Origin of the sequence: Micromonospora sp. WMMC241, assembly GCF_027460165.1 — a bacterium.
Lineage (GTDB): Bacteria > Actinomycetota > Actinomycetes > Mycobacteriales > Micromonosporaceae > Micromonospora > Micromonospora humi.
This window is the reverse complement of the sequence record NZ_JAPZBF010000001.1, coordinates 1,527,942-1,757,823: the sequence shown is the minus strand read 5'-3', so window position 1 is coordinate 1,757,823 and position 229,882 is coordinate 1,527,942. Positions and strand designations below refer to the sequence as shown.

Genomic DNA, 229,882 nt, shown 5'->3' with positions numbered 1-229,882 from the left:
CCGGCTGGCCCGGATGACGACAGGTGATCTTGGCAATCGTGGAAGAAAGTGCCCCGGGAGGGGCCTTCCGCTTCCAAGATCTAGCGGTCAGCCCTCACCAGACGGCCGCGATCGCTGCCTACCACGGGATGACGCCGGCGTCGTCGAAGAAGCCGCCGCGCGGCCCGTCGTCGGGCAGCGTGGCCAGCCGGACCGCGATCGCCGCGCCCTGCTCCGGCGTACGCGGTGCGGCGAAGTTGGTGAAGTCGGTGGCCACCCAGCCGGGGCAGGCCGCGTTGACGACGACGTTCGTGTCGGCGAGCTGGCGGGCGTACTGGGCGGTGATGCTGTTCAGCATCGTCTTCGACGGGGCGTAGGCGGCCAGCACCGGGCCGGTCCGCAACGTCAGCGGTCCCATGTTGCTCGACACGTTGACGATGCGTGGCGACGGTGCGCGGCGCAGCAGCGGCAGCATCGCGTTGGTCACCCGGATCACCCCGAACACGTTGGTGTCGAGGACGGTGCGCAACACGTCGAGGTCGAGCGTGGTCGGGTCCTGCGCGCCGTCGTCGGCCGGCCCGGAGATGCCCGCGTTGTTGACAAGCACGTCGAGCCGCCCGGCGGTCCGCTCGACGGTCGTCGCCGCCGCGGCGACGCTGTCGTCGGAGGTGACGTCGAGCGCGACCCCGAACGCGTCGACCCCGGCGGTACGCAGCCGCGCGACCGCCTCCGCCCGCCGCGTGTCGTCGCGCGCCCCCACCGCCACCGTGAAGCCGATCGCGCCGAGGCCCTGCGCGACGGCGAAGCCGATGCCCTTGTTCGCGCCGGTGACCAGCGCGGTCCTGTTCTCGTTCACCCGACCCATGCTGGCGGGCGGCCCGCGCGCCGTCCAAGACCGATCCGGTGGGCGGTGATACCGGCCGGGTATCAGCGCTAGGCTTCGGCCGGTGGGCGACCTGGAGACGCGCGAGCCGCGCTACTTCGTCGCCGTCGCCGAGGACCTGCACTTCGGCCGCGCCGCCGTGCGGCTCGGGATCGCCCAGCCGCCGCTCTCCCGCGCGATCGGTCCCGCGACGCCACACCGGCCTGAGCGCTCCGTCAGCCGGCGCCCTCGGCCTCCAGCAGGTCCGCCGCTGCCTCGGTGACGGCGGCGAACCCGTCCGGATCCAGGCGGGCGCAGAAGACCCGACCCCGGTCCCGCGGGTGGGGGTGCTCGGTCCGCCAGAACGCGAAGACGACGACCAGGTCACCGTCGTCCAGGTAGGCGTACTTCGACACGTTGTCGACGGTCTCGCCCCACTGGAGGAACGAGTACCGTTCCCGGAACTCGGTCCGGTCGGCGTGCAGGAGCCGGAAGGTCTCCTCCGGCGTCCGGCCCGGCCAGGGTCGGGCTTCGACCTCACGCTGCCGCGCCCGCGCCGCCGTCGAGCGCAGGGCGCGACAGAAGTACGGCAGGAAGGCCCAGTTGTCGTGGACGGTCAGCAGGGCGCCGGCGGCCCAGACGTCGACCACGCGCAACGCCGGTGACACGGGGTCGCCCACCTCGACGGCGAAGGTGGCGCGGTCACCGAAGCGTCGTGTCATCAGCGCTCGTGCGACCGGACGACGCCGTGGACGATCGCGCGGAGTTCGATCGCGTCCGCCGTGTCCGGGTCGACCAGCACGTCGACGGCCACGCCAGGCTCGACGAGCCAGAACGCTTCGGCGTCACCGGCCAGGCCCGGCCCGTCGGGATGGGCGAAGTCGGTCAGCTCCCAGGTGGCGGTGTCGCGCTCGTGGTAGTCGGCGAGGAACTCGCGGACCGCGCCCAGGTCGGTGAGGCGCTCGCCGCGCAGCACGTGCACGCGCAGGTCTACCCGGTAACCGTCGTCGACCTGGCGCTCCCAGACGCGGGTGGCGAAGCGGACGTCCTCCCACTCGGTGGCGAAGTCCGACATCTCCGCACCGATGCCGGCCGGCAGATATCCGATGTGGAAGCCGCTCAGCTCCCCGCCGTCCCGCGTCATCCTGCCTCCCCGCGCCTCAGATGTAGATCTTGGAAGCAAACGGCCCTTGGAAGGGCCCTCCGCTTCCAAGATCTCGCACTCTGCGACCTAGCGCGACTCGGAACGGTCGGCGACGAACACGCCTACGCCGCCGACGCCTTTTAGGAAGCCTTCGATCTTGAGGGCGTTGATCGCTTGGCGCACCAGACTGGATCTCGGCGCGGACGCCGTCGGCGATCTGCGCCCACTTGGCTTTGGCGGGCATGGACAACTCCCGGGTCTGCAAACCGGAGTTGGTCCGTTCCCACCGACCGGCACTCGCCCACATCTGCCGATGCGCCCGCTCTGGATCTGCAAGGGCTGCGCCCACCCGTGGCCGTGTGCGGAGGCGCGGCTCGCCTTGGTGGCCGAACATGCGGGTGACCGCCTCGGCCTGTCGGCCTAACTGTGCGGGCGGCTCTATGACGCGGCTGTGGAGCTGCACCGCCTCAACCCGGACGAGGCACCGAGCCCGCAAGCGCTGTTCGCCCGATTCGTCGGCTGGGCGCCGCTACGCTCGCCGCCGCTCGACTGACATCGGTGGACTCCGACCAGACCCCCGCCGTCCCGCGTCCCCAAGAAATCTTGGAAGGAAACGGCCCTCAGAACGGCGCTCAGCTTCCAAGATCTCGCATCCCCACGTCGCCGCTACTCGGGATGCTCGGCGACGGCCGCGAGACGCTCTCGATCGACAACGACGATTCCGCGTGCGGTCAGTGCGACGGCGCCGGCCTGGCTGAGGTGCGCCAGGGCCCTGTTCACGGTCACGCGACTGAGGCCGAGCACCCGAGCCAACTGTTCCTGGGATCCACGCCAGGCGAACCGAGGATCCCGGTCCTGTTCGCTCAGCCAGGCGGCGACCTGGGCCGCGGCCGGCAGCGTGACGGCGCGGGCGAGTCTGGACCGGACCGCCACGGCCTCCCGCGCCATCTGAGCAAGCGCGTGCTGGCGCACCGTCGGTTGCTCGTCGAGCAGGCGCAGGAAGCCGGTACGTGGCAGCAACCGGACGGCGACGGCGGTCAGCGCCGTCAGACCGGTGGGGGACGGTCCTCCGGCCAGCGTCGCGGGCTTGTCCGCGATCGCCGGACCGACCCACCGGTCGGGCCACGCCTCGACCCCACCGAGGCTGGTGTGCGTGGCCACCAGCGTGCCCGAGAGCAGGAACACGGCATGCCGGGCCACCCCACCGGCTGGTCGCAACACCGCACCCGCGTCGAAGTGTGCCGTTCGGGTCCGACCCGCCAACTCGTCGAGCACGGCGGGCGTCAGGGCCTGCAGTGCCGGGATGGAGCCCAACGAACTCATGTATCACCTGATACAGCCTGTAGTGGTCGACCGAACCTAGCCTGCCCTCATGTGGATCATCGAACTGGCCTTCACTCCCGCCCCGGAGCGACTGGCCGCACGTCCGGCGCACCGCGATCGCCTCACCGCGCTGCACGGCCAGGGCGTCGTCCGGATGGCCGGCCCTCTCGCCGACGACACCGGGGCGGTGATCGTCCTGGATGCCCCGGGCCGTGCGGCCGTCGAGGCGATCCTCGCGGCCGACCCGTACTTCACCACCCCTGGAGTCAGCGTCGAACGGATCCGCGACTGGCGGGCGTTCCTGGCGTAGCGGACGTGCTCACCTGCGCGTGGAAGCGCAACCGGGACCGGGAACCGCCGCGTCGGCTGCTCCGCAGTGGAAGACCTCGGTCGGGGCGGCTGCCACGTCGGGCACCTTCGCCACGGTGAGCAGCGCCAGGCGCTTGGCGACCGGCTCGCCGGAGTCCGGGGCGTACCGGATTAGGCCGCTCACCCCCGGGTAGCCGCCGGCGGCGTTCTGCCGCAACACCTCGGCGTGCACCCCGACCGGGTTGACCGCGCGCGGCTCCCAGCGGCGACCGGTGTCGGCGTGCCGCAGCCGGGCGGCCAGGCTCTCCAGCGCACGCACCATCATCATCGCGGCGTCGTAGGCGAGGCTGACCCGCTCGCCGACGGGCGGGCCGGTCCCCTCCCGGCAGCGCGGCGGGTCGAGCAGGTCGTCCGCGCCGATCCAGGTGAGGAAGCTGCCCCGGGCGTCGTCGCGGGCGGCCTGCGCGGCCCGCAGCGTGGCGCAGGTGGCCAGCGACGCCTTCGACACGTACGTGACGGGCAGGTTGCCCGGCGCGCTGGCCCGCAGCCCGGGGTTGGCCATGTAGCGGTTCACCGAGTCGTCGGCGACCAGGTGCCGGGGCGGGTCCGCGCCGCACTCCTTCAACGCGCGCAGGAACCCGTCGAACTCCGACCAGCGGCCGGCGAAGAAGAGCATCCCGGGGTATCCGCACTCCTGGTTGAGCCGCCGGCCGCTGCGCCACTCGTCGAGCCGGGTGAGCCGGCTGCCGAACCGCTCCCGCAGGCCGTCGACGAGCGTGGAGACGTAGAGGTCGTCGGTGAGCGAGCTGCCCTCGCCGGTGGTCCAGTAGACGTGCGCCTCCCCCACCCGCAGCACCTGCCGGGCGTACGCCTCGACCATCGTCGCCTGCTCCCGGTTGGGCGCGGACATGGCCAGGTAGAGGCTGGAGTTGGTGTCCATCCGGTCGGCCGACAGGGTGGGCGCGAGCACCGGCAGGCCGACCCGGTTGAGTTCGCGCAGCGCCGCCGCCGTGCTGGTGCGGCTGTCCACCAGCCCGACCACGCCGAGCACTGTCGGGTCGTCGCGGGCCAGGCCCTCCAGCATCCGTACCGCGTCGCCGGCGTGCCGCATCTGCCGGCCGGCGTTGGCCACCACGATGTGCAGCAGCGCCGCGTCGTCCGCGGCGGCCGACTCCTTCAGCAGCGCGTACTGGGCGGTGGCCATCCCCTCCAGTTCCTCCCGCTCGGAGACGTAGGACTCCTCGTCCGCGCGGGTCCGGTTGCCGGTGAGGCTGCCCAGGTAGACGAGCGTCAGGTAGGGGCGGCGGTGGTCGCTGCGCCGCCACACCTCCTCGGTGGCCCGGTTCTGCGCGAAGATGCGCCGCTGCACCGCCCGCAGCCGGTCCTGCCCGGGCTCGCTGTTGAAGACCTGCCCGGTGGTGTCGCTGTAGCCGACGCACTCGCCGCCGACCAGCCGCACGCTCACCCGGTCGGTCGGCCAGGGCCGGCAGTCCGGCGCCCACCGTCCGTGCGCCCACACCCCCACGCCGGCGAGCAGCACCAGGGCCACCGCCGCGGGCAGGAACCGCCGCGCCCACCACGGCGGGTCCGGCGCCACCAGCGCCGGCGGGGCAACCCCCGGGGGTACGCCGGGCGCGTCCTCCTCCGCCGCCAGCACCATCAGCCAGGCGCCGGGGCGGCGCAGCCGCCGGCGTTCCGGCAGCGCCTCGGCCCACTCCTCGTACGCCTCCTCGGCCTCGGCCATCGGACGCGGCGCGGCCGGTTCCGGCGGCGGGTCGGCGGCGACCGCGACCACCAGCAGCGGGTCGTTGCGGCCGGTCTCGTTGCGGACCTCGTCGAAGATGCGGACCAGGGTGTGCCCGACGTTGTCGGGGCGTACGCCGTCGAGCAGCACCACCGGGTAGGCGGTGCGACGCCAGTCCCCCGGTCGCCAGAACCGCCGCCGGTACGCCAGCCGCAGGTCCTCCAGGAACGCGTGCAGCAGCAGCTTCTCCACCTGGGCCGGGTGCTCGCCGTCGCGCCAGCCGGCGGTGAGCCGCTCGGCGAAGCCGAGGAACGTCACCGACTGCCGGGGCGCCAGATACTGCTGGCGCATGAACCAGCGGTACTGCCGGCCGACCACCGGCACGCGGCCGGACACGGCGATCCGGAACACCACGCTGGGCACCGCCCGGCGCAGCAGCCAGAGCAGCACTTGCAGCACGGCGCCGAGCCCCGAGTCGACGCCCACCTGCGGGTCGTCGCCGACGCGCCGGCCCCGCCAGTCCCGCAGCCGGCGCACCAGCGAGGCCCGGCCGCTGTCCGCGGCGTCCACGTCGACGGCGAGCGTCTGGTGCATCAGCCAGTCGGCGAGCGGATAGTGCCGGAACCGCAGTCGGGGCGCGCCGAACGCCTCCAGGGAGAGCTGCCGGTGCACCTCCCGCAGCGCCGTCGCCACGTCGTCGGTGGGCGGCCGGTCGGCCAGGTCGAGCACGGCGTGCGGCACCCGACGCCCGGTGCCCCGGGCGGTGAAGCGGCGCAGCAGGGCGGCGACCGCCCCGTCGCCGGCCGGCCGGAGCAGCCACAGCAGCGGGAGCCGGCGGTCGCCGCGGCGGGGCCGCCGCAGCAGCCGGGCCAACAGGGTGAGCAGCTCCAGGCCGCCGGCCGGCAGCTGCTCGCGGGTGGGCCGCGGCCGGGTCGCCGGTTCGCGCATGGTCACCTCCGGGCGACGCTGGGTGTCCCCCCATTGTCGACACCCCCGCAAGGTGTAAGGAGGGGCCCCTTGTTAACGCCTCAGGTATAGGAGGGGCCCCCTCTTAACCACCCACTCAGCGAGGCGGGCGCAGGCCGTCGAGCGCGATGGTCAGCACGCGGTCGCGTTGCGCCGGGTCCGGGAACTGGTAGGCGGCGAGGCCGCTGATCAGCCGCACCACGTCGTCGAAGTCGGCGTCCGGCCGGGCGGCCCCGGCGGCCTGGGCGCGGCGCAGCAGCGGCTCGCCGGCGGCGTAGATCTCGGTGCGGCAGCTGCGGAACACCTCGGAGTCGTGCACCAACTCCTCGGCCAGCGCCCGCTTGGTCGCGACGTAGGCGACGAACCGGTGCAGCCAGCCGACCAGTGCGTCCCACGGGTCGAGGTCGGCCAGGTCGGCGGCGGTGGCGCTGAGCGTGCGTACCTCCTCGACGTAGACCGCCTCGAACAGGTCCCGGCGCTGCGGGAAGTTGCGGTAGAGCGTGCCGATGCCCACGCCGGCCCGGCGGGCGATCTGCTCCAGCGACGCGCTCGCGCCGAACTCGCCGAACACCTCGCGGGCGGCGGCGACCAGCGCGTCGTAGTTGCGGCGGGCGTCGGCTCGCTTCGGGCGGCGGGCGAAGACCTCGGTGGACCCGTCGGCGCTGGGCATGACGCGCGTCACTCCTTCCCCCTTGCAAGCGGAGGCATCCCTCCACTACGTTGGTGGAGGCACCCCTCCGGATAGCGTACTCCGGAGGCCCCGGCCCGATGCGCCGCCACCGCCGCCTCATCGCGCGAGCGGCCACCATCTCGTACCGAACGGGAGTTCTCCCACATGATCACCAGCTTCCGGCGCGGCTCGCGCCGGATGACGTTCCTCGTCCTCGCGGCCGGCACCGGCTTCTTCGCGATGCTCCAGTCGCTGATCACCCCGGTGCTGCCCACCATCCAGCACGACCTGCACACCTCGCCGAACACGGTGACCTGGGTGCTCACCGCCTACCTGCTCTCCGCGTCGATCTTCACGCCGATCCTCGGCCGGGTCGGCGACATGGTCGGCAAGGAACGGATGCTCGTCGTCTCGCTCGCCGCGCTCGCGCTGGGCTGCCTGCTGGCGGCCGTCGCGCCGACCATCGGCGTCCTCATCGCCGCCCGGGTGGTCCAGGGCATCGGCGGCGCCGTCTTCCCGCTGTCCTTCGGCATCATCCGGGACGAGTTCCCGGCCGCCCGGGTCAGCTCCGCGGTCGCCTCGATCTCGGCGGTGGTGGCCGTCGGCGGCGGCCTCGGCGTCGTGCTCGCCGGCCCGATCGTGACCGGCCTGGGCTACCGCTGGCTGTTCTGGATCCCGCTGGTCGTGGTCGGCCTCACCGCGCTGGCCGCGCACCGGTTCGTGCCCCGCTCGCCGGTACGCACCCCGGGCCGGATCAACTGGGTCAGTGCCGTCCTGCTCTCCGGCTGGCTGGTGGCGCTGTTGCTGCCGGTCAGCAAGGGTGCCGCCTGGGGCTGGTCCTCCGTCCGGGTGATCGGCCTGCTGGCGCTCGCCGCGGTGCTGGTGGCCGGCTGGTTGGTTGTCGAGGCACGCGCCGCGAACCCACTGATCGACCTGCGGATGATGCGCCTGCCGGCGGTCTGGACCACCAACCTGGTCGCCCTGCTCTACGGCGCCTCGATGTTCGCCGTGTACGCGTTCCTGCCGCAGTTCGCGCAGATCCCGACCAGCGCCGGGTACGGCTTCGGCGCCAGCATCACCCAGGCCGGACTGCTCATGCTGCCGATGCTGGTCGGCATGTTCGCGGCCGGCCTGCTGGCCGGACGACTGGAGTCCCGGTTCAGCCCGAAGGCGCAGCTGAGCACCGGCGCGGTGTTCAACGTGACAGCCGCGGCGATGCTCACCGTCGCGCACGACACCCGGTGGCAGGTGGCCCTGGCCGGCGGTCTGGTCGGGCTCGGCATCGGCCTGGCCTTCGCCTCGATGGCGAACCTGATCGTGGGCAACGTGCCGGCCTCGCAGACCGGCGCGGCGACCGGCATGAACGCCAACATCCGTACCATCGGCGGAGCGATCGGCGCGGCCCTGGCCAGCACCGTGATCACCGCCAACCCGCAGCCGAGCGGGCTGCCCCGGGAGGCCGGCTTCACCGCCGGCTTCCTGCTGCTCACCGGCATCTCGCTGGCCGCCGCGCTGGCCGCGCTCGCCGTACCCTCCGGGCGCCGCACCCGGCCCCGGCGGCGCGTCGGGCCGGTGCCGGAGGTGGTGCCGGGCGTGCCCGGCGCCCCGGCCGTGCCGGCTGGTTCCGTCGGCGAGTTCCGGCTTCACCCGCTTGCGGCTCCGGGCACCACCGCACGTCGACGGAGGCCGGTGCCGGTCAGGGATTGATCAGTTTCCAGTCACCCTCGGAGATGACGTCGACACCGCCATCGACCACCCTGATGGCGGTGTTGTCGTCGATGGCGTAGGTCGGCACCGGGATTCCGGACGCCCACTTCTCGATGTTGGACAGCTCGGCGTCCTCCATGTCCGGATGGTTGAGGTGGGGGTACAGCGTGAAATCCACCAGCCCCAGCGCCCGGTCGGCGCCCTGCGCCATGTCGCTGCCGTCCGGGACGAACCGAAGGTCGAACTCGGCGTCGCAGTTGTACGGGGTGACCGCGATGCTCCCGGCGCTGACCCCGACATAGACGGTGTCACCCAGCGACGGCAGGAGGTCGGCCAGGCCCGACCGGCGCAGCCAGTGGGTCAGGTACAGCACGTCGCCGCCCCAGACGAGAAGGGCATCGGCCTCCCGGACCGCCGGGACCCAGTTCTCCTCCCGAATGGTCGGCAGCGCGGTGAGCTCCAGGACCCCCAGGGACTTCCAACCCAGCTGGGTCAGCGGGATCGAGGCGCGGCCGTGGATCGCCTGCCACGCGCTCGCACTTCCGCCAGGGAAGGGGTAGACCCCGGTGGGGACGAACAGGGCCGTGGACTCGGCGACCGGCTTGCCCAGCAGGTCGACGAGGGCGTCGGAGATGCTCGGATTGCAGATGCCCGACGACGTGAGAAGGAACTTCACGAAACCCGCCCTCCTGGAGCCACCCGACCGTGCGGGCCAGCCTACCGGGGCGCGTCGTCCACTGAGGCCCGCCGGCCGGCGAGGCGTTGAAAGGGGGGCCCCGGCAATGCGGAATGCGTTGACCGGGGCCCCCTCCTTGCACCTCAGCCGATGGTGGCGGTGAGCGCGGCCAGGTAGCCGTAGCGGTAGCCGTTCGCATTCGGGTGGTACGCCTCGATCACGCCGCTGACGTCGCGGATCCACGGGTCCGCCGCGCACACGCCGTGCCCGGTGAAGTACGGCCGCGCGTCGACGAACGTCGCCCCGGCCGCGCCGGCCCGGCCGGCGGTGACCCCGTTCAACACGTCGGCGGCCTGGTTGAGGATGGTCCGCTTGTAGCTGCTCATGGCGAGCAGGCCGCACGAGCCGGTCTCGAACAGGCGCGGGTAGCCGAGCACCACGAGCCGGGCGTTCGGGGCCCGTCCGCGGATCGCGGCGTAGGTGGCGTCCAGCCGGCCGGGCAGCGTCGCGGTGGCGAACGCCTTCGCCCCGGCCACCGCGCTCTCGCAGCTCGACGTGCTGCCGAAGCGGCAACTGGTCATCACGTCGGCGAAGCCGGCGTCGTTGCCGCCGATGGTGATGGTGACCAGCGTGGTGCTGGTGCTGAGCTGCCCCACCTGGTTGTTCAGCACGTCGGCGGTGACCGCGCCGCCGCAGGCCGGGAAGCGGAAGCTGGTGACCGCGTGCGCCGCGGCCCAGAGCGGGGCGTACGACTTCTGGCTGCGCAGGCAGGTGGAGAGGTCGTACGGCCCGGCGCCGACGCCGGAGGAGTAGGAGTCGCCGAGGGCGACGTAGTTGACGGTGGCCGCCCGGGCGGCGCCGGGCAGGAGCACGGCGCCGAGGACGGCCGCCAACACCGCGGCGAGGGCGGTACGGACGCGACGGGACATGACAGGACCTCCACGGGACAGGGGTGGTGGAGCCCGTTGACCGCGCGCGTGGCCGAGGGGTCGTGCTTGTTACTAGTCGGTAATGCTATCGAAACATTCGCAAGAATTGAAGCGTCTTCGCCGGCGGCGCGGGGCAGATCCGTTTACATGTGTCGATTAGGTTGGCGGTGCGTACACCCGACGGAGGGAGTCCCACCCGTGCCACGCGCACTCTCGGCGGCGATCGCCGCCCTGACCCTCACCACCGCCGTCACCACCGTGACCGGCGCACCCGGCCAGGCCGCCCCGACCGGCTGGGGCCGCCCGCAGATCTCGGCGGCCACCCCCACGCCGGGCAGCCCCGGGCTGGGCGACAGCTACTTCCCCGACTACGGCAACGGCGGCTACGACGTCGACCACTACGACATCCGGCTGCGCTACGAGCCGGCCACCGACCGGCTCAGCGGCACCACCACGATCCTGGCCGCCGCCACCCAGGACCTGTCCCGGTTCAACCTCGACTTCGCGCTCGACGTCGAGTCGGTGCGGGTCAACGGTCTGGTCGCCGGCTTCGCCCGGGCCGGCGACCACGAGCTGGTGGTCACCCCGACCCGCACGCTGGTCAAGGGCCAGCAGCTCACCGTCGTGGTGAAGTACGCCGGCGTCCCCTCGCAGACCAAGGTCTACGGCTACACCGGCTGGACCCGCACCGCCGACGGGGCGCTCGCCGTGAACGAGCCCGAGTCGGCCTGGTGGTGGTACCCGAGCAACGACCACCCGAAGGACAAGGCCACCTGGGACATCTCCGTCTCGGTGCCGACCGGCCTGGAGGTGGTCAGCAACGGCGTGCAGCCGCGCGACCCGCTGCCCGAGGCGGGCAACCGCACCCGGTGGAGCTGGCGCAGCGTCAAGCCCGGCGCCACCTACCAGGCGTTCCTGGCCATCGGCCAGTACGACATCGTCACCGACACCGCGCCGAACGGGCAGCCGGTGGTGAACGCGTACAGCACCACGCTGGGCGAGCGCGGGCCGGCCGCCCGGGCCAGCATCGAACGCACCGCCGAGATCGTCGACTGGGAGAGCGGGGTGTTCGGCCCGTACCCGTTCGAGGCGCAGGGCGGCGTGGCCGGCCCGATCGACGGCATCGGCTTCGCCCTGGAGACGCAGACCCGCCCGGTCTACGGTCCCGGCTTCTGGCGGCGCGGCTCGAACCCCTACGTGGTGGTGCACGAGAACGCCCACCAGTGGTTCGGCGACTCCGTCTCGGTGGCGGACTGGCGCAACATCTGGCTGAACGAGGGCTTCGCCTCGTACGCGGAGTGGCTCTGGTCGGAGGAGCAGGACGAGGGCACCGCGCAGGAGCTGTTCGACTTCACCTACGCCAGCTACCCGGCCGACTCGGAGTTCTGGCAGGTGCTCCCCGGTGACCCGGGCGCCGACCGGGTCTTCGACGACGCCGTCTACGACCGGGGCGCGATGGCGCTGCACCAGATCCGGCTGGCCGTCGGCGACCCGGCGTTCTTCCGGATCCTGCGCACCTGGACGGCCCAGCACCAGTACGGCAACGGCACCATCGAGCAGTTCCAGGCGCTCGCCGAGCAGATCGCCGGGCGGGACCTCGACGCGGTGTTCACCACCTGGCTGTTCACCGCCGGCCGGCCCGAGGTGGGCGCCGCCGCGCGTACCTCGGCGGCCCCGGCCCGGCCGGCCTCCTGGTCGAAGATCCGGACGGCGCACGACCTGCTGCACCGCTGAGGCGTCAGGTCGGGCGGGGCTCCCGCGCGAGCGGGGCCCCGCCCGACCCCACCGCCGCCTCGACGGCGCGGATGTGCCGGTAGGCGAACCAGAGCGGCGGGAACGCGCCGACCGCGAACGACAGGTCGACGAGCGTCCAGAACCAGGGAATGTCCCGGATCGGGCCGCAGATCAGCGCCAGCGGCACGATGCCGGCGCAGGCGATCATCCCGACCTGGACCACCCAGACGTTGCGCACCGGGTCGCGCAGCGGCCCCCAGAACGCCACCGCGAGCACCAGGTGGGCGAAGGCCAGCCAGTCGGTGCCGTAGAGCAGGAACGGATAGTCACGGTCGGCGGTCACGAGTCCGGTGTGGACGCGCTCGATCCAGCTGAGCAAGGCGGGGAACCGGCCGGCGAGCGGATCGAGCGCCGCCAGCAGCCACCGCACCTCGATCTCCAGCGGGAACGCGGTCACCCCGCTGAGGAAGAGCCCCACCACCACGACCCAGAGCCAGCGGCGCACCCGCCGCAGGCGTACCTCGACGTCCATGCCCGCAGCGTAACGATGATCTTCGTGCCCTCGTTGTCCCGCCGGACGAGATGTGGCCCACGTCCGGCGGGTGTTAAAAGGGGCCCCCGCCTATACCGAAAGCGTTAATAAGGGGCCCCTCCTTACCTCGCGGCGAGCGGCTGCCGGGCCGGGTCGACCGGGGCGGGCAGCTCGCCCACCCCGCCCAGGTAGGTATGGACGGCCGCCGCGGCGGCCCGCCCCTCGGCGATCGCCCAGACGATCAGCGACGCGCCCCGGTGCATGTCACCGGCGACGAAGACCCCGTCGGCCGCCTGCCAGTCCGGGCCGGCGTCGATCGCGCCGCGGCCGTTGCGGGCCACCCCGAGCTGCGCCAGCAACGGCTGCTCCTCGGTGCCCTCGAAGCCGATCGCGAGCAGCACCAGGTCGGCCGGGATCTCCCGCTCCGAACCGGGCAGCGCGGTGACGATCCGCCGGCCGTCGACCTTCGCCACCGTCACCTCGGCGATCCGCACGGCCCGGACCTGCCCGGTGCCGTCGTCGACGAACTCCTGCACCGCCACCGCGAAGACCCGCTCGCCGCCCTCCTCGTGCGCCGGGTAGGAGCGCAGCACCCACGGCCAGGTCGGCCACGGGTCGCGGGCGGCGTCCCGGTCCGCCGGGGGCTGCGGGTAGAGATCGAGCTGGTGTACGCCGGCCGCGCCCTGCCGGTGCGCCACGCCGAGGCAGTCCGCGGCGGTGTCCCCACCTCCGATGATCACCACGTGCTTGCCGGCCGCGTCGATCGGCGTGCCGTCCGGCAGCACGGCGAGGGCCGGTCGACCGTCGCCCGCCGCCGCCACCACCCGGTTCGCGGCCACCAGGTGCGACATCGCCTGGTGTACGCCGCGCAGCGCCCGACCCGGCGTCTCCGGGGTGTCCCGGCCCTGCAGCGCGCCGCAGGCGAGCAGCACCGCGTCGTGCTCGGCGCGCAACTGCTCGGCGGTCACGTCCACGCCGACGTCGACCCCGGTGCGGAACCGCACCCCCTCGGCGGTGAGCTGGGCCACCCGGCGGTCGACGTGGTGCTTCTCCAGCTTGAAGTCGGGGATGCCGTAGCGGAGCAGGCCACCGGGGGTGTCGTCGCGCTCGTACACGGTGACGGCGTGGCCGGCGCGGGCGAGCTGCTGCGCGGCGGCCAGGCCGGCCGGGCCGGAGCCGACCACCGCGACCGAGCGGCCGGTCGACGTCGACGCGGGCCGGGGCCGCAGGCCGTCGCGGGCCACCGCCGCGTCGGCGATCTCCACCTCGACCTGCTTGATGGTGACCGGCTGCTGGCCGCCCAGGCCGAGCACGCAGGCCGCCTCGCAGGGCGCCGGGCAGAGCCGGCCGGTGAACTCGGGAAAGTTGTTGGTGGCGTGCAGCGACTCCACCGCGGCGTCCCAGTTGCCGGTGCGGACCAGATCGTTCCAGTCGGGGATGCGGTTGCCCAACGGACAACCGTCGTGACAGAACGGGATGCCGCAGTCCATGCACCGGGTGGCCTGCTCGCGGATCAGCTCCTCGCCGGCCGGCGGGTAGACCTCCCGCCAGTCGGCGATCCGCACCGGGACCGGACGGCGGGCGGGCAGCCGCCGGTCGTAGCGCAGGAAACCGTTCGGGTCAGGCACGAGCCACCTCCTGGGCGACCACCCGCGGCGCGGGCGGCACCGGCGCGGAAGACGGCCCGCTGAGGGCACTCATCACCGCGTCGTCGACGTCACGGCCGGCGGCTTCGGCGGCCCGCATGATCTCCATGACCCGGCGGTAGTCCCGGGGCACCACGGCGGTGAACTCCTCCACCGCCTCCGGCCAGCGCTTCAGCAGCGCCTCGGCGACCGCCGAGGCGGTCTCCGCGAAGTGCCGCTGGACCAGTTCGTGCAGCCGGTCGCGTTCCTCGTCGCGCAGCGGGGACAGGTCGACCAGCTCGGCGTTGACCAGCCGCCGGTCGAGCCGGTGCACGAACGCGGTGCCACCGGACATGCCGGCGGCGAAGTTGCGCCCGGTCGGCCCGAGCACCACGACCGTGCCGCCGGTCATGTACTCGCAGCCGTGGTCGCCGAGCCCCTCGACCACTGCCACCGCGCCGGAGTTGCGCACCGCGAACCGCTCACCGACCCGGCCGCGCAGGAACACCTCGCCACCGGTGGCACCGTAGAGGATCGTGTTGCCGGCGATGATCTGGTCCTCGGCGCGCCGGCCCGGCTCGGCGTCGTCGCCGACGAACGGCGCGGCGGCGTCCGGCCGGACCACGATCCGGCCGCCGGAGAGTCCCTTGCCGACGTAGTCGTTGGCGTCGCCGTGCAGTCGCAACGTGACCCCGCGCGGCAGGAACGCGCCGAACGACTGGCCGGCGGTGCCGTGCAGCAGGAACTCGACGGTGTCGTCGGGCAGCCCGGCCCCGCCGAACCGGCGGGTCACCTCGCCGCCGAGCATCGCGCCGACGCTGCGGTGCTCGTTGCGGACGTCGACCTCGACCCGCACCGGGGCGCCGTCACGCAGCGCCGGGCCGGCCAGTTCGATGAGCCGGTTGTCCAGGGCGACGTCGAGGCCGTGGTCCTGGGCGCGCACGCCCCGCCGGGCCGCGCCCTCGGGCAGCTCCGGCAGGTGCAGGACCCGGCTCAGGTCGAGCCCATGGCCCTTCCAGTGGTCGATCGCGCCGACCACGTCGAGCAGCTCGGTGTGCCCGATCGCCTCGTCGATGCTGCGGAAACCCAGCTGGGCCAGGTAGCCCCGGACCTCCTCGGCGAGGAAGAGGAAGAAGTTCTCCACGAACTCCGGCTTGCCGGTGAACCGTTCCCGCAGCACCGGGTTCTGGGTGGCGATGCCGACCGGGCAGGTGTCGAGGTGGCAGACGCGCATCATCACGCAGCCCTCGACGATCAGCGGGGCGGTGGCGAAGCCGAACTCCTCCGCGCCGAGCAGCGCCGCGACCAGCACGTCCCGGCCGGTCTTGAGCTGGCCGTCGACCTGCACGGTGACCCGGTCGCGCAGCTTGTTGAGCAGCAGCGTCTGCTGCGCCTCGGCCAGGCCCAGCTCCCACGGGGTGCCGGCGTGCTTGAGCGAGTTGAGCGGGGACGCCCCGGTGCCGCCGTCGTGCCCGGAGATCAGGATGACGTCGGCCTTGAGCTTGGCCACGCCGGCCGCCACGGTGCCCACGCCCACCTCGCTGACCAGCTTGACGTGCACCCGGGCGGCCGGGTTGACGCACTTCAGGTCGTGGACGAGCTGGGCCAGGTCCTCGATGGAGTAGATGTCGTGGTGCGGCGGCGGGGAGATCAGGCCGACGCCCGGGGTGGCGTGGCGGGTGCGGGCGATCCACGGCCAGACCTTGTTGCCGGGCAGCTGCCCGCCCTCGCCGGGCTTCGCGCCCTGCGCCATCTTGATCTGGAGGTCGTCCGCGTTGACCAGGTATTCGCTGGTCACGCCGAACCGGCCGCTGGCGATCTGCTTGACCGCCGAGCGCCGCGCCGGGTCGTGCAGCCGGTCGACGTCCTCGCCGCCCTCGCCGGTGTTGGACTTGCCGCCGAGCCGGTTCATCGCGATCGCGAGCGTCTCGTGCGCCTCGGCCGAGATCGACCCGTACGACATGGCGCCGGTGGCGAACCGCTTGACGATCTCGGTGGCCGGCTCGACCTCGTCCAGCGGCACCGCCGGCCGCACGCCGGTGCGCAGCGTGAACAGCCCGCGCAGCGAGCCCGCCTTCGCGGCCAGCTCGTCGACCTTGGCGGTGTACTGCCGGAAGACGTCGTACTGGCGGCTGCGGGTGGCGTGCTGGAGCAGGAAGACGGTCTCCGGGTTGAACAGGTGCAGCTCGCCCTCGCGGCGCCACTGGTACTCGCCGCCGACCTCCAGCCGGTCGCTGGCCTGGCTGCCCGCCGCCGGCCAGGCCAGCGCGTGCCGGGCGGCCACCTCGGCGTGGATCTCGGCCAGCCCGATGCCGCCGATGGTGCTCGGTGTGCCGCGGAAGTAGCGGTCGACCAGGCGGGTGTCCAGGCCGACCGCCTCGAACACCTGCGCGCCGCAGTACGACGACACGGTCGAGATGCCCATCTTGGACATGATCTTCAGAACGCCCTTGCCGAGCGCCTTGACGTAGTTGCGGACCGCCTTCACCGGCTCCACGCCGACGAGCGCGCCGGTGGAGATCATGTCCTCGACCGACTCGAAGGCGAGGTAGGGGTTGACCGCCGCCGCGCCGTAGCCGATCAGCACGGCCGCGTGGTGCACCTCCCGGCAGTCGCCGGACTCCACGATCAGCGCCACCTGGGTACGCGTCTGCTCGCGTACCAGGTGCTGGTGCACCGCGGCGGTGAGCAGCAGCGACGGGATCGGCGCCAGGTCGGCGTTGGAGTCCCGGTCGGAGAGCACCAGGATGCGGACGCCGTCCTCGATCGCCTCGGAGACGTGCCGGCAGATCTCGGTCAGCCGGGCCTTGATGCCGGCGCCGCCGTCGCGGATCCGGTAGAGGCCGGAGACCCGGACCGCCTTGAAGCCGGGGAGGTCGCCGTCCTCGTCGATGGAGAGGATCTTGGCCAGCTCGTCGTTGTCGACCACCGGGTAGGGCAGCACGATCTGCCGGCAGCTCGCCGGACCCGGGTCGAGCAGGTTGCCCTCCGGCCCGATGGTGGACGCCAGACTGGTCACCAACTCCTCCCGGATGGCGTCCAGCGGCGGGTTGGTGACCTGGGCGAAGAGCTGGTGGAAGTAGTCGTAGAGCAGCCGCGGCCGGGTGGACAGCGGGGCGATCGGGGTGTCCGTGCCCATCGAGCCGATCGGTTCCGCGCCGACGCGGGCCATCGGGCCGAGCAGGATCTTCAGCTCCTCCTCGGTGTAGCCGAACGTCTGCTGCCGGCGGCGCACCGAGTCGTGGGTGTAGACGGTGTGCTCGCGCGCCGGCAGGTCGTCCAGCTCAATCAGGCCGGCGTGCAGCCACTCCCGGTAGGGCTGGGCGGCGGCCAGCTCGGTCTTGATCTCGTCGTCGGAGACGATCCGACCGTTGACGGTGTCGACCAGGAACATCCGGCCCGGCTGGAGCCGGCCCTTCGCCACCACGGTGGCCGGGTCGAGGTCGAGCACGCCCGCCTCGCTGCCCAGCACCACCAGCCCGTCGCTGGTGTGCCACCAGCGGCCCGGACGCAGGCCGTTGCGGTCGAGCACCGCGCCGACGACCTCGCCGTCGGTGAAGGCGACCGAGGCGGGACCGTCCCACGGCTCCATCAGGCTGGCGTGGAAGCGGTAGAACGCGCGCTTGTCCGCGCGCATGTCCGGGTCGTTCTCCCACGCCTCCGGGATCATCATGAGCACCGCGTGCGGCAGGCTCCGCCCGGCCAGGTGCAACAGCTCCAGCACCTCGTCGAAGTTGGCCGAGTCGGACGCGGCCGGGGTGCAGACCGGGAAGACCCGGCGGATGTTGCCGGGGATACTCGGGCTGCGCAGCAGCGCCTCCCGGGCCTGCATCCAGTTGCGGTTGCCCCGGATCGTGTTGATCTCGCCGTTGTGGGCGATGAACCGGTAGGGGTGCGCCAGCGGCCAGGACGGGAACGTGTTGGTGGAGAAGCGCGAGTGCACCAGCGCGATCGCGCTGTCCACCCGGTCGTCGGTCAGCTCCGGGTAGAACGCCGGAAGCTGGTCGGGGGTGAGCATGCCCTTCCACACCATGGTCCGGCCGGACAGCGACGGGAAGTAGGCCGGCTGGCCCCGCTCGGCGGTCTCCCGCTCCACCTGCTTGCGCAGGCAGAACGCCACCCGGTCCAGGTCGAGCCCGGTCAGCGGGTCCCCGGCCGCGCCGGCCGGCGAGTCGGTCAGCCGACGCGCGGCCAGGAAGAGCTGCCGGACCCGGGGCATCGCCGCGAGCGCGGTCTCGCCCAGGCCGGACGCGTCGGTCGGCACCGTGCGCCAGCCGAGCACGTCGGCGCCCTCGACCAGCGCGTACTTGTCCACCACCTGGCGGGCGCGAGCCTCGGCCGCGTCGTCGTCGGGCAGGAAGACCAGGCCGGTGGCGTACTGCCCGGCGGGGGGCAGCGGGAAGTCGACCGTCGCACGCAGGAAGGCGTCCGGCACCTGGATCATGATCCCGGCACCGTCACCGGTGTTGTGCTCCGCGCCCCGGGCGCCCCGGTGGTCCAGCCGGCGCAGCGCCCCGAGGCCGTTCGCGACGACCTGGTGCGAACGCCGCCCGTGCAGGTCGGCCACGAAGGCCACGCCGCAGGCGTCGTGCTCGTACGCGGGGTCGTAGAGACCCGGCGTCCGCGGGGCCGGCTGCGGGCTGTGAGGGTACGGAAAGGCCACCGGGCCTCCTGTCGTCACTCAGGTTGGTACATGGTGGGGACGACGTCGGCCCGCTGGGGTTTATTGAGTCTACGTTAGGGCGTACGGCGCAAGGCCAGTTCAGATTGATCACACTTCCAGATGGTGGGACGTGTAGTCTCGCGCGGTGGATGTCGTACGAGCTGACGTGCTCGACCGGTTGGAGCGTTTCTACGACGCGGTGCCCCGCGACGGGGCCCGGACGGAGGAGTTCGACTCCCTGGTGCTGTTCGTCCGCGACGGTGCCGGCTGGCCGTTCTACGCCCGCCCCCGGCTCGACGCCACCGACGCGCCCACGCTTGCCGAGGTGACCGCCGTCCGCGCCCGGCAGCGGGAGCTGGGGCTGCCGGAGGCGTTCGAGTGGGTGCACGAGCACCAGCCGGACCTGTTGGCGGTGGCCCGCTCGGCGGGGCTGACCGTGCTAGAGGCCCCGCTCATGCTGCTGGAGGCGGATCGGCTGCCCGACCCGGCGACGCTCAGCGACGTACCCGTGCGGGTGCTGGACCCGGGCGACCCGGGCTTCGCGGCGGACATCGCGCTGCGCCGGGCCGTCGCCGCGGTCGGCTTCGCCCACGGCGGCACCGCGCGGGGCGACGCCGGACCGGCCGAGCGGGACGCGGCGCTCGCCCGGCTGGACGTCGACGCGCTGGAGGAGGAGGCGGCCCGGGTGGCCGACGGCCGGCGGGTCTCGGTGCTCGCCGCCACGCCTGAGGACGGCACGCTGGCGAGCGGCATGGCGATGCGGGTCGGCGACGTGGCGGAGATCGCCGGGGTGGCCACCCTGCCGTCCGCCCGGCGGCGCGGGCTGGGCGCCGCGGTGACCGCCACGCTGGCCCGGGAACTGCGCGCCGCCGGCACCGACCTGATCTTCCTGAGCGCGGGCAGCGAGGAGATCGCCCGGGTCTACCTGCGGGTGGGCTTCCGCCGGGTCGGCACGGCCTGCATCGCCGAGCCGGCCGCGGTCATCTGAGCGCCGACCCGCGCCCGGTCAGGACGGCGGTTGCCAGTCGGCGGCCGCCGCCGCCGCGGTGTTGCGCAGGCGCGGGCTGATCGTGCCCAGCGCGGCGTCCCGGGCGCGCAACGCCAGCCGGCCCCGGGTCTGCAGCACGGCCGACATCCGGCGGGTCTGCCGGACCATGGTCGCGGCGCGCGGGCGGCGCAGCCGGTCGTAGGCGGTGACCGCGTCCGGCAGCCGCGACTCGCGCAGCAGGCCGGCGAGCGTGGCCGCGTCCTCGAACGCGAGGCACGCGCCCTGCCCGAGGTGCGGCGGCATGGCGTGCGCGGCGTCGCCGAGCAGCACCACGCCGCCCGGACCGACTCCGAAGCCGTACGACCGGGGCAGCGGGCGCAGCTCGCGGACCTCCTGCTGCACCACGTCGGCCGGGTCGGTCGCCTCCAGCAGCGTGGCGATCGGCGCGGGCCAGCCCGCGAACCAGCGCTTGAGCAGGGCGAGCTGGATCTCCGGCGGTTCCGGGCGGGGTGCGCCCGCGGCGGTGGCCACCCAGTAGATGCCGCCCCGCCGGGACGCCCCGGCGGTGCCCCGCTCGCCGAGCGACGCGGCCACGAACCGGTAGCCGGCGCCCAGCGTCTCGCCGTGCACCGGCTGGTCGTCGGGAAGCTGCGGGGCCGAGTACCAGGGGATCACCGCCCGCCAGGCGGCGCAGCCGGAACTCACCACGGCGGTCTCCGGCGCGAGCTGCCGCCGGATCTCGCTGTCGGTGCCGTCGGCCGCCACCACCAGGTCTGCTTCGAACAGGTGCCGGCCGTCGCCCACCGCGGGCCGTTCGCCGGGCGTCGTGCGCACGCTCCGCACGCTGACACCGGTACGCAGCTCCACCTGTTCGCCGAGCCCGGCGATGAGCGCGTCGTGCAGGTCCTCCCGGTGCACCACCACGGGCATCCGCTCGGCCGGGGTGGGGCGGGGCTGCACCAGCCACTGCCCGTCCGGGCGGCGGATCCCCCCGTCGGGCAGCGGGGTGGCGATCGCGTCCAGCCCCGCGCCGAGGCCGAGGGCGCGCAGCGCGCGTACCCCGTTCGGCCAGAGCACCACGGCGGTCGCCTCCGGCCGGACCCGGTCGGCCTTCTCCAGCAGCGTGACCTGCCATCCGGAGCGGGCCAGCGCACCGGCCACCGCCATCCCGCCGAGGCCGGCGCCGACCACCACCGCACTGCGCATGGCGCCCCCGCTCAGCTGTCCCGGTCCGCCGGGCGCCCGCCGGCGTCCGCCCGGCCGGCACGCTCGGCCTCGCCCGTACCGCCCGTCACGGTCCGGTCGTCCGCGGCGTCGGACCCGGTTCCTTCGCCGGCCACGTCGCCGCCGCGGGTCGCGCCCCGGTCGGCCACGTCGCCGGTCGCGTCCCGACCGGACACTTCGCCGGCGGTCACGTCCCGGTCGGCCACGTCGCCGCCGCCGGTGGCGTCCTGGTCGGCGTCGGCGTCGGCGTCGGCACGGTCGGTCGGGTCGTCGGCACCGGTCGCGGCGCCGTCGGAGTCGGGCCCGCCGGTCGCCGCCGGCTCCGCCGGGGGCAGCGCGCCGGTCTCCCGGTACGCGCGGAACTGTTCCTCGGTCACCACCCGGTAGCCCTCCGGCGCCACGGTCGCCGCCCCGGCCTCCCGGGCGGCGAGGTCGACCTGGGACACGTCACCGGCCGGTGTCACCGGCACGCCCGGCTCACCCACCGGGACGAGGTATTCCCGCGGGCCGCGCACCCGGACGAAGTAGGCGAGCGCGCCGAGGAAGACCAGCGCCGCGGTCCAGACGTTGAGCCGGACGCCGAGGATGTGGTTGGCCTCGTCGGTGCGCATCAGCTCGATCCAGAACCGGCCGGCCGTGTAACCCATCACGTAGAGCGCGAAGGCCCGACCCCGGCCCAGCCGCAGCTTGCGGTCGAGGAGCAGCACCAGCGCGGCGACGCCGACGTTCCAGATCAACTCGTAGAGGAACGTCGGGTGGTAGAGCCCCGGTTGCAGCACCGGGTTGCCGGCGTCGTCGCGCAGCGCGTGACCGGGATTGTCCGGGTCCATCACGTGCACCTCGAGCCCCCACGGCAGGCTGGTGCGCCCGCCGTACAGCTCGTTGTTGAACCAGTTGCCCAACCGGCCGACGGCCTGGGCCAGCGGCATGCCCGGGGCCAGGGCGTCGGCCACCACGGTGAGCGGGATGCCGAGCTGGCGGGCGGCGATCCAGGCGCCGACCGCGCCACCGGCCACCGCGCCCCAGATGCCGAGACCGCCCTCCCAGATGGCGAACGCCTTGAGCGGCTGGCCGCCGTCGCCGAAGTATTTCTCCGGTGAGGTGATCACGTGGTAGATCCGGGCGCCGATGATGCCCGCCGGCACCGCCCAGACGGCGATGTCGAGCACCGCGCCCGGAGCCACGCCCCGGCGACGCAGCCGGTACTCGGTGACCACGCAGGCCGCCACGATGCCGGCGATGATGCAGAGCGCGTACGCCCGGATCGGAACCGGACCGAGTTGCCAGACGGCGGTGCTGGGGCTGGGCATGGCCGCCAGGGGGGTCATCGGGGCGAGGGTCACGGGTGCACACGGTACCGGTGCGGACCGTGTGCGCGGCACCCCGGGCCGCCTCGCCGCGCGCGTCGGACGGTGGCGCGGGGTCGAGGGCCCGCGGCGGCGCCGAGCCAGGGAAGGCCGGCCGGCGCCTTTGGAGCTGACGTCAGAAACGACTCACCGGCCGGACCGGGCCCGAGCGGACCGGACCAGGCCGGACCGGACCGGACCGGACGTCGGGAGGCGATATCACCGACGACTCAGCTCGAAAGGCAGTCTCGTGCCGGCCCGGTCGCCGGCCCGCCGGGAGTCGACGTCCTGGTCGAGGTCTTCACGCCACGGACCGGTTGCACCGCCGCCACGCCACGCGGCACCGACCACGACAGGCCGGCTCGGCGCGAGTGGCGGAGGCGTGTCGCCCAGGGTCGTCAGCGGACCGGGTTGCGGACGCCCTCGGCGAGTTCGGCGCTGAGCCTGCGCAGCGCGGTCAGGCCGGCGGCCTGGTCGGGCGCGTCGAGCACGCACCGCACCAGCGCGCTGCCCACGATCACCGCGTCGGCGTAGCCGGCGACGGTGGCGGCCTGCGCGCCGGTGCCCACGCCCAGGCCGACCCCGACCGGCAGGTCGCTGACCTCGCGGAGCCGGGAGACGAGGATCGGCGCCGCCTCGGACGTCTGCGCCCGCGCGCCGGTCACCCCCATGATCGCGGTGGCGTAGACGAAGCCGCGGCAGTGCTCGACGGTCATCCGCAGCCGGGCGTCGGTGGAGGACGGCGACACCAGGAACGTCCGGTCCAGGCCGTGCGCGTCGGAGGCGGCCAACCACTCGGCGGCCTCGTCGGGGATCAGGTCCGGCGTGATCAGCCCGGTGCCGCCGGCCGCGGCCATGTCGCGGGCGAACGCGTCGACGCCGTACTGCTCGATCGGGTTCCAGTAGGTCATCGTGACCACGGAGGCGCCGGTCGCGGCGACCGCCTCCACGACGCGCAGCGCGTCGGCGGTGCGGACGCCGCCGGCCAGCGCGATGTCGCTCGCCCTCTGGATGACCGGGCCGTCCATCACCGGGTCGGAGTAGGGGATCTCGACCTCGATGACGTCGACGCCCGCCTCGACCATGGCGGTCATCGCGGCGATGCTGCCCTCGACGGTCGGGAAACCGGCCGGCATGCAGCCGACCAGCACGGCCCGCCCGTCGGCCCGGGCCTTGTCGAAGGCGACCCCGATGCGGCTCACGCTGTCACTCCTTGTCGAGGATGCCGAAGTACGCCCCGGCGGTGTGCACGTCCTTGTCGCCCCGGCCGGAGAGGTTGACCACGATCACCGGTTCCCGGCCCAGCTCGGCGGCGAGTTCCGGGGCGATCCGCCGGGCGCCGGCCAGCGCGTGCGCGCTCTCGATCGCCGGGATGATCCCCTCGGTGCGGCAGAGCAGCTCGAACGCGGCCATCGCCTCGGCGTCGTCGACCGGCAGGTAGGTCGCCCGGCCGGCGTCGTGCAGCCAGGCGTGTTCCGGCCCGACGCCCGGATAGTCCAGGCCGGCCGAGATCGAGTGCGACTCGATGGTCTGGCCGTCGGCGTCCTGCAGGACGTAGGTGCGGGTGCCGTGCAGCACGCCCGACGAGCCGCCGGTGATGCTGGCGGCGTGCCGGCCGGTCGTCACGCCCTCGCCGCCGGCCTCGAAGCCGTAGAGCCGCACGCCGGCGTCGGGCACGAAGGCGTGGAAGATGCCCAGCGCGTTCGAGCCGCCGCCGACGCAGGCCGCGACCGCGTCCGGCAGCGCACCGGTCAGGTCCAGGCACTGCCGGCGGGCCTCCACGCCGATGCCGCGCACGAAGTCGCGCACCATCTCGGGGAACGGGTGCGGCCCGGCGGCGGTGCCGATCAGGTAGTGGGTGTCGTCGACGTTGGCGACCCAGTCCCGCATCGCCTCGTTCATCGCGTCCTTGAGCGTGCGCGAGCCGGCCGTCACCGGGACCACGGTGGCGCCGAGCATCCGCATCCGGGCCACGTTGAGCGCCTGCCGCTCGGTGTCCACCTCGCCCATGTAGACGACGCACTCGAGGTCGAACAGGGCGGCGGCGGTCGCGGTGGCCACGCCGTGCTGGCCGGCGCCGGTCTCCGCGATCACCCGCCGCTTGCCCATCCGCCGGGTGAGCAGCGCCTGGCCGAGCACGTTGCGGATCTTGTGAGCGCCGGTGTGGTTCAGGTCCTCGCGCTTGAGCAGGATCCGCGCCCCCACCTGGGCGGAGAGCCGGCGGGCCTCGTACAGCTCCGAGGGCGTGCCGGCGTAGTCGCGCAGCAGGGCGTCGAACTCGGCGAGGAACTCGTCGTCGCCCATCGCCTTGCGGTAGGCCGCGTCCAGCTCGTCGAGCGCGGCGACCAGCGCCTCGGGGACGAACCGGCCGCCGAACCGGCCGAAGTGGCCGGCGGCGTCGGGAAGCTGGCCGGCTGCGGGTGCGGCGCTCATCGCGGGCGTCCTCTCGGTTCGGGTGGCCCGGCGCGGCTCAGCGCACCGGGCGGGGCGTGGCCGGGTGGTTACCGGCGTTGACCAGCTCGGCGACCGCCTCGCGGGGGCTCTTCTGGGTGACCAGGCCCTCGCCCACCAGGACGGCGTCGGCGCCGGCCGAGGCGTACCGGATCAGGTCGTGCGGACCACGCACGCCCGACTCGGCGATCTTGACGACCCTGCTCGGCAGGCCGGGCGCGATCCGCTCGAACACCGAACGGTCGACCTCCAGGGTACGCAGGTCGCGGGCGTTGACGCCGATCACCTGCGCGCCCGCCTCCAGGGCGCGGTCCGCCTCTTCCTCGGTGTGCACCTCGACGAGCGCGGTCATGCCCAGCGACTCGATCCGCTCCAGCAGGCCGACCAGGGCGTTCTGCTCCAGCGCGGCGACGATCAGCAGCACCAGGTCGGCGCCGTGCGCGCGGGCCTCGTGCACCTGATAGCTGGAGACGACGAAGTCCTTGCGCAGCACCGGCACGTTCACCGCGGCCCGCACGGCGGCCAGGTCGTCCAGCGACCCACCGAACCAGCGGCCCTCGGTCAGCACGCTGATCGCCCGGGCGCCACCGGCCGCGTAGTCGCCGGCCAGGTCGGCCGGGTCGGCGATCTCGGCCAGCCGCCCCTTGGACGGCGACGAGCGCTTCACCTCGGCGATCACGGCCACGCCGGGCCGGCGCAGCGCCGCGTACGCGTCGAGCGGCGGCGGCGCGGCGGCGGCCAGGTCGCGGATCCGCTCCAGCGGAATCTGCTCCTGCCGCCGGGCGACGTCCTCGCGCACGCCGGCCAGGATCTCGTCGAGCACGCCTGCGGACGGCGCCGTTCCGGCGTCGTCCCCCTCCGCGTGCGCATGCTCAGCAGTCACCAACGGACTCCCCTCTCCGGGCGTCATGGGCCGATGCTAGGGGGCGCCACCTGGCGACACATGCCGGGGGGTATGGCGCACCTCACCACATGGGCTGTGGCATGATGGCCGACTTCCGGTGAACGCGGTGTCACGCAGCGCCACCCGATGCATCGACCGCCACCCATGCCCTATCTCACCACGGCCGGGCGCGCGCCGCAGGCCGGCACCGGGCCGGCTGTGACCAAGCTCAAGGACCTCCGGCCCTGCCCAGGTCGCGCCCGCTGCCGGACCGTTGACCTGTCCGTCACGGTGGCGAAACGTGAGACCGGCAGCATCGTCCTCGGGCAGACTCGTCGAGGCTGCCGCCGACCGTCGCCAACGATCTCGTGTGGGGTGAACCATGAGCGCCAACGGGCCGAACCAGAACCTCGGGCTGACGACCATCTCCCGGACCGTCGCCTCGCTCGCCGTCGGGGTGGTGCACACGCTCGAACGCGCCGCAGCGGGCGACGGACGCACCCGTACCGCCCGGGGCAACGCCTGGGAGGCGGTCTGCGCCGACCGGGCCCGCGCCGCCCAGCGTCGCGAGCTGGAGCGGCTGGTGGCCGAGCTGACCGCCGCCCGGGCGGCGGCCCGGGAGCGCCGTGACGCGCGCGAGGCGCAGCCGGTCAGCTGACCGTCGGGTCCTCGCCCCGGTCCAGCGCGTCCCACGCGTCCCGGGTGCCCCGCTCGACCGCCGGCCGGTCCGCGCCGGCGGTCGACGCCGACGTCGACCCCCGTTCGTAGCGGGCCCCCATCGCCGGCCAGCCGCCGCCGCGCGACGCGGTGAACGCGCCACCGGCGGCCGACGCGAGGCCCCCCACGAGCACCAGCGCCGGCCAGTGCCGGCTCGCCCCCGGCTCGGTCAGCCCGACGCCGCCGCCGGCCGCCACGGCCAGCCCGACGCCGGTCAGCAGCACGCCCAGCAGCCGGCGCAGCCGCCCCCGGGTCGCCAGCACCGCGCCGCCGCCGGCCAGCCCCACGTAGGCCAGGGCCGACACCCACGGCAGCAGGTCCGCGCCGGTGCGGGACCGCTCACCGGGCGGCAGCCCGCCGCGGGAGGTCACCTCCACCGACCAGGCCCGGGTCACCGCCCAGGCGGCCAGGCCCGCGCCGGCCAGGCAGAGCAGCACTGCGTACGCCAGCTCGCGCCGACCCCGGGCGGCGGTCCGGCCCGCCGCGGCGGTGACCGGCGCGGTCATCGGGCCGGCCGCAGCGTCTCGGCGGCGGCGATGGCGGCGAGCACGGCGGCCGCCTTGTTCCGCGTCTCCTGGTCCTCGGCGGTGGGATCGGAATCGGCCACCACCCCGGCGCCCGCCTGCACGTAGGCCCGGCCGTCGCGGATCAGCGCGGTGCGGATGGCGATCGCCATGTCCAGGTCGCCGCCGAAGGCGAAGTAGCCGACGGTGCCGCCGTAGACGCCGCGGCGCACCGGTTCCAGCTCCTCGATGATCTCCATGGCCCGCACCTTGGGCGCGCCGCTGAGCGTGCCGGCGGGAAACGTGGCGGCCAGCGCGTCGAACGCGGTGCGGTCGTCGCGCAGCTCGCCGACCACCGTCGAGACGATGTGCATGACGTGGCTGTAGCGCTCGATGGTGGCGAACTCCGGCACCTGCACGGTGCCCGGCCGGCAGACCCGGCCCAGGTCGTTACGGCCCAGGTCGACCAGCATGACGTGCTCGGCGCGCTCCTTCGGGTCGGTGAGCAGCTCGGCGGCGAGCCGGGCGTCGGCGTCGGGCGAGCCGCCGCGCGGCCGGGTGCCGGCGATCGGGTGCAGCAGCGCGCGGCGCCGCCCGTCCGGGCCGGCGCTCACCTTGAGGTGCGCCTCCGGCGACGAGCCGACGATGTCGAAGCCGTCGAAACGCAGCAGGTACATGTACGGGCTGGGATTGGTGGTGCGCAGCACCCGGTAGACGTCGAGCGGGTCGGCGTCGGTGGCCCGCTCGAAGCGCTGGCTGAGCACGATCTGGAAGCACTCGCCGGCCCGGATGGCCTCCTTGGCCGCCTCCACCGCCTTCGGGTAGCCGCCGTCGGGCGTCCGGCTGGTCACCTCGCCGACGCCGGGGCGGCCGACGGTGGCGACCATGGGCGGAATCGGTCGGGACAGTGCGGTGGTCATCGCGTCCAGGCGGCCCACCGCGTGGTGGTACGCGGCGGCGACCCGCGCCGGCCGGTCGGGCGCGTCCAGCGGGGGCAGGACCGCGTTGGCGACGAGGATCGCCGAGCCCTCGTAGTGGTCGAGCACCACCAGGTCGGTGGCGAGCATCATGCCCAGCTCGGGCACGTCCAGCTCGTCCTCGGTCAGCTCCGGCAGCCGCTCGAACCGGCGGACCAGGTCGTAGCCGAGGTAGCCGACCAGGCCGCCGGTGAGTGGTGGCATGTCGCCGTCCGGGTCCCAGGCCGGGCCGGCGAGCGCGGCGACGGTCTCCCGGAGCACGCTGACCGGATCGCCGGAGGTGGGCACGCCGGCCGGCGGGGCGCCGGTCCAGCTCGCCTCGCCGCCGCGCTCGGTGAGCGTGGCGCCGCTGCGTACGCCGATGAACGAGTAGCGCGACCAGGCCGTGCCGGCCGAGCCGACGCCCTGCTCGGCGGACTCCAGCAGGAACGTGCCGGGGCCACCGGCGAGCTTGCGGTAGACCCCGACCGGGGTCTCGGCGTCGGCCAGCAGCCGCCGGGTGACCGGCACGACCCGCCAGCGGTCGGCCAGCTCGGTGAAGGCGGACCGGTCCGGGGTGACCGTGCCGTCGGTCACGGGGTCACCTCCGGCGAGCTGACCGGGAGGTCGGTGAAGAAGCAGGTGCGGTGCCCGGTGTGGCAGGCCGCGCCGACCTGCTCCACGCTGACCAGCAGCGCGTCGCCGTCGCAGTCCAGCGCGACCGAGCGGACGTACTGGTGGTGGCCGGAGGTGGCGCCCTTGACCCAGTATTCCCCCCGGCTGCGGGACCAGTAGGTGGCCCGGCCGGTGGTGAGCGTGCGGTGCAGCGCCTCGTCGTCCATCCAGGCGACCATCAGCACCTCACCGGAGTCGTGCGCGCGGACCACGGCGGCGACCAGGCCGTCCGGACCGCGACGCAGCTTGGCCGCGATGGCCGGGTCGAGCCGGGAGGGGCGGTCCGGGCCGGGAGACACGGGGCGGGCTGGGGCGCCGGGGCGGGTGGGTGCGCCGGTCACCGGCGCGTCAGAGGCGGGCACGGTTGACCATTCTCCCGCACGCGGCGCCGGCACCGAAGACGCGTCCCGGGTGACGGGCGGCACCGCGTGCAGGGCCCGGCTGAGCTGACCGAGGTAGCGGTCGAGGCGGCCGTCGGCCAGCGCCTCGGCCAGGTCGGCGCCGGCCACCGCGGCGACCTCCTCGGCGTACGGGCGGACCAGCGGGACGATGCCGGTGACCAGCCGGCCGGCGGCGGCACCGACCTCGGTCGGGTCGCCGGCGCGCAGCCCGAGGCAGAGCAGCATGTCGGCACGGTAGCCGGGCGGGGCGACCGGCAGGTCCAGCGCGGCGGTCAGGGCCGCCCGCCGGGACACCACCCGCACCGAGGGGTTGGCCAGCCGGAGAACCGAGGGGCAGAGCCGGGCCAGGTCGGCCGCGGCGAGCCGGACCCCGATCCGGTCGCCGGCCCACCGCGCGCCGGCCACCTTGCCCAGCGAGGCGATCAACTCCTCCAGGCGTGGCTCGTCCGCGGGCTGGCAGAGCACCGGCAGGTCGATCCGGCGGCGCCACTCCGGCACCGCCCAGAGCAGCCGGGCCGGCGCGGTGACCGGCAGCCCGAACGCCCAGTCGGCGGGCTGGCCGAGCCGGTGCACCCAGGAGCGGACGTCCCGGGAGGCCACCGAGACGTGCACCAGGCGGCCGTCGAACTCGGCCAGGTAGGCGCGACGCGCGGCGAAGGGGTCGGCGGGGCGGGGGCGGGTCGACGAGGCGGGGCGGTCGTCGTCGGCGGCGACGAGCACGTCCACGTCGACGTCGCTGTGCTCGGTGGCGGCCCGCCGGGCATGACTGCCACGCAGCATGATCCCCACGACCGGACGGTCCGCGGCCTGTCGGAGGCGGGCGGCCCAGTCGTCGAGGAATCCGGACTCGGGCAACGAAGCGGGACCCACCGCGACATGGTGCCGGAAGTCCGATCTTCGGCGCAATGACCGATGGCGGACCGGGTGTCCGCTGCGGACGGCTTCAGCCCAGTTCCTCCTCGGCGCGCCGGTACGCGTCGATCTTGTGGTCGAGCACCTTCAGGTCCTCGGTCAGGTCGGCCATCCGGGCCAGCACACGGACCCGGTGCGCCTCGAACAGCGCCCGTCGCGCGCCGAGCGTCCGGTCGCCCTGCCGGGCCAGCTCGGCGTAGCGGCGCATGTCGCGCACCGGCATCCCGGTACGCCGCAGTCGGGTCAGCAGGAACAGCCAGCTCACGTCGGCCTCGGTGTAGCGCCGACGGCCGGCGGAGTCCCGCCCGACCGGGGCGACCAGGCCCTCCTGCTCGTACCAGCGCAGCGTGTAGGTGGTCAGGCCGACCCGCTCCGCCGCCTCGCCCACGCTGAGGCTCTTCTCCCGGATACCGATGTCCACGCCGACCAGGCTTCCAGTTCGAGCCCACTCGAAGTCAACAGCATTGCCCGGACCGGGAAATTCATCTAGCGTTGATTTCAACAGTTGAGGAATTCGACGGAGGCGGTCATGGAGGACGCGGTGTCGGTCCGCGACCTGGTGGTCGACCGGGGCGGGCGGCGGATGCTGCACGGCATCAGCTGCGCCGTTCCCCGGGGCACGGTCACCGGGCTGCTGGGCCCCAGCGGCAGCGGCAAGACCACGCTGATGCGCGCGGTGGTCGGCGTGCAGACGATCGGCGGCGGCACGGTCCACGTGCTCGGCGAGCCCGCCGGCACGACCGGGCTGCGCCGCCGGGTCGGCTACCTCACGCAGGCGCCGAGCGTCTACGCCGACCTCACGGTCCGGGAGAACGCCCGCTACTTCGCCGTGCTCCAGGGCCGGGGCCGCGCCGAGGCCGACCGCGCGGTGACCGACGTCGGCCTGGCCGGGGCGGCCGACCAACTCGTCGGCACGCTCTCCGGCGGCCAGCGCAGCCGGGCCTCGCTCGCCTGCGCCCTGGTCGGCGAGCCGGAGCTGGTGGTCCTCGACGAACCCACGGTCGGGCAGGACCCGGTCCTGCGGGCCGACCTGTGGGCCCGGTTCCACGCCATGGCCGCCGCCGGCACCACGCTGCTGGTCTCCAGCCACGTGATGGACGAGGCGGCGCGCTGCGACCGGCTGCTGCTGATCCGGGAGGGCCGGCTGGTCGCCGACGACACCCCGGCCGCGGTCCGCGCCGCCACCGGCGTGGACGACCTGGAGGAGGCGTTCCTCCGCCTGATCCGCGACGGCGAGTCGGAGGCCACCTCATGAACGGGCGCATCCTGGCCGCCACCACCGGGCGGATCCTGCGGCAGCTCCGGCACGACAAGCGCACCGTCGCGCTGCTCCTGGTGGTGCCGGCCGTGCTGCTCACGCTGGTCTACTTCATGTACGTCGACCAGCCCGCCCCGCCCGGCGCGCCGAGCACCTTCGACCGGGTCGCGCTGATCATGCTGGGCTTCTTCCCGTTCATCATCATGTTCCTGGTGACCAGCATCGCCATGCTCCGCGAACGCACCACCGGCACGCTGGAACGGCTGCTCACCACGCCGCTGGGCAAGCTCGACCTGCTGTTCGGCTACGGCATCGCGTTCGGCCTGGCCGGGGTGCTCCAGTCCACCGTCGCCTCGCTGGTGGCCTACCAGGTGTTCGGCCTGGACACCGCCGGCAGCCCGTGGCTGGTCGTGCTGATCGCCGGCGTGAACGCGGTGCTGGCCGTGGCGCTCGGCCTGTTCTGCTCGGCGTTCGCCCGCACCGAGTTCCAGGCGGTGCAGTTCATGCCGGTGGTGGTCGCCCCGCAACTGCTGCTCTGCGGGCTGTTCGTGCCGCGCGGCCAGATGGCCGGCTGGCTCCAGGCGGTCAGCGACGCGCTGCCCCTGTCGTACGCGGTCGAGGCGCTGCAGGAGGTCGGCGCGCACGCCGACGCGACCGGCACCATGTGGCGCGACGTGGCGATCGTGGCCGGGGCGGCGGTGGTCGCGCTGGTGCTGGCCGCCGCGACGCTGCGCCGGCGCAGCGGATGAGCCGCCGCGACGCCGGTGCGGCGCGGCCGGCGAGCCCGCGCCGCACCGGGCGGCGGCCCGGCAACCCGGACACCCGGGAGGCGATCCTGCACGCGGCCCGGGAGGCGTTCGCCGAGCGGGGCTACGACGCCACGCCGATCCGGGCGGTCGCGGCGTCCGCCGGGGTGGACCCGGCGCTGGTGCACCACTACTTCGGCGCCAAGGAGGAGCTGTTCCGCGCCGCCATGGCGATCCCGGTCGACCCGGCCGAGCTGGTGCCGCGCGTGCTGGCGGGCGGCGCGGACGAGGTCGGCGAGCGGCTGGTCCGCACGTTCCTGGGCGTGTGGGACTCCCCGGCCGGAGTCGCCGCGGTGGCCCTGCTGCGCTCCGCGGTGAGCAACCAGTGGACCGCCCGCCTGCTCCGCGAGTTCCTGACCACCCAGATCCTGCGCCGGGTCCTCGACCAGCTCGACCTGGACCCGGCCGAGGCGCCGCTGCGCGGCGCGCTGGTCGCCACCCAGATCGCCGGCCTGGCCATGATGCGCTACGTGATCCGCCTGGAACCGGTCGCGTCCGCGTCACCGGACACACTGGCCGCCACGATCGGCCCGACCCTCCAGCGCTACCTCACCGGCCCGCTGCACCCGGACTGACCGGGCCGGGTCAGCGGGTCTGCTCCAGCCAGGACGCGTAGAGCAGGGCGTAGACCGAGTCGGTGTCCCGCACCAATTCCTCGTGCGGGCCACGCTGGACGACCCGGCCCCGGTCCACCACGATCACCTCGTCGGCCGCCTGCGCGGTGGAGAGCCGGTGCGCGATGGCGAGCGTGGTGCGTCCCCGGGTGACCGCGTCCAACGTGCGCTGCAGGCGCACCTCGGTGGCCGGGTCGACCGCGCTGGTCGCCTCGTCGAGCACCAGCAGGTCCGGGTCGGCCACATAGGCGCGGGCCAGCGCCACGAGCTGCCGCTCGCCGACGCTGAGCGCCTCGCCGCGCTCCCCGACCGGGGTGTCCAACCCGGCCGGCAGCCCGTCCAGCCAGTCGGCCAGGCCCAGCTCGGTGAAGGCGGCGGTGAGCCGCGCGTCGCTCAGGTCCGGGCGGGCGAAGCGGACGTTCTCCCCGACCGTGGCGTCGAACAGGAAGCCGTCCTGCGGCACCATCACCACCCGGGTGCGCAGCGAGTCGAAGCGCACCTGGCGGAGGTCGACGCCGGAGAGCAGCACCTGGCCGTCGGTCGGGTCCATCAACCGGGTGAGCAGCTTGGCGAACGTGGTCTTGCCGCTGCCGGTCTCCCCCACCACCGCCACCCGGCTCTTCGCCGGGATGTCCAACGTCACGCCGTGCAGCACCGGCGGCCCGCCCGGGTAGGCGAACGTCACGCCGGCGAAGCGGACGTCGAGCGGGCCGCCCGGCAGCTCCCGGCCCTGCTCGCCCGGGTCTGCCACGTCCGGGGCGACGTCCAGCACGTCGAGCACCCGGCGCCAGCCGGCGATCGCGTTCTGCGCCTCGTTGAGCACCTCGGTGGCGATCTGCACCGGCTGGATGAAGAGCGTGACCAGGAACAGGAACGCGGTGAGCTGGCCGACCGACAGCGTGCGGTCGACGCCGAGGCTCACCCCGACCACCACCACCCCGGCCAGCGCGAGACCGGCGGCCAGTTCACCGACCGAGCTGCCCAAGATGCTGATCCGGATGGCCCGCTGCTGGGCCACCCGCTGCCCGTCGATCGCCGCGTCCAGGCGGCGGGCGGTGCGCCCGGAGATGCCGTACGCCCGGATCACCGGGGCGCCCACCACGCTCTCGCCGATCGCGCCGAGCAGCGTGCCGGTGCGCTGCCGGACCAGCCCGTACGCGCCGGCCAGCCGGCGCTGGAGCTGCCGGATGACCAGCACCGCCGGCGCGAACGCGACGAGCACCACGAGCGTCAACTGCCAGGAGTACGCGAGCATCACCGCGGTGGTCACCAGCAGCTGGCCCAGGTTGACGATGAGGATCACGCCGCCCCACTGGAGGAACTGGGTGATCTGGTCGACGTCGCTGGTGACCCGGGAGACCAGCGATCCGCGCCGCTCGGACTGCTGGTGCAGCATGGACAGGTCGTGCACGTGCCGGAACGCGCGGGTGCGTACCCCGGCCAGCGCGGTCTCGCTGACCGTGAACAACCGGCGCATCATCAGGTAGCCGCAGGTGGTGGTGACCACCAGTACGGCGGCGGTGATCGCCACGGTCAGCGAGATGACGTTCAGGTCGAGGCCGCCGACGATGCCGTGGTCGATACCGCGCTGCACCGCCACCGGCACGGCCACCCGGCCGACCATGTAGACCAGCGCCAGTGCCAGCGTGCCGGCCAGCCCGGTCTTCAGCTCCGGGGAGAGCGCCAGCCCTCGCCGCAGCGTCCCCCAGGTCGACTCGGTCCGCTCCTCGGCGGCGACACTGCTCACCGGGCCCGCCTTTCGTTCGCGACTGCGGGGCTCCGCTTCGCTGCGCTCCTCGCGCTCACCGGTCCACCTCGATCTCCAGGCCGGAGGTCATCGGCGTGACCTCGTCGTACGTGCGGTTCTGCTCGCGCTCCTGCTCGGCCTGCTCGTACGCGGTGACCAGGTCGGCGTAACCGGGCACGGTGGCCAGCAGCTCGGGGTGGGTGCCGCGGGCGACCACCCGGCCCTGTTCCACGTAGATCACCTCGTCGGCGAGCGCGATGGTGGCCCGGCGGTACGCCACCACCAGGATCGACGCGGGCGCGCCGCCGTCGGTCGGGGCGCGCAGGCCGGCCAGGATGGCCGCCTCGACCCGGGGGTCGACGGCGCTGGTGGCGTCGTCGAGCACCAGCAGCCGGGGCCGGCCGGCGAGCGCCCGGGCCAGCGTGAGCCGCTGCCGCTGCCCGCCGGAGAGCGAGGTGCCCCGCTCGCCGACCATGGTGTCCAGCCCGTCCGGCAGCGCGGCGACGAAGCCGTCCGCCTCGGCCAGCCGCAGCGCCGCCCACACCTCGTCGTCGCCGATGCCGGCCCGGTCGAGCGTGATGTTGGCCCGGACCGTGTCGTCGAAGACGAACGGCACCTGGGCCACCAGCGCCACGGTGGCGGCGAGCGAGGCGGCGGTCAGGTCGCGCACGTCGACGCCGTCGAGCGTGACCCGGCCGCGGTCCGGGTCGACCAGGCGCACGGCCAGCGACGTGATGGTGGACTTGCCGGCGCCGGTCGGCCCGACCAGGGCGACCGTCTTCCCGGCCGGCACCGTGAAGGTCACCTCGCCGAGCACCTCCGCGCCGGGCAGGTGCGCCTCGGCCGGCTCGTAGGAGAAGTGGACGTCGTCGAAGCCCAGCGTGGCGGGCGCCCGGGTGGCCGGGTCGAGCGTCACGTCGCCGTACGGCATCTCGCCGGTGGCGTCGAGGACCCGGCGGACCCGGTCCCAGCCGGCGACGCTGCGCGGCAGCTCGGCCAGCACCCAGCCGATGGCCCGCACCGGGAACGCCAGCACGGTGAACAGGAACGCCACACTGACCAGCTCGGTCACGGTGATCGCGCCCTGCCGGAGCCGGATCGCGCCGACCACCAGCACGGCGAGCGTGCCGAGGCTGGGCAGCGTCTCCAGCATCGGGTCGAAGACGCCGCGCAGCCGGCCGACGGAGATCAGCGCGTCGCGCAGCTCACCGGCGCGGGCGGCGAAGCGGGCCGTCTCCTGCGACTCGCGCCCCATGGTCTTGACCACCAGCGCGCCGTCGAAGCTCTCGTGCGCGATGCCACTGACCTCGGCGCGCAGTCGCTGGGCGCGGGCCTGTCGGGGCGCCATCCGGCGGGAGTAGACCACGTTGAGCGCGAACAGCGCGGGGAAGACGGCGAGACCGACCAGGGCGAGTGCCCAGTCGGTGAGGAACAGCGAGGCGACGGCGCCGACCAGCATCACCAGCGTGCCGACCGCGAACGGCAGCGGCGCGATCGGGTACCAGGCGGCCTCCACGTCGGAGTTGGCGTTGGACAGCAACGTGCCGGTGGAGTTGCGATGGTGCCAGGCCAGCGGCAGGTCCAGGTAGCGGCGGGTCACCCGACGGCGGTAGGCGGCCTGGAGCCGGTACTGCATGTAGCCGGCGCCGAGCCGGCGGCCGAAGATGCCGACCACCCGCAGCACGCTGATCCCGAACAGCGCCGCCGCGGCGAGCGCGAGCGCGCCGGTGGGCACCGCGCCGCGCTCGACGGCCGGCACCACCACCTCGCCGACCACGCCGCCGATCACGTACGCGCTGGCGATCACGAGGAGGCCGAAGAGCACACTGCCGGTGACCGCGACCGCGAAGATCCGGGGTTGTTCCCGGATCGCCCGGCCCAGTACCCGGAGTCCTCTGCCGAGCACGTCCCGACTTGTCCCGCTCGCCACGCTCGCCCCCGCCGTAAGCCGCAATTTTCTCCCCCATCCTTACCGCTCGACGCCACGTCCGCCGACCGGCCGGGATATGTCCGCCGTCACGTTCCCACGGACCGTGGGCCGGCGGCCGACCCCCGGGCGGCGGCCACCGCCGCCGCGCCGGCCGCGCCGCGCCGATCGGCCCGATCGGGCCTACGATCGGGCCATGCCGCGGTACGCCCGGGCGGAGCGCGAGGCGCTCGCCGACCTGATGCTGGAACTCGGACCCGACGCGCCGACGGTCAACGAGGGTTGGACCACCCGTGACCTGGTGGCGCACCTGCTGGTGCGGGAGCGCCGGCCGGACGCGGCCGGCGGCATCCTGCTGCCGCCGCTGCGCGGCCACGGCGAGGCGGTGCGCCTGCGGGTCGCCGCCGGCCCGTACGCCGACCTGGTCGACCGGGTCCGCCGCCCGCCGGTGTGGAGCCCGGTGAGCAATCCGCTCACCGACGAGCTGGCCAACGGCGTGGAGTTCTTCATCCACCACGAGGACGTGCGGCGGGGCCGACCCGGCTGGCGCCCGCGCGACCTCCCGGCCGGCCAGCAGGCGATGCTCTGGAAGCGGGTCACCCTGTTGGCGCGGATGGCGCTGCGGCGGTTCCCCGCCGAGGTGCTGGTGCAGGCGCCGGGGCACGGCGAGCTGCGGGTCGGGCGGGGCGGCGAGCGGCTGCGGCTGGTGGGCGCGCCGGGCGAGCTGATCCTGTTCCTCAGCGGCCGGCAGCGGGTGGCCCGGGTGCAGGTGGACGGTCCGATCGGGGCTGCGGACCGGTTGCGCGCCGCCGAGCTGGGGTTCTGACGGAGCGTACGCACACCGTGACCGGCTTATGGTGAAAAACGCATATCCCAGCGATGGATAACGATTTTCCCTGACGTACGCTCCTGCCCGCCACCCGGCCTCACGGGCGGCGGACAGGGGGCAGGGATGCGTGGCTTCGCGCTCTCGGCACTGCACGAGCCGCCCTTCCCGGCGCGGCGGCATCCCGCCGTGGACCGGGTCGCCGCGGAGAGCGCCGGATGGGCACGCGGCCTCGGCCTGGTCGGTGATCCGGCCGGGCAGCGTCGACTGGCCGGCGCGCACGCCGCCGAGCTGGCCGGCCGGGCCTGCCCGGAGGCGCCCCTCGCCGGCCTGCGCCTGCTCACCGACCTGATCAACTGGCTGTTCGTGGTGGACGACGCCTGCGACGACGACGACCTCGGCGTCGACCCCACCCGGCTGGCCCCCACCGTGGCGGCGCTGCTGACCGTGCTCGACCGGCACGGCGACCCGGCCGCGCCCGCCCCGACCGGCGCCGGCCCGCTCGCGGTGGCCCTGCACGACCTGTGCCGGCGGGCCCGCGACGCGCAGCGCCCGGCGCTGCTGCTCCGCCTGGTCAGCCAGCTGCGCGAGTATCTACTGGCGCTGCTCTGGGAGGCGGCCAACCGGGAGCACCGGCGGGTGCCCGGGGTGGCCGAGTACGTGCAGATGCGCCGGCACACCGGCGGCGTACGGCCCAGCTTCACGGTGACCGACCTGGCGAGCCCGGCACGACAGGGTCCCGCCCGGCGGGCCGATCCGGCGCTGGCCGCGCTGGACGCCCTCGCCACCGACCTGGTGTGCTGGTGCAACGACCTGTTCTCGTACGACAAGGAGCGCGGTCGCGCCCCGGCGGCGCACAACCTGGTCACCACGATCGCGGGCGAGACCGGGCAGGGCGAGGAGGCGGCGCTGCGCGCGGCGGCCGCCCGGTTCAACGCGGCGCTCGCCGCGTACGCGGAGCGGGACGCGGCGCTGGCCGTCGGCGCCGACGACGGCGTGCGAGCGTTCCTGGCCACCCGGCGGGACTGGATCCGGGCCACCTACGACTGGTCCCGCGCCGCCGCCCGGTACGCCTGAGCCGACACCCTGGCCGTTCCGCACTAGCCGCTGGCCGGGTGCACGCAATACTCTTCGGTAACCGCAGACCGGCGTGACCCCCGTCACGTCCCTCCACCCCTGAAGGCGGCTACCACGATGGCTCTCGATGTACCGTACCGTTCCGTACCGGACATGTTCCTCAAGCGCGTGGCGGATTCCCCCGACCGGCACGCGTTCGCCCACCCCGCCCAGGACGACTCGGGCCCGGTCTGGCTGACGTGGGAGCAGGTCGGGCAGCGGGCCAAGGCGATCGCGGCCGGGCTGCACGGGCTCGGTGTCGGGCTCGAGGATCCGGTGGCGATCCTGGCCAACACGCGGCTGGAGTGGGTCCTCGCGGACTTCGGCGTGATGTGCGCCGGCGGGGCCACCACGACCGTCTATCCCACCACCGAGCCGGAGGACGCGGTCTACATCCTGGCCGACTCGGGCTCGCGCGTGCTGTTCGCGGAGAACCCGGCCCAGGCGGCGAAGATCGCCGGCGCGGAGCTGCCGGCGCTGACCCACGTGGTGCTGCTCGACGGCGCGCCCGACCCGGCCGCCGGCGTCCCCCAGCTCACCCTCGCCGAGCTGGAGGAACGCGGCTCCGCCGCGCTGGCCGCCGAGCCCGACCTGGTCGACCGCCTGGTCGCCGGCATCGGCCCGGACCACCTGGCCACCCTGATCTACACCTCGGGCACCACCGGCCGGCCCAAGGGCGTGGAGCTGCTGCACGGCGGCTGGTGCTGGGAGGGCGTGGCGCAGGCCGAACTGGGCCTGCTGCGCGTCGACGACCTGCAGTACCTGTGGCTGCCGCTGTCCCACTCGTTCGGCAAGACGCTGCTCTGCGGTGCCACCCACGTCGGGCTGCCCACCTACGTCGACGGCCGGGTGGACAAGCTGGTCGAGCTGCTCGGCGTGGTCCGGCCGACGCTGATGTGCGGCGCGCCCCGGGTCTTCGAGAAGGTCTACAACAAGGCGGTGACCACGGCGCAGTCCGCCGGCGGCGCGAAGGCGAAGATCTTCGCCTGGGGGGTCGCGGTCGGCAAGGAGAAGGTCGCGCTGGAGCAGGCCGGCAAGCCGGTCCCGGCCGGGCTGCGACTGAAGTACGGGCTGGCCGAGAAGCTGGTCTTCAGCAAGCTCCAGGCGCGGCTCGGCGGCCGGATGCGGGTCCTGGTCTCCGGCGCGGCGCCGCTGAGCCAGGAGATCGCCACCTTCTTCGCCGCCGCCAACCTGCCCATCTCGGAGGGGTACGGCCTCACCGAGACCAGCGCCGGGGCGTTCGTGAACCCGCCCGACGGGCTCAAGATCGGCAGTGTGGGTCGCGCCATGGGCGACCTGGAGTGCCGGATCGACACCGACGGCGAGATCCTGGTCCGCGGCCGCCCGGTCATGCGCGGCTATCACAACCTGCCCGGGGAGACCGCGGAGGCGTTCACCGACGACGGGTTCTTCCGCACCGGCGACATCGGCACCCTCGACGACGACGGCTACCTGCGCATCACCGACCGCAAGAAGGACCTGGTCAAGACGTCCGGCGGCAAGTACGTCGCGCCGTCGCACATCGAGGGCGTGTTCAAGGCCGTCTGTCCCTACACCTCGCAGGCGGTGGTGATCGGGCAGGCCCGCAACTACTGCACGATGCTGGTGACGCTGGACCCGGACGCGATCCAGGCCTGGGCCGCCGGCACCCGGCTGGAGGGCAGCGACTACACCACGATCGTCACCTCGCCGGAGGCGCAGGAGATGGTCGAGGGCTACGTGGCGGAGCTGAACGCCAAGCTCAACCGCTGGGAGACGATCAAGAAGGTGACGATCCTCCCCCGCGACCTCACCATCGCCGACGGCGAGGTCACCCCGTCGCTGAAGATCAAGCGCCGCAGCGTGGAGACCAACTTCGCCGGCGAGATCGACAAGATGTACGAGGGCACGCTCGCCGAGCTGTAGCCCGCCTCCGGCGCCGCGCCGGCCGTGCCCCACCGTCCCGGGGCACGGCCCGCGCGGGACCGGTCACAGGTGTTCCCGCCGCCACCGGCTCTGCTCGGCCTCGGCGGCGAGCTGTTCCTCCAGCGCGAGCTGGCGCACCCGACGCCGCCGGCCGTCCTCACTGCGGGTCTCCCACGCCACGCCGGCGACGGTGAGCACCGCCAGCACGCCGAGCGCGCCCACCTCGGGTATCCGGAACGCGAACGGACCGGCTGCCGCGAGCGCCGCCACGGTGGCCAGCAACGCCCGGTGCACCTCGTGCACCGCCAGCCACCAGCAGCCGGCGATGCTGAGCAGGTAGAGGCACACGCCGGCGAACAGGACACCGCCCCAGAAGCCGCCGACCGGCCAGCCCCAGGGCGGGGTCGCCGGGTCGGCGACCTCGGCCAGCAGGTCCTTGAGGCCGAGCGCGTAGAGGATGGTTCCGGCGACCATCGGCAGGTGCAGGAACGTGTAGACCGCGCGGGCCAGCCGCAGCCGGGCGCCCCTGTCGCGGGCGTGGTGCAGCGCCTGCTCCAACGCGAACGCCAGCGTGTCGAAGTACGCCCACCAGAGCGCCGCCACGATCAGGATGCCGAGCAGCGCGGCCACCGCCACCGGACCGGTCAGCGGCAGCCCGGTCTTCGGGCCGAGCCCGAGGGCGATGATCGACTCGCCGAGCGCGACCAGCACCATCAGCGCGTGTCGTTCCGCCCAGTGGCCGGCCGACACCACCACCCACCAGTACCACGCCACGGTGGTGCCGACCACGTACTCGACCAGCACCGCCAGCGTCCAGAGCGCCAGTTGCAGCCCGACCGCGAACCGGCCCTCGGGCAGCTCGGCGCGGACGACCGCGGCGGCCACCAGCAGCGCGGTGGCAGTCGCCGGCACCAGCAGGCGCAGCAGGAACCGCCGTCGGCGCACCGGGTCGGTGCGGTCCACCCGGCCGAACACGAGGAGCTGGGCCATCCGGATCACGAAGTAGCAGCCCGCGAAGACCAGCGGGCCGGGCAGGCCGCCCGGGCGGTCCTGGAACGCGCCGGGCGCGCTGAGCACCAGCAGGAACGTCGCCGCCACGGTGACGAACCCGACCAGCGGCAGCAGGCCCTGGTCGGCGCGGCAGGCGTTGCCCAGCCGGGCGAACCCGGTCCACGACCACCAGAGCAGCGCCAGCACCAGCAGGAACCGGTAGAGGTTGACCGGGGTCAGGTCCGAGGCGGTCAGCGTGGTGACGCTGAGGAACGCGAAGACGAAGACCAGGTCGTAGAAGAGTTCCAACCGGGTGGTGCGGGAGCCGGGCGCGGCTGCGCGCAGCGCCCACGACCAGCGGGCGTCGCTCCGGTTCCCCACCCGGGCAGTCTGCTGGCCCGGGCCGCCGCGGCGACCCGGATCCACCGATCCCCACCGGATCGGGCACCGCGGCCTCAGGCGATGACGCTCGGCTCCCGCCACTGCGGCCGGCCGGCCCGGTCCAGGTCGTAGCGGACCGCGGCGAGCCGCCCCACCGCCTCCACCAGCTCGGCGGCCGGCAGCGTGAAGGGCAGCCGGAGGAACCGCTCCAGCGTGCCGTCCAGGCCGAACCGGGGCCCGGGCGCCAGCCGTACGCCGACCTCCTCGGCCGCCCGCGCCAGCGCGCTGGAGATCGGGCCGTCCAGCTCGGCCCAGAGCGTGACGCCACCGCGCGGCACCGTGACCCGCCAGTCGGGCAGCCGCTCGGTGAGCGCGTCGACGAGCGCGTCGCGCTGGGCGGCGAGCTGCGTCCGGCGCGCGGCGACGATGGTGGGCGCCTGGGCGAGCAGGTGCACCGCGACGAGCTGGTCGAGCACCGGGCTGGCCATGTCCACCCCGACCCGGGCCGCGGCCAGCCGCTGCACCTGGGGCGCGGAGGCGCGTACCCAGCCGATCCGCAGCCCGCCCCAGTAGGGCTTGCTCATCCCGCCGATGCTGATCACCCGGGAGTGCCTGTCGAAGACCGCGACCGGCGGCGGCAGCGGGGTGCCGTCCAGCGGCAGGTCGACGAAGGACTCGTCGACCACCAGGTCGGTCCCGGCCGCGTGGGCCGTGCCGACCAGCCGCTCGCGCAGGTCGGCCGCCATCAGGTGGCCGGTCGGGTTGTGGAACTCCGGGATGACGTACGCGAGCTTCGGCCGGGTCTGCCGGAGGCTGCCGAGCAGCAGGTCGGCGTCCCAGCCGGTGTCGGAGAGCCCGTGGGTGGTGATCCGGGCCCGGCGGGCCGCCAGCGCGGCGAGCGCGTTGGGGTAGGTGGGCGACTCCACCAGCACCGGGCCGCCGGGCGACAGCGCCAGCCGCAGCACCAGGTCCAGCGCGTGCTGGGTGCCGCTGGTGACCATGATCTGCTCGGGGCTGGTGGGCAGCCCGCGCTCGGTGTAGCCCTGCGCCACCGCCTCGCGCAGCTCGATGATGCCGGTCGGGTGGTAGCCGGCCCCGCCGAGGTAGCGGGGCAGGTCCTCGGCGGCCGCCCGGGCGGCCGGGACGAGCTGCGGCGGGGCGGAGAGCGCGGCGACCCCGAGGTCGATCATGTCCCGGTCGTCGAGCGGGGTCCACAGGCCGGTGCTGGCCACCCGGTGGGTGCCGGGCAGCATGGTCCAGCTTCCCGCCCCGCGCCGACTGGCCAGGTGGCCGCTCTCGCGCAGTTCCCGGTAGGCGGCGGTGACGGTGGTCCGGCTGATCCGCAGCGCCTCGGCCAGTTCCCGCTCGGCCGGCAGGCGTACCGCGAGGGGGAGCCGGCCGTCGGCGAGCAGTCCCCGGACGGCGGCGGCGAGCGCGACGTAGTCGGGGCTGCGGCGGCGGCCGGGCAGCGCGTGCCACTGGCCGAGCAGCCGCGCCAATTGGACGCCACGCACCTGGCTGGTCATAGCCACCTCTCCCCGATTGGCCTCTTCATGGCCCGCTAATTGGACCCTAGGGTGGCATGCATGGCACCGCTTGGCAATCTCCGGCACCGGCCCGTACGGCGGCTCACCCAGCTCTACGCCGGCCTGGTCCTCTACGGGCTCAGCATGGCGCTGATGATCCGGTCCGGGCTCGGCCTGGATCCCTGGGACGTGTTCCACCAGGGGCTGGCCCGGCAGACCGGCCTCTCCTTCGGCACCGTCACCATCGCCGTCGGCGCCGTGGTGCTGCTGCTCTGGATCCCGCTGCGGCAACGCCCCGGCCTCGGCACGGTCAGCAACGTCGTGGTGATCGGGCTGGTCGTCGACGGCGTCCTGGCCGTGCTGCCGCCGGGCGAAGGGCTGCCGGTACGCGCCACGCTGCTGGTCGTCGGCATCGTCGCCAACGGCGCCGCCACCGGCCTCTACCTGGGCGCGGGCCTCGGCCCCGGGCCGCGCGACGGCCTGATGACCGGCTTCACCGCCCGCCATCCCCGCTGGTCGCTGCGGCTGGTCCGGACCGTCATCGAGGTGACCGTGCTGGCCCTCGGCTGGCTGCTCGGCGGGACGGTCGGCCTCGGCACCGTGGCGTACGCGCTGGCCATCGGGCCGCTCGCCCAGCTCTTCATCCCGATCTTCGCGCTGCCACCCCGACCGGCCAACGCCTACGCTGCGTGAGCATCGCCGGGCCCACCGCCATCGCGCGCGCCGACCCGGACGGCCCTGAGCTGCGACGACGTACGACGGCAAAACCGGGTGTTTCCTCTGCCGTCGCGGGCGGGCATCATTCGTGCATGGGGGAGAACGGATGGCGTTGGAGCGACGCCTGGATCTTCGTCGCGTTGGTCATCGCGAGCGGCGCCGGCCGGCACCGCCGGGCCGCCGCCACACGCCGTCCCGAGGGGGTGCGCCTCGCCGACGTCCTCTCCACCGCCGACCACCTCAACCAGGCCATTCCGGAACGACACGAGGTCGAGGGGGCGGTCCGCCGGCTCGCCGGCGCCGGCCTGGTCAGCGTCTCCGACGGCTGGTTCCGGGTCACCCCGGACGGCGAGCGGCTCTGGCGCACCCGGCCCAGTGCCGGGCTGGGCACCACTGTGGACACCGTGCAGGGGGTGCTGACCCGCCGGCACCCGCCGGGCGAGGCCGACTGGCAGCTCGCCGAGGACGACCACGCGGCGGCCGTCCAGGAGTACGTGGTCCGGTCCATCCCGATGCCGCGCCGCTCCCCCGAGGGGCGTTCCGGCCGGCCGTGAGCGCCCGCGCGCTCAGCGCACCGGGTGACCGGCGCCGCGCAGGGCGTCCTTGACCTCGCCGACGGTCAGCTCGCCGAAGTGGAAGACGCTGGCCGCCAGCACCGCGTCGGCACCCGCGGCGACCGCCGGCGGGAAGTGCGCCACCGCGCCCGCGCCGCCGCTGGCGATCACCGGCACGTCGACCACGTCGCGGACCGCCTGGATCAGCGGCAGGTCGAACCCGGCCTTGGTGCCGTCGGCGTCCATCGAGTTGAGCAGGATCTCGCCCGCGCCCAGCTCGGCGCCGCGCGCCGCCCACTCGACCGCGTCCAGCCCGGCGCCGCGCCGGCCGCCGTGCGTGGTGACCTCGAACCCGCTCGGCGTCACGCCGGCCGGGGCGCGGCGCACGTCGAGCGAGAGCACCAGCACCTGCCGGCCGAACCGGTCCGCGATCTCGGCGATCAGCTCCGGCCGGGCGATGGCCGCGGTGTTCACCCCGACCTTGTCCGCACCGGCGCGCAGCAGCGTGTCCACGTCCTCGACCCGGCGGATGCCACCGCCGACGGTGAGCGGGATGAAGACCGACTCGGCGGTGCGCCGCACCACGTCGAGCATGGTGCCGCGGTCGCTGGACGAGGCGGTCACGTCGAGGAACGTCAGCTCGTCCGCGCCGGCCCGGTCGTACGCCGCCGCCAACTCCACCGGGTCGCCGGCGTCACGCAGGTCGAGGAAGTTGACGCCCTTGACCACGCGTCCGGCGTCCACGTCCAGACACGGGATGACCCGTACCGCCACCGTCATGACCGGAAGCCTAGCCAACGCGCGGGCGGCGGCGACCGGCCGGTGAGGCCGATCACCGCCGCCCGGGCGTGGACCGTCAGAGGCGGACGAGCATCTTGCCGAGGTTCTCGCCGCGCATCAGGCCGAGGAAGGCCTCCGGCGCCGCCTCGATGCCGTCGACCACCGTCTCGTCGTAGGACAGCCGGCCCTCGCGCAGCCAGCCGGCCATCTCCTGGACGAACTGGTCGCGCAGGTGACCGTGGTCACCGACGAGGAAGCCGCGCAGGGTCAGCCGCTTGCCGATCACCAGCGCCAGGTTGCGCGGGGCGGCCGGCGGCTCGGCCGAGTTGTACTGGGCGATCATGCCGCAGATCGCGGCCCGGCCGTGCAGGTTCATCGCTCCGATCGCGGCCTCCAGGTGGTCGGAGCCGACGTTGTCGAAGTAGACGTCGACGCCGTCCGGGGCGGCGGCCTTGAGCTGCTGGTAGACCGAGCCGTCGTGGTAGTCGAAGGCCGCGTCGAAGCCGAGCGCGAGGAGCCGCTCGACCTTCGCCGGGGAGCCGGCGCTGCCGATCACCCGGCCGGCGCCGCGCAGCTTCGCGATCTGCCCGACCATGCTGCCCACCGCGCCGGCCGCGCCGGAGACGAAGACGGTCTCCCCCGGCTTCATGGCGGCCACGTCGAGCAGCCCGGCGTACGCGGTGAGCCCGGTCATGCCGAGCGCGCTGAGGTAGGCGCTGACCGGGGCGACACCCGGGTCGACCTTGCGCACGGCCTTGGCGTCGACAAGCGCGTACTCGCGCCAGCCGAGGCTGTGCAGGACGACGTCGCCGGGCTTGACGCCCTCGGCCTCGCCGGCCACCACCTCACCGATCGCGCCCCCGTCGAGCGGTGCGTCGAGCGCGAACGGCGGCATGTAGGACTTGACGTCGTTCATCCGCCCGCGCATGTACGGGTCGACCGACATGAACTGGTTGCGGACCACGAGCTGGCCCGGCCCCGGCGTAGGCACCTCGGTGGTGACCAGCCGGAAGTTGTCGGCGGTGGGCCAGCCCTCGGGTCGGGACGCCAGGTGGATCTCCCGGTTCACGCTGTCGCTGCCGTTGCTCACAGGGCCTCCCGGACGGTCAGCGCGACCTCGATGTTGCCGCGGGTCGCGTTCGAGTAGGGGCAGACCTGGTGGGCGGCCTCGACCAGCTTCTCGGCGGCCGACCGCTCGACCGCGGGCAGGTCCACCACCAGTGTCACGGCCAGGCCGTAGCCGCCGCTGCCGTTCGGGCCGATGCCCACCTCGGCCTCGACGACGGAGCCGGAGACGTCCGCCTTGGCCTGCCGGGCGACGATGCGCAGCGCGGAGTGGAAGCAGGCCGCGTAGCCGGCGGCGAAGAGCTGCTCCGGGTTGGCCGCGCCGCCGGCGCCGCCCATCTCCTTCGGCACGGCGAGGTCCAGCTCGACGGTGCCGTCGGAGGTGCGGACGTGGCCGTCGCGGCCGTCGCCGGTGGCCTTGGCGGACGCGGTGTAGAGGACCTGCATGGTCACTGCTCCTTCTGTCGGTGGATCGTCTCGGTGACCCGGGTGAGCGTGTCGCGCAGCCCGACCAGCTCGGCCTCGGTGAGGCCGGTGGCACGGGCCACCCGCAGCGGCACGTCGTCCATCCGCTCCCGCAGCGCCCGGCCCCGGTCGGTGAGGCCCACCTCGACCCGGCGCTCGTCGGCCGCCGAGCGGGTACGCACCACCAGGCCGGCCGCCTCCAGCCGCTTGAGCAGCGGGGAGAGCGTGCCGGAGTCGAGGCGGAGCCGCGCGCCGAGCTCGGAGACCGTGGGAGCGTCGTCGCCGCGCTCCCAGAGCACCAGCAGCACCAGGTACTGCGGGTAGGTCAGACCGTGCTCGTCGAGGATGGGCCGGTAGACGTCGGTCAGGGCGCGCGACGCCGCGTAGAGGGCGAAGCACACCTGCCGGCGCAGCACCAGGTCATCGGTCACGGGGTGAACCGTAGCGCGCAATAAAGTTGTGCACAACTTATCCACGCGGACCGGGGCGAGAGGCATGTCACGCCAGGGCTCGGCGGGGGCGACCCGTCATCAAGAACGCCTTTGGAGCTGACATCAGCAACGACTCGACACCTACCGCGCCGGGACGGGGCGGGTGAGTCGTTCGTGACGTCAGCTCCAAAGGCACCGGAAAGAGGACCGTGCCGCGTGCGGCACGGTCAGATCAGACTGCGGGGAGGTACGCCTCCAGTTCGACCTCGACCAGGTGCTCCGGGTCGACCAGACCGGCCACCACCACCATGGTCGCCACCGGACGCACCGGGCCGAACACCGCGTTGTGCGCCCGACCCACCTCGTCGACGTAGAGCCGGTCGGTCACGTACATCCGGGTCCGCACCACGTCGCCCGGCTCCGCGCCCACCTCGGCGAGCGCGTCCAGGCCGATCCGGATCGCCTGAGCGGTCTGCGCCGCCGCGTCGCCGACGTGCGCCACCCGACCGTCCACGGTGGAGGTGCAGCCGGCGGTGATCGCCAGCGCCCCGGCCCGGACCACCCGGGAGTAGCCGTAGAGCGCCTCCCACGGCCCGCCGGAGCCCAGCCGGGTCACCACCGTGCCCGCCGCGCCGGTCAAGCGTCGGCCCGCAGCGTGGCGAGCGCCTCCGCGACGGTGAACGCGCCCGCGTAGAGCGCCTTGCCGGCGATCACACCCTCCACCCCGACCGGCTCCAGCGTGGCCAGGGCCCGCAGGTCGTCCAGCGTGGACACCCCACCGGAGGCGATCACCGGGGCGTCGGTGCGGGCGCACACCTCGCGCAGCAGGTCCAGGTTGGGCCCGCGCATGGTGCCGTCCTTGGTGATGTCCGTGACCACGTACCGCGCCGCGCCGGCGGCGTCCAGGCGGGCCAGCACGTCGTAGAGGTCACCGCCGTCGCGGGTCCAACCCCGCGCCGAGAGGGTACGGCCGCGCACGTCCAGCCCGATCGCCACCCGGTCGCCGTACTCGCCGCAGATCCGGTCGCACCACTCCGGGTCCTCCAGCGCGGCGGTGCCGATGTTGACCCGGGCCGCGCCGGTGCCCAGCGCCGCCCGCAGCGACTCGTCGTCGCGGATGCCGCCGGAGAGCTCCACCTTCACGTCGAGCTTGCCGACCACCTCGGCGAGCAGCGCGGCGTTCGTGCCCCGCCCGAACGCGGCGTCCAGGTCCACCAGGTGGATCCACTGCGCGCCGTCGGACTGCCAGGCCAGGGCCGCGTCCAGCGGGTCGCCGTAGGCGGTCTCGCTGCCGGCGGCGCCCTGCACGAGCCGGACGGCCTGGCCGTCGGCGACGTCCACGGCGGGCAACAGGTCAAGGCTCAACGGTTGTCTCCTCGCATCCTCAACGACGGTCCAGTGCGATCACCACGATCGCCGGCAGGACCAGCAGCAACAACACGACCAACGCCAGCCGCAGCGCGAGGTCGTCGACGAAACTCCAGATGCCGGCCACCGCGACGGCGGTGAGCAGCACGATCGCCGCCCGCTCGCCCCGGCTGTGCCGGCGCAGCCGGCCGGTGCGGCCCCGGCGCAGCCGCGGCGTCAGCACGCGTACCCACGAACGGCGCCGCTTCCGGCGCGCCACCCGGCGGGCCCGGGCGGCCCGTGCCCGCTCCTGGTCGGCCTCGCGCGCCGCCCGGCGCCGCGCCCGTTCCTTACTCAAGCGTGCCGAGCCAGTTGCGCAGCAACGCCGCGCCGGTGTCGGCCGACTTCTCCGGGTGGAACTGGGCGGCCGACAACGCGCCCCGCTCGACCGCCGCGACGAAGTCACCGCCGTGGTGCGCGGTGGTCACCGCGGCGCCGGCGGCGGCCAGCGCCACCGGGTCGGTGACCCCGTAGGAGTGCACGAAGTAGAACCGGGCGTCGGCCGGCAGGCCGGCGAAGAGCGCCGAGCCGTCCGGGGCGTGCACCGTGTTCCAGCCCATGTGCGGCAGGCGCGGCGCCGGCAGCCGGGTCACCCCGCCGGGCAGCAGCCCCAGCCCCTTGGTCACCACGCCGTGCTCCTCGCCGTGCCCGAAGAGCACCTGCATGCCGACGCAGATCCCGAGCACCGGACGCCCGGCGGCGACCCGTTCGGCGATCACCGGCCCGGCGCCCAACTCCTCGACCCCGGCCATGCACGCGGCGAACGCGCCGACACCCGGCACCACCAGGCCGTCGGCGGCCGCGGCGGCGGCCAGGTCGGCGGTGACCGTCACGTCGGCGCCGGCCCGCTCCAGCGCGCGCTCGGCCGAGCGCAGGTTGCCCGAGCCGTAGTCGAGCACCACCACCCGCCGGCCCATCAGCTCTCCCCCGGCAGCAGCCACAGCACGCCGCCCGCGGTGGCCAGCAACGCCAGCAGGCCGGTGACCACCACGGCGGCGCGGGGCGCGCCCTGCTTGTGCAGCGACCACGTCCCGCCGACCAGCACGCCGGCCAGGATCAGCAGCAGCGTCGGCAACACCCGCATTAGAGGGCGCCCTTCGTGGAGGGCACCACGCCGGCGCTGCGCGGGTCGATCGCGGTCGCCTCGCGCAACGCGCGGGACACCGCCTTGAACTGGGCCTCGACCACGTGGTGCGCGTCCGGGTGACCGCCGGGGCGGGCCGCCCGCAGCACGTCGATGTGCAGCGTGACCCGGGCCGACTGGCCGAACGACTCCCAGATGTGCCGGGTCATGCTGGTCGGGTAGACCGGCCCGATGTACGGCGACAGCGCCGGCTCGTCGTGCACCACGTACGGCCGGCCGGACAGGTCGACCGCGGCGCGGACCAGCACCTCGTCCATCGGGACGGTGGCCGAGCCGTACCGCCGGATGCCGGCCTTGTCGCCCAGCGCCCGGTCGAACGCCGTGCCCAGCGCGAGCGCGGTGTCCTCCATCGTGTGGTGCGCGTCGATCTCCAGGTCACCGACCGTGTGCACGGTCAGGTCGAAGCCGCCGTGCCGGGCGATCTGGTTCAGCATGTGGTCGTAGAAGCCGACGCCGGTCTCGATGTCGGCCTTGCCGGTGCCGTCGAGGTCGATCTCGACCAGGACCTTGGTCTCGTTGGTGACCCGCTCGATCCGGGCGGTGCGGGCGGTGGGGTTCATGACAACTTCTCCATCGCGGACAGGAAGGCGTCGGTCTCGGCCGGGGTTCCGGCGGTGACCCGCAGCCAGCCGGGCAGGCCGACGTCGCGGACCAGCACGCCGGCGTCGAGCAGGGTACGCCAGGCGGCGCCCTGGTCGCCGCCGACGGCGAACAGCACGAAGTTCGCGTCGCTGTCGGCCACCCGATGACCCCGCGCACGCAGCTCGGCGACGATCCGGTCGCGCTGCTCCATGATCGCGGTGACGGTGCCGAGCAACGCGTCCCGGTGGGCCAGCGCCGCCCGGGCGGCGGCCTGGGTCAGCGCGGAGAGGTGGTAGGGCAGCCGGACCAGCTGCACCGCCGCCACCACCGCCGGATCGGCGGCCAGGTAGCCCAGCCGGCCGCCGGCGAAGCCGAACGCCTTGCTCATGGTGCGGGTCACCACCAGCCGCGGGTGGTCGGGCAGCACGGCGAGCGCGCTGACCGTGCCGGGCCGGGCGAACTCGGCGTACGCCTCGTCCACCACCACCATGCCCGGCGCCTCGTCCAGCACGGCGGCGACCACGGACGGATCCAGCGCGGTGCCGGTCGGATTGTTCGGCGAGCAGAGGAACACCACGTCCGGACGGTGCGCGCGCACCTGGGCGACCGCGTCGGCGGCGGTGAGCCCGAAGTCGGCGCCCCGGACGCCCGGGATCCAGCCGGTGCCGGTGCCGAGCGCCAGCAGCGGGTGCATCGAGTAGGCCGGGGTGAAGCCGAGCGCGGTGCGACCCGGGCCACCGAACGCCTGCAGCAGCTGCTGCTGGATCTCGTTGGAGCCGTTGGCCGCCCACACGTGGTCGACGGTCAGCCCGTGGCCCAGGTAGCCGGCCAGGTCGGCGCGGAGCGCCACGGCGTCCCGGTCCGGGTAGCGGTTGAGGTCGCGCAGCTCGGCCGCGACGGCCTTGCCGATCGCCTCGACCACCGGCTCGGGCACCGGGTAGGAGTTCTCGTTGGTGTTCAGCCGCACCGCCACGTCGAGCTGCGGCGCGCCGTACGGGGAACGCCCCCGCAGGTCGTCGCGGATCGGCAGGTCGTCGAGCGTGGTCACGACACGCCTCCCGGGAAGCGGACGCTGACCGCCTGGCCGTGCGCCGGCAGGTCCTCCACGCCGGCCAGGGTGACCACGTGCGGCGCCACCTCGCGCAGCGCCTGCTCGGTGTATTCGACCAGGTGCACGCCGCGTAGGAAGGACTGCACGGACAGGCCGGAGGAGTGCCGGGCGCAGCCGCCGGTGGGCAGCACGTGGTTGGAGCCGGCGCAGTAGTCGCCGAGCGACACCGGCGACCAGGCGCCCACGAAGATCGCACCGGCGTTGCGCACCCGCAACGCCCACTCGCGGGCGTTCTCGGTCTGGATCTCCAGGTGCTCGGCCGCGTACGCGTCGACCACCCGCAGCCCGGCCTCCAGGTCGTCGACGAGGACCACACCGCTCTGCTCGCCACGCAGCGCGGTGCCGATCCGCTCGGCGTGCTTGGCGGCCGGCACCTGTCGGGCCAGCTCGGCGTCGACCGCGTCGGCCAGCTCGGTCGACGGGGTGACCAGCACGCTGGCCGCGAGCGGGTCGTGCTCGGCCTGGCTGATCAGGTCGGCGGCGACGTGCGCCGGGTCGGCGGTGTGGTCGGCCAGGATCGCGATCTCGGTCGGGCCCGCCTCGGCGTCGATGCCGACCACGCCGCGCAGCAGCCGCTTCGCGGCGGTGACCCAGATGTTGCCCGGGCCGGTGATCATGTCGACCGGGTCGCAGCGCTGCTCACCGGCCGGGTCGACGCCGGCCCCGTACGCCAGCATGGCCACCGCCTGGGCGCCGCCGACCGCGTACACCTCGTCGACGCCGAGCAGCGCGCAGGCCGCCAGGACCCGACGGTCGGGCAGGCCGCCGTTCTCCTTCTGCGGCGGGCTCACCACCACCAGCGAGCGCACCCCGGCCGCCTGCGCCGGCACGACGTTCATCACCACTGTCGACGGGTACATGGCCAGGCCGCCGGGGACGTAGAGACCGACCCGGTCGACCGGCAGCCACCGCTCGGTCACCGTGCCGCCGGCGACCACCCGGGTGGTGTGGTCGGTGCGACGCTGGTCGTCGTGGACCTTGCGGGCCCGGGTGATCGACTCCAGCAGCGCGGCGCGGACCTGCGGGTCCAGCTCGCCCTCGGCCGCGCGGATCGTCTCGACCGGCACCCGCAGGTGCTCCGGGGAGACGCCGTCGAACCGCTCGCTGGCCTCGCGGATCGCCGGGTATCCATGCTCCCGGACCGCCTCGACGAGGGGACGGATCCGCTCGACCGCCACGGAGACGTCGAGCTGGGCACGGGGCAGCAGGCGGCGCGGGTCGCGTACCCCGCCGCGCAGGTCGATCCGAGTCAGCACGACTGCGAGTCTAGGCCGCCGCCGGTCGACCCGGCCGGGCACGCCCGCCCGCCGGGACGGTGAGCCGGGACACGCCGGCCGGGCGCGAGGGGGATACGCTCGATCACGTGAGCGCACGGCTGCCGGTGTTCCCGCTCGGGACCGTCCTCTTTCCCGGGCTGGTCCTTCCCCTGCACATCTTCGAGGAGCGCTACCAGGCGCTGGTGCGTCATCTGGTGGGGCTCCCCGAGGGCGCGCCCCGCGAGTTCGGCGTGGTGGCGATCCAGGCCGGCTGGGAGGTGGCGCAGGCCGGGCCGCCGGGGCGGGCCGCCGCCGGGCTGGCCGGCGGCGAGGTCACCCTGCACGAGGTGGGCTGCACCGCCGAGCTGCGGCAGGTCACCGAGCTGACCGACGGCGGGTTCGACATCGTCACGGTGGGCCGGCGGCGGTTCCGCATCGCCGAGATCGACGACGCCGCGGAGCCCTATCTCACCGCCGAGGTGGAGTGGCTGCCGGAGCCGGCCGGCCCGGACGAGGTGGCCGACATGCTGGCGGCGCGGGTGATCTCGGTGTTCCGGCACTACCTCGGCCTGATCCGGCCCGAGCAGGAGGATATCTCCGAGCAGCTCCCGGAGGATCCGACAGTGCTGTCGCACCTGGTCGCGGCGACCGCCGCGCTGACCGTCGCCGACCGGCAACGGCTGCTCGCCATCGACGACACCCCCGATCGGCTCCGCGCCGAGCTGCGCCTGCTCAACCGGGAGACGGCGCTGCTGCGCCACGTGCGGGCCGTGCCGATGCCGCTCAGCGAGCTGGCGGGTCTTCCGGCGCCGAACTGATCCCCGGCGCCGGCCCGCCCCCGGGCGGGCCGTAGCCGCCGACGCCCGGCGCGGGCCAGCCGCCCTGTCCGGGCGGCCAGTCGCCGTCGGGCTCCGGCTCCGGACGCAGCGACGGCCATCGCGACCAGCCGGCCAACAGGGTGTACGTGACGGCCGCGCCGAACGCCGCGAGCAGCAGGTTGCCGTGCGGCACGGGCAGCGGGCCGAACCAGTCGACGCCGCCGGCGCGCAGGTCGGCGGGCTTGGTGAAGTCGGTGCCCGGCGGCGCGGTGTCCACCAGCCGCTGGAACGTGGCCAGCCCGATCCGGCGGCCGACCTGCCAGGCCACCACGGCCGCGCCGAGGCCGCCCAGGGTAACCGCGAGCAGCCCGGCCGGGCCCCGCCGGCGGCGCAGCAGCACCCACAGGGCGATCGCGGAGAGGACCCCGAAGCCGAGCGCGAGGAGGCTGAACCAGCCGTCGGCCGCGATCGGCTGCTCCGGCTGCGGAACCGCGTAGACCGCGCCGTCCGGGGTCTGTCGCACCGGCGTGCCCGGCGCCAGCCAGGCCCAGAGCAGCCCCAGCGGGGCGCCGAGCACGGTGAGCAGCGCCGTCACGCCGAGGGCGGTCGCCACCGCCCGGCCGCCGCCGCGACGCGCGACGGTCGTCCCCGGCGACGGCGCGAACGGGCCCGGCGGATGACCCGCCCACGGTTCGGCGCCGGGCACCCGTCCCGTCGGACCCTGGTGACCGGCGGACGCGTCCGCGCCGGTCGGCCACTCCGTCGAACCCTGGTGACCGGCGGACACGTCCGCGCCGGTCGGCCACTCCGTCGGCCACTCTGTCGGGCGCGCGGGCGCGGCGGGCGGGGCGTCGGCCCCGGCCGGGGTCGCCTCGGCGGGCGGGCGACCGGCCGCGCCGGGACGGTCGGCGGTCCGCTCGGGATCAGGGGTGTCCGGGCTCACCCGGTGATCCTCTCAGGCGCGGGCGCGCCGTGGGGCGGTGGTCGGCGGTCAGCGCGCGAACGGCTCCAGCATCATCGCGGCGGCCTTGAGCCAGGCGGCGCGGGTCTCCGCCTGGAGCTGGGGGTACTCGATCGAGGAGCCGGTCTCCAGCGCCGGGTCGTAGGGCACCACGGCGACCGCCCGGGTGCGGGTGGCGAAGTGCCGCTCCAGGTCGTCCTGCAGCGCACTGCGCCCCGGGGTCGGGCAGGAGATCAGCGTGACCGCGTTGTCGGCCAGCTCGCCCATGCCCACCTCGTGCAGCAGGTCGAGCATCCAGTCGGCGCTGAAGGCGGCGTCCTCACGCGGCACGGTGGTCACCACGAGCTGGTCGGCCGCCTGCATGACGGTGCGCCAGTTCGGGCTCTCCACGTTGTTGCCGGTGTCCACGCAGACCACCTCGTGGGTGCGGCGCAGCAGCTCCAGCACCCGCTTGACGGTGAACTGGTCGAGCCGCTGGGCGAAGCGCGGGCTCTCCTCGCCGGCCAGCACGTCGTACGAGCCGTCGGAGGCGTGCCGCAGGTAGTCGTCGAGGTGCGACAGCAGCGTGTCGCCCTCGAGGATCTCGATCTGCGCGAGGTCCTGGACCAGGTGCCGGATGGTGCGCGCGTGCCGGGCGCTGCCGGCGCGCAGGCCGAGGGTGCCCCGCAGCTCGTTGTCGTCCCAGGCGAGCACGCCGCGCCCGCGTACGCTGCCCACGCTGGCCGCGGCGAGCACGGTGGCGGTGGTCTTGTGCACGCCGCCCTTGGGGTTGGCGAAGGCGAGCACCCGGGGGGTGCCCAGCTCGCGGCGGAGCACCCCGGTGGCCCGTTCCAGCTCGGCGTCCGGTTCGGCGGCCCGCCACCGCGCCCGCGCCGCGTCGATCCGGCCCGGGCGGCCCTCCACCGGCCGGCGCGGGGCGGGCACCACCGGTTGCTCCGGCGCCGACGGGATCTCCGGCCGGTACCGGCCGCGGTCCAGCAGGGCGTAGCGGGACTCCGGCGGTGGCGCCGCCGGGCGGTAGCCGCCGTCGAGAAGGGAGTATCGCGACTCGACCGGCGCATCGACCCGCCCGCGCGGGTCCGGGTCGGCGCGCCAGGACGGCTCCGCCGACGGTTCCGCCGGGTAGGCCGGGTCGGCGCGCCAGGACGGCTCCACCGACGGCTCCGCCGGGTAGGCCGGGTCGGCGCGCCACGACGGCTCGGCCCGAGGCTCCGGCGCGTAGGCCGGATCGGCGCGCCAGGACGGCTCGGCCGCCGGGTCCGGATCGGTGCGGTACGCCGGTTCGGCCCGGTAGGCCGGCTCGCCGTCGTAGCGGGGGTCGGCGCGGAAGGCCGGGTCCACCCGGAAGGTGGCCTCGGCCCGGTAGCCGGGCTCGGTGCCGTACGACCCGTCGGCGGCCCGGCCGACCGCGGCGGCGCGCCCGGTCCAGCCGGTGCCGGCGCCACGGCGGGGCAGCGGGTCGGGTGGCGGCACCGGGCTCTCCTCGGCGCGCCGGTCGGCGTCGGTGTGCTCCGCGCCGCGACCGCCGAGCCGGGCCCGGTCGAGCAGCGCCCGCCACCGCGGTGCCGGCTCGCCCTGCCGACCCCAGCCGGTCTCGCTGCCGTCCAAGGATTCGCCCCTCCCCCAGCCCATCGATCTCCGCCTGACAGGCTACGAACGAAACCCTATTCGGACCACTCCCCGCGCCGCACATCGCCCGGTGGCTCTGCTCACCGTGGCACCCGCCGGACGGCCGCGTGCCTGGGCGTCTCAGGAGGTGGGAGCCGGATTGGGCGGGCCGGACCCGGCGACGCGCGGCCGACCGGGCGGTGAAGGCGCGCTCACTGTCGGTGCAGCTTCCGACGAATCGCCCATTCCGCCGTCGGCGTCCGGCCCGGTGTCGGCCGGTGGCCGGGCCACGTCGCGCTGCTCGGGCAGCGGCGGGGTGAACACGCTCCGGTCCAACCGCATCACCTCCGGCGCCGGGTCCACCACCCGCACCCCCGGACGACCGGCGAGCGCGCGCAACGCGTCCGGGGCGCCGCGCACCACGGCGGCGTAGACGCAGGAGCACCCGCTCCGGTAACCGGCCGCCTCCCGCTCCGCGACCGACGCGTCGGTCTCGTACCGCCGTCGTAGCCCGGGATCGGCGGAGGCCGCCGGGGCGGCGGCGCGGGCCCGGTAGTCCGCGGCCTCCCGGTCCTTGCGCCCGGCCACCTCGACCATCCCGCCGACCACGTCGTCGGGCAGGCGCAGCGCGGCGATCCGGACGATCTCGGTCTGCCGGCCCGGCAGCGGCACCCGCGCGACCACCGCCGACACCGGCGTGCCGGCCAGCGTGGTCGCCACCCGGGCCGGCGTCAGGTAGGCCCCGAACGAGACCAGGGCGTAGCCGTCCGGCACGTCGAGCCGGGCCAACTCGTCGCCGGCGGCCCGCAGGTACGCCGGGACGGACGCGCCGTCGGCCACGCCGACGCGGGTCACCTCGCCGACCGTGCGGTCCCCCACCGGCCGGTCCCGCCGCTGCGCCACCGCGACCACCAGCACCAGCAACGCGCACCCGAGCGCGAGCCAGCTCAGCACGGCGGAACGGGAGCGGCGCGGCGGCGCGGCGTCGTCGTCGCTCACGGTCAGTCGCGCAGGATCTCCAGCGCCCGGGCCAGGTCGTCCGGATAGTCGCTGACGAACGTGACCTCCTCGCCGGTGCGCGGGTGCCGGAAGCTCAGCGACCGGGCGTGCAGCCACTGCCGGGACAGCCCGAGCCGGGCCGAGAGGGTCGGGTCGGCGCCGTAGGTCAGGTCGCCCACACAGGGGTGCCGCAGCGTCGAGAGGTGCACCCGGATCTGGTGCGTCCGCCCGGTCTCCAGCCGCACGTCGAGGAGGCTGGCCGAGGGGAACGCCTCCATCGTGTCGTAGTGGGTCACGCTCGGCTTGCCGCCGGAGACCACCGCCCAGCGGTAGTCGTGGTGCGGGTGCCTGTCGATCGGCGCGTCGATGGTGCCGCGCAGCGGATCCGGGTGACCCTGCACCACGGCGTGGTAGCGCTTCTCCACCTCGCGTTCCTTGAACGCCCGCTTCAACGCGGTGTAGGCCAGCTCGCTCTTGGCCACCGCCATGATCCCGGTGGTGCCCACGTCGAGCCGGTGCACCACGCCCTGCCGCTCGGCGGCGCCGCTGGTGGAGATCCGGTGCCCGATGCCGGCCAGCCCGCCGATCACGGTCGGGCCGGTCCAGCCGGGGCTCGGGTGCGCCGCCACGCCGACCGGCTTGTCCACCACCACGATGTCGTCGTCGGCGTAGACCACGGTCAGGCCGGGCACGGCCTGCGGCACCACGGTCGGCGGGGCGGCCGGCGCGGGCAGCGTGACCTCCAGCCAGGCGCCGGCCTTGACCTTGTGCGAGTTGGCCCGGGCCACGCCGTCGACCAGCGCGTCGCCGGCGTCCACCAGCGCCGCCGCGGCGGTGCGGGACAGCCCGAACAGCCGGGACACCGCCTGGTCCAGCCGCATGCCGTCGAGGCCGTCCGGGACCGGCAGGGAGCGCTGGTCGCCGCCGGTGGCGTACGCGGCGGTCATGCGCGCTCCCGCTCGTCGGCCGGGGCGTCGACGGCGGCGGCCTCGGCGCGGGCCCGGGAGCCGTCGCGCTGCCGGCCGGTCAACTCCAGGAAGACCGCGAGCACCACGCCGCAGCACAGCGAGCTGTCGGCCAGGTTGAACACCGGGTAGTGCTCGCCGTACGGGCCGAACAGGCTGATCATGTCGACCACGTGGCCGACGAAGTGCCCGGGCGCCCGGAAGATCCGGTCGGTGAGGTTACCCAGCGCGCCGCCCAGCACCAGGCCCAGCGACACCGCCCAGGGCAGCGAGCGCAGCCGCAGCGCCATCCACCCGATCCAGCCGATCACCGCGAACGTGATCAGCGGGAAGATCCAGGTGTGGTCGGCGCCGATGCTCCAGGCGGCGCCGCTGTTGCGGGTGAGGGTGAAGTAGACGGCCCCGCCGAGCACCGACACCGGCTCCCGGCCGGGCAGCTCGGTGAGGGCGAGCTGCTTCGTGCCCAGGTCCGCCAGGAGCGAGACGAGGGAGATGCCGAGCAGCAGGCCGACCGCCCTGCGGCGGGGCGTGCCGGCGCCTGTCTCGGTGGTGCCGGACCCGGCGGGCGGTGCTGCGGTCATCTGCTCCCCATCGACGCTCGCGACGGTGGCGGTCACCGTCTGCCGTTCGGCCGCCGGGGAACGGACGTCAGCGCCGCTCCTCCAGCTGCTTGCAGCTCACGCAGAGGGTGGCCGACGGGAACGCGGCGAGCCGCTCCACCGGGATCGGGTTGCCGCACCGCTCGCACCAGCCGTAGCCACCCTCGTCGAGCCGCTCCAGCGCGCGCTCGACCTGCGTGATCCGCTCCTTGATGCTGTTGGCGAGTGAGATCTCCTGCTCGCGCTCGAACGTCTTGGTGCCGGTGTCGGCCTGGTCGTCCCCGGCCGAGTCGGTCAGCCGGTCGCGCTGCAGCTCGGTGATCTCGCTCAGCGTCTGATCGTACTCGGCGTTGAGCTCGTCCCGGCGGGCCGCCAGCGCGGCCCGGATCTTCTCGGTCTCCGCCGCGCTGCGGGTGGCCTTCGCCACCGGCTTGCGGCCGGCGGTCCTGGTGTCGGCTGGCTTCGCCATCGTCAGCTCCCTCAGCCGCGTGGCGCGGCGATAAACGGTACGTGGGCAGGGGGCAGCGGCGCGTCCCCCGCGAACGGAACGGGGCACGCGGCGACCTCGCCGCGCACTCCGGAGGTTGGCAAGAATACGGAACGTACAGGCGTCCGACAACGTGCCGCACCGTCGCTCCGAGTTTCCGCCCCGAACTGCCAGTAATCGGGGCAAAGGGAACGCTAGCAGATCAGCCGGTGCGGTCCTCGCCGTACTCCCCAAACCACCGGGCCAGGCGACCCCGCCTGCTCACCGCCCGCAGCCGGCGCTCCGCGGCGTCCCGCACCCCCGCCGTGGCGACGATGAGCAGGCTGTCCCCCACCTTCAGCCGGGTGTCCGGACCGGGCACGAAACCGACCCCGTCGCGCAGCACCAGCGTGACCGCGGCGCCCACCGGCAGCCGTAGCTCGTCCACGTGCACCCCGGCCAACCGGGAACCGGCCGGCACCTCCAGTTGGAGTAGGTCGGCCCGCATCCGCTCCAGCGGAGCGGTCTCCAGCAGGATCTCGCTCGCCTCGGCCGGCGCGGTCACCCCCAACCGGCGGGCCGCCGGGGCGAGCGTGCCGGCCTGGAGCAGCGTGAAGATCACCACCAGGACGAAGACCGCGTCGAAGAGCCGGTCCGCCCCCGGCACCCGCAGCGACAGCGGGATGGTGGCCAGCACGATCGGCACCGCGCCCCGCAACCCGGCCCAGGAGAGGAAGAGCTGCTCGCGCAACCCGACGCGGAACGGCAACGCGGAGACCGCCACCGACAGCGGCCGGGCGAACAGCAGCAGGGCCAGCCCGGTGATCACCGCCGGCAGCACCGCGGCGTCCAGCCGGCTCGGCGAGACGAGCAGGCCCAGCAGCACGAACAGGCCGATCTGGGCCAACCAGGCCAGCCCGTCGGCGAAACCGAGGATCGCCTGGCGGTGCGGGAGGCGGGAGTTGCCCAGCAGCACCCCGGCCACGTAGACCGCGAGGAAGCCCGAGGCGTGCAGCGCCGAGCCGGCCGCGTACGCCAGGACGGTGAAGCCGACCACCGCGATCGGGTAGAGCCCGGCCGACGGCAGCGCGGCGCTGCGCAGCGCGTACCGGCCGGCCAGGCCCGCGCCCACCCCGACCGCCGCGCCGACCCCCAACTCGTAACCGAGCAGCAGCACCTCGTACCACCAGGGATGGGCGGCCGCCACGCCGGCGCGGGACAGCAGCAGCACCAGCAGGACCACCGGGGCGTCGTTCATCCCGGACTCGGCCTCCAGCGTGGCCACCAGGCGCGGCGGCAGGCGCAGCCGGCGCAGGGTGGCGAAGACCGCGGCGGCGTCGGTGGAGGAGAGAACCGCGCCGTAGAGCAGCGCCAACCGCCAGTCCAGGCCGAGCAGCAGGTGCACCACCACGCCGACGACCGCGATGCTCACCACAACGCCCACCGTGGAGAGCACGGCGGACAGGCCGAGCACCGGCCGTAGCAGGCTCCACCGGGCGCTCAGCCCACCCTCGGCGATGATCACGATGAGCGCGCAGAAGCCGAGCACCCGGGTCAGCTCGACGTCGTCGAACTCGATGCCGAGGCCGGCCTCGCCGATGAGCACGCCGAGCGCCAGGTAGACCAGCAGGCTGGGCACGCCGAGCCGGGTGGAGAAGCGCACCGCGCCCACCGCGACCAGCAACACGGCGGCGCCCACCAGCAGCGCGAGGTTCAGCCCCGGGGTCATCGCCGACCGGCCCGCCGGTCGGTCACCCGGCGCTGCCGTCGCGCAGCCGGCGCAGCGCCTCGGGCAGCCCGTCGGCCGGACGCTCGACCAGGAACAGCTTGTCGCGGCTGGCCGCGCCGGAGCGCAGCGACACCGCTGCCGGCCGGACGCCGAGCGCGTCGGCCAACGCCCGCCGGGCCGCCTCGGTGGCCCGACCGTCCACCGCCGGCGCGTGCACGGCGACCACCAGGGCGGGACCGTACGGCCCGTCGAACCGGCCGCCGACCCGGGTACGGGACGCGCCGGGCTTCACGCGCACCGCGACGGTGAGCGGGGTGGCCGCGATCGTCATGGTCAGCGGGGCCGGGCGTCGGCGAGCAGGGTGGTGGCGGCCGCGCAGTGGGCGCACGGCGTGAAACCGAGCCCGACCGCCTCGGCCACCGGCAACGGCTCGTCCGGCCGGCCCACCAGGTGCGGGCAGTCGTCCAGGTGGAAGCGGGGGTGGCCGTCGATCACCCGGACCTCGTCGGAGAGTCGCGCCAACCGGGCCACCTGCCCGGCGGAGAGGAACTCGGCCGGCGGGTCACCGTCGAACGGGCCGTCCGGCGCCGGCGAGGTGGGCACCGGCTCGGCCACCGGCGAGTACGCGCCGCCGCGCGGCGTGTCCGGCTCGAACGGCTCGGCCACCGGCGAGTACGCGGCGGCTGCCGCGTCGTACGGCTCGGCCACCGGTGACCCGGGCGGTTGCCGCCACCCGGGTCCACCGGCGCCGACCGTGGACGTGTGGTGCGGGACCGGACTGACCGGCTCGTCCGCGGACGGGCCGGTGGGTGCGGTCCGGAGACGCGGTCCGGCTTCCCGACCCGCCGCGGCCCGGTTCGCGGCCGCCTGGCGGGCGAACGCGATGAAGGCGACGGCGGACAGCAGGCTGGCCGCGATCGAGACGATCAGCAACGAGCTGGACCCACCGGCCAGCCCGACCACCAGCAGCACGACCGCGACGAGGATGAGCAGGACGCTGGCGGCTATCACGGCTCACCCCCGGCCGCGTCGTGTCGGTCTGGTGCGGTCGGTGGCCGCCGCGGGGACGGCCACCGACATGGCTCAGCGGCCGGACTCGAGCGAGCCGCCGCGGCCCCCGCCGAAGGAACCGGCGAGACCGGCGGTGGCGAGGCCGTTGCTGCCGCCGGCGGCACGGTTGCCCTCGCGGTTCATCTCGACCTCGATGCCCTGGCCGCGACCGTCGAGGTCACGCAGCTGGCTCTCCAGGTAGGCCTTGAGGCGGGTGCGGTACTCGCGCTCGAACTGCTTGAGCTCCTCGATGTGCTTCGACAGCGCGGTGCGCTTGGCGTCCAGGCCGCCCATGGCCTCCTGGTGCCGCTGGCGGGCGTCCCGCTCGAGGGCGTCGGCCTTGGCCCGCGCCTCGCGGGTGACCTCCTCGGCCTTGGACCGCGCCTCGGAGAGCAGGCTGTCGGCCTCGCGCCGGGCGTCGGAGACGTGGTCGTCGGCGGTGCGCTGGGCCATCATCAGCACGCGCAGCGCCTGCTGCTCGCCGTCACCGGTCACCCCCGCCGGGCCGCCCTGGGAGCGGACCTGCTCGAGCTCGGACTGCATCGCCCGGGCCGCCTGCTCGGCGGCCGCCTTGTCGCGCTGCACCCGGTCGAGCTGGGCCTTGACGTCGTTGAGCTCCGCCGCGAGCCGGGCGTCGCCGCCGGGGCCGGCGGGTGCGCCACCCCGACCGCCGCGCTCCACCTGGGCGCGCAGCTCGTTGTTCTCCTCGATCAGACGGGCCAGCTCACGCTCGACCTCGTCCAGGAAGGCGTCGACCTCCTCCTCGTCATACCCCCGCTTGCCGATCGGCGGCTTTTTGAAGGCGACGTTGTGGACGTCGGCCGGGGTCAGCGGCATCGAAACTCCTCGGGTCAGTTGCGGCCGCGAAAGCGCTCTGGTCAGGCGAACGCCACGATCAGGCGCTGTAACACGAACTCCATCAGCACGAACAGGATAACCAGGAGCACAAGGGAGGCCAGGTCGATGCTCACGGTACCAATTCGCAGTGGTGGGATCACACGCCTCAACGCGCGCAGGGGCGGATCAGTGACGCTCCACACGACTTCCAGTCCTGCCGATGCCCCCCGCCCCGGTTGCCACCGGCGACCGTAGGCCAGCACGGCCCCCAGCACAAATCGGGCTAAAAGGACGAGAAGGAAGAAGTAGAGCAGTAGATACAGCACCTGGAACAGGATCGACAACACGGCAGGCGACGTCCCTCGGTCGTGCGTGGTCAGCTCAGACTGAAAAAGCCGCCCTCAGCGATCTTGGCCTTGTCCTCCGCGGTGACCTGGACATTGGCCGGTGAGAGCAGGAACACCCGGTTGGTCACGCGCTCGATCGTACCGCGCAGGCCGAACGCGAGCCCGGCGGCGAAGTCGACCAGTCGGCGGGCATCCGCCTCGTCCATCTCGGTGAGGTTGATGATCACCGGCACCCCGTCCCGGAAGTGCTCGCCGATGGTCCGCGCCTCGCGGTAGGTGGTCGGGTGCAGCGTGGTGATCTGGTAACGCTGCTCGTCCTCCGGGGCCACCGCCCGCTCGCGCGGCGGGGCCTGCGGCGCCAGGGCGAGATTGTCGCGGGTGTGGTAGGTCAACGCGCCGGACGTCTCGCCGGTCGAGGACCGGGTGATCGACCGCACGCTGGAGCGCTCGGCGCGCTCGCTGCGCTCCGGGCGGTCCAGGCGCTCGACCTCCGAGCGGTCGGTGTCGACCGAGCGGCTCGTGGCGCGCTCGGACAGCCGACCCCGGTCGCCGGTTCGGGTCCGGGGCGCCGGCGGCTCCTCCGACTCCTCGTCGTCATCGTCGGCGAACTCCTCGGCGTACCGGCTCGACCGGTAGCGCGAGTCACGGTAGCCACCCTTGTCGTAGCCACCGTCCTCGTACGCCCGCTCGTCGTCCTCCTCGACGAGACCGAGCCAGACCCCCGCCTTGCGCAGTGCACCCATCCCCGCGCCCTTCCGTCCGCCATGCGGCACGCGCCCCCGTGCCGTGTCGCTTGATCACGAGTGGACGATCATGCCCACCGGACCGGATCGGCAATCCCCTGGCGCGCGGTTCGCGGCCCGCCCGCCACGGCCCCCGGCTACGGGAACGCCGTCCTGAACAACACTGATGTAATTTGCTTCCGTCGCGGCCAGGCTACCCCAGCGTGGGGCGCATTCCGAGCAACGCGCTGCCGACGCGGACATGTGTCGCGCCGTGAGCGATCGCGCTCTCCAGGTCGCCGCTCATCCCCGCCGACAACGCCGTCGCGCCCGGATGATCCGCCCGCAGCCGCGCCGCGACCTCGGCCAACCGGGCGAACGCCCGGTCCGGCTCCCAGCCCAGCGGGGCGACCGCCATCAGGCCGGCCAGTCGCAGCCCCGCCGCGCCGGCGACCGCCTCGGCCACCGGGGCGAGGCCCCGCTGCGCGTCGGCCACGCCCGGCAGCGCCCCGCCCCGGGCCGGGTCACCGTCGATGCTGACCTGCACCAGCACGTCCAACGGCCGGTCCCGGACGTCGGACGCGGCGGCGTCCAGGGCGGCGGCCAGCCGGACGCTGTCCACCGACTGCACCACGTCGGCGTACCGGACGACCGAGCGGGCCTTGTTGCGCTGCAGCTGGCCGATGAAGTGCCAGCGCGGGGCCACCCCCGCGCCGGCCACCTCCGCCGCCTTGGGTGCCGCCTCCTGGTCGCGGTTCTCCCCCACGTCGGTGACCCCGAGCCCGGCCAGCGCGACCACGTCGACGGCCGGGTAGGTCTTGGTCACCGCGACCAGGGTGACCCCGCCGGGGTCCCGGCCGGCGGCCGCGCAGGCGTCGGCGACCCGGGCCCGCACCCGGGCCAGGCCGGCCGCCAGCTCGGCGCGACGCTCGGGTCGCACCGCGGTGGGCGAGTCAGTCATCGGCGCGGCTCAGGACCCGTTCTTGAGGAAGTCGGGCACGTCGACGTCGTCGAAGAGCACCCGGCGCGACGGCTGCTGCGGGGCCGGCATGGTGGCCGGCGGGCTCACCGGCGCGCTCGGCTGGGTGGGCGGGTTCTGGTTGCTCTTGCGCGGCGGCTCGACCGCCTTGTAGGCCGGCGTACCACCGTCGAAGCCGGCCGCGATCACGGTCACCCGCACCTCGTCGCCGAGCGCGTCGTCGATGACCGCACCGAAGATGATGTTGGCATCCGGGTGGGCCGCGTCGGTGACCAGCTGCGCCGCGTCGTTGATCTCGAACAGGCCGAGGTCCGAGCCGCCGGCGATGGAGAGCAGCACGCCGCGCGCGCCGTCCATGCTCTGCTCCAGCAGCGGGCTGGAGATGGCCGCCTCGGCCGCCTCGACCGCGCGGTTCTCGCCGCGGGCGCTGCCGATGCCCATCAGCGCGCTGCCGGCGCCGCTCATCACGCTCTTCACGTCGGCGAAGTCCAGGTTGATCAGGCCCGGCGTGGTGATCAGGTCGGTGATGCCCTGGACACCGGAGAGGAGCACCTGGTCCGCGGTGCGGAAGGCGTCCATCATCGAGATGTTGCGGTCGCCGAGGGCGAGCAGCCGGTCGTTCGGGATCACGATGAGGGTGTCGCACTGGTTGCGCAGTTCCTCGATGCCCGCCTCGGCCTGCACCTGCCGGCGCTTGCCCTCGAACGAGAACGGCCGGGTGACCACACCGATGGTCAGCGCGCCGAGCTTGCGCGCGATGTTCGCCACCACCGGCGCTCCGCCGGTGCCGGTGCCGCCGCCCTCGCCGCAGGTGACGAAGACCATGTCGGCGCCCTTGAGCACCTCCTCGATCTCGTCGCGGTGGTCCTCGGCGGCGTTCTTGCCGACGTCCGGGTTGGCGCCGGCGCCCAGCCCGCGGGTCAGCTCCCGGCCCACGTCCAGCTTGACGTCGGCGTCGCTCATCAGCAGCGCCTGCGCGTCGGTGTTGATCGCGATGAACTCGACGCCCTTGAGCCCAACCTCGATCATCCGGTTGACGGCGTTCACGCCGCCGCCCCCGATGCCGACGACCTTGATGACCGCCAGGTAGTTGTGCGGAGGTGTCATCTCCGGTCCTTTCCCTTCGAGATTGGCATGGGCCGACCCCACACGGCTTGGCCGGACCAGAGGAGAACCCTCACCCTCTACTAGAGGCTTAGAGTTATGTCAACCACTGATCTCTTCGGGGCAACGTATGCGCCGCCGCGCCAGGAGCCAAGGACCCACTCCGGCGTGTCGCCGTCCGAGCGGCCGGCGACACACCAGCCGCTCGCTGACTCACCGGTCACTGGAACGTGACCACGTCCGGCGCGCTGACGTCGATCCGGTCGGCCTTGCGCGGCAGCAGGGCGGTGGCCACCGAGGACTTGTCCGGGCTGCGCGAGGCGTCGCCCCAGAAGACCTGCCGCTCCCCACGCAGCACCACCGTGATCCGGGCCAGCCCGGCCACGTCCACCGCGACCAGCTCGGCCCGCAGCTTCGCGCCGAGCGCGGCGAGCACCGTCAGCCCGGCCCGGGTGCCCGGGTCGTCCGGGCCCGGCGCGGCCACCCGGACGAGCGGCAGCCCCTCGGGCGCGGTGTCCGCGCGCTGGAAGACCACGCCGGCCGCGTCGACGACGGCGAACCGCCCGCCCTGCGGCACCGCCGCCACCGGCACCCGCTCGACCACCGTGACGACGAGCGCGCCCGGCCAGTCCCGCTCCACCGTGGCCCGGGCCACCGGCGGCAGCGCGCCGACCCGGCGGGCGGTCGCGGCCAGGTCCACCCGGGCCAGCGGCGTGTCGTCCGGCACCGCCGCCGCGTCCCGGATCTCCACCGGCGTGACCAGCCGCGCGCCGACCACCCGCACCTCACGGACGCCGAACAGGCCGGTGCCCAGCACCGTCCAGGCGACCAGCGCGGCGACCGTGACCACCGCCGCGGCGACCGCCCAGGGCAACGCCGCCCGCATCCGCCGCTGCCGGGCCCGAGCCATGAAGCGGCGGGTCGACGGCGGCACCGCGTCCGCGCCGGCCCGCACCAGCTGCCAGCGCCGGACCGGGCTGCGCCGCCCCGCCCCGCCGTCCTGGCCGGGGGTACGACCGCGGGCCGGCCCGGGGCTCATCCGGCGGTGGTCGCCGCGCCGTCCGGGCCGACGCCGGCGCCCAGGGCGGTGGCGCCACCGGCACGGGCCAGCAGCGCGTCCAGCAACTGGTCACCCATCAGCGAGATCGGCGGGGCGCCCATGGTCACCACCACGTCGCCGGCGCGGGCCCGGCGCGCGACCTCGGCCGGCACGTCGTCCCACGCGTCGACGAAGACCTTCCGCTCCGCCGGCAGCGGCACCGCCTCGATCAGCGCGGCCGACCCCTCGCCGGGCTTGCGCAGCTCGCCGGGGCCGAAGACCTCCAGCAGGACCAGCTCGTCGGCGATGCCGAGCGCGGCGGCGATCTCCGCCTGCAGGTCCCGGGTGCGGTAGAGCCGGTAGGGCTGGAAGACCACGATCAGCCGGCCGTCCCCGGCCACCTCCCGCAGCGTCTGCAGCGCCAGCGTCATCGAGGTCGGGTGGTAGGCGTACTCGTCGTAGACCAGCACGCCGTCCGCGACGCCCTTGCGCTCGAAGCGCCGGCGCACGCCGGGGAACGCGCCGAGCGCGGCCTCCGCCGCCGCCACCGGCAGCTCCAGCAGGTACGCGGCGAGCACCGCGGCGGCGCTGTTGAGCGCCATGTGCCGGCCCGGGACCGGCAGCCGGATCTCGCCCAGCGACCGGCCCTCGACCTCGGCCAGGTAGCGCACGCCCTGCGCCGACGAGGTCACGTCGCTCATCCGCAGGTCCGCGTCGGCGGACTCGCCGTACGTCCACACCCGACGGCCCTCGGCCCGCAGCGTCTCGGCCAGCCGCCGCCCACCCGCGTCGTCGGCGCAGGTGACCACGAAACCGTCCGGGTCGGTGAGCCGGGCGAACTCGGCGAACGCCGCCTCCAGGGTGGCCAGGTCGCCGTAGGTGTTGAGGTGGTCCGCCTCGACGTTCGTGATGATCGACAGGTACGGGCGGTAGATGAGGAACGAGCGGTCGCTCTCGTCCGCCTCGACCACGAAGTGCTCACCGGTGCCGTGGTGCGCGCCGGAGCCGACCTCGGAGATTTCCCCGCCGATGACGAAGGACGGATCGGCGCCGGCCTGCTGGAGCACCATGGTGACCATCGACGTGGTGGACGTCTTGCCGTGCGTACCGGCCACCGCCACCGTGCGGCGGCCGGTCATCGCGGCCGCCAGCGCCTCGGAGCGGTGCAGCACCCGCAGGCCCCGCCGGCGCGCCTCGACCATCTCCAGGTGGTCCTGCGGGATGGCGGTGGAGTAGACGACCGTGTCCACGCCGTCGAGGTTCGCCGCCTCGTGGCTCATGTGGATCGTCCCGCCCAGCGCCCGCAGGCCGGCCAGGGACGGCCACTCCCGCAGCTCGCTGCCGGAGACCGGCAGGCCGCGGGTGAGGAAGAGCCGGGCCAGCCCGGCCATCCCGACCCCGCCCACCCCGATCAGGTGGATCCGGCCCAGGTCCTCCGCGGTCGTCGTGCCGGCGGGCGTGAACTGCGCGGTGTTCATGAGGGGTACCTTCCCGTCGCGGCGACGCCCATTACCGGCTCACCGCCTCGTAGACGAAGTTCAGCAGGGCCACGTCGCCGTCGCGGCGGCCGTAGCCGGCCGCGGCGTGACTCATCGCCCAGAGCCGCTGCGGGTCCCGGATCAGCGGGATCACCGTGTGCTCCACCCAGGCCGGGGTCACCTCGGCGTCGTCGACGAGCAGCCCGCCGCCGGCCTCCACCACGGGCAGCGCGTTGCGCTTCTGCTCCTGGTTGCTGTGCGGGTAGGGCACGTAGACCGTGGGCAGGCCGATCGCGGCCACCTCGGCGCAGGTCATCGCGCCGCCGCGGCCCAGCATCAGGTCGGCCGCCGCGTAGCCCAGCTCCATCTCGGACAGGTAGGGCAGGGTCACGTACGGCACCGGCAGGTCGGTGGGGACCGAGACCGGCTCGTTGCGGGCGCCGATCACGTGCAGCACCTGCACGCCGTTGCGGGCCAGTTCCTTGGCGGCGCCGGAGACGGCCAGGTTGATCGAGCGGGCGCCCTGCGAGCCGCCGGCCACGAAGAGCACCGGCAGGTCGGGGCGGAGCCCGAAGTGCGCCCGGGCGGCGTCGCGCAGGGCCGCGCGGTCCAGCCCGGCGATGCCCCGGCGCAGCGGCACCCCGACCACCCGGGCGTCACGCAGCGCCTCGGCCTGCGCCGGCTGGTGCGGGAAGCCCACCGCGACGTTCTTGGTGAACTTCATGCCGAGCCGGTTGGCCACCCCCGGCGGCACGTTCACCTCGTGGATGACGATCGGCAGGTCGCGGCGCCACGCGGCCAGGTAGCCGGGCACCGAGACGTACCCGCCGAAGCCGACCACGGCGTCGGCCTGGACCTCGTCGATCACCTTGCCCGCCGCGCGGGCCGCCTTCCACATCCGGTCCGGGGTGCGCACCAGGCCCATGTTGACCGACCGGGGCAGCTGGTAGGCCGGGATCTGCCGCAGGTCGTAGCCGGCCGGCGGGATCAGCTCGTTCTCCAGCCCTTTCGGTGTGCCCAGGCAGGTGATGCGGACGCTCGGGTCGTGTCGGCGCAGGCAGTCGGCGAAGGCGAGCAGCGGGTAGATGTGCCCGCCCGTACCCCCTCCGCAGAGCACCACCGAACGCAGCGGACCCATCAGCGTCTCCTCTCGCTCGCCGAGCCGGCACGCGTCCGGTCGGACCGGACGCCGCGGGCCGCGGCCTGATCGTCCTGCCGACGCTGGCGGGACCGGGGCACGGGACCTCGGTCCGCCGGGGGCGACGCCGGTCGGCGTCGCCGGCCGGGAAGCGGCGGCAACGGGGCCCACACTAGTCGGACCCATCGGGCCGGCGGACGGGCGTGCAGGGCCCGGGCCGCGTCCGGCTCGGCGCGGGCGAAGGAGGCGAGCATGCCGATCGCGGCAAGCGTCACCACCAGGGCGCTGCCACCGTCGGAGATGAACGGCAGCGGTACGCCGGTGAGCGGCAGCAGCCCGGTCACGCCGCCGATGTTGATGACGGCCTGACCGACCAGCCAGGCGGTCACGCCGGCCGCGGCGAGACGGCGGAACGGGTCCTCCACCCGACGGGCGATCCGCATGCCGGTGTAGGCGAGGACGGCGAAGAGCACCAGGATGACGGTGCAGCCCACCACGCCCAACTCCTCGGCGACGATGGCGAAGATGAAGTCGTTGTGCGCCTCGGGCAGCCAGCCGTACTTGAAGCTGCTCTGGCCCAGCCCGACGCCGAACCAGCCGCCGTTGCCGATCGCATAGCGGGCCTGGATGAGCTGGTAGCAGTTCTCCAACTGCTGATCGAAGCAGGTCTGCGGCGACGGCGGGTCGAGCCACATGGTCAGCCGGCCGAGCCGGTAGTTGTCGGCGTCGCGGGAGCCGGAGCCGGCGCCGAGTGAGGCCACCGCGACCAGCAGGCCGACGCCGACCAGGCCGACCGCGGAGAGCGAGGCGAACACCCGACCCCGCACGCCGGCCGCCCAGAGCAGCCCGACCACCAGCGCCAGCAGGCACAGCATGCTGCCCAGGTCGTTGTAGCCGACCAGGACGAAGAGCAGGCCGACCACCGGGAACAGCGGCGTGGCCAGCTCGCGCCACCAGCCCAGCGCGGCGCCCTTGCGGGCCAGCACGTGCGCGCCCCACAGCACCAGCGCGAACTTGGCCACCTCGGCCGGTTGGAGCGAGATCGGCCCGAGGGAGAGCGAGAGGAGTGCGCCCTTCAACGGCCCGATGGACGCCACCCCGAACAGCGATTCCAGCGCGACCAGCAGGTTGAGCAGGAGCAGCAGCACCACCGCCACGCCGAGCGCGGGACGGCTCACCGCCCGGAAGGTGCGCGCGGGCAGCCGCTGGCAGGCCCAGAACGCGCCCACGCCGATCACCGCGAACACGGCCTGCTTGACCAGCGAGGCCGCCGCGTCGTCCTCCAGCACGTAGTCGCGCACGCTGGTCGCGGAGAAGACCATGGTGAGGCCGATCAGCAGCAGCAGGCCGGCGCTGGAGAGCAGCAGGTAGTACGAGGCCAGCGGCCGGGCCAGCAGGCCGCGCAGCGCGGCCAGGCCGCCGGCCGGGTCCCACCGGGTCGCGTCGGCCGGCGGATCGCCCGGCGGCGTGGCCGCGGGCGCACGACGGGCCGGCGGGTCGCTGGTGACCTGGATGTCTCGTCCCTCCCCCACCCGCTCATCATGGCGGCTCGACAGGCCCGCCCGTGGCGCAACCGCCCGGTCGGCGTGTCGGATCCGAAGGAGGGGCCCCTTCTTAACAGACGTCTGTTAAGAAGGGGCCCCTCCTCACACCTAGCTCACCGCGGCGAGGAACTCGCTGTAGAACAGGCCCAGCGCGATGGCCACCCCGATGCCGGCGATGATCCAGAAGCGGACCACGATGTTGACCTCGCTCCAGCCGGCCAGCTCGAAGTGGTGCTGCAGCGGCGACATCCGGAACACCCGCTTGCCTGTGGTGCGGAACGAGATGATCTGGATGACCACCGACATCGTGATGATCACGAAGAGGCCGCCCAGGATCGGCAGCAGCAGGATGGTGCGGGTGGACATCGCCATGCCGGCGATCAGGCCGCCCAGCCCGAGCGCGCCGGTGTCGCCCATGAAGATCCGCGCGGGCGACGTGTTCCACCAGAGGAAGCCGACGCAGGCGCCGGCCGCCGCGCCGGCGATCAGCGCGATCTCCAGCGGGTCGCGCACCGTGTAGCAGTAGGACTCGGTGTAGTTCGGGTCCGCGCACCAGTGCCGGTACTGCCAGAACGCGATCAACGCGTACGCGGCGAGCACCATCACCGAGGCGCCGGTGGCCAGACCGTCCAGCCCGTCGGTGAGGTTGACGCCGTTGGTGGCCGCCATCACCACCATGATGATGACGATCACCGCGCCGATCTTGCCGATCTCCAGCGCCGGAATGTCCCGGATGAAGCTCAACGTGGTGCTGCCGACCGTCTCGGTGTTGGTCGCGTTGCCCCGGACGTCGGTCATGCTCGACGGGAAGTAGACCGCCACCGCGCCGAAGACGGCGCCGACCAGGATCTGCCCGGCCAGCTTGCCCCGCTTGTTGAGGCCGCCGCTGTGCCGCTTACGGACCTTCAGGAAGTCGTCGATGAAGCCGACCGCGCCGGAGAACACCATCAGCCCCAGCAGCACCAGCGCCGTGATGGTCGGCTCGACCTGCGCGATCTGTGCGTCGGGCAGCGTGGTCAGGGCCAGGTGCCCGGCGACGTACGCGATGACCGTGGCCAGGATGAAGACCACGCCGCCCATCGTCGGCGTGCCCTTCTTGCCCTCGTTGCTGGCCAGCCCGAGGTTCGAGCGGATCGGCTGGCCGGCCTTCAGCCGGGCGAACACCTTGATCGCGATCGGGGTGCAGAACAGCGAGATCAGGAACGCGACCCCGATGGCGACGATGACCGCCCTCATGCGGCGCCGCCCTCCGTCGCCGTCTCCCGGGCGTCCGCGCGCAGCGCGTCGGCCACCTCCCAGGTCCGATACCGCGAGCCCTTCACCAGCACCACGTCCCCCGGACGCAGCTCGCTCCGCAGCACCTCGACGGCCGCCGCCTGATCGGTGAGCAGCACCGACTCTCCTCCCCAGTTGCCTACCGCTGTCGCGCCCTCGTGGATCGGCGCCGCCGGCTCGCCCACCACGAGCAGCCGGTCCACTCCCAACTCGGCCGCGAGCCGGCCGACCTGCTGATGACCCTCCCGCTCGAAGTCGCCCAGCTCGGCCATGAAGCCGAGCACCGCGACGGTACGCCCCTCGCCGCGCATGCTGGCCAACGCCCGCAGCGCCACGCCGGTGGACGCCGGGTTCGCGTTGTACGAGTCGTCGATCACGGTCACCCCGTCGGGGCGCTCGAACACGTCCATCCGCCGGGTGGAGACCAGGCCCAGCTCGCCCAACGCGGCGGCCAGATCGGCCAGCGGCAGGCCCAGCTCGCGGGCGACCGCGGCGGCCGCGAGCGAGTTGGACACCTGGTGCCGGCCGGTCAGCCCGAGCCGCACCGGGACGCTCCCCTCCGGCGTCACGAGCGTGTACGAGGGCCGACCCCGGCCGTCCAGCGTCACGCCCACCGCGCGCACGTCGGCCTGCGCCGACTCGCCGTAGCGGACCACCCGGGCCGCGGTCCGCGTCGCCATCGCGTCCACCCGGGGGTCGTCGGCGTTGAGCACCGCCAACCCGTCGTCGGGCAGCGCCTCGACCAGCTCCCCCTTGGCCAGCGCGATGGTGTCCACCGAGCCGAACTCGCCGATGTGCGCCACCCCGACGTTGAGCACCACCGAGATCCGCGGCGGCACCACGTCGCACAGGTAGCGGATGTGCCCCACCCCGCGGGCGCCCTTCTCCATCACCAAGTAGCGGGTGTCCGGCGTGGCCTGCAACGCGGTGTACGGATGCCCCAGCTCGTTGTTGAACGAGCCGGGCGGCGCCACGGTCGGGCCGAGACGCACCGCGAGCTGGGCGATCAGATCCTTGGTGGTGGTCTTGCCGGAGGAGCCGGTCAGGCCGATCACGGTCAGCCCGGGCAGCCGGTCGACCACCGCGCGGGCCAACCGGCCCATCGCGTCGAGCGCGTCGTCGACGAGCACCATCGGCACGCCCGGCACCTCGCGGGTGCCGAGCACGGCCACCGCGCCGGCGTCCACCGCGCCGGCGGCGTAGTCGTGGCCGTCCACCCGCTCGCCGGAGAACGCGACGAAGAGCCCGCCGGCTGCCACCTTGCGGGAGTCGAACTCGACAGTCCCGGTGACCCGGGCGTCCGGGTCGGCGCCGGCCAGCCGGCCACCGACCGCCGAGGCCACCTCGGCCAGCGTCAGCGGGATCACCGCTGCCCCACCAGGTCACCGAAGCGGGCGCGCAGCGCGGTCGCCAGCTCCACCCGGTCGTCGAACGGCAGCACCTCGCCGCCGACCTCCTGGCCGCGCTCCTGCCCCTTGCCCAGCACCGCCACCACGTCACCCGGTTCGGCCACCCGGACCGCCTCCTCGATCGCCGCCCGCCGGCCGGGCACCTCGATGATGCGGGCCGGCGCGGCGGCGGCGTACGCGCCGGCCAGCACCTCGGCCCGGATGGTGGCCGGGTCCTCGGTCCGCGGGTTGTCGTCGGTCACCAGCAGCACGTCGGCGCCCCGGGCGGCCACCTCGCCCATCACCGGGCGCTTGCCCCGGTCCCGGTCGCCGCCGGCGCCCACCACGCAGACCAGCCGACCGTCGGTCAGCCCGCGCAGCGCGGTCAGCACCGCCTCGATCGCGTTCGCCTTGTGCGCGTAGTCGACCACGCCGCGCACCGGCGCGTCGCCGCTGACCAGCTCCAGCCGGCCGGGCACGCCGCCGCAGTCGGCCACGCCGGCCGCCGCGGTGCCCGGGTCGACGCCGGCGGCCACCAGCGTGGCGACGGCCAGCAGCGCGTTGGCGACGTTGTGCCGGCCGGGCAGCGCCACTCCGGTGGGCAGCGCCGGCGCGTCCGGGCCGTGCAGGGTGAAGCGCTGCGCGTAGCCCTCGCCGTCGATGTCCTCGGCCCACCAGGTGGCGGACGGGTCACCGGCCGCCGAGTAGGTGACAGTGGCGGGCTTGCGCAGCGGGCGCAACGCCGGGTCGTCGTGGTTGAGCACCTCGACCCGGCAGCGGCCGTCGAAGAGCCGGGCCTTGGCGGCGAAGTAGTCCGCCTCGTCGGCGTGGAAGTCGAGGTGGTCGGAGCCGAAGTTGGTGTAGCCGCCGACGTCGAACCGGACGCCACCGACCCGGCCCATGGCGAGCGCGTGGCTGGACACCTCCATGACCACGGCGTCCACCCCGCGCTCGCGGGCCACCGCCAGCATGGCGTGCAGGTCGGTGGCCTCCGGCGTGGTCCGGACGCTGTCCACGACCAGGTCGCCGAGGCGGGTCTCCACGGTGCCGATCAGGCCGGTGGTGTGCCCGGCGGCGCGCAGTCCGGACTCGATCAGGTAGCTGGTGGAGGTCTTGCCGGCGGTGCCGGTCACCCCGATCACGGTCAGCTGCGCGGTCGGGTCGCCGTAGATCGTGGCGGCCACCTCGCCGAGCACGCCACGGGCGTCGTCGACGACCAGCACGGGCAGGCCCGCGCCCTCGGTCAGCGGCACACCGGCCGGGTCGGTCAGCACGGCCACCGCGCCGGCCTCGGCCGCGGCGGCGGCGAACTCCGCGCCGTGCCGGCGGGCGCCGGGCAGGGCCGCGTACAGGTCGCCGGGGCGGACCTCCTGGCTGGCGTGGGTGACCCCGGTGACGGCCAGCTCGGCGGCCCCCTCCGGCGTCGGAACGGCCAGTCGGGCGGCGAGGTCACCGAGCCGGACGGGCAGCACGGTGGCGGGACGTGGATTGCCGGACACGGCGTCAGACCCTACCCGGTCGTCCGGTTCCGACCGCACAGCCGCCCCGGTGGTTCGTCGCCACTCACCGATGATGTCCCGCCGGGCCCGCTCAGCGCGGAAAGACCTCGAACTTCGGGGACTTGTCGGTCAGCGACGGCGGCACCCGGTAGTGGCGCAGCGTGAAGCCCATCATCTCGCGGAACGCCGGCGCGGCGACCGCGCCGCCCTCGCCGCCAGGGCTCCAGACGAAGACCGCCACCACGTAGCGGGGCTTCTCCGCCGGGGCCATCCCGATGAACGAGCCGACCTCGCCCGGCTGCTTCTTGCCGTTGTCGTAGCGCAGGCCGGTGCCGGTCTTGCCGGCCACCCGGTAGCCGGGCACGGCGGCGGCCAGGCCGGTGGCCCGCCCGTCCGGGCCGTCGACGGTGGTGACCGCCTCCAGCATCCGGCGCAGGGCGGCGGCGTTGGCCGGGCTGAGCACCGAGTGGGTGGCCGGGGCGGCGCTCGGGGTCCCCTTGCCGTCCGGGCCGATCGTCTCCTTGATCAGGTGCGGTTGCACGTACGTGCCGTTGTTGGCGATGGCGTTGTACGCGGCGGCCATCTGCAGCGGCGTGGCGTCCACGCTGTGCCCGATCGGCACCGACCCGTACGACGACCCGCTCCACTCGTCGGCCGGGAGCAGCCGGCCGGGCGCCTCGCCGGGTAGTCCCTCGCCGGTCGGCTGCCCCAGCCCGAACCGCTTCTGGTAGTCGATCAGCCGGTCCTTGCCCAGCTTGCCCGCGATCTCGATGGTGCCGATGTTGGACGAGAAGGCGAGCATCCCGGGGATGCTCATCACGCGGCCGTCCGCGTGGTGGGTGTCCTCGAACGGGACGCCACCCAGGACCATGGTGTTGGGCACCGGGAGCGTGGTGTTCGGCGTGATCACGCCCTCCTGGAGCGCCGCGCCGAAGGTGATCGCCTTGTGGATCGAGCCGGGGTCCACCACGAAGCTGGTGGCCGCGTCGTCCCGGTCGGCCGGCGAGTTGACCTTGCTCGGGTCGGCCGCGTCGTAGGTGGGCTGGCTCGCCTGGGCCAGCACCTCCCCGGTGGGGACGTCCATGATGACCGCCGCGGCGACGCTGCCCTTGGCCTGGGACACCTGCTTGGCCAGGATCCGCTGCGTCATGAACTGCAGGTCCCGGTCGACGGTGAGCTGGAGCGAGCTGCCCGGCCTGGGCTGGGTGGTGCTGCTGAAGCCGCCCGGGATGGGCGCGGCCAGGTCGCCCAGACCGGCCTCGTAGGTGCGCTTGCCCGGCTGGCCGCGCAGCAGGTCGTCGTACTTCGCCTCCAGGCCCTCCAGGCCGTTCATGTCCTGGCTGACGAAGCCGATCATGTTGGCGGCAAGGTCGCCGCCGGGCACCTCACGACGCTCGTCCCGGTGCACGTTGATGCCAGCCAGGTCCAAGGCCATGATCTGCTTGGCCGTGCCGATCTCCACACCGCGGGCCAGGTAGACGAACTCGGTGTCGCGTGCGGTGCCGGGCACCTTGCGGCGCTGCATCTTGTCGGCGAGGTCGGACACCGGCACGCCAAGCAGTGGGGAGAGCGCCCGCGCGGTGGCGAACCGGTCCTTGACCAGGGTCGGGTCGGCGAAGACGTAGCGCGCCTCCACGCTGTGCGCCAGCGGCTCGCCGTCGCGGTCGAGGATGGCGCCGCGCGGGGCCGGCAGCTCGATCACCTTGACCCGGTTGGGCAGGCCGCCGTCGGCGTACGCCGGGCTGTCCGCGGTCTGCAGGTAGACCAGCCGGACGCCGATGCTGGCGAACAGCGTCAGGGCCAGCACCGTGGCCAGCCGCAGTCGCCGGCGCGGGTCGCCCAGCCTCGGCGGCCGGCGGGGCTTGCGGACCGGCCGGCGGGCCGCCGGGCGGCGCGGGCCGGGCCGGCGGCGCGGCGGCGGGTCGTCCTCGTCGTCGAACGGCTCGTGCACCGGGCGCGCGGAGACGGTCCGCACCACGCCGGCGCGGCCGCCCGCCGTCCGGCGGCCGGCCCGGGCGCTCTCCCCGGCCGTGGCCGGCTCCCGCCGGCCGGCGCGGGCGGCCCGGCCGCCGTCGACCACCTGCAACGCCGGCCGGAACGGATCGCCGGAACGGTTGCTGCGCGGGGTACGCCGCTGCTCGGCGCCGCCCTCGCGGATGGTCCGCCCGCGCGGGGTGTACGCCCTGGCGTCGGAGATCCCGCCGACGCCCGGCTCCCGCGGCTCGGCCCCACGCGACGAGCCGCGCCGGGAGCCTGTGGCGTCCCGGCGCGGTTCGTCCGATCTCGGCGGCACTGCTCAGCCTCCGTTGCCCTGCTGACCGGCGCCGGCCGGCCCGCCCTCCGCGGGGTGCGGCACGCCGATGGTCCGCCCGTCGGGCAGCCGGATGTAGGCCGGGTCCTCGGACTCCACCAGGCCCAACTTCCGGGCGTTGGCGGTGAGGTTGCCCGGCGCCTCCTGGTCGGCGATCTCCTTCTTCAGTTCCTGCTCGTCGACGTCGAGCTTGGCCTGCTGCTGCTGGAGCCGCTCCAGCCGGAAGGCGTTCTCGTTGATCTTGGTGTTGACCGCCAGGATGCCGAGCACCCCGCCGACCACGAGCACCAGGATCAGCCCGACGAAGGGCGCCCGCGGCACCCGGATCGGCGGCGGCGGGGCGACCCGCAGCCGCGGCGCGGCCGGCGTGGTGACCCGGGTCCGCTCGGCCGGACGCAGTGCGGCGCTGCCCGCCGTCGGGTACTCGCGCGCCCCCCGGGCGCGGGTCCCCTCCCGGCGGTCGGCCGCGGTCGTCGTGGTGTCTCGCGTGGTGCGCGCCGTGGTCCGGCCCCCCGACCGCGGTGCGCGCTGCCCGACGGCCCCCCGGCCGTCGCGCTTCTCGACGTTCATGTCCCCTCCCCCTCCTCGTCCGTCCCGTTCCCCGGTTGGTGCATCGCCTTCACCCGGCGGCGGTACCGTTCGCGGTCGGTACGCCCCTGCCGGGTCGCCTCCGGATCGAGCCGTTCCGCGGCCCGCAGCCGCACCGAGGCGGACCGCGGGTTCGCGGCCACCTCCGCCTCCCCGGGAAGCTCGGCGCCCCGGCTCAACAGCCGGAACGTCGGGCCCGACCCGGGCAGTTCGACCGGAAGGTCGACCGGGCCCTTGCTGCGGACCCGGTCGGCGAGCGCCTGCTTGGTGAGCCGGTCCTCCAGCGAGTGGTAGGACAGGACCACCATGCGGCCGCCCACGGTGAGCTTGTCCAGAGCGGCCGGCAGCGCCGTCTCCAGCGCTGCCAGTTCTCTGTTTACCTCGATCCGTAAAGCCTGAAACGTTCTCTTTGCCGGGTGTCCGCCCGTTCGTCGGGCCGGCGCCGGAATCGCGTCCCGGACCAGCTCGGCCAGCCGGGCCGACGACGTGATCCGAGCCCGCTCGCGCTCCCGGATGATCGCCGAGGCGACCTTCCCGGCGAACTTCTCCTCGCCGTACACCCGCAGCAGCCGGGCCAGCTCCGGGTGGCCGTAGCTGTTGACCACCTCCTCGGCGGTCACCCCCCGGGTCTGGTCCATCCGCATGTCCAGCGGCGCGTCCTGCGCGTAGGCGAACCCGCGGTCGGGTGCGTCGAGTTGCAGGGACGAGACGCCGAGATCGAACAGCACGCCGTCGATCGCCGGGTAGCCGAGCCGGTCGAGCACCTCGGGCAGCTCGTCGTAGACGGCGTGCTCCAGGTGGATCCGGTCGGCGAACCGGGCCAGCCGGACCCGCGCGTGGGCGAGCGCCTCGGTGTCCCGGTCCAGGCCGATGAGGACCGTGTCCGGGTGTGCCGTGAGGACCGCCTCGGCGTGCCCGGCCAGGCCGAGCGTGGCGTCGACGTGCACGGTCCGGCCGGGACGGCCCAGCGCGGGGGCCAGCAGCTCGAGACACCGCTCGAGCAGCACCGGCACGTGCGTGCCGCGTAGCTCCCCCATGTCGACCCCCACCGCTAGAAAACCGTTTCCGTCCACGTGTCCGTCGTCGCCACGACGCCTCGCCATACCGCCAGATCCCCATCCGCTCCCCGCCCGCCGGAGGCCGCGGCCCTCCGTGTCGGATCGTGCGCCTGGCACCGGGGAAGGGGTGCCAGGAACTCGAAAGCGGCTGGAGATCTCGCAGTACGTCGGGCGCCGTCACGCCCTACAGACCGCCGGGCAGCACCCCCTCCTCGATGTCGGCGAAGTCGTCTTCGCTCTCCGCGAGGTAGGCCTCCCAGGCCGCCCTGTCCCAGATCTCCACCCGGGTGCTCGCGCCGATCACGACCAGTTCCCGGTCGAGGGCCGCGTAGGACCGCAGGTGCCCGGGAATCGTGACCCGCCCCTGCTTGTCCGGCACCTCGTCGTGCGCGCTGGCGAAGAAGACCCGGCTGTAGGCCCGGGCCGCCTTGCTGGTCATCGGTTGCGCGCGCAACTGGTCGGCGATGCGCTGGAACTCGGGCATCGGGAAGACGTAGAGGCAGCGCTCCTGCCCTTTGGTGATCACGACACCCCCCGCCAGCTCATCCCGGAACTTGGCCGGCAGGATCAACCGGCCTTTGTCGTCCAGGCGCGGAGTGTGGGTGCCGAGGAACATCGGCCCAACCCCCTCGCCCTGAGCGGCGTTCGCGGCGCCGCTGACCCCCCGGGCCGGTGTGGCCCTCCCGGCCTCACCATCGCGCCCCACTCTACTCCACTTCCCTCCACCTGCAACCAGAATCGCCGCTTCGGCGCGGCGCGTCCACGCGCAAAACCGCACGTCAATGCGGGTGGGGCGGAGTGGAGGGCCGGGACGCCCCCGCCGGTGCGTCCGCTACCCGACATCGACCGCCGCCGTCCGGCGGAGCGCGCTCGGGCCGTCCACCGCGCCGTCCCCGGCCGAACGGTTCACCGTCGGCGGCGATCTGGCGGCGGTCGTGGTCCGGTAACCTCGCTCGGGTGACGGACGCGAAGATGCCCATGCGGGCAAAGGTGGCCAGCTCCGTGTCGCGCACCGCCGCGGCGCTGTCGCGGGCCGCGGGTCGTGGCGACGGCTCGGTGATCGGCGGCTGGATCGGCCTCAAGATCGATCCCGACCTGCTCGCCCACCTCTCGGCCGGGCGTGCCATCGCCCTGGTGTCCGGCACCAACGGCAAGACCACCACCACCCGGCTGACCACCGCCGCGGTCGGCGTGCTGGGCCGGGTGGCCTCCAACGCCTTCGGCGCCAACATGCCCACCGGGCACACCTCGGCGCTGGCCAAGGCCGGCAGCACGCCCTACGCCGTGCTGGAGGTGGACGAGCACTACCTGGCCCAGGTGCTGGAGGCGACCGAGCCGCACGTGGTGGCGCTGCTCAACCTCTCCCGCGACCAGCTCGACCGGGCCAAGGAGGTCGCCATGATGGCGCAGCTCTGGCGCGCCGCGCTGGTCCGGCACCCCAGGGTGCGGGTGGTCGCCAACGCCGACGACCCGATGGTGGTCTGGGCCGCGACACCGCCGGGCGACCCGGCCCAGGGCCACGTGCCGCCGCACGTCACCTGGTTCAGCGCCGGCCAGCGCTGGCACGACGACTCGTGGGTCTGCCCGGAGTGCGGCTCCACCATCCAGCGCTCCGGCGGGCAGTGGTGGTGCACCGGCTGCCCGCTGCGCCGCCCCGAGCCGCAGTGGACGGTAGAGGACGACGGCGTGCTCGACCCCACCGGCGCCTGGCACAAGATCCAACTTCAGCTCCCCGGCACGGTCAACCTCGGCAACGCGGCGACCGCGCTGGCGGTCGCCGCCGAGTTCGGCGTACGCCCGGTGGACGCGGTCTCCCGACTCGGCACTGTCACCTCGGTGGCCGGCCGCTACGCCCAGGTCGACCGGGACGGGCGCAACATCCGGCTGCTGCTGGCCAAGAACCCGGCGAGCTGGCTGGAGGCGTTCGACATGGCCGACGTAGCGCCGACGCTGCTCTCGATCAACGCCCGCGACCCCGACGGGCTGGACACGTCGTGGCTGTTCGACGTCGACTTCTCGCCGCTGGCCGGCCGGCAGGTGCTGATCACCGGCGACCGGGCGTACGACCTGGCGGTGCGACTCGACGTCAACGGCGTGCCGTTCCGGCACGTGCGCACGTTCGACGAGGCGGTCCGGGCGGTGCCGCCGGGCCGGCTGGAGGTCATCGCCAACTACACCGCCTTCCAGGACATCCGAGCGGAGCTGGACCGTGTCAACTGAGAGCCTGCGCATCGTCTGGGTCTATCCCGACCTGCTGTCCACCTACGGCGACCGGGGCAACGCGCTGATCCTGGCCCGCCGGGCCCAGCTGCGCGGCATGCCGGTCGAGGTGCTGGAGGTCCGCTCCGACCAGCGACTGCCGGCCACCGCCGACATCTACCTGATCGGCGGCGGCGAGGACGGCCCGCAGGCGCTGGGCGCCCAGCGCCTGCTCGCCGACGGCGGCCTGCACCGGGCGGTGGCCCAGGGTTCCGTGGTGTTCGGCGTCTGTGCCGGCTACCAACTGCTCGGCACCTCCTTCTTCGCCAAGGGCACCCGCTGCGCCGGCCTGGAGCTGCTCGACCTCTCCTCCGACCGGGGTCCGAACCGGGCGGTCGGCGAGCTGGCCGGCGAGGTCGACCCGCGGCTGGGCATCCCGCAGCTGACCGGGTTCGAGAACCACGGCGGGCGCACCCACCTCGGCCCGGGCGTGTCGCCGCTGGCCCGGGTGACCGCCGGCGTCGGCAACGACGGCGCCACCGAGGGCGCCTGGCGGGGCAAGCTGCTCGGCACCTACTCGCACGGTCCCGCGCTGGCCCGCAACCCCGACCTGGCCGACCTGCTGCTGCGGTGGGCCACCGGCATCCACCAGCTCCCGCCGCTCGACGACACCTGGGCCGACCGGCTCCGGTCGGAGCGCCGCAACGCGGTGGCCGCCGCCGCCCGGGCATGACCGGCGCCGCCCGGCCAGGGCGGCGACCGGTGGTCCGCCGGCTCGCCGGGCTGCTCGGGCAGCCGTCGGCGCGCCGGTTCGGGCTGTTGCTCCTGCTCCTCGCCGGGTTCGCCGTCACGCTGCTGCTGGTGCCCCGGCCGGACGCGGCGGACCTGCCCCGGCTCGCCGACGCGCTCGGCGGGTACGCCCCGGTCGCGGCCGTGGTCGGCGGCGCGCTGCTGCTGGTGGCCCTGGTGCCCCGGACGTTCGTCACGCTGGCCTCGGGTGCGATCTTCGGTCCGGTGCAGGGCGCCGCGTACGCGCTCGGCGCGGCGCTGCTCGCGGCGGCGCTCGGGTTCGCGGTCGGCCGGATGCTGGGCCGCGACTTCGTGGCCGAGCGGGTCCGCGGCCGGCTGGCCCGGCTGGACGGCTGGTTCGCCCGACAGAGCGTGTTCGGGGTGATCACCGTGCGACTCCTGCCGATCGCCGGCTTCGGGCTGGTCAGCTACGGCTACGGCACCACCGCGGCCCGGGTGCTGCCGTTCCTGGCCGGCAGCGTGATCGCCTCCGCCCCCACCGCCATCGGCTACGCCGCGATCGGCGCGGCGGTGAGCAGCCCCGGTTCGATCAACTGGTACGCGGCCGCGCCGGCCAGCCTCGGCCTGATCGCCAGCGTGCTCATCATCCACCGCTGGTGGCGGGCCGAACGGCAACGCCGGCTGGGCCCGAGCTGACGTGGCCGGCACCGAGGAGACCCTGCCCGGCGGGTTCGTCGCCGAGGTGGTCCGGATCGGCGACACGGTCCGTCGCACGCCGCCCGCCGACGCCGACTTCGCCGCCGCGCTGCTGCGCCACCTGGCGGCGAACGCTCCCGGTGTCGCCCCCGCGTACCTGGGAAGAGACGACCGGGGCCGGCAGGTGCTCTCCCACGTCGACGGGGTGGTGCCCTGGCGCGACCGGGAGGACCCGGTCTTCTTCGCCGACGCCGCGCTGACCCGCCTGGCCGGCCTGATCCGGGCGGTGCACGACGCCTGCGCCGGCACCGACCTGGCCGGCGGCGCGGAGACGGTCTGCCACCGGGACCTGTCGCCGAAGAACACGGTCTACCGGGTCGGACCGGCCGGCCCGGTGCCGGTGGCGCTGCTCGACTGGGACCTCGCCGGCCCCGGCCGCCGGATCGAGGACGTGGCGTTCGCCGGCTGGCACTGGGCCGACCTCGGCGGCGACTCCGACCCGGCCGAGCTGGGCCGACGCTGCCGATTGCTCTGCGCGGCCTACGACGCGGCCGGGACCGGGACGCCGCTCCCCCGGGCCGATCTGGTCGGCGTGATGCTCGACCAGATCGAGGGCACCTGGCGCGGCATCGACGCCGGCGCCGACCGGGACCTGCCCGGCATGCGCCGGTTGCGCGCCGCCGGAACGGTCGAGACGGTACGCGGCTGGCACGACTGGCTACGCCGGCACCGCCCGACGGTCGAGGCCGCGCTCGACGCGACATGACCGGTCCCGCTCAGGCACTGGCTCGCGTCATCGGCCGGTGAGGCCAGTCGGCCGCTTTGGAGCTGACATCAGAAACGACTCAGTTGTGGGCGTCAGGTGCCGGGCGGTCCGAGTCGTCAGTGCTATCAGCTCGAAAGGGAGTGCGACCTGATCGGTCGTCAGCGAGGGCGGGAACTGCGTCCGCAGGCCGGCCGCCCAGGCGGCGACACCGGCAGGCATCGCCCCGGCCGCGCCGCCCAGACCAGACCAGCCCAGACCAGCCCAGCACGGCACGGCACGGCAGGATCGGCGGGGCGAGTGACCGGACCCGCGCGGTGACCGCGCTGCTCGCCACGGTGGTCGCGCACCGCCGCGAACGGTGCCAGGTCCCGGACGCGCTCACCCCAGGCGCGCCCGAGACCTGAAGGGTCAGGCGACGACCGAGACCATTCGACCCTTCACCACGATCACCTTGCGTGGCTCCTTGCCGGCCAGCGCGCCGGCGACCGCCTCCAGCGCGGCCGCCCGGACCGTCTCCTCGGAAGCGTCGGCCGCCACCTCGATCCGGCCCCGGACCTTGCCGTTGACCTGCACCGGGTAGGTCACCGTCTCGGCCACCAGCAGCGCCGGGTCGGCGACCGGGAAGTCGGCGTACGCCAGCGAGGTGTCGTGGCCCAGCCGGCGCCACAGCTCCTCGGCCAGGTGCGGGGCGAACGGGGCGACCATCAGCACCAGCGGCTCGGCCACCTCGCGCGGCGTCTCGGCCAGCTGGGTCAGGCCGTTGGTCAGCTCGATCAGCTTGGCGATCGCGGTGTTGAACCGGACCCCGTCCATGTCGGCCCGGACCCCGGCGATCACCTTGTGCAGCAGTCGTCGGGTCGCCTCGTCGGCCGGGGCGTCGGTCACCCGCGACCCACCGGTCCCCTCGTCCACCACCGTGCGCCAGACCCGCTGCAGGAACCGGTACGAGCCGACCACCGCCCGGGTCTCCCACGGGCGGGACACCTCCAGCGGACCCATCGACATCTCGTACACCCGGAAGGTGTCGGCGCCGTACGCCGCGCACATGTCGTCCGGGGTGACCACGTTCTTCAGCGACTTGCCCATCTTGCCGTACTCGCGGCGGACCTCGGTCTCGCCGTGGAACCAGCGGCCGTCGACCTCGACGACCTCCTCGGCGGGCACGTAGGCGCCCCGGGGGTCCACGAACGCGTACGCCTGGATCATGCCCTGGTTGAACAGCTTGCGGAACGGCTCGAACGACGAGACGTGCCCCAGGTCGAACAGCACCTTGTGCCAGAAGCGGGCGTACAGCAGGTGCAGCACGGCGTGCTCGGCGCCGCCGACGTACAGGTCGGTGCCCCCGCAGTCGCCGGGCCGCCGCGGCCCCATCCAGTACGCCTCGTTCTCCGGGTCGGCGAAGCGCTGCGAGTCGGTCGGGTCCAGGTAGCGCAGCTCGTACCAGCAGGAGCCGGCCCACTGCGGCATCACGTTGGTCTCGCGGGTGTAGCGCTTCGGCCCGTCACCCAGGTCCAGCTCGACCTCGACCCAGTCGCGCCGCCGCGACAGCGGGGTCTCCGGGTTGCTCTGCGCGTCCTCCGGGTCGAACGTCTTCGGCGAGAAGTCGTCCACCTCGGGCAGCTCGACAGGCAGCATCGACTCCGGCAGCGCGATCGGCGCCCCGGTCTCGTCGTAGACGATCGGGAACGGCTCGCCCCAGTAGCGCTGCCGGGAGAACAGCCAGTCGCGCAGCCGCCAGGTGACCGCGCCCGCGCCGTGTCCGTTCGCCTCCAGCCACTCGATGATCCGGGCCTTGGCCTCGGCCACCCCCAGGCCGTCCAGGTCGACGCCCCGGTCCGGGGCGGCGCTGTTGATCGCCGGTCCGTCGCCGGTGAACGCCTTGCCGTCGAAGCCCTCCGGCGGTGCCACGGTGCGCACGATCGGCAGGTCGAAGACCTCGGCGAAATCCCAGTCCCGCTCGTCCTGCGCCGGCACCGCCATGATCGCGCCGGTACCGTAGCCGGCCAGCACGTAGTCGGCGATGAAGATCGGGACCTGCCCGCCGGTCACCGGGTTGGTCGCCCAGGCGCCGACGAAGACGCCGGTCTTCTCCTTGCTGTCCGACTGCCGCTCGACGTCCGTCTTGGCCGCGGCGGCCTTCCGGTACGCCTCGACGGCCTCACGCGGACCGGCGTGCCCGCCGGTCCACGCGTCCTTCGTCCCCTCCGGCCAGGCGGCCGGCGTCAGCACGTCGACCAGCTCGTGCTCGGGCGCCAGCACCATGTAGGTGGCGCCGAAGATGGTGTCCGGCCGGGTCGTGAACACCCGCACCGGGGCGGCGGCGGTCGGGAAGTCGATGTGCGCGCCGGTCGACCGGCCGATCCAGTTGCGCTGCTGCAGCTTGATCGGCTCGGGCCAGTCCAGTGTGTCCAGGTCGTCCAGCAGCCGGTCACCGTACGCGGTGATGCGCATCATCCACTGCTTCAGGTTGCGCTTGAAGACCGGGAAGTTGCCCCGCTCGGAGCGGCCGTCGGCGGTGACCTCCTCGTTGGCCAGCACGGTGCCCAGCCCCGGGCACCAGTTCACCGGCGCCTCCGAGACGTACGCCAGCCGGTGGTCGTCGACGACGCGGCGGCGCTCGGCCACGGTCAGCTCGGCCCACGGGCGGCCGTCCGGGGTCGGGCGGTTCCCGCCCTCGAACTCGGCGATCAGCTCGGCGACCGGCCGGGCCTTCCGCGCGTCCGCGTCGTACCAGGAGTTGAAGACCTGCAGGAAGATCCACTGCGTCCAGCGGTAGAACTCGGTGTCGATGGTCGCGACCGAGCGCCGCTCGTCGTGGCCCAGCCCTAACCGGCGCAGCTGCGCCTTGTACCGCTCGATGTTGGCGACCGTGGTGGTCCGCGGGTGGGTGCCGGTCTGCACCGCGTACTGCTCGGCCGGCAGGCCGAACGCGTCGAAGCCCATCGCGTGCAGCACGTTGCGCCCGGTCATCCGCTGGTAGCGGGCGTAGCAGTCGGTGCCGATGTAGCCCAGCGGGTGCCCGACGTGCAGGCCGGCACCCGACGGGTAGGGGAACATGTCCAGCACGTACAGCTTCTCCGCGCCGGCGCGGGGGTGGCCCGGGTCGGCCAGCGGGCCGGTCGGGTTCGGCGCGTGGAAGGTGCCCTCCCGCTCCCAGGTGTCCTGCCAGCGGTTCTCGATCTCGTCGGCCAGGGCGGCGGTGTACCGGAACGGGGGAATGTCGGTGGCCGGTGCGGCTGCCTCACTCATGGCGTCTCCTCGGCGCGGGTCATGTCGGGTGGATGGAGATCTGCTTCGGGCACAAAAAAGCCCCTCGCGCAGGAGGGGCGGCCGTGCTGTCGCGTGTTCAGCGCATCAGCACGGCTCGGTAAGAAGCAGGAAGACTCCGGCCATGCGTCGCAGTGTACCCCGGTCCCCCGTCCGGCGAATATTCGGGGCGTAACCGACCGACCACCTGCGGGAGTCGGCGATAGCGACAAACATGGTTAGCCTGAGAGGCCAGTGAGATGCGTGCGGCAGACGAGGCTCGGCGTCGCGAACCCAACGGCGGGTCCAGGTGCTCTATACAGAGCTGCCGTTCCGGCGACGAGGAGGAGGCCCGTGACACAACAGACCTGGGACGAGGTGGGCGGTCTGCTGCCGCACGACGAGTTCCGTGCCGCCAGCGAGGCCATCGTGGCCAACATCGAGCAGGTCATCGCGGGTAAGACGGCCACCGTCCGGCTCGCCCTGGCGGTGCTGCTCGCCGAGGGTCACCTGCTCATCGAGGACGTGCCCGGCGTCGGCAAGACCAAGCTCGCCAAGTCGATGGCCCGGTCCATCGACTGCTCGGTCCGCCGCATCCAGTTCACCCCCGACCTCCTGCCCAGCGACGTCACCGGCGTCAGCGTCTACAACCAGGAGACCCACGACTTCGAGTTCCGTCCGGGTGCGGTCTTCGCCAACCTGGTCGTCGGCGACGAGATCAACCGGGCCTCGCCGAAGACCCAGTCGGCGCTGCTCGAGTGCATGGAGGAGCGGCAGGTCACCGTCGACGGGGTGACCTACCAGCTCCAGACGCCGTTCATGGTGATCGCGACGCAGAACCCGATCGAGATGGAGGGCACCTACCCGCTGCCGGAGGCGCAGCGGGACCGGTTCACCGCCCGCATCGCGATGGGCTATCCGGATCCGAACGCCGAGCTGGCCATGCTCGACGGGCACGGGGCCACCGACCCGTTGGCGGGGCTGCGCCCGGTCTCCGACGCGGCGACCGTACGCCGGCTGATCGGCCACGTGCGGCAGGTGCACGTCGCCGACGCCGTCAAGCAGTACGCGATCGCCCTGGTTACCGCCACCCGTGAGGCACCCGACCTGCGGCTCGGCGCGTCCCCGCGGGCCACCCTGCAACTGCTGCGCACCGCCCGCGCGGTGGCCGCCCTGGAGGGCCGCGACTACGTCCTCCCGGACGACCTGCAGGCCCTCGCGGTGCCGGTGCTGGCGCACCGGATCATCCCGACGGCGGACGCGCAGCTCGCCCGGCGCACCACCGACGCGATCGTCGCCGAGCTGGTGCACCGCCTGCCGTTGCCGCACGACCGGCAGCGTTCCCCGTACGACACCCGGCCCGGCCACGGGACCGGCAACGGCCGCGGGCCGTACGAGCCACGGAGGCCATGACGTGCGTGACGGCCTGCGCGGGCTGACCACCCGCGGCCGCTCCTTCCTGGCGGCCGCGGTCGCGGCCGCGATCTCCGCCGCCATCCTCGGCGAGAAGGACCTGCTCCGGGTGGCCGTCCTGCTGGCCGTCCTGCCGCTGCTCGCCGCCGCGTACGTGGGGCGCAGCCGCTACAAGCTGGCCTGCCACCGCACGCTCGAGCCGCACCGGGTGCCGGTCGGGGCCAGCTCCCGGGTGGTGCTGCGGTTGCAGAACCTGTCCCGGCTGCCCACCGGCACCCTGCTGCTGGAGGACCGGCTGCCCTACGCGCTGGGCAGCCGGCCCCGGGTGGTGCTGGAGCGGCTCGGCGCGCACCAGGCCAGCTCCGTGGCGTACACGGTCCGCGCCGACGTGCGCGGTCGCTACGACGTGGGTCCGCTGGTGATCCGGCTGACCGACCCGTTCGGCCTCTGCGAACTGACCCGGTCGTTCCCCAGCACCGACCACCTCACCGTGATCCCGCAGGTCACCCCGCTGCCCGCGGTGCGGCTGCCGGGCGAGTACGCCGGCAGCGGCGACAGCCGGGCCCGCTCGGTCGCGGTGCACGGCGAGGACGACGCCGCCACCCGGGAGTACCGGATGGGCGACGACCTGCGCCGGGTGCACTGGAAGTCGACCGCCCGCACCGGTGAGCTGATGGTGCGCCGCGAGGAGCAACCGTGGGAGAGCCGGGCCACCGTGGTGCTGGACACCCGCGCCGCCGGGCACCGGGGCGAGGGGCCGACGGCCAGCTTCGAGTGGGCCGTCTCGGCCGCCGCCAGCATCGCCGTGCACCTGCGCCAGGCCGGCTACAAGTTGCGCCTGGTCACCGGCAACGGCGTGGACGTCGGCGCCACCGAGGCCGGTGGTGAGGGCCTGCTCCTCGACCATCTCGCCGAGGTGCACCTGGACCGGCGCGGCGAGATCACCACGCTGGTGCAGCAGGTCCGGCAGCGGGCCGACGGCGGCCTGATCATCGCGTTGTTCGGCACGCTCGGCGACGCCGAGGCGGAACTGCTGGCCGGGCTGCGTGGCAACGGCGCCACCTGCGTGGCGTTCCTGCTCGACAGCAACACCTGGCTGAACCTGCCGCCCAAGGCTCGGGTCGAGGCGGAGCGGGCGCACGGCAGCTCCGCCCTCGCCCTGCTGCAGAGCGGCTGGCGGGTCATCGGGGTGGAGCACGGCAACCGGCTGCCGGCACTGTGGCCGCAGGCCGGCCGCGGCTCCCAGGGCTTCGCCCTGCGGGCGGCGCTGGCCGAGACGGTCGCCGGCGGCATGCGATGACCGGAAGGACGATTCGGTGACCCCGCACCGCAACATCGGTTTCGTCGCCGCGGCGGCGACCCTGCTGGCGGCGGCCCCGCTGTCGGCGATCTTCGAGCGCTGGACGTGGCTGGTCCAGGCGGCCATCGTGGTCTCCGTGGTGGCCGGCGCGGCGGCGCTGAGCCGGTTGGGCCGGGCCCCGCTGTGGGGCCAGCTGCTGGCCATGCTGGCCGGCCTGACCCTGGGCCTGACGTGGGTCTTCCCCGGCGGCACCGAGCTGCTCGCGTTCGTGCCGACCCCGGCCACGTTCGCCCACTTCGGCGACCTGCTCCAGACCTCGTTGCAGGACATGCGCGCGTACGGCGTCAAGGTTCCCGACGTCGACTCGCTGCTCTTCCTCGCCGTCCTCGGCATCGGCGCGGTGGCGGTGGTGGTCGACGTGCTGGCGGTCGGGCTGCGCCGGCCGGCGCTGGCCGGGCTGCCGATGCTGGCCATCTACTCGGTGCCGGTGGCGGTCTACGTGGACAGTGTCCCCGCCACCCCGTTCGTGGTGGGCGCCGCGGGCTACCTGTGGTTGCTGGTGACCGACAACGTCGACCGGGTGCGCCGGTTCGGCCGGCGGTTCACCGGCGAGGGACGCGACGTCGACGTCTGGGAGGCGTCGCCGCTGGCCGCCGCCGGCCGTCGGCTGGCCGTGGTCGGGGTGCTGGTGGCGGTGGCGCTGCCGCTGGCCGTGCCCGGGATGACCGGCGGCCTGCTGAACAACGTCGGCGCCGGCCCCGGCGACGGCACCGGGCGGCCCGGCCAGGGCGGCACCAGCGGCCGGATCGACCTGTTCGCCGCGCTGAGCGGCCAGCTCAACCAGAGCGAACGGTTCGACCTGGTCAAGGTCACCACCAACGAGCCGAACCCGTTCTACCTGCGCCTGGGCGTGGTGGACGATCTGCGGCCGAGCGGCTTCCAGGCCCGCGTGCCGACCGGGGACCAGGTCACCCGCAACCTGCCCGACCCGTCCGAACGCGCGCCCCGGGGGGTGGAGCAGCGGACCTACCGGGCCACTGTCGAGGTGACGAAGAACCTGAACATGCCGCTGCTGCCGGTCTACGCCGAGCCGGTCCGGACCGAGGACCTCAACGGCAACTGGCGCTACGACGCCAACCAGCAGGTCGTCTTCTCCAACCGGGAGAACGCGCGCGGCAAGCGCTACTCGTTCGAGTACGTGCGGTCGACGTTCAACCCGGACGCGCTGCGCGCCGCGCCGGCCCCGCCGTCGGAGAGCGCGGTGATGCGGCAGGGCACCACCAGGCCGACGGTCCCGGACGTGGAGCGACTGGTCACCCGTCTCACCGAGGGCCGGAAGACCAATTACGACAAGGTCCGGGCGATCTACGACTACTTCTCGGTGGAGAACGGCTTCACCTACGCGCTCTCCACCCGCAACGGCAGCAGCGGCGCGGACATCACCGACTTCCTCGCCACCAAGGTCGGCTACTGCCAGCAGTACGCCGCGGCGATGGCCTGGCTGGTCCGGGCCGCCGGCGTGCCGGCCCGGGTGGCGGTCGGGTTCACCAACGGCAGCAACTCCGACGACGGCACCTACGTGCTGACCAACCAGAACCTGCACGCCTGGACCGAGGTCTACTTCAGCCGGATCGGCTGGGTGCCGTTCGACGCCACCCCGGCGGCCAGCATCCCCGGTTCGGTCCGGTCCGCCTGGGCTCCGGACATCGACGCGCCGGAGGAGATCACCCCGTCGCCGGGCAGCAGCGCCGCTCCCGGCGCGGCGAACCCGTCGGCCGGCCCGGACGAACCGGATCGTCTCGACAAGGACGCCGACCAGGGCCTGGCCGTCGACGAGAGCGGGCCGACCCGGCAGGACACGGTCTGGCCGTGGTGGCTGGCCGGGGCGCTGGCCCTGCTGGCGCTGCTCGCCCTGCCGGCCCTGCGCCGTTCGGCGCTGCGCCGCCGACGCCGGGTCCGGGCGACCCCGCCGACGGCCACCGCGGTGGCCGTGCCCGGTCAGCGGGGCGAGACCCGCGAGATCGTGATCGGGGTGGACGCCGAGGCGGCCCGCGCCGACGCGCACGCCGCCTGGGACGAGCTGCTGGACACGCTCGTCGACTTCCACGTCCCGGTCGACGGCACCGAGACACCGCGGGCGACCGCCGAGCGGTTGACCCGGGAGGCGCTGGCCGAGGACGCCGGCGCGGCGACCGGGGTCCGGCTGCTGGGCCGGGCCGAGGAGCGGGCCCGTTACGCGCGTGACCCGCTCACCGACGCCGAGCTGCAGCCGGCGCTGGGGACGGTACGCGGGGCGCTGGCCGCGCGGGCGAACCGGCGTACCCGGCTGCTGGCCGCGGTGCTGCCGCCGTCGGTGCTGATGCGTTGGCGCACCGCCCTGGCCGAGCGGTCGGCCCGGCTGGTCACCACCAGCGGGCAGGCGCGGCAGTGGATGGTGCGCTGGAGCCCGCGTCGACTGTTGGCGGGCCGCCCGGCCCGCTGAGCACGCGGGTGAGGCTCAAACAGGTTGGAGATCTTGGTACGAAACGGCCCTTCTGGGGGCCCATTCGTACCAAGATCTCCGGCGTGCGCGGGCGCGGCGGAGACTGCGCGCTCGCCGGCGGGTGTCGGCGAGCGCGGGCCTGGCGCACCCGCCCCGGTCAGGGGCGGCGTGTGGTCAGCGGTGGCCCTCCGGGCGCTGCCGCCAGCGGTCCTCCATCCGGTCGAGGAAGGAGCCCCGGCGACCGCCGCTGCGGCCACGGGGACGACGCCGGCTCGTTGTGGTGCCGCCGACCACGTGCAGGTCGGGCGACTGGGATCGGCGGTGCGACTGCACCGCGTAGCCCAACGAGGCCAGCATGACGACGAAGCCCGCCACGGCCACCGCGGGAATCTTGATCACGGCACCGTAGATCAACAGGGCCAGACCAACGACGACCACGCCGGCAGCGACGAGCACGCGACGCCGCGCGTGGAAACGCGGGTCGCTGGCGCGCACGGCCGAGGCGAACTTGGGATCCTCGGCAAGCGACTGCTCGATCTGCTCGAACAGCCGCTGCTCGTGCTCCGAGAGCGGCACGGCACTCCTCCCCGGTCACGTTGGTCGGCCCGGTCGGGCCGACAGACCGTGGCAGCCAACCGGCTGCTTACCCGCAAGTCTACGAGGGTGCTCGCGCGTCGGAAAGCGGGACGACCTACGGCCGGGTCGGTTTTTCGACTGGGCGCTGATCGCGCCGGCCGAGAAGACTGGCCGGACCTATGACGGACCGCCCGAATCGGGCAGCCGCCGCGTCCGCCGCCGCCTCCGCCTCGCGCCAACCCCGCTCCGGCTCACCCAGAGTGAGCTGCCGCGGCGTCTCCTCCGCCGGGGCGAGCCCTTCCATCCGGACGCCGACCAGGCGGACCGGCTCGCCCGGGGCGAGAACGCCCCAGAGCGCCCAGGCAGTGTCGAACATCTCCCGGGCGGTGTCGGTGGGCACCGCGAGGGTGCGGGCGCGACTCACCGTGCGGAAGTCGGCGAACCGGACCTTCAGCGACACCGTGCGACCCACCTGCCCGGCCGCCCGCAGCCGGGCGCCGGCCTTGTCGGCGAGGGCGAGCAGGGCCCGCCGGATCTCGCCCGGGTCGGTCACGTCGGTCTCGAACGTGGTCTCCGCGCCGATCGACTTCTCCACGTGCTCCGGGGACACGCCGCGTGGGTCCCGCCCCCAGGCCAGCTCGTGCAGGTGCGCGGCGGAGGCCTCGCCCACCGCCCGACGCAACAGACCGGGTGGCGCCTCGGCCAGGTCACGAACGGTGCGCAGGCCGAGCCGGCGCAGCGCCTCCGCCGACCGCTCCCCCACCCCCCACAACGCGGACACCGGCAGCGGGTGCAGGAAGTCGAGCACCCGGTCGGCGGGCACCACGAGCAGGCCGTCCGGCTTGGCCCGGGTCGAGCCGAGCTTGGCCACGAACTTGCTCGACGCCACCCCGACCGAACAGGTCAACCGCTGCTCCTCGGCCACCCGGCGACGGATCAGCGCGGCGATGGCCGCCGGCCGGCCGAACAACCGCCGGGCACCGGCCACGTCGAGGAACGCCTCGTCCAACGAGAGTGGCTCGACCAGCGGGGTGACGTCGCGGAAGATCTGCATGACGGCACGGGACGCCTCCGAGTAGGCGCCGAAGTCGGGCGGCAGGTAGACCGCGCCCGGGCAGAGCGCGCGGGCCCGGGCGGTGGGCATCGCGCTGCGCACCCCGAACCGGCGGGCCTCGTAGCTGGCCGAGCTGACCACCCCGCGCGGGCCGACGCCGCCCACCACCACCGGCCGGCCGCGCAGCTCGGGGCGACGGCGCACCTCGACGGAGGCGAAGAACGCGTCCATGTCGACGTGCAGGATCGAACAGCCGGTGTCGTCGGCGTCCGGCCCGAAGCGCGGGTCACCGCCGCCCCGGGGCAACGACTGGCTGCGGCCCATGACCCGCAGGCTAGCCCGCCGGTCCGACACGCCCGCCGGTCAGCCCCGGACCACCAGCAGCGGCACGGTCATCTCGGCGGCGGTGTCCGCGCCGTGGTACGCCACCAGCCGCGACACCATCGGCGGCTCGGACCGGGTCGCGACCACCGCGTACGTGTCGCGGCAGACCACCACCACGTCGCCGATCCGGGCCAGGTGCGCCTCGGGTACCGGCCCGAACCAGCCGGTCGCCACCGCCTCCGCCCGGGTCAGCACGTCGGCCGCGCCGTCCAGCACCGCCGTCCAGGCGGCCACCACGTCGGCCTCCGCGCCCGGCTCGACGTGCAGGTAGCGGACCCGGGGCTCGCCGGCCAGCACCCGCACGCCGGCCCGCAGCCGGGGATCGGCGTCCAGGTCGATCCGGTGCCCGGCGGGGATGTCGAGCTGGCCGTGGTCGGCGGTGACCAGCAGTGCGGCGTCCGGCGGCAGCCCGTCGAGCAGCCGGGCCAGCAGCGCGTCCACCTCCGCGACGGCCGACCGCCACGGCACGGAGTCGACGCCGCTGAGGTGCCCGTGCCGGTCCAGGTCCGGGTGGTAGCCGGAGACCAGGGTGGGCCCGGTGCCGGCGGCCAGCGCGGCCAGCATCCGCGCGGCGAGCGCGTCGACCCCGGCCGCGCCCCGGTAGTCGCCGCCGCGGTTGGCGGCCACCGTGAGGCCGCTGCCGGCGAACTCGGGGCGGCTGACCACGGTCACCGCCACCCCGGCGGCGCGGGCCCGCTCGTACCAGGTGGGGACCGGCTGCCAGCGGGACGGGTCGGGGTCGCCGGCCCAGTCGACGTGGGTGAGGACCCGGTCGGTGCCGGGCACCCGGACCGTGAAGCCGAGCACGCCGTGCGCGCCGGGCGGAACGCCGGTGCCGAGGCCGACCAGGCTGGTCGGGGTGGTGGAGGGGAAACCCGCGGTGAGCGGGGAGCCGGTGGTGGCGGCCAGCCCGGCCAGCGTCGGCGCGTACGGCGCGGCGGTGGGGATCTGGTGCCACCCGAGCCCGTCGACGAGCAACACGGCGATCCGGCGTACCCCGGCCAGCCGGGGGGTCAGGTCGAGCCTGTCGACCGCGCCGGGGACACCGAGCAGCGACAGCGCGCTGGGCAGCACGTCGACCAGGCTGCCGCCGCCGTAGCGGGGCGCGACCCGCGCCAGCGGCCCCGGGACCGGGCCGGTCATGCCGGGCGGCGGGCGAACAGGTGCAGCTGGGCGGCGAGGTCACGGTACGGCGGCTTCGCCGCCAGGGCGCGCTCCAACTCCAGCAGCGCGGCGGGCTGGCCGTCCGCCACGGCGGCCGGGAGCAGGTCGGCGAGCACGCGTACGCCGTGGATCTCCTCGACGGCGAGCCCGGCGGCGGTGAGCAGCGCGGTCGCGCCCTCGGCGTCGTAGCGGCGGCGCAGGGTGTCCCGGCCGCCCGCCGTGCCGTGCGGGTCGGCGGCGAGCGCGGCCGCGGCGTCCAGCTGGCCGTTGATCGCCCGGCCGAGCACGGCGGCGGCGCGCGCGGCCACCAGCACGCTCGCCGCCCCACCGGGGCGCAGCGCGCCTGCCAGCGCCGTGATCACCGGCTCCGGCGCGTCGACCACCTCCAGGACGGAGTGGCAGAGCACCAGGTCCACGGAGGCCGGCTCGACCAGCCCGGTGAGCGCGTCGGCGTCGCCCTGCGTCGCGCGTACCCGATCGGCGACCCCGGCCTCGGCGGCCCGGCGGGTCAGCGCGGCGAGCGCGTCGGGACTGGCGTCGACCACGGTGACCCGGTGGCCGGCCTCGGCGAGCGGGACGGCGAAGCCGCCGGTCCCGCCGCCGACGTCGAGCACGGAGAGCCGCTCGCCGGCTCGCCGGTCCAGCTCGGCCCGGAGCACCGCCCAGATCACGGCGGTGCGGGGGGTGAGGGTTCGGGTCTGCTCCACCCCACCGAGCCTAGGGGTCAGGAGTCGCCGCCTCCGGCCGGGTCCTCCTCGGCGCGGGACCGCTGGGCGTTGGCCACCGGGCCGTCGGTCACCTGGTGCTCGCGCGGCTCGATCTCGTGGGTGGGCGCCCACCCGGCGCCGAGCCGGGTCCGCCGGGCGTTGGCCACGCCACCGGGGTACGTGCTGTGAAAGGTCATCTGGTTCATCCCCCATACCGGGGTGGGCGACTCTGCCCACCCACGTCCGGGAGTCTCCCGTGTCCGGCTCCCGGAAACCGTAATGTGGATCACTACCATCAACGGAAATCCCGGGACGCCGGCGTGACGGGCGGCTCGATCGCGTCCAGCCGGTCCGCGGTGAGGTTCGTGACGCCCTCGTGCCGCTGCAACCGGCCCCGCACCACAAGTGCTCCGCTGGTGCGGGCGATTCGACGGTAGCGCTGCCAGAGCCCCGGCGAACACGTGACGTTGAGCATGCCGGTCTCGTCCTCCAGGTTGAGGAACGTGACCCCGCCGGCGGTCGCCGGCCGCTGCCGGTGGGTGACGATCCCGCCGACCCGGATCCGCTGCCCGGGCGGCACCTGGCCGAGCCGGGCGATCGGCACCGCGCCCAGCGCGTCGAGCCGGTCCCGGATGAACCGGGCGGGGTGACTCTCCGGGGACAGGCCGGTGGCCCAGACGTCGGCGACCAGCCGGTCCACCGCCGCCATGCCGGGCAGGGTGGGCGGATCCACGCCGGTCACCGTGCCGGGCAGCCGGCCGGGCCGGTCCTGGGCCGCCGCGCCGGCGGCCCAGAGGGCCTGCCGCCGGGTCAGCCCGAAACCGGCGAAGGCGTCCGCGGTGGCCAGCGCCTCCAACTGCGCCGCGGTGAGACCGACGCGGCGGGCCAGGTCCGGCATGTCCCGGTACGGCCCGCGCGCCGCCCGCTCCGCCTCGATCCGCTCGGCCACGCCGTCGCCGAGGGTACGGACGCTGCCCAGCCCGAGCCGGACCGCCGGGCCGCCCAGCCCCCAGGCGTGCGGCGGCTCGCCCGGCACGCTGCCCCACCGGGTCTCCGGACCGGACTCCAGCACCGCCTTGGCACCGCTGGCGTTGATGTCCGGCCGGCGCACCTCCACCCCGTGCCGGCGGGCGTCGTCGGCAAGCGTCTGCGGCGAGTAGAAACCCATCGGCTGGGCGTTGAGCAGCGCGGCCAGGAACGGGCCCGGGTGGTAGCGCTTGAGCCACGAACTGGCGTAGACCAGGTAGGCGAAGCTCATCGCGTGGCTCTCCGGGAAGCCGTAGCTGGCGAACGCGGTGAGCTTGCGGTAGACGTCGTCGGCCAGCTCGCCGGTGATGCCCCGCTCGGCCATCCCGGCGTAGAGCCGGTCGGCGATCTGCGCCATCCGCTCCACCGAACGTTTCGCCCCCATGGCCCGGCGCAGCTGGTCCGCCCCGGCCGCGTCGAACCCGGCCAGGTCGATGGCGAGCTGCATGAGCTGCTCCTGGAACAGCGGCACGCCGAGCGTCTTCTCCAGCGCGTTGCGCATCAGCGGGTGCGCGTACGTCACCGGCTCCTGGCCGTTCTTGCGCCGGATGTAGGGATGCACCGAGCCGCCCTGGATCGGGCCGGGCCGGATCAGCGCCACCTCCACCACCAGGTCGTAGAACTCGCGGGGCTTGAGCCGGGGCAGGGTGGCCATCTGGGCCCGGCTCTCCACCTGGAACACCCCGACCGAGTCGGCCCGGCAGAGCATGTCGTAGACCTCGGGGTCGTCCAGCGTCATCTCGCCCAGGTCGAGGCTGGACCCGATCAGGTCGTAGCCGTAGTGCAGCGCCGACAGCATGCCGAGGCCGAGCAGGTCGAACTTGACCAGGCCGACGGCGGCGCAGTCGTCCTTGTCCCACTGGAGCACGCTGCGGCCGGGCATCCGGCCCCACTCCACCGGGCAGACCTCGATCACCGGCCGGTCGCAGATCACCATGCCGCCGGAGTGGATGCCCAGGTGCCGGGGGAACGTCTGCAGCTCGTTCGCGTACGCGACCACCTGCTCCGGGATGTCCGCCACGTCGACCGCGGCGACCGAACCCCACCTGTCGATCTGCTTGCTCCAGGCGTCCTGCTGGCCGGGCGAGAACCCGAACGCCTTGGCCACGTCCCGCACCGCCGACCGCGGCCGGTAGGAGATGACGTTGGCGACCTGGGCGGTGTGCTCCCGGCCGTAGCGGGCGTAGACGTGCTGGATCACCTCCTCCCGACGGTCGGACTCGATGTCCACGTCGATGTCGGGCGGCCCGTCCCGCTCCGGGGCGAGGAAGCGTTCGAACAGCAGCCGGTGCCGGACCGCGTCCACGTTGGTGATGCGCAGCGCGTAGCAGACCGCCGAGTTGGCCGCCGACCCCCGGCCCTGGCAGTAGATGTCCTGCTCGCGGCAGAACGTGACGATGTCGTAGACCACCAGGAAGTAGCCGGGGAAACCCAGCTCGTCGATCATCCGCAGCTCGTGCTCCAACTGCGCGTACGCCTCCGGGTGCGCCTGCGGCGGACCGTAGCGCTCCCGGGCGCCGTCCATGGTCAGCCGACGCAGCCAGCTCATCTCGGTGTGCCCGACCGGCACCGGGTACGCCGGCAGTTGCGGCGCGACCAGGTGCAGGTCGAACGCGAGTTCCGCGCCGAACTCGGCGGCCCGCGCCACCGCGCCCGGGTACGCGGCGAACCGCGCCGCCATCTCCGCGCCGCTGCGCAGGTGGGCGGTGGCCGCGGCGGGCAGCCAGCCGTCGATCTCGTCGAGGCTGCGCCGGGCCCGGACCGCGGCGACGGTGGTGGCCAGCCGGCGCCGGCCCGGGACGGCGTAGTGCACGTTGTTCGTGGCCACCGTGGGCAGCCCGGCCGCGGCGGCCAGCTCGGCGAGCGCGTCGTTGCGGTCGGCGTCGACCGGATGCCCGTGGTCGGTCAGCTCCACCGCCACCGTCTCCGCGCCGAACAACGCGGTGAGCCGGTCCAGCTCCCGGGCCGCCGCGTCGACCCCCTCGGTGAGCAGCGCGGCGGGCACGTGCCCCTTGCGACAGCCGGTGAGCACCAGCACGTGGTCCTTCAACTCGGCGGCGATCTGCTCCAGCTCGCCGTAGACCGGGCGGCCCTTCTCCCCGCCGCGCAGCTGGGCCCGGGAGACGGTGGCGGCGAGGCGCGCGTACCCCTCGTGGCCGTGGGCGAGCACCAGCAGGTGCCGGCCGAGCGGATCGGGCTCGCCGTTCTGCGGACCGGGCAGCCCGAGGGAGAGTTCCGCTCCGAAGATCGTCGGCAGCCGCAGCGCGCGGGCCGCCTCGGCGAAGCGCACCACGCCGTAGAAGCCGTCGTGGTCGGTGACGGCGAGCGCGGTGAGCCCCAGCCGGGCGGCTTCCTCGGCCATCTCCTCGGGGTGGCTGGCCCCGTCGAGGAAGCTGAAGTTGGAGTGCGCGTGCAACTCCGCGTAGGGCACCGTGCCGTCCGGGCGGTCCAGCGCCGGCGGCCGGTATTCCTGCCGCTTGCGGCTCCAGGCCGGAGAGTCGCCGCCGTCGGCGTCGACCGCGAGCGGGTCCACCACGTGCAGGTGCCGCTCGCCCCTGGCTCCCTCGCCCTCGGCCCGCTCGCGCTTCGCCCGCCCGGAGAGCACCTGCTCCAGCTTCGACCACGGCATCTTCGGGTTGTGGAAGCTCATCCCGCGCTCCCCCACCCGGCGCCCGCCGAGATCTTGGAAGATTTCGGCCCCCGGAGGGGCCATGAGCTTCCACGATCTCCCCTGCCAGCCCGCTCAGTCATAGATGGCCTCCACCAGCCACTGCCCGCCCTCGACCGCGAGCAGCAGGGCCGTGCCGTCGACCAGGCAGACCTGGAACCGGGCCCGGCGGCGCGCCTCGGCCGGCGCCCACCAGCGCTCGTCCACCGGCCACGGACCGGCCCATCCGGAGATCTCGGCCGGTCGGCCGGCGCCCACGGTCAGCCGGGCCGGCGCGGCGCTGACCGCCAGCCGGGCGCTCACCACCACCGGCTCCCCCGCCACGTCGTGCACCTCGGCCGACAACGGGGTGGGCAGCACCACCGCCGGCGACGGCGGCGGGATCCGCCCCGGCCACGGTGGCTCGACCACCACCCGGCCCCGGCCAATCCGGTGACCATCTCGTCTCGCCACCCCACCCGAACCTGCGGACGCAACCGGCACAACCGCCCCTGACCGCACGGCCGGCGGGACGACCGGCAGCGCCGGCGGGCCGGGGCGGGCGGGCGCCCGTTCGTCGCCCCACGGGACCAGGCGCACCTGGTCGGCCGGGGAGCGCCCGCCACCGAGCACGGCGGTGACCACCGCCTCGGGGCCGAGAATGCCCTGGACCCGGCTCAGCGCGCGGTGCGCCCGTTCCCGCTCCGCGCCGGTCTCTCCCCACAGGCCGGGTTGCAGGCCGGCCTGGGCGAGCACGCCGTCCGGCACCAGCCGCAGCCGGACGATGCCGGCGGTCGGGCGGGTCGGGCGGGCGCCACCCCGGCCGTTGCTGCCGGAGAGCCAGCCGTCGAGCTGCCAGCGGACCCGGTCGGCGATGGCCGCGGCGGTGAGCAGGCCGTCGTGCCGCCACACCCGGTGCAGTTCCTGACCGTGCGCGGTGACCGCCTCGATGCCGAGCCGGGTGCAGGCCAGCCCGTACGCGGCGAGCCGCTCGTGCAGGCGCTCGGCCAGCGTCCGGGCGACGAACGCGGCGGCGTCGACCCGGTCGATCGGCTCGTCGTGCTCGGCGGTGACGGTCAGGTCGGCGGGCGGCCGGCGGACCGCGAGCGGACGGTCGTCCCGCCCGGCGGCGAGCCGGTGCGCCAGCGCCCCGTCGGAGCCGAAGCGGGCCAGCACGTCCCCGGCGGACAGCGCGGCGAAGTCGCCGAGGGTGCGGATGCCGAGCCGGCGCAGCAGGTCGGCCAAAGCGGGCCGGCCGAGCGCCTCGACCGGGCGGCCGGCCAGGAACTCCGCGGTGCCGCCGGGCGGCACGATCCGCCCCTCCCGGGCGGCCAGCCCGGCCGCGAAGACACCGTCGGCGATGCCGACCTGACTCTCCACCGCGCAGCTCTGGGCGACGTGCTCGACGATCCGCTCGGCCGCCGCCTCCTCGCCACCGAGGTAGCGGCTCGGCCCCCGGGCGGCGGTCGCGCACGCGCCGGGCCGGATCACCTCGATGCCGGCGACCACCTCCTCGACGGCGGCCACCACCGGCTCGAACGCCCGCGCGTCCCGGCCCGGGTCGTGGTCGACGACGGTGAGCCCGGGGCAGCGGCCCTGCGCCTCCCGCCGGCGCAGCCCACGCCGGATCCCCTCGGCCCGGGCCCGCTCGGAGCAGGCGACCACCCGGTTGGCGTGCAGCACCACGACCGGGTCGGTGGCGGGCACCCCGTCGACGATCTCGGCGGCGAGGACCGGCCAGTCCGGGCACCAGAGCAGCAGGGCCCGCGGCGGCGCGCTCACGGGTTCGCCACGGGGGTCACCACGCGCAGCCGGCGGGTCGGGGCGGCGGGGACGCCGGACCCGGCGGCGCGGGGGATCACCCGGGTCAGCTCGTCGCCGGGCAGCCACACCTTGATCTCCTTGGGCCGAGCGGCGGCGCCCCGCCCGCGGGCCGAGACGGTCACCTCGCGGCGGCGCAGCCGGCCCCGGCCCGGCCCGAGCCCCTGCCAGACGCCGCGGACCACCTGGAGCGTCACGTCCGCGCCGTCCCACCGGCCATACGGCACCAGCACGCTGCCACGCTGCCGGGCCCGGGCGGCCAGCCGGGCGGAGACCGAGGCGGAGACCGAGGCCGGCACGGCGGTGACCACCACGTCGACCCCGTCGATGAGCGCGGCCACCACGGTGGGCCACTCCGGCCCGGGGTCGGGCACCAGGGCGAGCCGGTCCAGGGCGATCCCGGCCTCCGCCGCCGCGCCGGCCCCGAAGGTGGGTACGCCGACCACGGCGCACCACGAGCCGGCCCGGGACGCCTCGGCGAGCAGCGCCAGGATCAGCGAGGTGGCACCGCTGTGCCGGGGTTGGCCGAGGCCGACCGCGACGGTGCTGCCGCGACGCAGCCCTCGGTTGGGCAGCAGCCCGGTCAGCTCGGCCCGGACGGGGAGCACCCGATGGCCGCCGGCCGGGTCGGGTGCGCTCGCCGGGCGCACCAGTTCGGCCAGGGCGGCGGAACCGACCACCATGCGGCCCGCCATCGGACCAACCCCCCGTCGTGTTTCGCCACGGGCCCGGCCCGTGGGTGGTGCTGTGGATCGTGTGATGCGGTGGGAGCGGCGCCCGGCCACCCGGGTCCCGCCGATGGCGGCCGGGCGCCACGACTCAGGCCGCGGCCGCCCCGGGACGCGACGCGGCGGCCGAACCAGAACGCGACGCGGCGGCCGAACCGGAGCGCGACGCGGCGGCCGAACCGGGGCGCGACGGGGCGTCGGACCCACCGAGCCGGAGCGGCCGGTGCAGGCCGTCGAGCGCCGGTTGGTGCGCCAGCCCGAGCGCGGTCTCCACCACGGTCACGAACTGTTCGGCGGCGCGCAGCAGGTCGTCGGCCTCCCGGGCGGTGACCACCCGGGGGATGCCGGCCTCGGCGGCGGCCCGCTTGCTGGCGCCGGCGGCGAAGAGGGCGGCCCACTCGTCCAGCTCGGGCGCGACGGTGGCGAGCAGCACCCAGACGCTGGTGATCCGGTTGCGCCGGGTGGGGGCGGGACGGGCCCGGGCGGCGAGCACGGCGGCGGCGGCGCGCAGCGCCGCGAGGTGGGCGGCGGCGTAGCGAAGGCCGTCGGGGCGGGTGCGGGCGGCCTCGACCAACCCGTCGCGGGCCACCACGAGCAACTGGGCGGGGGTGCGGTGCGGCAGCACGTGCGCGGGCACCGTGGGCGCCTGGGCCGGACTGGTCGGCATGGGTCTCTCCTCCGCGTGGGGCCGGGGCGGGCGCTCGCGCGACGGGGAACCGTCGCCCGGTCACCCGGAGCGGTCGGTGCGGAGGAAGACGCACCAGTGTTGGCGGCCGGCCGGGTGTGGACGCTTCCCCACACCCACACCCGGCCGGCGTGCCGGCGGGTCCGTCGCCCGCCGCCCGGGGGTCGTGGGCGGCGGGCGACGACCTGCCTGTCGGGCTCGGACTCGCGACTGTCCGAAGCCCCGGTGCGGCCCGCGGAGCCGCACCTTCCGGAAGCCGGTGCCGCGAAACACCGCTTCCGGAGCTTGGCGAACGGTGTATGCCCCGATCGCGTCGGCGGGGAACCGATCGCGGTCGAATCGAACACTCGTTCTAACTACCCTGACAGTACACCTCCCCACCGACGAAAACGCAATGTGTGACGCGCCGGGGACACGCCGGCGCGCGGTACGGATTCCCAGCCGGGGCACAGCCCCGACAAAGGAGAACCGGAACTCACCGGCGGACGGTTTACCCCATGAACGTCTGCCGTACCGAGAAGACCGCCCGGTGACCGCCACCGTGGCCGGCCGGCGGGCCGTACGCCCGACGCCGCCGGCCGCCCCGACCTGGTGGGCCGACGTCGCCGGCACCCTCGCGGCGCTCAGCCTGCTGGTCGTCACCGCCCTGTGGACCGCCGACCGCGGGGTGCAGGAGCTGCTGGCCGGCACCGCCACCGGGCTCACCTCGCTCGGCCGGCTCACCGGCCTGCTCAGCGCCGACCTGATGCTGATCCAGGTGGTGCTGATGGCCCGGGTGCCGCTGCTCGAACGCCGCTTCGGCCAGGACCGGATCGCCCGCTGGCACCGGCTCGCCGGCTTCACCTCGTTCCACCTGCTGCTGGCGCACGTGCTGCTGACCGTCCTCGGATACGCCGGCACCGCCCGCCAGGGGGTGCTCGCCGAGGCCTGGGACCTGGTCGTCACGTACCCCGGGATGCTGCTGGCCACCGCGGCGCTGGCGCTGCTGATGCTGGTGGTGGCGACCTCGGTCCGCGCGGCCCGGCGGCGGCTGCGCTACGAGTCCTGGCACCTGCTGCACCTCTACGCCTACCTGGGCGTCGCGCTGGCGCTGCCGCACCAGCTCTGGACCGGCGCCGACTTCCTCGCCTCGCCGCTGGCCCGCGCCTACTGGTGGACGGTCTACCTGCTGGCCCTGGCCAGCGTGCTCGTCTGGCGGCTCGGCCTGCCGGCCTGGCGCTCGCTGCGGCACCGGATCGAGGTGGCCGCGGTGGTGCCCGAGGCGCCCGGGATCACCTCGGTCTGGCTGCGCGGGCGGGACCTGCACCGGCTGCCGGTACGGGCCGGGCAGTTCCTGCTCTGGCGGTTCCTGGACGGCCCCGGCTGGTCGCGCGCCCACCCGTACTCGCTGTCCGCGCCGCCGCACGGGGACCTGATGCGGATCACCGTCAAGGACCTGGGCGACGGCAGCGCCCGGGTGGCCGCCCTGCGCCCCGGCACCCGGGTGCTTATCGAAGGGCCGTACGGGCGGCTCACCGGGCAGCACTGGCGCGGCGGTGGGATCACGATGCTGGCCTGCGGCGTCGGTCTCACCCCGCTGCTGGCGCTGCTCTGGGAGCTGCCGTACGCGCCCGGCCAGGCGGTGCTCGCCTACCGCGCGCGTACCGGCGAGGACCTGGCCTTCTCCGCCGAGCTGGACCGGCTCGTCGCGGACCGCGGGCTGGTGGTGCACCACCTGGTCGGCCCCCGGGCGGCGCAGCCGTCCTGGCTGCCCGCGTACGCCGAGGGGCTCGCCGACGCCGAGGCGCTGCGCCGGCTCTCCCCCGGCGTGGCCGGGCACGACGTCTTCCTCTGCGGACCGGACGGCTGGGTCGACGCCGTGCGCGCCGCGACCCGCGCGGCCGGGGTGCCCGACGCGCACGTCCATCACGAACTGTTCGCCTGGTGACGGGCGCGAAGGGAGGATCCGTGCGACGGATCACCATCTGGCTGCTGTCCACCGTGGCCGCGCTGGTGCTGCTGTTCAGCTACCGGACCAGCACCATGGGCGCGGGCGGGGAGACCGGCGCGGTCGCCACCGGGAACGACCCGGGCGCCGGCTCGTGGAGCGGCGCCGACGGCGGCTCGGGACCGTCGGGCGGCGACACCGGCGACGGCGCCTCGACCGGCGGCGGCACGACCGGCGGCGGCACGACCGGCGGCGGCACGACCGGCGGCGGCAGCGGCACGACGGGCGGCAGCGGCACGGCGACCGGGTCGGTGGCGCAGACCCGGTGGGGGCCGGTGCAGGTGCGGATCACCGTCTCCGCCGGGAAGATCACCGATGCCACAGCCGTGCAGGTGCCCGACGGCAACCGGCGGGACCAGGAGATCAACGACTACGCGGTGCCGATCCTGCGGCAGGAGGCGCTGGCCGCGCAGGGCGCCGAGATCGACAGCGTCTCCGGGGCCACCGTCACCAGCGACGGCTACCGGGAGTCGCTCCAGTCCGCCATCGACGCGGCGCACCTCAAATGAGCGGGCCGGACCGCCGCGCCTGGGTGGCGCAGGTGATGGGGCTGCCGGTCAGCGTGCACCTGCGGGGCCCGCGGGTGCGTACCCCGGGGGTCGAGGAGCGGGTGGCACGGGTCCTCGCCGAGCTGCGCGCCGCCGACGCGGTGTTCAGCACCTGGCGGCCGGAGAGCGTGCTGGGTCGGCTGCGGGGCGCGCCGCCCGGCCCGACCGCCACCGCCGACCCGCTGGTGCGGGAGGTGGTCGGGCTGTGCGAGACGGCCCGCGCGCGGACCGACGGGTGGTTCGACGCCCGCCGCCTGCCGCTGCCGCTGGGCGGCACCGGCTTCGACCCGTCCGGCCTGGTCAAGGGCTGGGCGGTGGAACGGGCCGCCCGGCACCTGACCGACCTGGCCGACCACGACCTGTGCCTCAACGCGGGCGGGGACGTGCTGCTGCGGACCGCACCGGGCCGGCCGCCCTGGCGGATCGGCATCGAGGACCCGGACCGGCCCGAGCGGATGCTCGACGTGGTCGAGCGGGCCGGCGGCGCGGTCGCCACCTCCGGCACCGCGCGACGCGGCGCGCACATCACCGACCCGTACGCCGGGCGGGCGGCCGAGGCCCTCCGGTCGGTCACCGTGGTCGGCCCGGACCTGCTCTGGGCCGACGTGTACGCGACCGCGGCGGTCGCCCGCGGCACCGGCGCACCGGAGTGGCTGGCCACCCTGGACGGGTACGCGGCCCTGCTGGTGGACACCACCGGTCGGGTCCGGGCCACTCCGGGCTGGCCCGGGTGACCGTATCGTCTGCCTGACGGCGGACGCGGGGTCGACGTCGAGGCGGGAGGCGAACCGTGCGGGCCGGTGAGGTCGACAAGAAGCGGCTGTTCGAGCTGCTCTGGGGCGCGCCGGTCGGGCCCCGGCGCGGGCCCCGTCCCACGCTCTCCCCGGCCGCCGTGGCCCGCGCCGGCATCGCCGTCGCCGACGCCGACGGGCTCGACGGGTTGACCATGCAGCGGGTCGCCGAGTCGTTGGGCGTCACCAAGATGGCGCTCTACCGCTACGTGCCGGGCCGGGCCGAACTGGTAGCCCTGATGCTGGACGCGGCACTGGGCGAGCCGCCCCCGTCGCCGGCCGCTGGTCAAGGCGCAGCCGACGTCCCGGCACCGGCCGACGCGGGCTGGCGGGCGCAGCTCGACGAGTGGACCCGGCGGCTGGTCGAGCGGTTCCGCCGGCATCCCTGGGCGCAGGGGGCGGCCGTGGGGGCCCGGCTGCCCGGGCCGAACGAGCTGTCCTGGGTGGAACGCGTCGTCGCCGCGCTGGCCGGTACCGGGCTCACCGCCCACGAGCGGCTCGACGTGGCGACGCTGCTGGTCGGACACGCCCGCAACCTGGCCGGCCTGTCACCCGACTCGGGCCGGGAGGCCGCGTTCGCCGCGCTGGTGAGCGGCCGCGAGACCCGCTTCCCCGCCCTCGCCGCCGCCCTGGCCGATCCCCCCACCCCCCACTCCCCCGCCCTAACCTCCGCCCCCCGCTCCCCCACCCCCCGCTCCCCGGACCCCACCCTGGACTTCGGCCTGGCCCGCATCCTCGACGGCATCGAGGCGTTCCTCACCTCTCGCCCACCTCGTTGATCATGAACTTGTTGTCGCGACACGCCGGGTCGAGTGACAACAACTTCATGATCGCCGCACCCCGGAAGGGGTCCACGCCCCGGAAGGGGTGGGTGGGGTGGTGGGGGAGAATGTTGGGCATGCAGTCACATCCGAACGTACGGGCGGTGCAGTCGGCGCTCGACGAGGCGGGGGCGCGGGACTTCTCCGGCCACGCCAGCGCCGTCCGTCTGCTTCCGGAGGCGGTGCACACCGCCGCCGCGGCGGCCGGCGCGCTCGGCGTCGACGTCGGCGCCATCGCCAACTCGCTGGTCTTCGACGCCGACGACGCGCCGCTGCTGGTCCTCACCTCCGGCGCGCACCGGGTGGACACCGCCGGGCTGGCCGCCACGCTGGGCGTGGCCCACCTGCGCCGGGCCAGCCCGGACTTCGTCAGGCGGCACACCGGTCAGGTGATCGGCGGGGTCGCCCCGCTCGGCCACCCCGGGCCGCTGCGCACCCTGGTCGACACCGCCCTGAAGAAGTACGACGAGGTGTGGGCGGCCGGCGGCGTGCCGCAGGCGGTGTTCCCGACCACCTACGCGGAGCTGCTCCGGCTCACCGGCGGCGACCCGGCCGAGGTGGCGTGAACCCCGACCTCGTCACGCTGCACGTGTGGCGCGTACCCCGCCGGGCCGTGCCCGGCGCGCTGGCCCGGATGGCGGCCCACCCGGCGCGGCTGCGCCGGCTACCCGGCGTCCGCTTCGCCAAGCTGCTCGGCACCGGGACCGGCACCGGCTTCGGCCCCGGCGACGCCGACCTGACCCGGTGGGCCGCGCTGGTGGTCTGGGACTCCCCCGCCGACGCGGCCGGCTTCGACGCCTCCCCGGTCGCCCGCTCCTGGGCCCGGATCGCCGACGCCGCCGCCCGGCTGGAGCTGCGGCCGCTGACCAGCCGGGGCGAGTGGTCCGGCCGGGAGCCGTTCGGCACACCGGCCGGTGGACGGGTCACCGGTCCGGTGCTGGCGCTGACCCGGGCCCGGCTGCGGGCCCGTCGGGCGGCCACGTTCTGGCGGGCGATCCCGCCGGTCGCCGCCGAGCTGCACGCCGCCCCCGGGCTGCTCGCCCGGTTCGGCGTCGGCGAGGCGCCGCTGGGCTGGCAGGGCACGGTGAGCGTGTGGCGCGACCCGACGGACCTCGTCGCCTTCGCGTACCGTTCCCCCGAGCACCGCGCCGCGATCACCCGCACCCCCACCGAGGGCTGGTATGCGGAGGAACTGTTCGCGCGGTTCGCGGTGGGCGACGTGGTCGGCGACCGTACGGTGCTCGGCTGGGTCGCTGCCGACGGCGACCCCGACTCGGCGAGAGGGAACGCATGAGGCTGGTGCGCTGGACGCCGGACGACCTGGTCCGCCGGCTGGACGACGTGGTCGCCGTCTACGGCGAGGCGATGGGCTACCGCGCCGACCTGTTGGAGGCCCGGCGTGGCTACATCGCCACCCACGTCCGGCGCCCCGGGTTCCGCGCCGTCGCCAGCCTCACCACCGAGGGGCACCTGGCCGGCTTCGGGTACGGCTATCTGGGCGCCACCGGGCAGTGGTGGCACGACCAGGTGCACCGGGCGCTGGACGCGGAGACCCGGCAGCGCTGGCTGGCCCGCCCGTTCGAGGTGGTCGAGCTGCACGTGCGCCCGCCCGCGCAGGGGCACGGCGTGGGCGCCCGCCAGCTGCGCGCGCTGCTCAGCGTGGCCGAGGGCGACACCACCCTGCTCTCCACCCCGGAGGCGGACGAGCGGACGTCGCGGGCCTGGCGGCTCTACCGCCGGTTCGGCTTCGTCGACGTGCTGCGGCATTTCCACTTCCCCGGTGACGAGCGGCCGTTCGGCGTGCTCGGCCGGGACCTGCCGCTGCCCGCCGCCGGCCCGGCGGAAGCCCCGTGAGCTCGGGGGGTGAACCGGGCCCGCGAGCCCCGCGCTCGCGGTCCGGCGCGTTCCGGCTCCCCTGGGCGCTGTTGGCCGTGCTGGTCCTCGCCCAGATCTGCTATCCGCTGACCGGCGGTGCGACCCGGGCCGGGCTGACCGTGGCCACGGTGGTGCTCGGCTGGCTGCTCTCCGTCGCCCACGCGCTGCTCACCCGGGGTGCCCGGGTCGCGGCCGCGCTGGTCGCGGTGGTGACCGGCGGCGGGTTCGCGGTCGAGGCGATGGGCGTGGCCACCGGGTTCCCGTTCGGCAGCTACGACTACTCCGGCGAGCTGGGCCCGAAGCTGGCCGGCGTGCCGCTGATCATCCCGCTGGCCTGGACCTGGATGGCCTGGCCGGCGTGGCTCACCGCGGTCCGGCTCACCGCCTCCCGGGCCGGCCGGGTCGCGCTGGCGGCGGTGGGGCTGGCGGCGTGGGATCTGTTCCTCGATCCGCAGATGGTGGCCGAGGGCTACTGGACCTGGCGGAACGCCACCCCGGCGCTGCCCGGGCTGCCCGGCATCCCGGTCAGCAACTACCTCGGCTGGCTGGGCTTCGCCGTGCTGCTCGCCGTCGTGCTGCGCCCGCTCGCCGGGCCGTCCGTCGACCGGGTCGACCGCCGCGACGGCCCGATGTTCGCGCTCTACCTCTGGACGTACGCCTCCAGCGTGCTGGCGCACGCGGTCTTCCTCCGGCTGCCGGCGTCCGCGGTGTGGGGCGCCGCCGGCATGGCGGTGGCCGCGGTGCCGCTGGCGGTGGTGCTGTGGCGGGGCCGCCGGGCGCGGACCGTCGCCGCCGAACCCGCGCCCCGGGTCGACGCGCCAGCATGACCGCCGCGCTCGCGCTGGTGGTGGCGGTCGCCGCGCTCACCGGGCACACGCTCGTCAACGCCCTCGCCTGGCTGCGCCGCCCCACCGACGGGCCGGCCGAGGTCGGCGAGAGCGTGGCGGTGCTGCTGCCGCTGCGCGACGAGGCCGACCGGGTCACCCCGTGCCTGCGCGCGCTGCTCGCCCAACGTGGCGTGCCCGGGCTACGGATCGTGGTGCTCGACGACGGGTCCACCGACGGCACCGCCGAGGTGGTGCGCGCGGTGGCCGGCGCCGACCCGCGGGTCACGCTGCTCACCGGCGTCGCCCCGCCGCCCGGCTGGCTGGGCAAGCCGCACGCCTGCTGGCAGCTCGCCACCCGCACCGATCCGGAGCCGACCGTGCTGGCCTTCGTCGACGCCGACGTGGTCCTCACCCCGTACGCCGTCGCGGCGGCGGTGACCGAGCTGCGCGCGGCGGGCGCGACGCTGCTGTCGCCGTACCCCCGGATCGTGGTGCGGACGGCGGCCGACCGGCTGGTGCAGCCGCTGTTGCAGTGGTTGTGGCTGACGTTCCTGCCGTTGCGCGCGATGGAACGCTCGCGGCGGCCCTCGCTGGCCGCGGCCGGCGGGCAGTTCCTGGTCGTGGACCGGGCCGGCTACCTGCGGGCCGGCGGGCACGCGGCGGTGGCCGACCGGGTGCTGGAGGACATCGAGCTGGCCCGGGCGGTGAAGCGGGCCGGCGGCCGGATCGCCCTGGCCGACGGTTCCCGGCTGGCGTCCTGCCGGATGTACGACGACTGGCCGCAACTGCGCGACGGCTACACCAAGTCGCTGTGGGCCTCGTTCGGCCACCCGGTCGGCGCGGCGGTCGTGCTGGCGCTGCTGTTCGCGCTCTACGTGGCGCCGCCGCTGCTGGCCCTCGGCGCGCTGCTGGCCGGCGCGCCGGCGGTGGCCGGGACGGCGGCGCTCGCCTACCTGGCCGGCGTGGCCGGGCGCGTGGTCAGCGCCCGGGCCACCGGCGGGCGGGCCTGGCCCGACGCGCTGGCGCACCCCGTGTCGGTCGTGGTCCTCGGTTGGTTGACCGTCCGGTCGTACCATCTGCGGAAGCGACGCCGGCTCACCTGGCGGGGTCGCCCGGTCACCTAGGAGGAGCACCCCATGGCGCGCATCGTGGTCATCGGCGCCGGCGTGGGCGGGCTCGCCGCCGCCGCCCGGCTCGCGGTCACCGGGCACGAGGTCACCGTCCTGGAACGGGCCGGCACGGTCGGCGGCAAGCTGGGCCGGTGGGCGCACCACACCCCGGAGGGGTCATGGCGCTTCGACACCGGGCCGAGCCTGGTCACCCTCCCGCAGGTCTTCCACGACCTGTTCGAGGCCACCGGGGCGAAGCTCGACGAATACCTCGACCTGGTCCCGCTGGACCCGATCGTGCGGCACGTCTTCCCCGGCGGCGGCCCCGCGCTGGACTCCTGCGCCGATCCGGACGAGTTCACCGCCCGGATCGGCGCCGCGTTCGGCGACCGTTCCGCCGCCGACTGGCAGCGGCTGTGGCGGCGCGCCGCCCGGGTGTGGGAGGCGTCGCACCGGGACATCCTGCGCCGCACCGTGGACTCGCCACGCGACCTGGCCGCGCTGGCCTGGCGGCTGGGCGACCTCGCCGCCATCGGCCCCGGCCGCACGCTGCGCGGGCTGGGCCGGCGGCACCTGTCCGACCCGCGGCTGCGGATGCTGCTCGACCGGTACGCCACCTACACCGGCGCCGACCCGCGCCGCGCGCCGGCCGCGCTGGTCGCCGTCCCCTACGCCGAACTGGCGTACGGCGGCTGGTACCTGCGCGGCGGGCTGGGCACGCTGGCCGACGCGTTGCTGTCGCGCTGCCTGGACCTCGGCGTGGTGGTGCGCACCGGCGCGGCGGTCACCCGGATCGACGCGGCCGGCGGCCGGGTGCACGGGGTCCGGGTCGCCGGCTCGGCCGCGCCGGTCCCGGCCGACGTGGTGGTGGCCAACACCGACGCGCTCACCGTCTACCGGGACCTGCTGCCGCACCCGCGTCGGCTGGCCGCGCTGACCGACCGCAGCCTGGCCGGTTTCGTGCTGCTGCTCGGCGTGCGGGGCGACTCCGGGCTGGCCCACCACAGCGTCTTCTTCCCGCGCGACTACGACGCCGAGTTCGACGCCGTCTTCGGCGACCCCGGTCGCGGCGTACGGGCCCGGCCGGCGCCCGACCCGACCGTGTTCGTGACCGCGGCCGACGACCCGGCGGTCCGGCCGGACGGCCACGAGGCGTGGTTCGTGCTGGTCAACGCGCCCCGGCACGGCACCGCCGCGGACGCGGTGGACTGGCGGCGGCCGGGGCTTGCCGAGGCGTACGCGGACCGGATCCTCGACGTGCTGGCCGAGCGCGGGGTGGACGTGCGGGACCGGCTGGTGTTCCGGGAGGTCCGCACGCCGGCCGACCTGGACGCGGCCACCGGCGCGCCGGGCGGGGCGATCTACGGCACCGCCGGCGGCCTGCTGCGCCCGCCGAACCGGGGCCCGGTCGCCGGGCTGTGGCTGGTCGGCGGATCCACCCACCCCGGCGGCGGCCTCCCCATGGTGACCCTGTCCGCGGAGATAGTCGCCGACGCCATCGGCCCGGCCTGGTAAGGCGGGGCCCCTTCTTAACGCCTCCGGTCGAGAAGGGGCCCCTTCTCACGCCTTCGCCGGGCGGTCAGCCGGCGTCGACGAGCGCGCGCCGGACGGCGGAGAACAACTGGCCGAGGCCGAAGCCGGCGAGCAGCACCCAGACGGTGGTGGCCATGGTGGCGGTGCCGGCGGTCAGGTCGGCGTCGATCAGCCCGGTGAGCCCGGCGACCAGCAGCCCGACCAGGGCCACGCAGACCCGGGTGGGCCGCTCCCCCACGGTCACCGCGCCGATCTCCCGCATCCCGGCCGACACCGAGCGGGCGCGCACGTACTCGTGCAGCCAGGACAGGCCGCCGGCGGCGACGACAAGCGCGCCGGGCGCGCCGAGCAGCCAGAACGCGATCAGCCAGGCCACCTCGCCGAGCCGGTCGGCGACCGAGTCGTAGACGTAGCCCAACCGGGTGGTGCGGCCGGTGGCCACCGCCACCGCGCCGTCGACGCTGTCCGCCACGGCGGCGAGCAGCACGAAGAGCGAGCCCAGGAACGGTCCGTCGCCGGGCCGGCCCACCAGCAGGGGTACGCAGAAGCAGAGCAGCACCCCGAACACGGTCACCGCGGTCGGGCCGACCCGTAGCCGGCCCAGCACGAAGCCCACGTGGTAGGCGAAGCGTAGCCAGGCGCGCACCACCGGCGCGGCGCTACGGGGATCGAACCCACCGTGCAGCCGCGCCCACGCGGTCGCGTACTGGTCCCAGTTCAGCTGTGTGCCCACCACGGATCAACCGTAGAAGGGTGCTCCGGGTGTCGTGTGGCGGGTGGTCACACCCGCGCGTCGGCGCGCAGGCGCTGCCAGACCTCGCGGGTCGCGGTGGACCGGTTGAGCGTGATGAAGTGGATCCCCGGCACGCCCTCGTCCAGCAGCTTCGCGCACATCTCGCCGGCCTGCTCGACGCCGAGCCGATGCACCGCCTCGGGGTCGTCGGCCACCCGGTCGAACCGCTCGGCCAGCGCCGGCGGGAACGGCGCGCCGGAAAGCTGCACCGACCGTGCGATGGTGCCGATCTGGGTCACCGGCATCACCCCGGCCAGGATCGGGGTGTCGCAGCCGGCGGCGGCGACCCGGTCGCGCAGCCGCAGGTAGTCGTCGGCGTCGAAGAACATCTGGGTGATGGCGAACTCGGCGCCGGCCCGGCACTTGCGGACGAAGTGCGCGGTGTCGCTCGCCACGTCGGGCGAGCGCGGGTGCTTGTACGGGAAGGCGGCCACCCCGACGCTGAAGTCGCCGCTGTCACGGACCAGCCGGACCAGGTCCTCGGCGTAGCGGACGCCCTCCGGGTGGATGACCCACTCGCCGCCCGGGTCGCCCGGCGGGTCGCCCCGCACGGCCAGCACGTTGCGGACCCCGACCGAGGCGAGCCGGCCGATCACGTGCCGCAGCTCGGCGACCGAGTGGTTGACCGCGGTGAGGTGCGCCATCGGCAGCAGGGTGGTCTCGGTGGCGATCCGCTCGGTCACCGCGACGGTGGTGTCCCGGGTCGAGCCGCCCGCGCCGTAGGTGATCGAGACGAACGACGGGAGCAGCGACTCCAGCTCGCGGATCGCCTGCCAGAGCAGTTTCTCGCCGGCGGGGGTCTTCGGCGGGAAGAACTCGAACGAGAAGGTGGGGCGGCCGTCACGGATCAGCTCCCCGATCGCCGGCTGCGGATTGGGGAGGACCGAGGGGAGACCGAGCGCCACGGACCGACTGTAACCGGATCGGGCCGGTGTGCCGAGGACCTTCCCAGCCCGCGAGCGGGCCGGGCGCGACGTCGTACCCCGGGGGTAGAAAGACCTCAGCGCGGTGGGCGGCCGGCGGCCGGCCCGGGGGCCCGCGCGGGGGTCGCCACGACGGCGACGCACCGGTGCGCCACGGCCGGGTGTCCGCGTCGCCACCCGCGCCGTCGCCCCGGAGGTCCCGATGATCCCGTCCGCGCCGCCCGGCCCCCGCCTGCTGGGGCCGCTCCTGGCCGAGCTGCGGGCCGCCCGCGGCTGGAGCCAGCAGCGGTTCGCCGCCGAGCTGTGCGCCGCCTCCGGCGTGCCCACGCTCACCAGGCACGAGGTGTCCCGGTGGGAGCGCCAGCTCCGGCTCCCCGGCGATTTCTGGTCCGCCTGGCTGGCGACGGTCCTCGGGGTCCCGGGCGCGTTGATCGCCGAGGCCACGGCGCGCAGCCGCCGGCTCGGCGCGGCGCCCGCGGAGGTCGGCCCGGCCGGGTCCCGCGCCCGGCTGGCCCTGCTCACCCTCGCGTACCGCTGGGCGGCCGACCCGACCGGCGGCACGCTGGCCGGGCCGCTGGCCGACCCGGCGGCCGGCGGGTCGTCGCCGGCCGACCGGTCCGCCTCCGCCGGCGGTCTCCCCGTCGCGCCCGCCGCGCCGGACGACCCGCCCGGCGAGACCGGCCTGGCCACGCTGCGGCGGTGGGACGACCTGCTCGGCGGGGCCGATCTCGCCGGGTACGGCGCCCGGCGGCTGCGACGCGCGGTGCGCGGCCACCGCGTCGCCGGGCCCGCCGACCGGCGCCGGCTGCTGCCGGAGCTGGCCGGGTCGGCCCAGCTCGCCGGGTGGTTGGCCGCCGACGCGGGCGACGTCACCGGCGGCCTGGTGGCCTACCGGCTGGCGTTGCGGGCCGCGCTCGCCGCCGGGGACCGGCCACTGGCCGGGCACGTGCTCGGGTCGGCCAGCCACCTGCTGGCCGGCTCCGGCGACCCGGCCGGCGCGCTCACGCTGGCCCGGATCGGGTACGCCGCCGGCCGCGACGGCGCCTCCGCCGGGCTGCGGGCGCTGCTGCTGCACCGGGTCGCGCTCGCCGCGGCGCTGGCCGGCCGGCGCCGCGCCGCCGGGCGGGCGCTCGCCGGGGCGGCCCGGGCGGGCACGCCCGATCCGGGCCGGGAGCCGCCCTGGCTCTACTGGCTCGACGACGTCGAGCTGGCCGCGATGACCGGGCGCACGCTTGTCGCGCTGGGCCGCCCGGAGCCCGCCGTCGCGCTGCTGGCGCCGGTCGTCGCCGACAGCCGGGGCCGGCCGCGCCGGGCGGCCGTCTACGGCGCCTGGCTCGCCCGCGCGCACCTGCGGCTGGACGCGGTGCCCGAGGCGTGCGCGGTGGCCGGCGCGGCGCTGCTCGACGCGGTCCGTTCCGGTTCGCCGCGGGCGGTCGGCCAGCTCGCCGAGGTTCGTCGTGGGTTGGCCGGGCCGGCCTCCCGGCGGTGTCCGGAGTTGCTCGCGGCCGTCCGCCCGTACCTTCCGGTCCCCGCCGTGGTCCGGCTGGAGCCGACGCGGGCGCGCCGGGTCCGGGCGGCGCGCCGGGGCGGCGACGGGGCAGGTCCGGCGGGGACCGACTAGCGTCGGGGCGTGACCCACGCTGCTCCCGTCTCCCCCGTCGACCGCGCCGGCCTGCGCCAGCGGATCGACAAGGCGCTCACCGAGTTCCTCGCCGGTCAACGCGCCCGGCTGGCCGCCGTCGACGACGGCCTGCTGCCGGTCGCGGAGGCGATCGAGGCGTTCGTGCTGGGCGGCGGTAAGCGGCTGCGCCCGGCCTTCGGCTACTGGGGTTACCGCGGCGCCGGCGGGATCGACTCCGACCAGGTCGTCGCCACCCTGGCCGCGTTGGAGTTCGTGCAGGCCAGCGCGCTGATCCACGACGACCTGATGGACCGGTCGGACACCCGGCGCGGTGAGCCGGCGGTGCACCGGCGGTTCGCCGCCCGGCACCGCGCGGCCCGCTGGGGCGGTGACGCCGACGCGTTCGGCGACGCGTCGGCGATCCTGCTGGGCGACCTCTGCCTGGTCTGGTCCGACGAGCTGCTGCACTCCGCCGGCCTGGCCCCGGCCACGGTGGCGCGGGCCCGGCCGGTCTTCGACGAGATGCGCACCGAGGTGACCGTCGGGCAGTACCTGGACGTGCTGACGCAGGCCACCGGCGACACCTCGGTCGAGCGGGCCGGCAAGGTGGCCCGCTACAAGTCCGCGAAGTACACCGTCGAGCGTCCACTGCTGCTGGGCGCCGCGCTGGCCGGCGCGCCGGCGGAGGTGCACGCGGCCTACTCGGCGTACGGGCTGCCGCTGGGCGAGGCGTTCCAGCTGCGCGACGACGTGCTCGGGGTGTTCGGTGACCCGGAGCGCACCGGCAAGCCGGCCGGCGACGACCTGCGCGAGGGCAAGCGGACCTACCTGGTGGCGGCGGCCCTGGAGACGCTCGACCCGGCCGGGCGGGAGTTGCTGCTGGGCGGGCTCGGCGCGGCGGACCTGGACGCCGCCGGGGTGACCCGGCTGCGCGAGCTGATCAGCGCGAGCGGCGCGTTGGCGCGCACCGAGCGCCGGATCGCCACGCTGACCGAGGGCGCCCTGGCCGCGCTGACCGCCGTCGACCTGGACACCGAGGCGCGTCAGGCCCTGGTCGACCTGGCCATCGCCGCCACCCGCCGCGCCGACTGAGCACCGGCCCGGCCAGCTTCGTCGATCATGAAGTTGACGGCGGAGTCGATCTCCAATCGTGCCGTCAACTTCATGATCGACAGGGGTGGGTCAGAAGGCGACGGCCTGGGCGCGGCGCTTGACCTCGCGGGCCAGGTCGCCGGCGAGCGCGGCGGCGGGGGTGCCGGGGAGGCTCGGGTCCTCCCGGTAGAGCCAGCGCAGCGCCTCCTCGTCGTCGTACCCGGCGTCGGCGAGCAGGTTGAGCACGCCGGGTAGGTGCTTGAGCACGGTGTGGTTGGCCACCAGCTCGGCCGGGATCCGGCGGACACCGTCGCGGCGCACCGCGAGCAGCTCCCGGTCCCGGATCATCTGGTGCACCTTGCTGATCGACAGTTCGAGGCGCTCGGCCACGTCCGGCAGGGTCAGCCAGCCGGCCGGGTCGGTCGGTCCGGGCAGGTCGGCCCCGGTCTCGGCGGGTACGGAATCGGTCACCCGACCACCCTGCCACGTGCCGCCGCCGGCGGGTGCACGGCACCCCTGGAAGCGTCCCGGTAGCGTGCCGGCCCACCCTCGTCGGACCCCGGCGGTAGCATCCTGTTCAACCTTCACCGTCCCGACACATAGACTGCCTGCCGATGGACACACAGGTCGCCGACACGTTGCTGGGCTCGCTGCTCGACGGGCGCTACCGCATTCGCGGTCGCGTGGCCCGTGGCGGCATGGCGACCGTGTACACCGCCACCGACGAGCGCCTGGAGCGCACCGTGGCGGTCAAGATCATTCACCCGACCCAGGCGCCGCAGGCGCGGGCCCGGATGGCCGGCTTCGTCGAGCGCTTCACCGACGAGGCGAAGACCATCGCCCGCCTCACCCACCCGAACGTGGTCGCGGTCTACGACCAGGGCATCCACGCCGGCCTGCCCTACCTGGTGATGGAGTACGTCCGCGGCCGCACGCTGCGCGACGTGCTCGCCGAGCGACGCCGGCTCAACCCGGACGAGGCACTCGCGATCGCCGAGCAGATGCTCGCCGCGATCGCCGCCGCGCACCGGGCCGGTCTCGTGCACCGCGACGTCAAACCGGAGAACGTGCTGGTCGCCGAGGCGCCCGCCGGCGGCGGCCGCAACCTGGTCGACAGCGTGGTCAAGGTGGCCGACTTCGGCCTCGCCCGGGCCGTCGAGGCCAGCGCCGAGGAGGAGAACGGCAACCAGCTCATGGCGACCGTGGCCTACGTGGCACCGGAGCTGGTCACCCAGGGGCACGCGGACCCGCGCACCGACGTCTACTCCGCGGGCATCGTGCTGTTCGAGATGCTCACCGGCCGGGTGCCCTACGACGGCGACCGCCCGGTCGAGGTCGCCTGGCAGCACGTCGACCGCGACGTGCCGGCGCCCTCGACCCTGGTCCCGGCGCTGCCGCCGGTTCTCGACGCGCTCGTCGCCCGCGCCACCCGACGCGATCCGGCGGCCCGCCCGGCCGACGCCGGCACGCTGCTGACCGAGGTGCAGGCGGCCCGCGACGAGCTGGGCGACCCGCACGCGCACACCGCCGTGCTGCGCCAGATCAGCGACGACACGGCGGTGCTGAGCCAGCCGACCCAGGTGGTGGCAGCGGTCCGTCCGGCCGAGCGGCCGGCCTGGGCCCGGCTGCCCGAGGGCGGTGGGCAGCAGCGCCCGCACCGGCGTCGCGCCGACGAGCCGGAAGGGCTGGGCGCCCGGCTGGCCGCCCTGCGTACCCGGGTCATGGGCTCGCCGCGCGGCCGGCTGGCCGTCGCCGCGGTGGCCGTGGTGCTCGGCCTGGTGGCCGCGCTCGGCGGCTGGTGGTTCGGGGTGGGCCGCTACACGGTCGCGCCGCAGCTGGTCAGCATGACCAAGGCGGAGGCCGAGGCGCAGGCCCAGCGCGGCGGCTTCACGCTGCGCTACGCCGACCCCCGCTACGACGAGACGGTGCCGAAGGACACGGTCCTCGGGCAGGCGCCCGGGTCGGCCGCCCGGATCGTCAAGGGCGGCACCATCACCCTGACGCTGTCGCTCGGCCCGGAGCGGCTGCCGGTGCCGGACGTCGTCGGCAAGGACTACGAGCTGGCCCAGGCCGACCTGAGCGGCGCCAAACTGGTGCCCGCCAAGGGCGCCTCCCGCTACGACGACGCGCTGCCGGCCGGCGTGGTGCTGGCCACCGACCCGAAGGTGGGCACGGTGGTCAAGCCCGGGTCGAAGGTGACGCTGATCCTCAGCAAGGGCCGCGCCCCGGTCTCCGTGCCCAACCTGGTCGGCAAGAACATCAACGAGGCGCGCGGCATCCTGGCGAAGCTCGAACTGACCGCGGAGGAGAACTACAAGGACTCCGACAAGCCGAAGGACGAGATCCTCGGCCAGAGCCCGGCCGACGGCACCGGCGTCGAGAAGGGCGCCAAGGTCAAGCTGGAGATCAGCAAGGGTCCGCCCCAGGTGGCCGTCCCCCGCGTGGTCGACCTGCCCTGCCAGCAGGCCAAGCAGACGCTGGAGAGCCAGGGCTTCCCGGTCAACGTGCAGCTCAACCCGAACGGTGTGGCCCGGTTGCAGAACCCGCCCGAGAACACCCAGGTGCCGCCGGGCACCACGGTCACGGTGACCTGCCTGTGAGCGCGAGGAGTGAGCCGGTCCTGCGAGCCCCGCAGTCGCGAACGAAGGCGGCCCTGTGAGTGCGGCGCACGTGGCCGGCGACCGCCGGCGGGTGGGCTCGCACACCCCCACCTCCGGCGGGCTGGCCCGGGCGGCGCTGCCCTACGCCGACGCGGCCGCCTCGGAGGTGGTGCAGGTCTACGTCTCCAACTCGCGCGGCTGGGCGCTGCCGGCCGGTGACCCGGCGCAGGACGCGCTGTTCCGCGACGGCTGCGGCGAGCGGGGCCTGCCCGTGTTCATCCACGCCTCGCTGCTGGTCAACCTCGGCTCCCCCACCCCGGCCACGGTCGCCCGCTCGGCGGAGACGCTGGCCCACGCGCTGCGGCGTGGTCGCGCCATCGGTGCCCAGGGCGTGGTGTTCCACGCCGGCAGCTCGGTCGACGACGGGCACGCCGAGGCGGCCCTGCGGCAGGTGCGGGAGTCGCTGCTGCCGCTGCTCGACGAGACGGCGGCGACCGGCGGGCCGATGCTGCTGGTCGAGCCGAGCGCGGGGGGCGGCCGGTCGTTGGCCTCCCGGGTCGAGCACCTCGGCCCCTACCTGGACGCGGTCGACCGGCACCCGATGCTGGGTGTCTGCTTCGACACCTGTCACGCCTGGGCCGCCGGGCACGACCTGGCCGCCGAGGGTGGCATGACCGCGGCGCTGGACACGCTCGTCGACACCGTGGGCGCCGACCGGCTACGGCTGGTGCACGCCAACGACTCGAAGGACCTGTGCGGCTCCACCCGGGACCGGCACGAGAACATCGGCAAGGGCAGCATCGGCGAACCGGCGTTCGCGGAGCTGATGCGCCACCCGGCGACGGCGGGCGTGCCGGTGCTGGTGGAGACGCCCACCGAGAAGCACCTCGGCCACGCGGCCGACATCGCCACCCTCAGGCGCCTCCACCCCTGATCGTCAGCCTCGCAGCGCCGCGGTCAGGACGTCCGCGGCGCGGTCGATCTGGGCGTCGGTGACGTCCAGGTGGGTGACCAGCCGGGCGGTACGCGGGCCGAGCACCGAGATCAGCAGGCCCTCCGCCCGGGTGGCGGCGGCGAGGGCGTGCGCGTCGAACGGGTGCTTGGTCAGGTCCAGCGGCACGATGTTGGTCCGCACCCCGGTCGCGAGCACGCCGTGCGGGGCGACCGCCTCGGCCAGCCGGGCGGCCTTGGCGTGGTCGTCGGCGAGCCGCTCGACGTGGTGCGCCAGCGCGTACCGGCCGGCGGCGGCGAGGATGCCGACCTGCCGCATGCCGCCGCCCATCCGCTTGCGCAGGAACCGGGCCCGGGCGATCTTCTCGGCGCTGCCCACCACCAGCGAGCCGACCGGCGCGCCGAGGCCCTTGGAGAGGCAGACCGACAGCGTGTCGAACAGCGTGCCGTACTCCGCCAGCGGCACCCCGTCGGCCACGTGCGCGTGCCAGATCCGGGCGCCGTCGCAGTGCAGCACCAGCCCGTGCTCGTCGGCGACCGCCCGCAGCCGGCGCAGCGTGGCCAGCGGGATCACCCCGCCACCGCCCCGGTTGTGGGTCTGCTCGACGGCGATGGCCCGGGTGGGCACCGCGAAGTAGCCGTCCGGCCGGATCATCCCGGCGACCACGTCGGGGTCGAGGTCCGCGCCCACCGCCGGCCAGGTCCGCGACGAGATTCCGGAGTACGCGGCCGCGGCGCCGACCTCGTACGTGACCACGTGCGCGTCAGCGTCGCAGAGCAGCTCGTCGCCGGGCGGCACGAGCAGTTGCAGGGCGATCTGGTTGGCCATCGAGCCGCTCGGGGCGAACAGCGCCGCCTCGTGGCCGAACCGGGCGGCCACCTCCGCCTCGAGCGCGGTCACGGTCGGGTCCTCGCCGTAGACGTCGTCGCCCACCTCGGCGGTGGCCATGGCCTCCCGCATCCCCGGCGTCGGCCGGGTCACGGTGTCGGTCCGAAGGTCGATCAACAAGTCAGCCACGGTGTTTCCTTTCGGCTGCCGACTGCGGGGCTCGCAAGCTCACTCCTCGCGTCAGCCACGGAGCATCTCCGCAACCAGGAAGGCCAGCTCCAGCGACTGCTGGGTGTTCAGTCGCGGGTCGCAGGCGGTCTCGTACCGGTCGGGCAGGTCGAGGTCCTCGATGCCCTGGGCGCCACCGAGGCACTCGGTGACGTCCTCGCCGGTCAGCTCGACGTGCAGGCCGCCCGGGTGGGTCTCCAGGCCGCGGTGCACCTCGAAGTAGCCGAGCACCTCGTCGACGATCCGGTCGAAGTGCCGGGTCTTGTAGCCGTTGGAGGACTCGTGGGTGTTGCCGTGCATCGGGTCGCACTGCCAGACCACCTTGGCGCCGGCGGCGGTGACCTTGGCGACGATGGGTGGCAACGCGTCGCGGACCCGGTGGTTGCCCATCCGGCTGATCAGCGTGAGCCGGCCGGGGACGTTCTCCGGGTTGAGCTTCTCGCACAGCTCGATCGCCTCGTCCGGCGTGGTGGTGGGGCCGAGCTTGACGCCGATCGGGTTGGCGATCCGGGAGATGAAGTCGATGTGCGCGCCGTCGATCTGCCGGGTCCGCTCGCCGATCCAGAGGAAGTGCCCGGACAGCCCGTACGCCCGGCGGTCGGAGATGCGGGTGAGCGCCCGGTCGTACTCCAGCGCGAGGGCCTCGTGGGAGCAGTAGAGCGTGACCGTCCGCAACGCCTCCTCGTCGGTCATCCCGCAGGCCCGGATGAAGGCGATGGCCCGGTCGATCTCCCGGGCGATCGCCTCGTAGCGTTCCCCGGCCGGGGACTGCCGGACGAAGTCCTTGTTCCAGTCGTGCACCGCGTGCAGGTCGGCCAGCCCGCCGGCCAGGTAGGCCCGCAGCATGTTCATCGCGGCGGCCGAGTTGGCGTACGCCCGGATCATGCGCTGCGGGTCGGCGACCCGCGCCTCCGGCGTGGTCTCCAGCGAATTGATCATGTCGCCGCGGTAGGCCGGCAGGCCGCGGGCGTCGGTGGGCAGGGACCGGGGCTTGGTGTACTGGCCGGCGACCCGGGCCACCTTGACCACCGGCAGCGACGCGCCGTAGGTGAGCACGATCGCCATCTGGAGCAGGGTGCGGGCGTTGGCCAGCAGGTGGCTCTCGGTGTTGTCGGCGAAGGTCTCCGCGCAGTCGCCGCCCTGGAGCAGGAACGCCTTGCCCTCGCAGACCAGCGCGAGGCGCCGCCGCAGCTGGTCGACCTCGTAGGGCGCGACCACGGACGGCACCGTGTCCAGCACCGTGCAGACCTCGGCGACCTGCGCCGGATCGCCCCAGGGCGGGGTCTGCGCGCGCGGCAGCTCCCGCCAGCGGTCGAGGCCGAGGGCCACGTCCTCGGCGGAGTCGGCGGTCGGGCGGCTGGTCTGCAGACCCGGGCTGCCCACGGCGGGGTGACTCAGCTGGTGCCACTCATGGCGCATGCAGGAAAGCGTACGGCGACCGCCCGGCCCGCCCGACGCCGAGGGGGACGGTTCCGGTGCGTGGGAGCCCGGCGCCCCACCCGGCCGGGGGTCAGGGTGTGACGGCCGGCTGGGCGGAGTTGCCGCCCGGCGCCTCGCCGGCGATGCACCAGTCGGCACCGGTGCGGGTGACCGTGAACAGCAGCGACCGGGTGGCCTTGCGCGACCCGGCGGCCACCGTGATCGAGGCGCTGACCTCCTGGCCACGCGGCCCGGTGCGGACGTCGGTGATGGTGGCCTGCGGCACCGTGAAATGGTCGGCGAAGTCGCCGTTCGGGCCGGTGGCGGTGGTGTCGAAGGCGGTCTGCAGGGGCGCGCAGAGCTGGCTGCGGCCGGCGGCGGCGTCGCGGGCGGCCAGCGCGTCCAGGTACGCCTGCACCCGCTCCCGGCTCTTGGCGGCGGCCTCCTCGGCCGGTGCCCGACCGGTGGGCGCGGCGGCGTTCCCCCCGCCGTCGCCCGAGCCGCAACCGGCCATGCCGGCCGGCAGGAGCGCGAGCAGGACGGCGGCGGTCGCCACCCTCCGGTGCTGCTGACCCATCGGTCCCTCCCATCGGCGCGGGGCATCGCGACGTGCCCGGCCGGCGAGTCTGTCACACCTGACCGCGCGCCGGTCGCCGGCCTCCTCATCCTCGCCTCGATCGTCCCGCCCGGCCAGGCGGCACGCCCGCCGCGCCCGATCCGACTTAACGATCACTAGTCTCGGGTGGCGCGGCACCGGACCGCGCCTTCCGCGGAGGTGACGAACCATCCTCACCGTGACATCCGTCGACACCGCGTGGCTGCCCCCGGCCGAGCGGTTCGACTTCTGGCGGGACCTGGTCGCCCGGCAGGCGTCGACGGCCACCATCCGCAGCGCGCACGCGGACGACTTCGTCGCCTCGGCCCGCGTCGTCGATCTCGGCACGCTCCGCCTCGGCGTCTGGCGGTACCCGTCGCTGGAGTTCACCCGACCGGCGCACATGATCGGCAGTGGCGACCCGGAGCTGTACCAGCTCGCCCTGCCGCTGTCCGGGCGCGGGGTGATGACCCAGCAGCGCCGCGAGGGGCCGCTCGACCCGTCCGCGTTCGCCCTCGTCGACACCGTCCGACCGCACGGCTCCCGGCTACGGCCGGACGGCGCGACGCCGGGGGCGGTGGAGACGTTGACCCTCCTGGTGCCGCACCGGGCGCTGCCGTTGGCCCCGCGCCGGCTGGCGGAGCTGTGCGCCGCCGACATCCCGGCCCGTACCGGGATGGGCGCGCTGCTCGCCGCGTTCCTGCGGCGGATCGTGGCGCACCCGGAGCAGTACGCGCCGACCGACGCCCCGCACCTCGACCGGATCGCCCTCGACCTGCTCGCCGGCACCCTGGCCGGGCGGCTCGACGTCGAGCGGGACCTGCCGGTCGACACCCGGATCACCGGGCTCCGGGCGCGGGTGACGGCGTTCGTCCGGCAGCACCTGACCGATCCGGACCTCACCCCGGCCACCGTCGCGGCGGCGCACCACCTGTCGGTGCGGTCGCTGCACCGGCTCTTCGAGGGCACCGGTACGACCGTCGGCGCGCTGATCCGCACCGGTCGGCTGGAGCGGGCGGCCCGGGAACTGGCCGACCCGGGGCTGGGGCGGCTGAGCGTGGCGCGGATCGCCGCCCGGTGCGGCTTCGCGCAGCCGGCGCACTTCAGCCGCGCGTTCCGGGCCGCCTACGGGTCGTCCCCGGCGGAACACCGGGAACGCGCCCTGCGGGGGTGACCACGCGGGCGGGGAGGGGCCGGTGCGGCCCCTCCCCGCCGGGTGGGTGGTGCGTCGGCCCTCGGCTAGGCCGAGGGTTTGGTGCGTCGGCCCTCGGCTAGGCCGAGGGTTTGGTGCGTCGCCCTCGGCTAGGCCGAGGGTTTGGTGCGTCGCCCTCGGCTCAGCCGAGACCGCCCTTGATGGCGCCGATCAGCTCACCGTTGCTGGTGTCTCCGGAGAGCTCCCAGAAGAACGCGCCACCGAGGCCCTGGGTGTTGGCGTAGCTCATCTTCCCGCCGATGGTCGCCGGGGTGTCGTAGCTCCACCAGTTGCTGCCGCACTTGGCGTACGCCGTGCCGCCGACCGTGGCCGTGGCCGGGCAGGTGTTCTTGAGGACCTTGTAGTCCTCGATGCCGGCCTCGTAGGTGCCCGGCGCCGCGCCGGTGGCGCTGCCGCCGGGGGCGGTCTGGGTGACGCCGGTCCAGCCCCGCCCGTAGAAACCGACGCCGAGCAGCAGCTTGCTGGACGGCACGCCCTTGGACTTCAGTTTCTGGATCGCCGCGTCGGACCAGAAGCCCTGCTGCGGGATCCCGGTGTACGAGTAGAGCGGCGAGTGCGGGGCGGTCGGCCCCTGGGCGTTGAACGCGCCGAAGTAGTCGTACGTCATCGGCATCAGCCAGTTGAGGTTCGTCGCCGCGCCGGCGTAGTCGGTCGCGTCGATCTTGCCGCCGTTGCTGCCGTCGGCGGTGATCGCCGCGGTGACCAGGAAGCTGGAGCCGAACTTGGTCCGCAGCGCGGAGACCACGTTCTTGAACGCGTTCGGGCCGCTGGCGTCGCACTGGAGGCCGCAGGCGTTCGGGTACTCCCAGTCGATGTCGATGCCGTCGAAGACGTCCGCCCAGCGCGGGTCCTTGACCAGCGAGTAGCAGGAGTCGGCGAACGCGGCCGGGTTCTGCGCGGCCTGGGTGAAGCCGGCCGACCAGGTCCAGCCGCCGAAGGACCAGAGCACCTTCAGGTTCGGGTACATCTTCTTCAGCTTGCGCAGCTGGTTGAAGCTGCCGCGCAGCGGCTGGTCCCAGGTGTCGGCGACGCCGTCGACGCTGTCCGCCGCGGTGTACGCCTTGTCGTAGTCGGCGTAGCTGTCACCGATGCTGCACCGTCCGCCGGTGGTGTTGCCGAAGGCGTACAGGATGTGGGTCAGCTTCGCGGCCGAGCCGCTGGTGTGGATGTTCTTGACGTGGTAGTTACGGCCGTAGACGCCCCACTCGGCGAAGTAGCCGACCACCTTCTTGCCGCCGGTCGGCGGCGTGGTGGTGGGTGGGGTGGTGGTCGGCGGCGTCGTGGTGGGTGGCGTCGTGGTGGGCGGGGTGCTGGTCGGGGGTGCCGTGGTGGGCGGCGTGGTCGTCGGCGGGGTGCCGCCGCCGGCGCAGGAGCCACCGTTCACGGTGCAGTTCAGCGGCCCCTGGTAGGCCCCGGTGCCGTTGTAACCCCAGCTGAAGCTGGCACCCGGGGCGAGCGGGCCGGCCCAGCTCTTGTTGACCGCGACGTAGTGGTTGCCGCTGCGGGTGACGTCGGCGTCCCAGGAGCTGCTGATCGAGGTGCCGGAGGGCAGGTCGAACTCGATGCGCCAGCTGTTCACGGCGGCGCCGGTGCCGTTGGTGACGGTGACCCGTCCCTCGTGACCGGTCCCCCAGTCCTGCACCTTGGTGAACGTGGCGGTGACGCTGCCGGCGGCCGACGCGGTGGTCATGGGCACCGCGGCGACCGCGAGCGCGACCACGGCGCCGGTGGCCCAGAGGGCCCGGCGGAGCGATCTCTTCATACGGCGTCTCCCCAAACAGTTAGGAAACTTTCCAAATTGATTGCTGAGACGCTACTCACGCCGTCATCAGTTCGTCAAGATGTAGATGCGTCGATTTCGCGGGTGGCGCGGGGCGAGCCGGCCGACGGCCCGTAGCCTCGTCGCATGACCGTTTTCGACGTACCCATCGACGCCCTCACCGGCGGCCCGGCCGACCTCGACCGCTACCGCGGCCGCGCCCTGCTGGTGGTCAACGTGGCCTCCCGCTGCGGCCTCACCCCGCAGTACGCGGGCCTGCAGGCGCTCGCCGACACCTACGCCGAGCGAGGGCTGACCGTGCTCGGGGTGCCGTGCAACCAGTTCGCCGGCCAGGAGCCGGGCGGCGCCGCGGAGATCGAGGAGTTCTGCCAGGTCAACTACGGCGTCACCTTCCCGCTCACCGAGAAGGTCGACGTCAACGGGCCGGACCGGCACCCGCTCTACGCCGAGCTGGTGTCCACGCCGGACGCCGAGGGGCACACCGGCGACGTCCGCTGGAACTTCGAGAAGTTCCTCGTCGCGCCGGACGGCACGGTGGCCGCCCGGTTCGCCCCGCAGGTCACCCCCGAGGACACCGAGCTGCGCGCCGCGATCGAGAAGATCCTGCCGGCCTGAGCGCACGGCGGAGCGGCATGCCTCCGGTCGTTCGAGGCATGCCGCTCGCGGGCCGCGCGTTCCGGGTCAGCCGGCGGCGGACCGGAAGACCGGGTAGTAACCGCCGGACTGGCCCGCGGCCGTCGGGTGGTAGGAGATGGTCAGGTTCAGCACGTTCAACGCGTGCAGCCACTTGGTGCCGTAGCTGCACAGCTGGTGACCGACGAAGATGGACCGGACGTCGGCGAACGTGAAGCCGGCGGAGGTGGCGGCCGTCCGGGTGATGTCGTCGAGCAGGTTGATGCCCTCGTTGATCTTCGCCCGCGAGGTCGCGGTGAGCCCGACGCAGACGGTGCCGAGCTGGTAGAAGACCGGGTAGCCGACCACCACGACGCGGGCCGAGGGGGCGCGGTTGCGGATGCCGTTGTAGACGTTGGCGAGCCGGCCCGGCATCTGGGTGCGGGCCACGTTCATGGCCGAGTTCACCGCCGCCACGCACTGCGACTCACCCTGGAGCACGCAGGTGCTCATGATGTTGGCGAAGCCGACGTCGTTGCCGCCGATCGTGACGCTGACCAGCGTGGTGGTCGACGAGAGCGCGGAGAGCTGGTTGTTGATGACGTCCGCGGTGGTGGCTCCGGAGCAGGCGACCGAGCGGTAGGAGGCCGGTTGGATGTTGGCGTTGTAGAGCGCCGGATAGGCGTTCGTGCTGCGCAGGCAGTTGCCGCTCTCGGAGGTGTAGCTGTCGGCGCCGACGCCGGAGGCGTACGAGTCGCCGAGCGCGACGTAACGGTCGGACGGGGCCGCCTGGGCGGGGGCGGCCAGCGGCAGCGTGAACCCGACCGAGGCGGCCAGGGTCAGGGCGATGGTGACAAGACGGGATCTCCGCACGTCGCACTCCTGGGGGTGGGAAGTGGTGGTGAGAGATTGATATCAATGAGATCACCAAACATGGAAGATCACCGATTTGCGGTCTCAGTTCATTGAGACTTGTCCATACAAATCGATGCCGGTCGGCGATCTTCCGCTGAAGGTTTCCGCCAGGGAATGCCGCGGGGCGTCGACGGGGTTGGCACCGGACATGACGACTGTGGGACTGATCGGCAGCGGCAACATCGGCAGCACGGTGGCCCGGCTCGCGGTGGAAGCCGGCCACGACGTGGTACTCAGCAACTCACGAGGCCCGGAAACGCTCAAGGAACTGGTCGCCGAACTGGGCCCCCGGGCCCGGGCGGCCACCGCGGCGGAGGCGGCGACCGCCGGGGACCTCGTGGTCGTCACGATCCCGCTGCGCGCCTACCGTGAGGTGCCGGCCGCTCCGCTCGCCGGAAAGATCGTGATCGACACCGGCAACTACTACCCGGACCGGGACGGGCGCTTCCCGGAGCTGGACGACGAGTCCACCACCACCAGCGAACTGCTCCAGCGGCACCTGTCGCAGTCGAGCGTGGTCAAGGCCTTCAACAACATCTACTTCGCGCACCTGCGCGTCCTGGGCCGCCCGAGCGGCGCGGCGGACCGTACCGCCCTGCCGATCGCCGGCGACGACGAGGCCGCCAAGGCCACCGTCACCGCGTTCCTCGACTCGCTGGGCTACGACGCCGTCGACGTCGGGCCGCTCGCCGAGGGCTGGCGGTTCCAGCGCGACACCACCGCGTACGCCGGCATCTACGCCACCGACGGCGACTGGGAACGGCCCGCGACTGTCGACGCGCGGCGGTTGCGCGACGCCCTCGCCGCCGCCCGCCGCTACGCCGACAGCTGACCCACGCGCGCCCGGCGGCCGGTCACCATCGGCCGCCGGGCACCGGGCCCGTCGTCGGCCGCCGGCTCGGACCGGCGGCGGCTCGGACCGGCCGGTTCAGACCGGGCGACGGCCGGCGAAGCCGCACTCCACCCGGTGGTACCAGCGGACGTCGGTGTCCCCCTCCAGCCAGCACCAGAGCACCGCCCGGCCGCCCCGCTCACCGGGGAAGTCGAGCAGCACCGGGGCGATCCCCTTGACCTCGATGTCGTGCTGGTGGAACTCCTCCACCACGGCGTGCAGCCGGGCCTCCAGCGCCTTCACCTCGGCGAGCCCGCCGAGCGCGCTGGCGCCGTGGTCGGCCAGGTCGACCCGCAGCTCGGCGAGGTCGGCACGCAGCTTGATCAGCTCGTCGACGCGGGGCCGCAGGGTGGCCACCAGGTGTCGCGCCTGGGCGAGAGTGAACACCGGGCCAGTATGGGGCACGGGAGCGGCGCTCGGCGGGGCCGGCGCCTCACACCTGGGCGGCGAGTTCGCGGGCCCGGTCGCGCGCGGCCTCCAGCGCCGCCAGCATGGCCGCGCGTACGCCGTGGTTCTCCAGCTCCCGGATGGCGGAGATGGTGGTGCCGGCCGGCGAGGTGACCGCCTCGCGCAGCTTCACCGGGTGCTCGCCGGAGTCGCGCAGCATCACCGCCGAGCCGATCGCGGTCTGCACGATCAGCTCGTGCGCCACCTGGCGCGGCAGCCCGAGCAGGATGCCGGCGTCGATCATCGCCTCGACCAGCAGGTAGAAGTAGGCCGGGCCGGAGCCGGAGAGCGCGGTGACCGCGTCCTGCTGCGACTCGGGGACCCGGACGGTCGCGCCGAGCGGGGAGAACATCTCCTCGGCCAGGGCCAGGTGCGTGCCGGTGGCGTGCGCGCCCGGCGAGATGGCGCTCATCGCCTGGTCGACCAGGGCCGGGGTGTTGGTCATCACCCGCACCACCGGGGTGCCCTCGGGCAGCCGGCGGTTGAAGAAGGCGGTCGGCAGGCCGGCGCAGAGCGAGATGACCAGCTTGCCGGCGGGAACCTTGGGGCCGATCTCGTCGAGCAGGGCGGCGGCGTCCTGCGGTTTGACCGACACGGCCAGCACGTCGGCCTCCGCCACCGCGGTGGGGTTGTCCACCACCCGCACGCCGTAGCGATCGGTCAGTTCCTGCGCGCGGGCCGGCCGCCGCGCGGTGGCGAGCAGTCGCTCCACCGGCCAGCCGGAGCGCAGCAGCCCGGAGAGCATCAGCTCGCCGATCTTGCCCGCGCCGATCACCGCGACCGTGTGCCCGCCCACCCGCGCCTCCTCGTCCGACTCCGACGACTGTTAGAAAGGGGCCCCTGCTATACGCGAGGCGTCAACAAGGGGCCCCTCCTTACACCTCAGCTGCCGAAGAAGACCTCGGCCTCGGCATACCGCTCCAGCGGCACGGTCTTCAGCTCGGCGGTGGCGTCGGCCAGCGGCACCCGGACGATGTCCGTGCTCTGCATGGCGACCATCTTGCCCCAGTCGCCCTCGTGCACCGCGTCGATCGCCTGGAGGCCGAGCCGGGTGGCGAGCACCCGGTCGAACGCGGTCGGGGTGCCGCCGCGCTGGATGTGGCCCAGCACCACCGTGCGGGCCTCCTTGCCGGTCTTGGCCTCCAGCTGCTCGGCGAGCCACTGGCCGATGCCGCCGAGGCGGACGTGGCCGAACGAGTCCAGCTCCTGGTTGTGCAGCACCATCTGGCCGTCGAGCGGCTGGGCGCCCTCGGCGACCACCACGATCGGGGCGTACTGGTGCTGGAAGCGCTTCTCGACGTAGCCGGCGACCTGCTCGACGTCGAACTGCCGCTCCGGCAGCAGGATCACGTTGGCGCCGCCGGCGAGCCCGGCGTGCAGGGCGATCCAGCCGGCGTGCCGGCCCATCACCTCGACGACGAGCGTGCGGTGGTGGCTCTCGGCGGTGGTGTGCAGCCGGTCGATCGCCTCCATCGCGATGTTGACCGCGGTGTCGAAGCCGAACGTGTAGTCGGTGGCGCCCAGGTCGTTGTCGATCGTCTTCGGCACACCGACCACGTTGACGCCCAGCTCGTGGAGCTTGGTGGCGACACCCAGGGTGTCCTCGCCGCCGATCGCGACCAGCGCGTCCACGCCCTGCGCGGCCAGGTTCTCCTTGATCCGCTGCACGCCGTTTTCGATCTTGAACGGGTTGGTCCGGGACGAGCCGAGGATGGTGCCGCCGCGCGGCAGGATGCCGCGCACCTCCGCGATGCCCAGCGGCTTGGTCAGCCCCTCGAGCGGGCCCTTCCAGCCGTCCCGGAAGCCCACGAACTCGTGACCGTAGGTGGCGACGCCCTTGCGGACCACCGCCCGAATCACCGCGTTGAGACCAGGGCAGTCGCCGCCGCCGGTGAGCACGCCGATACGCATGATCTGCTCATCCTCCTGAAGCATCAGGTGAAGCCCGGATTAAGCCCCAGGATATGTGTCGGATCAGACCATCGGCGCCGTTGCCGGCCCGGGGCGGGCCGTCACTGCGAACTGTAGTCGGCGCGGGTGTGCGCCGGCACCGCGCCCCGGACCGTCCCGCCCCCGGGCCGGCTACCGGTCAGTAGCCGACCTCCTGGTTCTCCCCCGCCTTCGGCGGCTTCCCGGTCACCGCGGCCTTGGCGAAGCCGAGCAGGTTGACGACCGTGCTGCCCGGGGAGTCCCAGTACTCCGCGGAGCCGGCGTGCACCTTGATCAGGGTGATCCCCGGCGTCTCCAGGCCGTCCGGGAACCAGGCCTTCAGCAGCGGGTTCCACAGCTCCTTGGCCCGGGCGGCGTCCCACTCCTCGGTGGCGGTGCCGGCCACCGAGACCCAGGCGTTGTGCTTCTGGTCGGAGAAGCCGACGTTGACCTGCGGGTTCACCCGGATCTGTCGGACCTTGGCGGAGTCGGCGTAGGCGAAGAACCACAGATCACCGTCGAAGTCCGCCTCCTGCAGGCCCATCGGCCGGCTGACCAGACGCCCGTCGACGGCGGTGGTGGTGAGCAGGCAGATCCGGGCGTCCCGGATCAGCTCGGTGACCTTGCGGCGGGCGTCGGCCGCGCTGGCCGGCTCGTTGCTCATGGACCCCTCCTCGGATCGGCGTGATGCCGCTCCGGTGCCCCGGGCAGAACGGGTCAAACCTGCCGTGCGGGCTGGGCATGCGCTCAGCGCGTGGTCATGGCCCGCCAGCGGGCGAGGTTGTGCCGGGCGTCGACCAGCGCGTCGTGCCGGCCGGACTCGGCCTCCGGCAGCCGGGGCCGGCCCCGGTCGTCCCAGAGCTGGCGCAGCTCCTTGGTGAACCGGGGGATCTCCCGGGGCAGCGCCGGCATGGCGCCCCAGAGCTGGGCCAGCACCACGTGGTCGTAGGCCGCGTACCAGGCCCAGAGTTCGAGCTGCTCGCCCGGCCGGTCGCGCACCGGGGCCAGCAGGAACTCGTGCAGGTCGTCGCGGATCCGCTCCCGCGAGCGCCAGGCCCGGTCGGCCGGCGAGGGGAGCTTGTCCAGCACGTTGCGCCGCACCCAGGGCACCGCCCGGGAGTCGTCGAACTCGGTGGAGACCGCGTAGAACTCGCGGCCGTACTCGTCGACGACGCCGATCGACACCAGGTCGACGGTGCGGCCGTCCTCGATGAATTCGCAGTCGTAGAAGTAGCGGTAGGCCATCGGCACCATCCTCGCCCATCGGCCCCGCCGGGCCGTCGCCGGGGCGTCCGCCGAGGTCGGCGCGGCACCGGTCGCCGGCCGGGCATGGTCACGGAAGTGTCTCCAGGGGTGTACAGCACGCTACCGGGACGTCATGATCTGATGTGTACCGCCGTCGGGCGCCGAACCGGTTGAGCTGCCTCGTACCGGGACTGACAGCTTCACCCGGTGTGCGAGTGGTGACTTCTGACCGGGGAGGGGTTGGCCGTGGAGTCTCGCCTGCCGGAGCCAGGTGACGCGCTCACGGGCGTGGAGATGTTCGCCGGGCTGGAGCCGGAGGTGCGGCAGCGCGTCATCGCCGCGGCCGTGCCGCGCACCTACCGCAAGGGGCAACTCCTCTTCGTCGAGAACGACCCCGGTGAGTCCCTGATCGTGCTGCGCCGCGGCGCCGTGGCGGTGTTCCGCACCGCCCCCACCGGCGAGCGGGCCGTGCTGTCGGTGATCCGACCCCCCGACGTGCTGGGCGAGGTCTCCCTGCTCGACGCGTCGACCCGGTCGGCGTCGGCCGAGGCCATCGAGGACTGCGCCGCGCTGGCGCTGTCCCGCCCCGCCTTCATGGAGCTGGTCCACTCCAACCCGCGCATCCTCGACGCGGTGATGCGCTCGCTCGGCCAGCTGATCCGCCGGCTCACCGAGCAGAACGCCGACCACGTCTTCCTCGACCTGCCCGGCCGGGTGGCCAAGACGCTGGTCCGGCTGGCCGGCGAGAGCCAGGCCCCGATGATCACCATCGAGCTCAACCAGAGCCAGCTCGCCGAGATGGCGGGCGGGTCGCGGCAGAGCGTCAACCAGGCCATCGGCTCGTTCGCCAGCCGCGGCTGGCTGCGTACCGAAGGTCGTCGGATCGTGGTCACCGACGTGGCCGCGCTGCGCCGCCGCGCCGGCATGAGCGACCGCTAGATCCACCACCGGCGCCGCGCCCACCGCCGGCGCCACCCCGGGAGCGCGCGCCACGTGCCGGCGCGCCCCGACCCACCCACGCACACGCAGGCGCCGACCGCCCGAGGCGGTCGGCGCCTGCGTGTGTCGCTTCAGCGCGTCGGGCCGAGCCAGCCGCGCGTGGGGCCGATCCAGCCGCGGGTCGGGCCGGCCCACCCGCGGGTGGGGCCGATCCAGCCCTGCGGGGTGGTGGCGGAGAAGCCCGGGCCGGCCCAGCCGGTCGCGGTGGCGTTGGTCGAGGTGGTCATCGTTCCTCCCGGAGGTCGTCGGTCCGTCGCGACTGGTGCGGCGGTACGGGACAGACGCTACGGCCGGAGCGAGCCGGACAAAATAGACATATATGCATTAATTGCTGCCTGAAGAGCCGTTGTCCAGCCCCGATCCCCGCTGCCAAGGTTGCCCCGCGCGCCCCTGCCCCGGTGCCCCGCCGGACAGACCGATCGCAGCGAGGAGTTGACGGGCATGTCACTGATCCGCGGCAATGTCGCCTTTCGTCGTTACTGGTCCGCCCGCCTCGTCTCCTACCTGGGCGACCAGCTGGCCCGCACCGCGCTGTTGATCGCCGCCTACGACAGGTACGGCGGCACGGCGGTGGCAATGCTGCTGCTGGCAACCACCGCGCCGAGGCTCCTCGGACCGTTGCTGGGCGCGCTCGCCGACCGGTTCGACCAACGCCGGCTGATGGTCGGCTGCGACCTGACCCAGGCACTGCTCTACGTCACCCTGGCGCTGCTGGCGCCGCCGCTGCCGGTGCTGCTCGCGGCGGTCACCGCGGCCACCCTGGCCGCCACCGCCTTCACCCCGGCCGGCCGGAGCCTGCTGCCCCGGCTGGTGGGCAAGGAGCGGCTGCCCGCGGCCAACGCCCAACTGGCGGTCGGCATGAACATCGGGTTCGCCGCCGGCCCGGCCCTCGGCGGGCTGATGCTGGCCACCATCGACCTGACGTCCACGCTGATCGTCGACGCCGCCACCTTCGTGGCGTCCGCGCTGCTGATCGGCGGCGTACGCGGACTGTCCGCGCCCGGCGCGCCGACCCCGCCGCGCGAGCCGTACCGTCAGGTGCTCGGCGCGGGACTGCGCGTCGTGCGCACCAGCGGCGTGGTGCGGGCGGTCTCGATCGGCTTCCTGGTGCTGGTGACGTTCGCCGCGCTGGACAACCTGGCCCTGGTGCCGCTCGGACGCACCGCGCTCGCGGCCGACGAGGTCATGATCGGCCTGCTCGGCACCGCCTACGGCGTGGGCATGGTGCTCGGCCCGATGCTGCTGGCCCGCGCCGGCGGACGAACCAGGATGCAGTTCGTGCTCTACGGCGCGGTGCTCGCGCTCGGCGTCGGCACGCTCGTCACCGGCGCGAGCCCGGTGATCGGTGTGGCGCTCGTCGGGCAGGCGCTGGCCGGGGCCGGCGCGGGTTGGCACCACGTGGCGGCGGACACGCTCATCCAACAGCACGTGCCGGCCGAACGGCTCGGCGTCGTCTTCGGCACGGTCTACATGTTCCCCTACGGGGCGGAGGTGCTGGCGTACCTCGCCGGGGCGTCCCTGCTCGGGGCGATCGGACCCCGGTGGCTGCTGGCCGTGTCCGGCGTCGGGATCCTCGCCACGCTGGCGCTCGTGGTGCCGCTGCTGACCCGGGCCCTCGGTGGACGGGCGAGGCGGCGGACGGCCGTGGCGGCGGTGGCCTGAGCGGACCGGGCACGGTGGAGCCGGTGGCCGCGGCCACCGGCTCCGCCTGGTCTCAGTTGTCCTTGGTGTCGGCCGGCGGCGCGCTCGGGCCGGGGCCGATCTTCGACGGGTCGGTCTTCTTCGGCGGCGTCGTCGTGGTGGTGGTCGTGGTCTCGGACGATCCGCTGCTCGTGGGCTGCTCCACCATGCCTTTTTCCTCCAGTTCGGCGAGTGTGACGGCGTCCACGTCGACCGTGTCGCCCGAGGCCCACACCGTCCCTCGTGGATCGGTCCATGGGGCGGAAAGCCGGACGTGCACGGCACTCTCCCTGTCGACGGGACTTCCTGCTAGGGGAGACTAGACCCGGCCGAACAGCCGTGACGTCCCGCCGAGGGGTCGGTTACCCGACTGCCCGCCCGCGCGGGACACTGGTGACCTCACGCGTACGGAGCCGGACATCGACCTCACCTGTGGACACTGCTCCCGGAGCGCCGGGCCGGACGACCGCTTCTGCGGCGGGTGCGGCCGGCCGCTCGCCGCGGCCTGCCCGGGTTGCGGTCACGCCAACGACGCCGGGGCCAACTTCTGCACCAACTGCGGCCAGCCGCTGCGCGACCACGCGGTCGCGGTGCAGGAGGACCGCCGGCAGGTGAGCGTGCTCTTCATCGACATCGTCGACTTCACCACGTACGCCGAGCGGGCCGACCCGGAACAGGCCCGCGGCCTGCAACAGGTCTACTTCGCCACGGTGCGCCGGCTGGTGCACCAGTACGGCGGCGTGGTGGAGAAGTACATCGGCGACGCGGTCATGGCGTTGTTCGGCGCGCCGGTGGCCACCGACAACGACGCGCTGCGGTGCGTACGCGCCGGGCTGGAGCTGCAGCGGAGCCTGGCCCGGCAGCCGGCCGGACCGCACCCGCCCCTCGGCTTTCGGGTCGGCATCGCCACCGGCGAGGCGCTCGTCGACCTGGCCGCGGCGCGCGACGGCGGTCAGGCGTTCGTCACCGGCGACGTGGTCAACACCGCGAGCCGGTTGCAGGCGCTGGCCCCGGTCGGGGGCGTGGTGGTCGACGAGAGCACCTGGGCGGCCACCCGGCGCGAGATGGAGTACGCCGACCAGCCGCCGGTGACGCTGCGCGGCCGGTCGGCGGTGAGCCGGATCTGGCTGGCCGTGCAGGCCCGGCCCCGGCGCGACGACCAGGGCGCCGAGCTGACCCCGATGGTCGACCGGGACCACGAGCGGGGCCTGCTGGTCAGCGCGCTGCACCGCACCGTCACCGAGCGCACGTCGCAGCTGCTGACCGTCTTCGGCCCGGCCGGGGTGGGCAAGAGCCGGCTGCTGCGCGAGCTGGCCCGGCACGCGGCGAACCTGCCGGGCGCGCGGGTCACCTGGCTGACCGGTCAGTGTCCACCGTTCGGCGAGAACGTCACCTACGCGGCGCTGGCCGACATCGTGCGGCGCTGGACCGGGCTGACCGGCGTCGACGACCCGGCCGCCGCCCGGGAGCGCCTGCGCGAGCGGCTGGGCCGGCTCGCCGACCCGCACGCGGTGCGGCTGGCCGAGGCGTTGGGCCCGCTGGTGGGCGTGCCCGGGGAGCGGCTCACCTCGGCCGAGACCGAGGCGGCGTGGCGGCGTTTCCTGCTCGCGCTGGCCGCGACCGGCCCGACCGTGCTCGTCTTCGAGGACATGCACTGGGCCGACGAGGCGATGCTCTCCTTCGTCGAGCAGCTCGGCGCGGCGGCCCGCAACGTGCCGCTGCTGGTCGTCGCCACCGCCCGGCCGGAGCTGCGCGAACGGCACCCGGCGTGGACCGGGACGATCAGCGGCGCGATGTCCATCTCGGTGCCGCCGATGCACGACGGCGACATCGACACGCTCTACTCGCTGCTGCTCGGCCAGGCCACGCTGCCCAGCGACGCCCGCGCGCCGCTGATCGAGTTCGCCGACGGCAACCCGCTCTACGCCCAGGAGTACGCCCGGATGCTGCTCGACGGCGGCCTGGTCGAGCGCGCCACCGGCCCGGTACGCCTCGACCCGGCCGACGGCGCCGGGATGCCGCGTACCGTCCAGGCGGTCATCGCCAACCGGCTGGACCTGCTGGACGCGGCCGACCGCGCGGTGCTCCAGGCCGCCTCGGTGGTCGGGGTGCAGTTCTGGGCGGCGCCGGTGGCGCTGGCCCTGGGCCGGCCGGCGGAGTGGGTGGAACGGGCGCTGCACCGGCTCCAGCGGCGCGACCTGGTCTTCGAGCTGCCCACCTCGACCATGCCCGGCCAGCCGGAGTACCGGTTCCGGCACGTGCTGGTGCGGGACGTCTGCTATCAGCGGCTGCCGCGCGCCGAGCGGGTGGCCCGGCACCAGCGCGCCGCCGACTGGCTGGAGCAGCTCGCCGACGGCCGGCAGAACGACCTGGCCGAGGTGACGGCCAACCACCGGTGGGCGGCGCACGAGATCGCCCGCACGGTGGGCCTGGACCAGGCTCCGCACGCCGCCGCCACCCGGTCCGCGTTGCACCGGGCCGCCCGCCGGGCGTACGACCTGCACGCGCTGGACACCGCGGCCACGCTCGTCGAGCGCGCGCTCAGCGTCGAGTGCGGGCCGGATCCGGCGCTGGAGCTGTTCCAGGCCGAGTTGGCCTTCTACGCCGACCAGGACGGGTTCCTGGTGGCCGACGGCACGGCACTGCTGACCGGTCTGGCCGGGCGGCTGGCCGACGCCGGTGACCTGCCCGGCGCGGCGAAGGCGTGGCGGCTGCTGGCCACCGCGGCGTGGGCCCGGGCGGACCGGTCGGAGACGTTGCGCTGCCTGGACCGGGCGATCCGGCTGCACGCCGCGCTGCCGGACAGCGAGGACAAGGTCGGCGTGCTGCTGGAGCTGGCCCGGGCGCACATGCTCGACGCGGAGACCGAGCCGGCCTGCGCCGCCGCCGGCAGCGCCGCCGAGCTGGCCGAGCGGCTGGAGCTGCGCGAGGCGCGGGCCAACGCCCGGATCACCCTGGCGGTGGCCCGTTACCAGGCCGGCGTCGAGGAGGCGTACGCCGAGCTGGCCGAGGTCACCGAGGAGTGCCGGGTGGAGCGGCTCACCAGCCGTCGCCGCGCGGTGCACAACCTGGCCTGGGCGTTGCAGGAGGAGGGCGACCTGGCCGGCTCGGCCCGGCTGGTCGACGAGCAGCGGTCGCTGGACCTGGCCGGCGAGCACGGCCTCACGGTGAGCTTCAGCGACCAGTGGACCCGGTCCTACTACAGCGGGGACTGGACCGCGGCGCTGCGGATGGCCGAGGGGTCCACCCGCCGCCCGACCGACGAGTGGGACCTGCACATCGTGGCGATCTCCGGCTGGATCCGGGCGCTGGGCGACGGCCCGGCCGCCGCCGACGACGACCCGGACCTGGTGGACCAGGCGTTGGTCGCCGCGCGGCGCAGCGGCTTCCACCGGGTGTTGCGGTCCACCGTGGCGCACGCCGCGCTCTGCCGCGCCGTGCAGGGCCGCCGGGACGAGGCGCTCGCGTTGCTGGCCGAGCTGGACGCGGACTGGCGGCGCACCCGGATGATCCCGTTCGCCGAGTGGGTGCCGGCGGTCGGTCACGTCGCCGGCCTGCTCGGCGACGACGCCGCGGTGCTGGTGCGTGACCTGCTGGGCCGCGCGCCGCGCGCGACCCGCTGGGCGCGGGCGGCCGGCCGCTCGGCGGACGCGGCGCTGGCCCGCCGCGACGGCGACCTGGCCCGGGCCGGCCGGCTGTTCACCGCCGCCGCGGAGGGGTACGCCGGGATGACCGACGTCACCGACGAGGTCATCGCCGCCGCCCTGGCGGTGGGGCCGCTGGCCGAGGCGGACCCGCCGGCCGCGACGGAGACACTGGCGCGGGTACGCGCGTTCGCGGACCGGCACGCCGCCGGTGGTCTGCTCCGGATCGCCGGCGCCGGCTGACCTCAGGCGGGTACCGGCTGGCGCGGCGGCGCGTTCTTCACCTTCTGGGCGTACGTGTCGACGTACTCCCGGCCGGAGAGTTCCATCAGCTCGTACATGATCTCGTCGGTGACGGCGCGCTCGACGAACCGGTCACCGGCCAGGCCGGCGTAGCGGGAGAAGTCGAGCGGCGGGCCGAAGCGGATCCGGATCCGGCCCAGGTTGGGGATGATCTGCCCGGTCGGCTGGATGGCGTCGGAGTTGAGCATGGCCATCGGGACCACCGGGGCGCCGCTCTCCAGGGCGAGCCGGGCCACCCCGGTCTTGCCCCGGTAGAGCCGGCCGTCGGGTGACCGGGTGCCCTCCGGGTAGATGCCGGCGACGCCGCCGGCGCGCAGCACCTCGAGCTGGGTGTCGAGCGCGGCCCGGGCGGCCTGCCCACCGGAGCGGTCGACCGGGATGGTGCCGGCGCCGACGAAGAACAGCTTGGTCAGCCATCCCTTCACGCCCCTGCCGGTGAAGTATTCGGCTTTCGCGATGAAGGTGACTTTTCGCTTGACGATCAGCGGGGTGAAGATCGAATCCGAGAAGGAGAGGTGGTTGCTGGCCAGGATCACCGGGCCGGTGGCCGGCACGTGCGCCAACCCCTCGACCTGCGGTCGGAAGACCAGCCGCAGCAACGGGCCGAGAATGATGTACTTCAGCAGCCAGTACAGCACCGGGGTCCTTCCGGATCAGGTGGTGACGCGGGGGAACGTCCGGGATGAGGGTACGAACCACGTACGCCGCGCCACAACGCACTCCCGGAACCGGGTCCCGACGTGTCAGGATTCAGGGCACGACGTCAGGCCGCGGTGAAGGGGGTGTCCGGTGTCAGGGGGCGGGCCTCGCCGAGGGCGGCGGGACAACGGGCTCGACGCGGCCGAGTACGCGGTCGCGGGCGACGTCGATCCGCGCGTCGGCGAACATCTGCTCGACGTGCTGGCCGCCGGCGGCATCGCCGCCTACCTCCAGCCCTCCGCCGACCTGAACCCGGTGACCCGCACCACCACGGTCCCGGCCCGCCCGGTCGACCGGCTCTACGTCGACCGGTTCCACCTGACCACCGCCCGCGACTACCTCACCCAGCTCGCCGACGAGGGCGGTGGCGAGACGCCGCGCCCCGACGAGCCGGACATCGAGGCCGAGTGGGCCAAGATCGTGGCCGGGTTCCACAGCGCGCCGAGCGCCGGCAGTCACCCGTGGCCGGCCGCCGAGGACGTCGACGACCCGGCCACGCCGGGCGGCGGCCCCACCGGCCGCAATGAGGAGCCGTCCGGTCCGACCGCCACCGACGTGCGCCGGCTGCCCTACGCGGCGGACGTCTCCGGCATCTCGGTCAGCCGCGACCGGCACGACGAGCCCTCGCTGCTGGACGGGCTGGACACGTTCGGCGCCGGCCTGCCGGACGACGCGTCGGAGGAGGAGCACTACACCCCGCCTCCGCCGCCCCCGCTGCCGCGCTTCTCGAAATACGCGGTGCTGGGCGTGCTCAGCATCGTGCTCGGCTTCCTCCTGTTCCTGTCCCCCACCGTGATGTCGCTGGTCGACCCGTCGGTGGTGACGCTGCTGGGGTTCACCGGCATCCTGGCCGGGTTCGTGATGCTCGTCTGGCGGCTGCGCCCGGGCGACCGGGACGACCACGACCCGGACGACGGCGCCGTCGTCTGAGCGCCTCCCGGGGGTCGTGCCCGGATCGCGGGACGCCGCACGCCCTGGGTCGTACGTGTAACAGGGGTGTAACTTACGGTCAGTAGGAATACCGCTGCACGTCACGTCCCGCACCGGCTGTCCGGTTTGCGCTTGATCCGGTCGCCGGTACCCCTGCTGAGCGGATTGCCTGAGATGCGACAGAGCCCCCTCGTGGTGGTGGCCAACCGCCTCCCCATCGACGACAGTGTGGCGCCGGACGGCGCCTTCGAGTGGCGCCGCAGCCCCGGCGGCCTGGTGAGCGCCCTGCACCCGCTGCTCCGGCACACGCCCGCCACCTGGGTGGGCTGGGCCGGCGGCACCGGCCCGGCACCCGAGCTGCCCGACGTGGACGGCGTCCGGATGCGCACCGTCCCGCTGAGCGCCGAGGACTTCCGCGACCACTACGAGGGCTTCGCCAACGCCACCCTCTGGCCGCTCTACCACGACGCCGTCGAGCAGCCGGAATACCACCGCCGCTGGTGGGAGGCGTATCAGCGGGTCAACCAACGGTTCGCCGAGGCCGCCGCCGAGGCGGCCGAGCCGGGCGGCCTGGTCTGGGTGCAGGACTACCACCTCCAGCTGGTGCCCGGCCTGCTCCGCGCGCTCCGCCCCGACCTGCGGATCGGGTTCTTCCTGCATGTGCCGTTCCCGCCGCCGGAGCTGTTCATGCAGCTCCCCCGCCGCTCCGAGCTGCTGCGCGGGATGCTCGGCGCCGACCTGATCGGCTTCCAGCGGGCCCAGGCCGCGCACAACTTCGCCCAGCTCGCCGCGAAGGTGCTCGGCCTGTCCGCGACCGACCGGCGGATCGGCGTGGACGACCGGGTGGTGCGCATCGGTGCCTTCCCGGTCGCCATCGACACCGCCGAGATGTCCGCGCTCGCCGCCCGGCCCGAGGTCGCCGACCGGGCCCGCCGGCTCCGGCAGGACCTCGGCCAGCCGGAGAAGGTGATCCTCAGCGTCGACCGGATGGACTACACCAAGGGCATCGAGCAGCGACTCAAGGCCTACCGCGAGCTGCTGGCCAGCGGCGACGTCAAGGTCCGGGACACCGTGCTGGTGCAGGTGGCGGTGCCCAGCCGGGACCGGGTCGGGCAGTACCAGATCCTGCGCGACCGGGTGGAGCACCAGGTGGGCCGGATCAACGGCGAGTTCGGCCGGGTCGGCGAGCCCGCGATCCACTACCTCAGCCAGCCCTTCGACCGGGCCGAGCTTGTCGCGCTGTACCGGGTCGCCGACGTGATGGCGGTGACCCCGTTGCGCGACGGGATGAACCTGGTCGCGAAGGAGTACGTGGCCGCCCGCGTCGACGGCACGGGCGCGTTGCTGCTCAGCGAGTTCGCCGGCGCGGCCGCCGAGCTGGAACAGGCGTACCTGGTCAACCCGCACGACCTGGACGGCCTGAAGCAGGGGCTGCTCGCCGCGCTGCGGGCCGGCCCGGAGGACGTGGCGGCCCGGATGCGCGCGATGCGGGAGCACCTGGCGCACAACGACATCCACGCCTGGGCGGCGTCCTACCTGAGCGCGCTCGAGGAGAGCGGCTCGCTGGTCGGCCGCCGGCCCGCCGCCCGCTGAGCCGGCGCCCCGGCGCTCACCCGGAGGTGGGCGCCGGGTCCTTGTCCAGCCAGTCCAGGATCGCGTCGATCGGCTCCCGCCACCGGGCGTCGAGCATCAGGTCGTGGCCCATGCCGGGGAAGAGCAGCGGCGCCGAGGCGTACCGGCGGGCCGCCCTGGTCAGCGCGGTCGCCGGCAGGATGCGGTCGTCGGGGCTGCCCAGCACCAGCATCGCCGGCCGGCCCACCGCCGGCTCCGGCTGCCGGCCGGTGAGCAGCTGCCACTGTGCGCGGCGGCCGGCCCGCCCCAGCCGGGCGACGTGCCGGCGGGCGTCCGCGTCGGACAGCTCCCGGCTGAACAGCTGCCGCCGGTTGAGCCGCAGGCCGGCGCCGAAGACCGCCGGCAGGGTGCCGGCCGGGTTGCGACGCAACGCCGTGCCGAACGTCGCCCAGCCGCCGAGCACCGGCGCCACCAGCACCGCGGCCCGCGCCGGGTAGCGGGACAGCGCGTGCGTCACCACCCGGGCGCCGGCGCCGTGCCCCACCAGCACCGCCTGCCGCGGCAGGCTCGCCGCCACCTGCACCACGTCATGGGTGTACGCGCGCAGCGTGGCCTCCGGCGCCGGCTCGCTGCCGCCGTGCCCGCGCAGGCTCACCGCGTACGCCGGGAAACCGCGACCGGCGGCGTGGCCGAGCCAGTGTTCGGCGAACGCCCACGCGCCGTGCCCGAAGCCGGGCACGAACAGCAGCGGCGGCTTGGCCTCCTCCTGCTCCGGCACGGCGGCCAGCACCTCGCGGCGCACCGGCCGCTCCGGCCGGGCCCACTCCCAGCCCCGGACCACCCGCACCCGCTCGCTGGTCACTGTGTTTGCCTTCCGTTCGCGACTGCGGGAATCCGCTGCGCTGCGTTCCTCGCGCTCACCGGTCGCCCTCCAGCTCGTGCAGCGCCTTCTGCAGCGCGCGCAGGTAGTCGGCGTGCCCGACCTCGAACCAGTGCCGGGTGCTGTCCTTGACCTTCGCCGAGTAGCGCTCGCCGAGGCCGGCGCGGACCCGACGGTCGAACGCGGCGACCCGCTCCGGTCGGGTGGCGCGCAGCGTGAGCAGCCGGGCGAAGAGCACGCTCTGCCAGTGCGAGATGGTGAAGATGCCGGAGTCCGGCTGGACCAGGCCGACCACGGCCAGCGTGGGAAGGCCGGCGCTGAACGCGTTCAGCCAGAGCCGGGGCTTCCCGGAGCCGTCCTCGTCGCCGAGCACCCGGCCCTGCATGAACTCGAAGCGCGGCAGGTATCCGGTGGCGAAGACGACCAGCTCCGGGTCGATCCGCCGGCCGTCGGTCAGCTCCACGCTGCGGTCGTGGAACCGGGCCACGTCCGGCATCGGGGTGATCTCGCCGTGCCCGACGTAGTAGACGAGCTGGCTGTTGGCGATCGGGTGCGTCTCGTAGACCCGGTGGTCGGGCTTGGGCAGGCCGAACCGGGTCAGGTCCCCGACGGTCAGCCGCAGCGTCCAGTGGTAGAGCCACTGCCGCACCCGCAGCGGCACCCGCAGCGCCAGCAGCGTGTCGTTGACCTGGTCCGCCGGGCGGCCGAGGACGTACTTCGGGGCGTACCAGTAGCCGCGCCGGGTGGAGTGCCAGCAGTGCGACGCCTGCTGGGCCGCCTCCACCGCGATGTCGCAGCCGGTGTTGCCGGCGCCGACCACCAGCACCCGCTTGCCGCGCAACTGGGCCGGGTCCTTGTAGGACGAGGCGTGCATGACCTCGCCACGGAACTCCGCCAGCCCCTCGTACCGGGGGAGCTTGGGCGACCAGTTGTGGCCGTTGGCGAGCACCACGGCGGCGTACCGCGAGGTGCGTTCGGGGCCGTAGCCGCCGGTGCTGCGGGTGGTCACGTCCCACCGGTCGCCCTCGACCGGCTCCACCCGGACCACCTCGGTGCCGAACCAGACGTGCTGGCGCAGGTCGAAGTGGTCGGCGTAGCGCTCGAAGTAGGACAGCAGCTGGCTGTGGTGCGGGTAGTCCGGCCAGTCGTCCGGCATCGGGAAGTCCGGGAACTGGGTGAACGGCCGGGACGAGATGAGGTGGGTGCTGGCGTACACCGGGCTGCGGTCGTGCCGCCAGTTCCACGCCCCGCCGACGCCGGTCTCCCGCTCGTAGCAGTCGACGCCGAAGCCGGCCTCGCGGAGGTTCTTCACGGCGGTCAGCCCGCTGGCGCCGGCGCCGATGACGCAGACCGTGTCGCCACGGTCGGAGACCGGCCGGTCGTCCCGGCCAGGGGCGGCCGCGGCGGCCGGATCGGGGCGGCCGGTATCGGTGGAGGAGGGCACCGGGAAATTCTCCTTTTGTGCGGCACGCATGCCGGTCGGTGCGAAATCCTGCCGAGAATGCCCGCCGTTGTCCAGCCACCCCGAGCCCTGTCCGGGGATCGGCACGGCTCGACTCCGCGACCGGCCTGACGCTCGGTAACCACGGCAGTCTCACCCAGCGTGCGGGCGAAGCCGCGCGGCGGGCGCACCTCGTCCGCGCCTTTGCTCTGCAGCCACCGACGCAGCACGGCCGTGAGCTGCGCAAGCCCGCGCGCGCCCCCGCGTCGGGTGTCGCCGCCGCATTCACGCTGGGTGACTGCTGCACATATGGCTGCAGAGCAAAAGCACCGACGGGCGGTGTCTCCCGCCCGCCGGTGCGTCACGCTCCGTCGCTGCGTTCGGCCCCACCTCCGGCCTCACACGCGCGCCGCACCGCCGCGTCGCACGCCCGCCCCCGCGGGGCCGTGATCCCGGGGTGCGGTCAGCCGGCGGCCGGCAGCAGCAGGTCGACCAGGACCGGGAAGTGGTCGCTGGCCCGGCGGGTCCGCGGCGTGTCGACCACGTCGTAGTCGACCACGGTGATCCGCTCGTCGACGAAGAGCGCGTCGATGCGGCGCCGCGGGTCGGCGCAGGAGAACGTGTGCCGGTCGGCCCGGTCGGCGGCCACCGCGGTGTCGGTCAGCCCTTCGGCCACGGTCCGCCAGGCCGGCCCGTCCGGCCCCTCGTTGAGGTCCGCGCCGGCCACCACCGGCAGCGGGGACGCGGCCAACTCCCGCTTGAACGCCGCCGCCTGGGCGGGCCGCTCCGCCGGATCGGTGGACAGGTGCGAGCCGGCGAGCAGGAAGTCGACGCCGCCCACCCGGCACCGCGCGTACGCGGCGCCGCGCAGGTGCCGCCCCGGGGTCAGCGGGTAGCGCTCGCACCGCGTGTCGGTGACCCGCACCCGCAGGCTGGTCAGCAGCACGTTGCCCAGCGACGGCAGGCCGCCGGCGGCCACCACCAGGCCGAACGAGTCGGCCAGCGTGGCGCACTTCTGCCGCCACCGGAACCGGCGCGGCCCCTCCTGGACGATCACCACGTCCGGCGCGGCCTCCCGGACCACCTCGCCCAGCGCGGCCGTGTCGTCGCGCTGCGAGTGGACGTTGTACGACAGCACCCGCAGCGGCACCCCCTGGCCCGCCACGTCAGAGCCGCCGAGCCAGGTCGGCGGCGCCGATCACGCCGGCGGTGTTGCCCAGCTCGGCCGGGCGCACCTCGGCCACCGGCAGGCGACTGCGTTGGGCCAGCGCGTCGGTGAACGACCGCCGGGTCGGGCCGAGCAGCAGGTCACCGGCGTCGATCACGCCGCCGCCGACCACCAGCACCTGCGGGTCGAGGATCTGCGCCATGTCGGCGAGGCTGGTGCCGAGCCAACGGCCGACCTGGGCGAACGCCTCGGTGGAGACCGGGTCGCCGCCCTTGGCCGCGGCGGTCACCATCGGGCCGGTGATCGCCTCGGCCTCGCCGTCGGCCAGTTCCAGCAGCGCGGTGGCCCGGTGCGGCTCCTGCCGGGCGGCGGCGCGGGCGAAGCGGACCAGCGCGCTGCCGCTGGCGTACTGCTCGATGCAGCCGAGCCGGCCGCAGCCGCACTGGTGGCCGTCCGGCACGGTGAGCATGTGCCCCAGCTCGGCGGCGATGCCGTTGGCGCCGCGGACCAGTTCACCGCCGAGCACGATGCCGCCGCCGACGCCGGTGCCGATGGTGAACATGACCATCGAGTCGTCGGCGTCGCGCGCGGCGCCGTAGCGGAACTCCGCCCAGGCGGCCACGTTCCCGTCGTTCTCCACGATCACCGGCAGGCCGGTGGCGTTGCCGACGTACTCGCGCAGCGGCTCGTCCCGCCAGGCCAGGTTGGGGGCGAAGAGCACGGTGGAGCGGGAGGCGTCGATCCAGCCGGCCGCGCCGATGCCGACGGCCTCCACGGTACGGCCGGTGGACAGCTCGGTGACCACCTCGATGATGACGTCGCGGGTCTTGGCCACGTCGTCGGCGGGGGTGTCCCGTCGCGTCTGCACGAGTACCGCGCCGGTGTCGTCCACGACACCGCCGGCCACCTTCGTGCCACCGACGTCGACTCCGATGGTCAGCGTCACCGCTGCCACTCCCCTCTGCTGTGCTCCCCCGGCACCGGCCGAACCGGCCGTGCGCTCCCGGGATGTCCGGTGGTCAGGCCCCGTCGCCTGGTGCGTCCGCGCCCGCCTCGCCGGGTGCCCGCGAGGCGGGCACCACCGGACGACCGGCCGGCGGCTCGTCCGGCCCGGCGGCGTCGACGGGCGGCTCCGACGTCTCCGTCCCGGCACGGCTGGCGCCACGCCACGGCCCGGAGCCGTCGTCGGCACCCGGATCGGCCGCGCCCTCCCCCCGGGTGGCGGCGGCCCACACGTCCTGCTCGGGTGCCGGCTGAGAATCATGCCCGGTACGGGTGGCCTCGCGCCACACGTGGTCGGCGGACCCGGCCGGCGGCGGATCGGCCGGGCCGGTCGGCGCGGCCGGGCCGGTCGTCTCCGTCGGCTCGGCCGGTCGGCCCGACGTGGACGGCGCGAACGCGCGCAACATGCTGGCCACACCGGCTGCCAGGTCACCGGCGCCGGTGGCGAGCCGCTCGGCGAATTCCGGACTCGGGTCACGCAACGCCGCGATCCCGCGGCAGAGCGGACAGACGCAGCATTCCGGCGAGCCGGTGGCGAAACCGGTGCGGGCGTCGCCCGGGCTGTGACCGAGGACACCCGAGAGGATCCCGTCGAGCGGACCGCGGCCCGCTCCGGACGAGGCGGCGGCGAGCCGCGCGGTGGCCAGCAACGTGACGACGAGGCGCTCGGCCTCTTCCCGGGCCGAACCCGGATCGGTGGTGCCCATGGTTCGGCTCCTCAAGCGTGACGACCGGGACGGCGATCGGGATCAGTCTGCCGCACCGGGTGTCTCTACCCGGCGCTTGAGCTGCTTCAACGCCGCATCCATGATCATTTTCTCGGCCTTGCGGCGGAACATGCCGAGCATCGCCACCGACAGCTCCACCTCCAGCGTGTAGGTCACCGTGGTGGTCCCGTCCGGGTTCTCGACCAGGTCGTACGACCCGCGTTGGGACCGCTGCATCCGCGACGGCGCGGTCAGGTGCCACTCGATCCGGGAGATGTCCTCGGCGTACTCGTAGGCCAGCACGTACTCGTCGGCCAGCACGCCCGCGTCCAGCGTGAACCGGACCTGGCTGGCGTAGCCGTCCTCGTACTCCTCGACCACCTCGGCGTGCCGCACCGCCTCGGTCCACTCCGGGTAGCGGGGGAAGTCGCAGATGACCGCCGCCACCCGGTCCGGTGACGCGCCGATGATGATCGACTGGGTGGAGGAGTCCGCCATGGGGGGAGGCTACCCGGCCGCCCGGCCAGGCGGGCGGGTAGGTTTCGACTGAGCCGACCAGGCCGGCCCCGCCGGTGCGAGCACGAGGGAGTGCAGGTGCGCGAGTTCTCCGTTCCGCCGATCGTCACCGTCGGCGACGCGGCAAACCTGACCGACCCGGTCTGGGACAACGCCGAGGTCGCCCCGGACACCGTGCAGTTCGTCCGGATCCCCGGCGACGCCGGCCCGGCGACCCGGGTCGAGGTCACCTGCCGGCAGTTCCGCGACGAGGTGGTCGCGGTGGCCCGGGGCCTGGTCGCGGCCGGCGTCTCCCCCGGTGACCGGGTCGCGCTGATGAGCCGCACCCGCTACGAGTGGACCCTGTTCGACTACGCGATCTGGGCCGCCGGCGCGGTAACCGTGCCGATCTACGAGACCTCCAGCGCCGAGCAGGCCGCCTGGATCCTCGGCGACTCCGGCGCGGTGGCCGTGGTGGTGGAGAGCACCGCCCACGCGACACTGGTCGCCGACGTCCGGGACCGGCTGCCCGAGCTGCGCGACGTCTGGCAGATCGAGCTGGACGCGGTGGACGAGCTGGTCGCCGCCGGCGAGTCGGTGGACCCGGCCGAGGTCGAGGTGCGCCGCTCGACGCTCAAGGCCGACGACGTCGCCACGATCATCTACACCAGCGGCACCACCGGCCGGCCGAAGGGCTGCGTGCTGACCCACCGCAACATCTACGCCGACATCGCCAACGCGGTGCCGGTGCTGCCGAACCTGTTCCGCGAGGGCGCCTCGACCCTGCTGTTCCTGCCGCTGGCGCACGCGTTCGCCCGGCTCATCCAGGTCGGCGTGGTGCAGGCCCGGGCCACCATGGCGCACTGCGCGGACACCAGCAACCTGGTCGGCGAGCTGCAGGACTTCAAGCCGACGTTCGTGCTCTCCGTACCCCGGGTGTTCGAGAAGGTCTACAACGGCGCGCGGCAGAAGGCCGAGGCCGACGGCAAGGGCAAGATCTTCGACCGGGCGGAGAAGGTCGCCATCGCCTGGAGCGAGGCCCAGGAGACCCCCGGCGGCCCGGGCCTGGCGCTGCGCGCCCAGCACGCCCTCTTCGACCGGCTGGTCTACGGCAAGCTGCGCGCGGCGATGGGTGGCCGGTGCCGCGACGCCATCTCCGGCGGCGCGCCGCTCGGCGCCCGGCTCGGGCACTTCTTCCGCGGCGTCGGGGTGACCATCTGCGAGGGGTACGGCCTCACCGAGACCTCGCCGGCCGCCGCCGCGAACCTGCCCACCGGCACCCGGATCGGCACGGTCGGCCGCCCGCTTCCCGGCGTCACCGTCCGGATCGACGACGACGGCGAGGTGCTGATCTCCGGCGACATCGTCTTCCAGGGCTACTGGCACAACGAGGCGGCCACCGCCGAGGCGCTCACCACCGACGGCTGGTTCCGCACCGGCGACCTGGGCCAGCTCGACGAGGACGGCTACCTCAGCATCACCGGCCGGAAGAAGGAGATCATCGTGACCGCCGGCGGCAAGAACGTCGCCCCGGCGGTGCTGGAGGACCAGGTCCGGGCGCACCCGCTGATCAGCCAGTGCGTCGTCGTCGGCGACCGCCAGCCGTTCATCGCGGCGCTGGTCACCGTGGACGAGGAGGCGCTGCCGAAGTGGTTGGCCGGGCACGGGCGCCCGGAGACCACAAGCGTGGCCGAGCTGCGCGACGACGAGGCGCTGCGGGCCGAGGTGCAGGCCGCGGTCGACCAGGCCAACCTGTCCGTCTCCAAGGCCGAGGCGATCAAGGTGTTCCGGATCCTGCCGCAGGACTTCACCGAGGCGACCGGCGAGCTGACCCCGTCGCTGAAGGTCAAGCGACAGGTCGTGCACAAGACGTACGCCACGGAGATCGCGGAGATCTACCAGCGCTGACTACGATCCGTCAGGTGCCCGCCTCCACATCCGGACAGCCGCAGACGCAGCTTCTCGCGGTCGGCGCCCGCGCGGTCCTCCTCGCGCTGGTCGCCGCCCTTACCCTGTTCGCCACCCGCGACCCCGCCCAGCTCTGGTGGATCGTGCTGCTCGGCCTCGCCGGGCTGCCCGCCGTGCTCGCCCCGCAACACCGGCTGCTCGCCCCGATCAGCCGCTTCGCCGAGGTGGTGGTGCTCGGGCTGGCGGCCAGCCAGGTCGCCGCCGACACCCAGCTCACCGGCGTCACCGACGGGCTGGGCGCCTCCGCGGTGCTGCCGTACCTCGCGGTGCCGGTCACCGTCACCGCGCTGCGCCGCCGGTTCCGCGAGGGCGCCGCGCTGCTCGCGGTGGTGGCCGCGACGCTGCTGGCCAGCGCCGCGTTCACCCAGGTCGGCGGCGAGCCCCAGCTCGGCCAGGTCGGCTACCTGGCGGTCTGCGCCCAGTGGCTGATCCTGGCCGGCCTCGGCCTCTACACCGCCGGCACGCTGCAGCGGGTGATGCGGGTCCGCGGCGAGGGCAAACCCCAGCCGTACGCGGAGGCCACCCGCCTGCTGACCCAGCTGCGGACGGTCGCCCGCCAGCTGCCCGGCGCCACCCTGGACCCCGGCGGCATCTCCGAGCACCTGCTGGAGGAGCTGCGGGTGGTCGCGAAGACCGACCGCGGCGCGGTGCTCTCCGCCAGCGGCGGCGGCCGGCTGGTGGTGCTCGCCCAGATCGGCGCGGACCGGGTCGACTGGGAGACCACGCTCGACGCCGACTCGGCCATCGCCGACGCCTGGGCCAGCCAGCAGCCGACCGTCTCGGCCCGCTCACAGGCCCGCTCCCGGCGCTCCGGGGAGGTGTCGGCGCTGATCGTGCCGCTGGTCGCCGGCGTACGCACGGTCGGCCTGGTGGTGATCGAGGCGGACACCGGCGCCGCGTACCCGCCGCCGGTGGTGTCCCGGGTGACCGCGCTCACCGGCCCGGCGGCGCTGCGGCTGGAGGCCGCGCTGCTCTTCGACGAGGTGCGTTCGCTGGCCACCAACGAGGAGCGGCAGCGGCTGGCCCGGGAGATCCACGACGGGGTGGCCCAGGAGCTGGTCATGGTCGGCTACGGCATCGACAACGCGCTGGCCACCGTGCACGACGACACGGAGGAGACCGCCGACTCGCTGCGCACGCTGCGCCAGGAGGTCACCCGGGTGATCCAGGAGCTGCGGCTCAGCCTGTTCGAGCTGCGCAGCGAGGTGGACCGGCACGGCGGCCTGGCCGCCGCCATCGCCGAGTACGCCCGCACCGTCGGCGCCTCCGGCGGCCTTCGGGTGAACCTGTCCCTGGACGAGTCCACCGCCCGGCTGCCCGCCGCCACCGAGGCCGAGTTGCTGCGCATCGCCCAGGAGGCGGTGACCAACGCGCGCAAGCACGCCGGCGCGTCGAACCTCTGGGTCACGTGTGAGGTGGATCCCCCGTACGCCAGGATCGAAGTGTCGGATGACGGTCACGGCATCGGTGACCAGCGCCCCGAGGGGCACTATGGTCTTGCGATCATGGCGGAGAGGGCGGAACGTATCCGAGGCCGGTTGGAGATCAGGCCGCGGCAACCCAGCGGCACAACCGTGGCGGTGGTACTCGGCTCGTCGCCCCGGCGCGATAAGGTGCGCGGCAGCGCCGCAGCAGCAGAAGGGGAGTAACCCGAGGATGACCACCAGCCCGACACCGGCCACCCGGACCAAGGTTCTCCTTGTCGACGACCACGACCTGATCCGCAAGGGTCTGCGACACGCCTTCGAGCGGGACCGGCAGTTCGAGGTCGTGGGTGAGGCCGCCACCGCCGCGGAGGGCGTGCGCCAAGCCGGCGCGCTCCAGCCCGACGTGGTGATCATGGACCTGCGACTGCCCGACGGCAGCGGCCTCGAGGCCACCCGCGCGCTGCGTAAGTCCAGCGCCTCGATGGGCATCGTCGTGCTCACCATGTACGCCGGCGACGACCAGCTCTTCGGCGCCCTGGAGGCGGGGGCGAGCGCGTTCGTGCCGAAGACCGCCCCGGCCGACGAGGTGGTGGCCGCCGCCCGGCATGCCGCCTCCTCCCCCAGCGCGTTCACCGCGGCCGACCTGGCCGAGGCGATGAAGCGCCGGCTGGCCCCGTCCGGGCCGCAGCTCTCCCCGCGTGAGGGCCAGGTGCTGCGGCTGCTCGCCGACGGCATGAGCGTGGCCGGCATCGCCAAGCAGCTCTTCGTCAGCGAGTCGACCGCCAAGACCCACATCTCCAAGCTCTACGAGAAGCTGGGCGCGGCCAACCGGGCCCAGGCGCTGATGACCGCGCTGCGGTTGGGGCTGCTGGAGGCCCCGGACGCGCCGAAGTTCTGACGTCCACCACCGGAGAGGCCCGAGTCCGTACGCCGGACGCGGGCCTCTCCGGCATTCCGGGCGGGCGCGACCGCGCACGGTGAGCGGCCGGACGCGCAGCGACGGTGGTCTTTGCACCGGGGCGGCGGGCGGGCAGAATACCCGGGTGATCCGCGCGGCGGTGGGGCCGCGAGTCGCCGACACCCAAGGGGCAGGGACATGCAGCGGCCGGACTGGGCACCCGAGACGATCGACATCGAGCGCCCGAGCGTCGCCCGCATGTACGACTACTACCTCGGTGGGTCGCACAACTTCGCGGCGGACCGGGCCGCCGCCCGGGCGATGGTGGAGGCGGTGCCGGAGGCCCCGCTGATGGCGCAGGCCAACCGCGCCTTCCTCCGTCGGGCGGTGCACTACCTGGCCGAGGCCGGCGTGCGTCAGTTCCTGGACATCGGCTCCGGCATCCCCACCGTGGGCAACGTGCACGAGATCGCCCAGCGGATCGACCCGGAGTCGCGGGTGGTCTACGTCGACGTGGACCCGGTGGCCGTGGCGCACAGCCAGGAGATCCTGGCCGGCAACGAGCGGGCCGTGGTGGTCCAGGAGGACCTGCGCCGCCCGGAGGCGATCCTGCGCCATCCGGACGTCACCCGGCTGCTCGACTTCTCCGAGCCGGTCGCGGTGATGATCGTGGCGGTGCTGCACTTCGTCCCGGACTCCGACCGGCCGGAGGAGATCCTGCGGACGCTGCGCGCGGCGCTGGCGCCCGGCAGCCACCTGGTGCTCTCCCAGGCCAGCGACGACGGCCGCGACGACACCGGTGAGCGGGCCGAGGCGGAGCGCGTCTACCGGCGCACCGACAGCCAGCTGTTCATCCGCGGCCGGGCCGAGTTGACCGCGCTCTTCGCCGGCTTCGACCTGGTCGACCCGGGCGTGGTGTGGGTGCCGCAGTGGCGACCGGACGCACCGGACCAGGCGGAGAACGCCGAACGGGCGGTCTTCATGGGTGGGGTCGGGCGGCTCGGTGCCTGACGACGTGGCCACACCGGCGGGGCGCCGTCCCGGCGTCTTCGCCCGGGCCTGGGCCAAGGCGGTCTCCGGGACCAGCTACCTGCCGATGACCCAGGCCCAGCTGGAAGAGGTGCTGCAACGGCTCACCGACCGGTTGGCGCAGGCGCTGCGCGCCGACCCGTTCGACCTGCGCATCGGCCAGCAGGTGGGCGCCGAGCTGGTGCAGTCGCACATCGCCTCGGCCGAAGGGCTGGGCCGTACCGTCGAGGTGATCCAGCTCCGGCTGGTACGCGACCTCGACCTGGTGGTCGACGACGTCGAGGATCGGATGGCCCGGCTGCTCGCCACCGTCGCCACCGGGTACGCGCGGGCGCTGCGCGACCGCACGCTCGACGAGCAGGAGTCCATCCGCCGCGCCGCGATGATGGCCCGGGCACACGCCGAACGGGCGTTGCGCGACAGCGAGGCCCGGTTCAAGCACCAGGCCACCCACGACCCGCTGACCGACCTGCCGAACCGCACGCTGTTCACCGAGCGGCTGACCGCCGCGATCACCACGCCCGGTCGGGGCGCCGACCGGGTCGGGGTCTGCTTCCTCGACCTGGACCGGTTCAAAGTGGTCAACGACTCCCTCGGCCACCAGGTCGGCGACTCGCTGCTGGTCGCGGTGGCGCAGCGGCTGCGCCGGGCGCTCGGCGAGCACCTGGTGGCCCGCCTCGGCGGCGACGAGTTCGTGATCCTGGTCGAGCGCACCGCCGGCACCGACGACGCGGTCAAGGTCGCCGAGGCGGCGCTGGACGCGGTACGCGAGCCGGCGCTGGTCGACGGGCACGAGCTGACGGTGTCGGCGAGCATCGGCATCGTCGAGCGGCCGGTCTCCGGCACCTCCCCGATGGAGCTGATGCGCGCGGCGGACAGCACGCTGCACTGGGCGAAGGCCGCCGGCGGGGCCCGCTGGTCGCTGTTCGACTCCGACCGCAACCGCCGGGAGCTGGCCCGCTACGCGCTCTCCGCGGCCATCCCGGCCGCGCTGGACCGGGGCGAGTTCTACCTCGACTACCAGCCGCTGACGTCGCTGCGTGACGGCCGGGTGCTCGGCATGGAGGCGCTGGTGCGCTGGCGGCATCCGGAGCTGGGCGTGCTCCGGCCGGACAGCTTCATCCCGCTGGCCGAGGAGACGGGCCTGATCGTCCGGCTCGGCAGCTGGGTGCTGGCCGAGGCGTGCCGGGAGGCGGGCACCTGGTCGACGACGGACGCGGACGCCCCGTTCGTCAGCGTCAACCTGGCCGTACGCCAACTGCACCGCGCCGACCTCGTGCCCGAGGTGCGGGGCGTGCTCGGGCGCACCGGGTTGGCCCCGGACCGGCTGCAACTGGAGATCACCGAGAGCACCATGATGAGCACCGTGGTCGAGCCGGTCCGGGCCCTGCGGGTGCTGGGTGACCTCGGCGTCCGGGTGGCCATCGACGACTTCGGCACCGGCTACTGCAACCTGGCCTATCTGCGGGACCTGCCGGTCAACGAGATGAAGGTGGCCGGCGAGTTCGTCACCGGGTTGCGCGCGCCGGCCGGTGACCCGGGCGGCCGCACCGACGAGCGGATCCTCGCCTCGCTGGTCTCGCTGGCGCACGCGCTCGACCTCACCGTCACCGCCGAGGGGGTGGAGACGGCCCACCAGGCGGACCGGCTCCGCGCCATCGGTTGCGACGCCGGGCAGGGCTGGCACTTCGGCCGCCCCGGCCCGGCCCGGCAGCACCTCACCCATGCGCCTGCGGCGTAAGGCGGGGCCCCTTCTTAACGCCTTCGGTAGAGGAGGGGCCCCTTCTTGACGCCTGGGGCCGGGCGCGCGAGGCACGGCACCGCGGCGCGGAGCACGGGTGGGGTCAGCTCGGGGAACGGCGGGTGTCCGCCCCGTCCAGATAGGCCAGCACGGCCAGCACCCGACGGTTGTCGTCACCGGACGGCGGCATCCGCAGCTTGCTGAAGATGCTGTTGATGTGCTTGTCGACGGCCTTCTCGGTGACGAACAGCCGGGCCGCCACCGCCGCGTTCGACCGGCCCTCGGCCATCAGGCCGAGCACCTCGCGCTCCCGCGCGGTCAGCTCGGCCAGCGGCCCGGCGCCGTCGCGGCGGGCCAGCAACTGGGCCACCACCTCCGGGTCCATCACGGTGCCGCCGGCGGCGACCCGGCGCACCGCGTCGACGAACTGGTCCACGTGGGACACCCGGTCCTTGAGCAGGTAGCCGACCCCGCCCCGCCGGTCGGCGAGCAGCTCGCGAGCGTAGAGCTGCTCGACGTGCTGGGACAGCACCAGCACCGGAAGCCCGGGCAGCTCGACGCGGGCCCGCACGGCCGCCTGCAACCCCTCGTCGGTGAACGTCGGCGGCAGCCGTACGTCGATCACCGCGACGTCGGGCCGGTGCGCGGTCAGCGCGGGCAGGACGGACGGTCCGTTGTCGACGGCCGCCACCACCTGGCAGCCGAACGCCTCGAGGATCCGGGTCAGCCCGTCCCGGAGGAGGGCGAGATCCTCGGCGATGACAACTCGCACGGCAGCTCCATGCTGATGACGGTGGGCCCACCGGCCGGACTGGTCACCGCCATCGTCCCATCGAACGCGGCCAGCCGGCGTCCCGTCCCGGCCAACCCGCCGCCCGCCGACGGCGCCGCGCCGCCCCGGCCGTCGTCACCGACCACGGCGGTCAGCCGCCCGGCGGCGTGCCGCAGCTCCACCCAGGCCCGGGTCGCCCCGCTGTGCTTGCCGACGTTGGCCAGCGCCTCGGCGACCGCGAAGTAGACGGCCGACTCGACCGGGGCCGCCGGCCGGCCCGGCAGGTCGACGGTGACCTCCACCGGCAGCGGCACGGCCAGCGCCAGCGCCCGTACCGCGCCGGGCAGGCCGCGCTCGGCGAGCACCGGCGGGTGGATGCCGCGGACCAGCCCGCGCAGCTCGGCCAGGGCCTGGCCGCTGGTCTCCCGGGCCTCGGCGAGCAGCCGGCGGACCGCCTCCGGGTCGTCGCGGACCAGTTGCTCGGCCAGCCCGATGCTCATGCTCAGCGCGACCAGCCGGGCCTGCGCTCCGTCGTGCAGGTCCCGCTCGATCCGGCGCAGCTCGGCGGCCTGCGCGTCCACCGCCTCGGCGCGGGTGACAGTGAGCTGGCGCACCCGCAACGCCAGCTCGGCGCCGCGGGTCGGCCGCAGGAGGAAACCGGCGAACGTCACGTGCAGCCGGACCGGCCAGCGTCCGGCGACCAGGCCGCCGGCCACCAGCAGCGCGCCGATCGGGAAGCAGAGCAGGGCCTCGAAGGTGTTGTCGAGCGGCCAGAAGGGGCCGTAGCCGTAATCGACGCCGGCGGTGTGCAGTACCAGCGGCAGCCCGATCAACCCCTCCAGCCCGTACATCGGGAGGGCTAGCGGCGCCAGGCAGAGCGCGCCGGTGATCGCCCCCGGCAGCAACCAGGCCAGGTCCCGCCAGGTCGCCGGGTCGCCCACCACCCAGCGGAACCGCCGCCAGGTGCCGAGCCGCGCGGCGGCCGGCGCCGGCAGGTAGGGCGTGGTCAGCTCCACCCCGCCCCAGCGGGCCAGCCGGCGGTGCAGCCCGACGCAGAACCGGACCGCGACGGTGACCACCGGGAAGAGCGCGAGCCCGACCCCGAACACCGGGATCAGCGCCAGCGCGACCAGCGACAGCACGAACAGGGCCACGTGCGTGGTCAGCGACAGCAGCGCGATCAGCAGCCCCCGGGCGGCGGTCACCGCGGCGGGCCGCAGCCGGGCCCGGAGCAGTACGCCCACCGATGCGTCCACGAGCCCCATTCTCCGGCATCACCGCCGGAGTTCCGGTGGTGCTGGCACCACTCGTGGAGGCGTGGTCAGGGGCGCCGCCGCACGCGTTCGTCCTCGTTCGACACGTCGGGCCGGGGGAACCGCTCGGGCACCGGTCAGCCGGCGAGCAGGGTGGCCATCCGCTCGGCCTGGGTCTCCCAGCGCCACTCACGCTCGACCCAGGCGCGGCCGGCGGCACCGAACTGCCGGGCCAGGTCCCGGTCGGCGAGCAGGGTGGCCAGCCGGTCGGCGAGCTGGGCGACGTCCCGGCCGCGGACCACGTACCCGGTCTCGCCCTCGCGGACCGCGTCCGGCGCGCCACCGGAGTCACCGGCCACCACCGGCAGGCCGGCCGCGCTCGCCTCCAGGTAGACGATGCCGAGACCCTCGACGTCCAGGCCACGGTTGCGGGTGCGACAGGGCATCGCGTAGACGTCGCCGGCCGCGTAGTGCGCCGGCAGCTCGGCCGCGGGCACCGAGCCGGTGAAGACCACCTCCCGCTCCACCCCGGCCTGCCGGGCCAGCTTCTCCAGCGTCGCCCGGTAGGGCCCGCCACCGACCACCAGCAGCGCCGCGTCCGGCACCCGGCGGCGGATCTCGGGCAACGCCCGGATCAGCGTGTCCTGTCCCTTGCGCGGCACCAGCCGCGACACGCACACCACGACCGGCCGGTCGGCGAGCCCGAGACGCTGCCGGACCCGCTCGCCGTCGACGCCCGGGTGGTAGGTGTCCACGTCCACCCCGGGGGCCAGCCGGCGCAACTCGGTCAGCCCGTCCAGCGCCCGGGCCAGCCGGACCCGGGTGTACTCGCCGAGGTAGGTGGTGACGTCCAGGCCGCGGCCGATCCGGCGCAGCGCCGACCGGGCACCGGGCAGCGCCGCCCAGCCGACCTCGTGGCCGTGGGTCAACGCCACCGCCCGGCGGATCCCGGCCCGCCGGCGCAGCCCCGGCGCGAGCAACCCCAGCGGGGCCGCCGCGCCGAACCACACCGTGTCGCAGTCGTACGCCCGGGCCAGCCGGGCCGCCCGGCGGGCCACCAGCGGCGTGGGCAGCAGCACCTTGGTGCGTTCCCGCACCACCTCGTACGGCTGGTCGGCGTCGAACTTCTCCGCCCCCCGCCAGCTCGACGCGTAGACCACCACCGAGCCGGGTGGCTGGCGGACCGCGAGGTTGTGCACGAAGGACTGGATGCCGCCGGGACGCGGCGGGAGGTCGTTCGTGATCAGCAAGGTGCGGCTCATCGGCCGGACTCCCTGGCGTAGGCGCGGGCGGCGGCCATCCGCTCCACGGTGGACGGGTGGGACGCCGACCACAGGTATTCCCAGCGCGGCGGATCGGGATCGGCCAGGTTCACCCCGGCCAGCCGGCGCTGCATCGCCTCGAAGGTCGCCGGGTCGCGGGTGAGCGCCAGCGCGTGCGCGTCGGCTCGGGCCTCCACCCGGCGGGAGACCAGCGCCTGCACCGGCGTGGCGACCAGACCGGCCACCGTCACCAGCGCGATCAGCAGCGGGAACGCCCTCGGTTGGGCGATCGAGTCGACGCCGGCCAACCGCAGCAGCGGCGCCCAGGAGCCGACCAGGTAGAGGGCCACCACCGCGGCGGCGGCGCCGAGCGCGCCGATCAGCGTGCCGGTCCACACGTCGCGGTCCTTGGCGTGGCCCAGCTCGTGCGCGACCACGCTTGTCACCTCCGCCGGTTCGGCCTCGCGCAGCAGCGTGTCGTAGACGACCACCCGCCGGGTGGGCCCGAGCCCGGAGACGTAGGCGTTGACCGCGCGGGTCCGCCGGGACGCGTCGGCGACCAGCACGTCGCGGACCGGGACGCCGTCCCGGGCGGCCATGGTGGTCAGCTCGGTGCGCAGCGGACCGGGCTCCATCGGGGTGAACCTGTTGAACACCGGCTCGACCAGCACCGGCAGCACGAAGGACAGCACCACCACGAGCACGGCGGCGCCGGCCGCGCCGAACGCCCACCACCAGCGCGGGGCGAGCCGGACCACGGCGTAGAAGCCGAGCAGGACCAACGCGCCGATGACCGCGCTGACCGCGTACGACTTGAGCAGGTCGACCACCCAGCCACCCCAGCCCTGGGTGCTCAGCCCGTAGCGCACCAGTACGGTGCGCCGCCAGGCCGAGAAGGGCAGCGTGAGCAGGTCGGCGAGGAACATGACGCCCAGCCCGCCGAGCACGGCCTGGGCGATCCAGTGCCCGCCGAACGGCCGGCCCGCCAGCTCGACCAGGCGCCCGCCCAGCGGGGTGAGGCCGAGCAGCAGCGCCACCACCAGCCCGAGCGCGAGCGCCGACCAGCCGGCCGGGCGCAGCGCGCCGTGGAAGGCCCGCCCGCGGGCCACCTGCTCGGCCGAAAGCGCGCGCAGCGCGGCGAGCTGGTCGACGCGGGGCGCCGGCGGACGGCTCCACGGCACCAGCAGCGCCACGGCCACGACCAGCGCCACCGCCAGCGCGGCCAGGGTCAGCAGCGCCCAGGCGCGCGGCGTCACCGCCGCACCCCGCCGGCGCGACCCGTCCGCGTCATGCCGCTCCCTCCCGCCATGACCGCCCATCCTATTGCCCGCCGGCGGCGGACCCGCTCGGGTGCCCGGCCGTCAGCCCCTGCCGCCCCGCCCCCCTTCGCCACCCCACGTCCCGGGCGGTCGGGCCGGCGAGGGAGGAGGCCAGGCGGTTCAGGCCACCCGACGCCGGGCGGAGCGGCGGGACGCGGGTACGGGGGCGGCAGCCGGTGCCAGCACCTCCACGTCGAAGCCGGCGCGGGCGAACACCTCGATCGCCCGGTGCTCGGCCGGGCCCAGGTCGGCCGTCGGGGAATCGGGGTCGAGCAGCGCGGTCACCAGGCAGCCGGAACAGCCGGCGCCGCGAATGCCGCAGCCGTCGCAGTCGATGAGCATGAACGCCTCCTGACACGGTCGCCGGTGGCGCTCGGGGAAGGGACCACCACCGTCGGTCACCAGAAGGCTATGCGTCCGGTACGACAGAACCGGACAACGAGGCAGCACCCACCCCGAAAACGATCATCCGGCCACCAGTACGCCGAAGTGGCGCGATCGGCCCGACCTCGACCCCGCCATCTCCCCGAGGTGGCGCCGGATCGGACGCGGGCCGGTCAGGAGCGGGCGAGGCGGCGCAGCAGGGAGTCGGCGCCCAGTGGGTACGCGCCGTGCCGGCGTACCCCGTCGGCGACCTCACGGTCGGACGAGACCACCACCACCGGCCGCCCGGCCGGTTCGGCCCGGACCAGCCGCCGGATCAGCTCGTCGGCGGTCTCACCCTTGCGCGAGAAGAGCACCCGCACGCCGCGCGGCGCGGGCGGCAGGCCGTGGATCCGCTCGGCGCCGTCGAAGACCACGGTGACCTCGTCGCCGGTCTGCGCGGCGATCCCGCCCAACCCGGTGATCAGCCGTTTGCGCTGCTGCTCCAGCGACATCTCGCCGAAGCCGCGCTTGGTGACGTTGTAGCCGTCCACCACGAGGTGCGCCCGCGGCAGGGCGAGGAGCTGGTCGAGCCGGGCCGGGTCGTCGGTGTCGCGGGCGCGCGTCGCCGCACCGGCCGGCGCGGCGCCCGGCTGGTCGGCGAACGCCTCGGCGACGAAGTCGGCAGGCAGCGCGTCCACCGGGTCGAGGGCCAGCTCCCGGCGCAGGCCGACGGCGGCCTGGCCGATCGTCTCCAGCAGCAGCCACAGGCGGGCGTCGTCGACCGAACGGGCCTCCTTGGCGCTGGCCCGGGCCACCCCGGCGGCGGCCTCCGCCTCGGCCAGCCGGGCCCGGGCGCGGCGCAGCTCGGCGTCCGCGTCGGCCGCCGCGCGGGCCGCCCGGCCCCGCTCGGTGGCCAACAGTTCGGTGGCCCTGCGTTCCCGGGCCTGGGTCTCCCGCAGGGTACGGGCCAACTGGCGGGCCTCCTCGCGGAGCTGGCCCAGTTCCTCCCGGACCCGGGCCAGCTCGTCGCGGAGCTTCTCGGCCTCGACCCGGGCCACCGCCCGGTCGTGCTCGGCGCGGGTGGCCCGCTGTTCGGCCTCGCGGACCAGCTCGGCCACGACCGCGCTGTCCGCCTCGGCGCGGACCGCCTCGCCGCTGGCCTCGATCAGCTCCCGCCAGCCCCGGGGGCGGGCCAGGTAGGCCAGGGCCGCCACCTCGACCGGGTCGGCCGCGGCCGGCGCGGTGCCCTCCACCACCGCCGCGCCGAGGTCGCCGGCGTCGGCCAGCACCCGGGCGGTGACCCGCTGTCGGAACAGCGGGTCGGCGGTGAGCTGGGCGGCGATCACCGGCGCGCCGAGCCGGGCACGGCGGTTGGGGGCGAACTTGGCGACCCGACGCAGCGGCACCGGCACCTCGTCGCCGGGCAGTCCCGGCAGCACCGCCGCGGTCAGCGCGACGATCCGCTGGCGCACCGGCTCGGGGAGCGTGGGCTCGGGCTCGACGACCGCGGGGTCCTCGCCGGCCTCGGGCGCACCGACCACCGGCTCCTCCGCGGAGGTGCGGTCGTCGTGCGGCTCGGCGAGGGGCATGTGCCAAGTCTCCCACCCCGAACGGGCCCACCACCCGGTGAGTGAGCCGATCTCTCATCGTACCCCCGTGGTAACGGCGGGACCGGAGTGACGGGAGTGTCGGACCGTGCCGTTACCGTCCCGCGGGTGACGGGAACGGAGTACGTCCAGGAGGCCCTGGCCGGTCTGGACCGGGCGGCCGGTGGCGGCGTCGACCTCGCCCTGCCGCTCTACGCGACCACCTTCGTGGTGGTCGACCTGGAGACCACCGGCGGCGCGCCGGACGGCGGCGGGATCACCGAGATCGGCGCGGTCAAGGTCCGGGGCGGCGAGGAGCTGGGCGTGCTCGCCACGCTGGTCAACCCGGGCGTGCCGATCCCGCCGTTCATCACCGTGCTGACCGGCATCACCCAGGCCATGCTGCTGCCCGCGCCACCGATCGAGCAGGTGCTGCCGAGCTTCCTGGAGTTCCTCACCGACGCCGTGCTGGTCGCCCACAACGCCCCCTACGACGTGGGCTTCCTCAAGGCCGCCTGCGCCCGGCACGGCTACCCCTGGCCCAACCCGCGGGTGCTGGACACCGCCGCGCTGGCCCGGCGGGTGCTCACCCGCGACGAGGTGCCCAACCGGAAGCTGGGCACGCTCGCCGCCTACTTCCGCACCGCCACCCAACCCAACCACCGGGCGCTGGACGACGCCAAGGCCACCGTCGACGTGCTGCACGGGCTGATCGGCCGCCTCGGCGGGCACCGCGTCGACACCGTCGGCGAGGCGATCGAGTTCGCCCGCGCGGTCACCCCGACCCAGCGCCGCAAGCGGCACCTCGCCGACGGGCTGCCGAAGGTCCCGGGCGTCTACATCTTCCGGGCCGCCGACGACCGGCCGCTCTACGTCGGCACCTCCGGCGACATCGCCACCCGGGTGCGCAGCTACTTCACCGCCGCCGAGAAGCGGGCCCGGATCTCCGAGATGCTGGCCGCCGCCGAGCGGGTGGAGGCGGTCGAGTGCGCCCACTCGCTGGAGGCCGAGGTCCGCGAGCTGCGGCTGATCGCCGCGCACGCCCCGCCGTACAATCGCCGGTCGAAATATCCGGAGCGCCAGGTCTGGCTCAAGCTCACCGACGAGGCCTACCCCCGGCTGTCGGTCGTGCGCGGCCTCGGGCCCGCCGACACCGCCTACCTCGGCCCGTTCCGGTCCAAGCAGGCCGCCGAGCTGGCCGCCGCCGGCTTCCACGACGCGGTGCCGCTGCGCCAGTGCACCCACCGGCTCTCCCGGCGCACCACCATGCCGGCCTGCGCGCTGGCCGAGCTGGGTCGCTGCCCGGCGCCCTGCGAGCACCGGATCACCCCGGAGGAGTACGAGCGGCACGCCGCCACCCCGTTCCGTACCGCCACCCGCGACGACCCCGCGGTGGTGGTCGACGCCCTGCTCGCCCGGATCGAGGTGCTCTCCGCGGCCCACCGCTACGAGGAGGCCGCGGTGGTCCGGGGGCGGCTGGCCGCGGTGCTGCGCGCGGCGGTCCGGATGCAGCGCCTGGCCGCGCTGACCGGCATCGCCGAGCTGGCCGCCGCCCGTCCGGCCGCCCGGGGCGGGTGGGAGCTGGCCCTGGTCCGCCACGGCCGGCTGGCCGGGGCCGGGGTGTCCCCGCCGGGCGTCCACCCTCGACCGACCATCGCGGCGATCCGGGCCACGGCCGAGACGGTGCTGCCCGGGCACGGACCGGTGCCGGCCGCCACCGCCGAGGAGACCGAGCGGATCCTGTCCTGGTTGGAACGCGACGAGACCCGGTTGGTCGAGACGACCTCCGGATGGGCGTCCCCGGTGGCCGGCGCGGGGCGCTTCCGTGACCTGCTGGACAAGGCCGAGAACGGCGGATCCCACCGATTCTCGACCGAACGCTCATGACCAAGTGTCCGATCGGACTACGTCGGCTCCCTTAGGCTGTTGAAGGAGTGCAGTCCTGCCCGATTCGCGGGCCTGCTCCCGGTCGCCGGTCCCCGGCGGCCGAGAGCCGGGGTGAGGAGGTGTCCCAGGTGGACGTCGACGCCGGACACGGCGCCGCCCTGGGCGGCTCCCTTCCGACCCAGGGCGAGCTGCCGCTCACCCGCCGACTGCGCTCCCTGCTCACCTGGCCCGCCGCCGACGGCGACCCGGTCACCACCCTGGTCCGCGCGCACCGGGGCATCCATCCCAGCGCCGACGCGTCGGTGCTGCGCCGGGCCTACACGATCGCGGAGAACATGCACCGCGGTCAGTTCCGCAAGAGCGGCGAGCCCTACATCACCCACCCGTTCGCGGTCGCACAGATCTGCGCCGACCTCGGCATGGACACCATCACGCTGGTCGCCGCGCTGCTGCACGACACGGTGGAGGACACCCGCTACACGCTCCAGGCCCTCCAGGAGGACTTCGGTCGCGAGGTGGCCCACCTGGTCGACGGCGTGACCAAGTTCGACAAGGCGTTCTACGGCAAGGCCGCCGAGGCGGAGACCGTCCGAAAGATGATCGTGGCGGCCGGCAAGGACGTCCGGGTGCTGGTCATCAAGCTGGCCGACCGGCTGCACAACATGCGCACGCTCGGGGTCCGCTCGGCCGCCTCGCGGGAGCGGATCGCCCGCAAGACGCTGGAGGTGCTGGTCCCGCTCTGCGACCGGCTGGGCATCCAGACCCTCAAACGCGAGCTGGACGACGTGGTGCTGCTGCACCTGCAACCCGATGAGCACGCGCGCATCGCCCGGTTCGTGCACGACCGGCCGGGCTGGGACGCCTACCTGGCCGACGTGGTGGCCCGTACCCGGGCGGCGCTGCGCCGCAGCCGGGTGGACGCCGAGGTCTCCCCCCGCCCGCGGCACCTCTACTCGATCTGGAAGGACACCGTCGCCGGCGACCACGCCGCCCCGTTCGACCTGCCCCGCATCGCCATCGTGGTGGACGGCCCGCCGACCGACTGCTATGCCGCGCTGGGCGCGGTGCACGGGCTCTGGCGGCCGGTGCCGGGCCGCTTCAAGGACTTCATCGCCTCACCGAAGAACAACCTCTACCGGTCGCTGCACACCAGCGTCTGCGGCCCACAGGACCGCACCGTGGAGGTGCTGATCCGCACCACCGAGATGCACCGCGACGCGGAATACGGCGTGGCCGCCCACTACCGCTTCCCCCGGGCCGCCGGCCGCGCGGAGGAGCTGGCCTGGCTGCGCCGGGTGCTCGACTGGGAGCAGGAGACGGTCGACCCGACCCAGTTCATGGCGTCGCTGCGCTGCGACCTGGCGGAGGCGCAGATCCAGGTGGTCGCCGACGGCCGGCAGGTGGTGCTGCCGGCCGGGGCCACCCCGGTCGACCTCGCCTACGAGTTGGGCACCGAACGCGGCGACCACTGCCTCGCCACCCGGATCAACGGCCGGTTGGCCCCGCTCTCCTCCGAGCTGGAGGAGGGCGACGTGGTGGAGATCTTCACCGAGAGCGACGCGGAGAGCGGCTTCGAGGTCGACGTGGCCCCGCGCGGGCCGCGCCGGGAGTGGCTGGGGTTCGTCAAGTCCCCGCATGCCCAGATGCAGATCAACCGGTGGTTCGCCGAGCACACCGAGCCGGGCATCTCGATCGCCGACAAGGTCCGGCTCGGCCGGGCCTCGATCGGTTTGGCGCTGCGCAAGCACGACCGGGGCCTGGCCAGCGACCTGCCGTTGCTGCGGCTCTCCGAGGAACTGGGCTATCCCGACCTGGAGACGCTGCTGGTGGCGGTCTTCGACCGCTCGGTAGAGCCCGACACGGTGGTGCAGCAGCTGATCGACCTGGTCGACCACCGGCAGTAGGCGAAGGGCGTCCGCCCGCGGCGCCCGGGCGGCCACTAGCCTGGACGCATGATCCCCCGCGCGCGTGCCACCGGACGGGCCCTCGGCTACCGGCTGTTCTACCGGCTCCCGGTCCCGATGCGACGGCGACTGGTCCGGCTCGCCGTGCCGAAGTACATCGTGGGCGCGGTGACGCTGGTGCGGGACGCGGAGGCCGGCGGCGCGGGGCGGATCCTGCTGCTGCGCCAGCCCCCCGGCCACAGCTGGAGCCTCCCGGCCGGCCTGCTGCAACGCGGCGAGGCGCCGGTGGTCGGCGCGGCCCGGGAGCTGCACGAGGAGTCCGGCGTCCGGCTCTCCCCCGACCGGCTCCGCCCGGCCGTGCCGAACGCGGTCGTGCACGCCAAGGGCTGGGTGGACGTGGTCTTCGAGGCGGACGTGCCGGCGTCGCGCACCGAGCTGAAGGTGGACGGGGCCGAGGTGTTCGAGGCCGCCTGGCACCCACTGGACGACCTGCCCCGACTCAGTCGCGCCACGGCCAACCTGCTGGCCCACTACGGCATCGGCCCGCGCGCCGGCGAGGTCCCGCCGGCGCCACCCGCCTCGTGACCATCCCTGGTTCCGGCACCCCGGCGCTGGGCGTCGAGGTGTGCGCGGTGGTGCTGGCGGCGGGTGAGGGCACCCGGCTACGACCGTTGACCGAGCGGGTGCCGAAGGCGCTCTGCCCGGTCGGCAACGTGCCGCTGCTGGACCGGGCGCTGGCCCGGCTGGCCGGGCTCGGGCTGACCGGCCCGGGCCGGGTCGCGGTGAACGCCTGCTACCTGGGCGAGCAGGTGGTGGCGCAGGTCGGCGACCGGGCGCACCTGTCGGTCGAGCCGGGCGATCCGCTGGGCACCGCGGGCGGCGTGGGACGGCTGCGGGACTGGATCGGCGGGCGGGGCGTGCTGGTGGGCAACGCCGACGCGTACCTCGCCGACCCGGCGACCCCGCCCGGCGCGGACGTGGCCGCGCTGCTCGACGGCTGGGACGGGCGGAGCGTACGCCTGCTCGGGCAGCCGGCGGACGACCCGGCCGCCCCCGGCACCTTCGCCGGCCACCACTTCGTCGGGTTCTCGCTGCTGCCCTGGCGGCTGGTCCGCGACCTGCCGGCCACCTTCGGCGACCTGGTCCGGGCGGTGTGGCGGCCGGCGGAGGCGGCCGGCGCGCTCACCGTGGTCCCCTACCGGGGCACCTTCTTCGACACCGGAACGCCGGCCGACTACCTGGCGGCGAACCTGCACGCCGCCGGTCCGGACGGGCTGGTCGACAGGTCCGCCGAGGTGGACGGGCCGGTCACCCGCTCGGTGGTCGGCGCGGGCGCACGGGTGCACGGCGCGGTCGACCGGTCGGTGATCTGGCCGGGCGCGACGGTCGCCGCCGGGGAACGCCTCGTCGGCGTGATCCGCGCCGGCGCCGACCTCACCGTCCCGGCCGCGCGGTGACGGTGCCGGGCAATAGCATGGGCCTCGTCGCCGACGAACGGAGAAACGTCCCGTGATCACCGCGATCGTGCTGATCGACTGCGCCACCGACTCCATCCCCGAGGTGGCCGAGACCCTGGCCAACCTGCCCGGCGTCAGCGAGGTCTACTCGGTGGCCGGGCACGTCGACCTGATCGCCATGGTCCGGGTCCGGGAGTTCGAGCAGATCGCCCAGGTCATCGCCGGCAGCATCTCCAAGGTGCCCGGCGTGCTCAACACCGAGTCGCACATCGCGTTCCGCGCCTACTCCCAGCACGACCTGGAGGAGGCGTTCGCGATCGGGCTGGCCAACGCGGACTGATACGGCGGGTGGCCGACCCACCCCGATCCGGGCGGGCCGGCCACCGTCGGCCGTACGGGTGCGTCAGCTCTGCGCGGGCGCCGGGGTCTCCGTGGTGCCCGGAGCGGGCTCCTCGGTCCCGTTGCCGCCCGGAGCCGGCGACTCGGTGCCACCCGTCCCCGGCGACGTGGTGCCGCCCGGGCTGGGCGTGCCGCTGGCGCTGGTCTGCGGCACCGGGACGCCCAGGGTCTGCGCCAGGGCCACCAGCGCGTCATAGTGCGCCTGCAGCACCGGCAACGCGTCCTGGGCGAGCTGGACCACCGACTGCTCGGAGCCCTGCGAGATCTCCGTCTGGGTGGCCTGGATGGCCTGGACGTGGCCGGCGAGCTGCGCGGTCACCCACGCCTTGTCGAACTGGGCCCCGTTGAGGCCGTTCAACTTGTCGAGGACCTTCTGCTGGTCGGCGGTCGGGTCGGCCGGCAGCTGCACGTTGAGCTGCTGAGCGGTCGACTGCACCGTCTGGTCCAGCTGGGTGTGGTCCGTCACGAACATCTTGCCCAGGTCCTTGACCTGCTGGTTCTGGCCCTTCTGCTGGGCCAGGTTGCCCGCGGTGATCTCGAACAGGTTGACCTGGTGCACCGCCTGCAGATACTGGGTGTCCTGCGTCGACGGCTGCGCCGCGGCCTGCGCCGCGGCGGCGGGCGCCAGCCCCACGACCACCAGCGCGGCCAGCAGGCCCAGGCGTTTGATTCCCAACATGCGTTCCTCCCCCATGAGACGTCGGACCGCACGGATACCCGGCTGACCGGGGTTATTCCTGCGATTCCACCCGTCCGGGGCGCGCCCGAGGGGAACAACGGGGCGGAAACGCCCGTGGCGCCCGCCGGAGGGATCCGGCGGGCGCCACGGTCAGTCGTACCCGGAAGGGTCAGCGACGGCTGTCGCCGCTGCTGATCTCCTCCCGCTCTCCCCGGGGCTCGACCGGCGGGTGCCCCGGTGAGACCGGCGCCTCGGCCGGCTTCTCGATCGGGTAGAAGAAGCCCCGGATCGCCGGGCCGAGGGCACCGAGCCGGTTCATCTTCTTCGGCACCACCCAGCCGACGTAGTCGAGCGCCGGCGCGTGGCCGTCGTGCCCGTCGGCCGACGTGAGCGGCTGGTGGACCTCGACGAACCGGCCGTCGGGCAGCCGCTTGATGATGCCGGTCTCCACGCCGTGGGCCAGCACCTCCCGGTCGTGCTGCTGGAGACCCAGGCAGAGCCGGTAGGTGACGTAGTAGGCCAACGGCGGGATCACCAGCAGACCGATCCGGCCGGCCCACGTCATCGCGTTCAAACTGATGTGGAACTTGTCGGCGATCACGTCGTTGCCGCCGGAGAGCGTCAGCACAACGTAGAAGGCGACCGCCATGGCGCCCACCGCGGTCCGGGCCGGCACGTCCCGGGGCCGCTGGAGCAGGTTGTGGTGCTTGTAGTCCTTGAGGCGACGCGCCTCCAGGAACGGGTACATCGTCGACAGGCCCACCAGGATGCCGGGGAGCACGACCGTCGGCCAGAACAGCGGCGGGATGACGTATCCGTCGCCGATCGGGATGCTGATCTCCCAGGCCGGCATGAGTCGGGTCGAGCCGTCCAGGAACATGACATACCAGTCGGGCTGGCTGGCCGCCGACACCACCCACGCCTCGTAGGGGCCGAAGTACCAGATCGGGTTGATCTGGAAGAGGCCACCCATCAGCGCGACCACGCCGAAGACGACCATGAAGAAGCCGCCCTGCTTGAGCGCGTAGCGCGGGAACATCCGCTCGCCGACCACGTTGGAGTTGGTCCGGCCGGGGCCGGGCCACTGGGTGTGCTTCTGCTTGAACACCAGGCCCAGGTGCACGCTGATCAGCGCCACCAGCAGACCCGGGATGAGCAGCACGTGGGCGATGAAGAAGCGGCTGATGATGATGGTGCCGGGGAACTCCCCGCCGAAGATCGACGAGCTGACCCAGGAACCGATCACCGGGATCGACAGGATGATGCCGGAGGCGATCCGCAGACCGGTGCCGGACAGGCCGTCGTCCGGCAGCGAGTAGCCGGTGAAGCCGGCCAGGAAGCCGACCCAGAACAGCAGCGAGCCGATGATCCAGTTGGTCTCACGCGGCTTGCGGAACGCGCCGGTGAAGAAGACCCGGAGCATGTGCACCACGATCGCGGCCATGAACAGCAGGGCGGACCAGTGGTGCATCTGCCGCATGATCAGACCGCCGCGGACGTCGAACGAGATGTCCAGGCTGGAGGCGTACGCGGCCGACATCGGGGTGCCCCGCAGCGGCGCGTAGCTGCCGTCGTAGGTCACCTCGGTCATCGCCGGCTCGTAGAAGAAGGTGAGGAACACACCGGTCAGCAGCAGGATCACGAACGAGAACAGCGCGATCTCGCCGAGAAGGAACGACCAGTGGTCGGGGAAGACCTTGTTCAGCAGCTTGCGCAGCGGCGTGGCGACCTGGAACCGGTCGTCCACCGCCCCGGCGGTCTTGGCCGGCAGCGCGGCCGCATCGAACTTTCGGCGCTTCATGGCCGCTCCCAGAAGTCGGGACCGATGGTCTCGGTGTAGTCGGACCTCGCCACGAAGAAGCCCTCCTCGTCCACCTCGATCGGCAGCTGCGGCAGCGGCCGGTTCGCCGGGCCGAAGATCGGCTTGGCGTTGTCGGTGATGAGGAACTGGGACTGGTGGCAGGGGCAGAGCAGGCGGTTGGTCTGCTGCTCGTAGAGGCTGGCCGGGCAACCGGCGTGCGTGCAGATCTTGGAGAACGCGACGTAGTTGCCCCACATGTAGTCGCCGTGGCCCTTGCGCTCGTTGGCGGCGCGCGACTTCTGCGCGTCGTCCTCACGCAGGTGGATCAGCAGGGTCGGCGAGTCGGCGTGCTTGTTGCTGACCCCGCCCTCGATGCCCGGGAACACGGTGAGCTGGCCGCCGACGCTGACGTCGGCCGGGCGGATCGGCCGGCCGTCCTCACGGATCAGCCGGATCTTCTCACCGCCCTCGGCCGGCGCGAAGCCGGTGGTGAACATCTGGTTGTTCTTGTGCGGCTGCTCGATCAGGCCACCGATCAGCGGCGCGGCGGCAACCGCGCCGACCGGCGCCAGGCCGGCGAGCAGCGAGATGCCGAGCAGCGGCCGGCGCTTCACACCCAGCTCGTCGGCCAGGTAGAGCATGGTCTCGCCGGTGATCTTGCGATCCTCCGGGTTGTCGACCTGGTCGTGCCGGTCCTGGATCGAGACCTCCTTGGGCAGCAGCTTCTTGCCCCAGGTGAGGATGCCGAAGCCGATGCCGAGGAGAGCCAGCCCGAGGGTCACGCCGAGCAGCGGGGTGTAGAGCTTGTCGCCACCGCGACCGGGCTCCCACTGCCACGGCCACCAGATGTAGATCACCAGGAAGGCGGTGGCGAAGACGCCGGTCAGCAGGAACATCAGGGCGACCGTACGGGTCAGCCGGCGCTCCGCCTTGCTGCCCGGGACCACCTGCTCCTCGTAGTGGACGATCTCGATGTCGTCCCGCCGGGCGCCCTCCTGGACGACGTCGAACCGGGAGAGCCGGGGGTCGTTCACGTCGACCGGCTCCCGACCCTGCTGGGCCTGGTGCTCGGTGTGGGTGCTCATGCCGTCACCTCGCTACGCGTGGCGCCGGTGGCCGGCACCAGGGCAATGATACAGACGTTCGGCCGGGTCACGACTTGCCCGCGATCCACAGGCTCGCGAAGACCAGCGCGACGATGCCGACCAGGAAGATCGCCAGACCCTCGGTCGACGGGCCGTACCGGCCCAGGTTGAAACCGCCCTGGTCCTGGTCGCTCTTCAGGGTCTCCTGGATGTAGGCGATGATGTCCGCCTTCTCCTGGGGGGTGATCTGGTTGTCGCCGAACACCGGCATGTTCTGCGGGCCGCTCAGCATGGCGGCGTAGATCTGCCGGTCGCTGGCCGGCTTCAGGCTCGGCGCGTACTTGCCGGAGGAGAGCGCGCCGCCGCCACCGCCGAAGGCGTGGCACTGCGAGCAGTTGATCCGGAACAGCTCGCCGCCGGTGGACATGTTGGCGCCGTCGCGCAGGTTGCCCGACGGCACCTGCGGGCCGCCGCCGAGCTCCTGGATGTACTGCCCGAGCTGGCGCACCTGCTCGTCGGTGAACTGCGGAGGCTTGCGCATGGCCTGGGCCTCCTGCCGGGCCATCGGCATGCGACCGCTGCTGACCTGGAACTCGACCGACGCCGACCCGACGCCGATCAGGCTCGGGCCCCGACCCTCGACGCCCTGCGCGTTGCGACCGTGACAGGTCACGCAGCTCACGTCGAACAGCGCCTTGCCCTCGTTGGCGGCGGCGGTCAGGGGCGGGTTGTCCTGCGCCTGCACGCCCGGGGCGAAGACGGTGTAGGCGCCGCCGGCCAGCATCAGCGCGGCGGCCAGCCGGACCGCGGCACCCAGCCGGCGGCGGCCCCTGCTGCGCGCTACGGGCCGCCCGCGCAACCGCGCGAGCAGACCGCGTCGGCGGTCGTTGTCAGAAGTCATGACCTGTGTCCTTAACCGGTTGGACCTTGTCTCAGGGGACGGAGCAGCGGCGCGGTTCGTGACGCGCCAAGATCACTGAAGCCAGTAGATCATGGCGTACAGCCCGATCCACACGACGTCGACGAAGTGCCAGTAGTAGGACACGACGATCGCCGAGGTCGCCTGGGCCGGGGTGAACCGACCCATGGTGGTACGGACCATGAAGATGATGAAGGCGATCAGCCCGCCGGTCACGTGCAGACCGTGGAAGCCGGTGGTCAGGTAGAACATCGACCCGTAACCGTCTTCGTTGATCTTGACGCCCTCGTGCACCAGGGTCCGGTACTCGTTCGCCTGCCCGAGCACGAAGATCAGACCCATCACGAAGGTGATCGTGAACCACCGGCGCAGGGCGTGGACGTCGCCCTTCTCGGCCGCGAAGACACCGAGCTGGCAGGTCACCGAGGAGAGTACGAGGATCACCGTGAAGGTGGTCGCGTACGGGATGTTCAGGACCTCGGTGTGCTTCTCCCACTGCTCCGGCGCCGCCGCGCGGATCGAGAAGTACATCGCGAACAGCGCCGCGAAGAACATGAGTTCACTGGAGAGCCACACGATCGTCCCGACGCTGACCATGTTGGGACGCGTCAGAGAGTGGATCCGGCTCTTGTCAATGGCTGGGGCCGCAGTCACGCGGTCATTATTGCCCTTGACCGGGACCGACGATCAGCGGGGTGGCAAACCCGGGCCCGCAGTGGCCCGATCGTGGTGGTCCGCTTCGCCTGACCTACCCTGAAAAGCGTGCTGCACGTCGATCAGATCCGCGCCGTCACCTCGGTCGTCGCCCCGACGACCCTGGCGGCGGGGGGCGAGGCCGCCCCGCCGCCGTTCACCGTGGCCCGCGTGCTCACCGAGACCCGGCTGGACAGCTGGCTCACGCTGGGCCTGGTGCTGGCCGCCGGGCTCTACCTCTACGGGGTGCACCGGCTGCGGCTGCGCGGCGACCGGTGGCCGGTGCTGCGCACGGTGGCGTTCCTCGGCCCCGGTCTCGGCGGCATCGCCCTGGTCACGGTCAGCGGGCTCGGCGCGTACGACACCGCACTGCTCTCGGTGCACATGGTGCAGCACATGGTGCTGTCGATGGTGGCGCCGATCTTCCTGGCCCTCGGCGCGCCGGTGACGCTGGCGCTGCGCACCCTGCCGGTACGGCCCCGTAAGCGGCTGCTCGCGGTCGTGCACAGCCGGCTGGCCCGGATCTACAGCTTCCCGCTGGTGGCGTTCGCCATCTTCGTGGCGAACCCGTTCGTGCTCTACTTCACCAACCTCTACGAGTTCACCCTGCGCCACGAGTGGGCGCACGAGCTGGTGCACGCGCACTTCATCATGACCGGCTGCGTCTTCTTCTGGCCGCTGCTCGGCCTGGACCCGCTGCCCGGCCGCTGGCCGTACCCGGCCCGCGCGCTGCTGATGCTGCTGTCGGTGCCGTTCCACACGGTGCTCGGGCTCACCATCATGCAGAGCACCACGCTGCTCGGCGGCGACTGGTACCCGTCGCTGAACCTGGCCTGGTCCGACCCGCGCAACGACCAGGTGGTCGCCGGCGGCATCCTCTGGGCCGGCGGCGAGTTCGTCAGCGTCACCATGCTCGCGGTGCTCGTCGTGCAGTGGATCAAGCAGTCCGAGCGCGAGGCCCGCCGGCTGGACCGCGAGCTCGACCGCCAGGAGGCCCGCGAGCGAGCCGCCGGGGCGGGCGCCGGGGCCGGGACCGGTCCGACCGGGTGAATGTGACGCCCGCTACGATCAGCGGGCAGCTACGAGGTGGGAGCCACGTCACGATGAGCGATCGTCTTTGCACCGTCCTGCTCTACAGCGACGACCCGAAGGTCCGGGACCGGATGCGGCTCGCCGTGGGCACCCGGCCGGCGCCCGGCATCGAGATCGAGTTCGTCGAGGCCGCCGACTACGCCGGCTGCGTCCGGCTGGTCGACGACTACGAGATCGACCTGCTCCTGCTCGACGGTGAGGCGAGCCCGGGTGGCGGCATCGGCATCGCCCGGCAGATCAAGGACGACCGGGACGACGCGCCGCCGACCTGCGTGGTGCTGGCCCGCGCCGCCGACCGCTGGCTCGCCGCGTACGCCGAGGTCGACGCCACGCTGACCCACCCGCTGGACCCGGTGACCGCCGGCAGCACCGTCGCCGAGCTGCTGCGCCGCACGCACGCCGCGGCCTGATCCACCCCGCGGCGCCACGGCGACGCGGCCGTGGCGCGCCCTCAACCGCCTGACTCACGCCGCTCGGGAGGCCCGCCATGGGCGAACGGACCTGGCCGCTTCTGCTCAACGCGCTGCTGCGCGGCGAGGAGCTCTCCACCGCCGACACCGGCTGGGCGATGGGCGAGATCATGGCCGGCTCGGCCACCCCGGCGCAGATCGCCGGCTTCGTCGTGGCGCTGCGCACCAAGGGCGAGACGCCGGCCGAGCTGGGCGGTCTGGTCGAGGCGATGCTGAGCCGCGCGGTGCCGGTGCACCTGCCCGAGGACGTCCGCGCCACCGCGCTCGACGTGGTGGGCACCGGCGGGGACCTCGCCCACACGGTCAACATCTCCACCATGGCGGCGCTCGTGGTCGCCGGCGCCGGGGTGCGCGTGGTCAAGCACGGCAACCGGGCCGCCTCCTCCTCCTGCGGCACGGCGGACGTGCTGGAGCAGCTCGGCGTGCCGCTCGACCTGACGCCGGAGCAGGTGGCCCGCTGCGTCACCGAGGCCGGCATCGGCTTCTGCTTCGCCGCCCGCTTCCACCCCGGTATGCGGCACACCGGGCCGGTCCGGCGCGAGATCGGCGTACCCACGGCGTTCAACTTCCTCGGCCCGCTGACCAACCCGGCGCGACCCCGCGCGGCCGCGGTCGGCTGCTTCGACAAGCGGATGGCGCCCGTGATGGCGGCCGTCTTCGCGGCCCGCGGCGACTCGGCGATCGTGGTGCGCGGCGAGGACGGGCTGGACGAGTTCAGCACCGGCGCGCCGACCCGGGTCTGGGTGGCCCAGCAGGGCACCGTCAGGGAGGCGGTGCTGGACGCGACGGAGTTCGGGGTACCCCGGGCCACTCTCGCCGACCTGCGGGGTGGAGACGCGGTCTACAACGCCGACGTGGTCCGGCGGCTGCTGGCCGGCGAGACCGGCCCGGTGCGCGACGCCGTGCTGGTGAACGCCGCGGTCGCGCTGGCCACCCAGGGCCCGCTCGACGGCGACCTGCACGAGGCGTTGCGCGCCAACCTGGGCCGGGCCGCCGAGGCGGTCGACACGGGCGCCGCCGCGGCCGCGCTGGACCGCTGGCTGGCGGTCGCGCGGACCGCCTGACCGGGTGCCTGTCATACCCGCATGCCAAACTACAGGGGAGTAATTTTCCGCTTTAGGGCGATGGTTCGGTGGTGCCGACGGCTCCCCGCCACCGCCGGCACCCGGAGCGAGAGGAGACGCCCGTGTCGGATCGCGAGCTCTACTGCGACACCTGCGAGGGCGTCGTGCTGTTCGAGGCGCCGCTCTGCGCCGACGGGCACGGCGTCGACTGCCCCGAGCTGGTCTGCACCGGCTGCGGCGCGGCCGTGCTGGTCGCCACGATCACGTTCCGCCCGACGACCCGGTCCCGCCGGCGCGCGCCGCGCGCCACCCACCGCCACGCGGCCTGACCGCACCCACGCACCCCGGCGGGGTCCACGCCGGGTGCCGACCCTTCGTCCTGTCCACTCCCGCGCACCAGGCGGCGTAGCCGGCGAGGACGCCGACGGTCGGGCAGGCGGGCAACGCAGCCGACCAGGACGTCCGCCACGCAAGATCGACGGAGATGCGTAGATCTTGGTACGAGTCGGCCCCTGGAAGGGCCATTCCGTACCAAGATCTCCGGTCAGGTACACGCACCTCGGACGCCCTACCGCCGCCAACGCCGGCTTCACCCCGAAGGCCGCACCGGCCGGGTGACGTCGATCATGAAGTTAGCGGCGACAATCCGGACGACCGGCGCCGCTAACTTCATGATCGATCGACGAGCCGGTGCCCCGGAGGGAGGGGGAAGGGGGAGGAAGCGGCAGGCCCGCGTCCCCGGGACGGGGGCGCGGGCCTGCGACGAAGAACGTGCGGGTCAGTGCTCGGCGGTGCGGCGGGTGCCCGAGTAGTACTCGAAGAGCAGCCCGCAGGCGGCGAAGACCACCGCCACCAGGCCCAGGCCCAGCAGCCAGAACTGCCAGAACACGAGCCCCAGGCCGGCGATGGCGGCGGCCAGGGCCAAGCCGAACGGCCAGTAGCTGCCCGGGCTGAAGAAGCCGATCTCACCGGCGCCGTCGGCGATCTCGCCGTCCGCCCGGTCCTCCGGACGCAGGTCGATCCGGCGGGAGACGAACCAGAAGAAGCCGCCGCACATCGCGCACAGCAGGAAGGACAGCAGCAGTGCCACGGTGCCGACCCACTCGATCCGGCCACCGCTGTCGCCGTGCGTCCAGGCGCCGTAGAGGATGGTCGCGCCGAGCAGGAACGCGGCGATGGTCAGGAAGATCTTCCACTCGGTCTTCATGCCGGACCCCTCAGCTTCCCGCGCCGGCCGTCGCGTCGGACGGGTTGAAGTTGGCGGTGTTACGCCGCGTGTCGAAGGGCTTGGTGGTGGTGGCGTACTCGTCCACGCCGATCGCCTTGAGCGCGTCCTGGGTCGAGCTGCCGCCCTTCTTGGCGGCCAGGAACTGCTCGTACTTCTCCGGCGAGACCACCCGCAGCTCGAAGTTCATGAAGGCGTGGTAGCTGCCGCACAGCTCGGCGCAGCGGCCCACGAACGCGCCCTCCTGGTCGATGCTGGAGACCTCGAAGGTGTTGCGGATGCTGCCCGGCATGACGTCGCGCTTGAACAGCAGCTCGGGCACCCAGAACGAGTGGATGACGTCGCGGCTCTGCTCCTCGAACCGGATCGAGCGGCCGCTCGGCAGCACCAGCACCGGGATGACCTCGCTGGTACCCAGCACCGAGGCGACGGTGTTGGCGTCGCGGCCCTGGCCGTCGCGGTAGTTGAACTGCCAGTTCCACTTGAACGCGACGACCTCGACGGTGACGTCCGGGTTCTTCGTCTCCTTCACCACGTCGGTCTGCACGACCGCGGTGTAGTAGAAGAGCACGGAGACCACCAGGATCGGCGCGATGGTGTAGAGGAACTCCATCGGCAGGTTGTAGCGGGTCTGCACCGGCAGCTCGTTGCCGCGCTTGCGGTAGCGGATCACGCACCAGAAGATCAGGCCCCAGACGAACACGCCGACCGCGAGCGCCGCGATGCAGGAGGCGATCCACAGGTCGTACATCCTGTGCGACTCGGGCGTGATGCCGCCCTGCGGCCAGCCGAAGCCGCCGAACGTCTTGCCGACGTCACAGCCGGTGAGCGCGACCAGCAGCGCCGCTCCGCCGAGACCGAGCCCGGCGAGTCGACCAGCACCACGCCGCCGGCGCCCACCGGCCCCCGGGGAAGCGCTGTGCCGTACGGCCGACGGCCGTACCTCCGAACTCCTTGCGACCACCTGGTCCTGCCTCCCTAGCGCGCCGCGGCGATTGTTTCCCTGACACCGACGGCAAAGGCGTCACCGACGGTCGCAGATTACTCGACCATGGCAGGCCTGACCGTCTTGGGGTCACTGTCCGCCCCCATCGGGGGGATCTTGGGCGTACCCGAGCGATAGCGTGGAACGTCATGAGCGCCTCCCCGGTCTACCTGGACGCCGCCACCGCCGCACCACCGCATCCGGTCGCGCGGCAGGCGATGCTGGCCGCCCTGGAGGACGGCTGGGCGGACCCGGCCCGGCTCTACGCGCCGGCCCGCCGGGCCCGCCAGCTCCTCGACGCCGCCCGGGAGGCCGCCGCGCAGACGCTCGGCGTCCGCGCCGACGAACTCTCCTTCACCCCCAGCGGTACGGCCGCGGCGCACGCCGCCGTGCTGGGTGGCCTGCTCGGGCGGCGACGGGCCGGTACGACGCTCGTGCACTCGGCGATCGAGCACTCGGCGGTGCTGCACGCCGCGCAACGGCACGTCGCCGCCGGGGGCGGGGCCGTCTCCGTACCCGTGGACCGGCTGGGCCGGCTGGACCTGGACGCCTGGGCGGCGGCCGTGGCCGCCCCCGGCGTGGCCCTCGCGGCGCTGATCGGGGCCAGTCACGAGGTGGGCACGGTGCAGCCGGTGCCGGCCGCGGCCGAGCGGTGCGCCGAGGCGGGGGTGCCGCTGTACGTGGACGCGGCGCAGCTGGTCGGCCGCGCGCCGCTGCCGGCGGGCTGGTCGGTGCTGACCGCCAGCGCGCACAAGTGGGGCGGCCCGCCCGGCGTCGGCCTGCTGGTGGTGCGCAAGGGCACCCGGTGGGAGTCGCCCTACCCGGCCGACGAGCGGGAGTCCGGGCGTACCCCCGGGGTGGTGAACCTGCCGGCGGTGGTGGCCGCCGCGGCGAGCCTGCGCGCGGCGGCGGCCGACGCGGCGGCCGAGGCGGCCCGGCTGACGCCGCTGGTGGACCGGATCCGGGCCCGGGTGGCGGCCGAGGTGCCGGACGTGGAGGTGGTCGGCGACCCGGTGGACCGGCTCCCGCACCTGGTGACGTTCTCCTGCCTGTACGTCGACGGCGAGGCGCTGCTGCACGCGTTGGACCGGCGCGGCTTCGCGGTCTCCTCCGGTTCGTCGTGCACCTCGTCGACGCTGCGCCCGTCGCACGTGCTGGAGGCGATGGGGGTGCTGTCGCACGGCAACGTGCGGGTGTCGCTGCACCGGGAGACCACCGAGGCGGACGTGGAGCGGTTCCTGGCCGAACTGCCCGGCATCGTGGCGGAGCTGCGGGCCCAGGCGGGGGTGACCGACCTGTGAACGAGCCGGACGAGACGCTCGACTGCCGGGGCCAGCGCTGCCCGCTGCCGGTGATCAATCTCGCGCGCCGGGTGCCGGGGCTGCCGGTCGGCGCGGTGGTGCGGGTGCTCGCCGACGATCCGGCGGCGGCGGTGGACATCCCGGCCTGGTGCCGGATGCGCGGCCACGAGTTCCTCGCCGCCCACCCCACCGCCGGCCCCGCCTACGACGTCCGGGTGAAAGGAGGGGCCCCTTCTTAACGCTTCCGGTAGAGGAGGGGGCCCCTTTTAACACCGGCGCCCAGCGGCGGCGGCGCTCAGCTCAGGTAGGCGAGGATCCCGGGCAGCGGGTCGGCCGCCACGGCGGTGTCCACCACCAGGCGCGGACCGATCAGCGGCTCGTACTCGGCGCGGCGCACCAACGTCTGCTCCCAGGTCACGTGCTCGGCGGGCGGCCGGGCCTCGACCCGGCGCCGGTGTTCCGCCTCGTCGCCGCAGTGCACCTCGATCACCCGCAGCGGCACGCCGGTCCGCTCGGCCAGCTCGTGCCAGAGGCCACGGGCGCTGGCGACCGGGTTCACCGCGTCGACCACCACGCTCAGGCCCAGGCCGAGCTGCACCTCGGCCAGCCCGGCGACCGCGCCGTAGGCGGCCATCCCGGGCACGTCGCCGGTCAGGCCGTAGCGGCCCAGGGCCCGCTCGACCGGGTCGACCGGCAGGACCGGGGCGCGCAGCGCGGCGCCGACCCGGACGGCCAGCGTGCTCTTGCCCACCCCGGGCAGCCCGGCGAAGGCGACCAGCACCTGACCGCCCGAGTCGGGACGGTCCACCCCGCCGGCCGCGCCGCTCACAGCAGGTGCGGCCGGACGTCCTCGGCGGCCGCGTCCCCGTACGACTCGGCGAGCCGCTTCACGAACAGGTCCCGGCGGACCTCGTACTCCTGGCCGCCGAAGTTCTCCAGCACCAGCGTGGCCAGCAGGCAGCCGACCTGGGCCGCGCGTTCCACGCCGACACCCCAGTCGAGCGCGGCGAAGAAGCCGGCCCGGAAGCCGTCGCCCACACCGGTCGGGTCGATCGCCTGGATCTCCCGCGCGATCGGCACCCGGATCGTGCCGATCTCCCGGCCGGCGATCTCCACACCCTGCTTGCCCAGCGTGGTGACCCGCACCTTGACCCGGTCCAGCAGCTGCTCGTCGGTAAGGCCGGCCTTGTTCTGCAGCAGCGACTTCTCGTACTCGTTGGTCATCAGGTAGTCGGCGCCGTCGACCAGGCCGAGCACGTCCGAGCCGTCCATCCGGGCGAGCTGCTGCGACGGGTCGGCGACGAACGGGTAGCCCCGGTCCCGGCACTCGGCGGAGTGCCGGATCATCGCGGCCGGGTCATTGGCGCTGACCAGCACCAGGTCGAGCCCGCCGAGGCGCTGCGCCACCGGGGCCAGTTCGATGTTGCGCGCCTCGCTCATCGCCCCGGCGTAGAACGAGGCGATCTGGCACATGTCGGTGTCGGTGGTGCAGACGAAGCGCGCGGTGTGCGCCACCTCGCTGACGTGCACCGAGTCGCAGTCGACGCCGTGGCGCTCCAGCCAGGAGCGGTAGTCGGCGAAGTCCGCGCCCACCGCGCCGAGCAGCACCGGCCGCAGCCCGAGCTGGGCCATGCCGAAGGCGATGTTGGCGGCCGTGCCGCCGCGCCGGAGCACCAGCTCGTCGACGAGGAAGGACAGCGAGACCTTGTCGAGCTGGTCGGCGATGAGCTGGTCGGCGAAGCGACCCGGGAAGCTCATCAGGTGGTCGGTCGCGATCGAGCCGGTCACGGCGATCTTCATGTCAACCCTCGTGGTCGGGAGCACGGCGCGGTCAGCCTACCGTTCGGGCCGGCCGGCCGGACGTCGGTCGGTCGCCGTCCGGTCGCCCGGCGCACGACCCGACGTCACCGGACGGACACCGCCTGGCCATGACAAAACGGCGGGACCGCCCCCGAAGGGATGGTCCCGCCGTTCTCAGGCGTCGGAACGCCGACTCAGCTGAACGAGTCGCCGCAGGCGCAGGAGCTGCCGGCGTTCGGGTTGTCGATGGTGAAGCCCTGGGCGTCGATCCGGTCGGCGAAGTCGATCGTCGCGCCGGTCAGGTAGGGGGCGCTCATCCGGTCGACGACGACCTCGACGCCACCGAAGTCGGTGACGACGTCACCGTCGAGCGACCGCTCGTCGAAGAAGAGCTGGTACCGCAGGCCGGAGCAGCCACCCGGCTGCACGGCGACGCGGAGCCGCAGGTCGTCGCGGCCTTCCTGCTCGATCAGGGCCTTGACCTTCTGCGCCGCGACGTCGGTGAGGACGACGGTGCTGGGGGCCTGCGTGGCCTCGGTCGACTCGGTCTGCGCTGGCGTGGTCACGTGGAAGTCTCCCTGCGCGGTATGAGGTCCGGACGTACTGGCCAACGCCGCACGTCCGCCAGTATTCCCGGTGGTCCGTCTCCGATCGTACGCCGCTGCCGGCGCTCCCACCCGGCGGCGTGACCAGCGGAACGCGGTCAGCGGCTCCACTGGCCGGCCAGGCGGGCGCCGAGCGCCCGCAGCCCGTCGGCGGGTCGCTCCATCGCCGCCGCCACTCCCCCGCGTTCCTCGCCGCCGAAGTGCTCGACCAGGCTGTACGCCTCGGTGACGCCGGCCGCCGCGGCCTCCCGCCGTCCGGTGCTCACCCGTCCGGCCAGCACCACGCAGGGCACGCCACGGTCCCGGGCCGCCCCGGCCACCCCGGCGACCACCTTGCCGCGCAGCGACTGGTGGTCGAAGGAGCCCTCGCCGGTGATCACCAGGTCGGTGGCGTCCAGCGCGGCGTCCAGGCCGACCGCGCGGGTGACCAGCCCGATGCCCGACTCGCACCGCCCGCCCAGCGCCAGCACCGCCGCGCCGAGGCCGCCCGCCGCGCCGCCGCCGGGCAACGCGCCGAGGCCGGGCGGGCAGCCCGGCAGCCGCTCGACCAGCACGTCCGCCCAGCGCTCCAGCGCGGCGTCCAGCAGCAGCACGTCCGCCCGGTCGGCACCCTTCTGCGGGCCGAAGACGCTGCTCGCGCCGTGCAGGCCGAGCAGCGGGTTGTCCACGTCCGTGGCGGCGACCAGCGTCACACCGCGCAGCCGGGGCACGCCGTCGAGCGTGGCCACCCCGGTCAGCGCCGCCCCGCCGTACGGCAGGGCCCGGTCACCGGCGTCGAGGGCGGTGACGCCGAGCGGGACGAGCATGCCGGCGCCGCCGTCGTTGGTGGCCGAGCCGCCCAGCCCGATCACCACGGTCCGGGCGCCCGCCTCGACCGCGGCGGCGACGAGCAGCCCCAGCCCGTACGAGGTGGTGGCCTTCGGATCGCGTTCGGCGGCGGAGAGCAGGTGCAGGCCGCACGCCTGGGCGCTCTCCAGGTAGGCCACGCCGTCGTCGGTGAGCAGGATCTCACCGGCGGCCGGACGACCGAGCGGGTCGACGGTGGGCACCGGCAGCCGCCGCCCGCCGAGCGCCTCGGCGAGCACCGCGACGAAGCCCGGCCCCCCGTCGGCGAGCGGCTTCAGCAGCAGGTCGTCACCGGGGGCCACGGTCCGCCAGCCCTCGGCCACCGCGGCGGCCACCTCGGGAGCCGGCAGCGTGCCGGCGAACTTGTCCGGGCAGATCAGCACGCGCATGCGCAGCAGTGTGGCAGGCCACATCGTGGGCGGCTGCGCGGCGGCCCGGCTGTGGGACCATGGGGGCGTGACTTCGACCTGGGTTGAGCCCTCCAACACCGCCACGGCGCTGCTGCTCCTCGGCCGCGGCAGCGACCCCGCCACCGAGCGTGGCGTGGAGTGTCCGGGTGACCTCCCCGCGCCGAGCGACAGCGATCTGGTGGCCCGCGCGGCCGCGGCGAAGGCCGCGCTCGGCACGAAGGTGTTCGTGCTGGGTCACCACTACCAGCGCGACGAGGTGATCCAGTTCGCCGACGTGACCGGCGACTCGTTCAAGCTGGCCCGGGAGGCGGCGGCCCGCCCGGACGCGGAGTACATCGTCTTCTGCGGCGTGCACTTCATGGCCGAGAGCGCCGACATCCTCACCACGGACGCGCAGAAGGTGATCCTGCCCGACCTGGCGGCCGGCTGCTCGATGGCCGACATGGCGGTGCTGACGCAGGTCGAGGCCGCCTGGGACGCGTTGACCGACCTGGGTGTGGCGGCGGACACCGTGCCGGTGACCTACATGAACTCGTCCGCCGACATCAAGGGTTTCGTCGGCCGGCACGGCGGTGTGGTCTGCACCTCGTCCAATGCCAAGCGCGCCCTGGACTGGGCGTTCGAGCAGGGCCGCAAGGTGTTGTTCCTGCCCGATCAGCATCTGGGCCGTAACACCGCGGTGCTGGAGATGGGCTTCTCGCTCGACGACTGCGTTCTCTGGGACCCGCACAAGCCGAACGGCGGGCTCACCGCCGAGCAGCTCCGCGACGCGAAGATGATCCTGTGGCGCGGGCACTGCTCGGTGCACGGCCGCTTCACGCTGGAGAGCGTGAACGACGTCCGCGCCCGGGTGCCCGGCGTCAACGTGCTGGTGCACCCGGAGTGCCGCCACGAGGTGGTCACCGCGGCCGACCTGGTGGGCTCCACCGAGTTCATCATCAAGGCGATCGAGGCGGCGCCGGCCGGCTCGGCCTGGGCCGTGGGCACCGAGCTGAACCTGGTCCGCCGGCTCGCGCTGGCCCACCCGGACAAGCAGATCATGTTCCTGGACCGGGCGGTCTGCTACTGCTCGACGATGAACCGGATCGACCTGCCGCACCTGGTCTGGGCGCTGGAGGAGTTGGTGGCGGGCCGCGTGGTCAACCAGATCACGGTGGATCCGGAGACCGCCGGACACGCCCGGGCGGCGCTGGACCAGATGCTCGCCCTACCGGGAGCTTGATCACCGTCGGTCACCTACCTGGCACGGAAACGCACCGGAATCCCCGGTTCGTGCCCTGCCTGGTGATGTGACCGATTCCATTTTCGTCACGGAGGGCTATGCTGCCGGGGCGACGACACACGCGTGCCGGTTTTCCCATGGCCGCGATCCGGGTAGCGATGAAACATCACGAACCCTCACCTACACGGCAGCACCCAACGCGCTGGAGGTTGCGTTGACCGACGACGTCCTGGTCGTACACGGAGGCACTCCGCTCGAAGGGCGGATCCGCGTCCGCGGCGCGAAGAACCTCGTGTCCAAGGCGATGGTCGCCGCCCTGCTCGGCGACACACCCAGCCGACTGTTCGACGTGCCACGCATCCGTGACGTCGAGGTGGTCCGCGGGCTGCTCGGCCTGCACGGGGTGAAGGTGACCGACGGCACGGAGGACGGCGAACTGGTCTTCGACCCGTCCAACGTCGAGAGCGCCAGCACCGACCAGATCAACGTGCACGCCGGGTCCAGCCGGATCCCGATCCTGTTCTGCGGCCCGCTGCTGCACCGGCTCGGCCACGCGTTCATTCCCGACCTGGGCGGCTGCCACATCGGCCCCCGCCCGATCGACTTCCACCTGCAGGCGCTGCGCGAGTTCGGCGCGACTGTCGACAAGACCCCCGAAGGGCTGCACCTGTCCGCCCCGAACGGGCTGCACGGCACCAAGTTCGCGCTGCCGTACCCGAGCGTCGGCGCCACCGAGCAGGTGCTGCTCACCGCGGTGATGGCCGAGGGCGTCACCGAGCTGCGCAACGCGGCCGTCGAACCCGAGATCATCGACCTGATCTGCATCCTGCAGAAGATGGGCGCGATCATCAAGGTCCACACCGACCGGGTGATCGAGATCCAGGGCGTCAAGAAGCTGCACGGCTACACCCACCGGCCGATCCCGGACCGGATCGAGGCGGCGAGCTGGGCGGCGGCCGCGTTGGCCACCCGTGGTCACGTCGAGGTGCTCGGCGCGCAGCAGGCCGACATGATGACCTTCCTGAACATCTTCCGTTCCGTCGGCGGCGAGTACGAGGTCACCGACGCCCGTCCGCCGAAGCTCGGCGACCCGGGCCAGGAGGGCGGCATCCGGTTCTGGCACCCGGGCGGCGAGCTGAACGCCGTGGCGCTGGAGACCGACGTGCACCCCGGCTTCATGACCGACTGGCAGCAGCCGCTGGTGGTCGCGCTCACCCAGGCCCGGGGCCTGTCGATCGTCCACGAGACGGTCTACGAGCAGCGGCTCGGCTACACCGAGGCGCTGAACACCATGGGCGCCAACATCCAGGTCTACCGGGACTGCCTCGGCGGCACCCCGTGCCGCTTCGGCCGGCGCAACTTCAAGCACTCCGCGGTGATCGCCGGCCCGAGCAAGCTGCACGCGGCCGACCTGGTCATCCCGGACCTGCGGGCCGGGTTCAGCCACCTCATCGCGGCGCTCGCCGCCGAGGGCACCTCCCGGGTGTACGGCGTGGACCTGATCAACCGCGGCTACGAGGACTTCGAGGCCAAGCTGTCGGACCTCGGCGCGCACGTCGAGCGCCCCTGATTCCTGGCGTACCCCGAGCCCGGCGCACCGCGATGTGCGCCGGGCTCGCGCGTTTGGCTACCCTTGCCGACGTGCCGTCGCTGTTTCGCCGCAAGCCCGCCGACCTCGTCGAGGATTCCGTCACCACGGTGACGACCGACGAGGAGTCCGCCGCCGCCCGCCCCCGGGGCTACACGCCGAGCAAGAAGGAGCTCGGGGTGACCACCCCGAAGCGCCCGACCGCCGGTCGCCGCCCGACCGCGCCGGCCCGCGCGCTGACCAAGGAGGAGGCCCGGGAGCAGCGCCGCGCGGCGCGCGCCGAGTCCGCCGCCGAGTTCCGCCGCGAGGGCGGCCCGCGTGACCGGGGCCCGGAGCGGCTGCTGGCCCGCAACGTGGTCGACTCCCGGCGGACGATCGGCACCTGGTTCTTCGGGGGCGCGCTGATCGTGCTGGTCGGGTCCAACCAGGCCATGCCGGCGCCCGTGCGGCTGCTGTCGAACGTGCTCTGGGGCGCGCTGGCCCTCGGCGTGCTCGTCGACTCGGTGCTGATCAGCCGGAAGATCAAGAAGCTGGTCCGCGAGCGGTTCCCGAAGAGCACCGAGAAGCTCGGCTCGCTCTACTTCTACGCGATCATGCGGTCGATCACGTTCCGCAGGATGCGCGCCCCCGCCCCCCGGGTCGCCATCGGCGAAAAGATCTGAGCGGAGTGTTGAGCGGGGCCCCCTCCTATACGCCAGGCGTTAAGAGGGGGCCCTTCCTTTCGCTCTGGTAGAGGCGGGCGACGACCTCCTCGATGTCCGGCTCGACGATCGAGACGTCGCGCAGCGTCGCCAGCCCGGCCAGCCCGGCCACCACCTCGGCGACGCTCGCCGACTCCAGCGCGAAGACCAGCCGCCGCCCGTCCGCCTCCACCCGGTGCAGCGGCGCGCCGGGCAGCACCGGCGGTTCGGGCAGCGCCGCGTCCAGCTCGGCGACCACCATCCGACGCGAGCCGTAGCGGTGGTGCAGCTCGGCGATCGAGCCGTCGTGCACCACCCGCCCGTGGTCGATGACCACGAGCCGCCGGCAGAGCCGTTCGATGTCGGCCAGGTCGTGCGTGGTGAGCACCAGCGTGGTGTCACCGGAGCGGCCCAGCTCGGCCAGGAAACCGCGGACCGCCTGCTTGCTGACCACGTCCAGCCCGATCGTCGGCTCGTCCAGGAAGAGCACCTCCGGGCCGTGCAGCAGCGCGGCGGTCAGCTCGCCGCGCATCCGCTGGCCGAGGGAGAGCTGCCGGACCGGGGTGTCCAGGAACTCGTCCAGGTCGAGCAGGTCCCGGCAGCGGGTCAGGCGGGCGGCGTGCTCGCCGGCCGGCACCCGGTAGACGTGTCGCAGCAGGTCGAACGAGTCCCGCAGCGGCAGGTCCCACCAGAGCTGGGACCGCTGCCCGAAGACCACCCCGATGCGCAGCGCCAGCCGGGTGCGGTCGGCCACCGGCCGCAGCCCGCAGACCTCGGCCCGGCCGGCCGACGGCGTCAGCACGCCGGTGAGCATCTTCAGCGTGGTCGACTTCCCGGCGCCGTTCGGGCCGATGTAGCCGAGCATCTCGCCGCGTTCCACCCGCAGGTCGACGCCGTCGACAGCGGTCACCGTCCGCTTCTCCCGGCGCAGCCGCCCGGCCCGGACCCGGACCGTGAACTCCTTGCGCAGGCCGTCCATCTCGATGACGCTCATGACCCCGTACTCCGGTAGTGACGGATCCCGACCCGCCAGGCCAGGGCGGCCACCGCCGCCGCGACCAGCGCGACGCCCGGCGAGGCCCAGCCCACCCAGGGCGGCAGGCCGAGCGGGTCGACGCGGCCCAGCAGCGCCAGCGCCGGGTGGTAACTGACGAACGCGAAACCCATGCCGTACGCGAACAGCGCGCGGAACCACCCGCCGTAGACGGTGATCGGGTACGAGGTGAAGTCGCGCCCGCCGTAGGTGACCGAGTTGGCCAGCTCGCCCGAGTCGACCCAGTAGAACGACACCGTGGCGGTGGTGACGAAGACCGAGGCGAAGAAGACCACCGCGGCCGGCGGGGCGACGACGGCCAACGCGACCCGGCCGGGGGTCCAGTCGATCCCGGCCGAGGCGAGCGCGAACACCAGCACGGCCAGCCCGAAGACCGCCCGGGACACCTTGCGCAGCGGCAGGTCCATCAGCAGCAACTGGGGCAGCGCGGCCAGCGGGCGGACCAGCACCGCGTCGAAGAGCCCGGTGCGGACGTATCGGGGCAGCCGTTCGATGTTGCCGACCAGCAGGTCGGCGGTGGCGAAACCGCACGACGACAGCCCGACCACGACGAGCGTCTCGCGCAGCGTGAAGCCGCCCAGCTCACGGGTCACCCCGAAGATCACCAGGACGGTGACCACGTCGAACACTGTCGCGCCCAGGTTGCCGACCAGGTCGACCACGAACGACGTGCGGTAGGCCGCCTGCGAGCGCGCCTGCGCCCCGAGCAGCGACCGGTACGCCCGCAGCACGCCCCCCTGCTCAGCCACCCTGGACCACCAGCCGGCGTTCGGCGCGACGCTGGACCAGCCGGCAGAGCGCCAGCAGCAGCACCGCCCAGACGAGCTGCAGCCCGACCAGGCCGACGCCGGTCGCCGTCGACTCCCGCTCGACCAGCACGTCCAGCGGGACCTGCAGGAGGCTGGGGAACGGGGTGGCGTAGCGCAGGGTCGCCTCCACCGGGCCGGGCAGGAAGCCGAGCGGGAAGTAGAGTCCGGCCAGCACGCCCGAGCCCAGCGTCCAGAGGATCATCGGGCCGCGGACGTCCTGCAGCCAGTAGGCGGTGGCGTTGACCAGGTAGCGACAGCCGAAGCAGACCACCACCGCGAGCACCACGGAGAGCAGGAACAGCCCGACGGTCGCCGGGTGCCGGGGCACGTGGACCGCGAAGAAGAGCGGGCCGACCACCAGCGGAGGTACCAGCCGGGCGAGCGCGGCGAACCCGGCCCGACCCAGGTCGACGGCGAGGTAGCTGGTCACCGGGTGCACCGGTCGCAGCAGGTCGGCGGCCACCTCGCCGGAGCGGATCCGGTCGGCCAGGTCGGTCCAGCCCCAGATGGCGATGACCGCCAGCAGCCCCTGCCCGGCCCAGACGAACGTGCCGAGCTGGGCCCGGTCGTAGCCGGCCACGGTGCCGGCCGCGCCGGTGGCGGCGAGGAAGATGTAGCAGCGCAGGAAGCCGAACACGGTGTTGGTGACGACGCCGGCCACGGCCGCCTGGCGGTAGGTCGCGTGGCGGCGGAAGCCGGCCGCCACTATCGCGCCGAATGTCCGAAACCATGGGGTAACGTGTGCGTCCGTGGGTGGTGCCACAGTGGCGGTGACCGAGCCCACGCCGTTACCCTCCTTCCGCAGGCAAGACGTGCCGGACCGGGCGACTCTACCGGCACGTCCGGCGCTCCGGCGCGACAATTTTCAACGAGGTGACACCGCCGTGAGCGAGCGACGCGAGCCGGTTCCGGGGCCGCGCCGCGCGACCGGTGGGAAGGGCTGTCGATGAGTGGCTGGGGCAGCTGGCGCGAGCCGGCGGAACCGGCCTGGGCCCTCGCGCCCACCCACGAGTGGGAGCCGCAGTTTCCCGGCCAGCGCTACCCGGGCGACATCGGCCTGGAGCACCTGACACCCCCGCCGCGCCGGCGGCCAGTGGTCGGGCGCGCCGAGGTACGCCCGGTCAGTCCGGCGCCCGACGACGCGTATCCGGTCAGCCCGGCCTCGGACGCCGACGCCTACCCGGTCAGCCCGCGCGGCTCGTACCCGGTGAGCCCGGCCGGCTCGCGCGGGACGTACCCGGTCAGTCCCGCCGAGCCGGAGACCTACCCGATCAGCCCGGCGAGCCCACGCGGGACGTACCCGGTCAGCCCGGCCGGCCCGGAGACGTACCCGATCAGTCCCGCCGGCCCGGACGGCCGGCATCCGCGAGGTCACCAGGCCCCGCCTGAGCGTCTCGACCAGCGTTGGACCCGGCCCGGGGCCACCTCCTACCGCTCGGCGCCCATCGAGCCGGGCTGGGCGCCGGAGCCGAACGAGACCCAGCGGTCCGCCCCTGGCTGGTCCGATCGCCGCCGACCGGCGGGTGACCGCCACGCCGCCTCGAACGGGCGCGAGGGGGCCTCCCGCGTCCGGTGGAGCCCGCCTCCCGACGAGCGGCGTGCCCCCTCACCCGACGGGCGACGCGAGCACACGCCGCCCGACGATCGTCACGTTGTCGTCCCGGACGAGTTGCACGGTCCGTACGTCGACAGCTGGCAGGATCCCGAGCCCGACAGCCACCCGGAGCGCCGGGACCCCGGACGGACGGCCGGCCGGCGCGACCAGGACGGGGTACCGACCGAACGCGGCCGGGCCGCCCACGGCGAGCCGCGCCGCGACGGCTGGCGTGATCCCGGCCCGCGTCCCCACACCGACCGGCGCGAGCCGGCCGCCGGCCGATGGGACGACGGCGTGCCGCGCCGGGAGGCCGCCGCGCCCGCCGACGTCCAGCGTCCGGCCGCCGGACACGGCCGCACCCCGCAACACGCCGAGACCGACCGGTACGGCGCCCCGCGCCCCGCCGAGCAGCGGTGGGACGGTCCGCGCGACCGGAGCTACCCGCCGCAGGGCGAGTGGCCGGTGATCGAGCGGCGGCCCCGCACCGAGCCGGCCGCGTACCGGCCCGACGAGCACCGCCGACCGGTCGCGGACGAGCACCGCCGTCCGGTCGCGGACGGCCACCCGGTCCCGCCGACCGACGCCCCGCGTCCCGATGGTCACCGCCCCGACGGTCACCGCCCCGACGGGGAAGGCGCGGGCCGTGCCCGCCCGGATCTGCGGATCGTCCGACCGCCCGCCACCCGCCCCGACCACGCCGCACCACGCCCCGAGCAGACCGGCCCGCGCCCCGACCACGCCGCACCACGCCCCGAGCAGACCGGCCCGCGCCCCGACCACGCCGCACCACGCCCCGAGTCGAAGGACGCCCGGTCGCCCTCGACCGGTGCCCGTCCCGAACCCGGCCGGCGGCAGCCCGAGTGGGAGGGGCGTCGGGCGGACTCCGCCGCGCCCCCCGAGTACCGACCCCGGCCGGAGCAGTGGTCGGCCCGAGTCGACGAGCACAAGCGCGCCGGCGGCGATGTGCCGGCCCAGCCCGTGCCGCCGACCCGACCGGACGAGCCGCGACGGCCCACACCCCCGGGGCCGGATCGGTACGACGAGGTCCGCCGCCCGGCACCGCCCGCCTATCCCGGCCCCGCGCCGGCCCGGACACCCGAGCGAGGCCCGGTCCAACCCACCCGGACCGGCCCCCCGGAGGTCCGGCCGCCGCACGGCACGCCGCCACCGGCCGCCACCACACCACCGGCACGGTCGACCACACCGGCCGCCGCCGCGTCGCCAGCACCGCCGATCACGCCCGCCACGCCGCGAACACCGCCGATCACGCCCGCCACGCCGCCAACACCGCCGATCACGCCCGCCGCACCACCAACACCGCCGATCACGGCCGCCGCACCACCGGCCGCGCCCGCCGCCCCACAGGTCACACCGCCGGCGCCCCCGGTCACGCCGGAGCAGCCGGTCACGCCGGAGCAGCCGGTCACGCCGGGGCAGCCGGTCACGCCGGGGCAGCCGGTCGGGTCCGGCACGGAATCGCGTCCGGTGGACGAGCCCCGCCCGACACACCGGGCGGCGGATCCCGGCATGGAGGCCTGGTTCCGGCCGAGCCGACCGGAAACCACGCCCGGGCCGGACACCGCGCGCGCGACTCCCGGCGACAGTGCCCCCACCGTCGCGTCCCCGCCATCCTCGGGTGGTCCGGACACCGCCCACACGGGCGATCAGCGCGACGAGGCCGGCCAGCCGGTCGACCGGCTGGCCGGGAGCCACGCCCGGTCGAGCGACGCGGCCGAGCCGGCCGCGCCCTCCGCGCCCGCGCCCGCCGGGGTCGACCCCGACCTCACCGCCGCCGAACCGGCCCGGCGACCGGATGCCGACGCCGTGGTTCGGGGCGTCGACGGGGAGACCGCCGCGACGACCGTCGTCGCCGCGCCCGCGCCGATCGGGCAGCACGGGAGCGGCGCGGACATGCCGACGCCCGTCGCCGACGCCGCTCCACCGGCATCCGTCACCGGAGCGGCGCCGGCCGGAGCGGGAACGCCGGAATCCCGCCCGCCGACCGAGCCCCGGCCGCCCGCGCCGGCCGCTCTCCCGGACCGCACGCCGCCACCGACCACCACCGCAGCGCCGCCCCCCACCACGCCAGCGCTGTCGGCCGCCACCGTTCCGGCACCGTCGGGCACCACCCCGCCGGCACCGCCGGCGGCCACCGTTCCGACGCCGTCGGTCGCCCTGCCGACACCAGGGTCGTCGTCCACCTCCGTGGCGCCACCGGACGATTCGGCAGCGGCGGGAGCACCCGCCCGGGATCAGCGGGCGGCCGCAACCGGACGCGATGCCGGGCCGGACGGTCCGTCCGCGACCGGCACCCCGGTCGTGAGCCACCCGGCCACCCACGACGAGGCGGCCCGCACCGACGCCGACCGCCCCGCCGTCGCGCACGGAACAACCGGAACGGCCACCGCCGAGGAGATCGCCCGCACGGCCGGCGACGACAAGGTGCCCGCGCCGCCGGTCGCGGAGAACGCGCCGCCGGCCACGGATGACAGGGCGGCAGCCCCACATCCGGGCGAGGCGCATCCGGTCGACGGCGCGACCCCGGACCCGGCCAGCACGACTCCTGCCGAGAACACCCCCTCCACTCCACGCGGAGCGGGCCCGACCGACACGACACCTCGGGAGACGGGCCCGGTCAGCCCGGCCTCCGCCGGGCCCGACCCGACCGGCACCACACCCCGCGACACAGACTTGACCAGCCCGGCCTCCGCCGGGCCCGACCCGACCGGTGTGCCACGGACCGGACCGGGAACGGTTGGTGCCACGTCGGCCGGCGCGGCCGAGAGTGGCGACGCAGCCGCCGAAGCAGGATCGGCCGCATCAGCTCCGGCCGAAGATCATTCGGCTGAAGGGCGGCAGACCGATTCCGCTCCGGCCGGCCCGATCGCTCCGGCCGACTCGACGCCCGCCGACCGGGGCGGGACCGAGGCGCCGGGTGCGGCACCGACCACGCCGGCCGGAGTCACGTCCACCGGCGAGGCACCGACCGCGGACACCGGCAGCCACGGGCCGCCGCGCCCGCGTACCCCGGAGCCGGCGGCGGCCGACGCCCGGGCGGACGTGCCGGACGACGAACCGACGCCCCCGGTGGACCCGGAGCAGGCCCTGGCCGCGATCGACTGGCGGCTGCACCCGGAGACGCTGCGCGAGGAGACAGCGGACCCGGCGCGGCTGCGCGAGATCCGGGACGGTCTCACCGGCAAGCTCGGCAGCGCGCTGGACAATCGCAGCCGGGCCCGGTTGCTGAGCCTGCGCTCGGTGGCGTCGCGGATCCTCGGCGCGTCGGACGACGCGGTCGCCGATGCGCGGCTGGCCCTCACGTACGCGGAAGCCACCGGCGAGTTGCGGCGGACCTCGCTGGCCCGCGCGCGCCTCGCCGAGGTGCTGCGCTGGCGGGGTGAGCACGCGGAGGCCGACCGGCTCTTCGCCGAGGCGAACTCGCCGGAGCTGCCCGACCGGCTGCGCGCGGTGCTGCACGAGCACGCCGGCCGCTCCTGCTACGACCAGGGCCGGCTGACCGAGGCGTGCGCGCACTTCGAGCGGGCGCTGGATCTGCGTCAGGGTGCGGACGCGGCGTTGAACACGCGGACCGAGGTGGCGCTGGACGCGGTCGCGGCGCGGGCGGCGAGCGACGGCTTCGGTCCGCCGCCCCGCACCCGGGAGGAGGTGCTCGGCACACCGCGGTACCCGGTGGCGACGTTCGACGACACCGAGCAGCTCTGGGGGTACGCGGACGCCGACGGCGAGATGGTCATCGCGCACCGGTACGCCGAGGCGCAGCCGTTCCACGAGGGACTGGCCTGGGTACGCATGCCGGAGGCGTCCCGCTGGGCGCTGATCGACACCACCGGGGCGGCGTTGATCGAGGCGAACAACGGCTACCGCGCGGTGGGGGCCTTCGCCGAAGGGCTGTCGTGGGTGTCCATGGACGGCAAGGGCCGGTGGATGGCCGTCGACAAGATGAACATCGTGAAGATCCCGCCCGGGTACGAGGAGGTCCGGCCGTTCCGCAACGGCCTGGCCCCGGTGCGGCAGAACGGCGGGTGGGGCGCGGTGGACCGCACCGGCGCGGTCGTGGTGCCCACCCGCTACCACCGCCTCGGCGCGCCGCTGGCCGACGGCCGGCACCTGGACGGGTTCACCGCCGACGGGCTGGCCGTGGTGGAGCTGGCCGGGCGTCGGGGCGTGGTGGACCGGGGCGGGCGGGCGCTGGTCGCGCCGGCGTACCCGACGCTGGTGATCCACCCGGTGGCGTTCCTGGTCACCACCGAGACGGGCCGCTGGGGCGCGCTGGACCGCCGCGGTGCGCCGCTGATCGACCCGGTGCACCCGAGCCGCGCCGGGGTGGCCGCGGAGATCGACAGGCTCCTCACCGACACCAGCCCGGTGCTCTGAGGCCGGGGAGTCACGGCGGGTGCTCCGCGCCGTGCGGGGCTAGGGTCGAGGGATGGAATTCCGACACCTGGGCCGTTCCGGCCTGATGGTCAGCGAGATCTCGTACGGCAACTGGATCACCCACGGCTCGCAGGTCGAGGAGGAGGCGGCGATCGCCTGCGTGCGGGCCGCCCTCGACAGCGGCATCACCACCTTCGACACGGCCGACGTCTACGCCGGCACCCGCGCCGAGTCGGTGCTCGGCCGGGCGCTGAAGGGCGAGCGCCGCGAGGGGCTGGAGATCTTCACCAAGGTGTACTGGCCGACCGGGCCGGGCCGCAACGACCGTGGCCTGTCCCGCAAGCACATCATGGAGTCGATCGACGGCTCGCTGCGCCGCCTGCAGACCGACCACGTCGACCTCTACCAGGCCCACCGCTACGACGTCAGCACACCCCTGGAGGAGACGATGGAGGCGTTCGCCGACGTCGTCCACTCCGGCAAGGCGCACTACATCGGCGTGTCCGAGTGGACGGCGTCGCAGCTGCGCGAGGCGCACGCGCTCGCCCGCGAGCTGCGCATCCCGCTGATCTCCAACCAGCCGCAGTATTCGATGCTGTGGCGGGTCATCGAGACCGAGGTGATCCCGGCCAGCGAGGAGCTGGGCGTGAGCCAGATCGTCTGGTCGCCGATGGCCCAGGGTGTGCTCTCCGGGAAGTACCTGCCCGGCCAGCCGCCGCCGGCCGGCTCCCGGGCCACCGACGAGAAGTCCGGCGCGGACTTCATCGCCCGCTGGCTCACCGACGACGTGCTCACCCGGGTGCAGCAGCTCAAGCCGATCGCCGAGCAGGCCGGGCTGACCATGCCGCAGCTCGCCGTCGCCTGGGTGCTGCAGAACCCGAACGTCGCCTCGGCGATCGTCGGCGCGTCCCGACCGGAGCAGGTGCACGACAACGTGAAGGCGGCCGGCGTGAAGCTCGACGCCGGCCTGCTCAAGGCGATCGACGAGATCGTCGAGCCGGTGACCGAGCGGGACCCGGCGAAGACCGAGAGCCCGGCGCAGCGCCCGTGACGCCCGCCGTCGTCCCCGGGCCGGCGTCGCCGGCCCGGGGACGACGGGGTCAGCCCTGCCAGAAGCGGATCAGGTAGAGCCCGAGGCGGTAGAGGTCGGGCGGGAGGCCCAGCGCGTCGCCGACCGCGAAGACCCCGCCGAAGAACACGCCGCCGATCTGCGGGCTCCACAGCAACGCGAAGAGCAGGATGAATCCGTACGGGGCGAACAGGTCGTACATCCGCCGGTAGGCGGGGCTGAGCCAGGGCTGGATCATGTTGCCGCCGTCCAGCCCGGGCACCGGCAGCAGGTTGAGCACGCTCGCCATGAGCTGGAGGAACGCGAGCAGGCCGACGCCGGCCCAGAACTCCAGCGGCCCGCCCAGCGCCGGCCCCCAGGTCACGGCCGCCACCAGCACCAGGGTGAACAGCACGTTGGTGGCCGGGCCGGCCAGGCTGACCAGGGTGTGCCGCAGCCGGCCGGGAATGGCGTGCCGGTCCACCCAGACCGCGCCGCCGGGCAGGCCGATGCCGCCGAGCAGCACCACGACCACCGGCAGCACGATCGACAGCAGCGGGCTGGTGTATTTCAGCGGGTTGAGCGTCAGGTAGCCGCGGTGCGCGATGTCCCGGTCGCCGGCCCGGTAGGCGACCACGGCGTGCGCGTACTCGTGCAGGCAGAGCGAGACCAGCCAGCCGGAGACCACGAAGAGGAACACGTCGAACCGGACGTTGCCGAACCCGTTCCAGGTCATCGCGCCGCCGGCCACGAAGAGCGCGACCAGGGCGAGAAAGATCGGGCTCGGCCGGAACGCCGCCCGGGGCACGCCGAGGACCAGCGGGTCGCCCGGGCGGTCGTAGCCGGTCATTCGGCCGGGGGCTGCAGGCTCATCCGGTATTCCACCCGGTCGTCCTCGACCAGCGCGACGGAGGTGACGCCGGACGTCGCGAGCTCGCGCCAGGTCTGGCCGATCCACGACTCGGCGTCCGCCTGACTCGGGAACGACTCGCCCGGCCCGTCGACCGCGTCGCCGTTCGTGCCCTCGTACCGCCAGCTCCACGCCATGCCGCGTCTCCCCTCGCCGCCGTCGCCCCGTGGGGCGCCAAACCTCCGCAAGCCTAGTCGGCCCGCCGCGCGACGGCCCGCCGCCATATCGACGCGGCCGGTACGGTGGCGCGGTGCTGACTTCAGGAGTGGTGCTCAGCGACCGCTACCGGCTGGACGAACGCATCGCGACCGGCGGCATGGGCGCGGTGTGGAGGTCCACGGACACGCTGCTGGGCCGCGAGGTCGCGGTGAAGGTGCTGCTGCCGTCGTTGCTCGCCGACCCGGAGTTCACCACCCGCTTCCACGCCGAGGCCCGGATGCTGGCCGCGCTGCGCCACCCCGGCATCGTGCAGGTGCACGACTTCGGCTCCGCGACGCTCGCCGACGACAGCCGGATCAGCTACCTGGTGATGGAGTACGTGGACGGGAAGCCGCTGACGGGCTGGGTGCGGCACGCCGGTCGGCTCGACCCGGCGTCCACCATGTCGGTGGTGGGGCAGGCCGCGCAGGCGCTGCACGCCGCTCATCTCGCCGGCATCGTGCACCGCGACGTGAAGCCGGGAAACCTGCTGGTCAAGCGGGACGGCACGGTGGTGCTCGTCGACTTCGGCCTGGCTCGGGCCCGCACCATGGCCGGCCTCACCGCCGCCCACATGGTGCTCGGCACCGCCTCGTACATGTCCCCGGAGCAGGCGGCCGGCCAGCCGGTCTCGCCGGTCACCGACGTCTACGCGCTCGGCGCGGTGGCGTACTTCTGCCTGACCGGCCGGCCGCCCTTCGACGGCGACAGCCCGTTGCAGGTGGCGATGCGGCACGTGGAGGACGAACCGCCGCCGCTGCCGCCGGCCACGCCCCCGGCGGTGGTCGAGGTGGTCCGGCGCGCGCTGGCGAAGAGCCCGCGCGACCGCTTCCCCACCGCGGCGGCGCTGGCCGAGGCCGCTCAGGACGCCCGGGACGCCACGCTTGCGGGCGTGCCGGTCCCGCCGCGCCCGCCGTGGGCGGTGGGCGGTCCGGCCACGCCCGCGGCGGCCGGCGGCCCTGCGGAGGGTACGGATCCGACGGCACGCCCGCCGGCCCCGCCCGTACCCGTCTCCCCCGCGTCCCGAGGTGCGCAGCCCGTCGGTGCGCCGCCCGCGCCGGACGGCGGACCGCCGACGCGGGAATGGCCGGGGCGACGCGGGCGACGGACGGTGGCACTGGCCGGGGCGGCCGGTGTGGTGCTGGTGGCGGTGTCTGCCGCGGTGGCGGTGACGGTGCTCCGCTCCCCCGACGACCCGCGGCCGGGTGCGGCGCCGACCGCGCTGGCCGGTGAGTCCACGGTCGCCGGTCCGGTGGCGCCGGCGACACCGAGCGGCGCCGGAGCGGCGACACCGAGCGCGAGCCGCACCGGCCGGTCCGGCCGTCCCCCGGAGGCCACGCCGAGCAGTCCCGCGCCGTCCGCCGGTGACCCGACCGCCGGCGGCGGGCCGACGCCGAGCGCCGCCGCGTCCACGCCGACCGGGAGCCCGTCGGCGGCGCCGGCGGCGAACCCGTACGCCCCAGGGCAGGTGTGCGGCGACGGCTACCAGGTGATCGACTCGGCCACGCTGACCGCGGGCGGGGCCCGGCAGGGGCGGGTCTACCTGCTCTACAGCAACGCGTCCGGGGCCAACTGCGTGGTGACGCTCAAGGACACCGACGTCGGGCAGGTCACCACCGTCGCCACCTACCTACAGGTCAAGGGCAAGGGCCGGCAGACCGAGAGCGGCGGCTACCGCTACTACGCCGGCCCGGTTCGGGCCACCGCCGCCGGCGTCTGCGTGCGGTGGGGCGGCTCGGCCGGCGGCGCCACCTACACCAGCGCCTTCGAACACTGCGCCTGATCCCCCGCCGCTCCCCCGGCGATCTTGCGGTTTCCGCCCCGGCAAACCGGGCATGTCCGGCATTGCGCGGGCGGTAAGTGCAAGATCGACGCAGGGAGGGGGTGGGGCGGAGCGGTGACGGGAGAACTAAGGTACGGGCATGTCCGTTGACGGGTGGCACACCCTCCTGGTGCTCGGCGGTATCCGCTCCGGCAAGTCCGGGTTCGCCGAGTCGCTGGTCGCCGACGCGCCCATGGTCCGCTACGTCGCCACCGCCCCCGTCGGGGACCCGGAGGACACCGAGTGGGCGGCCCGCCTCGCCGCGCACCGGGCCCGGCGGCCGGGGAGCTGGACCACCGAGGAGACGGCGGCGGACCCGGGCCGGCTGGCCGAGGTGATCGCCGCCGCCGGCCCGAACGACACGCTGCTCGTGGACGACCTGGGCGGCTGGGTGACAGTGCTGCTCGACCCCGCCCACCAACCGGCCGACGACACCGCCACCATCGCCGAGCTGGCCGCGGCGGTGCGGGCCAGCGAGGCGCGGCTGGTGCTGGTCAGCCCCGAGGTCGGCCTGTCGCTGGTGCCCACCACGCCGCTGGGCCGGGCGTTCACCGACGCGCTGGGCGCGACCAACCGGGCGGTGGCCGACGCCTGCGACGCGGTCGTGCTGGTGGTCGCCGGCCAGACCGCCTGGCTCAAGCCCGCCTCGACCCCGCACACCCACGCCGCACCGCCCCAACCGGGCCACGCCGCACCGGCGCCGCACGCACAGCCGGGCCACGCCGCACCGGCGCTGCACGCGCAGCCGGGCCACGCCACGCCGGCGCAGTCCGCGCTCGGCGTGCCGGCGCAGCCGGTCGAGGCCGCGCCGGCTGGAGTGGGCGCCCCTGCCTGGGCCGGGCCGGACCGACCGGCCGCGTCCGCCGGGCGTCGACCGGAGAGCGCCGCGCCGGACGCGCCGCTGCCAGAGGTGCTCACCCCCGCCGCGAGCCCGGTCCCGGCCTCGGCATCCGCCGGCCCGGCCGGCGGCGGGGACTGGGCGGCGCCCACCATGGCGCTGCCGATGATCGCCACCGGTCTGGTCATCCAGCCCGGGATGGAACTGCCGATGCCGGACGACTACACCGGCCCGCAGGCGGTCGACCGGCTCGCCACCCTGGACCTTCCCGGCGCCGGCCTCGGCGTGCTGGAGCAGGTGGTCGGCTTCGCCGCCGCCACCCAGGGCACCTCGACCCCACGCCCGTGGGAGACGGTCCGGGTCCTGCTGCTGCAGGGCGACCACGAGGGCGGGGCGTCCGCCGGCGCGACGCCCGGCGAGTCGGCCCGGCGCGCCCGGCAGGCCCGCGCCGGGCGGGGCGCGCTGGCCCGGCTGGCCGCCGAGAACGGCGCCAGCCTCCAGGTCGTCGAGGCGCCCGTGTCGGCGCCGTTCGAGGACGGTCCGGCGCTCCCCGGCGACCAGGTCGAGGCGGCGCTGCGCTACGGCTGGCGACTCGCCGAGCAGGCCGCCGACGCCGGCGTACAGCTGCTGGTGCTGGCGGCCTGCGGGGCCGGCGCCGAGGCGGCCGCCGCGGCGGTGCTGGCGGCCACCGCCGGCGCGGAGCCGCCCGCGGTGCTCGGCCGGGTGGTGACCGAGCAGGGCGAGATCGACGACAACGCCTGGATGGCCCGCTGCGCGGCCGTCCGGGACGCGCTGCACCGCACCCGGCGCTCCCCCCGGGAGGCCAAGGACGTCCTGGCCGAGCTGGGCGGCGGCGACATCGCGATGGCCACCGGCGTGCTGCTCGGCGCGACCGCCCGGCGGGTCCCGGTGCTGCTGGACGGCCCGGTCGGCACCGCCGCCGGCATGGTCAGCCGCGACCTGGCCGGGCAGGCCCGGCACTGGTGCCTGCTGCCCGACCACGGCGGCCGCCCCGGCGTGCGGCTCGCCGCCGACGTGCTCGGCCTGACCCCGCTGCTGGATCTCCGCCTCGACCTGGGCGAGGGGGCGACCGCGCTGGCCGCCCTGCCGCTGCTGCGCTCGGCGCTCACGCTCGCCGCCACCCTGCCGACGCACCCGTCGCTCGGCGGCGGCGAGGACGACAGCCACCCCGACGCCGCGCCGGCCTGGCCGGCGGACGGGCTGGACTTCGCCGAGCCGGAGCCGGCCGGGCCGGGTCCGGCCACCACCGGCTCCGACGAGCCGGTGTCGCCCGGCCGCCGTGCCGACTGAGCCCCGGCTCGCCGACGGCGTCCGGCTGGCGCTGACCACGTTCACCACCGCGCCGGTACGCGCCGGCCGGGTCGACCGGGCCACGGCCGGCACCGCGATGGCGCTGGCCCCGGCGGTCGGCGCGCTGCTCGGGGCGGTGCTCGGCGGGGTGCTGCTGCTGGCCGGGGCACTCGTCCCGCCGCTGGTCGCCGCCGGGGTCACGGTCGGGCTCGGCGCGCTGCTCACCCGGGGCCTGCACCTGGACGGGCTGGCCGACACCGTGGACGCGCTCGGCTCGTACCGGCGAGGGCCGGCCGCGCTGGAGATCATGAAGCAGCCGGACGTCGGCCCGTTCGGGGTGGTCGCGCTGGTGGTCGTACTCCTGCTCCAGACCGCCGTGCTGACGGAGCTGGCCGGGCGGGACGCGCCGGCGGCGCTCGCCGCGGTGGTCGCGGCCACCGCGGCCGGGCGGCTGGCCGCCGGCCTGGCCTGCCGCCGCGGCGTGCCGGCGGCCCGGCCGGAGGGGCTGGGCGCGCTGGTGGCCGGCACGGTGGGGTGGGGCGCCCTCGCGCTCGGCGCGCTCGCCGTGGCGCTGCTGGCCGCGCCCGCGGTGCCGGGCCGCCCGTGGCAGGGGCCGCTCGCCGTGCTCGCCGCGCTCGCCGTCGCGGCCGGGCTCCTGCGGCACCTGGTACGCCGCTTCGGCGGCATCACCGGCGACGTCCTCGGAGCGCTGGTGGAGGTCGTCACCACGCTGTCCTACCTGGGACTGGTGCTGACCGGCTGATCGCCGCCCGGTCGGGCGGGTAGCGTTCGGGTGAGTGCACGGCGCGGTCGAGGGGGACGGATGCTGATCACGGACGACTTCCTGCCCGTACCGGTGCCGGAGTCGCTCGACGCGACCTACCTGGTGCCGATCGAGGGGCTGCCCCGGGTCAGCCCGAAGACGGCCGTGGAGGGGTTGGCGGGCCGGTTGGCCCCGCCGGTGCACGGGCTGGCCAGGCAGATGCTCGACAGCCCGCTGATGAGCGTGGACACCCGCACCGTCGACGAGTTCCCCGAGCTGCCGCCGGACCTGCTCGCCGCGTTCGGCGCGACCGAGGAGCAACTGGCCCGGCTCGCCGCCGCCACCCACCTGGTGGTGGTGCAGGCCGAATACCGCCCGGGCTGGCCGCCCGCGCACGAGTGGGCGGCCCGGGCGGTCGCCGCGGCGGTCGCCGAGACGGTCGGCGGGGACGTGGTGGACGTGTTCGGGCTCCAGTTCCTCGACCCGGCGGCCGCGCTGCGGTCGCTGCCGGACGAGCACGGCCGGATCCGGCTGGTCGACTGGGTGCTGGTGCCCTACTCCTCGGACGCGGACGGGCTCTGGTTCACCACCAAGGGGCTGCGCCGCTTCGGGCTGTTGGAGTTGCAGGCCCAGGGCGTGCCGGACCATCTCACCCGGGCCTGGGGCGCGGTGATGACCGGGGCGGCCCGGCGGCTGTTGCGGGACTGGACCGACGGGCTGGCCGGCGAGGAGGTGCCGGCGTTCGTGCAACTGCCGGTCCTGGCCACGGTGACCGGGCACGACATCGCGGTCGCGTACGGCAATCCGGAGCAGCACGGCGCGACGGCGCCGGTGCTGCTGCGCCTGGAGCTGGACCCGGCCACCGACCCGGACGCCGACTCGTTCCTCAGCCTGAACCCGCCGGCCGGGCATCCCGGTCCGCCCGGCCGCTACTTCGCCGCCGCCTGCGCGACGCTGTTCAACGGCATCCAGCCCGACGTCCGCTACGCCCGCACGGGCGACGCGATGAGCCGGGCGGTGGCGACCGCCCGTGCGGCGCTCGGCGACATCCGGGCCCGGTTCCTGGCCGGCGGGCTGCCGGACGAGAGTCAGCTCGTGGTCAAGTACGGCCTGCCCGGCGACGAGGGCCCGGAGTACGTCTGGGCCGGCGTGACGTCGTGGGACGCCCCGGAGCGGATCGTCGGCGCCAGTGCCACCGACGCCAACAGCGACCCGAGCGTGCGGATCGGCTCACCGGTGGTGGTGGAGGCGTCCGACGTGGTCGACTGGGCCGTCCTGGACGGCACCGGCGTGCTGGAGGGCGGCTGGACCCAGGCCGTCCTCGACGCAGGCGAGCGCCTGCGCGAGGACTGACCGGGTCGGCTCCGCCCGAGCGCCTGCGCGAGGACTTGCCCGGCGGCTCAGCCCGAGCGCCTGCGCGAGGACTTGCCCGGCGGCTCAGCGCACGGAGGGCTGGACGAACGGCGGCTTCGTCAGGCGCATCCGGGCACGCCGGCCGCGGATGTCCACCTCCAGCTCCTCGCCGTCGGGCAGCTTCGGGTCGGTGTCGACCAGGGCGAGCGCGATCCCGTGCTTGAGCGTCGGGCTGAACGTGCCGCTGGTCACCACGCCGACCTGCCGGTCGCCGGCGTGCACGGTCATGCCGGGGCGTGGGATGGCCCGGTCGACCGCGGTGAGGCCGCGCAGCGTACGGGCCGGGCCGGCGGCCTTCTCGGCGCGCAGCGCGTCCCGGCCCCAGAAGGCCGGCTTGTCCCAGCCCACCGCCCAGCCCGAGCGCCCCTGCACCGGGGTGATGTCGAGGGAGAGGTCCTGCCCGTGCAGCGGGTACCCCATCTCGGTGCGCAGCGTGTCCCGAGCGGCCAGGCCGCAGGCGCGCACCTCGGGACCGGCGGCGACGATCGCGTCCCAGACGGCGACCGCGTGGGCGGCCGGCACGATCAGCTCGTAGCCCAGCTCGCCGGTGTAGCCGGTCCGGCAGACGCTCAGCTCGACCCCGGCCAGGGTCGCGGTGGAGAAGCTCATGTAGTCGTGCCCGGTGGGCAGCCCGAGCGCGGCGAGCAGCTCCGCCGAGCCGGGCCCCTGCACCGCGAGCACCGCGTACGCCTCGTGCTCGTCGGCGACGGTCACGCCGTCCGGCGCGGCGGCGCGCAGCCGGCGGGCCACCTCGGCGGTGTTCGCCGCGTTGGGCACCAGGAAGACGTGGTCGTCGGCGTGCAGGTAGGCGATGATGTCGTCCACCACGCCGCCGGTCGCGTCGTCGCAGCAGAGCGTGTACTGGGCCTGGCCGGGTGCGATCCGGCCGAGGTCGTTGCTGAGGCAGGCGTTGACGAAGCCCGCCGCGCCTGCGCCGGTGACCCGGATCTTGCCCAGGTGCGAGACGTCGAAGACGCCCACCCCGGTACGCACGGCCGCGTGCTCCTTCAGCACGCCGCCGCCGGCGTACTCGAGCGGCATCTGCCAGCCGCCGAAGGGGGCGAACTTCGCGCCGAGCGCGGTGTGTCGCTCGTGCAGCGGGGAACGGCGCAGCCGGGTCTCGGCGGCGTCGGAGGTCACCTCGGTCATGGGTGGCAACTTACCGGCCGGGACCACGGTGGTTAGCATCGGCGGGATCCCGTCGAGTCGCATCGGCGGGACAGCCACGCTTCCGGCGGGTAGGTTGCCGCCGGAGAGACCTTCATCGCCGGTACGCGACGACGCGGCCGGCCCGGCCCGCCCGGAGTAGCTTTCGTGACATCGCCCCGCACCACCCTCAGCCTGGTCGACACCGACCCCGCCGAACTCGCCGTCGACGCGATCGTGATCGGCGTGCACAGCCAGACCACCGAACCGGGCCACGGCGCATCCGCCGGCGCCCTGCTCCTGGCCAGCGGCGCGGAGAGCATCGCCGCCGCGTTCGACGGAAAGCTGACCGAGACGCTGGCCCTGCTCGGCGCGACAGGTGGCCCCGGCGAGGTGATCAAGCTGGCCACGCTGGGCACGGTGACCGCCCCGCTGGTCGTCGCCGTCGGGCTCGGCGCGGAGCCCTCGGGCGCCGCTCCCGCTCCCGAGTCCCTGCGCCGGGCCGCCGGCGCGGCGGTACGGGCGCTGGCCGGCGCGCCGCGGGTCGCTCTCGCCCTGCCGCTGCCGGACGACGCCGACGCCCCGGCCGCGCTGCGCGCGGTCGCCGAGGGCGCGCTGCTCGGCGGCTACCGGTTCGCCGGCTACAAGACCAAGCCGCAGCCGGCCCGGCGCGAGCCGGTGGCCGAGGTGCTGGTCTCGGTGCCGGACGCGTCCGACGCGACCGCCCAGGCCGAGGTGGCCCGGGCGCAGGCGGTGGCCGGCGCGGTGCGGACCAGCCGGGACTGGGTGAACACCGCCCCGAACGAGCTGCGCCCGCCGGCGTTCGCCGACGCCGTGTCGGCCGCCGCCCGGGAGGCCGGCCTGACGGTCGAGGTGCTCGACGAGGCGGCGCTGGCCGCCGGCGGCTACGGCGGCATCCTCGCCGTCGGCCAGGGCTCGGAGGCCCCGCCGCGGCTGGTGAAGCTCACCTGGACGCCGGCCGGTGGCGGCAACGGCAAGAAGGTGGCGCTGGTCGGCAAGGGCATCACGTTCGACACCGGCGGCATCTCGATCAAGCCGGCGCAGGGCATGTGGGAGATGAAGTCGGACATGGCCGGCGCGGCGGCGGTCGGCGCGGCCATGCTCGCGGTGGCGGCGCTCAAGCCGTCCGTGACCGTTACCGGTTACCTGCCGATGGCGGAGAACATGCCGTCGGGCACCAGTTACCGGCCGGGCGACGTGATCAGCATGTACAACGGCAAGAAGGTCGAGGTGCTCAACACCGACGCCGAGGGCCGGATGGTCCTGGCCGACGCCATGGCACGGGCCTGCGAGGACGGTGCCGACTACCTGTTCGAGACCTCGACGCTGACCGGCGGTCAGGTGATCGCGCTGGGCAAGCGGATCGCCGGCGTGATGGGCACCCCGGAGCTGTGCGAGCGGGTCCGGGTGGCCGGCGACGCGACCGGCGAGCCGGCCTGGCCGATGCCGCTGCCGGACGACGTGCGCAAGGGCATGGAGTCGGACGTCGCCGACATCTCCCAGGTCAACGCCGGCATGGACCGGGCCGGGCACATGCTCCAGGGCGGCGTCTTCCTGCGCGAGTTCGTCACCGAGGACGTGGCGTGGGCGCACATCGACATCGCCGGCCCCGGCTACCACTCGGGCGAGCCGACCGGCTACTGGACCAAGGGCGGCACCGGCGTGCCCGTCCGCACCCTGCTCCAGCTGGTCGACGACGTGGCCGCCAACGGCTGAGGTGCAAGGAGGGGCCCCCTGTTAACGCATTCCGCATAACAGGGGGCCCCTCTTAACACCTGCGGCCCGAAGAGCTTCAGAACAGCTCGGGGCGGCGCTTGCGACGCTCGTTGTAGTCGCGCATCCGTTGCGGGTAGCCCATCAGGCGCACGTCGTAGATCGGGATGGCGGTCTTGTGGGCCCAGCGCCGGGCGTCCTCCGGGCTGCCGACCCGTCGCCGGGTCCACTCGCCGTCGTCGGCGATCAGGATGACGGTGGTCTCGGTGACCGTCGTCCGCGGCTCCAGGTAGGCCTCGACGCCCCGCCGGGTGCGGACGAAGTTCTCAAGATGGTCCAGATCGGCGCGGTCGGCGGTGCGGTCGCGGCTCACCGCGGCCACCCGCTTGCGTCGTCGGAACAGCGCCACCGGATCCACTCCTCCCCCGGACGTCATCGAAGACGATGCCAAGGGTACGTGTCGCCGACGTGTCGTTGGGCACCTCGGTACGCGCTCGGCCGCCGGTGGTGACAAGATGACCGAGGTGGGGTGTGCCTGTTACCCCGCCGTAACCCCCGATGCAGTGACGCGACCTGGGAGTTGGATGTGAGCGAGCCGAACGACACGACCTTCGACATCGTCATCCTCGGAGGTGGTAGCGGCGGCTACGCGACCGCGCTGCGTGCCGCCCAGCTGGATCTCTCCGTCGCGCTCGTCGAGAAGGGCAAGCTCGGCGGCACCTGCCTGCACAACGGGTGCATCCCCACCAAGGCGCTGCTGCACGCCGCCGAGATCGCCGACCAGACCCGCGAGTCCGAGCAGTTCGGCGTGAAGGCCGAGCTGGTGGGCATCGACATGGCGGGCGTCAACTCGTACAAGGACGGCGTGGTCTCCCGCCTCTACAAGGGCCTCCAGGGGATGCTCAAGAGCAACAAGGCGATCACCATCGTCGAGGGCCACGGCAAGCTGGTCGGCAAGAACGTGGTCGAGGTCGACGGCAAGCGCTACACCGGCCGCAACGTCGTGCTGGCCTCCGGCTCGTACGCGAAGAGCCTGCCCGGCCTGGAGGTCGACGGCGAGCGGATCATCACCAGCGACCACGCGCTCACCCTGGACCGGGTCCCGGCCTCGGCGATCGTGCTCGGCGGCGGCGTCATCGGCGTCGAGTTCGCCAGCGTCTGGAAGTCCTTCGGCGTGGACGTGACCATCGTCGAGGCGCTGCCCCGCCTGGTCGCCGCGGAGGACGAGGAGTCGTCGAAGGCGCTGGAGCGGGCGTTCCGCAAGCGGAAGATCAACTTCAAGGTCGGCAAGCCGTTCGAGAAGGTCGAGAAGACCGACAAGGGCGTCAAGCTGACGATCCAGGGCGGCGACACGGTCGAGGCCGAGCTGCTGCTCGTCGCCGTCGGTCGCGGCCCGAACACCGCCGACCTCGGTTACGAGGAGCAGGGCGTCAAGATGGACCGCGGCTACGTGCTGACCGACGAGCGGCTGCGCACCAGCGTGCCGAACGTCTACGCGGTCGGCGACATCGTGCCCGGCCTCCAGCTCGCGCACCGCGGCTTCCAGCAGGGCATCTTCGTCGCCGAGGAGATCGCCGGGAAGACCCCTGCCGTGATCGACGAGGTGGGCATCCCGCGCGTCACCTACAGCGACCCCGAGCTGGCGTCGGTCGGCCTGACCGAGGCGAAGGCCAAGGAGCAGTACGGCGCCGACAAGGTCAAGACCTACAACTACAACCTGGGCGGCAACGGCAAGAGCCAGATCCTCAAGACCGCCGGCCACGTGAAGCTGGTCCGGGTGGACGACGGCCCGGTGGTCGGCGTGCACATGGTCGGCGCCCGGGTCGGTGAGCTGATCGGCGAGGCCCAGCTCATCTACAACTGGGAGGCCTACCCGGCCGAGGTGGCGCAGCTCGTGCACGCCCACCCGACCCAGAACGAGGCCCTGGGCGAGGCGCACCTGGCCCTGGCCGGCAAGCCGCTGCACGCGCACGCCTGACACGACAACCGCGGCGTCCGGCGACGGGCGATGATCCCACCAGGGGAATGAAGGAGTCTGGAGAACATGCCGGTATCGGTCACCATGCCCCGGCTCGGCGAGAGCGTCACCGAGGGCACCGTCACGCGCTGGCTCAAGCAGGAGGGTGACACCGTCGAGGTCGACGAGCCCCTGCTGGAGGTGTCGACCGACAAGGTCGACACCGAGATCCCGTCGCCCGCGGCGGGCGTGCTGAGCCGGATCGTGGTCGGCGAGGACGAGACCGCCGAGGTCGGCAGCGAGCTGGCGGTCATCGCCGGTGAGGGCGAGGAGGCCGGCAGCGCCCCGAAGGAGGAGGTCGAGCCGGCCACCGAGCCGACCGCCGCCGCCGAGGGCACCGGCCCCGAGCCGGAGCAGGCGGCGCAGGCCGCCGCCGAGCCCGACGCCGAGGCCGAGCAGCCGGCCGTCGAGGAGCCGGCCCAGCCCGCCGCGTCGTCGGGTGAGGGCACCCCGGTGACCATGCCGGCCCTGGGCGAGAGCGTCACCGAGGGTACGGTCACCCGCTGGCTCAAGCAGGTCGGCGAGACCGTCGAGGTGGACGAGCCGCTGCTGGAGGTCTCCACCGACAAGGTGGACACCGAGATCCCGTCACCGGTCGCCGGCACGGTTCAGGAGATCAAGGTCGCCGAGGACGAGACCGCCGACGTCGGCGCCGTGCTGGCGATCGTCGGTGCGGCCGGCGCCGCACCGGCGGAGGCGAAGCCCGAACCGAAGCCCGAGCCGAAGGCGGAGGCGAAGCCCGAACCGAAGCCGGAGCCCAAGGCGGAGCCGAAGCCGGAGCCCAAGGTCGAGGAGCCGACCCCGGGCATGTCCTACAACGAGCCGTCCGCCGAGGCGGAGCAGGCCGCCGAGCCGGCCAAGGCCGAGCAGGCGGCCCAGCCGTCCGCGCCGACCCCCACGCCGCAGCGCCCGACGGCCCCGGCCCAGGGTGGCGGCGAGGAGGCCGCCGGTTACGTGACGCCGCTGGTCCGCAAGCTCGCCGCCGAGCACGGTGTCGAGCTGGGCTCGGTCAACGGCACCGGCGTGGGTGGCCGGATCCGCAAGCAGGACGTGCTGGAGGCGGCCGAGAAGGCGAAGGCCGCCAAGGCTGCGCCGGCCCAGCCGGCCGCCGAGCCCGCCGCCGCCAAGGCGCCGGCCCAGCCGGCCGCCAAGCCGGAGCCGAGCGCCAAGCGGGGCACCACGGAGAAGCTGCCGCGGATCCGGGCGACCATCGCCAAGCGGATGCAGCAGTCGCTGCACGAGACGGCGCAGCTGACCACGGTCGTCGAGGTCGACGTCACCAAGGTCGCCAAGCTGCGGGCCCGGGCCAAGGACTCGTTCCAGGCCAAGCACGGCGTGAAGCTGTCCTTCCTGCCGTTCTTCGCCCTGGCCGCGATCGAGGCGCTGCAGACCCACCCGATCATCCAGGCCAGCATGGACCTCGACGGCGGGACGATCACCTACCCGGCCGCCGAGCACCTCGGCATCGCCGTGGACACCGAGCGCGGGCTGCTCGTGCCGGTCATCCACAACGCCGGTGACCTGAACATGGGCGGCATCGCCAAGCGGATCGCCGACCTGGCCGAGCGCACCCGGGCCAACAAGATCACGCCGGACGAGATGGCCGGGGCGACGTTCACGCTGACCAACACCGGCAGCCGGGGCGCGCTCTTCGACACCCCGATCGTGCCGTCGCCGCAGTCGGCGATGCTCGGCACGGGTGCCGTGGTGAAGCGCCCGGTCGTGGTCAACGACCCGGAGCTGGGCGAGGTCATCGCGGTCCGGTCGATGGTCTACCTGGCCATGTCGTACGACCACCGCCTGATCGACGGGGCCGACGCCGCCCGCTTCCTGACCTCGGTCAAGGAGCGGCTGGAGGCCGGCAACTTCGAGGCCGAGCTCGGCCTCTGACGTTCGACACCGGAGGGGCGCACGGCAGTTGCCGTGCGCCCCTCCGGGCGTTTCCGGGTCAGCCGCGCAGGTGCTCCTCGGAGACCGTCCACAGCCGCTCGGCCGCCTCCGGGTCCCGGGCGTACGGGGCGTAGCCGGTACGGGTGCCCGGCTGGTTCACGCCGGCCTCCTGGCAGTCCTCGAAGTACCGGCCACCGGCGCCGGCGACCAGCGGCGAGGCCGCGACCAGCACCGACGTGGCCGCACCCTGCTCGGGGGTCTTCCAGTAGGCCGCGCCCCCGCCGCTCTGCGCGCGCATCCGGTCGAGTTCCTCGTCGCTGATGTAGCGCTGGAGGTTGGTGCGGATCGCGCCCGGCATCAACGCGTCGACGGTGATCCCGTCGTCGGCCCAGCGCCGGGTCGCCTCGACCGCGAAGAGCACGTTCGCGGTCTTGGACTGCCCGTACGCCTGCCACGGGTCGTACGGCCGCTGCCGGAAGTGGATGTCGTCGAACACCACCGGCGAGCGCAGGTGGGCGGCCGAGCTGACGGAGACGATCCGCGCGCCCCCGGCCGCGGCGAGCGCCGGGCGCAGGCCGGTGGCCAGCGCGAAGTGGCCGAGGTGGTTGGTCGCGAACTGCATCTCCCAGCCCTGCCCGGTGCGCATCTCCGGCGACGCCATGATGCCGGCGTTGTCGACCAGCATGTGCAGCGGTCCGTCCCAGGTGCGGACGAAGGCCGCGACCGAGCCGAGGTCGGCGAGGTCGAGCGGGGCGACCAGGATGCGGTCGTTGCCGGTGGTGCCGGTGATGTCCTCGGCGGCGCGCTGCCCGGCGTCGGGGTTGCGGACGGCGAGGGTGACGTCCGCCCCGGCGGCGGCGAGCGCGCGGGCGGTCTCCACACCGATGCCGGAGGCACCGCCGGTGACGACGGCCCGTCGCCCGGTCAGGTCGAGGCCGCGGACCACCTCCAGGGCCGTGGTGTCGCGGGAGAACGGCGTGGTGACGGGATTGCTGGTGGTCATGATCCATCCTTGTCGGCGGCGGGGCGGACCGGTGTCCGCCCGCTACGATGAGAAGCGGAGGATCCTCCGTTACGTCGAGCTTAACCGGAGGATCCTCCGGTTGCTAGTCCCGCCGGGCTCGGTGCCCGGTCGAACCGAGGAGGAGCCGTGCCCGACCGGCCACTGCGCGTCGACGCACAGCGCAACCGGCAACGCCTGGTGGACGCCGCGGTCCAGGCGTTTTCCCAGGCCGGTGCCGAGGTAACGCTGGATCGTGTGGCCCGGGAGGCCGGTGTCGGCATCGGCACCCTCTACCGCCACTTCCCGACCCGGGAGGCGTTGGTCGAGGCGGCGTACCGCAACGAGTTGGCCAAGCTCTGCGACGCCGTGCCGGAGCTGCTCGCCACCCGACCCGCCCAGACCGCGGTGCGGGACTGGATGGATCGGTTCGTCGACTACCTCGCCACCAAGCGGGGCATGGCCGACGCGCTGCGGCTGGTCATCGCCTCCGGTGCCAACCCGTACGCGCACAGCCGCGACCGACTGCTCGCCGCGCTGAACGACCTGCTCGCCGCCGGCGTAGCCGCCGGCACCGTACGCTCCGACGTGGCCGCCGCCGACGTGCTCGCCGGCCTGAGCGGCGTGGCGCTGGTGGCCGGCGAGCCCGAGCAGCGGGACCAGGCCGGCCGCCTGCTCGACCTGCTGATGGACGGACTGCGTCACCGGCAGGGCTGACCTCCGACGCCGGCCGGCCCGGTTCCGGCCCGCGACCGCCGGCACGCTGACAGACTCGGCCGGTGGGCGGGTACGGGTGGCGGGGGCGCCTCGGGCCGGCGGTGCCGGTGGCCCCGGGGGCCCGGGTGGACCGGTTCGAGATCTTCTTCGACCTGGTCTTCGTCTTCTCGTTCTTCATCATCACCCGGGCCACCGCGCTCCAGGTGACCGGCGGCGCCCTGCTGCACGCCCTGCTGGTCCTCGCCGTGCTCTGGTGGTCGTGGGTGGTGCACAGCGTGGTGGCCACCCGGGTCCGGCTCGGTGAGGGCTTCGTCCCGGTGCTCATGACCGTCGGCATGGCCGCGCTGTTCACGTTCGCGCTGTCACTGCCGAACGCGTTCCGCGACCCGCGCGGCAACGCCGCCGGGCCGATCGTCGCGGCGCTCAGCTACACCGTGCTGCGGCTGGTGCACCTGCTGCTCTACCGGCACGTGGTGCGGGACAGCCCGAACGAGCGCCGGCAGTTGATCCGGTTCACCCCGGAGGTGATCGGCAGCACCGCGCTGCTGCTGGTAGCCGCGCTGGTCCCGCCGAAGATCGACGGCCTGTTCACGGCGTCGGTGGTCCGGGACGGCCTGTGGGCCACCGTCGTGCTGCTCCAGTACGGCACCGGCATCATCGCCGGGACCTGGGGCTGGGGCGTCGCCTCGGCCGAACACTGGACCGAGCGGTACGACCTCATCCTGATCATCGCGCTGGGTGAGTCGGTGATCTCCGTCGGAGTCGGCAGCAACCTGCTCGGGCAGCCGCCCACCTGGCCGGCCGTGACGGCCGCGGTGCTCGGCATCTTCTTCACCGCCGCGCTCTGGTGGGCGCACTACGACCTGGTCGGCCCGTCCGCCCGGATCGCCCTGCACGCCGCCCGGGACGGGCCGCGGGTGGCGATGGCCCGCGACGCGTACGCGTACCTGTTCCTGCCGATGATCGCGGGGATCATCCTGTTCGCGCTCGGCGCCGAGATGATCGTGCACGACATCGCCAACCCCGACGTGTCCCCGACCGAGTCGGCGCACGGGCCGGCCGTACCGCTGCTCTTCGGCGGCGTGGCCTGCTATCTCTGCGGCAACATGCTGTTCCAGGCGCGGACGCTGCGCACGGTGAGCTGGACCCGGGTGGTCGCGGTGCTGCTGCTGGGCGCCGCGATCCCGCTCGCCGAGCGGGTGCCGGGCCTGGTCGCGATGGCCATCCTGACCGTGATCGCGGTCGGTATGGTGGCGGCCGAGGTGATCGTCTTCGACGAGGGCCGGCGGGCGTTGCGGAAGCTGGTCTTCGAGGAGCGGGCCAGCCACGAGGCGCACGAGGCGGCTTGGCGGGCGCGCTGGCACGAGCAGCCCGACGACCGCGACGAGGGCGAGTGAGCCGCGGTGCGGTGAACCGTTCGGCGGCCACCTCCGTGGAACTACTTCGGCCCCACCGTGGGGCCGTCGTAGAGGGACGGGGACCCGCATGACCATCGACACCGTTTCCGCCGGCGCGGCCGGCACCTGGCAGCTCGGCGATCTGACCGTCAACCGGATCGGCCTCGGCGCGATGCGGTTGACCGCGAACGCCGACGGCGGACCGAGCGACCGGGACCGGGCCGTCGCCGTGCTGCGCCGCGCGGTCGAGCTGGGCGTGAACCACATCGACACGGCGGCGTTCTACTTCTCGCCGCTGCGCTCGGCCAACGAGCTGATCAGCCGGGCGCTGTCGCCGTACCCGGAGGATCTGGTCATCGTCACCAAGGTCGGGCCGGGCAAGGACCCGTCCGGCGAGTGGCTGCCGATGGCCCGGCCGGAGCAGTTGCGCGGCCAGGTCGAGGAGAATCTGCGCCAGCTCGGCCGGGACCACCTGGACGTGGTCAACCTGCGGGTGTACGGCCCGGAGCCGCTGGGCGAGCACTTCGGCGCGCTCGTCGAGCTGGTCGACGCCGGGCTGATCCGGCACCTCGGCGTCTCCGCGGTCCGCCCGCACCAGGTCGCCGAGGCGCGGGCGATCGCGCCGGTGGTCTGCGTGCAGAACTCGTACGGCCTCGGCTACCGCCGCAGCAACGACGAGCTGATCCGGGACTGCGCCGCGCACGGCACCGCGTTCGTGCCGTTCTTCTCGATCGTGACCAGCGGACGGGAGGCCGGGGCGACCGGCGAGGAACACCCCGAGGTGCTCGCGGTGGCGCGCGAGCACGGCGTCACCCCGGCGCAGGTCCGGCTGGCCTGGACGCTGAGCCGGGGCCCGAACGTGCTCGCCATCCCGGGCACCGGCGACCCGGCACACCTGGAGCAGAACGTCGCGGCCGGCGCGCTGCACCTCTCCCCCGCCGCCCTGGAGCGACTCGACGCGGTGTGAGTCGGGTTAGGAGGGGCCCCCTGTTATGCACCAGGCGTTAAGAGGGGGCCCCGCCTTACCCCGCTTCGGCCCAGGGCAGAAGGGGACGGCGGGGAGCGCGGCGGGGCCGGAGACTGGGCCGATGGCGATCTTCTCCGTGCAGGCCCGGGCCACCGACGCGGCGAGCTGGGCCGAGCTGGCCCGCACCGTCGAGGCCGCCGGCTTCGACGCGCTCTCCGCCGCCGACCATCCGGGTTTCGGCCCCTCCCCGTTCGTGTCGCTCGCCGCCGCGGCGGCCGTGACCGGCACGCTGGGCCTCGGCTCCTACGTGTCCAACGCCGGGGTCCGCGAGCCGCTCCTGCTCGCCGCCGACGTGGCCACGCTGGACGTGGTCTCCGGCGGGCGGGCGCGGCTCGGCCTGGGCGCCGGCCACACACCGGGCGAGTGGCGGGCCGTCGGGCGTGAGCGCCCGGACGTCGCCGGCCGGGTCCGCCGCTGCGTCGCGGTCGCCGAGGCGGTACGCGCGCTGCTGGCCGGCGACGAGGTCACCGTGGACACGCCGGACCTGGCCGCGTTCGCCGCCCGCCTCGACGGGCCGCGCCCGGTCCAGGACCGCATCCCGCTCACCGTGGGCACCGCCAACTCGACGCTGCTGCGCTGGGCCGGCGCGCACGCCGACGTGGTCGGCCTGACCGGCTTCGGGCGTACCCTGCCCGACGGTCACCGGCACGAGGTCCGGTGGCGGGCCGACCAGATCGAGGCGCAGCTCGCCCACGTGGCCGCCGGCGCGGCCGGCCGCGCCGAGCCGCCCGTCCTGGAGGCGCTGGTCCAGCGCGTCGCCGTGACCGACGACGCCGAGGCGGTCGCCGCCGAGACGGCCGCGGAGACCGGTCTCACCCCGGCCGAGGTGCTGGCCACCCCGTTCGTGCTGATCGGCACCGCGGACGAGATCGCGACGGCCGTCGCCGCGCACGAGCGCCGCTGGGGCGTCACCCGCTTCGTGGTGCGTGCCGACGCGGTCGCCGCGCTCGCTCCGCTCCTGCCCCGGCTGGCGTGAAACGGGTCGACTTCGAGCGCACTCGAGATAGGACACTGGGGTCATGACGACGACACGACGGTTGGGCCGCAGCGGCATCGAGGTCAGCGCGATCGGCATGGGTTGCTGGGCGATCGGCGGTCCGCTCTGGGACGGCGCGCAGCCGCTCGGTTGGGGCGAGGTGGACGACGACGAGTCGGTCCGCACCGTGCACCGGGCGCTGGATCTGGGCGCGACCCTCTTCGACACCTCCAGCAACTACGGCGCGGGGCACAGCGAGCGGGTGCTGGGCCGCGCGCTCGCCGGCCGGCGGGACCGGGCGGTGATCGCCACCAAGTTCGGCTATCCCACCGACGAGGCGACCCGGCAGGCCGCCGGCGAGGACGCCAGCCCGGAATACGCGCGGCGCAGCCTGGAGGGCTCGCTGCGCCGGCTCGGCACCGACCACGTCGACCTCTACCAGCTGCACCTGGGCGGGCTTCCGGTGCCGCGGGCGCTGGACCTGGTCGAGACGCTGGAGGACCTGGTCGACGCGGGCAAGATCCGGGCGTACGGCTGGAGCACCGACGACCCGGCCTCGGCGCGCGCGTTCGCCGAGGCCGGCCCGCACTGCGCGGCGATCCAGCACGACCAGTCGGTGTTGCGGGACAACGCCGCGATGCTGGCGGTCTGCGACGAGTTCGACCTGGCCAGCCTCAACCGGGGGCCGCTGGCGATGGGCCTGCTCACCGCGAAGTACCAGGGCGCGCCGGCGGCCCGGGGCGGCGACGACGTGCGCGGGTCGGCCCCGGAGTGGCTGGACTGGTTCAGCGACGGCGTCCCGCGCGCCGAGTGGGCCGACCGGGTGGCCCGGGTCCGCGAGGCGCTCACCGCCGACGGCCGCACGCTCGCCCAGGGCGCGCTGGGCTGGCTGCTCGCCCGCAGCCCGCACACGCTGCCGATCCCCGGCTGCCGGACGGTCGGCCAGGCCGCGGAGAACGTGGGCGCGTTGGCGTACGGGCCGTTGCCGGAGGCGGCGTTCGCCGAGGTGGAGCGTCTCCTCGCCGACCTGCGCACCACCCCGGCGACCGCGTGAGCGCCGCCGTGCCCGGCGACTCCGACCTCGACCGACGCTTCGCGCTGCCGGCCACCGCCGACGATCGCACGCTCCTCGACACCTTCCTCGACTTCCAGCGGGACGCCCTGGTCCGCAAGTGCGCGGACCTGTCCGACGAGCAGCTGCGGTCGCGGCCGGTGCCGTCCTCCAGCCTGTCGCTGCTCGGCCTGGTCCGGCACCTCGCGACCGTCGAACGCTGGTATTTCCAGGGTGTGGTCGCGGACGAGCCGTGGCCCGGTGACCTGTTCGACCTGACCGACGACTTCGACGCGCCGTTCCACGACGTCGCCCACGCCACCGGTCGGGAGAGCTTCGCGCTCTGGCGCGAACAGGTGGCGGCGTCCCGCCGGATCGCCGCCGCGCGCCCGCTCGACGCGATCGGCCGCACCCCCGGCACCGGAGCCGAACGGTCGCTGCGGTGGGTGCTCACCCACATGATCGACGAGTACGCCCGGCACCTGGGCCAGGCCGACATCCTGCGCGAGGCCGTCGACGGCCTCGCCGGGGAGTGACCGGAGCTTCGGTCTCGGGCGTGTCGCAGAGGGCAGAGATGTGTTCTCGCGGGGAGTATGCCTCTCGGTCATAATTATGACCGAGAGGCATACCGCTCCGAACGCATGTCCTTCGTCGCCCGCGTCACGCCCGCCACGCGCCGCCGAGCCCGGGCCGGGGCGGGCGTGAGTGATTTCGCTCCACGCATCCGAATCCCGCTCCGTGCTCGAAGATGGGAACATGCGGATCCTCATGGCCGGCGTGTCCGGCTTCCTCGGCACCCGACTGGTCGACCGGCTCACCGCCGACGGGCACCAGGTCACCCGCCTGGTCCGCCGCCCGCCGCGCACGCCGGACGAGCGGCAGTGGAATCCGGCCGCCGCACAGCTCGACCCGCAGGTGGTCGCGGACGCCGACGCGGTGGTGAACCTGGCCGGCGCCGGGGTGGGCGACAAGCGTTGGACCGACGACTACCAGAAGCTGATCCGGACCAGCCGGGTGGACAGCACGACCACGCTCGCCATCACGATCGCGGGCCTGCCCGCCTCGGACCGGCCGACGGCGTTGCTGAACTCCTCCGCGGTCGGCTGGTACGGCAACACCGGGGACCGGACGGTGGAGGAGGACGCGCCGGCCGGTGAGGGGTTCCTGGCCGACGTGTGCCGGGTCTGGGAGGCGGCGACCCGACCGGCCGAGGACGCCGGGGTCCGCGTGGTGCGGCTGCGTACCGGGCTGCCGCTGCACCGCGACGGCGGCCTGCTCAAGCCGCAGTTGCTGCCGTTCCGGCTCGGCATCGGCGGCAAGCTGGGCAGCGGCCGGCAGTGGCTGCCGTGGATCTCGATGCGGGACTGGCTGGACGCGGCGTCCTTCCTGCTGACCCGCGACGACGTGGCCGGCCCGGTCAACGTGGTCGGTCCGGCGCCGGTCACGAACGCCGAGTTCACCCGCGAGCTGGCCCGCCAGCTGCACCGGCCGGCGATCATGCCGATCCCGGCGCTGGCGTTGAAGGTGGCCCTCGGCGGTTTCGCGCAGGAGGCGCTCACCAGCACCCGGGTGCTGCCGGGGGTGCTGGGGAAGGCCGGCTTCACCTGGACCCACCCGGACCTGCCGGGCGCGCTGCACGCCGCCCTCACCGACTGAGGGCGGCGCGATCTGCTGGTAGGTGTCGAGCGGGGCCCCCGCCTCTACCGGAGGCGTTAGGCGGGGGCCCCTCCTTGCATCGGGTCAGCAGCCGATGACCCAGTAAGCGGGGCCGGTCTGCTTCAGCGCGGTCGTGTAGAAGGTGTTGTAGAGGCCCATCCGCTGGCCACTGCCGAGCGCGTAGGCGTACCCGCCGGACTGGTAGGCGCGGCCGGCCGCGACGTGCGCGTAGTTGCTGGCGGTGACGCAGACCGGTGCGGTGGTCGGCGACGCGGTGGGCGAAGCGGTCGGCGTGGGGGACGCGGTCGCCGTCGGGGTCGGGCTGGGCGTGGCGCCGCCGCCCAGACCGAAGAAGAGCGCGTCGCGGTACGTCGAGCAGATGGTGTCCAGGAAGTACGCCCCGGCGGTGCCGCACTGGTCGGCGGCCGAGCCCGGGTCGACGGGCGTGCCGTGGCCCATCCCGGAGACCCGGTAGACACGGACCTGGTCGTTGCCGTAGACCTCCAGGCTGGTGCCGCCCGGCAGCGACGAGGTGCTGGTCGGGGTCTGCGAGACGCCGAGCACGTTGGTCCACTGGTCCCGCGACTCGGTCGCGTTCGCCACGTTGACCGTGTAGTCGCTGGTGCCGTGCCAGACGGCCACCCGTGGGCGCGCGCCGGAGTAGCCGGCGTACGCGTTGCGGACCAGGTCGCCCCACTGCGCCGGGGTCTTGTCGACGCCCGGGTTCATGCAGCTGAACGCCGTGGTGGTGCTGGTGGCGCAGCGGTACGGGATGCCGGCGATGATCGAGCCGGCGGCGAACACGTCCGGGTAGGTGGCGAGCATGACGGAACTCATCGCGGCGCCGGCGGAGAGGCCGCTGACGTAGACGCGGCCGGCGGCGGTGCCGTAGTTCGTCTTCGCGTAGTCGACCATCTGCTTGATCGACAGCGCTTCGCCCTGGCCGCGGGCGGTGTCGCCGGTCTCGAACCAGTTGAAGCAGGAGTTGGCGTTGTTGCCGGACGGCTGCTGCGGCACGATCAGTGCGAACTTCCACTGGTCGGCGTACTTCTGCCAGCCCGAGTTGGTGAAGTAGGTGGAGGCGTTCTGGGTGCAGCCGTGCAGCAGCACCACGGCGGGCGCGTTGCCGGGCAGGCCGTCCGGGCGGTAGGCGTACATGGTCAGGTTGCCGGGGTTGGAGCCGAACCCGGTGACCTGGGTCAGCGAGGCGGCCTGCGCGGGCAGGGCGGCGACCAGGACGCCGGCCGCGGCCAGCACGACCCCGGCCGCCGCCCCGGCGAGGCGGGTGATGAGGGATGAGGAGCGGGACACGGGGACCTCCCGATCATGGAATGTGAACTGAGTCACTCTCCGAGTTGCCGAGACGTTACGTCCGTGTTTCATCGACAGGAATGGCTGTCGGTCACACATTCCCCGTCCGGGCGGTGTGCCCAGGTCCGGTTGGTAACGTCCGCTGCGTGCCGTCCTCCCCGTCCCCGGTCACCCGCGACCGGCGCGCCGACCTGCTGGTGACACTCGCGGCGGTGGCGCTGGCGCTCTGGGTCACCAGCGGGATGTGGCGGGACCCGAACACCCGGACGATCACCGTCAACTCCAGCGACCAGGCGCTCTTCGAGTGGCTGCTGGCCTTCGGCGGCCACGCGCTCAGCCACGGCGAGAACCCGCTCTTCACCCACCTGATCAACGTCCCGGACGGGGTGAACCTCGCGGTCAACACCTCGATCACCGTGTACGCGGCGGTCTTCGCGCCGCTGACGTACCTGATCGGGCCGCCCGCGACGTTCCTGGTGATCCTCACGCTCAACCTGGCCGCCACCGCGGTGGCCTGGTACTGGCTGCTCAGCCGGCACCTGGTCGGCAGCCGGCTGGCCGCCGGGGTGGGCGCGCTGTTCATCGCCTACTGCCCGGCCATGGTGTCGCACGCCAACGCGCACCTGAACTGGACCGCCGGCTGGCTGGTGCCGCTGCTGATCTGGGGCGTGTTCCGGCTGCGCCGGCCCGGCCGCGCGGTCACCGGCGGGATCGTGCTCGGCCTGCTGGTGGCGGTGGCGTTCTCGATCGCCGCCGAGGGCCTCTTCTTCACCGCCCTGGCGCTCGCGGCGTTCCTGCTGGTCTGGGCGCTGCACCCGGCCCGGCGGGCGGAGGTGCGGGCGGCGCTGCCGCGCGTGCTGGCCGGGCTCGGGGTGACCGCCCTGGTGGCCGGCGTGCTGCTGGCGTACCCGCTGTGGCTGCACTTCGCCGGGCCGCAACGGTTCCACGGCACCGGCTTCGACCCGCTGATCCACTCCGAGGACATCGCCGCGTACCTGTCGTACCCGCGCCGATCGCTCGCCGGCTGGGCCGGGTTCGGCACCTCGCTGGCGCCCAACCCGACCGAGGAGAACTCGTTCTTCGGCGTCCCGCTGCTGCTGCTCGCGGTCGCCTGCTTCGCCCTGCTCTGGCGACGCGCCGACCGGGCGTTCCGGGCCACCCTGCTCGCGCTCGGCGTGACCGCGGTGGTCTTCGCGGTGCTCTCCTGGGGGCCGACGGCCAAGTGGAACGGCCGGCGCACCGACCAACTGCTGCCGTTCGGGGTGCTGGACAACCTGCCGGTGGTCAACGCGGCGCTGCCGTCCCGGCTGGCCCTGGTCGTCGCGCCGGTGATCGGGCTGCTGCTGGCGTACGCGATCGACGCGCTGCGCGCCCGGCCGCCCCGGCGGGCGGTCGGCGCGGCCTGGCTGGTCGGCTTCGTCGTCGCGCTGCTGCCGCTGTTGCCGACCCCGCTGCTCACCAGCGTCCGCGAGCCGATCCCGGTGTTCATCACCGGCGGGGCCTGGAAGCGCTACGTCCCGCCCGACGGGGTGCTCACCCCGCTGCCGCTGACCGTCGACGTCTACCCGGACGGGCAGCGCTGGCAGGCGTACGCCCTCGCCCACCGGCAGGGTGAGTTCCGCATCCCGGCCGGCTTCTTCCTCGGCCCGGGCGGGCCGGACGGCCGGGGCCGGATCGGCCCGGTGCCGCGCACCTTCGACACGTTGATGGACCAGGCCGGCAGTACCGGGCTGGTGCCGATCGTCACCGAGGGCAGCATCCAGGAGTCGCGGGCCGACCTGCGCTACTGGGGGGTGCGGGCGGTGGTGCTGGCCGACCGGGTGCACGGCGCCAAGTACGACGTCGACGAGGAGGCGCTGCGGCGCACCGCCACCGCCCTGCTCGGCCCGCCGGAGCGGGTCGAGGACGTCTGGCTGTGGCGGGTGCCCGCGGCGTGACGCGACGAGCGTCACGAGCCGGCGGCCCGGCCGGCGGGACTACGCTGGCCGGGTGAGCGTGACGACTTCCGGACCGACCGCCGTCCGCGCCGGCCGGCTCGACTACCAGGCCGCCTGGGCCGAGCAGCGCCGGCTGCACGAGGCCGTGGTGGCCGGCGAGCGGGGCGACACGGTGCTGCTCCTGGAGCACCCGAGCGTCTACACCGCCGGCAAGCGCACCGAGCCGTGGGACCGGCCGACCGACGGCACGCCGGTGGTGGACGTGGACCGCGGTGGCAAGATCACCTGGCACGGCCCGGGGCAGCTGGTCGGTTACCCGATCGTCCGCCTGCCCGACCCGGTCGACGTGGTGGCGTACGTCCGGCGCACCGAGCAGTTGCTGATCGACGTCTGCGCCGAGTTCGGGCTGGCCGCCGGCCGGGTCGAGGGCCGCAGCGGCGTCTGGGTGCCGGAGGACGACCGGGGGCCGGCGCGCAAGGTGGCCGCCATCGGCATCCGGGTGGCCCGCGGCGTCACGCTGCACGGCTTCTCCGTCAACTGCGACTGCGACCTGGGCTTCTTCGACCGGATCGTGCCCTGCGGCATCCGCGACGCCGGAGTCACCTCGCTCACCGCCGAGCTGGGCCGGCCGGTCACCGTCGACGACGTGCTGCCCGTGGTCGAGCGGCGGCTGCCCACCCTGACCCGGATCTGACGCCCTCCACCTGCGCGGATCCGCTCAGTCCGGGCAAAGATATAGACGATCATTGATATTTACTGTCGTAAATGCGACGCTGGGTATGGAAGCGCTCCCACTCCCATCCTAAGCGCCGAAGGAGGACGTAACCGTGCGTTCCCACCACCAATCCGGACGACAGCGATCAACCGTCCGCGCGCTCCTCGTGGCTCTCGCCCTGATCGCCGGCATCCTGGCCGTGCCCGGCGCGGCCCAGGCCCACGGCACGATCGTCAGCCCGGGCACCCGTGCCTACAAGTGCTGGCAGACCTGGGGCAGCCAGCACACCAACCCGGCCATGCAGCAGCAGGACCCGATGTGTTGGCAGGCGTTCCAGGCCAACGCCGACACCATGTGGAACTGGATGAGCGCGCTGCGCGACGGCCTCGGCGGGCAGTTCCAGGCCCGCACCCCGGACGGGCAGCTCTGCAGCAACGCGCTGTCCCGCAACGACAGCCTGAACCGGCCCGGAGCGTGGAAGACCACCAACATCGGTCGCAACTTCACGGTCCAGCTCTACGACCAGGCCAGCCACGGCGCCGACTACTTCAAGGTCTACGTGAGCAAGCAGGGGTTCAACCCGACCACCCAGAAGCTCGGCTGGGGAAACCTCGACTACATCACCCAGACCGGCCGGTACGCGCCGTCGCAGAACATCAGCTTCAACGTCTCGACCTCCGGCTACACCGGACACCACATCCTGTTCGTCATCTGGCAGGCATCCCACCTCGACCAGGCGTACATGTGGTGCAGTGACGTGAACTTCACCTGATCCGACGCACCGCTCCGGCCCGGGACGTCCGCGTCCCGGGCCGGAGTCGCGCCACCGTCAGGGCGTGAGGCGGTGCAGGTCGCGCGGGAAGGCGGTCACCTCCCGGACGTTCGCCGCGCCGGTCAACCGGGCGACGAACCGCTCCAGGCCGATCGCGAAGCCGCCGTGCGGCGGCATGCCGTGCCGGAACGCGTCCACGTACCCGGCGTACGGCTCCACCGGTTCGCCGCGCGCCGCCAGCGCGGCCAGGTAGTCGGCGTGCCGGTGCAGCCGCTGCCCGCCGGTGACCAGCTCCATCCCCCGGAACAGCAGGTCGAAGCCGTTCGAGTGGCTCGGCAGGGCCGGGTCCGGGTGGGTGTAGAAGGGCCGCTTCGCCATCGGGTACCCGGTGACGAACAGGAAGTCGCTGCCGTGCTCGGCCCGGGCCCACTCCCCCAGCGCCCGCTCGTGCGCGGGCGCCAGGTCGGGCTCGTCGGCCGGCGCCCCGGCGATCTTCAGCGCGTCGGTGAAGTGCACCGCCGGGATCTCCGCGGGCACCTCCGGCACCGTCACCCCGAGCGTGTCGAGCGCCCCACCGGCCCGCTCGACGACACCGGCGAGCATCCCGGCCAGGGTGTCCCGCAGCACTGCCATCACGTCCCGGTGGTCGGTCACGAAGCCCACCTCCACGTCGAGCGAGGTGTACTGGGCCAGGTGGCGCACCGTGTCATGGGGCTCGGCGCGGAACACCGGCCCCACCTCGTACACCCGCTCGAAGACGCCCACCATGAGCTGCTTGTAGAACTGCGGCGACTGGGCCAGGTAGGCGGGCCGCCCGAACCAGTCGAGCGCGAACACGTTCGCGCCGCTCTCGGTGGACGAGCCGACCACCTTCGGCGTGTGCACCTCGACGAAGCGCTGCCGGTCGAGCGTGGCCCGGAAGCCGGCCACCGCCGCCGCCGAGAGCCGCAACGCGGCCGAGCGGGTCGGGTGCCGCAACGCGGTCGACGCGTGGTCGAGCTGGGTGGGCAGGTTCGCGGTGAGCGCCGGCCGGTACAGGTCGAACGGGGGCGGTACGGCGGGCGGGCCGAGCGGTCGTACCGTCGGCTCGACGACCTCGACCCCGGCGGGCGCGGTGGGGTTCGCGACCACGGTGCCGACCACCTCGACGACGGTCTCCTCGGTGAGCGCCTCGACCTGCGCGCGCACGTCGGGCGCGGCGACCACCACCTGGGCGAGCCCGGCGGCGTCCCGGACGATCAGGAACGCCACCGACTTGAGCAGCCGGCGGCGATGGACCCAGCCGGCGAGCCGGACGGTCGCGCCGACGTGGGTGGGGAGTTGGGTGGACAGGATGCGTTGCACGGTGACTACCTCCTTGATCAATCGCAACGCGATCCCCAGGGAGGTGTGGGCGAGCGGGATCCTCGCGGTGCCACCACACCTTCGCCCTCCGCCTCGGCGGAGGGCCTCGTTCGTCGCCTTTTCACCGGGGCCAGCCGGGCGGGTTCTACTGGGCGCGGCGTGTTAACAAGGGGCCCCGCCTCTACCGGAGGCGTTAATAGGGGGCCCTTCCTTACACGCGGCCGTTCTTCCCGCAGCTCGGGAGGGTCTTCGTCGGCCGAGCGCCAGACCGCCTTGCAGCACCTCGGCGGCTCTCTGGGCTGGCGTGTCGGTCCGCTACTCGGCTCCGTCGCAGCTCTGCCGGCACGCTAGCACCCCCGCCACCGGAATGTGACGCGGTTTTTTGACCGCTCGTGTCCGGTGTCACAACGTTTCAGGGGTGACGGCCGTCGCCCGACGTTCATCGACCGCCGCCGACCGGCGTAGGCTCGATTTCGTGACGATCGAGCAAACCGCGCCGACGACTGAGCAGCCCGCGCGCACCGCGACCGTCGCCCCGGAGGGGCGGCGGATGCTGCGGATCGAAGCGCGCAACGCCGAGACGCCGATCGAGCGCAAACCCCCGTGGATCAAGGTCAAGGCCAAGATGGGCCCGGAGTACACCCAGTTGCGCGGGCTCGTCTCGCGCGAGGGTCTGCACACCGTGTGCCAGGAGGCCGGCTGCCCCAACATCTACGAGTGCTGGGAGGACCGCGAGGCCACCTTCCTCATCGGCGGCGACCAGTGCACCCGCCGCTGCGACTTCTGCCAGATCGACACCGGCAAGCCGGCCGAGTTCGACGCCGACGAGCCGCGCCGGGTCGCCGAGTCGGTGGCCGCGATGGGCCTGCGCTACGCCACCATCACCGGCGTGGCCCGCGACGACCTGCCCGACGGCGGCGCCTGGCTCTACGCCGAGACGGTCCGGCAGATCCACGCCCTGCGGTCCGGCTGCGGCGTCGAGCTGCTGATCCCCGACTTCAACGCGGTGCCCGAGCAGCTCGCCGAGGTCTTCGGCTCCCGCCCCGAGGTGCTGGCGCACAACGTGGAGACCGTGCCGCGCATCTTCAAGCGCATCCGCCCGGCGTTCCGCTACGAACGTTCGCTCGACGTGATCCGCCAGGCCCGCGCCGACGGCCTGGTCACCAAGAGCAACCTGATCCTCGGCATGGGCGAGGAGCGCGCCGAGGTCTCCCAGGCGCTGCGCGACCTGCACGAGGCCGGCTGCGAGCTGATCACCATCACGCAATACCTGCGCCCCTCCCCCCGGCACCACCCGGTCACCCGCTGGGTCAAGCCGGAGGAGTTCGTCGAGCTGCGCGAGGAGGCCGAGGAGATCGGCTTCGCCGGCGTGATGAGCGGCCCGCTCGTCCGCTCGTCCTACCGCGCCGGCCGCCTCTACCAGCAGGCGCTCGCCGCCCGCGAACAGGTCACCGTCGCCGGCTGAGGCGGGCGTCGCACCGCGTCGCCCGCCGCCGGCCCCCGGCCGGATGCCATGATCCAGGCATGACCGCCGGGGTACGCCAGGAGCCACGCGAGGCCGACCGCCCGCGTACGCCCCGGCGTCCCCGGCTGCCGACGCTGCTCACCCTGCTGGTCGGGTTCGCCGGCGTCGGCTACCGGTTGGCGCTGCTGCTCGCCGACGCCCCGCCCAGCAACAGCGACGAGGCGACCATGGGGCTGGCCGCCCTGCACATCGCCCGGGGCGACGACTTCCCGGTCTGGTTCTACGGCCAGGCGTACATGGGCACGCTGGAGGCATACCTGGCCGCGCCACTGGTCGCGGTCGCCGGGCCGTCCGTGCTCGTGCTGCGGCTGCCCACCCTGGTCCTGTACGCGCTGTTCCTCCTGCTGTCCTGGCGGCTCACCCGCCGGCTCGGCGGCGACCCCTGGTACGCCCTGCTGGTCGTCGCCGTGCTGGCGCTCGGCGCCGACCGGGTGGTGAAGGACCAGCTCATCGCCGGCGGCGGCTATCCCGAGCTGAATCCGGCCGGCGCGGCACTGGCGCTGCTCACCGTCGCGCTGTGCGGCAACGGGCCGGGCGCGCGACTGCCCCGCTGGGCGGCCTGGGGGCTGGTCGCCGGCGTGCTGCTCTGGGTCGACCCGCTGATCCTGCCGTACGTGCTGACCCTCGGCGCCCTGCTGGTGGCGTGGCGGCGGCGGGAGCTGGCCGGCCGCGCCGGGGCGGTGCTCGGCGGCGCGCTGCTGCTGGGTGTCGCCCCGATGGTGCTGGACAACCTCCGGCACGGGCGCAATCCGCTCACCGCGGTGCTGGCCGCCAGCGGCTCCGGCACGGCGGCGGGCTGGGCCGAGCGGTGGCACGGCGGGCTGGTCGTCGGCCCGCCGCTGGCCATGGGCTTCTGCTCGCCCGGCCGCTGCGCCCCCTGGCAGCTCTGGTGGGCCCCGGTCTTCCTCGTCCTGCTGCTGCTCGCGGGGTACACCGCGTGGCGCACCCTGCGCCGACCCGTCCCGCCGTCGACGGCGGAGCGGCGGGTGTCGGCGGGGGTGCGGTTGGCGCTGCTCGCCGGCGCGGCGGCGGTGCTGGCCGCGTACGCGTCGAGCAGCGCGGCCGGGCGGACGCCGCTGGAGAGCAGCCGCTACCTGTCCTGCCTGGCGGTCGCCGTCCCGGCCCTGCTCTGGCCGCTGTGGCAGGTCGCCCGCCGGCTGGCCGACGTGCGGTCGCTCAGGAGCGGGGTGGCCGGCGTCGGGGCGGTGGTGGTGCTCGCCGGGATCCTCGGCACCGGGGTGAGCGCCACAGTGGACGCGATCCGGGCGGTGCCGGCCGTGCACGCCGAGGCCGACCGGCACCGGATGCTCGTCGACGCCCTCGGCGAACTGGGCGTCCGGCACGCGCGTGGCGGCTACTGGACGTGCAACCGGATCTCGTTCGCCAGCGGCGAGGACACCGTCTGCGCGGTGGTCGACGACGAGCTGCGCCCCGGCTTCGACCGACTGCCGGGATATCGGCGGGCGGTGGCCGCGGACCCGGACGCGGCGTGGGTGGCGCCGGACGGCTCCCCGCTGGCCGCCCGGCTGGATCGGCAGCTCGGCGCGGAACCGGGCGCCCTGCGGGTGATCACGCTCCCCGGCTGGCGGATCTACCTGCCCCGCCGCTGAGCCGGGGCCGGCGGCGGGTCGAGCAGGCCCAGGCGGTGCGCCAGCGCGGCGGCTTCGACCCGGTTGGTCACGTCCAGCTTGGCGATGATCCGGGAGACGTGCACGCTTGCCGTCTTCGGGGAGATGAAGAGCCGCTCGGCGATCCGGCTGTTGCTGTGCCCCTCGGCGACCAGCCGCAGCACCTCCCGCTCCCGGCTGGTCAGCAGATCCGGCCCGGGTCGCCCGGTGCCGCGCAGCCCCACCCGGCGGGCCAGCGTGGTGGCCTGCTCGCCCAGCGGGGTCGCGCCCAGCCGGGCGGCCAGCTCGACCGTCTCCCGGACGGCGGCGGCCACCTCGTCCCGCTCGCCGGCGGCCGCGGCCGCCTCGGCCAGCCCGAGCAGCGCCCGCCCCAGAGGATGCGGCGGCCCGGCCGCCCGCCACGCCGCCACCGCGGCCCGCCACGCCTGCACCACCTCGCCCGTCGACAGCCGCGCCTCGCCCGTCGACAGCCGCGCCTCACCGGTCGACGGCCGCGCCTCACCCTCGGGCTCGGCACCACCCGCACCCGGACCGGCGGTCCCGGCGAGGGCGGCAGCGCCCGCCCCGGAGACGGCCGACACCGGCGGGGCCTCGCCGCACTCGCGGCCGGCCGGGTCGAGGCCGAACAGGAGCGCGGCGACCTGGGCGGCGTGCGCCCGCTCAGCCGGATGGCGGGCCGGCAGCACCGCCGCCACCGCGGACACCTCTGCGGCCAGCGCCGGATCACCGGCGAGCACCGCTGCCCGGGCCGACGCGCTGAGCACCGGCCAGCCCTCGCGAGGCAGGTCGGCCAGGTGCGGATCGCCCAGGGCGGCGCGGGCCGCGCGGGCCGCCTCCAGCTTGTCGTCGGCGGACAGGGCGGCCTCGACGCGCAGCTCGTGCAGCGGAAGCCGGTGGTTCGGCCAGAGATAGGGCCGGGCCAGGAACGCCAGCGCCCGCCCGACGAGTTCGCCGGCGCCGGGATGCGCCCGGGCCAGTCGCAGCCCGGCACGCAGTTGGAGCCAGTGCAGCCCGGAGACGCCCGGCGGGTCGATCCGGGCCGCCTCGGCGCAGGTCGCGTCCGCCTCGTCCCACCGGCCCAGCGCGATCAGCGCCTCGGCCCGGTTGGAAAGCAGGTAGGCGCCGATCGACCGGCTGATCCCGGCCCGGCGCGCCTCGCTCACGCCGGCCGCGGCGGCCTCCTCCGACTCGGCGTACCGGCCCAACTCGTAGAGCACGTCGGAGAGGAAGACCAACGCGCTGACCAGGGCCCACGAGTCGCCGGCCGCCCGGGCCCGCTCCTGCACCCGGCGCAGCTCGGCCAGCCCCAGATCCGGGGTGTCGTCGATGCGGTGCAGCAGGGCGATCCGGGTGGGCAGCAGCACCAGGTCGGTGCCGGTCTCGGACGCGCCGGCCATCGCCTCGGCGGCGACCGAGGCGGCCTCCCGGGGGTCGACCTTCATCAGGTGCGCCGCGATGTCGGCGAGCACCCCGAACCGTTCCGCGCCGCCCGGCGCGCCGGCCGCCAGCCGGTACGCCTCGCGCAGCTCCACCGCGCCGTCGCTCTTGCCGAGCAGGGCGAGCAGCCGGCCGCGGTGGTCGAGCAGGGCGGCGGCGCGCAGCGGCTCGGCCGCCGGGTCGACCTCGGCCAGCGCGGCCCGGGTGAGGGTGAGCGCCCGGCCCAGGTCTCCGGCGGTGACCGCCGCCGTCAACGTCTCCTCCAGCACCCGCAGGTGGTCCATGCCGAGGCGGTCGGCGGCGTCGGGCACCAGCTCCCACAGTTCGAGGACGCGCTCCAGCAGTCGGCTCTGCTCGGCGTACGCGGATCGCTCCGCCGCCGCCGCGGCGGCGGCCCGGGCAGCGGTGAGGGCGCGCGGGTGGTCGTGTGCCGCGTACCAGTGGTGGGCGACCTCGGCCGGGGCGCGGCCGGCGGCCACCAGGTGCGGCTGCGCCTCGATCGCCGCGGCGTACCGGGCGTGCAACCGGGCGTGCTCGCCGGGGAGCAGGTCGTCGTGCACCGCCTCGCGGACCAGCGCGTGCCGGAACTCGTAGTCGCCGTCGGGATCGGCGACCACGAGCTGCCCGGCGACGGCGGCGCGCAGCGCGTCCTCCAGCTCGGCCTCGGGCAGCCCGGCCACCTCGGCGACGAGCTGGTGGGAGAAGCGGGTGCCGCCGGCCGCGGCGATCCGCAGCACCCGCTGGGCCGGCTCGGGCAGCCGGTCCACCCGGGCGAGCAGCAGGTCGCGCAGCGTCTCGGGCAGCACCGCGCAGCCGACCGGGTCACCGGCCGCGGCGAGTTCCTCGATGAAGAACGGGTTGCCCTGGGTGCGGTCGTGCACGTCGTCGACGGCGCGGGCGGACGGTTCGACGCCGAGCAGGTCGGCGAGGACGGCGGCGGTGCCGTCGCGGTCGAGCCGGGCCAGCTCGATGCGGTCGACGCCGCGGACCCGGTCCAGCTCGGCGAGGAAGGGCCGCAGCGGGTGGCCGCGGTGCAGCTCGTCGGTGCGGTAGGTGCAGACGACGAGCAGGCGGGTGGCGCGGGCGGCCCGCACCAGGAAGCCGATCAGATCCCGGGTGGACCGGTCGGCCCAGTGCAGGTCCTCGATCACCAGCACCAACGGGCGTTCCTCGGCGATCCGCCGGAACAGCTCGGCGACCAGGTCGAACAGGTAGCCGCGCGGGCTGTCGGGAAGGGCCGGACCGGCAGGCGCGGCGGCGGCGGGCATCCGGGCCAGCTCGGGCAGCAGCCGGGCGAACTCGGCCTCGTAGCCGGCGAAGGCCGCCGGGCCGTCGTGACGCAGCACGTCGCGCAGCGCGGCCGCGAACGGGGCGAACGGCAGGCCGGCCTCGCCCAGCTCGAGGCACTGACCGACCAGCACCCGCGCCCCGGTGGCGGCGACGTGACCGCCGAACTCCTCCAGCAGGCGGGTCTTGCCGACCCCGGCCTCGCCGCCGACCAGCACGGTGGTCGGGTCGCCGCCCCGGGCCCGGGCCAGCGCCCCGCCCAGCGCGGCCAGCTCGGGCTGCCGGCCGACGAGGACGGTGCTGGCGGCGCGTGCGGTCACGCCGTCGAGCATGCCACGGCGGTCCGACGACCCGACCGGCCCGGACGGCCCCTCGGCGACCGCCCGTCCGGCCGGTCCGGCCCGGTCGCCGGCGACCGTCGACCCGGCCGGGCTACCGGTCACCGCCGACCCGGCCGGACTGCCGGTCACCGCCGACCCGGCCGGGCTACCGGTCACCGCCGACCCGGCCGGACTGCCGGTCACCGCCGGCCCGGCCGCCCCCGTGACGGCCGGGCCGGTGCCGAGCGCACCGGCGAGGTCCGGGCCGGTGCCGACCCGGACGAACAGGTCCGGGCCGGTGATCGCCGGGCCGGTGAGCGGTGGGGCGGTCACCGGCGGGCGTCGGTGGTGCGGGCGGTGTGCTTGCGGCGGCTCAGCCAGCCGTGCGGGTGCCGGCGGGACAGCGACCGGGCGAGCCGGTCGTTGGCCGCGTCGGCCTGCAGCTCGGTGGCGTGGCTGCGGTGGATGCTGAGCAGGAACTCTGCGTCGTTGCCGAACATCTCGGATCTCCCTGTCGTGCGGTGTCGTGCTCGCTGTCGAGGTCGACTTTCCGCGCGCAGGTGCCCCCGGCGCATGGGTACGCCGCCTGATCTTCTGCCCGCGCCGCCTCCTTACCCGGCGGCCGGGCGGGCCGGCGCGGCCGTAAGGTACTCAGCCCGCGGCGGAACGGGTGGCCACGGATCAACCGGCCGAGCGCCGACCACTAGACTCTGCGGCATGGCAAAGCCCCAGGAGAAGGTCTCGTTCGGCCAGCGGCTGAAGCAGATCGGGATGGTGTTCAAGTTCACCGCCAAGCAGGACAAGTGGTTCGCGCCGCTGGCCGCGGCGGCGGTGCTGATCCCGCTCGCGCTCACCGTGGTCGCGGTGCTCGCCTGGGGCTGGATCTGGCTGCCGATCGGCATCCTGCTCGCGCTGCTCGCCCTGCTGATCGTGCTCAACCTGCGGTCCAACAAGGCGATGATGAACGCCGCCGAGGGGCAGCCCGGCGCGGCGGCGCAGATCATGGAGAGCATGCGCGGCGACTGGCGGGTCACCCCGGCGGTCAGCTCGACCACCCAGATGGACATGGTCCACCTGGTGCTGGGTCGCGCCGGCGTGATCCTGCTGGCCGAGGGGAACCCGCAGCGCGTGCGCGGCCTGCTCGGCCAGGAGAAGCGCCGGCTGGCCAAGGTGATCGGCTCGGCCCCGCTGCACGACTACGTGATCGGTTCCGGCGAGGGCGAACTGCCGGTCCGCAAGCTGCGGATGACCGTGATGCGGCTGCCGCGCACCCTCTCCCCGAAGGACGTCAACGCCCTCGACAAGCGGCTCAAGGCGCTGACCGCGCGGCCGCAGA

The 229,882-nt window shown here is 74.4% G+C and carries 206 protein-coding genes and 5 pseudogenes (2 of these 211 only partly in view); 87 read left to right on the top strand and 124 right to left on the bottom strand.

Translation table 11 applies throughout. The annotated features are described in order from the left end of the window. Nucleotides 1–17, top strand: partial view of a DUF559 domain-containing protein gene (locus O7598_RS08470; protein WP_269690780.1) — the end only. 916 nt of this gene lie to the left of the window's left edge; the window shows 17 of its 933 coding nt (coding positions 917–933); the start codon falls outside the window, past its left edge; the stop codon is at nt 15–17. Between the two features lie 101 nt (nt 18–118). Here the strand turns inward: O7598_RS08470 and O7598_RS08465 are convergent, their stop codons facing one another. Further along, nucleotides 119–844, bottom strand: coding sequence for an SDR family oxidoreductase (locus tag O7598_RS08465; protein ID WP_442929835.1), 726 nt, complete (start codon nt 842–844; stop codon nt 119–121). Between the two features lie 91 nt (nt 845–935). Here O7598_RS08465 and O7598_RS08460 point away from each other — a divergent pair. Continuing rightward, nucleotides 936–1,043 (top strand): annotated as a pseudogene (locus O7598_RS08460) (LysR family transcriptional regulator); the annotation flags it as partial. Between the two features lie 34 nt (nt 1,044–1,077). Here the strand turns inward: O7598_RS08460 and O7598_RS08455 are convergent. Then, complete coding sequence (locus O7598_RS08455; RefSeq protein ID WP_269690778.1) at nt 1,078–1,563, bottom strand: hypothetical protein; 486 nt, start codon at nt 1,561–1,563, stop codon at nt 1,078–1,080. After that, the gene (locus O7598_RS08450; protein WP_269690777.1) at nt 1,563–1,985 is read right to left on the bottom strand and encodes a hypothetical protein; all 423 of its coding nucleotides are present in this window, start codon (nt 1,983–1,985) and stop codon (nt 1,563–1,565) included. Before O7598_RS08450 ends, O7598_RS08455 begins: the two co-directional genes overlap by 1 nt. Before the next feature lie 313 nt (nt 1,986–2,298). Here O7598_RS08450 and O7598_RS08445 point away from each other — a divergent pair. Beyond that, nucleotides 2,299–2,538, top strand: a pseudogene (locus O7598_RS08445) (hypothetical protein). A 113-nt stretch (nt 2,539–2,651) separates the two neighbouring features. Here O7598_RS08445 and O7598_RS08440 read toward each other — a convergent pair. After that, nucleotides 2,652–3,308 (bottom strand): Crp/Fnr family transcriptional regulator, encoded by a 657-nt coding sequence (locus O7598_RS08440; protein ID WP_269690776.1) that lies wholly within the window; start codon nt 3,306–3,308, stop codon nt 2,652–2,654. 49 nt (nt 3,309–3,357) lie between these two features. Between O7598_RS08440 and O7598_RS08435 the strand changes: the two genes are divergently transcribed. Next, nucleotides 3,358–3,618 (top strand): YciI family protein, encoded by a 261-nt coding sequence (locus O7598_RS08435; protein WP_269690775.1) that lies wholly within the window; start codon nt 3,358–3,360, stop codon nt 3,616–3,618. A gap of 9 nt (nt 3,619–3,627) precedes the next feature. Here the strand turns inward: O7598_RS08435 and O7598_RS08430 are convergent, their stop codons facing one another. Both O7598_RS08430 and O7598_RS08425 read right to left on the bottom strand, forming a co-directional pair. Next, a complete protein-coding gene (locus O7598_RS08430; protein ID WP_269690774.1) occupies nt 3,628–6,309 on the bottom strand; it encodes a hypothetical protein in 2,682 nt (893 codons plus the stop codon). 115 nt (nt 6,310–6,424) lie between these two features. After that, the gene (locus tag O7598_RS08425) at nt 6,425–6,997 is read right to left on the bottom strand and encodes a TetR/AcrR family transcriptional regulator (RefSeq protein WP_269690773.1); all 573 of its coding nucleotides are present in this window, start codon (nt 6,995–6,997) and stop codon (nt 6,425–6,427) included. 165 nt (nt 6,998–7,162) lie between these two features. On the opposite strand from O7598_RS08425, the gene O7598_RS08420 reads away from it, so the two are divergent. Further along, a complete protein-coding gene (locus O7598_RS08420; protein ID WP_269690772.1) occupies nt 7,163–8,704 on the top strand; it encodes an MFS transporter in 1,542 nt (513 codons plus the stop codon). On the opposite strand, the gene O7598_RS08415 is transcribed toward O7598_RS08420, so the two are convergent. Continuing rightward, nucleotides 8,694–9,380, bottom strand: a complete 687-nt coding sequence (locus O7598_RS08415) for a Type 1 glutamine amidotransferase-like domain-containing protein (RefSeq protein WP_269690771.1) — start codon at nt 9,378–9,380, stop codon at nt 8,694–8,696. The two genes, O7598_RS08420 and O7598_RS08415, sit on opposite strands and share 11 nt — an antisense overlap. Before the next feature lie 143 nt (nt 9,381–9,523). Continuing rightward, nucleotides 9,524–10,309, bottom strand: a complete 786-nt coding sequence (locus tag O7598_RS08410) for an SGNH/GDSL hydrolase family protein (RefSeq protein WP_269690770.1) — start codon at nt 10,307–10,309, stop codon at nt 9,524–9,526. 147 nt (nt 10,310–10,456) lie between these two features. Here O7598_RS08410 and O7598_RS08405 point away from each other — a divergent pair, with 147 nt between their 5' ends. Further along, complete coding sequence (locus O7598_RS08405) at nt 10,457–12,043, top strand: M1 family metallopeptidase (RefSeq protein WP_442929834.1); 1,587 nt, start codon at nt 10,457–10,459, stop codon at nt 12,041–12,043. Between the two features lie 4 nt (nt 12,044–12,047). Here O7598_RS08405 and O7598_RS08400 read toward each other — a convergent pair whose 3' ends face one another. The 3 genes from O7598_RS08400 to gltB all read right to left on the bottom strand — a co-directional run bounded on the left by O7598_RS08400 (nt 12,048) and on the right by gltB (nt 18,863). Beyond that, nucleotides 12,048–12,575 (bottom strand): hypothetical protein, encoded by a 528-nt coding sequence (locus O7598_RS08400; protein ID WP_269690768.1) that lies wholly within the window; start codon nt 12,573–12,575, stop codon nt 12,048–12,050. A gap of 122 nt (nt 12,576–12,697) precedes the next feature. Next, on the bottom strand, nt 12,698–14,203 hold the full coding sequence (locus O7598_RS08395) for a glutamate synthase subunit beta (RefSeq protein WP_269690767.1): 1,506 nt from the start codon (nt 14,201–14,203) through the stop codon (nt 12,698–12,700). Then, the gene (gene gltB, locus O7598_RS08390; protein ID WP_269690766.1) at nt 14,196–18,863 is read right to left on the bottom strand and encodes a glutamate synthase large subunit; all 4,668 of its coding nucleotides are present in this window, start codon (nt 18,861–18,863) and stop codon (nt 14,196–14,198) included. The genes O7598_RS08395 and gltB overlap by 8 nt, the downstream gene beginning before the upstream one ends. Before the next feature lie 145 nt (nt 18,864–19,008). Here gltB and O7598_RS08385 point away from each other — a divergent pair, with 145 nt between their 5' ends. Further along, a complete protein-coding gene (locus O7598_RS08385) occupies nt 19,009–19,851 on the top strand; it encodes a GNAT family N-acetyltransferase (protein ID WP_269690765.1) in 843 nt (280 codons plus the stop codon). Between the two features lie 18 nt (nt 19,852–19,869). Here the strand turns inward: O7598_RS08385 and O7598_RS08380 are convergent, their stop codons facing one another. The 5 genes from O7598_RS08380 to trpC form a co-directional block, all read right to left on the bottom strand. Continuing rightward, nucleotides 19,870–21,057, bottom strand: coding sequence for an FAD-dependent oxidoreductase (locus tag O7598_RS08380; RefSeq protein ID WP_269690764.1), 1,188 nt, complete (start codon nt 21,055–21,057; stop codon nt 19,870–19,872). 11 nt (nt 21,058–21,068) lie between these two features. Further along, nucleotides 21,069–22,418, bottom strand: a complete 1,350-nt coding sequence (gene lgt, locus O7598_RS08375) for a prolipoprotein diacylglyceryl transferase (protein WP_269690763.1) — start codon at nt 22,416–22,418, stop codon at nt 21,069–21,071. Between the two features lie 401 nt (nt 22,419–22,819). Further along, complete coding sequence (trpA, locus tag O7598_RS08370; protein WP_269690762.1) at nt 22,820–23,623, bottom strand: tryptophan synthase subunit alpha; 804 nt, start codon at nt 23,621–23,623, stop codon at nt 22,820–22,822. Nucleotides 23,624–23,627: 4 nt separating this feature from the next. Further along, a complete protein-coding gene (gene trpB, locus O7598_RS08365; RefSeq protein ID WP_269690761.1) occupies nt 23,628–24,854 on the bottom strand; it encodes a tryptophan synthase subunit beta in 1,227 nt (408 codons plus the stop codon). 37 nt (nt 24,855–24,891) lie between these two features. Further along, nucleotides 24,892–25,695 carry an indole-3-glycerol phosphate synthase TrpC gene (trpC, locus tag O7598_RS08360; protein WP_269694800.1) on the bottom strand — a complete coding sequence of 268 codons (804 nt, stop codon included), beginning with the start codon at nt 25,693–25,695 and terminating at the stop codon, nt 24,892–24,894. A 442-nt stretch (nt 25,696–26,137) separates the two neighbouring features. Between trpC and O7598_RS08355 the strand changes: the two genes are divergently transcribed. After that, nucleotides 26,138–26,413 (top strand): hypothetical protein, encoded by a 276-nt coding sequence (locus tag O7598_RS08355; protein WP_091059754.1) that lies wholly within the window; start codon nt 26,138–26,140, stop codon nt 26,411–26,413. On the opposite strand, the gene O7598_RS08350 is transcribed toward O7598_RS08355, so the two are convergent. From O7598_RS08350 to O7598_RS08330, 5 genes and pseudogenes are all read right to left on the bottom strand, one after another. Continuing rightward, nucleotides 26,406–26,978, bottom strand: coding sequence for a Trp biosynthesis-associated membrane protein (locus tag O7598_RS08350; RefSeq protein ID WP_269690760.1), 573 nt, complete (start codon nt 26,976–26,978; stop codon nt 26,406–26,408). The two genes, O7598_RS08355 and O7598_RS08350, sit on opposite strands and share 8 nt — an antisense overlap. Next, the gene (locus tag O7598_RS08345; RefSeq protein WP_269690759.1) at nt 26,975–28,528 is read right to left on the bottom strand and encodes an anthranilate synthase component I; all 1,554 of its coding nucleotides are present in this window, start codon (nt 28,526–28,528) and stop codon (nt 26,975–26,977) included. Before O7598_RS08345 ends, O7598_RS08350 begins: the two co-directional genes overlap by 4 nt. Then, nucleotides 28,525–28,968, bottom strand: coding sequence for a phosphoribosyl-AMP cyclohydrolase (hisI, locus tag O7598_RS08340; RefSeq protein WP_442929923.1), 444 nt, complete (start codon nt 28,966–28,968; stop codon nt 28,525–28,527). Before hisI ends, O7598_RS08345 begins: the two co-directional genes overlap by 4 nt. Nucleotides 28,969–29,148: 180 nt before the next feature. Then, a pseudogene (locus O7598_RS08335) lies at nt 29,149–29,787 on the bottom strand (phosphoribosyl-AMP cyclohydrolase); the annotation flags it as partial. Between the two features lie 163 nt (nt 29,788–29,950). Further along, a complete protein-coding gene (locus O7598_RS08330) occupies nt 29,951–30,340 on the bottom strand; it encodes a MerR family transcriptional regulator (protein ID WP_091059742.1) in 390 nt (129 codons plus the stop codon). Nucleotides 30,341–30,448: 108 nt separating this feature from the next. Here O7598_RS08330 and O7598_RS08325 point away from each other — a divergent pair, with 108 nt between their 5' ends. From O7598_RS08325 to O7598_RS08315, 3 genes are read left to right on the top strand one after another with little or no spacing between them, the layout of a single operon-like run. Beyond that, nucleotides 30,449–31,174, top strand: a complete 726-nt coding sequence (locus tag O7598_RS08325) for an ABC transporter ATP-binding protein (RefSeq protein ID WP_269690758.1) — start codon at nt 30,449–30,451, stop codon at nt 31,172–31,174. After that, nucleotides 31,171–31,926, top strand: coding sequence for an ABC transporter permease (locus tag O7598_RS08320; RefSeq protein ID WP_269690757.1), 756 nt, complete (start codon nt 31,171–31,173; stop codon nt 31,924–31,926). Before O7598_RS08325 ends, O7598_RS08320 begins: the two co-directional genes overlap by 4 nt. Beyond that, nucleotides 31,923–32,558, top strand: a complete 636-nt coding sequence (locus tag O7598_RS08315) for a TetR/AcrR family transcriptional regulator (protein ID WP_269690756.1) — start codon at nt 31,923–31,925, stop codon at nt 32,556–32,558. Before O7598_RS08320 ends, O7598_RS08315 begins: the two co-directional genes overlap by 4 nt. Before the next feature lie 10 nt (nt 32,559–32,568). Here the strand turns inward: O7598_RS08315 and O7598_RS08310 are convergent, their stop codons facing one another. Next, nucleotides 32,569–34,344: an ABC transporter ATP-binding protein gene (locus O7598_RS08310; protein WP_269690755.1), complete on the bottom strand. Its 1,776-nt coding sequence runs from the start codon at nt 34,342–34,344 to the stop codon at nt 32,569–32,571. Nucleotides 34,345–34,399: 55 nt separating this feature from the next. Then, complete coding sequence (locus tag O7598_RS08305; protein ID WP_269690754.1) at nt 34,400–36,250, bottom strand: ABC transporter ATP-binding protein; 1,851 nt, start codon at nt 36,248–36,250, stop codon at nt 34,400–34,402. A gap of 217 nt (nt 36,251–36,467) precedes the next feature. Here O7598_RS08305 and O7598_RS08300 point away from each other — a divergent pair, with 217 nt between their 5' ends. The 3 genes from O7598_RS08300 to O7598_RS08290 all read left to right on the top strand — a co-directional run bounded on the left by O7598_RS08300 (nt 36,468) and on the right by O7598_RS08290 (nt 40,118). Further along, complete coding sequence (locus O7598_RS08300; protein ID WP_269690753.1) at nt 36,468–37,097, top strand: TIGR03085 family metal-binding protein; 630 nt, start codon at nt 36,468–36,470, stop codon at nt 37,095–37,097. Nucleotides 37,098–37,223: 126 nt separating this feature from the next. Next, entirely contained in the window at nt 37,224–38,174 is a 951-nt protein-coding gene (locus O7598_RS08295) for a terpene synthase family protein (protein WP_269690752.1), read from the top strand. Nucleotides 38,175–38,291: 117 nt separating this feature from the next. Further along, complete coding sequence (locus O7598_RS08290; RefSeq protein ID WP_269690751.1) at nt 38,292–40,118, top strand: AMP-dependent synthetase/ligase; 1,827 nt, start codon at nt 38,292–38,294, stop codon at nt 40,116–40,118. Between the two features lie 63 nt (nt 40,119–40,181). Here the strand turns inward: O7598_RS08290 and O7598_RS08285 are convergent, their stop codons facing one another. Then, nucleotides 40,182–41,489 (bottom strand): low temperature requirement protein A, encoded by a 1,308-nt coding sequence (locus O7598_RS08285; RefSeq protein WP_269690750.1) that lies wholly within the window; start codon nt 41,487–41,489, stop codon nt 40,182–40,184. A gap of 74 nt (nt 41,490–41,563) precedes the next feature. Beyond that, nucleotides 41,564–43,015, bottom strand: coding sequence for a MocR-like transcription factor YczR (gene yczR, locus O7598_RS08280; RefSeq protein WP_269690749.1), 1,452 nt, complete (start codon nt 43,013–43,015; stop codon nt 41,564–41,566). A 60-nt stretch (nt 43,016–43,075) separates the two neighbouring features. On the opposite strand from yczR, the gene yczE reads away from it, so the two are divergent. Further along, nucleotides 43,076–43,708, top strand: coding sequence for a membrane protein YczE (gene yczE, locus O7598_RS08275; protein ID WP_269690748.1), 633 nt, complete (start codon nt 43,076–43,078; stop codon nt 43,706–43,708). 116 nt (nt 43,709–43,824) lie between these two features. Beyond that, complete coding sequence (locus O7598_RS08270; RefSeq protein ID WP_269690747.1) at nt 43,825–44,286, top strand: hypothetical protein; 462 nt, start codon at nt 43,825–43,827, stop codon at nt 44,284–44,286. Nucleotides 44,287–44,298: 12 nt separating this feature from the next. Here O7598_RS08270 and hisF read toward each other — a convergent pair whose 3' ends face one another. The 12 genes from hisF to hisD all read right to left on the bottom strand — a co-directional run bounded on the left by hisF (nt 44,299) and on the right by hisD (nt 52,527). Next, nucleotides 44,299–45,066: an imidazole glycerol phosphate synthase subunit HisF gene (hisF, locus tag O7598_RS08265; protein ID WP_269690746.1), complete on the bottom strand. Its 768-nt coding sequence runs from the start codon at nt 45,064–45,066 to the stop codon at nt 44,299–44,301. A 76-nt stretch (nt 45,067–45,142) separates the two neighbouring features. Continuing rightward, entirely contained in the window at nt 45,143–46,156 is a 1,014-nt protein-coding gene (locus O7598_RS08260; protein ID WP_442929833.1) for an NADP-dependent oxidoreductase, read from the bottom strand. Next, a complete protein-coding gene (locus tag O7598_RS08255) occupies nt 46,153–46,578 on the bottom strand; it encodes an organic hydroperoxide resistance protein (RefSeq protein WP_269690745.1) in 426 nt (141 codons plus the stop codon). The genes O7598_RS08260 and O7598_RS08255 overlap by 4 nt, the downstream gene beginning before the upstream one ends. A 2-nt stretch (nt 46,579–46,580) precedes the next feature. Beyond that, nucleotides 46,581–47,027 (bottom strand): MarR family winged helix-turn-helix transcriptional regulator, encoded by a 447-nt coding sequence (locus O7598_RS08250; RefSeq protein ID WP_269690744.1) that lies wholly within the window; start codon nt 47,025–47,027, stop codon nt 46,581–46,583. A gap of 232 nt (nt 47,028–47,259) precedes the next feature. Beyond that, the gene (locus O7598_RS08245; protein ID WP_269690743.1) at nt 47,260–47,667 is read right to left on the bottom strand and encodes a Rid family hydrolase; all 408 of its coding nucleotides are present in this window, start codon (nt 47,665–47,667) and stop codon (nt 47,260–47,262) included. Beyond that, entirely contained in the window at nt 47,664–48,392 is a 729-nt protein-coding gene (gene priA / locus O7598_RS08240) for a bifunctional 1-(5-phosphoribosyl)-5-((5-phosphoribosylamino)methylideneamino)imidazole-4-carboxamide isomerase/phosphoribosylanthranilate isomerase PriA (protein ID WP_269690742.1), read from the bottom strand. The genes O7598_RS08245 and priA overlap by 4 nt, the downstream gene beginning before the upstream one ends. A 19-nt stretch (nt 48,393–48,411) precedes the next feature. Continuing rightward, on the bottom strand, nt 48,412–48,732 hold the full coding sequence (locus tag O7598_RS08235; protein ID WP_269690741.1) for a hypothetical protein: 321 nt from the start codon (nt 48,730–48,732) through the stop codon (nt 48,412–48,414). Then, nucleotides 48,725–49,351: an imidazole glycerol phosphate synthase subunit HisH gene (gene hisH / locus O7598_RS08230; protein ID WP_269690740.1), complete on the bottom strand. Its 627-nt coding sequence runs from the start codon at nt 49,349–49,351 to the stop codon at nt 48,725–48,727. Before hisH ends, O7598_RS08235 begins: the two co-directional genes overlap by 8 nt. Continuing rightward, nucleotides 49,351–49,518: a hypothetical protein gene (locus tag O7598_RS08225; RefSeq protein ID WP_269690739.1), complete on the bottom strand. Its 168-nt coding sequence runs from the start codon at nt 49,516–49,518 to the stop codon at nt 49,351–49,353. Before O7598_RS08225 ends, hisH begins: the two co-directional genes overlap by 1 nt. Then, a complete protein-coding gene (gene hisB / locus O7598_RS08220) occupies nt 49,518–50,138 on the bottom strand; it encodes an imidazoleglycerol-phosphate dehydratase HisB (RefSeq protein WP_269690738.1) in 621 nt (206 codons plus the stop codon). Before hisB ends, O7598_RS08225 begins: the two co-directional genes overlap by 1 nt. Beyond that, nucleotides 50,135–51,208, bottom strand: coding sequence for a histidinol-phosphate transaminase (locus O7598_RS08215; protein WP_269690737.1), 1,074 nt, complete (start codon nt 51,206–51,208; stop codon nt 50,135–50,137). Before O7598_RS08215 ends, hisB begins: the two co-directional genes overlap by 4 nt. After that, a complete protein-coding gene (gene hisD, locus O7598_RS08210; RefSeq protein ID WP_269690736.1) occupies nt 51,205–52,527 on the bottom strand; it encodes a histidinol dehydrogenase in 1,323 nt (440 codons plus the stop codon). Before hisD ends, O7598_RS08215 begins: the two co-directional genes overlap by 4 nt. A gap of 107 nt (nt 52,528–52,634) precedes the next feature. Here hisD and O7598_RS08205 point away from each other — a divergent pair, with 107 nt between their 5' ends. Further along, a complete protein-coding gene (locus O7598_RS08205) occupies nt 52,635–53,345 on the top strand; it encodes an LON peptidase substrate-binding domain-containing protein (RefSeq protein WP_269690735.1) in 711 nt (236 codons plus the stop codon). Here O7598_RS08205 and O7598_RS08200 read toward each other — a convergent pair. The 25 genes from O7598_RS08200 to mraZ all read right to left on the bottom strand — a co-directional run bounded on the left by O7598_RS08200 (nt 53,311) and on the right by mraZ (nt 79,645). Continuing rightward, a complete protein-coding gene (locus tag O7598_RS08200) occupies nt 53,311–54,288 on the bottom strand; it encodes a DUF2567 domain-containing protein (protein WP_442929832.1) in 978 nt (325 codons plus the stop codon). The genes O7598_RS08205 and O7598_RS08200 overlap by 35 nt on opposite strands. A gap of 48 nt (nt 54,289–54,336) precedes the next feature. Further along, nucleotides 54,337–55,938, bottom strand: a complete 1,602-nt coding sequence (locus tag O7598_RS08195; protein ID WP_269690734.1) for an ATPase — start codon at nt 55,936–55,938, stop codon at nt 54,337–54,339. A 117-nt stretch (nt 55,939–56,055) separates the two neighbouring features. After that, nucleotides 56,056–56,913, bottom strand: coding sequence for a hypothetical protein (locus O7598_RS08190; protein ID WP_269690733.1), 858 nt, complete (start codon nt 56,911–56,913; stop codon nt 56,056–56,058). 2 nt (nt 56,914–56,915) lie between these two features. Next, nucleotides 56,916–57,860 (bottom strand): RluA family pseudouridine synthase, encoded by a 945-nt coding sequence (locus O7598_RS08185; protein ID WP_269690732.1) that lies wholly within the window; start codon nt 57,858–57,860, stop codon nt 56,916–56,918. After that, complete coding sequence (gene lspA, locus O7598_RS08180; protein WP_269690731.1) at nt 57,857–58,459, bottom strand: signal peptidase II; 603 nt, start codon at nt 58,457–58,459, stop codon at nt 57,857–57,859. The genes O7598_RS08185 and lspA overlap by 4 nt, the downstream gene beginning before the upstream one ends. Before the next feature lie 67 nt (nt 58,460–58,526). Then, nucleotides 58,527–58,946: a TraR/DksA family transcriptional regulator gene (locus tag O7598_RS08175; RefSeq protein ID WP_091268039.1), complete on the bottom strand. Its 420-nt coding sequence runs from the start codon at nt 58,944–58,946 to the stop codon at nt 58,527–58,529. Between the two features lie 220 nt (nt 58,947–59,166). Beyond that, nucleotides 59,167–60,672 (bottom strand): potassium/proton antiporter, encoded by a 1,506-nt coding sequence (locus O7598_RS08170; RefSeq protein ID WP_269690730.1) that lies wholly within the window; start codon nt 60,670–60,672, stop codon nt 59,167–59,169. 22 nt (nt 60,673–60,694) lie between these two features. Then, nucleotides 60,695–61,003, bottom strand: a complete 309-nt coding sequence (locus tag O7598_RS08165; protein WP_269690729.1) for a DUF167 domain-containing protein — start codon at nt 61,001–61,003, stop codon at nt 60,695–60,697. Nucleotides 61,004–61,005: 2 nt separating this feature from the next. Next, entirely contained in the window at nt 61,006–61,683 is a 678-nt protein-coding gene (locus O7598_RS08160; protein ID WP_269690728.1) for a hypothetical protein, read from the bottom strand. A 72-nt stretch (nt 61,684–61,755) separates the two neighbouring features. Further along, on the bottom strand, nt 61,756–62,559 hold the full coding sequence (locus tag O7598_RS08155; RefSeq protein WP_091059631.1) for a DivIVA domain-containing protein: 804 nt from the start codon (nt 62,557–62,559) through the stop codon (nt 61,756–61,758). A 41-nt stretch (nt 62,560–62,600) separates the two neighbouring features. Beyond that, nucleotides 62,601–62,906: a YggT family protein gene (locus O7598_RS08150; RefSeq protein ID WP_091059628.1), complete on the bottom strand. Its 306-nt coding sequence runs from the start codon at nt 62,904–62,906 to the stop codon at nt 62,601–62,603. Between the two features lie 29 nt (nt 62,907–62,935). Further along, nucleotides 62,936–63,649, bottom strand: coding sequence for a cell division protein SepF (locus O7598_RS08145; protein ID WP_269690727.1), 714 nt, complete (start codon nt 63,647–63,649; stop codon nt 62,936–62,938). A 193-nt stretch (nt 63,650–63,842) separates the two neighbouring features. Further along, nucleotides 63,843–64,589 (bottom strand): YggS family pyridoxal phosphate-dependent enzyme, encoded by a 747-nt coding sequence (locus O7598_RS08140; RefSeq protein ID WP_269690726.1) that lies wholly within the window; start codon nt 64,587–64,589, stop codon nt 63,843–63,845. A 9-nt stretch (nt 64,590–64,598) separates the two neighbouring features. Next, nucleotides 64,599–65,714, bottom strand: coding sequence for a cell division protein FtsZ (ftsZ, locus tag O7598_RS08135; protein WP_269690725.1), 1,116 nt, complete (start codon nt 65,712–65,714; stop codon nt 64,599–64,601). Nucleotides 65,715–65,931: 217 nt separating this feature from the next. Further along, nucleotides 65,932–66,750, bottom strand: a complete 819-nt coding sequence (locus O7598_RS08130) for a cell division protein FtsQ/DivIB (RefSeq protein ID WP_269690724.1) — start codon at nt 66,748–66,750, stop codon at nt 65,932–65,934. After that, complete coding sequence (gene murC, locus O7598_RS08125; protein ID WP_269690723.1) at nt 66,747–68,228, bottom strand: UDP-N-acetylmuramate--L-alanine ligase; 1,482 nt, start codon at nt 68,226–68,228, stop codon at nt 66,747–66,749. The genes O7598_RS08130 and murC overlap by 4 nt, the downstream gene beginning before the upstream one ends. Before the next feature lie 31 nt (nt 68,229–68,259). Beyond that, nucleotides 68,260–69,366, bottom strand: a complete 1,107-nt coding sequence (gene murG / locus O7598_RS08120; protein WP_269690722.1) for an undecaprenyldiphospho-muramoylpentapeptide beta-N-acetylglucosaminyltransferase — start codon at nt 69,364–69,366, stop codon at nt 68,260–68,262. Next, a complete protein-coding gene (locus O7598_RS08115) occupies nt 69,366–70,781 on the bottom strand; it encodes an FtsW/RodA/SpoVE family cell cycle protein (RefSeq protein ID WP_269694794.1) in 1,416 nt (471 codons plus the stop codon). The genes murG and O7598_RS08115 overlap by 1 nt, the downstream gene beginning before the upstream one ends. Nucleotides 70,782–71,018: 237 nt before the next feature. Continuing rightward, nucleotides 71,019–72,146, bottom strand: a complete 1,128-nt coding sequence (mraY, locus tag O7598_RS08110; protein WP_091059603.1) for a phospho-N-acetylmuramoyl-pentapeptide-transferase — start codon at nt 72,144–72,146, stop codon at nt 71,019–71,021. Further along, nucleotides 72,143–73,552, bottom strand: a complete 1,410-nt coding sequence (locus O7598_RS08105) for a UDP-N-acetylmuramoyl-tripeptide--D-alanyl-D-alanine ligase (protein ID WP_269690721.1) — start codon at nt 73,550–73,552, stop codon at nt 72,143–72,145. The genes mraY and O7598_RS08105 overlap by 4 nt, the downstream gene beginning before the upstream one ends. Continuing rightward, the gene (locus O7598_RS08100) at nt 73,549–75,111 is read right to left on the bottom strand and encodes a UDP-N-acetylmuramoyl-L-alanyl-D-glutamate--2,6-diaminopimelate ligase (RefSeq protein WP_269690720.1); all 1,563 of its coding nucleotides are present in this window, start codon (nt 75,109–75,111) and stop codon (nt 73,549–73,551) included. Before O7598_RS08100 ends, O7598_RS08105 begins: the two co-directional genes overlap by 4 nt. 52 nt (nt 75,112–75,163) lie before the next feature. After that, a complete protein-coding gene (locus tag O7598_RS08095; protein ID WP_269690719.1) occupies nt 75,164–77,365 on the bottom strand; it encodes a peptidoglycan D,D-transpeptidase FtsI family protein in 2,202 nt (733 codons plus the stop codon). A 3-nt stretch (nt 77,366–77,368) separates the two neighbouring features. Further along, complete coding sequence (locus O7598_RS08090; protein ID WP_269690718.1) at nt 77,369–77,953, bottom strand: hypothetical protein; 585 nt, start codon at nt 77,951–77,953, stop codon at nt 77,369–77,371. Then, nucleotides 77,950–79,008, bottom strand: a complete 1,059-nt coding sequence (gene rsmH / locus O7598_RS08085; protein WP_332367367.1) for a 16S rRNA (cytosine(1402)-N(4))-methyltransferase RsmH — start codon at nt 79,006–79,008, stop codon at nt 77,950–77,952. Before rsmH ends, O7598_RS08090 begins: the two co-directional genes overlap by 4 nt. 205 nt (nt 79,009–79,213) lie before the next feature. Next, nucleotides 79,214–79,645, bottom strand: a complete 432-nt coding sequence (gene mraZ / locus O7598_RS08080; protein ID WP_091060154.1) for a division/cell wall cluster transcriptional repressor MraZ — start codon at nt 79,643–79,645, stop codon at nt 79,214–79,216. 356 nt (nt 79,646–80,001) lie between these two features. Here mraZ and O7598_RS08075 point away from each other — a divergent pair, with 356 nt between their 5' ends. From O7598_RS08075 to O7598_RS08060, 4 genes are read left to right on the top strand one after another with little or no spacing between them, the layout of a single operon-like run. Beyond that, nucleotides 80,002–81,249 (top strand): MurT ligase domain-containing protein, encoded by a 1,248-nt coding sequence (locus tag O7598_RS08075; RefSeq protein WP_091060150.1) that lies wholly within the window; start codon nt 80,002–80,004, stop codon nt 81,247–81,249. Further along, on the top strand, nt 81,239–81,961 hold the full coding sequence (locus O7598_RS08070; protein WP_269690717.1) for a type 1 glutamine amidotransferase: 723 nt from the start codon (nt 81,239–81,241) through the stop codon (nt 81,959–81,961). The genes O7598_RS08075 and O7598_RS08070 overlap by 11 nt, the downstream gene beginning before the upstream one ends. Continuing rightward, nucleotides 81,958–82,674 (top strand): TVP38/TMEM64 family protein, encoded by a 717-nt coding sequence (locus tag O7598_RS08065; RefSeq protein WP_269690716.1) that lies wholly within the window; start codon nt 81,958–81,960, stop codon nt 82,672–82,674. The genes O7598_RS08070 and O7598_RS08065 overlap by 4 nt, the downstream gene beginning before the upstream one ends. Nucleotide 82,675: 1 nt before the next feature. Beyond that, nucleotides 82,676–83,440 (top strand): phosphotransferase, encoded by a 765-nt coding sequence (locus O7598_RS08060; RefSeq protein WP_269690715.1) that lies wholly within the window; start codon nt 82,676–82,678, stop codon nt 83,438–83,440. Nucleotides 83,441–83,848: 408 nt separating this feature from the next. Here O7598_RS08060 and leuS read toward each other — a convergent pair whose 3' ends face one another. Next, nucleotides 83,849–86,689: a leucine--tRNA ligase gene (leuS, locus tag O7598_RS08055; RefSeq protein WP_269690714.1), complete on the bottom strand. Its 2,841-nt coding sequence runs from the start codon at nt 86,687–86,689 to the stop codon at nt 83,849–83,851. 351 nt (nt 86,690–87,040) lie between these two features. Here leuS and O7598_RS08050 point away from each other — a divergent pair, with 351 nt between their 5' ends. Genes O7598_RS08050 through O7598_RS08040 form a run of 3 tightly spaced genes read left to right on the top strand, consistent with a single transcriptional unit; the run spans nt 87,041 to nt 91,881 of the window. After that, complete coding sequence (locus tag O7598_RS08050) at nt 87,041–88,099, top strand: AAA family ATPase (RefSeq protein ID WP_269690713.1); 1,059 nt, start codon at nt 87,041–87,043, stop codon at nt 88,097–88,099. Between the two features lies 1 nt (nt 88,100). Beyond that, nucleotides 88,101–89,399: a DUF58 domain-containing protein gene (locus O7598_RS08045; RefSeq protein ID WP_269690712.1), complete on the top strand. Its 1,299-nt coding sequence runs from the start codon at nt 88,101–88,103 to the stop codon at nt 89,397–89,399. Between the two features lie 16 nt (nt 89,400–89,415). Further along, on the top strand, nt 89,416–91,881 hold the full coding sequence (locus O7598_RS08040) for a transglutaminase TgpA family protein (RefSeq protein WP_269690711.1): 2,466 nt from the start codon (nt 89,416–89,418) through the stop codon (nt 91,879–91,881). Nucleotides 91,882–92,055: 174 nt separating this feature from the next. Here O7598_RS08040 and O7598_RS08035 read toward each other — a convergent pair whose 3' ends face one another. From O7598_RS08035 to O7598_RS07995, 9 genes and pseudogenes are all read right to left on the bottom strand, one after another. After that, nucleotides 92,056–92,457: a DUF3040 domain-containing protein gene (locus O7598_RS08035; RefSeq protein ID WP_091059550.1), complete on the bottom strand. Its 402-nt coding sequence runs from the start codon at nt 92,455–92,457 to the stop codon at nt 92,056–92,058. A 115-nt stretch (nt 92,458–92,572) separates the two neighbouring features. After that, the gene (locus O7598_RS08030; RefSeq protein WP_269690710.1) at nt 92,573–93,835 is read right to left on the bottom strand and encodes a DNA polymerase IV; all 1,263 of its coding nucleotides are present in this window, start codon (nt 93,833–93,835) and stop codon (nt 92,573–92,575) included. A 39-nt stretch (nt 93,836–93,874) separates the two neighbouring features. Then, on the bottom strand, nt 93,875–95,038 hold the full coding sequence (locus O7598_RS08025; RefSeq protein ID WP_269690709.1) for an alkaline phosphatase family protein: 1,164 nt from the start codon (nt 95,036–95,038) through the stop codon (nt 93,875–93,877). Next, on the bottom strand, nt 95,035–95,766 hold the full coding sequence (locus tag O7598_RS08020; RefSeq protein WP_269690708.1) for a methyltransferase domain-containing protein: 732 nt from the start codon (nt 95,764–95,766) through the stop codon (nt 95,035–95,037). The genes O7598_RS08025 and O7598_RS08020 overlap by 4 nt, the downstream gene beginning before the upstream one ends. A 17-nt stretch (nt 95,767–95,783) precedes the next feature. Then, the gene (locus O7598_RS08015) at nt 95,784–95,963 is read right to left on the bottom strand and encodes a hypothetical protein (protein WP_269690707.1); all 180 of its coding nucleotides are present in this window, start codon (nt 95,961–95,963) and stop codon (nt 95,784–95,786) included. Nucleotides 95,964–96,061: 98 nt separating this feature from the next. Continuing rightward, nucleotides 96,062–99,442, bottom strand: a complete 3,381-nt coding sequence (locus tag O7598_RS08010) for an error-prone DNA polymerase (protein ID WP_269690706.1) — start codon at nt 99,440–99,442, stop codon at nt 96,062–96,064. Nucleotides 99,443–99,535: 93 nt separating this feature from the next. Continuing rightward, nucleotides 99,536–101,221, bottom strand: coding sequence for a DNA polymerase Y family protein (locus O7598_RS08005; protein ID WP_269690705.1), 1,686 nt, complete (start codon nt 101,219–101,221; stop codon nt 99,536–99,538). Then, entirely contained in the window at nt 101,218–101,955 is a 738-nt protein-coding gene (locus tag O7598_RS08000; protein ID WP_269690704.1) for a hypothetical protein, read from the bottom strand. The genes O7598_RS08005 and O7598_RS08000 overlap by 4 nt, the downstream gene beginning before the upstream one ends. 268 nt (nt 101,956–102,223) lie before the next feature. Continuing rightward, nucleotides 102,224–102,655 (bottom strand): annotated as a pseudogene (locus O7598_RS07995) (SAV_6107 family HEPN domain-containing protein); the annotation flags it as partial. Nucleotides 102,656–103,202: 547 nt separating this feature from the next. On the opposite strand from O7598_RS07995, the gene O7598_RS07990 reads away from it, so the two are divergent. Genes O7598_RS07990 through O7598_RS07975 form a run of 4 tightly spaced genes read left to right on the top strand, consistent with a single transcriptional unit; the run spans nt 103,203 to nt 106,778 of the window. After that, nucleotides 103,203–104,600: a ferredoxin reductase family protein gene (locus tag O7598_RS07990; RefSeq protein WP_269690703.1), complete on the top strand. Its 1,398-nt coding sequence runs from the start codon at nt 103,203–103,205 to the stop codon at nt 104,598–104,600. Between the two features lie 20 nt (nt 104,601–104,620). Next, nucleotides 104,621–105,169: an FMN-binding protein gene (locus tag O7598_RS07985; RefSeq protein WP_269690702.1), complete on the top strand. Its 549-nt coding sequence runs from the start codon at nt 104,621–104,623 to the stop codon at nt 105,167–105,169. Next, nucleotides 105,166–105,942, top strand: a complete 777-nt coding sequence (locus tag O7598_RS07980) for an FAD:protein FMN transferase (RefSeq protein WP_269690701.1) — start codon at nt 105,166–105,168, stop codon at nt 105,940–105,942. The genes O7598_RS07985 and O7598_RS07980 overlap by 4 nt, the downstream gene beginning before the upstream one ends. A gap of 56 nt (nt 105,943–105,998) precedes the next feature. Further along, nucleotides 105,999–106,778, top strand: a complete 780-nt coding sequence (locus O7598_RS07975; protein ID WP_269690700.1) for a TetR/AcrR family transcriptional regulator — start codon at nt 105,999–106,001, stop codon at nt 106,776–106,778. Here the strand turns inward: O7598_RS07975 and O7598_RS07970 are convergent. Next, nucleotides 106,756–106,899, bottom strand: coding sequence for a hypothetical protein (locus O7598_RS07970; RefSeq protein WP_269690699.1), 144 nt, complete (start codon nt 106,897–106,899; stop codon nt 106,756–106,758). The two genes, O7598_RS07975 and O7598_RS07970, sit on opposite strands and share 23 nt — an antisense overlap. Here O7598_RS07970 and O7598_RS07965 point away from each other — a divergent pair. The 6 genes from O7598_RS07965 to O7598_RS07940 all read left to right on the top strand — a co-directional run bounded on the left by O7598_RS07965 (nt 106,898) and on the right by O7598_RS07940 (nt 112,146). Then, on the top strand, nt 106,898–107,386 hold the full coding sequence (locus O7598_RS07965) for a YbaK/EbsC family protein (RefSeq protein WP_269690698.1): 489 nt from the start codon (nt 106,898–106,900) through the stop codon (nt 107,384–107,386). The genes O7598_RS07970 and O7598_RS07965 overlap by 2 nt on opposite strands. Further along, nucleotides 107,383–108,114, top strand: a complete 732-nt coding sequence (locus O7598_RS07960) for a monooxygenase (protein ID WP_269690697.1) — start codon at nt 107,383–107,385, stop codon at nt 108,112–108,114. The genes O7598_RS07965 and O7598_RS07960 overlap by 4 nt, the downstream gene beginning before the upstream one ends. Next, entirely contained in the window at nt 108,111–108,674 is a 564-nt protein-coding gene (locus tag O7598_RS07955; protein WP_091059508.1) for a GNAT family N-acetyltransferase, read from the top strand. The genes O7598_RS07960 and O7598_RS07955 overlap by 4 nt, the downstream gene beginning before the upstream one ends. A gap of 68 nt (nt 108,675–108,742) precedes the next feature. Then, complete coding sequence (locus O7598_RS07950) at nt 108,743–109,522, top strand: carotenoid biosynthesis protein (protein ID WP_269694792.1); 780 nt, start codon at nt 108,743–108,745, stop codon at nt 109,520–109,522. Beyond that, entirely contained in the window at nt 109,519–110,646 is a 1,128-nt protein-coding gene (locus O7598_RS07945; RefSeq protein WP_269690696.1) for a glycosyltransferase, read from the top strand. The genes O7598_RS07950 and O7598_RS07945 overlap by 4 nt, the downstream gene beginning before the upstream one ends. 12 nt (nt 110,647–110,658) lie before the next feature. Beyond that, nucleotides 110,659–112,146: a phytoene desaturase family protein gene (locus tag O7598_RS07940; RefSeq protein WP_269690695.1), complete on the top strand. Its 1,488-nt coding sequence runs from the start codon at nt 110,659–110,661 to the stop codon at nt 112,144–112,146. A 64-nt stretch (nt 112,147–112,210) separates the two neighbouring features. Here the strand turns inward: O7598_RS07940 and O7598_RS07935 are convergent, their stop codons facing one another. Further along, complete coding sequence (locus O7598_RS07935) at nt 112,211–112,900, bottom strand: CDP-alcohol phosphatidyltransferase family protein (protein WP_269690694.1); 690 nt, start codon at nt 112,898–112,900, stop codon at nt 112,211–112,213. 44 nt (nt 112,901–112,944) lie between these two features. Beyond that, nucleotides 112,945–113,862, bottom strand: a complete 918-nt coding sequence (metF, locus tag O7598_RS07930; RefSeq protein WP_269690693.1) for a methylenetetrahydrofolate reductase [NAD(P)H] — start codon at nt 113,860–113,862, stop codon at nt 112,945–112,947. 220 nt (nt 113,863–114,082) lie between these two features. Here metF and O7598_RS07925 point away from each other — a divergent pair, with 220 nt between their 5' ends. After that, nucleotides 114,083–115,501, top strand: a complete 1,419-nt coding sequence (locus O7598_RS07925) for a helix-turn-helix domain-containing protein (protein WP_269690692.1) — start codon at nt 114,083–114,085, stop codon at nt 115,499–115,501. A 9-nt stretch (nt 115,502–115,510) separates the two neighbouring features. Then, nucleotides 115,511–116,593, top strand: coding sequence for a polyprenyl synthetase family protein (locus tag O7598_RS07920; protein ID WP_269690691.1), 1,083 nt, complete (start codon nt 115,511–115,513; stop codon nt 116,591–116,593). A gap of 90 nt (nt 116,594–116,683) precedes the next feature. Here the strand turns inward: O7598_RS07920 and O7598_RS07915 are convergent, their stop codons facing one another. Further along, the gene (locus O7598_RS07915) at nt 116,684–117,064 is read right to left on the bottom strand and encodes an Rv2175c family DNA-binding protein (protein WP_269690690.1); all 381 of its coding nucleotides are present in this window, start codon (nt 117,062–117,064) and stop codon (nt 116,684–116,686) included. A gap of 143 nt (nt 117,065–117,207) precedes the next feature. On the opposite strand from O7598_RS07915, the gene pknB reads away from it, so the two are divergent. Both pknB and O7598_RS07905 read left to right on the top strand, forming a co-directional pair. Then, nucleotides 117,208–119,193 (top strand): Stk1 family PASTA domain-containing Ser/Thr kinase, encoded by a 1,986-nt coding sequence (gene pknB / locus O7598_RS07910; RefSeq protein WP_269690689.1) that lies wholly within the window; start codon nt 117,208–117,210, stop codon nt 119,191–119,193. A 70-nt stretch (nt 119,194–119,263) separates the two neighbouring features. Further along, on the top strand, nt 119,264–120,127 hold the full coding sequence (locus tag O7598_RS07905; RefSeq protein WP_269694790.1) for a deoxyribonuclease IV: 864 nt from the start codon (nt 119,264–119,266) through the stop codon (nt 120,125–120,127). A gap of 3 nt (nt 120,128–120,130) precedes the next feature. Here the strand turns inward: O7598_RS07905 and O7598_RS07900 are convergent, their stop codons facing one another. The 3 genes from O7598_RS07900 to O7598_RS07890 form a co-directional block, all read right to left on the bottom strand. Continuing rightward, nucleotides 120,131–121,150, bottom strand: a complete 1,020-nt coding sequence (locus O7598_RS07900; RefSeq protein WP_269694789.1) for a threonine aldolase family protein — start codon at nt 121,148–121,150, stop codon at nt 120,131–120,133. Between the two features lie 63 nt (nt 121,151–121,213). Further along, entirely contained in the window at nt 121,214–122,620 is a 1,407-nt protein-coding gene (locus tag O7598_RS07895; RefSeq protein ID WP_091059480.1) for a class II 3-deoxy-7-phosphoheptulonate synthase, read from the bottom strand. Between the two features lie 91 nt (nt 122,621–122,711). Continuing rightward, nucleotides 122,712–123,197: a hypothetical protein gene (locus tag O7598_RS07890; RefSeq protein WP_269690688.1), complete on the bottom strand. Its 486-nt coding sequence runs from the start codon at nt 123,195–123,197 to the stop codon at nt 122,712–122,714. A gap of 217 nt (nt 123,198–123,414) precedes the next feature. Between O7598_RS07890 and O7598_RS07885 the strand changes: the two genes are divergently transcribed. Further along, nucleotides 123,415–124,389: a helix-turn-helix domain-containing protein gene (locus O7598_RS07885; protein WP_269690687.1), complete on the top strand. Its 975-nt coding sequence runs from the start codon at nt 123,415–123,417 to the stop codon at nt 124,387–124,389. A gap of 160 nt (nt 124,390–124,549) precedes the next feature. Here O7598_RS07885 and O7598_RS07880 read toward each other — a convergent pair whose 3' ends face one another. Then, nucleotides 124,550–126,190: a glycosyl hydrolase family 18 protein gene (locus tag O7598_RS07880; RefSeq protein WP_269690686.1), complete on the bottom strand. Its 1,641-nt coding sequence runs from the start codon at nt 126,188–126,190 to the stop codon at nt 124,550–124,552. A 144-nt stretch (nt 126,191–126,334) separates the two neighbouring features. Here O7598_RS07880 and O7598_RS07875 point away from each other — a divergent pair, with 144 nt between their 5' ends. Then, nucleotides 126,335–126,823, top strand: coding sequence for a glutathione peroxidase (locus tag O7598_RS07875; protein WP_269690685.1), 489 nt, complete (start codon nt 126,335–126,337; stop codon nt 126,821–126,823). 66 nt (nt 126,824–126,889) lie between these two features. Here O7598_RS07875 and O7598_RS07870 read toward each other — a convergent pair whose 3' ends face one another. Then, nucleotides 126,890–127,693, bottom strand: a complete 804-nt coding sequence (locus O7598_RS07870) for an SGNH/GDSL hydrolase family protein (RefSeq protein ID WP_269690684.1) — start codon at nt 127,691–127,693, stop codon at nt 126,890–126,892. 190 nt (nt 127,694–127,883) lie between these two features. Between O7598_RS07870 and O7598_RS07865 the strand changes: the two genes are divergently transcribed. After that, nucleotides 127,884–128,567, top strand: coding sequence for an NADPH-dependent F420 reductase (locus tag O7598_RS07865; protein WP_269690683.1), 684 nt, complete (start codon nt 127,884–127,886; stop codon nt 128,565–128,567). Nucleotides 128,568–128,663: 96 nt separating this feature from the next. Here the strand turns inward: O7598_RS07865 and O7598_RS07860 are convergent, their stop codons facing one another. The 5 genes from O7598_RS07860 to O7598_RS07840 all read right to left on the bottom strand — a co-directional run bounded on the left by O7598_RS07860 (nt 128,664) and on the right by O7598_RS07840 (nt 132,248). Beyond that, the gene (locus O7598_RS07860) at nt 128,664–129,014 is read right to left on the bottom strand and encodes a DUF2203 domain-containing protein (RefSeq protein WP_269690682.1); all 351 of its coding nucleotides are present in this window, start codon (nt 129,012–129,014) and stop codon (nt 128,664–128,666) included. A gap of 46 nt (nt 129,015–129,060) precedes the next feature. Continuing rightward, nucleotides 129,061–129,870: a pyrroline-5-carboxylate reductase gene (proC, locus tag O7598_RS07855; protein WP_269690681.1), complete on the bottom strand. Its 810-nt coding sequence runs from the start codon at nt 129,868–129,870 to the stop codon at nt 129,061–129,063. Nucleotides 129,871–129,956: 86 nt separating this feature from the next. Then, nucleotides 129,957–130,985 (bottom strand): 6-phosphofructokinase, encoded by a 1,029-nt coding sequence (locus tag O7598_RS07850; protein WP_091060140.1) that lies wholly within the window; start codon nt 130,983–130,985, stop codon nt 129,957–129,959. A 178-nt stretch (nt 130,986–131,163) separates the two neighbouring features. Beyond that, nucleotides 131,164–131,667, bottom strand: a complete 504-nt coding sequence (locus O7598_RS07845) for a pyridoxamine 5'-phosphate oxidase family protein (RefSeq protein WP_269690680.1) — start codon at nt 131,665–131,667, stop codon at nt 131,164–131,166. 83 nt (nt 131,668–131,750) lie between these two features. Beyond that, on the bottom strand, nt 131,751–132,248 hold the full coding sequence (locus O7598_RS07840) for a polyadenylate-specific 3'-exoribonuclease AS (protein ID WP_091060136.1): 498 nt from the start codon (nt 132,246–132,248) through the stop codon (nt 131,751–131,753). Between the two features lie 246 nt (nt 132,249–132,494). Here O7598_RS07840 and O7598_RS07835 point away from each other — a divergent pair, with 246 nt between their 5' ends. Beyond that, the gene (locus O7598_RS07835) at nt 132,495–133,187 is read left to right on the top strand and encodes a Crp/Fnr family transcriptional regulator (RefSeq protein ID WP_091059444.1); all 693 of its coding nucleotides are present in this window, start codon (nt 132,495–132,497) and stop codon (nt 133,185–133,187) included. Between the two features lie 131 nt (nt 133,188–133,318). Here O7598_RS07835 and O7598_RS07830 read toward each other — a convergent pair whose 3' ends face one another. Then, entirely contained in the window at nt 133,319–133,474 is a 156-nt protein-coding gene (locus tag O7598_RS07830; protein WP_269690679.1) for a hypothetical protein, read from the bottom strand. A gap of 214 nt (nt 133,475–133,688) precedes the next feature. On the opposite strand from O7598_RS07830, the gene O7598_RS07825 reads away from it, so the two are divergent. Further along, nucleotides 133,689–134,909: an MFS transporter gene (locus O7598_RS07825; RefSeq protein WP_269690678.1), complete on the top strand. Its 1,221-nt coding sequence runs from the start codon at nt 133,689–133,691 to the stop codon at nt 134,907–134,909. 52 nt (nt 134,910–134,961) lie between these two features. On the opposite strand, the gene O7598_RS07820 is transcribed toward O7598_RS07825, so the two are convergent. After that, nucleotides 134,962–135,162, bottom strand: a complete 201-nt coding sequence (locus O7598_RS07820; protein ID WP_269690677.1) for a hypothetical protein — start codon at nt 135,160–135,162, stop codon at nt 134,962–134,964. Nucleotides 135,163–135,346: 184 nt separating this feature from the next. Here O7598_RS07820 and O7598_RS07815 point away from each other — a divergent pair, with 184 nt between their 5' ends. Continuing rightward, on the top strand, nt 135,347–138,814 hold the full coding sequence (locus tag O7598_RS07815; RefSeq protein ID WP_269694788.1) for an ATP-binding protein: 3,468 nt from the start codon (nt 135,347–135,349) through the stop codon (nt 138,812–138,814). Nucleotides 138,815–138,816: 2 nt separating this feature from the next. Here O7598_RS07815 and O7598_RS07810 read toward each other — a convergent pair whose 3' ends face one another. Next, nucleotides 138,817–139,512 carry a lysophospholipid acyltransferase family protein gene (locus O7598_RS07810; protein WP_269690676.1) on the bottom strand — a complete coding sequence of 232 codons (696 nt, stop codon included), beginning with the start codon at nt 139,510–139,512 and terminating at the stop codon, nt 138,817–138,819. 151 nt (nt 139,513–139,663) lie between these two features. On the opposite strand from O7598_RS07810, the gene O7598_RS07805 reads away from it, so the two are divergent. Both O7598_RS07805 and O7598_RS07800 read left to right on the top strand, forming a co-directional pair. Next, on the top strand, nt 139,664–140,503 hold the full coding sequence (locus tag O7598_RS07805) for a DUF308 domain-containing protein (RefSeq protein ID WP_269690675.1): 840 nt from the start codon (nt 139,664–139,666) through the stop codon (nt 140,501–140,503). A gap of 174 nt (nt 140,504–140,677) precedes the next feature. After that, complete coding sequence (locus O7598_RS07800; RefSeq protein WP_091059379.1) at nt 140,678–142,096, top strand: alpha,alpha-trehalose-phosphate synthase (UDP-forming); 1,419 nt, start codon at nt 140,678–140,680, stop codon at nt 142,094–142,096. Between the two features lie 16 nt (nt 142,097–142,112). Here the strand turns inward: O7598_RS07800 and O7598_RS07795 are convergent, their stop codons facing one another. From O7598_RS07795 to O7598_RS07770, 6 genes are all read right to left on the bottom strand, one after another. Further along, entirely contained in the window at nt 142,113–142,937 is an 825-nt protein-coding gene (locus tag O7598_RS07795) for an alpha/beta hydrolase (RefSeq protein ID WP_269690674.1), read from the bottom strand. A gap of 55 nt (nt 142,938–142,992) precedes the next feature. Then, complete coding sequence (locus O7598_RS07790) at nt 142,993–144,399, bottom strand: flavin-containing monooxygenase (RefSeq protein WP_269690673.1); 1,407 nt, start codon at nt 144,397–144,399, stop codon at nt 142,993–142,995. 460 nt (nt 144,400–144,859) lie between these two features. Then, nucleotides 144,860–145,561, bottom strand: a complete 702-nt coding sequence (locus tag O7598_RS07785; protein WP_269690672.1) for an endonuclease/exonuclease/phosphatase family protein — start codon at nt 145,559–145,561, stop codon at nt 144,860–144,862. A 1-nt stretch (nt 145,562) separates the two neighbouring features. Continuing rightward, on the bottom strand, nt 145,563–146,510 hold the full coding sequence (locus O7598_RS07780; RefSeq protein WP_269690671.1) for an ROK family glucokinase: 948 nt from the start codon (nt 146,508–146,510) through the stop codon (nt 145,563–145,565). A 73-nt stretch (nt 146,511–146,583) separates the two neighbouring features. Beyond that, nucleotides 146,584–147,273 carry a hypothetical protein gene (locus O7598_RS07775; protein ID WP_269690670.1) on the bottom strand — a complete coding sequence of 230 codons (690 nt, stop codon included), beginning with the start codon at nt 147,271–147,273 and terminating at the stop codon, nt 146,584–146,586. A 42-nt stretch (nt 147,274–147,315) separates the two neighbouring features. Then, a complete protein-coding gene (locus O7598_RS07770; RefSeq protein WP_091059360.1) occupies nt 147,316–147,771 on the bottom strand; it encodes an SRPBCC family protein in 456 nt (151 codons plus the stop codon). A gap of 96 nt (nt 147,772–147,867) precedes the next feature. Between O7598_RS07770 and O7598_RS07765 the strand changes: the two genes are divergently transcribed. The 5 genes from O7598_RS07765 (at nt 147,868) to O7598_RS07745 (ending at nt 154,831) form a co-directional block, all read left to right on the top strand. Beyond that, the gene (locus O7598_RS07765) at nt 147,868–149,676 is read left to right on the top strand and encodes an AMP-dependent synthetase/ligase (protein WP_269690669.1); all 1,809 of its coding nucleotides are present in this window, start codon (nt 147,868–147,870) and stop codon (nt 149,674–149,676) included. A gap of 14 nt (nt 149,677–149,690) precedes the next feature. Next, the gene (locus tag O7598_RS07760; RefSeq protein WP_269690668.1) at nt 149,691–151,385 is read left to right on the top strand and encodes a sensor histidine kinase; all 1,695 of its coding nucleotides are present in this window, start codon (nt 149,691–149,693) and stop codon (nt 151,383–151,385) included. Between the two features lie 7 nt (nt 151,386–151,392). Further along, nucleotides 151,393–152,061 carry a response regulator transcription factor gene (locus tag O7598_RS07755; protein ID WP_007072219.1) on the top strand — a complete coding sequence of 223 codons (669 nt, stop codon included), beginning with the start codon at nt 151,393–151,395 and terminating at the stop codon, nt 152,059–152,061. 198 nt (nt 152,062–152,259) lie between these two features. Continuing rightward, a complete protein-coding gene (locus tag O7598_RS07750) occupies nt 152,260–153,072 on the top strand; it encodes an SAM-dependent methyltransferase (protein WP_269690667.1) in 813 nt (270 codons plus the stop codon). Nucleotides 153,073–153,157: 85 nt separating this feature from the next. Beyond that, on the top strand, nt 153,158–154,831 hold the full coding sequence (locus tag O7598_RS07745; RefSeq protein ID WP_269694787.1) for a putative bifunctional diguanylate cyclase/phosphodiesterase: 1,674 nt from the start codon (nt 153,158–153,160) through the stop codon (nt 154,829–154,831). A gap of 103 nt (nt 154,832–154,934) precedes the next feature. Here O7598_RS07745 and O7598_RS07740 read toward each other — a convergent pair whose 3' ends face one another. The 6 genes from O7598_RS07740 to O7598_RS07715 form a co-directional block, all read right to left on the bottom strand. Then, nucleotides 154,935–155,603: a response regulator transcription factor gene (locus O7598_RS07740; protein WP_269690666.1), complete on the bottom strand. Its 669-nt coding sequence runs from the start codon at nt 155,601–155,603 to the stop codon at nt 154,935–154,937. Then, nucleotides 155,555–156,859: a sensor histidine kinase gene (locus O7598_RS07735; protein WP_269690665.1), complete on the bottom strand. Its 1,305-nt coding sequence runs from the start codon at nt 156,857–156,859 to the stop codon at nt 155,555–155,557. The genes O7598_RS07740 and O7598_RS07735 overlap by 49 nt, the downstream gene beginning before the upstream one ends. A gap of 134 nt (nt 156,860–156,993) precedes the next feature. Beyond that, complete coding sequence (locus O7598_RS07730; RefSeq protein WP_269690664.1) at nt 156,994–158,118, bottom strand: glycosyltransferase family 4 protein; 1,125 nt, start codon at nt 158,116–158,118, stop codon at nt 156,994–156,996. Beyond that, the gene (locus O7598_RS07725) at nt 158,115–159,374 is read right to left on the bottom strand and encodes a M48 family metallopeptidase (RefSeq protein WP_269690662.1); all 1,260 of its coding nucleotides are present in this window, start codon (nt 159,372–159,374) and stop codon (nt 158,115–158,117) included. The genes O7598_RS07730 and O7598_RS07725 overlap by 4 nt, the downstream gene beginning before the upstream one ends. Before the next feature lie 183 nt (nt 159,375–159,557). Further along, entirely contained in the window at nt 159,558–159,779 is a 222-nt protein-coding gene (locus O7598_RS07720) for a hypothetical protein (protein ID WP_269690661.1), read from the bottom strand. A 215-nt stretch (nt 159,780–159,994) separates the two neighbouring features. After that, complete coding sequence (locus tag O7598_RS07715) at nt 159,995–161,392, bottom strand: NYN domain-containing protein (protein WP_269690660.1); 1,398 nt, start codon at nt 161,390–161,392, stop codon at nt 159,995–159,997. Between the two features lie 126 nt (nt 161,393–161,518). Here O7598_RS07715 and O7598_RS07710 point away from each other — a divergent pair, with 126 nt between their 5' ends. The 5 genes from O7598_RS07710 (at nt 161,519) to O7598_RS07690 (ending at nt 166,977) form a co-directional block, all read left to right on the top strand. Then, nucleotides 161,519–163,276 carry a DEDD exonuclease domain-containing protein gene (locus O7598_RS07710; protein ID WP_269690659.1) on the top strand — a complete coding sequence of 586 codons (1,758 nt, stop codon included), beginning with the start codon at nt 161,519–161,521 and terminating at the stop codon, nt 163,274–163,276. A 128-nt stretch (nt 163,277–163,404) separates the two neighbouring features. Further along, nucleotides 163,405–165,180, top strand: coding sequence for a RelA/SpoT family protein (locus tag O7598_RS07705; RefSeq protein ID WP_269694786.1), 1,776 nt, complete (start codon nt 163,405–163,407; stop codon nt 165,178–165,180). Nucleotides 165,181–165,228: 48 nt separating this feature from the next. Continuing rightward, on the top strand, nt 165,229–165,765 hold the full coding sequence (locus O7598_RS07700; RefSeq protein WP_269690658.1) for an NUDIX hydrolase: 537 nt from the start codon (nt 165,229–165,231) through the stop codon (nt 165,763–165,765). Next, the gene (locus O7598_RS07695) at nt 165,762–166,637 is read left to right on the top strand and encodes a nucleotidyltransferase family protein (protein ID WP_269690657.1); all 876 of its coding nucleotides are present in this window, start codon (nt 165,762–165,764) and stop codon (nt 166,635–166,637) included. Before O7598_RS07700 ends, O7598_RS07695 begins: the two co-directional genes overlap by 4 nt. A gap of 52 nt (nt 166,638–166,689) precedes the next feature. Beyond that, on the top strand, nt 166,690–166,977 hold the full coding sequence (locus O7598_RS07690; RefSeq protein ID WP_013287689.1) for an Lrp/AsnC family transcriptional regulator: 288 nt from the start codon (nt 166,690–166,692) through the stop codon (nt 166,975–166,977). Nucleotides 166,978–167,040: 63 nt separating this feature from the next. Here O7598_RS07690 and O7598_RS07685 read toward each other — a convergent pair whose 3' ends face one another. The 5 genes from O7598_RS07685 to ctaE form a co-directional block, all read right to left on the bottom strand. Next, nucleotides 167,041–167,715: a DUF4142 domain-containing protein gene (locus O7598_RS07685; protein ID WP_269690656.1), complete on the bottom strand. Its 675-nt coding sequence runs from the start codon at nt 167,713–167,715 to the stop codon at nt 167,041–167,043. A 169-nt stretch (nt 167,716–167,884) separates the two neighbouring features. Further along, nucleotides 167,885–169,516, bottom strand: a complete 1,632-nt coding sequence (gene qcrB, locus O7598_RS07680; RefSeq protein WP_269690655.1) for a cytochrome bc1 complex cytochrome b subunit — start codon at nt 169,514–169,516, stop codon at nt 167,885–167,887. Further along, nucleotides 169,513–170,601, bottom strand: a complete 1,089-nt coding sequence (gene qcrA / locus O7598_RS07675; protein WP_269690654.1) for a cytochrome bc1 complex Rieske iron-sulfur subunit — start codon at nt 170,599–170,601, stop codon at nt 169,513–169,515. The genes qcrB and qcrA overlap by 4 nt, the downstream gene beginning before the upstream one ends. A gap of 67 nt (nt 170,602–170,668) precedes the next feature. Then, entirely contained in the window at nt 170,669–171,502 is an 834-nt protein-coding gene (gene qcrC, locus O7598_RS07670; RefSeq protein ID WP_091059319.1) for a cytochrome bc1 complex diheme cytochrome c subunit, read from the bottom strand. Nucleotides 171,503–171,574: 72 nt separating this feature from the next. Further along, on the bottom strand, nt 171,575–172,174 hold the full coding sequence (ctaE, locus tag O7598_RS07665) for an aa3-type cytochrome oxidase subunit III (protein WP_091059316.1): 600 nt from the start codon (nt 172,172–172,174) through the stop codon (nt 171,575–171,577). Between the two features lie 108 nt (nt 172,175–172,282). On the opposite strand from ctaE, the gene O7598_RS07660 reads away from it, so the two are divergent. The 4 genes from O7598_RS07660 to O7598_RS07645 all read left to right on the top strand — a co-directional run bounded on the left by O7598_RS07660 (nt 172,283) and on the right by O7598_RS07645 (nt 175,168). Next, a complete protein-coding gene (locus O7598_RS07660; RefSeq protein ID WP_442929831.1) occupies nt 172,283–173,263 on the top strand; it encodes a cytochrome c oxidase assembly protein in 981 nt (326 codons plus the stop codon). A gap of 53 nt (nt 173,264–173,316) precedes the next feature. Beyond that, nucleotides 173,317–173,715, top strand: coding sequence for a hypothetical protein (locus O7598_RS07655; RefSeq protein ID WP_091059310.1), 399 nt, complete (start codon nt 173,317–173,319; stop codon nt 173,713–173,715). Between the two features lie 77 nt (nt 173,716–173,792). Further along, nucleotides 173,793–174,839 (top strand): anthranilate phosphoribosyltransferase, encoded by a 1,047-nt coding sequence (gene trpD / locus O7598_RS07650; protein ID WP_269690653.1) that lies wholly within the window; start codon nt 173,793–173,795, stop codon nt 174,837–174,839. Nucleotides 174,840–174,961: 122 nt separating this feature from the next. Beyond that, nucleotides 174,962–175,168, top strand: coding sequence for a hypothetical protein (locus O7598_RS07645; RefSeq protein WP_269690651.1), 207 nt, complete (start codon nt 174,962–174,964; stop codon nt 175,166–175,168). A gap of 449 nt (nt 175,169–175,617) precedes the next feature. Here the strand turns inward: O7598_RS07645 and O7598_RS07640 are convergent, their stop codons facing one another. Together O7598_RS07640 and ctaC are read right to left on the bottom strand one after the other, a co-directional pair. After that, entirely contained in the window at nt 175,618–176,046 is a 429-nt protein-coding gene (locus tag O7598_RS07640; RefSeq protein ID WP_269690649.1) for a cytochrome c oxidase subunit 4, read from the bottom strand. A gap of 10 nt (nt 176,047–176,056) precedes the next feature. Continuing rightward, nucleotides 176,057–177,028 (bottom strand): aa3-type cytochrome oxidase subunit II, encoded by a 972-nt coding sequence (gene ctaC, locus O7598_RS07635; RefSeq protein WP_269690648.1) that lies wholly within the window; start codon nt 177,026–177,028, stop codon nt 176,057–176,059. Between the two features lie 170 nt (nt 177,029–177,198). Between ctaC and O7598_RS07630 the strand changes: the two genes are divergently transcribed. Together O7598_RS07630 and O7598_RS07625 are read left to right on the top strand one after the other, a co-directional pair. After that, complete coding sequence (locus O7598_RS07630; RefSeq protein WP_269690647.1) at nt 177,199–178,350, top strand: cysteine desulfurase family protein; 1,152 nt, start codon at nt 177,199–177,201, stop codon at nt 178,348–178,350. Next, nucleotides 178,347–178,589 (top strand): sulfurtransferase TusA family protein, encoded by a 243-nt coding sequence (locus O7598_RS07625; protein ID WP_269690646.1) that lies wholly within the window; start codon nt 178,347–178,349, stop codon nt 178,587–178,589. Before O7598_RS07630 ends, O7598_RS07625 begins: the two co-directional genes overlap by 4 nt. Before the next feature lie 56 nt (nt 178,590–178,645). Here the strand turns inward: O7598_RS07625 and O7598_RS07620 are convergent, their stop codons facing one another. From O7598_RS07620 to O7598_RS07605, 4 genes are all read right to left on the bottom strand, one after another. Then, on the bottom strand, nt 178,646–179,179 hold the full coding sequence (locus O7598_RS07620; protein ID WP_269690645.1) for an AAA family ATPase: 534 nt from the start codon (nt 179,177–179,179) through the stop codon (nt 178,646–178,648). Next, a complete protein-coding gene (locus tag O7598_RS07615; protein WP_269690644.1) occupies nt 179,176–180,150 on the bottom strand; it encodes a carbohydrate kinase family protein in 975 nt (324 codons plus the stop codon). Before O7598_RS07615 ends, O7598_RS07620 begins: the two co-directional genes overlap by 4 nt. 194 nt (nt 180,151–180,344) lie before the next feature. Then, the gene (gene erpA / locus O7598_RS07610) at nt 180,345–180,716 is read right to left on the bottom strand and encodes an iron-sulfur cluster insertion protein ErpA (protein ID WP_091059278.1); all 372 of its coding nucleotides are present in this window, start codon (nt 180,714–180,716) and stop codon (nt 180,345–180,347) included. Between the two features lie 137 nt (nt 180,717–180,853). Then, on the bottom strand, nt 180,854–182,014 hold the full coding sequence (locus O7598_RS07605; RefSeq protein ID WP_269690643.1) for a glycerate kinase family protein: 1,161 nt from the start codon (nt 182,012–182,014) through the stop codon (nt 180,854–180,856). A gap of 43 nt (nt 182,015–182,057) precedes the next feature. On the opposite strand from O7598_RS07605, the gene nadA reads away from it, so the two are divergent. The 3 genes from nadA to O7598_RS07590 all read left to right on the top strand — a co-directional run bounded on the left by nadA (nt 182,058) and on the right by O7598_RS07590 (nt 185,483). Further along, a complete protein-coding gene (gene nadA / locus O7598_RS07600; protein WP_269690642.1) occupies nt 182,058–183,233 on the top strand; it encodes a quinolinate synthase NadA in 1,176 nt (391 codons plus the stop codon). Between the two features lie 214 nt (nt 183,234–183,447). Then, nucleotides 183,448–184,803: a UDP-N-acetylglucosamine 1-carboxyvinyltransferase gene (gene murA / locus O7598_RS07595; RefSeq protein WP_091059269.1), complete on the top strand. Its 1,356-nt coding sequence runs from the start codon at nt 183,448–183,450 to the stop codon at nt 184,801–184,803. Nucleotides 184,804–184,874: 71 nt separating this feature from the next. Next, nucleotides 184,875–185,483: a DUF3043 domain-containing protein gene (locus O7598_RS07590; protein WP_269690641.1), complete on the top strand. Its 609-nt coding sequence runs from the start codon at nt 184,875–184,877 to the stop codon at nt 185,481–185,483. A 25-nt stretch (nt 185,484–185,508) separates the two neighbouring features. Here O7598_RS07590 and O7598_RS07585 read toward each other — a convergent pair whose 3' ends face one another. The 3 genes from O7598_RS07585 to O7598_RS07575 are packed head-to-tail and all read right to left on the bottom strand — an operon-like array spanning nt 185,509 to nt 188,148. Continuing rightward, a complete protein-coding gene (locus O7598_RS07585; RefSeq protein ID WP_269690640.1) occupies nt 185,509–186,495 on the bottom strand; it encodes an ABC transporter ATP-binding protein in 987 nt (328 codons plus the stop codon). Then, nucleotides 186,492–187,304 carry an ABC transporter permease gene (locus O7598_RS07580; protein WP_269690639.1) on the bottom strand — a complete coding sequence of 271 codons (813 nt, stop codon included), beginning with the start codon at nt 187,302–187,304 and terminating at the stop codon, nt 186,492–186,494. The genes O7598_RS07585 and O7598_RS07580 overlap by 4 nt, the downstream gene beginning before the upstream one ends. Next, on the bottom strand, nt 187,297–188,148 hold the full coding sequence (locus tag O7598_RS07575; RefSeq protein ID WP_332367366.1) for an ABC transporter permease: 852 nt from the start codon (nt 188,146–188,148) through the stop codon (nt 187,297–187,299). Before O7598_RS07575 ends, O7598_RS07580 begins: the two co-directional genes overlap by 8 nt. A gap of 162 nt (nt 188,149–188,310) precedes the next feature. Here O7598_RS07575 and O7598_RS07570 point away from each other — a divergent pair, with 162 nt between their 5' ends. Both O7598_RS07570 and O7598_RS07565 read left to right on the top strand, forming a co-directional pair. Then, nucleotides 188,311–193,356, top strand: a complete 5,046-nt coding sequence (locus O7598_RS07570) for a WG repeat-containing protein (RefSeq protein WP_269690637.1) — start codon at nt 188,311–188,313, stop codon at nt 193,354–193,356. A 52-nt stretch (nt 193,357–193,408) separates the two neighbouring features. Continuing rightward, nucleotides 193,409–194,407, top strand: a complete 999-nt coding sequence (locus O7598_RS07565) for an aldo/keto reductase family protein (RefSeq protein WP_269690636.1) — start codon at nt 193,409–193,411, stop codon at nt 194,405–194,407. Between the two features lie 49 nt (nt 194,408–194,456). Here O7598_RS07565 and O7598_RS07560 read toward each other — a convergent pair whose 3' ends face one another. Next, nucleotides 194,457–195,254, bottom strand: a complete 798-nt coding sequence (locus O7598_RS07560; protein ID WP_269690635.1) for a site-2 protease family protein — start codon at nt 195,252–195,254, stop codon at nt 194,457–194,459. Further along, nucleotides 195,251–195,451: a hypothetical protein gene (locus O7598_RS07555; protein WP_091059246.1), complete on the bottom strand. Its 201-nt coding sequence runs from the start codon at nt 195,449–195,451 to the stop codon at nt 195,251–195,253. The genes O7598_RS07560 and O7598_RS07555 overlap by 4 nt, the downstream gene beginning before the upstream one ends. A gap of 113 nt (nt 195,452–195,564) precedes the next feature. Here O7598_RS07555 and O7598_RS07550 point away from each other — a divergent pair. The 4 genes and pseudogenes from O7598_RS07550 to O7598_RS07535 form a co-directional block, all read left to right on the top strand. Then, a pseudogene (locus O7598_RS07550) lies at nt 195,565–196,965 on the top strand (protein kinase domain-containing protein); the annotation flags it as partial. Between the two features lie 469 nt (nt 196,966–197,434). Continuing rightward, a complete protein-coding gene (locus O7598_RS07545; protein WP_269690633.1) occupies nt 197,435–199,483 on the top strand; it encodes a bifunctional adenosylcobinamide kinase/adenosylcobinamide-phosphate guanylyltransferase in 2,049 nt (682 codons plus the stop codon). Continuing rightward, nucleotides 199,473–200,246, top strand: coding sequence for an adenosylcobinamide-GDP ribazoletransferase (locus O7598_RS07540; RefSeq protein WP_269690632.1), 774 nt, complete (start codon nt 199,473–199,475; stop codon nt 200,244–200,246). The genes O7598_RS07545 and O7598_RS07540 overlap by 11 nt, the downstream gene beginning before the upstream one ends. Nucleotides 200,247–200,306: 60 nt before the next feature. Next, a complete protein-coding gene (locus tag O7598_RS07535; RefSeq protein ID WP_269690631.1) occupies nt 200,307–201,599 on the top strand; it encodes a DUF2314 domain-containing protein in 1,293 nt (430 codons plus the stop codon). Nucleotides 201,600–201,683: 84 nt separating this feature from the next. Here O7598_RS07535 and gcvT read toward each other — a convergent pair whose 3' ends face one another. Next, a complete protein-coding gene (gcvT, locus tag O7598_RS07530) occupies nt 201,684–202,808 on the bottom strand; it encodes a glycine cleavage system aminomethyltransferase GcvT (RefSeq protein WP_269690630.1) in 1,125 nt (374 codons plus the stop codon). Between the two features lie 165 nt (nt 202,809–202,973). Here gcvT and O7598_RS07525 point away from each other — a divergent pair, with 165 nt between their 5' ends. Next, complete coding sequence (locus O7598_RS07525) at nt 202,974–204,542, top strand: leucyl aminopeptidase (protein WP_269690629.1); 1,569 nt, start codon at nt 202,974–202,976, stop codon at nt 204,540–204,542. A 76-nt stretch (nt 204,543–204,618) separates the two neighbouring features. Here the strand turns inward: O7598_RS07525 and O7598_RS07520 are convergent, their stop codons facing one another. Continuing rightward, a complete protein-coding gene (locus O7598_RS07520) occupies nt 204,619–204,948 on the bottom strand; it encodes a hypothetical protein (protein WP_269690628.1) in 330 nt (109 codons plus the stop codon). A gap of 177 nt (nt 204,949–205,125) precedes the next feature. Between O7598_RS07520 and lpdA the strand changes: the two genes are divergently transcribed. Then, nucleotides 205,126–206,517, top strand: a complete 1,392-nt coding sequence (gene lpdA, locus O7598_RS07515; protein ID WP_269690627.1) for a dihydrolipoyl dehydrogenase — start codon at nt 205,126–205,128, stop codon at nt 206,515–206,517. 66 nt (nt 206,518–206,583) lie between these two features. Continuing rightward, nucleotides 206,584–208,446 carry a 2-oxoglutarate dehydrogenase, E2 component, dihydrolipoamide succinyltransferase gene (sucB, locus tag O7598_RS07510; RefSeq protein ID WP_269690626.1) on the top strand — a complete coding sequence of 621 codons (1,863 nt, stop codon included), beginning with the start codon at nt 206,584–206,586 and terminating at the stop codon, nt 208,444–208,446. Nucleotides 208,447–208,504: 58 nt separating this feature from the next. On the opposite strand, the gene O7598_RS07505 is transcribed toward sucB, so the two are convergent. Next, nucleotides 208,505–209,449, bottom strand: coding sequence for an SDR family NAD(P)-dependent oxidoreductase (locus O7598_RS07505; protein WP_269690625.1), 945 nt, complete (start codon nt 209,447–209,449; stop codon nt 208,505–208,507). A 147-nt stretch (nt 209,450–209,596) separates the two neighbouring features. Here O7598_RS07505 and O7598_RS07500 point away from each other — a divergent pair, with 147 nt between their 5' ends. The 7 genes from O7598_RS07500 (at nt 209,597) to O7598_RS07470 (ending at nt 216,270) form a co-directional block, all read left to right on the top strand. Next, on the top strand, nt 209,597–210,163 hold the full coding sequence (locus tag O7598_RS07500) for a TetR/AcrR family transcriptional regulator (RefSeq protein ID WP_269690624.1): 567 nt from the start codon (nt 209,597–209,599) through the stop codon (nt 210,161–210,163). Between the two features lie 62 nt (nt 210,164–210,225). Beyond that, nucleotides 210,226–211,560, top strand: coding sequence for a low temperature requirement protein A (locus O7598_RS07495; protein ID WP_269690623.1), 1,335 nt, complete (start codon nt 210,226–210,228; stop codon nt 211,558–211,560). 88 nt (nt 211,561–211,648) lie between these two features. Continuing rightward, a complete protein-coding gene (locus O7598_RS07490; protein WP_269690622.1) occupies nt 211,649–212,527 on the top strand; it encodes an oxidoreductase in 879 nt (292 codons plus the stop codon). A gap of 121 nt (nt 212,528–212,648) precedes the next feature. Beyond that, nucleotides 212,649–213,563 (top strand): LLM class flavin-dependent oxidoreductase, encoded by a 915-nt coding sequence (locus O7598_RS07485; protein WP_269690621.1) that lies wholly within the window; start codon nt 212,649–212,651, stop codon nt 213,561–213,563. Nucleotides 213,564–213,606: 43 nt separating this feature from the next. Beyond that, nucleotides 213,607–214,617 (top strand): aldo/keto reductase, encoded by a 1,011-nt coding sequence (locus O7598_RS07480; protein ID WP_269690620.1) that lies wholly within the window; start codon nt 213,607–213,609, stop codon nt 214,615–214,617. Further along, nucleotides 214,614–215,150 carry a DinB family protein gene (locus O7598_RS07475; RefSeq protein WP_269690619.1) on the top strand — a complete coding sequence of 179 codons (537 nt, stop codon included), beginning with the start codon at nt 214,614–214,616 and terminating at the stop codon, nt 215,148–215,150. The genes O7598_RS07480 and O7598_RS07475 overlap by 4 nt, the downstream gene beginning before the upstream one ends. 220 nt (nt 215,151–215,370) lie before the next feature. Then, entirely contained in the window at nt 215,371–216,270 is a 900-nt protein-coding gene (locus O7598_RS07470) for a TIGR01777 family oxidoreductase (RefSeq protein WP_269690618.1), read from the top strand. An 84-nt stretch (nt 216,271–216,354) separates the two neighbouring features. Here O7598_RS07470 and O7598_RS07465 read toward each other — a convergent pair whose 3' ends face one another. Beyond that, nucleotides 216,355–217,581, bottom strand: coding sequence for an extracellular catalytic domain type 1 short-chain-length polyhydroxyalkanoate depolymerase (locus O7598_RS07465; protein ID WP_269690617.1), 1,227 nt, complete (start codon nt 217,579–217,581; stop codon nt 216,355–216,357). Between the two features lie 80 nt (nt 217,582–217,661). Here O7598_RS07465 and O7598_RS07460 point away from each other — a divergent pair, with 80 nt between their 5' ends. The 3 genes from O7598_RS07460 to O7598_RS07450 all read left to right on the top strand — a co-directional run bounded on the left by O7598_RS07460 (nt 217,662) and on the right by O7598_RS07450 (nt 221,005). Continuing rightward, nucleotides 217,662–219,518, top strand: coding sequence for a DUF2079 domain-containing protein (locus tag O7598_RS07460; protein ID WP_269690616.1), 1,857 nt, complete (start codon nt 217,662–217,664; stop codon nt 219,516–219,518). 52 nt (nt 219,519–219,570) lie between these two features. Beyond that, complete coding sequence (gene lipB / locus O7598_RS07455) at nt 219,571–220,212, top strand: lipoyl(octanoyl) transferase LipB (RefSeq protein ID WP_269690615.1); 642 nt, start codon at nt 219,571–219,573, stop codon at nt 220,210–220,212. A gap of 187 nt (nt 220,213–220,399) precedes the next feature. After that, nucleotides 220,400–221,005 (top strand): lytic polysaccharide monooxygenase auxiliary activity family 9 protein, encoded by a 606-nt coding sequence (locus O7598_RS07450; protein ID WP_269690614.1) that lies wholly within the window; start codon nt 220,400–220,402, stop codon nt 221,003–221,005. 57 nt (nt 221,006–221,062) lie between these two features. On the opposite strand, the gene aspS is transcribed toward O7598_RS07450, so the two are convergent. Further along, the gene (gene aspS, locus O7598_RS07445; RefSeq protein WP_269690613.1) at nt 221,063–222,349 is read right to left on the bottom strand and encodes an aspartate--tRNA(Asn) ligase; all 1,287 of its coding nucleotides are present in this window, start codon (nt 222,347–222,349) and stop codon (nt 221,063–221,065) included. Between the two features lie 418 nt (nt 222,350–222,767). Here aspS and lipA point away from each other — a divergent pair, with 418 nt between their 5' ends. Together lipA and O7598_RS07435 are read left to right on the top strand one after the other, a co-directional pair. Beyond that, nucleotides 222,768–223,814, top strand: a complete 1,047-nt coding sequence (gene lipA / locus O7598_RS07440; protein WP_175441238.1) for a lipoyl synthase — start codon at nt 222,768–222,770, stop codon at nt 223,812–223,814. Nucleotides 223,815–223,873: 59 nt separating this feature from the next. Then, nucleotides 223,874–225,484 carry a DUF423 domain-containing protein gene (locus tag O7598_RS07435; protein WP_269690612.1) on the top strand — a complete coding sequence of 537 codons (1,611 nt, stop codon included), beginning with the start codon at nt 223,874–223,876 and terminating at the stop codon, nt 225,482–225,484. Here the strand turns inward: O7598_RS07435 and O7598_RS07430 are convergent. Together O7598_RS07430 and O7598_RS07425 are read right to left on the bottom strand one after the other, a co-directional pair. Next, entirely contained in the window at nt 225,466–228,558 is a 3,093-nt protein-coding gene (locus tag O7598_RS07430) for a helix-turn-helix transcriptional regulator (protein ID WP_442929922.1), read from the bottom strand. The genes O7598_RS07435 and O7598_RS07430 overlap by 19 nt on opposite strands. A 317-nt stretch (nt 228,559–228,875) precedes the next feature. After that, the gene (locus O7598_RS07425) at nt 228,876–229,046 is read right to left on the bottom strand and encodes a hypothetical protein (protein WP_269690610.1); all 171 of its coding nucleotides are present in this window, start codon (nt 229,044–229,046) and stop codon (nt 228,876–228,878) included. A 217-nt stretch (nt 229,047–229,263) separates the two neighbouring features. On the opposite strand from O7598_RS07425, the gene O7598_RS07420 reads away from it, so the two are divergent. Continuing rightward, on the top strand, nt 229,264–229,882 hold the 5' portion of the coding sequence (locus tag O7598_RS07420; RefSeq protein ID WP_269690609.1) for a DUF4191 domain-containing protein. The gene runs 71 nt beyond the window's last position; 619 of the gene's 690 nt are visible here — the first part of the coding sequence; the start codon lies at nt 229,264–229,266; its stop codon lies beyond the right edge, outside the window.

Bases quoted from the DNA above. Each gene is read 5' to 3' on its own strand.
- O7598_RS08465 (WP_442929835.1), bottom strand. From the start codon at position 844: ATGGGTCGGGTGAACGAGAACAGGACCGCGCTGGTCACCGGCGCGAAC.
- O7598_RS08455 (WP_269690778.1), bottom strand. From the start codon at position 1,563: ATGACACGACGCTTCGGTGACCGCGCCACCTTCGCCGTCGAGGTGGGC.
- O7598_RS08450 (WP_269690777.1), bottom strand. From the start codon at position 1,985: ATGACGCGGGACGGCGGGGAGCTGAGCGGCTTCCACATCGGATATCTG.
- O7598_RS08440 (WP_269690776.1), bottom strand. From the start codon at position 3,308: ATGAGTTCGTTGGGCTCCATCCCGGCACTGCAGGCCCTGACGCCCGCC.
- O7598_RS08435 (WP_269690775.1), top strand. From the start codon at position 3,358: ATGTGGATCATCGAACTGGCCTTCACTCCCGCCCCGGAGCGACTGGCC.
- O7598_RS08430 (WP_269690774.1), bottom strand. From the start codon at position 6,309: ATGCGCGAACCGGCGACCCGGCCGCGGCCCACCCGCGAGCAGCTGCCG.
- O7598_RS08425 (WP_269690773.1), bottom strand. From the start codon at position 6,997: ATGCCCAGCGCCGACGGGTCCACCGAGGTCTTCGCCCGCCGCCCGAAG.
- O7598_RS08420 (WP_269690772.1), top strand. From the start codon at position 7,163: ATGATCACCAGCTTCCGGCGCGGCTCGCGCCGGATGACGTTCCTCGTC.
- O7598_RS08410 (WP_269690770.1), bottom strand. From the start codon at position 10,309: ATGTCCCGTCGCGTCCGTACCGCCCTCGCCGCGGTGTTGGCGGCCGTC.
- O7598_RS08405 (WP_442929834.1), top strand. From the start codon at position 10,457: ATGTGTCGATTAGGTTGGCGGTGCGTACACCCGACGGAGGGAGTCCCA.
- O7598_RS08400 (WP_269690768.1), bottom strand. From the start codon at position 12,575: ATGGACGTCGAGGTACGCCTGCGGCGGGTGCGCCGCTGGCTCTGGGTC.
- O7598_RS08380 (WP_269690764.1), bottom strand. From the start codon at position 21,057: ATGCGCAGTGCGGTGGTGGTCGGCGCCGGCCTCGGCGGGATGGCGGTG.
- trpB (WP_269690761.1), bottom strand. From the start codon at position 24,854: ATGAGCGCCGCACCCGCAGCCGGCCAGCTTCCCGACGCCGCCGGCCAC.
- O7598_RS08355 (WP_091059754.1), top strand. From the start codon at position 26,138: ATGAGCGCCAACGGGCCGAACCAGAACCTCGGGCTGACGACCATCTCC.
- O7598_RS08350 (WP_269690760.1), bottom strand. From the start codon at position 26,978: ATGACCGCGCCGGTCACCGCCGCGGCGGGCCGGACCGCCGCCCGGGGT.
- O7598_RS08325 (WP_269690758.1), top strand. From the start codon at position 30,449: ATGGAGGACGCGGTGTCGGTCCGCGACCTGGTGGTCGACCGGGGCGGG.
- O7598_RS08320 (WP_269690757.1), top strand. From the start codon at position 31,171: ATGAACGGGCGCATCCTGGCCGCCACCACCGGGCGGATCCTGCGGCAG.
- O7598_RS08315 (WP_269690756.1), top strand. From the start codon at position 31,923: ATGAGCCGCCGCGACGCCGGTGCGGCGCGGCCGGCGAGCCCGCGCCGC.
- O7598_RS08300 (WP_269690753.1), top strand. From the start codon at position 36,468: ATGCCGCGGTACGCCCGGGCGGAGCGCGAGGCGCTCGCCGACCTGATG.
- O7598_RS08295 (WP_269690752.1), top strand. From the start codon at position 37,224: ATGCGTGGCTTCGCGCTCTCGGCACTGCACGAGCCGCCCTTCCCGGCG.
- O7598_RS08290 (WP_269690751.1), top strand. From the start codon at position 38,292: ATGGCTCTCGATGTACCGTACCGTTCCGTACCGGACATGTTCCTCAAG.
- yczR (WP_269690749.1), bottom strand. From the start codon at position 43,015: ATGACCAGCCAGGTGCGTGGCGTCCAATTGGCGCGGCTGCTCGGCCAG.
- yczE (WP_269690748.1), top strand. From the start codon at position 43,076: ATGGCACCGCTTGGCAATCTCCGGCACCGGCCCGTACGGCGGCTCACC.
- O7598_RS08270 (WP_269690747.1), top strand. From the start codon at position 43,825: ATGGGGGAGAACGGATGGCGTTGGAGCGACGCCTGGATCTTCGTCGCG.
- hisF (WP_269690746.1), bottom strand. From the start codon at position 45,066: ATGACGGTGGCGGTACGGGTCATCCCGTGTCTGGACGTGGACGCCGGA.
- O7598_RS08255 (WP_269690745.1), bottom strand. From the start codon at position 46,578: ATGCAGGTCCTCTACACCGCGTCCGCCAAGGCCACCGGCGACGGCCGC.
- hisH (WP_269690740.1), bottom strand. From the start codon at position 49,351: ATGGGCCGGCGGGTGGTGGTGCTCGACTACGGCTCGGGCAACCTGCGC.
- O7598_RS08225 (WP_269690739.1), bottom strand. From the start codon at position 49,518: ATGCGGGTGTTGCCGACGCTGCTGCTGATCCTGGCCGGCGTGCTGGTC.
- hisB (WP_269690738.1), bottom strand. From the start codon at position 50,138: ATGAACCCCACCGCCCGCACCGCCCGGATCGAGCGGGTCACCAACGAG.
- O7598_RS08195 (WP_269690734.1), bottom strand. From the start codon at position 55,938: ATGGGCTGGGGGAGGGGCGAATCCTTGGACGGCAGCGAGACCGGCTGG.
- O7598_RS08185 (WP_269690732.1), bottom strand. From the start codon at position 57,860: ATGACCGCCGCGTACGCCACCGGCGGCGACCAGCGCTCCCTGCCGGTC.
- lspA (WP_269690731.1), bottom strand. From the start codon at position 58,459: ATGACCGCAGCACCGCCCGCCGGGTCCGGCACCACCGAGACAGGCGCC.
- O7598_RS08175 (WP_091268039.1), bottom strand. From the start codon at position 58,946: ATGGCGAAGCCAGCCGACACCAGGACCGCCGGCCGCAAGCCGGTGGCG.
- O7598_RS08170 (WP_269690730.1), bottom strand. From the start codon at position 60,672: ATGACCCCGGGGCTGAACCTCGCGCTGCTGGTGGGCGCCGCCGTGTTG.
- O7598_RS08165 (WP_269690729.1), bottom strand. From the start codon at position 61,003: ATGACGATCGCGGCCACCCCGCTCACCGTCGCGGTGCGCGTGAAGCCC.
- O7598_RS08155 (WP_091059631.1), bottom strand. From the start codon at position 62,559: ATGCCGCTGACCCCGGCCGACGTCCACAACGTCGCCTTCAAAAAGCCG.
- O7598_RS08145 (WP_269690727.1), bottom strand. From the start codon at position 63,649: ATGGGTGCACTGCGCAAGGCGGGGGTCTGGCTCGGTCTCGTCGAGGAG.
- O7598_RS08140 (WP_269690726.1), bottom strand. From the start codon at position 64,589: ATGACTGACTCGCCCACCGCGGTGCGACCCGAGCGTCGCGCCGAGCTG.
- ftsZ (WP_269690725.1), bottom strand. From the start codon at position 65,714: ATGACACCTCCGCACAACTACCTGGCGGTCATCAAGGTCGTCGGCATC.
- O7598_RS08130 (WP_269690724.1), bottom strand. From the start codon at position 66,750: ATGAGCCCCGGGCCGGCCCGCGGTCGTACCCCCGGCCAGGACGGCGGG.
- murC (WP_269690723.1), bottom strand. From the start codon at position 68,228: ATGAACACCGCGCAGTTCACGCCCGCCGGCACGACGACCGCGGAGGAC.
- murG (WP_269690722.1), bottom strand. From the start codon at position 69,366: ATGGGTCCGCTGCGTTCGGTGGTGCTCTGCGGAGGGGGTACGGGCGGG.
- mraY (WP_091059603.1), bottom strand. From the start codon at position 72,146: ATGAGGGCGGTCATCGTCGCCATCGGGGTCGCGTTCCTGATCTCGCTG.
- O7598_RS08090 (WP_269690718.1), bottom strand. From the start codon at position 77,953: ATGAACGTCGAGAAGCGCGACGGCCGGGGGGCCGTCGGGCAGCGCGCA.
- rsmH (WP_332367367.1), bottom strand. From the start codon at position 79,008: ATGGGGGAGCTACGCGGCACGCACGTGCCGGTGCTGCTCGAGCGGTGT.
- mraZ (WP_091060154.1), bottom strand. From the start codon at position 79,645: ATGTTCCTCGGCACCCACACTCCGCGCCTGGACGACAAAGGCCGGTTG.
- O7598_RS08075 (WP_091060150.1), top strand. From the start codon at position 80,002: ATGCCCATGCGGGCAAAGGTGGCCAGCTCCGTGTCGCGCACCGCCGCG.
- O7598_RS08065 (WP_269690716.1), top strand. From the start codon at position 81,958: ATGACCGGCGCCGCCCGGCCAGGGCGGCGACCGGTGGTCCGCCGGCTC.
- leuS (WP_269690714.1), bottom strand. From the start codon at position 86,689: ATGAGTGAGGCAGCCGCACCGGCCACCGACATTCCCCCGTTCCGGTAC.
- O7598_RS08030 (WP_269690710.1), bottom strand. From the start codon at position 93,835: ATGGGCCGCAGCCAGTCGTTGCCCCGGGGCGGCGGTGACCCGCGCTTC.
- O7598_RS08025 (WP_269690709.1), bottom strand. From the start codon at position 95,038: ATGACCGGCCCGGTCCCGGGGCCGCTGGCGCGGGTCGCGCCCCGCTAC.
- O7598_RS08015 (WP_269690707.1), bottom strand. From the start codon at position 95,963: ATGACCTTTCACAGCACGTACCCCGGTGGCGTGGCCAACGCCCGGCGG.
- O7598_RS08010 (WP_269690706.1), bottom strand. From the start codon at position 99,442: ATGAGCTTCCACAACCCGAAGATGCCGTGGTCGAAGCTGGAGCAGGTG.
- O7598_RS08000 (WP_269690704.1), bottom strand. From the start codon at position 101,955: ATGGCGGGCCGCATGGTGGTCGGTTCCGCCGCCCTGGCCGAACTGGTG.
- O7598_RS07980 (WP_269690701.1), top strand. From the start codon at position 105,166: ATGAGCGGGCCGGACCGCCGCGCCTGGGTGGCGCAGGTGATGGGGCTG.
- O7598_RS07965 (WP_269690698.1), top strand. From the start codon at position 106,898: ATGCAGTCACATCCGAACGTACGGGCGGTGCAGTCGGCGCTCGACGAG.
- O7598_RS07970 (WP_269690699.1), bottom strand. From the start codon at position 106,899: ATGCCCAACATTCTCCCCCACCACCCCACCCACCCCTTCCGGGGCGTG.
- O7598_RS07955 (WP_091059508.1), top strand. From the start codon at position 108,111: ATGAGGCTGGTGCGCTGGACGCCGGACGACCTGGTCCGCCGGCTGGAC.
- O7598_RS07945 (WP_269690696.1), top strand. From the start codon at position 109,519: ATGACCGCCGCGCTCGCGCTGGTGGTGGCGGTCGCCGCGCTCACCGGG.
- O7598_RS07940 (WP_269690695.1), top strand. From the start codon at position 110,659: ATGGCGCGCATCGTGGTCATCGGCGCCGGCGTGGGCGGGCTCGCCGCC.
- O7598_RS07925 (WP_269690692.1), top strand. From the start codon at position 114,083: ATGATCCCGTCCGCGCCGCCCGGCCCCCGCCTGCTGGGGCCGCTCCTG.
- pknB (WP_269690689.1), top strand. From the start codon at position 117,208: ATGGACACACAGGTCGCCGACACGTTGCTGGGCTCGCTGCTCGACGGG.
- O7598_RS07895 (WP_091059480.1), bottom strand. From the start codon at position 122,620: ATGCGCCATGAGTGGCACCAGCTGAGTCACCCCGCCGTGGGCAGCCCG.
- O7598_RS07890 (WP_269690688.1), bottom strand. From the start codon at position 123,197: ATGGGTCAGCAGCACCGGAGGGTGGCGACCGCCGCCGTCCTGCTCGCG.
- O7598_RS07880 (WP_269690686.1), bottom strand. From the start codon at position 126,190: ATGAAGAGATCGCTCCGCCGGGCCCTCTGGGCCACCGGCGCCGTGGTC.
- O7598_RS07875 (WP_269690685.1), top strand. From the start codon at position 126,335: ATGACCGTTTTCGACGTACCCATCGACGCCCTCACCGGCGGCCCGGCC.
- O7598_RS07865 (WP_269690683.1), top strand. From the start codon at position 127,884: ATGACGACTGTGGGACTGATCGGCAGCGGCAACATCGGCAGCACGGTG.
- O7598_RS07850 (WP_091060140.1), bottom strand. From the start codon at position 130,985: ATGCGTATCGGCGTGCTCACCGGCGGCGGCGACTGCCCTGGTCTCAAC.
- O7598_RS07845 (WP_269690680.1), bottom strand. From the start codon at position 131,667: ATGAGCAACGAGCCGGCCAGCGCGGCCGACGCCCGCCGCAAGGTCACC.
- O7598_RS07840 (WP_091060136.1), bottom strand. From the start codon at position 132,248: ATGGCCTACCGCTACTTCTACGACTGCGAATTCATCGAGGACGGCCGC.
- O7598_RS07830 (WP_269690679.1), bottom strand. From the start codon at position 133,474: ATGACCACCTCGACCAACGCCACCGCGACCGGCTGGGCCGGCCCGGGC.
- O7598_RS07825 (WP_269690678.1), top strand. From the start codon at position 133,689: ATGTCACTGATCCGCGGCAATGTCGCCTTTCGTCGTTACTGGTCCGCC.
- O7598_RS07800 (WP_091059379.1), top strand. From the start codon at position 140,678: ATGCGACAGAGCCCCCTCGTGGTGGTGGCCAACCGCCTCCCCATCGAC.
- O7598_RS07775 (WP_269690670.1), bottom strand. From the start codon at position 147,273: ATGGGCACCACCGATCCGGGTTCGGCCCGGGAAGAGGCCGAGCGCCTC.
- O7598_RS07770 (WP_091059360.1), bottom strand. From the start codon at position 147,771: ATGGCGGACTCCTCCACCCAGTCGATCATCATCGGCGCGTCACCGGAC.
- O7598_RS07755 (WP_007072219.1), top strand. From the start codon at position 151,393: ATGACCACCAGCCCGACACCGGCCACCCGGACCAAGGTTCTCCTTGTC.
- O7598_RS07750 (WP_269690667.1), top strand. From the start codon at position 152,260: ATGCAGCGGCCGGACTGGGCACCCGAGACGATCGACATCGAGCGCCCG.
- O7598_RS07745 (WP_269694787.1), top strand. From the start codon at position 153,158: ATGACCCAGGCCCAGCTGGAAGAGGTGCTGCAACGGCTCACCGACCGG.
- O7598_RS07730 (WP_269690664.1), bottom strand. From the start codon at position 158,118: ATGAGCCGCACCTTGCTGATCACGAACGACCTCCCGCCGCGTCCCGGC.
- O7598_RS07720 (WP_269690661.1), bottom strand. From the start codon at position 159,779: ATGCTCATCGACTGCGACGGCTGCGGCATTCGCGGCGCCGGCTGTTCC.
- O7598_RS07715 (WP_269690660.1), bottom strand. From the start codon at position 161,392: ATGCCCCTCGCCGAGCCGCACGACGACCGCACCTCCGCGGAGGAGCCG.
- O7598_RS07700 (WP_269690658.1), top strand. From the start codon at position 165,229: ATGATCCCCCGCGCGCGTGCCACCGGACGGGCCCTCGGCTACCGGCTG.
- O7598_RS07685 (WP_269690656.1), bottom strand. From the start codon at position 167,715: ATGTTGGGAATCAAACGCCTGGGCCTGCTGGCCGCGCTGGTGGTCGTG.
- qcrB (WP_269690655.1), bottom strand. From the start codon at position 169,516: ATGAAGCGCCGAAAGTTCGATGCGGCCGCGCTGCCGGCCAAGACCGCC.
- qcrA (WP_269690654.1), bottom strand. From the start codon at position 170,601: ATGAGCACCCACACCGAGCACCAGGCCCAGCAGGGTCGGGAGCCGGTC.
- qcrC (WP_091059319.1), bottom strand. From the start codon at position 171,502: ATGACTTCTGACAACGACCGCCGACGCGGTCTGCTCGCGCGGTTGCGC.
- O7598_RS07655 (WP_091059310.1), top strand. From the start codon at position 173,317: ATGAGCGATCGTCTTTGCACCGTCCTGCTCTACAGCGACGACCCGAAG.
- trpD (WP_269690653.1), top strand. From the start codon at position 173,793: ATGGGCGAACGGACCTGGCCGCTTCTGCTCAACGCGCTGCTGCGCGGC.
- O7598_RS07640 (WP_269690649.1), bottom strand. From the start codon at position 176,046: ATGAAGACCGAGTGGAAGATCTTCCTGACCATCGCCGCGTTCCTGCTC.
- O7598_RS07630 (WP_269690647.1), top strand. From the start codon at position 177,199: ATGAGCGCCTCCCCGGTCTACCTGGACGCCGCCACCGCCGCACCACCG.
- O7598_RS07615 (WP_269690644.1), bottom strand. From the start codon at position 180,150: ATGAAGATCGCCGTGACCGGCTCGATCGCGACCGACCACCTGATGAGC.
- O7598_RS07605 (WP_269690643.1), bottom strand. From the start codon at position 182,014: ATGTGGCCTGCCACACTGCTGCGCATGCGCGTGCTGATCTGCCCGGAC.
- O7598_RS07585 (WP_269690640.1), bottom strand. From the start codon at position 186,495: ATGAGCGTCATCGAGATGGACGGCCTGCGCAAGGAGTTCACGGTCCGG.
- O7598_RS07570 (WP_269690637.1), top strand. From the start codon at position 188,311: ATGAGTGGCTGGGGCAGCTGGCGCGAGCCGGCGGAACCGGCCTGGGCC.
- O7598_RS07565 (WP_269690636.1), top strand. From the start codon at position 193,409: ATGGAATTCCGACACCTGGGCCGTTCCGGCCTGATGGTCAGCGAGATC.
- O7598_RS07560 (WP_269690635.1), bottom strand. From the start codon at position 195,254: ATGACCGGCTACGACCGCCCGGGCGACCCGCTGGTCCTCGGCGTGCCC.
- O7598_RS07555 (WP_091059246.1), bottom strand. From the start codon at position 195,451: ATGGCGTGGAGCTGGCGGTACGAGGGCACGAACGGCGACGCGGTCGAC.
- O7598_RS07545 (WP_269690633.1), top strand. From the start codon at position 197,435: ATGTCCGTTGACGGGTGGCACACCCTCCTGGTGCTCGGCGGTATCCGC.
- O7598_RS07535 (WP_269690631.1), top strand. From the start codon at position 200,307: ATGCTGATCACGGACGACTTCCTGCCCGTACCGGTGCCGGAGTCGCTC.
- gcvT (WP_269690630.1), bottom strand. From the start codon at position 202,808: ATGACCGAGGTGACCTCCGACGCCGCCGAGACCCGGCTGCGCCGTTCC.
- sucB (WP_269690626.1), top strand. From the start codon at position 206,584: ATGCCGGTATCGGTCACCATGCCCCGGCTCGGCGAGAGCGTCACCGAG.
- O7598_RS07505 (WP_269690625.1), bottom strand. From the start codon at position 209,449: ATGACCACCAGCAATCCCGTCACCACGCCGTTCTCCCGCGACACCACG.
- O7598_RS07490 (WP_269690622.1), top strand. From the start codon at position 211,649: ATGACCATCGACACCGTTTCCGCCGGCGCGGCCGGCACCTGGCAGCTC.
- O7598_RS07485 (WP_269690621.1), top strand. From the start codon at position 212,649: ATGGCGATCTTCTCCGTGCAGGCCCGGGCCACCGACGCGGCGAGCTGG.
- O7598_RS07480 (WP_269690620.1), top strand. From the start codon at position 213,607: ATGACGACGACACGACGGTTGGGCCGCAGCGGCATCGAGGTCAGCGCG.
- O7598_RS07470 (WP_269690618.1), top strand. From the start codon at position 215,371: ATGCGGATCCTCATGGCCGGCGTGTCCGGCTTCCTCGGCACCCGACTG.
- O7598_RS07460 (WP_269690616.1), top strand. From the start codon at position 217,662: ATGGCTGTCGGTCACACATTCCCCGTCCGGGCGGTGTGCCCAGGTCCG.
- O7598_RS07435 (WP_269690612.1), top strand. From the start codon at position 223,874: ATGACCGCCGGGGTACGCCAGGAGCCACGCGAGGCCGACCGCCCGCGT.
- O7598_RS07430 (WP_442929922.1), bottom strand. From the start codon at position 228,558: ATGCTCGACGGCGTGACCGCACGCGCCGCCAGCACCGTCCTCGTCGGC.
- O7598_RS07425 (WP_269690610.1), bottom strand. From the start codon at position 229,046: ATGTTCGGCAACGACGCAGAGTTCCTGCTCAGCATCCACCGCAGCCAC.